This window comes from Nocardia sp. NPDC102475 (genome assembly GCF_055584605.1).
In genome coordinates, this window is sequence record NZ_JBVJLS010000011.1 from 55,324 (window position 1) to 286,009 (window position 230,686).

The 230,686-nt window shown below is 65.9% G+C and carries 194 protein-coding genes and 3 pseudogenes (2 of these 197 running past the window's edge); 89 read left to right on the forward strand and 108 right to left on the reverse strand.

The genetic code is table 11. The features are described from left to right. The 7 genes from ACZ60G_RS20795 to pruA form a co-directional block, all read right to left on the reverse strand. Positions 1-691 carry the 5' portion of a LysR family transcriptional regulator gene (locus tag ACZ60G_RS20795; protein ID WP_465811678.1) on the reverse strand. 200 nt of this gene lie to the left of the window's left edge, so 691 of the gene's 891 nt are visible here — the first part of the coding sequence; its start codon is at positions 689-691; the stop codon falls past the left edge of the window. A 124-nt stretch (positions 692-815) separates the two neighbouring features. Beyond that, entirely contained in the window at positions 816-1,820 is a 1,005-nt protein-coding gene (locus tag ACZ60G_RS20800) for a lactonase family protein (RefSeq protein WP_465811679.1), read from the reverse strand. Continuing rightward, positions 1,817-3,208: a sugar porter family MFS transporter gene (locus ACZ60G_RS20805; protein ID WP_465811680.1), complete on the reverse strand. Its 1,392-nt coding sequence runs from the start codon at positions 3,206-3,208 to the stop codon at positions 1,817-1,819. Before ACZ60G_RS20805 ends, ACZ60G_RS20800 begins: the two co-directional genes overlap by 4 nt. Positions 3,209-3,324: 116 nt before the next feature. Beyond that, positions 3,325-4,125, reverse strand: a complete 801-nt coding sequence (locus ACZ60G_RS20810) for an NAD-dependent epimerase/dehydratase family protein (RefSeq protein WP_465811681.1) — start codon at positions 4,123-4,125, stop codon at positions 3,325-3,327. A gap of 198 nt (positions 4,126-4,323) precedes the next feature. After that, positions 4,324-5,757, reverse strand: a complete 1,434-nt coding sequence (locus ACZ60G_RS20815; protein ID WP_465811682.1) for an amino acid permease — start codon at positions 5,755-5,757, stop codon at positions 4,324-4,326. 165 nt (positions 5,758-5,922) lie between these two features. Then, complete coding sequence (locus ACZ60G_RS20820; protein ID WP_465811683.1) at positions 5,923-6,882, reverse strand: proline dehydrogenase family protein; 960 nt, start codon at positions 6,880-6,882, stop codon at positions 5,923-5,925. After that, entirely contained in the window at positions 6,882-8,528 is a 1,647-nt protein-coding gene (gene pruA, locus ACZ60G_RS20825; RefSeq protein ID WP_465811684.1) for an L-glutamate gamma-semialdehyde dehydrogenase, read from the reverse strand. Before pruA ends, ACZ60G_RS20820 begins: the two co-directional genes overlap by 1 nt. A gap of 143 nt (positions 8,529-8,671) precedes the next feature. Between pruA and ACZ60G_RS20830 the strand changes: the two are divergent. After that, a pseudogene (locus ACZ60G_RS20830) lies at positions 8,672-9,868 on the forward strand (PucR family transcriptional regulator); the annotation flags it as partial. Positions 9,869-9,951: 83 nt separating this feature from the next. After that, a complete protein-coding gene (locus ACZ60G_RS20835) occupies positions 9,952-10,566 on the forward strand; it encodes a dihydrofolate reductase family protein (RefSeq protein ID WP_465811685.1) in 615 nt (204 codons plus the stop codon). Between the two features lie 80 nt (positions 10,567-10,646). Here ACZ60G_RS20835 and ACZ60G_RS20840 read toward each other — a convergent pair whose 3' ends face one another. The 3 genes from ACZ60G_RS20840 to ACZ60G_RS20850 form a co-directional block, all read right to left on the reverse strand. Then, the gene (locus ACZ60G_RS20840) at positions 10,647-11,807 is read right to left on the reverse strand and encodes a glycoside hydrolase family 19 protein (protein ID WP_465811686.1); all 1,161 of its coding nucleotides are present in this window, start codon (positions 11,805-11,807) and stop codon (positions 10,647-10,649) included. 85 nt (positions 11,808-11,892) lie between these two features. Beyond that, a complete protein-coding gene (locus ACZ60G_RS20845; RefSeq protein ID WP_465811687.1) occupies positions 11,893-14,277 on the reverse strand; it encodes a response regulator in 2,385 nt (794 codons plus the stop codon). A 43-nt stretch (positions 14,278-14,320) separates the two neighbouring features. After that, a complete protein-coding gene (locus ACZ60G_RS20850; RefSeq protein WP_465811688.1) occupies positions 14,321-15,871 on the reverse strand; it encodes an amino acid permease in 1,551 nt (516 codons plus the stop codon). 172 nt (positions 15,872-16,043) lie between these two features. Between ACZ60G_RS20850 and ACZ60G_RS20855 the strand changes: the two genes are divergently transcribed. From ACZ60G_RS20855 to ACZ60G_RS20875, 5 genes are all read left to right on the forward strand, one after another. Continuing rightward, the gene (locus ACZ60G_RS20855; RefSeq protein ID WP_465811689.1) at positions 16,044-17,573 is read left to right on the forward strand and encodes a phytoene desaturase family protein; all 1,530 of its coding nucleotides are present in this window, start codon (positions 16,044-16,046) and stop codon (positions 17,571-17,573) included. A 359-nt stretch (positions 17,574-17,932) separates the two neighbouring features. Next, positions 17,933-18,637: a DUF8020 domain-containing protein gene (locus tag ACZ60G_RS20860; protein ID WP_465811690.1), complete on the forward strand. Its 705-nt coding sequence runs from the start codon at positions 17,933-17,935 to the stop codon at positions 18,635-18,637. 114 nt (positions 18,638-18,751) lie between these two features. Beyond that, positions 18,752-19,633 (forward strand): LysR family transcriptional regulator, encoded by an 882-nt coding sequence (locus tag ACZ60G_RS20865; protein ID WP_465811691.1) that lies wholly within the window; start codon positions 18,752-18,754, stop codon positions 19,631-19,633. A gap of 150 nt (positions 19,634-19,783) precedes the next feature. Continuing rightward, the gene (gene dmpI, locus ACZ60G_RS20870; RefSeq protein ID WP_040689632.1) at positions 19,784-19,969 is read left to right on the forward strand and encodes a 4-oxalocrotonate tautomerase DmpI; all 186 of its coding nucleotides are present in this window, start codon (positions 19,784-19,786) and stop codon (positions 19,967-19,969) included. Positions 19,970-20,011: 42 nt separating this feature from the next. Further along, the gene (locus ACZ60G_RS20875; protein ID WP_465811692.1) at positions 20,012-20,710 is read left to right on the forward strand and encodes a YoaK family protein; all 699 of its coding nucleotides are present in this window, start codon (positions 20,012-20,014) and stop codon (positions 20,708-20,710) included. 45 nt (positions 20,711-20,755) lie between these two features. Here ACZ60G_RS20875 and ACZ60G_RS20880 read toward each other — a convergent pair whose 3' ends face one another. The 4 genes from ACZ60G_RS20880 to ACZ60G_RS20895 all read right to left on the reverse strand — a co-directional run bounded on the left by ACZ60G_RS20880 (position 20,756) and on the right by ACZ60G_RS20895 (position 25,383). Further along, a complete protein-coding gene (locus tag ACZ60G_RS20880) occupies positions 20,756-21,433 on the reverse strand; it encodes a tetratricopeptide repeat protein (RefSeq protein WP_465811869.1) in 678 nt (225 codons plus the stop codon). Beyond that, positions 21,315-23,054, reverse strand: coding sequence for an ATP-binding protein (locus tag ACZ60G_RS20885; protein WP_465811693.1), 1,740 nt, complete (start codon positions 23,052-23,054; stop codon positions 21,315-21,317). Before ACZ60G_RS20885 ends, ACZ60G_RS20880 begins: the two co-directional genes overlap by 119 nt. Before the next feature lie 46 nt (positions 23,055-23,100). Further along, positions 23,101-24,423 carry a family 1 glycosylhydrolase gene (locus ACZ60G_RS20890; protein ID WP_465811694.1) on the reverse strand — a complete coding sequence of 441 codons (1,323 nt, stop codon included), beginning with the start codon at positions 24,421-24,423 and terminating at the stop codon, positions 23,101-23,103. 177 nt (positions 24,424-24,600) lie between these two features. Further along, on the reverse strand, positions 24,601-25,383 hold the full coding sequence (locus tag ACZ60G_RS20895) for an IclR family transcriptional regulator (RefSeq protein WP_465811695.1): 783 nt from the start codon (positions 25,381-25,383) through the stop codon (positions 24,601-24,603). A gap of 86 nt (positions 25,384-25,469) precedes the next feature. On the opposite strand from ACZ60G_RS20895, the gene hutH reads away from it, so the two are divergent. From hutH to hutI, 5 genes are all read left to right on the forward strand, one after another. Then, the gene (hutH, locus tag ACZ60G_RS20900) at positions 25,470-27,026 is read left to right on the forward strand and encodes a histidine ammonia-lyase (protein WP_465811696.1); all 1,557 of its coding nucleotides are present in this window, start codon (positions 25,470-25,472) and stop codon (positions 27,024-27,026) included. A 140-nt stretch (positions 27,027-27,166) separates the two neighbouring features. Further along, complete coding sequence (gene hutU / locus ACZ60G_RS20905; RefSeq protein ID WP_465811697.1) at positions 27,167-28,819, forward strand: urocanate hydratase; 1,653 nt, start codon at positions 27,167-27,169, stop codon at positions 28,817-28,819. Then, positions 28,816-30,015, forward strand: coding sequence for an allantoate amidohydrolase (locus tag ACZ60G_RS20910; protein WP_465811698.1), 1,200 nt, complete (start codon positions 28,816-28,818; stop codon positions 30,013-30,015). The genes hutU and ACZ60G_RS20910 overlap by 4 nt, the downstream gene beginning before the upstream one ends. Positions 30,016-30,088: 73 nt before the next feature. After that, positions 30,089-31,393, forward strand: a complete 1,305-nt coding sequence (locus tag ACZ60G_RS20915; RefSeq protein ID WP_465811699.1) for a formimidoylglutamate deiminase — start codon at positions 30,089-30,091, stop codon at positions 31,391-31,393. A 50-nt stretch (positions 31,394-31,443) separates the two neighbouring features. Beyond that, entirely contained in the window at positions 31,444-32,613 is a 1,170-nt protein-coding gene (hutI, locus tag ACZ60G_RS20920) for an imidazolonepropionase (protein ID WP_465811870.1), read from the forward strand. Between the two features lie 11 nt (positions 32,614-32,624). Here hutI and ACZ60G_RS20925 read toward each other — a convergent pair whose 3' ends face one another. Then, positions 32,625-33,275 (reverse strand): TetR/AcrR family transcriptional regulator, encoded by a 651-nt coding sequence (locus tag ACZ60G_RS20925; protein ID WP_465811700.1) that lies wholly within the window; start codon positions 33,273-33,275, stop codon positions 32,625-32,627. A 146-nt stretch (positions 33,276-33,421) separates the two neighbouring features. On the opposite strand from ACZ60G_RS20925, the gene ACZ60G_RS20930 reads away from it, so the two are divergent. Then, positions 33,422-34,111, forward strand: a complete 690-nt coding sequence (locus tag ACZ60G_RS20930) for a hemerythrin domain-containing protein (protein ID WP_465811701.1) — start codon at positions 33,422-33,424, stop codon at positions 34,109-34,111. A gap of 6 nt (positions 34,112-34,117) precedes the next feature. On the opposite strand, the gene ACZ60G_RS20935 is transcribed toward ACZ60G_RS20930, so the two are convergent. Continuing rightward, on the reverse strand, positions 34,118-35,200 hold the full coding sequence (locus ACZ60G_RS20935; protein ID WP_465811702.1) for a PQQ-dependent sugar dehydrogenase: 1,083 nt from the start codon (positions 35,198-35,200) through the stop codon (positions 34,118-34,120). A gap of 134 nt (positions 35,201-35,334) precedes the next feature. Between ACZ60G_RS20935 and ACZ60G_RS20940 the strand changes: the two genes are divergently transcribed. Beyond that, on the forward strand, positions 35,335-35,481 hold the full coding sequence (locus tag ACZ60G_RS20940; RefSeq protein WP_465811703.1) for a hypothetical protein: 147 nt from the start codon (positions 35,335-35,337) through the stop codon (positions 35,479-35,481). Here ACZ60G_RS20940 and ACZ60G_RS20945 read toward each other — a convergent pair. From ACZ60G_RS20945 to ACZ60G_RS20955, 3 genes are all read right to left on the reverse strand, one after another. After that, positions 35,478-35,846: a DUF1304 domain-containing protein gene (locus tag ACZ60G_RS20945; RefSeq protein WP_465811704.1), complete on the reverse strand. Its 369-nt coding sequence runs from the start codon at positions 35,844-35,846 to the stop codon at positions 35,478-35,480. The two genes, ACZ60G_RS20940 and ACZ60G_RS20945, sit on opposite strands and share 4 nt — an antisense overlap. Positions 35,847-35,945: 99 nt before the next feature. After that, positions 35,946-37,655, reverse strand: a complete 1,710-nt coding sequence (locus tag ACZ60G_RS20950) for a serine/threonine-protein kinase (RefSeq protein ID WP_465811705.1) — start codon at positions 37,653-37,655, stop codon at positions 35,946-35,948. Positions 37,656-37,721: 66 nt separating this feature from the next. Further along, positions 37,722-38,612 carry a bile acid:sodium symporter family protein gene (locus ACZ60G_RS20955; RefSeq protein ID WP_465811706.1) on the reverse strand — a complete coding sequence of 297 codons (891 nt, stop codon included), beginning with the start codon at positions 38,610-38,612 and terminating at the stop codon, positions 37,722-37,724. Between the two features lie 169 nt (positions 38,613-38,781). On the opposite strand from ACZ60G_RS20955, the gene ACZ60G_RS20960 reads away from it, so the two are divergent. Continuing rightward, complete coding sequence (locus ACZ60G_RS20960) at positions 38,782-39,330, forward strand: LppP/LprE family lipoprotein (RefSeq protein WP_465811707.1); 549 nt, start codon at positions 38,782-38,784, stop codon at positions 39,328-39,330. A gap of 2 nt (positions 39,331-39,332) precedes the next feature. Here the strand turns inward: ACZ60G_RS20960 and ACZ60G_RS20965 are convergent, their stop codons facing one another. Beyond that, on the reverse strand, positions 39,333-40,841 hold the full coding sequence (locus tag ACZ60G_RS20965; protein ID WP_465811708.1) for an FAD-dependent oxidoreductase: 1,509 nt from the start codon (positions 40,839-40,841) through the stop codon (positions 39,333-39,335). Positions 40,842-40,887: 46 nt separating this feature from the next. Here ACZ60G_RS20965 and ACZ60G_RS20970 point away from each other — a divergent pair, with 46 nt between their 5' ends. The 3 genes from ACZ60G_RS20970 (at position 40,888) to rpoB (ending at position 47,721) form a co-directional block, all read left to right on the forward strand. Then, positions 40,888-41,619, forward strand: coding sequence for a TetR/AcrR family transcriptional regulator (locus ACZ60G_RS20970; RefSeq protein WP_465811709.1), 732 nt, complete (start codon positions 40,888-40,890; stop codon positions 41,617-41,619). Between the two features lie 313 nt (positions 41,620-41,932). Continuing rightward, positions 41,933-43,957 (forward strand): CocE/NonD family hydrolase, encoded by a 2,025-nt coding sequence (locus ACZ60G_RS20975; RefSeq protein WP_465811710.1) that lies wholly within the window; start codon positions 41,933-41,935, stop codon positions 43,955-43,957. A gap of 317 nt (positions 43,958-44,274) precedes the next feature. Then, the gene (gene rpoB / locus ACZ60G_RS20980) at positions 44,275-47,721 is read left to right on the forward strand and encodes a DNA-directed RNA polymerase subunit beta (RefSeq protein WP_465811711.1); all 3,447 of its coding nucleotides are present in this window, start codon (positions 44,275-44,277) and stop codon (positions 47,719-47,721) included. On the opposite strand, the gene ACZ60G_RS20985 is transcribed toward rpoB, so the two are convergent. Beyond that, positions 47,710-48,630: an LLM class F420-dependent oxidoreductase gene (locus ACZ60G_RS20985; RefSeq protein WP_465811712.1), complete on the reverse strand. Its 921-nt coding sequence runs from the start codon at positions 48,628-48,630 to the stop codon at positions 47,710-47,712. The two genes, rpoB and ACZ60G_RS20985, sit on opposite strands and share 12 nt — an antisense overlap. Positions 48,631-48,772: 142 nt before the next feature. On the opposite strand from ACZ60G_RS20985, the gene ACZ60G_RS20990 reads away from it, so the two are divergent. Further along, entirely contained in the window at positions 48,773-52,642 is a 3,870-nt protein-coding gene (locus ACZ60G_RS20990) for an nSTAND1 domain-containing NTPase (protein WP_465811713.1), read from the forward strand. Positions 52,643-52,740: 98 nt separating this feature from the next. Here ACZ60G_RS20990 and ACZ60G_RS20995 read toward each other — a convergent pair whose 3' ends face one another. Beyond that, positions 52,741-53,835 carry a serine hydrolase domain-containing protein gene (locus tag ACZ60G_RS20995; RefSeq protein ID WP_465811714.1) on the reverse strand — a complete coding sequence of 365 codons (1,095 nt, stop codon included), beginning with the start codon at positions 53,833-53,835 and terminating at the stop codon, positions 52,741-52,743. A gap of 274 nt (positions 53,836-54,109) precedes the next feature. Here ACZ60G_RS20995 and ACZ60G_RS21000 point away from each other — a divergent pair, with 274 nt between their 5' ends. Together ACZ60G_RS21000 and ACZ60G_RS21005 are read left to right on the forward strand one after the other, a co-directional pair. Beyond that, positions 54,110-54,631 carry an RDD family protein gene (locus tag ACZ60G_RS21000; RefSeq protein WP_465811715.1) on the forward strand — a complete coding sequence of 174 codons (522 nt, stop codon included), beginning with the start codon at positions 54,110-54,112 and terminating at the stop codon, positions 54,629-54,631. A gap of 22 nt (positions 54,632-54,653) precedes the next feature. Then, on the forward strand, positions 54,654-55,157 hold the full coding sequence (locus ACZ60G_RS21005; protein WP_465811871.1) for a gluconokinase: 504 nt from the start codon (positions 54,654-54,656) through the stop codon (positions 55,155-55,157). 1 nt (position 55,158) lies between these two features. On the opposite strand, the gene ACZ60G_RS21010 is transcribed toward ACZ60G_RS21005, so the two are convergent. Next, entirely contained in the window at positions 55,159-55,380 is a 222-nt protein-coding gene (locus ACZ60G_RS21010; protein WP_465811716.1) for a hypothetical protein, read from the reverse strand. Positions 55,381-55,522: 142 nt separating this feature from the next. Here ACZ60G_RS21010 and ACZ60G_RS21015 point away from each other — a divergent pair. Next, positions 55,523-56,068: pseudogene (locus tag ACZ60G_RS21015) on the forward strand (phosphatase PAP2 family protein); the annotation flags it as partial. A gap of 17 nt (positions 56,069-56,085) precedes the next feature. On the opposite strand, the gene ACZ60G_RS21020 reads toward ACZ60G_RS21015, so the two are convergent. The 3 genes from ACZ60G_RS21020 to ACZ60G_RS21030 all read right to left on the reverse strand — a co-directional run bounded on the left by ACZ60G_RS21020 (position 56,086) and on the right by ACZ60G_RS21030 (position 58,590). Beyond that, positions 56,086-56,886, reverse strand: a complete 801-nt coding sequence (locus tag ACZ60G_RS21020) for a M50 family metallopeptidase (RefSeq protein WP_040695980.1) — start codon at positions 56,884-56,886, stop codon at positions 56,086-56,088. 51 nt (positions 56,887-56,937) lie between these two features. Then, complete coding sequence (locus ACZ60G_RS21025) at positions 56,938-57,984, reverse strand: Gfo/Idh/MocA family oxidoreductase (protein ID WP_465811717.1); 1,047 nt, start codon at positions 57,982-57,984, stop codon at positions 56,938-56,940. Positions 57,985-58,077: 93 nt separating this feature from the next. Next, positions 58,078-58,590 carry a hypothetical protein gene (locus ACZ60G_RS21030; protein ID WP_465811718.1) on the reverse strand — a complete coding sequence of 171 codons (513 nt, stop codon included), beginning with the start codon at positions 58,588-58,590 and terminating at the stop codon, positions 58,078-58,080. Between the two features lie 126 nt (positions 58,591-58,716). Between ACZ60G_RS21030 and ACZ60G_RS21035 the strand changes: the two genes are divergently transcribed. After that, complete coding sequence (locus tag ACZ60G_RS21035) at positions 58,717-58,878, forward strand: hypothetical protein (RefSeq protein ID WP_465811719.1); 162 nt, start codon at positions 58,717-58,719, stop codon at positions 58,876-58,878. A gap of 6 nt (positions 58,879-58,884) precedes the next feature. On the opposite strand, the gene ACZ60G_RS21040 is transcribed toward ACZ60G_RS21035, so the two are convergent. Together ACZ60G_RS21040 and ACZ60G_RS21045 are read right to left on the reverse strand one after the other, a co-directional pair. Beyond that, positions 58,885-59,595 carry a class I SAM-dependent methyltransferase gene (locus ACZ60G_RS21040; RefSeq protein WP_465811720.1) on the reverse strand — a complete coding sequence of 237 codons (711 nt, stop codon included), beginning with the start codon at positions 59,593-59,595 and terminating at the stop codon, positions 58,885-58,887. Positions 59,596-59,766: 171 nt separating this feature from the next. Beyond that, positions 59,767-60,645 carry a phosphotransferase gene (locus tag ACZ60G_RS21045; protein WP_465811721.1) on the reverse strand — a complete coding sequence of 293 codons (879 nt, stop codon included), beginning with the start codon at positions 60,643-60,645 and terminating at the stop codon, positions 59,767-59,769. 82 nt (positions 60,646-60,727) lie between these two features. Between ACZ60G_RS21045 and ACZ60G_RS21050 the strand changes: the two genes are divergently transcribed. Continuing rightward, on the forward strand, positions 60,728-61,363 hold the full coding sequence (locus ACZ60G_RS21050; protein ID WP_465811722.1) for a LysE family translocator: 636 nt from the start codon (positions 60,728-60,730) through the stop codon (positions 61,361-61,363). A gap of 3 nt (positions 61,364-61,366) precedes the next feature. Here ACZ60G_RS21050 and ACZ60G_RS21055 read toward each other — a convergent pair whose 3' ends face one another. The 3 genes from ACZ60G_RS21055 to ACZ60G_RS21065 form a co-directional block, all read right to left on the reverse strand. Further along, positions 61,367-61,906: a hypothetical protein gene (locus ACZ60G_RS21055; RefSeq protein WP_465811723.1), complete on the reverse strand. Its 540-nt coding sequence runs from the start codon at positions 61,904-61,906 to the stop codon at positions 61,367-61,369. Between the two features lie 126 nt (positions 61,907-62,032). Beyond that, positions 62,033-62,707 (reverse strand): response regulator, encoded by a 675-nt coding sequence (locus ACZ60G_RS21060; protein ID WP_465811724.1) that lies wholly within the window; start codon positions 62,705-62,707, stop codon positions 62,033-62,035. Continuing rightward, positions 62,689-64,389 carry a sensor histidine kinase gene (locus ACZ60G_RS21065; protein ID WP_465811725.1) on the reverse strand — a complete coding sequence of 567 codons (1,701 nt, stop codon included), beginning with the start codon at positions 64,387-64,389 and terminating at the stop codon, positions 62,689-62,691. Before ACZ60G_RS21065 ends, ACZ60G_RS21060 begins: the two co-directional genes overlap by 19 nt. 146 nt (positions 64,390-64,535) lie before the next feature. On the opposite strand from ACZ60G_RS21065, the gene ACZ60G_RS21070 reads away from it, so the two are divergent. Genes ACZ60G_RS21070 through ACZ60G_RS21080 form a run of 3 tightly spaced genes read left to right on the forward strand, consistent with a single transcriptional unit; the run spans position 64,536 to position 67,274 of the window. After that, positions 64,536-65,342 (forward strand): ABC transporter ATP-binding protein, encoded by an 807-nt coding sequence (locus tag ACZ60G_RS21070; RefSeq protein ID WP_040695968.1) that lies wholly within the window; start codon positions 64,536-64,538, stop codon positions 65,340-65,342. After that, the gene (locus ACZ60G_RS21075) at positions 65,332-66,219 is read left to right on the forward strand and encodes an ABC transporter permease (RefSeq protein ID WP_387287580.1); all 888 of its coding nucleotides are present in this window, start codon (positions 65,332-65,334) and stop codon (positions 66,217-66,219) included. Before ACZ60G_RS21070 ends, ACZ60G_RS21075 begins: the two co-directional genes overlap by 11 nt. After that, complete coding sequence (locus ACZ60G_RS21080) at positions 66,180-67,274, forward strand: ABC transporter substrate-binding protein (protein ID WP_465811726.1); 1,095 nt, start codon at positions 66,180-66,182, stop codon at positions 67,272-67,274. Before ACZ60G_RS21075 ends, ACZ60G_RS21080 begins: the two co-directional genes overlap by 40 nt. Before the next feature lie 60 nt (positions 67,275-67,334). Here the strand turns inward: ACZ60G_RS21080 and ACZ60G_RS21085 are convergent, their stop codons facing one another. After that, positions 67,335-68,099, reverse strand: a complete 765-nt coding sequence (locus ACZ60G_RS21085) for a siderophore-interacting protein (protein ID WP_465811727.1) — start codon at positions 68,097-68,099, stop codon at positions 67,335-67,337. A gap of 111 nt (positions 68,100-68,210) precedes the next feature. Here ACZ60G_RS21085 and ACZ60G_RS21090 point away from each other — a divergent pair, with 111 nt between their 5' ends. The 4 genes from ACZ60G_RS21090 (at position 68,211) to ACZ60G_RS21105 (ending at position 72,331) form a co-directional block, all read left to right on the forward strand. Continuing rightward, positions 68,211-69,038 (forward strand): NADPH-dependent oxidoreductase, encoded by an 828-nt coding sequence (locus ACZ60G_RS21090; protein WP_465811728.1) that lies wholly within the window; start codon positions 68,211-68,213, stop codon positions 69,036-69,038. A 97-nt stretch (positions 69,039-69,135) separates the two neighbouring features. After that, a complete protein-coding gene (locus ACZ60G_RS21095; RefSeq protein ID WP_465811729.1) occupies positions 69,136-70,566 on the forward strand; it encodes an amino acid permease in 1,431 nt (476 codons plus the stop codon). Positions 70,567-70,623: 57 nt separating this feature from the next. Continuing rightward, entirely contained in the window at positions 70,624-71,646 is a 1,023-nt protein-coding gene (locus tag ACZ60G_RS21100; protein ID WP_465811730.1) for an FAD-dependent oxidoreductase, read from the forward strand. Positions 71,647-71,671: 25 nt separating this feature from the next. Beyond that, complete coding sequence (locus ACZ60G_RS21105; protein WP_465811731.1) at positions 71,672-72,331, forward strand: class I SAM-dependent methyltransferase; 660 nt, start codon at positions 71,672-71,674, stop codon at positions 72,329-72,331. 14 nt (positions 72,332-72,345) lie between these two features. Here ACZ60G_RS21105 and ACZ60G_RS21110 read toward each other — a convergent pair whose 3' ends face one another. Further along, positions 72,346-73,731 (reverse strand): flavin monoamine oxidase family protein, encoded by a 1,386-nt coding sequence (locus ACZ60G_RS21110; protein ID WP_465811732.1) that lies wholly within the window; start codon positions 73,729-73,731, stop codon positions 72,346-72,348. Positions 73,732-73,893: 162 nt separating this feature from the next. On the opposite strand from ACZ60G_RS21110, the gene ACZ60G_RS21115 reads away from it, so the two are divergent. Beyond that, the gene (locus ACZ60G_RS21115) at positions 73,894-74,103 is read left to right on the forward strand and encodes a hypothetical protein (protein ID WP_465811733.1); all 210 of its coding nucleotides are present in this window, start codon (positions 73,894-73,896) and stop codon (positions 74,101-74,103) included. Continuing rightward, positions 74,100-74,840, forward strand: a complete 741-nt coding sequence (locus tag ACZ60G_RS21120; protein ID WP_465811734.1) for a hypothetical protein — start codon at positions 74,100-74,102, stop codon at positions 74,838-74,840. Before ACZ60G_RS21115 ends, ACZ60G_RS21120 begins: the two co-directional genes overlap by 4 nt. A 15-nt stretch (positions 74,841-74,855) precedes the next feature. Here the strand turns inward: ACZ60G_RS21120 and ACZ60G_RS21125 are convergent, their stop codons facing one another. Then, positions 74,856-76,268 (reverse strand): MDR family MFS transporter, encoded by a 1,413-nt coding sequence (locus ACZ60G_RS21125; protein WP_465811735.1) that lies wholly within the window; start codon positions 76,266-76,268, stop codon positions 74,856-74,858. Between the two features lie 319 nt (positions 76,269-76,587). Here ACZ60G_RS21125 and ACZ60G_RS21130 point away from each other — a divergent pair, with 319 nt between their 5' ends. From ACZ60G_RS21130 to ACZ60G_RS21140, 3 genes are all read left to right on the forward strand, one after another. Continuing rightward, positions 76,588-76,986, forward strand: coding sequence for a hypothetical protein (locus ACZ60G_RS21130; RefSeq protein WP_465811736.1), 399 nt, complete (start codon positions 76,588-76,590; stop codon positions 76,984-76,986). A gap of 135 nt (positions 76,987-77,121) precedes the next feature. Next, the gene (locus tag ACZ60G_RS21135) at positions 77,122-77,388 is read left to right on the forward strand and encodes a hypothetical protein (RefSeq protein ID WP_465811737.1); all 267 of its coding nucleotides are present in this window, start codon (positions 77,122-77,124) and stop codon (positions 77,386-77,388) included. Between the two features lie 176 nt (positions 77,389-77,564). Further along, entirely contained in the window at positions 77,565-78,446 is an 882-nt protein-coding gene (locus ACZ60G_RS21140; RefSeq protein WP_465811738.1) for an SDR family oxidoreductase, read from the forward strand. Between the two features lie 12 nt (positions 78,447-78,458). Here ACZ60G_RS21140 and ACZ60G_RS21145 read toward each other — a convergent pair whose 3' ends face one another. After that, positions 78,459-79,208, reverse strand: a complete 750-nt coding sequence (locus tag ACZ60G_RS21145; protein ID WP_465811739.1) for an LGFP repeat-containing protein — start codon at positions 79,206-79,208, stop codon at positions 78,459-78,461. A 142-nt stretch (positions 79,209-79,350) separates the two neighbouring features. Here ACZ60G_RS21145 and ACZ60G_RS21150 point away from each other — a divergent pair, with 142 nt between their 5' ends. Both ACZ60G_RS21150 and ACZ60G_RS21155 read left to right on the forward strand, forming a co-directional pair. Continuing rightward, positions 79,351-79,488, forward strand: a complete 138-nt coding sequence (locus ACZ60G_RS21150; RefSeq protein WP_465811740.1) for a hypothetical protein — start codon at positions 79,351-79,353, stop codon at positions 79,486-79,488. Continuing rightward, a complete protein-coding gene (locus tag ACZ60G_RS21155) occupies positions 79,469-80,722 on the forward strand; it encodes an RNA-guided endonuclease InsQ/TnpB family protein (protein WP_465811741.1) in 1,254 nt (417 codons plus the stop codon). Before ACZ60G_RS21150 ends, ACZ60G_RS21155 begins: the two co-directional genes overlap by 20 nt. 13 nt (positions 80,723-80,735) lie before the next feature. On the opposite strand, the gene ACZ60G_RS21160 is transcribed toward ACZ60G_RS21155, so the two are convergent. The 5 genes from ACZ60G_RS21160 to ACZ60G_RS21180 form a co-directional block, all read right to left on the reverse strand. After that, the gene (locus ACZ60G_RS21160) at positions 80,736-81,722 is read right to left on the reverse strand and encodes a zinc-binding dehydrogenase (RefSeq protein WP_465811742.1); all 987 of its coding nucleotides are present in this window, start codon (positions 81,720-81,722) and stop codon (positions 80,736-80,738) included. A 15-nt stretch (positions 81,723-81,737) separates the two neighbouring features. Further along, positions 81,738-82,160, reverse strand: coding sequence for an organic hydroperoxide resistance protein (locus ACZ60G_RS21165; RefSeq protein WP_063037770.1), 423 nt, complete (start codon positions 82,158-82,160; stop codon positions 81,738-81,740). 17 nt (positions 82,161-82,177) lie between these two features. Then, positions 82,178-82,612, reverse strand: a complete 435-nt coding sequence (locus tag ACZ60G_RS21170; protein ID WP_465811743.1) for a MarR family winged helix-turn-helix transcriptional regulator — start codon at positions 82,610-82,612, stop codon at positions 82,178-82,180. Between the two features lie 81 nt (positions 82,613-82,693). After that, a complete protein-coding gene (locus ACZ60G_RS21175) occupies positions 82,694-83,053 on the reverse strand; it encodes a hypothetical protein (protein ID WP_465811744.1) in 360 nt (119 codons plus the stop codon). 48 nt (positions 83,054-83,101) lie between these two features. After that, complete coding sequence (locus ACZ60G_RS21180; RefSeq protein WP_465811745.1) at positions 83,102-83,950, reverse strand: SAM-dependent methyltransferase; 849 nt, start codon at positions 83,948-83,950, stop codon at positions 83,102-83,104. A 280-nt stretch (positions 83,951-84,230) separates the two neighbouring features. Here ACZ60G_RS21180 and ACZ60G_RS21185 point away from each other — a divergent pair, with 280 nt between their 5' ends. From ACZ60G_RS21185 to ACZ60G_RS21195, 3 genes are all read left to right on the forward strand, one after another. Continuing rightward, on the forward strand, positions 84,231-84,506 hold the full coding sequence (locus ACZ60G_RS21185) for a hypothetical protein (RefSeq protein ID WP_465811872.1): 276 nt from the start codon (positions 84,231-84,233) through the stop codon (positions 84,504-84,506). Positions 84,507-84,591: 85 nt separating this feature from the next. Beyond that, on the forward strand, positions 84,592-85,587 hold the full coding sequence (locus ACZ60G_RS21190; RefSeq protein WP_465811746.1) for a pyridoxal phosphate-dependent aminotransferase: 996 nt from the start codon (positions 84,592-84,594) through the stop codon (positions 85,585-85,587). 543 nt (positions 85,588-86,130) lie between these two features. Further along, a complete protein-coding gene (locus tag ACZ60G_RS21195) occupies positions 86,131-86,595 on the forward strand; it encodes a hypothetical protein (RefSeq protein ID WP_465811747.1) in 465 nt (154 codons plus the stop codon). Here ACZ60G_RS21195 and ACZ60G_RS21200 read toward each other — a convergent pair. The 7 genes from ACZ60G_RS21200 to ACZ60G_RS21230 all read right to left on the reverse strand — a co-directional run bounded on the left by ACZ60G_RS21200 (position 86,552) and on the right by ACZ60G_RS21230 (position 94,519). After that, positions 86,552-87,352, reverse strand: coding sequence for an SRPBCC family protein (locus ACZ60G_RS21200; protein WP_465811748.1), 801 nt, complete (start codon positions 87,350-87,352; stop codon positions 86,552-86,554). The two genes, ACZ60G_RS21195 and ACZ60G_RS21200, sit on opposite strands and share 44 nt — an antisense overlap. Continuing rightward, a complete protein-coding gene (gene fadD11 / locus ACZ60G_RS21205) occupies positions 87,349-89,160 on the reverse strand; it encodes a fatty acid--CoA ligase FadD11 (RefSeq protein WP_465811749.1) in 1,812 nt (603 codons plus the stop codon). Before fadD11 ends, ACZ60G_RS21200 begins: the two co-directional genes overlap by 4 nt. A gap of 13 nt (positions 89,161-89,173) precedes the next feature. After that, positions 89,174-90,148 (reverse strand): alpha/beta hydrolase, encoded by a 975-nt coding sequence (locus ACZ60G_RS21210; protein ID WP_465811750.1) that lies wholly within the window; start codon positions 90,146-90,148, stop codon positions 89,174-89,176. Then, a complete protein-coding gene (locus tag ACZ60G_RS21215) occupies positions 90,145-91,008 on the reverse strand; it encodes a short-chain dehydrogenase/reductase (RefSeq protein WP_465811751.1) in 864 nt (287 codons plus the stop codon). Before ACZ60G_RS21215 ends, ACZ60G_RS21210 begins: the two co-directional genes overlap by 4 nt. Further along, positions 91,005-92,462 carry a flavin-containing monooxygenase gene (locus ACZ60G_RS21220; protein ID WP_465811752.1) on the reverse strand — a complete coding sequence of 486 codons (1,458 nt, stop codon included), beginning with the start codon at positions 92,460-92,462 and terminating at the stop codon, positions 91,005-91,007. The genes ACZ60G_RS21215 and ACZ60G_RS21220 overlap by 4 nt, the downstream gene beginning before the upstream one ends. A 123-nt stretch (positions 92,463-92,585) precedes the next feature. After that, positions 92,586-93,626, reverse strand: coding sequence for a PDR/VanB family oxidoreductase (locus tag ACZ60G_RS21225; RefSeq protein WP_465811753.1), 1,041 nt, complete (start codon positions 93,624-93,626; stop codon positions 92,586-92,588). Beyond that, complete coding sequence (locus ACZ60G_RS21230; RefSeq protein ID WP_465811754.1) at positions 93,626-94,519, reverse strand: metal-dependent hydrolase; 894 nt, start codon at positions 94,517-94,519, stop codon at positions 93,626-93,628. Before ACZ60G_RS21230 ends, ACZ60G_RS21225 begins: the two co-directional genes overlap by 1 nt. 99 nt (positions 94,520-94,618) lie before the next feature. Here ACZ60G_RS21230 and ACZ60G_RS21235 point away from each other — a divergent pair, with 99 nt between their 5' ends. Next, entirely contained in the window at positions 94,619-95,230 is a 612-nt protein-coding gene (locus ACZ60G_RS21235) for a TetR/AcrR family transcriptional regulator (RefSeq protein WP_465811755.1), read from the forward strand. A gap of 175 nt (positions 95,231-95,405) precedes the next feature. Here ACZ60G_RS21235 and ACZ60G_RS21240 read toward each other — a convergent pair whose 3' ends face one another. Together ACZ60G_RS21240 and ACZ60G_RS21245 are read right to left on the reverse strand one after the other, a co-directional pair. After that, positions 95,406-96,008, reverse strand: a complete 603-nt coding sequence (locus ACZ60G_RS21240) for a DUF3558 family protein (RefSeq protein ID WP_465811756.1) — start codon at positions 96,006-96,008, stop codon at positions 95,406-95,408. A gap of 264 nt (positions 96,009-96,272) precedes the next feature. Beyond that, a complete protein-coding gene (locus ACZ60G_RS21245; RefSeq protein WP_465811757.1) occupies positions 96,273-96,857 on the reverse strand; it encodes a TetR/AcrR family transcriptional regulator in 585 nt (194 codons plus the stop codon). A 96-nt stretch (positions 96,858-96,953) separates the two neighbouring features. Here ACZ60G_RS21245 and ACZ60G_RS21250 point away from each other — a divergent pair, with 96 nt between their 5' ends. The 3 genes from ACZ60G_RS21250 (at position 96,954) to ACZ60G_RS21260 (ending at position 100,208) form a co-directional block, all read left to right on the forward strand. Next, the gene (locus ACZ60G_RS21250) at positions 96,954-98,093 is read left to right on the forward strand and encodes an acyl-CoA dehydrogenase family protein (protein ID WP_465811758.1); all 1,140 of its coding nucleotides are present in this window, start codon (positions 96,954-96,956) and stop codon (positions 98,091-98,093) included. 248 nt (positions 98,094-98,341) lie between these two features. Beyond that, complete coding sequence (locus ACZ60G_RS21255; RefSeq protein WP_465811759.1) at positions 98,342-99,613, forward strand: glycosyltransferase family 87 protein; 1,272 nt, start codon at positions 98,342-98,344, stop codon at positions 99,611-99,613. A 262-nt stretch (positions 99,614-99,875) separates the two neighbouring features. Beyond that, entirely contained in the window at positions 99,876-100,208 is a 333-nt protein-coding gene (locus tag ACZ60G_RS21260; RefSeq protein ID WP_465811760.1) for a hypothetical protein, read from the forward strand. Between the two features lie 419 nt (positions 100,209-100,627). On the opposite strand, the gene ACZ60G_RS21265 is transcribed toward ACZ60G_RS21260, so the two are convergent. Further along, positions 100,628-100,771 (reverse strand): hypothetical protein, encoded by a 144-nt coding sequence (locus ACZ60G_RS21265; RefSeq protein ID WP_465811875.1) that lies wholly within the window; start codon positions 100,769-100,771, stop codon positions 100,628-100,630. Between the two features lie 100 nt (positions 100,772-100,871). On the opposite strand from ACZ60G_RS21265, the gene ACZ60G_RS21270 reads away from it, so the two are divergent. From ACZ60G_RS21270 to ACZ60G_RS21290, 5 genes are all read left to right on the forward strand, one after another. Beyond that, on the forward strand, positions 100,872-101,411 hold the full coding sequence (locus tag ACZ60G_RS21270) for a MarR family winged helix-turn-helix transcriptional regulator (RefSeq protein WP_465811761.1): 540 nt from the start codon (positions 100,872-100,874) through the stop codon (positions 101,409-101,411). A gap of 278 nt (positions 101,412-101,689) precedes the next feature. Then, complete coding sequence (locus ACZ60G_RS21275) at positions 101,690-103,087, forward strand: hypothetical protein (RefSeq protein WP_465811762.1); 1,398 nt, start codon at positions 101,690-101,692, stop codon at positions 103,085-103,087. Between the two features lie 17 nt (positions 103,088-103,104). Continuing rightward, positions 103,105-104,655, forward strand: coding sequence for a WXG100 family type VII secretion target (locus ACZ60G_RS21280; RefSeq protein ID WP_465811763.1), 1,551 nt, complete (start codon positions 103,105-103,107; stop codon positions 104,653-104,655). Between the two features lie 9 nt (positions 104,656-104,664). Further along, complete coding sequence (locus ACZ60G_RS21285; protein WP_465811764.1) at positions 104,665-127,569, forward strand: CdiA C-terminal domain-containing protein; 22,905 nt, start codon at positions 104,665-104,667, stop codon at positions 127,567-127,569. Beyond that, complete coding sequence (locus tag ACZ60G_RS21290; RefSeq protein ID WP_465811765.1) at positions 127,566-128,825, forward strand: hypothetical protein; 1,260 nt, start codon at positions 127,566-127,568, stop codon at positions 128,823-128,825. The genes ACZ60G_RS21285 and ACZ60G_RS21290 overlap by 4 nt, the downstream gene beginning before the upstream one ends. Before the next feature lie 129 nt (positions 128,826-128,954). On the opposite strand, the gene ACZ60G_RS21295 is transcribed toward ACZ60G_RS21290, so the two are convergent. Continuing rightward, positions 128,955-129,449, reverse strand: a complete 495-nt coding sequence (locus ACZ60G_RS21295; RefSeq protein WP_465811766.1) for a phosphoribosyltransferase — start codon at positions 129,447-129,449, stop codon at positions 128,955-128,957. A gap of 82 nt (positions 129,450-129,531) precedes the next feature. On the opposite strand from ACZ60G_RS21295, the gene ACZ60G_RS21300 reads away from it, so the two are divergent. The 3 genes from ACZ60G_RS21300 (at position 129,532) to ACZ60G_RS21310 (ending at position 131,249) form a co-directional block, all read left to right on the forward strand. Next, positions 129,532-130,116, forward strand: coding sequence for an NAD(P)H-binding protein (locus tag ACZ60G_RS21300; protein WP_465811767.1), 585 nt, complete (start codon positions 129,532-129,534; stop codon positions 130,114-130,116). 96 nt (positions 130,117-130,212) lie between these two features. Continuing rightward, entirely contained in the window at positions 130,213-130,578 is a 366-nt protein-coding gene (locus ACZ60G_RS21305) for a hypothetical protein (protein ID WP_465811768.1), read from the forward strand. Positions 130,579-130,736: 158 nt separating this feature from the next. Further along, positions 130,737-131,249 carry a DUF6924 domain-containing protein gene (locus ACZ60G_RS21310; protein WP_465811769.1) on the forward strand — a complete coding sequence of 171 codons (513 nt, stop codon included), beginning with the start codon at positions 130,737-130,739 and terminating at the stop codon, positions 131,247-131,249. Positions 131,250-131,263: 14 nt separating this feature from the next. Here ACZ60G_RS21310 and ACZ60G_RS21315 read toward each other — a convergent pair whose 3' ends face one another. From ACZ60G_RS21315 to ACZ60G_RS21340, 6 genes are read right to left on the reverse strand one after another with little or no spacing between them, the layout of a single operon-like run. Further along, complete coding sequence (locus ACZ60G_RS21315) at positions 131,264-133,954, reverse strand: fumarate reductase/succinate dehydrogenase flavoprotein subunit (RefSeq protein WP_465811770.1); 2,691 nt, start codon at positions 133,952-133,954, stop codon at positions 131,264-131,266. After that, positions 133,951-134,712, reverse strand: a complete 762-nt coding sequence (locus ACZ60G_RS21320; RefSeq protein ID WP_465811771.1) for an ABC transporter ATP-binding protein — start codon at positions 134,710-134,712, stop codon at positions 133,951-133,953. The genes ACZ60G_RS21315 and ACZ60G_RS21320 overlap by 4 nt, the downstream gene beginning before the upstream one ends. Beyond that, positions 134,709-135,593: an ABC transporter permease gene (locus ACZ60G_RS21325; protein ID WP_465811772.1), complete on the reverse strand. Its 885-nt coding sequence runs from the start codon at positions 135,591-135,593 to the stop codon at positions 134,709-134,711. Before ACZ60G_RS21325 ends, ACZ60G_RS21320 begins: the two co-directional genes overlap by 4 nt. Beyond that, entirely contained in the window at positions 135,590-137,017 is a 1,428-nt protein-coding gene (locus tag ACZ60G_RS21330; RefSeq protein WP_465811773.1) for an ABC transporter substrate-binding protein, read from the reverse strand. The genes ACZ60G_RS21325 and ACZ60G_RS21330 overlap by 4 nt, the downstream gene beginning before the upstream one ends. 16 nt (positions 137,018-137,033) lie before the next feature. Further along, the gene (locus ACZ60G_RS21335) at positions 137,034-137,261 is read right to left on the reverse strand and encodes a 4Fe-4S dicluster domain-containing protein (RefSeq protein ID WP_040689749.1); all 228 of its coding nucleotides are present in this window, start codon (positions 137,259-137,261) and stop codon (positions 137,034-137,036) included. After that, a complete protein-coding gene (locus ACZ60G_RS21340; protein ID WP_465811774.1) occupies positions 137,261-138,046 on the reverse strand; it encodes a GntR family transcriptional regulator in 786 nt (261 codons plus the stop codon). The genes ACZ60G_RS21335 and ACZ60G_RS21340 overlap by 1 nt, the downstream gene beginning before the upstream one ends. Before the next feature lie 200 nt (positions 138,047-138,246). Between ACZ60G_RS21340 and ACZ60G_RS21345 the strand changes: the two genes are divergently transcribed. The 4 genes from ACZ60G_RS21345 to ACZ60G_RS21360 are packed head-to-tail and all read left to right on the forward strand — an operon-like array spanning position 138,247 to position 142,145. Beyond that, a complete protein-coding gene (locus ACZ60G_RS21345) occupies positions 138,247-140,040 on the forward strand; it encodes a hypothetical protein (protein WP_465811775.1) in 1,794 nt (597 codons plus the stop codon). After that, positions 140,037-140,450, forward strand: a complete 414-nt coding sequence (locus tag ACZ60G_RS21350) for a FixH family protein (RefSeq protein WP_465811776.1) — start codon at positions 140,037-140,039, stop codon at positions 140,448-140,450. Before ACZ60G_RS21345 ends, ACZ60G_RS21350 begins: the two co-directional genes overlap by 4 nt. Before the next feature lie 31 nt (positions 140,451-140,481). Further along, on the forward strand, positions 140,482-141,600 hold the full coding sequence (locus tag ACZ60G_RS21355) for a hypothetical protein (protein ID WP_465811777.1): 1,119 nt from the start codon (positions 140,482-140,484) through the stop codon (positions 141,598-141,600). Next, positions 141,600-142,145 (forward strand): hypothetical protein, encoded by a 546-nt coding sequence (locus ACZ60G_RS21360; RefSeq protein ID WP_465811778.1) that lies wholly within the window; start codon positions 141,600-141,602, stop codon positions 142,143-142,145. The genes ACZ60G_RS21355 and ACZ60G_RS21360 overlap by 1 nt, the downstream gene beginning before the upstream one ends. Positions 142,146-142,149: 4 nt before the next feature. Here ACZ60G_RS21360 and ACZ60G_RS21365 read toward each other — a convergent pair whose 3' ends face one another. Continuing rightward, complete coding sequence (locus tag ACZ60G_RS21365) at positions 142,150-143,946, reverse strand: acyl-CoA dehydrogenase (RefSeq protein WP_465811779.1); 1,797 nt, start codon at positions 143,944-143,946, stop codon at positions 142,150-142,152. A 110-nt stretch (positions 143,947-144,056) separates the two neighbouring features. On the opposite strand from ACZ60G_RS21365, the gene ACZ60G_RS21370 reads away from it, so the two are divergent. Continuing rightward, positions 144,057-144,665: a TetR/AcrR family transcriptional regulator gene (locus ACZ60G_RS21370; protein WP_465811780.1), complete on the forward strand. Its 609-nt coding sequence runs from the start codon at positions 144,057-144,059 to the stop codon at positions 144,663-144,665. Here ACZ60G_RS21370 and ACZ60G_RS21375 read toward each other — a convergent pair. From ACZ60G_RS21375 to ACZ60G_RS21385, 3 genes are read right to left on the reverse strand one after another with little or no spacing between them, the layout of a single operon-like run. Further along, positions 144,650-145,642: a 1-aminocyclopropane-1-carboxylate deaminase/D-cysteine desulfhydrase gene (locus ACZ60G_RS21375; RefSeq protein WP_465811781.1), complete on the reverse strand. Its 993-nt coding sequence runs from the start codon at positions 145,640-145,642 to the stop codon at positions 144,650-144,652. The two genes, ACZ60G_RS21370 and ACZ60G_RS21375, sit on opposite strands and share 16 nt — an antisense overlap. A gap of 20 nt (positions 145,643-145,662) precedes the next feature. Then, positions 145,663-146,697 carry a phosphotransferase family protein gene (locus tag ACZ60G_RS21380; protein ID WP_465811782.1) on the reverse strand — a complete coding sequence of 345 codons (1,035 nt, stop codon included), beginning with the start codon at positions 146,695-146,697 and terminating at the stop codon, positions 145,663-145,665. Positions 146,698-146,701: 4 nt separating this feature from the next. Beyond that, entirely contained in the window at positions 146,702-147,817 is a 1,116-nt protein-coding gene (locus ACZ60G_RS21385) for an Rv3169 family protein (RefSeq protein WP_465811783.1), read from the reverse strand. Between the two features lie 90 nt (positions 147,818-147,907). Here ACZ60G_RS21385 and ACZ60G_RS21390 point away from each other — a divergent pair, with 90 nt between their 5' ends. Next, the gene (locus ACZ60G_RS21390) at positions 147,908-148,507 is read left to right on the forward strand and encodes a TetR/AcrR family transcriptional regulator (RefSeq protein WP_465811784.1); all 600 of its coding nucleotides are present in this window, start codon (positions 147,908-147,910) and stop codon (positions 148,505-148,507) included. 7 nt (positions 148,508-148,514) lie between these two features. Here the strand turns inward: ACZ60G_RS21390 and ACZ60G_RS21395 are convergent, their stop codons facing one another. Continuing rightward, positions 148,515-151,322 (reverse strand): ATP-binding protein, encoded by a 2,808-nt coding sequence (locus ACZ60G_RS21395; protein ID WP_465811785.1) that lies wholly within the window; start codon positions 151,320-151,322, stop codon positions 148,515-148,517. Positions 151,323-151,435: 113 nt separating this feature from the next. Between ACZ60G_RS21395 and ACZ60G_RS21400 the strand changes: the two genes are divergently transcribed. Then, positions 151,436-152,593, forward strand: coding sequence for an epoxide hydrolase family protein (locus ACZ60G_RS21400; protein WP_465811786.1), 1,158 nt, complete (start codon positions 151,436-151,438; stop codon positions 152,591-152,593). 193 nt (positions 152,594-152,786) lie between these two features. Here the strand turns inward: ACZ60G_RS21400 and ACZ60G_RS21405 are convergent, their stop codons facing one another. Next, positions 152,787-153,641 carry a WD40 repeat domain-containing protein gene (locus tag ACZ60G_RS21405; RefSeq protein ID WP_465811787.1) on the reverse strand — a complete coding sequence of 285 codons (855 nt, stop codon included), beginning with the start codon at positions 153,639-153,641 and terminating at the stop codon, positions 152,787-152,789. Further along, a pseudogene (locus tag ACZ60G_RS21410) lies at positions 153,638-154,228 on the reverse strand (serine/threonine-protein kinase); the annotation flags it as partial. The gene ACZ60G_RS21405 and the pseudogene ACZ60G_RS21410, both read right to left, overlap by 4 nt. A 407-nt stretch (positions 154,229-154,635) precedes the next feature. Between ACZ60G_RS21410 and ACZ60G_RS21415 the strand changes: the two are divergent. Beyond that, entirely contained in the window at positions 154,636-155,160 is a 525-nt protein-coding gene (locus ACZ60G_RS21415; protein ID WP_465811788.1) for a hypothetical protein, read from the forward strand. A 284-nt stretch (positions 155,161-155,444) separates the two neighbouring features. Here the strand turns inward: ACZ60G_RS21415 and ACZ60G_RS21420 are convergent, their stop codons facing one another. The 3 genes from ACZ60G_RS21420 to ACZ60G_RS21430 form a co-directional block, all read right to left on the reverse strand. Next, positions 155,445-155,624: a hypothetical protein gene (locus ACZ60G_RS21420; RefSeq protein ID WP_465811789.1), complete on the reverse strand. Its 180-nt coding sequence runs from the start codon at positions 155,622-155,624 to the stop codon at positions 155,445-155,447. Between the two features lie 35 nt (positions 155,625-155,659). Further along, a complete protein-coding gene (locus tag ACZ60G_RS21425) occupies positions 155,660-155,911 on the reverse strand; it encodes a hypothetical protein (RefSeq protein WP_465811790.1) in 252 nt (83 codons plus the stop codon). Positions 155,912-156,475: 564 nt separating this feature from the next. Beyond that, positions 156,476-156,634: a hypothetical protein gene (locus ACZ60G_RS21430; RefSeq protein WP_465811791.1), complete on the reverse strand. Its 159-nt coding sequence runs from the start codon at positions 156,632-156,634 to the stop codon at positions 156,476-156,478. 204 nt (positions 156,635-156,838) lie between these two features. Here ACZ60G_RS21430 and ACZ60G_RS21435 point away from each other — a divergent pair, with 204 nt between their 5' ends. From ACZ60G_RS21435 to ACZ60G_RS21445, 3 genes are all read left to right on the forward strand, one after another. After that, entirely contained in the window at positions 156,839-157,726 is an 888-nt protein-coding gene (locus ACZ60G_RS21435; protein ID WP_465811792.1) for a helix-turn-helix domain-containing protein, read from the forward strand. Between the two features lie 2 nt (positions 157,727-157,728). Further along, a complete protein-coding gene (locus ACZ60G_RS21440; protein WP_465811793.1) occupies positions 157,729-157,929 on the forward strand; it encodes a DUF397 domain-containing protein in 201 nt (66 codons plus the stop codon). A gap of 245 nt (positions 157,930-158,174) precedes the next feature. Further along, the gene (locus tag ACZ60G_RS21445; protein WP_465811794.1) at positions 158,175-159,119 is read left to right on the forward strand and encodes a MerR family transcriptional regulator; all 945 of its coding nucleotides are present in this window, start codon (positions 158,175-158,177) and stop codon (positions 159,117-159,119) included. A gap of 74 nt (positions 159,120-159,193) precedes the next feature. On the opposite strand, the gene cysC is transcribed toward ACZ60G_RS21445, so the two are convergent. From cysC to ACZ60G_RS21460, 3 genes are read right to left on the reverse strand one after another with little or no spacing between them, the layout of a single operon-like run. After that, a complete protein-coding gene (gene cysC / locus ACZ60G_RS21450; protein WP_465811795.1) occupies positions 159,194-161,032 on the reverse strand; it encodes an adenylyl-sulfate kinase in 1,839 nt (612 codons plus the stop codon). Then, on the reverse strand, positions 161,032-161,964 hold the full coding sequence (cysD, locus tag ACZ60G_RS21455; RefSeq protein ID WP_465811796.1) for a sulfate adenylyltransferase subunit CysD: 933 nt from the start codon (positions 161,962-161,964) through the stop codon (positions 161,032-161,034). The genes cysC and cysD overlap by 1 nt, the downstream gene beginning before the upstream one ends. 32 nt (positions 161,965-161,996) lie before the next feature. Next, complete coding sequence (locus ACZ60G_RS21460) at positions 161,997-162,884, reverse strand: helix-turn-helix domain-containing protein (protein WP_465811797.1); 888 nt, start codon at positions 162,882-162,884, stop codon at positions 161,997-161,999. An 89-nt stretch (positions 162,885-162,973) separates the two neighbouring features. Here ACZ60G_RS21460 and ACZ60G_RS21465 point away from each other — a divergent pair, with 89 nt between their 5' ends. Genes ACZ60G_RS21465 through ACZ60G_RS21475 form a run of 3 tightly spaced genes read left to right on the forward strand, consistent with a single transcriptional unit; the run spans position 162,974 to position 166,086 of the window. After that, a complete protein-coding gene (locus tag ACZ60G_RS21465; RefSeq protein WP_465811798.1) occupies positions 162,974-164,137 on the forward strand; it encodes a hypothetical protein in 1,164 nt (387 codons plus the stop codon). Beyond that, on the forward strand, positions 164,137-164,913 hold the full coding sequence (locus ACZ60G_RS21470) for an SDR family oxidoreductase (protein WP_465811799.1): 777 nt from the start codon (positions 164,137-164,139) through the stop codon (positions 164,911-164,913). The genes ACZ60G_RS21465 and ACZ60G_RS21470 overlap by 1 nt, the downstream gene beginning before the upstream one ends. Positions 164,914-164,922: 9 nt before the next feature. Continuing rightward, complete coding sequence (locus ACZ60G_RS21475; protein ID WP_465811800.1) at positions 164,923-166,086, forward strand: sulfotransferase family protein; 1,164 nt, start codon at positions 164,923-164,925, stop codon at positions 166,084-166,086. Between the two features lie 39 nt (positions 166,087-166,125). Here the strand turns inward: ACZ60G_RS21475 and ACZ60G_RS21480 are convergent, their stop codons facing one another. Then, positions 166,126-166,797, reverse strand: coding sequence for a PaaI family thioesterase (locus tag ACZ60G_RS21480; RefSeq protein ID WP_465811801.1), 672 nt, complete (start codon positions 166,795-166,797; stop codon positions 166,126-166,128). A gap of 247 nt (positions 166,798-167,044) precedes the next feature. Between ACZ60G_RS21480 and ACZ60G_RS21485 the strand changes: the two genes are divergently transcribed. Continuing rightward, entirely contained in the window at positions 167,045-167,698 is a 654-nt protein-coding gene (locus ACZ60G_RS21485; protein ID WP_465811802.1) for an HAD family hydrolase, read from the forward strand. A gap of 102 nt (positions 167,699-167,800) precedes the next feature. On the opposite strand, the gene ACZ60G_RS21490 is transcribed toward ACZ60G_RS21485, so the two are convergent. After that, complete coding sequence (locus tag ACZ60G_RS21490) at positions 167,801-168,394, reverse strand: TetR/AcrR family transcriptional regulator (protein ID WP_465811803.1); 594 nt, start codon at positions 168,392-168,394, stop codon at positions 167,801-167,803. Positions 168,395-168,454: 60 nt separating this feature from the next. On the opposite strand from ACZ60G_RS21490, the gene ACZ60G_RS21495 reads away from it, so the two are divergent. Together ACZ60G_RS21495 and ACZ60G_RS21500 are read left to right on the forward strand one after the other, a co-directional pair. Then, a complete protein-coding gene (locus ACZ60G_RS21495) occupies positions 168,455-168,784 on the forward strand; it encodes a hypothetical protein (RefSeq protein WP_465811804.1) in 330 nt (109 codons plus the stop codon). Then, positions 168,781-169,296: a hypothetical protein gene (locus tag ACZ60G_RS21500; protein WP_465811805.1), complete on the forward strand. Its 516-nt coding sequence runs from the start codon at positions 168,781-168,783 to the stop codon at positions 169,294-169,296. The genes ACZ60G_RS21495 and ACZ60G_RS21500 overlap by 4 nt, the downstream gene beginning before the upstream one ends. A gap of 164 nt (positions 169,297-169,460) precedes the next feature. Here ACZ60G_RS21500 and ACZ60G_RS21505 read toward each other — a convergent pair whose 3' ends face one another. The 5 genes from ACZ60G_RS21505 to ACZ60G_RS21525 form a co-directional block, all read right to left on the reverse strand. Further along, positions 169,461-170,717: an RNA polymerase sigma factor gene (locus ACZ60G_RS21505; protein ID WP_465811806.1), complete on the reverse strand. Its 1,257-nt coding sequence runs from the start codon at positions 170,715-170,717 to the stop codon at positions 169,461-169,463. A gap of 8 nt (positions 170,718-170,725) precedes the next feature. After that, positions 170,726-171,073 carry a YciI family protein gene (locus ACZ60G_RS21510; protein ID WP_465811807.1) on the reverse strand — a complete coding sequence of 116 codons (348 nt, stop codon included), beginning with the start codon at positions 171,071-171,073 and terminating at the stop codon, positions 170,726-170,728. Positions 171,074-171,423: 350 nt separating this feature from the next. Continuing rightward, positions 171,424-172,236 (reverse strand): DUF1206 domain-containing protein, encoded by an 813-nt coding sequence (locus ACZ60G_RS21515; protein ID WP_465811808.1) that lies wholly within the window; start codon positions 172,234-172,236, stop codon positions 171,424-171,426. A 508-nt stretch (positions 172,237-172,744) separates the two neighbouring features. After that, positions 172,745-173,548 (reverse strand): ABC transporter ATP-binding protein, encoded by an 804-nt coding sequence (locus ACZ60G_RS21520; RefSeq protein ID WP_465811809.1) that lies wholly within the window; start codon positions 173,546-173,548, stop codon positions 172,745-172,747. A gap of 20 nt (positions 173,549-173,568) precedes the next feature. Next, complete coding sequence (locus ACZ60G_RS21525) at positions 173,569-174,240, reverse strand: FadR/GntR family transcriptional regulator (RefSeq protein ID WP_465811810.1); 672 nt, start codon at positions 174,238-174,240, stop codon at positions 173,569-173,571. A gap of 241 nt (positions 174,241-174,481) precedes the next feature. On the opposite strand from ACZ60G_RS21525, the gene ACZ60G_RS21530 reads away from it, so the two are divergent. Together ACZ60G_RS21530 and ACZ60G_RS21535 are read left to right on the forward strand one after the other, a co-directional pair. Then, complete coding sequence (locus tag ACZ60G_RS21530) at positions 174,482-176,149, forward strand: 2-isopropylmalate synthase (protein ID WP_465811873.1); 1,668 nt, start codon at positions 174,482-174,484, stop codon at positions 176,147-176,149. A 79-nt stretch (positions 176,150-176,228) separates the two neighbouring features. Further along, positions 176,229-178,502: an ATP-binding protein gene (locus ACZ60G_RS21535; RefSeq protein ID WP_465811811.1), complete on the forward strand. Its 2,274-nt coding sequence runs from the start codon at positions 176,229-176,231 to the stop codon at positions 178,500-178,502. 4 nt (positions 178,503-178,506) lie between these two features. Here ACZ60G_RS21535 and ACZ60G_RS21540 read toward each other — a convergent pair whose 3' ends face one another. The 5 genes from ACZ60G_RS21540 to ACZ60G_RS21560 all read right to left on the reverse strand — a co-directional run bounded on the left by ACZ60G_RS21540 (position 178,507) and on the right by ACZ60G_RS21560 (position 183,631). After that, on the reverse strand, positions 178,507-179,022 hold the full coding sequence (locus ACZ60G_RS21540; protein ID WP_465811812.1) for a DinB family protein: 516 nt from the start codon (positions 179,020-179,022) through the stop codon (positions 178,507-178,509). Positions 179,023-179,116: 94 nt separating this feature from the next. Further along, positions 179,117-179,965 carry an alpha/beta fold hydrolase gene (locus ACZ60G_RS21545; RefSeq protein WP_465811813.1) on the reverse strand — a complete coding sequence of 283 codons (849 nt, stop codon included), beginning with the start codon at positions 179,963-179,965 and terminating at the stop codon, positions 179,117-179,119. Further along, entirely contained in the window at positions 179,965-181,158 is a 1,194-nt protein-coding gene (gene hsaA, locus ACZ60G_RS21550; RefSeq protein WP_387293214.1) for a 3-hydroxy-9,10-secoandrosta-1,3,5(10)-triene-9,17-dione monooxygenase oxygenase subunit, read from the reverse strand. Before hsaA ends, ACZ60G_RS21545 begins: the two co-directional genes overlap by 1 nt. Positions 181,159-181,305: 147 nt before the next feature. After that, a complete protein-coding gene (locus ACZ60G_RS21555) occupies positions 181,306-182,010 on the reverse strand; it encodes a response regulator transcription factor (RefSeq protein ID WP_465811814.1) in 705 nt (234 codons plus the stop codon). Between the two features lie 133 nt (positions 182,011-182,143). Further along, positions 182,144-183,631, reverse strand: a complete 1,488-nt coding sequence (locus ACZ60G_RS21560) for an FAD-dependent oxidoreductase (protein ID WP_465811874.1) — start codon at positions 183,629-183,631, stop codon at positions 182,144-182,146. A gap of 169 nt (positions 183,632-183,800) precedes the next feature. On the opposite strand from ACZ60G_RS21560, the gene ACZ60G_RS21565 reads away from it, so the two are divergent. Together ACZ60G_RS21565 and ACZ60G_RS21570 are read left to right on the forward strand one after the other, a co-directional pair. Further along, the gene (locus ACZ60G_RS21565) at positions 183,801-186,218 is read left to right on the forward strand and encodes a PEP-utilizing enzyme (protein ID WP_465811815.1); all 2,418 of its coding nucleotides are present in this window, start codon (positions 183,801-183,803) and stop codon (positions 186,216-186,218) included. A 58-nt stretch (positions 186,219-186,276) separates the two neighbouring features. Next, on the forward strand, positions 186,277-187,215 hold the full coding sequence (locus ACZ60G_RS21570; protein ID WP_465811816.1) for a tyrosine-protein phosphatase: 939 nt from the start codon (positions 186,277-186,279) through the stop codon (positions 187,213-187,215). A gap of 13 nt (positions 187,216-187,228) precedes the next feature. Here ACZ60G_RS21570 and ACZ60G_RS21575 read toward each other — a convergent pair whose 3' ends face one another. The 5 genes from ACZ60G_RS21575 to ACZ60G_RS21595 form a co-directional block, all read right to left on the reverse strand. Then, positions 187,229-187,870 (reverse strand): maleylpyruvate isomerase family mycothiol-dependent enzyme, encoded by a 642-nt coding sequence (locus ACZ60G_RS21575; protein ID WP_465811817.1) that lies wholly within the window; start codon positions 187,868-187,870, stop codon positions 187,229-187,231. A 167-nt stretch (positions 187,871-188,037) separates the two neighbouring features. Further along, on the reverse strand, positions 188,038-189,765 hold the full coding sequence (locus ACZ60G_RS21580) for an N-acyl-D-amino-acid deacylase family protein (protein ID WP_465811818.1): 1,728 nt from the start codon (positions 189,763-189,765) through the stop codon (positions 188,038-188,040). A gap of 88 nt (positions 189,766-189,853) precedes the next feature. Then, on the reverse strand, positions 189,854-191,479 hold the full coding sequence (locus ACZ60G_RS21585) for an alpha/beta fold hydrolase (protein WP_465811819.1): 1,626 nt from the start codon (positions 191,477-191,479) through the stop codon (positions 189,854-189,856). An 82-nt stretch (positions 191,480-191,561) separates the two neighbouring features. After that, complete coding sequence (gene xylB / locus ACZ60G_RS21590; protein WP_465811820.1) at positions 191,562-192,974, reverse strand: xylulokinase; 1,413 nt, start codon at positions 192,972-192,974, stop codon at positions 191,562-191,564. Continuing rightward, a complete protein-coding gene (locus ACZ60G_RS21595; RefSeq protein ID WP_465811821.1) occupies positions 192,974-193,972 on the reverse strand; it encodes a zinc-dependent alcohol dehydrogenase family protein in 999 nt (332 codons plus the stop codon). Before ACZ60G_RS21595 ends, xylB begins: the two co-directional genes overlap by 1 nt. 68 nt (positions 193,973-194,040) lie before the next feature. On the opposite strand from ACZ60G_RS21595, the gene ACZ60G_RS21600 reads away from it, so the two are divergent. Next, entirely contained in the window at positions 194,041-194,556 is a 516-nt protein-coding gene (locus tag ACZ60G_RS21600; RefSeq protein ID WP_465811822.1) for a hypothetical protein, read from the forward strand. On the opposite strand, the gene ACZ60G_RS21605 is transcribed toward ACZ60G_RS21600, so the two are convergent. From ACZ60G_RS21605 to ACZ60G_RS21645, 9 genes are all read right to left on the reverse strand, one after another. Further along, positions 194,542-195,561, reverse strand: coding sequence for a glycoside hydrolase family 172 protein (locus ACZ60G_RS21605; RefSeq protein ID WP_465811823.1), 1,020 nt, complete (start codon positions 195,559-195,561; stop codon positions 194,542-194,544). The genes ACZ60G_RS21600 and ACZ60G_RS21605 overlap by 15 nt on opposite strands. Beyond that, a complete protein-coding gene (locus tag ACZ60G_RS21610; RefSeq protein WP_465811824.1) occupies positions 195,558-196,013 on the reverse strand; it encodes a thioredoxin family protein in 456 nt (151 codons plus the stop codon). Before ACZ60G_RS21610 ends, ACZ60G_RS21605 begins: the two co-directional genes overlap by 4 nt. A 68-nt stretch (positions 196,014-196,081) precedes the next feature. After that, the gene (locus tag ACZ60G_RS21615; RefSeq protein WP_465811825.1) at positions 196,082-197,566 is read right to left on the reverse strand and encodes an FGGY-family carbohydrate kinase; all 1,485 of its coding nucleotides are present in this window, start codon (positions 197,564-197,566) and stop codon (positions 196,082-196,084) included. Then, positions 197,563-198,975, reverse strand: coding sequence for an L-fucose/L-arabinose isomerase family protein (locus ACZ60G_RS21620; RefSeq protein WP_465811826.1), 1,413 nt, complete (start codon positions 198,973-198,975; stop codon positions 197,563-197,565). Before ACZ60G_RS21620 ends, ACZ60G_RS21615 begins: the two co-directional genes overlap by 4 nt. A gap of 324 nt (positions 198,976-199,299) precedes the next feature. Further along, the gene (locus ACZ60G_RS21625) at positions 199,300-200,226 is read right to left on the reverse strand and encodes a glycoside hydrolase family 32 protein (RefSeq protein ID WP_465811827.1); all 927 of its coding nucleotides are present in this window, start codon (positions 200,224-200,226) and stop codon (positions 199,300-199,302) included. Positions 200,227-200,322: 96 nt separating this feature from the next. Next, positions 200,323-201,081, reverse strand: coding sequence for a hypothetical protein (locus ACZ60G_RS21630; protein WP_465811828.1), 759 nt, complete (start codon positions 201,079-201,081; stop codon positions 200,323-200,325). Positions 201,082-201,141: 60 nt separating this feature from the next. Continuing rightward, entirely contained in the window at positions 201,142-201,912 is a 771-nt protein-coding gene (locus ACZ60G_RS21635; RefSeq protein ID WP_465811829.1) for a tyrosine-protein phosphatase, read from the reverse strand. A gap of 4 nt (positions 201,913-201,916) precedes the next feature. Then, positions 201,917-204,121, reverse strand: coding sequence for a pyruvate, phosphate dikinase (locus ACZ60G_RS21640; RefSeq protein WP_465811830.1), 2,205 nt, complete (start codon positions 204,119-204,121; stop codon positions 201,917-201,919). Between the two features lie 218 nt (positions 204,122-204,339). Next, positions 204,340-205,383 (reverse strand): zinc-binding dehydrogenase, encoded by a 1,044-nt coding sequence (locus ACZ60G_RS21645; RefSeq protein WP_465811831.1) that lies wholly within the window; start codon positions 205,381-205,383, stop codon positions 204,340-204,342. A 54-nt stretch (positions 205,384-205,437) separates the two neighbouring features. Here ACZ60G_RS21645 and ACZ60G_RS21650 point away from each other — a divergent pair, with 54 nt between their 5' ends. Both ACZ60G_RS21650 and ACZ60G_RS21655 read left to right on the forward strand, forming a co-directional pair. Continuing rightward, the gene (locus tag ACZ60G_RS21650; RefSeq protein WP_465811832.1) at positions 205,438-206,232 is read left to right on the forward strand and encodes an AraC family transcriptional regulator; all 795 of its coding nucleotides are present in this window, start codon (positions 205,438-205,440) and stop codon (positions 206,230-206,232) included. A gap of 108 nt (positions 206,233-206,340) precedes the next feature. Next, on the forward strand, positions 206,341-207,060 hold the full coding sequence (locus tag ACZ60G_RS21655) for a maleylpyruvate isomerase family mycothiol-dependent enzyme (protein ID WP_465811833.1): 720 nt from the start codon (positions 206,341-206,343) through the stop codon (positions 207,058-207,060). Here the strand turns inward: ACZ60G_RS21655 and ACZ60G_RS21660 are convergent. Further along, positions 207,026-209,296 (reverse strand): ATP-binding cassette domain-containing protein, encoded by a 2,271-nt coding sequence (locus tag ACZ60G_RS21660; RefSeq protein WP_465811834.1) that lies wholly within the window; start codon positions 209,294-209,296, stop codon positions 207,026-207,028. The genes ACZ60G_RS21655 and ACZ60G_RS21660 overlap by 35 nt on opposite strands. 63 nt (positions 209,297-209,359) lie before the next feature. Between ACZ60G_RS21660 and ACZ60G_RS21665 the strand changes: the two genes are divergently transcribed. After that, the gene (locus ACZ60G_RS21665; protein WP_465811835.1) at positions 209,360-210,337 is read left to right on the forward strand and encodes a helix-turn-helix transcriptional regulator; all 978 of its coding nucleotides are present in this window, start codon (positions 209,360-209,362) and stop codon (positions 210,335-210,337) included. 446 nt (positions 210,338-210,783) lie between these two features. Here the strand turns inward: ACZ60G_RS21665 and ACZ60G_RS21670 are convergent, their stop codons facing one another. The 4 genes from ACZ60G_RS21670 to ACZ60G_RS21685 are packed head-to-tail and all read right to left on the reverse strand — an operon-like array spanning position 210,784 to position 214,767. Further along, a complete protein-coding gene (locus ACZ60G_RS21670) occupies positions 210,784-211,599 on the reverse strand; it encodes an SDR family NAD(P)-dependent oxidoreductase (RefSeq protein ID WP_465811836.1) in 816 nt (271 codons plus the stop codon). A 15-nt stretch (positions 211,600-211,614) separates the two neighbouring features. Continuing rightward, positions 211,615-212,346: a glucose 1-dehydrogenase gene (locus ACZ60G_RS21675; protein WP_465811837.1), complete on the reverse strand. Its 732-nt coding sequence runs from the start codon at positions 212,344-212,346 to the stop codon at positions 211,615-211,617. 1 nt (position 212,347) lies between these two features. Then, on the reverse strand, positions 212,348-214,015 hold the full coding sequence (kstD, locus tag ACZ60G_RS21680) for a 3-oxosteroid 1-dehydrogenase (RefSeq protein ID WP_465811838.1): 1,668 nt from the start codon (positions 214,013-214,015) through the stop codon (positions 212,348-212,350). Positions 214,016-214,029: 14 nt separating this feature from the next. Next, the gene (locus ACZ60G_RS21685; RefSeq protein ID WP_465811839.1) at positions 214,030-214,767 is read right to left on the reverse strand and encodes a glucose 1-dehydrogenase; all 738 of its coding nucleotides are present in this window, start codon (positions 214,765-214,767) and stop codon (positions 214,030-214,032) included. Positions 214,768-214,981: 214 nt separating this feature from the next. Between ACZ60G_RS21685 and ACZ60G_RS21690 the strand changes: the two genes are divergently transcribed. The 8 genes from ACZ60G_RS21690 (at position 214,982) to ACZ60G_RS21725 (ending at position 222,525) form a co-directional block, all read left to right on the forward strand. Continuing rightward, a complete protein-coding gene (locus ACZ60G_RS21690; protein ID WP_465811840.1) occupies positions 214,982-216,178 on the forward strand; it encodes an LLM class flavin-dependent oxidoreductase in 1,197 nt (398 codons plus the stop codon). A gap of 1 nt (position 216,179) precedes the next feature. Further along, the gene (locus tag ACZ60G_RS21695) at positions 216,180-216,965 is read left to right on the forward strand and encodes a glucose 1-dehydrogenase (RefSeq protein WP_465811841.1); all 786 of its coding nucleotides are present in this window, start codon (positions 216,180-216,182) and stop codon (positions 216,963-216,965) included. Between the two features lie 2 nt (positions 216,966-216,967). Then, the gene (locus ACZ60G_RS21700; RefSeq protein WP_465811842.1) at positions 216,968-217,915 is read left to right on the forward strand and encodes an alpha/beta hydrolase; all 948 of its coding nucleotides are present in this window, start codon (positions 216,968-216,970) and stop codon (positions 217,913-217,915) included. Then, entirely contained in the window at positions 217,912-218,259 is a 348-nt protein-coding gene (locus ACZ60G_RS21705; RefSeq protein ID WP_465811843.1) for a VOC family protein, read from the forward strand. The genes ACZ60G_RS21700 and ACZ60G_RS21705 overlap by 4 nt, the downstream gene beginning before the upstream one ends. Positions 218,260-218,352: 93 nt before the next feature. Continuing rightward, positions 218,353-218,865, forward strand: a complete 513-nt coding sequence (locus ACZ60G_RS21710; RefSeq protein WP_465811844.1) for a hypothetical protein — start codon at positions 218,353-218,355, stop codon at positions 218,863-218,865. Between the two features lie 101 nt (positions 218,866-218,966). Continuing rightward, the gene (locus ACZ60G_RS21715; protein WP_465811845.1) at positions 218,967-219,383 is read left to right on the forward strand and encodes a nuclear transport factor 2 family protein; all 417 of its coding nucleotides are present in this window, start codon (positions 218,967-218,969) and stop codon (positions 219,381-219,383) included. An 86-nt stretch (positions 219,384-219,469) separates the two neighbouring features. After that, positions 219,470-221,533 carry a TRAP transporter permease gene (locus ACZ60G_RS21720; protein WP_465811846.1) on the forward strand — a complete coding sequence of 688 codons (2,064 nt, stop codon included), beginning with the start codon at positions 219,470-219,472 and terminating at the stop codon, positions 221,531-221,533. Continuing rightward, positions 221,530-222,525: a TAXI family TRAP transporter solute-binding subunit gene (locus tag ACZ60G_RS21725; RefSeq protein ID WP_465811847.1), complete on the forward strand. Its 996-nt coding sequence runs from the start codon at positions 221,530-221,532 to the stop codon at positions 222,523-222,525. Before ACZ60G_RS21720 ends, ACZ60G_RS21725 begins: the two co-directional genes overlap by 4 nt. Position 222,526: 1 nt before the next feature. On the opposite strand, the gene ACZ60G_RS21730 is transcribed toward ACZ60G_RS21725, so the two are convergent. Continuing rightward, on the reverse strand, positions 222,527-223,393 hold the full coding sequence (locus ACZ60G_RS21730; RefSeq protein WP_465811848.1) for a helix-turn-helix domain-containing protein: 867 nt from the start codon (positions 223,391-223,393) through the stop codon (positions 222,527-222,529). A 90-nt stretch (positions 223,394-223,483) separates the two neighbouring features. Between ACZ60G_RS21730 and ACZ60G_RS21735 the strand changes: the two genes are divergently transcribed. After that, the gene (locus ACZ60G_RS21735; protein ID WP_465811849.1) at positions 223,484-224,278 is read left to right on the forward strand and encodes an SDR family oxidoreductase; all 795 of its coding nucleotides are present in this window, start codon (positions 223,484-223,486) and stop codon (positions 224,276-224,278) included. Beyond that, entirely contained in the window at positions 224,275-225,348 is a 1,074-nt protein-coding gene (locus ACZ60G_RS21740; RefSeq protein ID WP_465811850.1) for an NAD(P)H-dependent amine dehydrogenase family protein, read from the forward strand. Before ACZ60G_RS21735 ends, ACZ60G_RS21740 begins: the two co-directional genes overlap by 4 nt. 81 nt (positions 225,349-225,429) lie before the next feature. Here ACZ60G_RS21740 and ACZ60G_RS21745 read toward each other — a convergent pair whose 3' ends face one another. The 3 genes from ACZ60G_RS21745 to ACZ60G_RS21755 all read right to left on the reverse strand — a co-directional run bounded on the left by ACZ60G_RS21745 (position 225,430) and on the right by ACZ60G_RS21755 (position 227,408). Then, positions 225,430-226,476, reverse strand: coding sequence for an aminotransferase class V-fold PLP-dependent enzyme (locus tag ACZ60G_RS21745; RefSeq protein WP_465811851.1), 1,047 nt, complete (start codon positions 226,474-226,476; stop codon positions 225,430-225,432). A gap of 78 nt (positions 226,477-226,554) precedes the next feature. After that, positions 226,555-227,031: a nuclear transport factor 2 family protein gene (locus ACZ60G_RS21750; protein WP_465811852.1), complete on the reverse strand. Its 477-nt coding sequence runs from the start codon at positions 227,029-227,031 to the stop codon at positions 226,555-226,557. A gap of 44 nt (positions 227,032-227,075) precedes the next feature. Continuing rightward, a complete protein-coding gene (locus tag ACZ60G_RS21755; protein WP_465811853.1) occupies positions 227,076-227,408 on the reverse strand; it encodes a hypothetical protein in 333 nt (110 codons plus the stop codon). 401 nt (positions 227,409-227,809) lie between these two features. Between ACZ60G_RS21755 and ACZ60G_RS21760 the strand changes: the two genes are divergently transcribed. After that, positions 227,810-228,061: a three-helix bundle dimerization domain-containing protein gene (locus ACZ60G_RS21760; RefSeq protein WP_465811854.1), complete on the forward strand. Its 252-nt coding sequence runs from the start codon at positions 227,810-227,812 to the stop codon at positions 228,059-228,061. Here ACZ60G_RS21760 and ACZ60G_RS21765 read toward each other — a convergent pair. The 3 genes from ACZ60G_RS21765 to ACZ60G_RS21775 form a co-directional block, all read right to left on the reverse strand. After that, positions 228,058-229,020 (reverse strand): NAD(P)H-dependent flavin oxidoreductase, encoded by a 963-nt coding sequence (locus ACZ60G_RS21765; protein WP_465811855.1) that lies wholly within the window; start codon positions 229,018-229,020, stop codon positions 228,058-228,060. The two genes, ACZ60G_RS21760 and ACZ60G_RS21765, sit on opposite strands and share 4 nt — an antisense overlap. A 72-nt stretch (positions 229,021-229,092) precedes the next feature. Further along, positions 229,093-229,980 carry a VOC family protein gene (locus ACZ60G_RS21770; protein WP_465811856.1) on the reverse strand — a complete coding sequence of 296 codons (888 nt, stop codon included), beginning with the start codon at positions 229,978-229,980 and terminating at the stop codon, positions 229,093-229,095. A 7-nt stretch (positions 229,981-229,987) separates the two neighbouring features. Then, positions 229,988-230,686, reverse strand: the 3' portion of a protein-coding gene (locus ACZ60G_RS21775; RefSeq protein ID WP_465811857.1) for a 2Fe-2S iron-sulfur cluster-binding protein. It continues 306 nt past the right edge of the window; only the last 699 of its 1,005 coding nucleotides appear in the window; its start codon lies off the right edge, out of view — the gene reads right to left on this strand; the stop codon is at positions 229,988-229,990.

Genomic DNA, 230,686 nt, shown 5'->3' on the forward strand with positions numbered 1-230,686 from the left:
GCATGGTGTGCACCTGGGTGAGTTCATGGGTGGCGGTGTAGGGCACGGCGGCGAGGATGCCGGAGACCAGATCGGCGAAATAGCGAGCCGGGCCCGGCGCATACACCAGCAGAGTTTCGCCGCCCAGTTCCTCGATCGCGATCGGACCGTCTCCGGCCAGTTTGTGCTGTTCCGGCACGGCCAGAATCAAACCTTCGGAATGCACCAGCCGCGAATCGAATTCGGTGCGGTCGAACGGCGGGCGGGCCAGCGCCAGATCGAGGCTGCCGCTGCGCAGGTTCTCGAACTGGTCGGAACTCACCATCTCGCGCAGCACGATCTCGACCTGGTCGAGTCCGGCCTCGATGTGATTGAGGAACCGCCCGAGGAACCCGAAACCCGACGCCGCGGTGAACCCGATCCGCACCGTGCCCGCCCCGCCGGCAGCGACCAGGCGGGCGGTGCCCGGCGCGGCACCGGCCAGCGCCAGCAGGCGGCGCGCCTCGGTCAGGAAGACCTCCCCGGCCGGGGTCAGTTGGACTTGGCGCTGGGTGCGGTCGAACAGTTCCACGCCGATATCGCGTTCGAGCTTCTGGATCTGGCGGCTGAGCGGCGGCTGCGTCATCCGCAGGCGTTCGGCCGCCCGCCGGAAATTACCCTCCTCGGCCACCGTGACGAAGCCGCGGACCTGCTCCAGCGACAGCATCGACATCGTTCTCCTCCTGCGTTGTGGCGTGCATTCCGCCTCGCCCGCAGATTGCGCTCTCCGCAGGCTATGACTCGCTACTGATACTCGTCCAACGCCAATTCGGCATCAACCGATACCTTGAAGGTATTTATTGGAGGGCGACGATCTCGACCCAGTTGGGATCGCGGCCGACCTCGAGCCGCTGTCGTGGGGTGAGCGAGCCGGACGCGGGATCGATGGCGTAGCTGGTGACGGCAGCAGATTTCTGCCCCGCGACCACGAGGAACCGCCCGCTCGGATCGATGGCGAATCCGCGCGGCTGGGTCTCGGTGGGGGTGTGTCCGACCGGATCGAGCAGCCCGGTTGCATGGTCGATGCGAAATCCGGTGATCGTGCTCGAAGTCCGTTCGGCCACATACAGATAGCGGCCCTCGGGTGTGCTGCGCAGCTCCGAAGTCCAGGGTGGCCCACCGGATTCCGGCGGCCGCACCGCCGCCGACGCGATGAAAGTCAATGTGCCCGTGGAGGATTCGAAGCGGTAGCTGTTCACCGTGCCATCCAGCTCATTCGTCACGAAGGCGAACGCGCCGGACGGATGGAACACGAGGTGACGTGGACCAGCCCCAGGTGCTGTCTCGACCTTGGGCTGCTCATTCGGTGTGAGCCGCCCGGTTTCGGCATCGAAGCGGTACTGCAGAATCACATCACCGCCGAGCGACGCCGCGAACAGAAAGCGGTTCGACGGATCGGCGAGTATCGAATGCGCGTGCGGCGGTGTCGATTCCACCGCGATCGGCGGTCCGACACCGCCATCAGCTGCGATCGGATTGACGGCGATCTTGTCACCGGAATACGACGCACTCAGCAGATAACGCCCGCTTCGATCCGTCGCGAGAAAGGCCATATTGTCCGGCAACGGCGCAGACGACAGTGGTGTCAACCGCCCAGTTGCCGGATCTCTGGCGAATACCGCCACCGCGAACGGCGCCGAGCGCAGTGATGCGTAGAGGTACCGGTGGTCCGGACTCATCGCCAAAGGCATCACCGCGCCGTCCACCGGCTGCGACTCGACGAACGTCAGCGCACCGACGTCGTCGAGTCGCAGCACCGAGATTTCGCGACTGTCGGCATTCGAGACATAAACCACGCTCATGCGGATTTGCCGCTGACCCGCGCCCGCAGCTCCAACTCGATCTGCTCCAGACTGCGACCATTGGTCTCCGGCACGAACCGCTGCACCAGCATGAACATCACCACGCTGACCGCAGCGAAGATCCAGGCGGAATAGCCCAGTCCGAGATGATCGTTCATCACCGGGAACAGGAAGGTGATGGCGAAGGTCGAACTCCACAGCACCACACTGCCGACGCCCATGCCGACACCGCGCACCCGCAGCGGGAAGATCTCCGCCATCATCACCCACACCACCGCGCCCCAACCCAATTCGTAACCCGCGAGATAGATATTGAGCAGAATCAGCGTGGTGAGGCCGGTGATGGTGTGATTGTGCACGCCGAGCACTATTGCGCCGAGCAGGAACAGGGACGAGGCCATACACACATTGCCGAGCAGCAGCAAAGGCTTTCGGCCCCAACGGTCCACGACGAATATCACCCAGGCCGTGAATGCCACCTTGATCGCACCGAGCACAATGGACGCCAGCAATGATGTCGAATTTCCGAAGCCGAGATCCTTGAACATGGTCGGCGCGTACACATTCACGGCATTGACACCCGAGAACTGTTGTCCGACAGCCAGAATAAGCGCCACCGCCAAAGCCGGCCGCGCCCACGGTGCCAACAGATCCCGCAGCCGCCCCTTCTGCTGCTCATCCAATCGAATGACCGAGCGAATGCTGCTGATCTCGGATTCGATCTCATCGGCGCGATGGGTACCGGCCAGCACGGCTCGCGCTTCCTCCTCGCGCCCGGCATGGACCAGCCAGCGCGGCGTCTCCGGCAGCACCGACATGCCCGCCAGTAGCGCCGCAGCGGGAATCGCCGCGACCGCGAACATCATGCGCCAGTTACCGCTGCCGGACAGCGCCCAGTCCACGATGTAGGCGATCAGGATGCCCGAGACGATCATCAGCTGATTCAACGTCGACAATGCACCGCGCGCCCTGGTCGGGGCTAGTTCGGACAGGTAGGTGGGCACCGTCGCCGACGAACACCCCACCGCGATACCGGTGATGAAACGGGCGATCACCAGCGCCGTCACATTGGGCGCGAGCGCACAGCCGAGTGCGCCGACCGCGAAGACCGCGGCGGCCAACATGATGGTTCGCCGTCGCCCCAGCCGATCGGTGATCCGTCCGGCAATGGCCGCGCCGATCACCGCACCGGCGGCCAGGCAGCCACCGATCACACCCTGCGTCACCGAGGACAGATGCCAGGACTTCTTGATGAACAACAGCACCCCGGAGATGACCCCGAGGTCGTAACCGAAGAGAATGCCGCCGAGGGCGCCGAAGAAATAGAGAAATTTGACATTGGACGCGAGCGCCGATTTCGGCGCCGTCGTCATTGTTTTGAATTGCATTGTGCTGCACTTCTTTCGCGGTGGAGCAAAGTGCCATCAGCGTCACATGCCGATGGTGCGAAGTTCGGAGAAAGACGATTCCGTCTTGGTATCGGGTGATGCGTTTTCGGTGGCGGTCAGAGCGGATTCGGTTTGCCGAGTGGCGTTTCCACGAACGGACCACCGATAAGCCACGGACCGGGATCGCCGACAGCCGCAATATCGGCGGCGAACTGTTCGGCATCATCCAGGCTGTGGTAACCGAGTTCTGCGGCCTCGGCCAGAGATGCGACCGCGCGGGTATTGCCGGAGACGCCCCAGATCACCCGGTAGCCGGGGCGCTCCGCGGCCAGGCAGGCCTCGAAGAGTCGCGCGCAATCATCGGGGGACAACCACATCGACAGCCCGCGCGCATCATGGGGGCGCTCGAAGCACGAGCCGATCCGGATGCAGATCACATCCATGTCGAATCGGGAGTGGTAGAGACTGCCGAGCGCCTCGACGGCCGCTTTGCTGACACCGTAATAGGTGTCGGGCCGGGGTGAGGCGTCACCGGGAATCGGGTCATCGCCGACGGCGCGGAATCCCACGGCATGATTACTCGAGGCGAGTACGACCCGTGGCACACCGGCCTGCCGCGCCGCCTCCAAAACCGTATGCGTGCCGTCGATATTGACGGCGAGCACGTTGTCCCAGCTGTCTTCCCGGCTGATCCCGCCGAGGTGGATGATCGCGTCCACATCGCGGCAGGCCGCGGCCATGGTGGCCGGATCGGTGAGCGATCCGGTGACGAGCTCGACCCGTTCGCGTGCCGTCGGCGCGGGGAGTTCGGTCAGATCCAGTAGCCGCAGAATGCGACCGGGGCGCCGTAGGCGGGGCCGCATGAGCGTGCCGATTCCGCCGCCGGCGCCGGTAATGAGAATTCGGTGATCATTCATGCGGCATCGGTCTCGCTCGTATGGCCGAAAATGCCGACAGAAATGCTGGTTTCGCACATTGAGTCCTCCTGTGTGCGAGCGGAAGTGTGGGGTAGGTCACTTCCGCTCGAACGTGTCAGAAGGGTATGGCGCTGAATTGATGCCTGTCCAACACCGTTTCTGTATCGACCGATGCCGTAGCGGCATCGGTCGATCGCCCTACTTCGCCAGCGAGACGTCCCCACCGCGCTCCAGCTTGGAATGCATCCGCGAGTACCCGAAGTACACGGCGAGGCCGATCACCAGCCACACCGCGAAGCGCAGCCAGGTCTCCCACGGCAGCGACCAGATCAGGTAAATCGAGAAGCCGATGCCGACCAGCGGCACCACCGGCATGAGCGGCAATTTGAACGCGCGCGGCTGATCGGGTCGGGTGCGGCGCAGCACCATCACCGCGACGGAGACCACGATGAAGGCCATCAGAATGCCGATATTCGTCAGCTCGGCGACCACGGTGATATCGAGCAGACCGGCCATCGTCGCGGATCCGATGCCGACGATCCAGGTCACCCGGGTCGGCACCTTGCGGACCGGATGCGTCTTGGCGAACCACTCCGGCAGCAGCCCGTCGCGGCTCATCGCGAACCACACGCGGGTCACGCCGAGCATGAAGGTGAGCACCACGGTGACGATGCCGACGATCGCGCCGATCGCGATGATATTCGCGACACCCGGCATGCCGACCGACTCGAATGCGGTGGAGAAACCGCTGGTCGGGCTGATCTCGGTGTACTTCTGCATCCCGGTCAGCACCAGCGTTGCCAGCACGTACAGCACCATCGCGATGGCCAGCGAGTAGATGATCGCCTTGGGCAGATGCTTCTTGCCGTCGACGGATTCCTCGGCGGCGGTACTCATCGCGTCATAGCCGAAGACGGCGAAGAAGACCGTTGCCGCACCGGTCCATACCGCGCCCACGCCGAATGGGAAGTACGGGGTGTAGTTGGAGCTGTCGATGTGGAAGACGCCGAGCACGATGATCAGCACGACCAAGGCGACCTTGATGCCGACGGCGACCGTCTCGAAGCGGCCGACGCTCTTGATGCCGCGCGAGAGCAACCACGCGGTGCCCAGACAGAACAGCACCGCGAAGACGTCGATCACGTGGCCCTCACCGGTGCCGTGCGCGCCCATCATCCAATCGGGCAGCGAGATATCGACTTGTCCCAGTAGGAATTTGAAGTATCCGGAGACGCCGATCGCGACCACCGCCGCCACCGCGATGTACTCCAGCAGCAGATCCCAGCCGATGAACCAGCCCGCGATTTCGCCGAGGGAGACATAGCCGTAGGTGTAGGCGGATCCGGCCTTCGGCACCATCCCGGCGAATTCCGCGTAGCACAGCGCCGCGCAGGCGCTGGCGACACCGGCGATCAGGAACGAGATGAGCACCGCCGGGCCGGTGACGGAATGCGCGACCGAACCGGCCAGGGCGAAAATGCCCGCGCCGATAATGCCGCCGACGCCGATCGCCGTGAGCTGCCACAGTCCGAGTGACCGCTTCAGTTGCTCGTCCGCGGGCCCGGTCTCCTCCTCGATCTGCTCGAGGGGTTTGCGGCGCAACATCTGGCTGCGCAACTCCGCGAGGGGCATGGGTCTTCCTTTCGTCCTCTGCGATACCCGACAGGGCAGTAACGCAGATCACATTCTGAGCAGCACTCAGCTAATCGGACCACAAACGCCCTGTGATCGGCGAGTTGGATAAATAAACTTCGGTGGCCTTGTCCGACTGCACAGACAAGGCCGCCGAGCTGGGGATCAGCGCTGGCTGCCCGGTCGCAGCGAGCGCAGGAAGAACGCCACATTGGCCGGGCGTTCGGCGAGTCGGCGCATGAAGTAGCCGTACCACTGATCGCCGTAGGGCACATAGACCCGAACGTGCCGTTCTTCGCGGACGAGTCGGCGCTGTTCGGCGTCGCGGATGCCGTAGAGCATCTGGAACTCGAAATCGTCGGAGCCGCGCCGAGTTGCTGTGGCGAAAACCCCGGCGGCCTCGATGAGTGCCGGATCGTGGGTAGCGACCATCGGATAGCCGTCACCGTTCATCAGCACCCGCAGACAGTCCAGATAGGACTGGTCGACCTCGGCCCGGCTCTGATACGCCACCGACGCGGGTTCGCGATATGCGCCCTTGCACAGGCGAATTCGCGAGCCCGGACCGGAAAAGTCTCGGCAGTCGGCCTCGGTGCGCCGCAGATAGGCCTGTAGGACGGTACCGAGCGACGGGAAGTCGGCACGCAACTCCCGCACGATCGACAGAGTCGAATCGGTGGTCGTGTGATCCTCGGCGTCGATGGTGACCAGCACGCCCGCATCCGCTGCGGCAGTGCAGATCTGGTGCGCGTGCTCGTGAGCGATCGCGTGACCGTCCGCGGGCAGGGATTGGCCGAGCGCCGAGAGCTTGAGCGAAACCTCCAGCGGCCCAACGGTTCCTGACTGGCGGAGCAACGTGAGTAACGACAGCAACGACAGATAGTGCGTTACCGTATTGCGTGCCTGCTCGATATCGGTGGTGTCCTCGCCGAGGTAGTCGACGGTGATATAGCGACCCGAACTCAGCAGATTCTCCACGGCCGCAACCGCATTCGGCTCGGATTCACCGGCGACAAAGCGGTCCACCAGCTTCTTGGTGGTCGACATGCGGGTGACGGTGCGCTCCATGCGCGGCGAGCGCGAGGCGGCCAGCATGGCTGGGCGAAGCAGACCGGAAATTGCCATCAGATCTCCTCGGGTGCCTGGTGCGGATAGGTGTGCTCGGTCGGCGGGACGAAGGTTTCCTTGATGGTGCGGGCGGAGGTCCAGCGCAACAGATTCTGCGGCGAGCCTGCCTTGTCATTGGTGCCCGACGCGCGGGATCCGCCGAAGGGCTGCTGACCGACGACCGCGCCGGTGGGCTTGTCGTTGATGTAGAAGTTGCCCGCGGTGAAGCGCAGACTTTCGGTCGCCTTGGCCACGGCATGGCGGTCATCGGCGATGATCGCGCCGGTCAGGCCGTAGGCCGAACCGCCGTCGACCAGGTCGAGTGCCGCATCGAAGGATCCGGCGACGGAATCGTCGTAGACGTGGACCGCGAGAATCGGGCCGAAGTATTCGGTGCTGAATGCCTCGTCGGTGGGGTCGTCGCCGAGCAGGATGGTCGGGTCGACGAAATATCCGACGGTGTCGTCCGTATGTCCACCCACCGCGATGGTCAAGCCCGAGGTGGCCTTGGCGCGGGCGATGGCATCGGCATTGCGATCGAAGGCACGCTGGTCGATGACCGCGCCGCCGAAGTTCGCGAAATCGGTGACATCGCCGTAGCTCAGCGTACCGACCTTATCGATGAGATCCCGGCCCATCTTGGCCCACACCGACTTCGGGACGAATGCGCGCGAGGCCGCCGAGCACTTCTGGCCCTGATAGTCGAAGGCGCCGCGGATCAGCGCGGTGGTCAGTACCTCCGGATCCGCCGAGCTGTGCGCCAGCACGAAATCCTTACCGCCGGTCTCACCGACCAGGCGCGGATAGGTGTTGTAGTCGGCGATATTCATCGCTACCGAACGCCACAGGTGCTGGAAGGTCGCGGTCGAACCGGTGAAGTGAATGCCCGCGAGCCGTCGATCGGTCAGCGCGACATCGGAGATCTTCGGGCCCGCGCCGTGCACCATATTGATGACACCGGGCGGCAGACCCGCGGCCTCCAGCAGTTTCATCGTCCAATACGCGGCCACCGCCTGGGTGGGCGACGGCTTCCACAGGACCGTATTGCCCATCAGGGCGGGCGCGGTCGGCAGATTGCCCGCGATCGCGGTGAAGTTGAACGGGGTGATCGCGTAGACGAAGCCCTCCAGCGGGCGGTATTCGACCTTGTTCCATACACCCGGGGTCGAGATCGGCTGGTCGGCCAGGATCTGCCGGGCGAAATGAACATTGAAGCGCCAGAAGTCGACCAGTTCGCACGGTGCGTCGATCTCGGCCTGGTAGGCGGTCTTGGACTGCCCCAGCATGGTTGCGGCGGCGATGGTTTCGCGCCACGGGCCGGACAGCAGATCGGCGGCCCGTAGGAAGATCGCGGCGCGATCCTCGAAAGACAGCGACCGCCAGCCGGGCGCGGCGGCGGAGGCGGCGGCGATCGCATCCTCGACATCCCCGGCCTCGGCGGTGGTGAGGGTGCCGAGTACGGCGACATGATTGTGCGGCTGCACGACGTCGATGCTCTTACCCGAGGTGCGCCGGTGCTCGCCGCCGATAACATGGTGGATCTCGGTCGGCGTCGCGGCGAGTTCGGTCAGTTTCGCCCGCAGTCGTGCGCGTTCGGCGCTGCCCGGTGCGAAGGTGCCGACCGGCTCGTTGGCCGGGCGTGGCGTGGACACGATGGCGTCCATGAGTCCTCCTTGCTGGTATATGACGGTGAGCCGAAGTCAACACGGCAAAACAGCCCGCAGAATCGGACAAGCGGACAAAGATGGGATGACCGGATTGGCGAGTCGTATGAAAGTGGGCAGTGGTCGTGGCTAGCGAGAGTGAGTTGGTGGCCGCGGACCTGGACCTGTTCGGATTGGCGCAGATGGTCGCCCAGAACGCGGGCGGGATGGTGTCAATCGAGGACCCGCAATCGCATGTGCTCGCGTATTCGGCCTCGGATCAGGCGGCCGACCAGCTGCGGGTGCTTTCGATCCTCGGCCGGGAGGGGCCGCGCGACTATCTGCAGGTGCTGCGCAAATGGGGAGTGTTCGATCGGCTGCGCGGTACCGACGATGTCATCGACATACCGGCGCACGAGGAGCTGGATATCAAGCGCCGCCTGGTGGTGAGCATTCGCGAGCAGGCCGAGGGGAATGCGCCGCGAGTACTCGGGTCGATCTGGCTGCAGCAGGGCGACCGGCCGTTCAAACCGGATGCCGCGGAGATCCTGCGCGGTGCGTCGGCCATTGCCGCCCGGCTGATTTCGCGCAGTCTGGACGCGCCCTCCACCGAGGCACTACTGATTCAGCGGCTGTTCGACACCGGTGGTGGCACCGCCGATGTGCCTGCCGTGGCGAGTGCGTTGAATCTTCCACTGACCGGTCCGGCCGCGGTGGTCGGCTTCGCGGTCGCTTCCGGTGTGAAGCCGCCCGCTGCCTTCGGCAATACGCTTCGCTTGCGCGCCAGCTCATTTCGAGGTGATTCGGTGACGACCATCCTCGGCGATCGGGTGTATGTGTTGCTGCCGCAGTACCGTTCGGCGCATGCCGTGACCGCGTGGACTCGTCAGCTGGTCGAACAACTCGAAGCCAAATTCGAATTGCGCGCCGCCATCGCCTGTCCCATACCGGATCTGGCCCATGTCGCGGGCGCGCGCTCCGAGGTGGACCGGGTCCTCGACAGCACGGTCGCGACCTATCCGCGCGGCCGGGTGACCACGCTGGCCGAATCGCGCACCGCGGTACTGCTCGGTGAAATCCTCGATCTCGTCGGCCCGCGGCCGGAACTGCACGATCCGCGCCTGCGCAAGTTGCTGGACTACGACCGCAAGCATTCCGCGAATCTGTGCGAGAGCGTCGAGACCTATCTGCGTGAACACGGCGACGTGCGCAATGCCGCGACGGCGCTGCAGGTGCATCCGAATACCCTGCGCTACCGGATCCGCCGGGTCGAGGACATTCTCGGGATGGACCTCACCGATCCCGCCGATCGCCTGCTGCTCGAACTCCAACTCGCCCTGCATCGCCGAGCGCCCGAATAGGCGCGCACGCGAGCGATGATTTCTCCGGCTCCCGTCCGTCTGATCTGGTGACGGGGCATCAACCACCGACCAAGGAGATACCGATGCGGAAAATCACCGCCGGACTGTTCATCGCACTCGACGGCGTCGTCGAGAACCCCCAGGATTGGCACTTCCCGTACTTCAACGAGGAGATGGCCGCGGCCGTCGACAGCCAGCTCGGTGCGGCCGATACGCTGCTGTTGGGCCGCAAGACCTACGAGGGTTTCGCCGGGGCATGGCCGGAGCGGGAGGCCGCGGGCGATGTGGACGCCGAGATGGCCAAGAAGCTCGGCGACGCGCGCAAGATCGTGGTCACGCATCAGGATCTCACCTTCACCTGGCGCAATTCCGAAGTGCTGAAAGGTGATCTGGCGGAGGCCGTCGCGGCGCTGAAGGATGAGCCCGGCGACGCACCCATCGGCATCAGCGGATCGGTATCCGTTGTCCGCCAACTGCTCGAGGTCGGGCTCTTGGACGAACTGCACCTGCTGGTGCACCCGATCGCGGTGCGCAAGGGCCTGCGATTGTTCGAGGAGACCGACGCTGCGCTTCCGCTGCGACTGCTTTCGTCCAATACCTTCAAAACCGGTGTCGTCCACCTGGTGTACGCCAAGGCGGCGGCCGAAGGTACCGAAGGGTACGAGTACGCGAAACAGTTCCTGCCCCAAGAGGATTAGTAAGACCTCGAGTGGCATATGGTCTCGTGGCCATGTGCCATTCGGGCGCTGCAACTACGGAACTGTGGTCTTCGCTTGGATCATTCTGCGTCGAGGACCTTGCGTGCGCGGCGGTAATTCTCGTTGCGCTCCGCGCTTCCGTTGCTTCCGCCGTTGATCGTATGCGTGATCGCGTCGATATCCGATTTATCCGCATCTTCGTTCAAATCCTTGGAATCCCAATACCATCCAGCAGTGGCGAAGGCGTATTTCGGGTCCTCGGCCAGGTCGGGGTTTTTGACGAAATCCACCTCGAGGGCATCGCTCGCCTTCCGGTAGTTGGTACGCCCGGTCAGTTGCAGCGCGCCTCTGCCGTGAAAGTTGGCGCCGTCACCGGACTGCTCGTTTCCGAGGTCTTTGCGTGCCCCGTAGTTCCTCTCGAAGTAGGCCTTGCCACCGTATTCTTCGAGGGTTTTCAAATTGTCGGTCTCCACTCCGACCTGCGCAAGGAAAGCGGCCGCACGCTTGGGCGTATCGATCCCGTAGTCACGCATCGCCTGATCGAGGTAGGGGAGGTATTTTTCCAGCGCGGACTCGGGGGTGTGGGGGAAGATCTTCTCGAGTTGCGCCAAGGTCACGGGGCTCATCTGCCCGGCCCGCTCCGAGTTGGTTCCGATGATGTCGACGAAGTCCCTCTCCACACGCAGGACTCTCGTGACAATGTCGGTCAACAGCGACTTTTCCTCACTCGCCGTCAACTTGCCCGATCGTGCGGAGACCGCCAGCGAGGCCGCTTGCAGTACCAGCCCCTGCATTTGCGCCTCGTCGCGGATCTCCTTGGCCATCCTCGCGTTATCGCCCGCGACATCCCCAACTTTGCCGGAGAGCTTGGTATCCCGCTCTTTCAAACCCGCGGTCAGCTCTGATAATTCGGCAGATTTCGTGTTGTAATGCGCGGTCACCACGGATTTGTTGGCCACGTCGTAGAGGTTTGCCGCATCGAGCAACGTCGTCAGATCGGGAATATCGGCGGGGTTTCCGGTGCCGAGCTGATCGACCATCAATCGAAATGCGGTTCGAGCGAATTCGACTGCGCGCTGGACAGTCTCCGAAGCACCCGGCGGCGCGGCGAGCTTGTCGATCTGCCCGCGTGCGTCCGCCACCACCGGCGATACGGTCGGCTTTTGTCCTTTCGGCGGTAGCAGTCCGTATTGCGCTCCCGCCCAAGGATCACCGGCGATGGGGTCGTAGTGGGAGCCCATCCGCGGAATTCTCGCACAGTCGGTTCGGCGCTTTTGCGCCTCGACTTCCCAGCGGTGGGCCTCGCACGCTGATCGCGTTACTCGGTCAGCACCGGCCGGTGCGCGGGATCGTCAGGGACCAAGCGGTTTCGGTGGGTATGGGCGTAGTGACCGTCAGGTTTGCGCCGTAGCCGACAAGTGTTTCCGACAATGGTTCGGGCTCATGCTCCGATATTGCGGGATCGGTTGGTGTCCAAGTGATTTCGTGCATGACGATGGCAAATTGGCGGTCGTCGAGGATGACGTTGACCCGGATATCCTCGGCGACCGCACGCCGGCGCATCGTGCGCAGTACCCGTTCTACGACTTCGAGCGCTGCGGATGTGAGAGCGGGATCGAGATCGTTGACCGGTCCGGCGAAGCCGACTTGGGACTGTGCGCCGAGTGCTTCGGCGGCCTCGCTGGCGAGTTCCATGATCTCCGTGCGGAATGGGGTCTCGTTTTCGACTTCCGAGGCGAGTTCCGCGACGGTGTCGCGGATGTGATCGATGACGGCATCGAGTTCTTGGACCGCGTTGTCGATGCGGGCGGTGACGGCCGGCATCCGGGCCAGGTGACGGATCCCGCTCAATCGCATCCCGATGCCGAACAGTTGATCGATCACCGTGCGGTGCAGTTCGTGAGCGATGCGGTCGCGTTCGTTGATGATCCGCAAGGCCCGTAGTTGCGTCTCGGCAAGCCGGAGGTTCACCAGATTGTCCACCCGTGCTCGGAGTTCGGCGACCTCGAAAGGCTTCCGCAGATAGTCGTTGGCGCCGGCACGCAGCAGATCCAGCCGCGACCGCTCGTCTGCGCGAGCGCTGACGATGAGTACCGGGGTGTTGCGCAGCTCGTGGTCGGCGCGGATCTCGTGCAGAAGTTCGTCGCCGCTCATGCCCGGCATCATGAGGTCGCACACGATCAGATCCGGCTTGTGTGCTCGGGCCAGCCGCAGTCCCGTGCCGCCGTTGTCGGCGGCAGTGACCCGATAGGACTCGGAAAGCGCTTCCCGAATCAGGGCGTTGAGATCGGCATTGTCCTCGACGACAATGACCGACGGTTTCGGTTCCGACTCATCCGATCCGGTATCCGAGTGTGTGGTGGGTTCGCCGCTCTCGGGCGTCAGCTCGGCAATCAGCGCGTCGGCGGCGTTATCTGCCCGAATCGGTATGGGCTCGGTGGCCGAGCGGCGGACCGGGGTGCCCGGTGGGGCTGCTCGCGGCAGCACGATCACGATCATCGCGCCGCCCTCCGGTGCGTCGGTGATGGTGATGTCACCGCGTTGCAGGCGCACCAGATCACGGACGATGCTGAGGCCCAAACCTGTGCCGCCCACCGCGCGGGTCGCCGCGCCATCGACCTGACGGAACCGCTCTAAGACCGTGGTGCGGTGCGATGCCGGTATGCCTGGGCCGCTATCGGCGATCTCGATGACCACGTCGTCATCGGCAGGGCGTACGGTGCAGCGGATCATGCCGCCTTCGGGGACGAATTTGAAGGCGTTGGACAGCAGATTCAGAAGAATGCGCTGCAGGTGTTCGGGATCGAGTGCGGCGGGGACGGGCTGCGGCGCGTCGAGGGCCAGGCGGATGCCGCGGTCGACCGCCATGGACTCGAAGAAGGCCGAGCCGAGCCGCACCTGCTCGGTGACATCGATCCAGGCGTAATCGGGTCGTATGGCGCCCGACTCCAGCTTCGAGGCGTCGAGCAGATCGTCGATCTGACGCTGCAGTATGCGCGCATTGCGCAGGATCAGCTCGAGTTCGTCGCGGTCGGCGGGCGCGCACCGGTCGAGCAACTTCTGGGTCGGCGCCAAGATCAACATGAGCGGGGTTCGCAGCTCGTGGCTGATATTGGCGACGAACTCGCTCTTCAGTTCGTCCAGTTCCTTCGCGCGAGCGTACAAATGAGTCAGCTCGACATTGGCCTCCTTGAGCTGCCTGCTGGTTTCGGCGACTTCACGGGCCCGGGCGAATACCTCCTGTTCCATTTCCTGGCTCGAAGCCCGCAGTGCGGCGGTTTCCTCTCGTTTCGCCGCGTCGGATGCTTCGAGCCGGACGAAATCGGTGACATCTTCGACGCGGTGGATGACATAGCGCAGTTCGCCGTCGGTACCGAGGACTGGGGAGTTGGTCGGACTCCAGAATCGCGGTTCGAAGGTGCCGTCGGGCTTGCGGATGTCGTAGCGCTGAACCGGCATCGCATCGGTGACCCGGTTCCGCAGCACCCGTTCCAGCGATACCCGCAGGTTACGGACGCCTTCTGCCGACGAATCGTCCGGATTGTCCGGAAATGCCTTGAAAATATTCTTGCCGAGGAGGTCCTGTCGTTCGGTCATCGTCGCGGCGGCATATGCGTCGGTCACCGCGACGATGCACAGGTCGGCATCGAGTACCAGGTACAGACCTGGTGCGGACTCGAAAACGGCGCGGAAATCGATCTCCACGGACACACGTCGACTCTATCCCCACCGTGCGGCCACCGATATGAGCAGGTCAGGCCTGTACCGGTGCCTCGGACTCGCCGGTCTCGACGACCGTTCGCCTGGGTCCGGTGAACCAGTGTCTGGCCGATGCGAGCCACCAGATGCCGATCGCGCCCACCACGCCGACCAGGGTGATCGGTGCGTAATTGACGGTGTTCCAAGTGAATTCGCTGTTCCACGGATAGCCGCGGTCATCGGTGGGCAGGATGAACAGCAGGCTGATCAGCACGATCCAGATCAGGGCGATGATGCCGACGGGTCGATACCAGGGGCCGAGTTGCCAAGGGCCGGTGTGGAATCGGCCGCCGTGCAGTTGGCGCAACAGAATCGGGATGCCGTAGGCGATGTAGAGGCCGATGGTGGCGACGGAGGTGGCCGCCGCGTAGGCGGTCGGCGCGTTCTCCGCGGGCACCAGCATCGACGGGATCAGCAGCACGAACGAGAAGAACGAGATGAACAGCACCGCGTGCACCGGCACCTTGCGGGCCGAAAGTCGCGACCAGTAGGCCGATCCTGGCACCGCGCCGTCACGGGAGAAGGCGAACAGCATGCGTGAGGCCGAGGTGACCGAGGCGTAGCCGCAGAACAGCTGCGCGATCGCGGCGATGATCAGCAGCAGCCCGGACCAGAACGAATTCAGCGAGTTCTCCAGGATGTAGATCACCGGGTAGCCGCTGTTCTTCGCCGGATCGAGCGCATCGTCGAGATTCGGAATCGCGAAGGTCACCGCCATGATGAGCAGATAACCGGCGACGGCCGAGACGACAATGGTATTGATGATGCCCTTGGCCGCCGTGCGCGCGGCATCGTGGGTCTCCTCCGACATATGCGCCGATGCGTCGTAGCCGGTGAATGTGTACTGCGCGTGCAGCAATCCGAGCAGGAAGCTGAACGCCACCCCGCCGAAGCCGACCGCGCTGTTGTCGACGGTTTCGGTGAAGACGAAGCCGACGCTCTGATGGTGGCTCGCGCCGAAACCGAGTACCACGACGAAGATCGCCACACCGCCGACATGCCACCAGGCGGAGATGTTGTTGATGACCGCGGACAGATGCGGGCCGATCGCATTGAGTACGGCGTGCAGGATCAGGATCGCCGTGAAGACCAAAAAGATTGCGGTGCGGTCGGTTCCGATATCGATGCCGATCACATTGAGCACCGCGGTGGTGAAGATGGCCGCGCCGTAGTCGATGGCGGCGGTCACCGCGATCTGGCCGATCAGGTTGAACCACCCGGTGAACCAGCCCCAGACCGGGCCGCCCAATTCGGATGCCCACCAGTACAGGCCGCCGGAAGTCGGGTAGGCCGAGGCCAATTCGGCCATCGCCAGGCCCACGAACAACACCATGACCGAGACCAGCGGCCAGCCCCACGCCATGGTGATCGGGCCGCCGTTGGCCAGACCGATGCCATAACTGGCCAATCCGCCGGTCAGGATGGAGACGATGGTGAAGCTGATGGCGAAGTTGGAGAATCCAGACCAGGATCTCGCCAATTCCTGTTTGTAGCCGAGTTCGGCCAGGCGCCGTTCGTCGTCGGATGGTGTGGTGGATTCGGTCATGATCGCTCCCAGGTGAAAACGCCGCCCTCATACAGCGTTTGCCAGAAGCTAAGTGTGAAGTGAGTGCTGGTCAATCGCAGGGAAATATGGAAACCGGGCCGTAATCTCTCGGCAATCGCACATTCGGAGATTGGATCCGCGCAATCCGTGGTAGGCAGGACGGATGCGACCGATGCGCTCCTCCTATGACGTGGTGGTGGTCGGTGGTGGTCACAATGGGCTGGTGGCCGCCGCATACCTGGCGCGAGCCGGGCGTTCGGTGCTGGTGCTGGAGCGGCAGGAGCACACCGGTGGGGCCGCGGTTTCGGCACGGGTGTTCCCGGGCGTCGATGCGCGATTGTCGCGGTATTCGTATCTGGTGAGCCTGCTGCCGCGACAGATCGTCGACGAACTCGGGCTGCGGTTCGCGACGCGGCGTCGGCGGATCTCGTCATATACGCCGGTCGGGGACGGTGGACTGCTGGTCGATACCGGTTCCGAGGCCAGAACCAGGGACAGCTTCGTGCGGCTCACCGGATCGGACCGGGATTTCCGGGCGTGGCAGGAGTTCTACGGCGCGACCGCGCGGCTCGCGCAGCGGGTTTTTCCGACGCTGACGCAACCGTTGCCGACACGGTCGGAGCTCGAGCGGGTTGTCGACGATCCCGCCACCTGGTCGGCGCTGTTCGAGCGGCCGCTGGGGGAGACAGTCGAGTCCACCTTTGCCGACGACACCGTGCGCGGGGTCGTGCTCACCGACGCACTCATCGGAACCTTCACCCATGCGCACGATCCTGAACTGCGGCAGAACCGGTGCTTCCTCTACCACGTGATCGGTGGCGGCACCGGCGACTGGGATGTGCCGATCGGCGGTATGGGCGCGCTCACCGACGCACTCGCCGACACGGTTCGCGCCGCCGGTGCCGAGCTGATCACCGGCTGTGCCGTTACCGAGGTCGAATCCGACGATTTCACAGCCGAAGTACGCTATGCGGACGGTGTGATCAGCGCGCGGCATGTGCTCATCAATGCGGCACCGCATGAGCTCGCACAGCTGCTGGGCATACCCGGGGAGCCGAAACCCGAAGGCTCCCAACTGAAAGTGAATATGGTGCTGCGGCGGTTACCTCGGTTGCGCGACGTTTCGACAGATTCGCGCGAGGCATTCGCCGGGACATTTCATATCGCCGAATCGTATTCGCAACTGGACCAGGCATATCGCGAGGCGTCCGGCGGACGGATCCCGTCGGCCCCGCCGTCGGAGATCTACTGTCACACCTTGACCGACCCCTCGATTCTCGCGCCCGGCTCCGATCTGCACACCCTCACGCTGTTCGGATTACACACTCCGGCAAGGCTTTTCGAGTCCGATCCGGAGGGGGCGAAGATGATGGCCGTGAAAGCCGCACTGGCCCAACTGGATGCGGTACTCGCCGAACCGCTTGTCGGTTGCCTCGCACTCGGCGAAGATGGTGCACCCTGTATCGAGGCCAAGTCGCCGGTAGACCTGGAACGTGAGGTGGCCCTCCCTGGCGGGCATATCTTCCACCGAGACCTGGCCTTCCCTTATCGCTGCGGCGAAGCCGATACTCCGGCGGCGCGCTGGGGTGTGGCTACGGACGTGCCGAACGTCTTCATCTGCGGTGCGGGCGCGATTCGCGGCGGCGGTGTCAGCGGTATCCCCGGCCACAATGCCGCCATGGCAGTTCTCGAAACGCGCTGATCACGAGTGGGCCACCAGTGTGAGCGGCATCACAATGAAAATTGCGTCATGCAGATTTCGCATTACTGTCTTGCGCGGGATGGCTCGACACTGATGGGTCATGACGGTTTTCGCTCGAGGATTTACGTTTTGCCCATGGTGGAATTCGATTGTGGCATCCGAGTTTCCCGCGCAGGTTTCTACCTGATGGCCGCGAGATATACGAATCTGGTTAGTGTGATGCAAATCACATCATGATCAACTCGGGCATGAAAATGTGGCAATTATTGAGCAAATATTAACGATTTGGTCACGAACCACTTGCGTGCAGCGGTTTTAATGGGTCTGCTTCCGCAGTCCACCCCGTTAGGAACCAAAGCATGTTGATGAGGAAATTCGCCGCGACCTCGGCGCTGGTGATCGCGGCGCTCGGTGCCACGGCCGGAACCGTGAATGCCGCGCCCGAAACCGACAACGGCGCCGTGAACTACACGGCCACCACGACTCCGTCCTCGACCATCATCAAGACCGACGCCGGTTCGCTTGTCGACGAAGACGGTGTCTTCAAGATCAAAGCCGTCGACGGTACAACCCTCGCGGGCACCGAATTGTCCTTCCGGGTGGACGATTTCGTCTTCCCGATCGCGGCGGATATCCAGGATCACACCGCGACGCTGACACCGCAGTTCGATATGGCCCACGCCGTGTACAAGCCGGTGGCGCTGCCGTTCGAGGACAAGGCCCCATGGAAGTCCGACTACGACCGTGAGCAGGCCGCCTGGAACCGCCTGACCAGTACCATCAGCATGGGCGCCACCATCGGCACTTTGGTCGGCGGTCTCGGCGGCGGCGCCATCGGCTGTGTTCTCGGCGGTATCGCGGGCGCGACCGTCGCCGCGGCCACCATTGTCGGCCTGTTCGGTCCCTTCATCCCGGCCGCCGCGGTCGGCTGCATCGGCGGCATCATCGCCGTCGGCGCGCTCGGCACCCTGGCCGGACAGATCTTCGTCACGGCCCCGGTCGCCATCGCCGCCGCAATTCAGTACTTCACCACGATCAACCAGCCCTTCTCGGCACCGAAGTAAACCCGGCACACCGATCGGCGGGCGCTCGCACCGAGCGCCCGCCGATTTTGTTCGTCGGTCCGAAGTTGCTGGTTTCATGGATCGACAAGAACCGCTACCCCGAGGAGCCGTGCCATGGAGCTGCGCCAGTTGCGCTATTTCGTCACCGTGGCCGAGGAACTGCACTTCGGGCGCGCGGCCGAGCGACTGCATATCGCGCAGCCAGCGGTGAGTCAGCAGGTGCAGCGGCTCGAGCGGGAATTGAAGGTCCAGCTGCTGGATCGGTCGCCGCGGCGGGTGCGGCTGACGGAGGCCGGGCAGCGGTTTCTGCCCGCGGCGCGCGGTGTGCTGATCGCGGCCGATCAGGCGCGGGCATCGGTGGCCGATCTGGCCGGTGTGCGGACCGAGGTCTTCCGGCTCGGCACGGTCACCGGACTCGGCGCGCGGCTGGACGCCATCCTGGATGCATTTGCCGGGTGTCTTCCGCAGGTGCGGATCGAGTTGGTCACGCTGCCGGTGCGCGAGCGGTTGGCGCAGGTGGCCGACGGACGATTGGACGCGGCTTTCGTGCGTGCGCCCGCCGCCGACGACACTCCAGAGCTGGAGTATCTGCGCGCCTGGGACGACCCGCTCGTCGCGGTGCTCCCGGCCCGGCATCCGCTGGCCGCACACGAGACGGTGCGATTGGCCGATCTGGCCTCGGTGCCACTGCGGATGACCGAGCGGCGCAATCATCCGGCGCTGGTGGATCTGGTGCTGATGTCTTGTCAGCGTGCGGGTTTCGAGCCGGTTCCGGCCCCGACCGCCACCACGCTGCAGGACAATTTGGCCGCGATCGGCACCGCTGCCGCGATGTGGACGGTGATCTACGCGGCCAATGCCGACCAGGTGCACAATCCGCGAGTGGCTTTCCGTCCGTTCGCCGACGGCGGCCTGAGCCTGCCGATTGCCGTAGCCCTGCGAGCCGGGACCGATTCGCCGAGCTCGAAGCTATTGCGCGATCTACTGGCGAAGTGAGCCGCCAACGATAAGCATTCGTTATCGCTGCGCGAACGAACTGGCCCTTGGTCGATGATCTTCGGTCGGGTGAACTGATAACAGGCCGCAGAACAAGCCGGAATCCACCGGATGTGGTCTGCCCCAACCCTTTCATTCAGGAGATCAGTCATGCCCATCGTCACCGTCCAGCAGGGTCCGCGCACCGTCGAACTCAAGCGGGATCTGGTCCGCCGGATCACCGACGCCTTCGTAGACGCTTACCAGATCCCGGCCGAAACCGTACAGGTGTGGATCCACGAGACCCCCGCCGACAGCTGGGGCGCGGCCGGACAGCTGACCGCCGACAAGAAATAGCCGACCGCAGGATGCCGAAGCCCGACCGATACCGTCGCGGTCATGCCGATCAAGCATGACTTGCGACGGCTACCGGTCGGGCCGGTGGTCCTGGTGTTGCTATCCGCGGGTGCGGGCGCCACGGACGCCCTGGTCTTCACCGAACTCGGCAAGGTATTCGCCAGCATCCTGACCGGCAATCTGGTGCTGCTCGGCACCGCCGTCGGGTTACCCAGCATCGAACTGACACCGCCGCTCACTGTGCTCGCTGCTTATCTCGCAGGTGTCGTGGCGGCCGCGCGCTGGTGTCGCGCGATACCGGCAGGGATACAGCGCACCGCACGCATCCGTCACTGCCTCGTGGGTGAGGCGGCGTTGGTGGTCGTCGTTGCCGCTATCGCTGTCGCGGCCGATGCGATCGGTGCTATTCGCATTGTTCTGCTAGCCGCGGCGGCCCTGGCCATGGGCGTTCAGTCGGCCGCGGTACTGGTCATCGATCGCGGATCACCGACCACCTACATGACGAGCACATTCACCGGCCTGGTCAGCGACCTCGCCGCGAGCCACCGTGCCGACCGACTTGCCGTTGCCCGAATCGCCGCTGTCGTCCTCGGTGCCGCTGCCGCTGCCGCACTCTATTCCGCAAGCGCCCATTGGGGTTTCGTCATCCCGGCCGCCCTGATCGCATCGGCGGCTAGCCTCGCATGCACCCGCTGGTGGCGTGATGCCGCGCTACCCGCCCGATCGACGTCGGACGAATAGCTACGCTGTCACGTCGGTCGCGGAATTCCGCGCGGGCAGACTGAATCAGTCGGTCGGATTCGGCTCGGGTGAATCCGGATCAAGGTGCTGCTGGAGGAACAAGATTTGCTGTTGTAGATGAAAGATTCGGCTCCGTGTGGTCCTGGTGTCCGGATGATCCGAACCGAGGATGCGCTCTTGGTCGGCGAGAAGTTGCTCGTTCTCGGCGATGGCGTGGCGCAAGTACGGGCCGTTGCGCATGGCCGCGATGGTGTTTCGGGTGGTGAGCGTATCGATGTGGTCTGCGCCCAAAATGCGTTCACGATCGATGACCACCTGCTCGAGCTCGGCGATGGCACGGTCGGGGTCACCGGACTCGCCATGCAAATGAGCGATGTTGTGACGGGTCTGCAGGGTGTCGGGGTGGTCTGGGCCGAGCGCGCGCAGGCGGTCCGCCAGCAGGCGTTCGAGTTCTGCTATCGCCCGAGGAATGTCACCGGTTTCGCCATGCAAGTAAGCGATGCTGTGGCGGGTGTTCAGAGTGTCGGGGTGGTCCGGGCCCAATACTGCGGACTGATCGGCGAGAATCCGTTCGTATTCGGTGGCGGCTCTGGCCGGTTCGTCGCTATCGCCATGCCAGTAGGCGAGACTGTAGCGGGTGGCGAGGGTGTCCTGATGGTTGGCACCGAGGATTCGTAGTTGATCGGTGAGTAGCTGTTCCAGTTCGGTGATGGCACGCGCGATGGCACGCGCGGCGGTGTCGTCGAGACCGACCATGCTCGAGTCGGGCGGCGCCGCGGTGACCAGCGGCAATCTCCTCGTCGGTGATGCTGGAATGAACCTCGATGAGCAGCCGGGCCAGCAACCACCCGCCCGCGAGTGTGCGCGAATGACCGATGATGGGGTTTTCTGCGGAAAAGCTGGTGGGCGTTTCCGCGAGCAACGCATCGATCCAGCGTACCCACAACTGTGGGTCGGCCGATTCGAGCTGGTGCCGAGTCGATTCGAACACCATGGCGGCGATGTCCTCGGCACTCGGCGGCAGGAGTTCGATGCGGTGCAGGTGCGCGAGCTCCGGTAGTTCCGCGACGCCGGTGCCCGCACGCACGCCGAGAATCACTCGCACATGGGTGAATTCGTCGCCGCGTGTCAGCTCGTACACGTGGCGGACGAGCTGTTCCCGGGTTCCCGCCTCGGGTTGATCCATGCCGTCGAAGACGATGGTGATCCGGCGACCGGGCATACGGAGCCGGGCCAGTGGCCGCTGGATCTCGATATCGAACAGGTCGCGTTCGGGATCGTCGGACTCATCGACGGCACGGGCTGCATCGATGAAACCGGGAACCCGGCCGGATAGCTGCGCGGATAGTTCGCCGGTTACCGATTCGATCGAGCTGCCGACCGTGAGAAACACTGCCGCCGTGACATATTCTGGAGCAATTGGTAGCCCGTCGACCAGACTCGGTCGAACGAGCATGGCCATCAGCGTGGACTTCCCGGACCCCGCCGGGCCGACGACCGCGCGCAGGCGGCGACCCCCGGTTTCGACGATCTCGGCGAGACGCTCACGAATGACATCGGTGAGCAAAAGTTCACGGGTGAGCTGGTCGACGAATCCAGCTGCGGGACGGCCGGTTACGGCGTCGCGCCGCCGCGCGGCATTAGGCACCAACCAGAGTCCGGGATCACCACCGGCGCTCGTCGACAACGCGCCGGACGTGAACGAAAGATGCTGCGGCTGTTGGCGTTTACACCCGGTGCCGATGGGCTCGACCAGATCGGATGGCAGTAGGTTCTCACCACGCAGCGGCAGTCCACAGGCGAAGGTGTCGACCATGGTCCGGGTGAAGCAGCCCGCATAGGCGGGATCCTCGCCGGAGGCGACGAGGAGTTCCATCCGCCCGAACGAGCCGGTGAGCATATCGGTCCAGCGGCGTGCCGCACCCTGTACGCCCTGCGCGGCCTCACACGCATCGATGAGCACGATCAGACCGTCGAGCGTGGATCGGTTGAGACTTTCCCGAATGCCCTGTGTCAGGTGGAAGGCGGTGCGGGAGCGAGGGAACTCCGGTGAGTCGTGCGCGAGTAGGAAGAAGTCCTCACCAGCGGTTGCCACGCCGTGCCCGATGAAGCTGATCAACAGTGTCGCCCGTTGCTCCGAAGCGGCGGCGAAAGCGTCGTCGATGGCGGCGTTCAACTCGTCGGCAGTCGGGTCGAGCACCGGTCCATGGTGCGCCGTGGCCGGTCGCCAGCCGCCAGCGGCGGTGAGATTCGCGTAGAGCTCGCCGGCCAACTCGCCCGGAAATCCGAGTCGAGGCAGTGCGGCACACTCGGACCCCACCACCAGCGCCAACCTACCGCCCATAGACGAAACATAGCGGAGCCGGGAGGATCCGTCGGCGGATACTCGGCTAGGGAACGGCGACGGTTTCGTCGCAGCTGTCGGGTGGATCGACCAATCCGCATTCGGCTGGTGGTCGGGTCGGGTGGTAGCTGGTGGGGACGCCTCCGGATTGGATGATGCCGCGGTAGGCGTCGACTGCGTCGGTGGGTTTGCGGGTGAGCGAGGGGTCGGTGTGGACGTCGACGGTGTAGAGGCCGAATCGTGGTGTGTAGCTGCCCCATTCGTAGTTGTCGGTAAGGCTCCAGTAGTTGTAGCCGACGACATTCATGCCGTCGGCCTTGGCGCGCTGGAGCCAGTAGACGGTGTCGCGGAGGTGGTCGGAGCGGGTGTAGCCGTCGGCGCGCGGTTTACCGTCCTCGGTGGGCATGCCGTTCTCCACGACATACAGTGGGCGGTCGGGAAACAACTGCGCGTAATGGCGCAGCGCGTAGTAGATGCCCTCGGTGTGAATCGGGAGTTCCCAGATCGCCGGACCCTCGTTCGAGCCACCCTGGACCGCTTTGTTCGTTTCCGGCAGGGGCGCGAAATAGTAATCGACGCCGATGAAATCGAGCTTATCGGCGATCCGGTCCACAAGCGGCTGATTCACCTCGGTCTCGGCGCCTGCGACATAGCCGAGATTGCTGGTGACCTGCGCGTCGGGCAGGTTCTGATGGATGGTGTCGTAGATCGCGTTGTGCGCCTGGGCGATTCGGTCCAGCATCGCGGGCGCCTCGTCCGGGGTGATGGCGCCGATGCGCAGTTCGGTGCCGATGTAGGCGGCGGGTTCGTTGAAGGTGACCCACAGTGGGTTGCGAGAGGCATAGCGGTTCACCACCTTTCGCATATTGGCCAGCCAATCCTCGACCATGCCCGGATTGCGCCAGCCGCCGCGATCGGCGGCCCAGCCGGGATACACCCAATGATCCAGGGTGAGCATCGGCCGCATACCGGCGGCGAGGATGCGCGTGATCACGTTGTCGTAGAAGCCGAATGCCGCCTCGTTCCAGGTATCGGGTTGCGGCTGTACCCGCGCCCATTCGATCCCGATTCGATACACCCGGACCCCGAGATGTGCGGCCAGGTTGATATCGGAGATGTAGCGCTTGTAGAAGTCGACCGAATTCTCGTAGTCGTCCCCGGCATTGCCGGTTTCGATATAGCGGGTCCAATTGCTGTCCGGCGCACGGCCTTCGGATTGGAAGCCCGATGATGCGACGCCCCAGAGGAATTCCCGGCCGAACGGTGCGATGGTGGCCTGTGCGGTCGGCATGGTGAGGCTCGGCAGCAGCAGCGCGCTCGCGATGATCGCGAGCCCGGCGAGGGCGCGGCGGCGCATCGGTGTTCGCATCGTGCTCCTGTCCCCATCCGGCACTGTTGGTCGTGCGCCACCTGGCGGGACCATGCCCCGATCGGTGATCCATCAGCGTAACTATCAGATTGCTGACATCTGGATAGGCGATCGGTGTGTCGTGATAAACGGTCAGAAGAACTGGGGATTCGTCGAGATTGCTATCTATTCGCGTAGTCAGCTCACCCGTCCGCCGATGCGGCGGGTCAGATCGTCAGCGGTGGACCGCACCTGGGCGGCGAGACCGGACCAATCGGCGGCACAGGGGATCTGCTCGCAGTGGTGCCGCAGCGTCACGCTGATCGCCGCGATCGGCCGATGGTCGTGATCGAACGCCGGATAGGCGACCGAGGCGAATCCGGCGGTGACATGTCCGTCCTCACTCGCCCAGCCGCGCAGACGCTCGGCGGCCAGGATGGTGCGCAGCGCCGCGAGGCTGGTCGGCCCGCGATCGGTGCGGCGTACGAAGGCTGCCGCCGACGGGAACAGCGCACGCACATGGGCGGCGGGTAGGTGCGCCAGGATCGCCCGCCCCGATGCGGTCAGCTGTGCGGGCAGGCGGACGCCGACATCGGTCACCAGCGTTTCAGGGCGTGCCGGGCGTTCTTTGATCAGATACAGCAGTTCATTGCCGTGCAGGACCCCGAGGTGCGCGTTGTGCCCGACCCGTCCGGCCAACTCGCGCAGCAACGGTCCGGCCACCCGCTCCAGCGGATCGTGGCGCAGATAGGCCGAACCCAGCTCGAAGGCGGCGATACCGAGGCCGTAGCGCCGTTCGGCGGGTAGCCGGGTGACGAAGCGGGCCTGCTCCAACTCGGCGAGCAGGTGATAGGTGGTCGAGCGGGGGATGTCGAGTTCGCGCGCGATCGTGGATGCGGAGACCGGTCCGGCCCGGGTAGCCATCAGCCGCAGCACGGCCAGGCCGCGCCGCAGCGCCGGGATGTCGCTGCTCGTTCCCATACCACTTCCTTGGATTGTCTCGGATACCAGACAGAACCTGGCCCAGCCTCATTCTCCACCCGCCCCTGTGGCGGTGGAATGGGCCTATGCCGGAAACCACGCAGTTACCTCCCGTGGAGCTGGACGGGCCGCTGACCGTCGAACGCATCGTCGCCGTTGCCCGCGACGGCGCGGAAGTTCGATTCAGCGAGGCCGCCGAGAAGCGGCTGACCGACGCGCGCCAGCATGTCGATGCGCTGGCGGCGGGCACGGTCCCGACCTACGGCGTCTCCACCGGCTTCGGCGCACTGGCCACCCGGCACATTCCGCCGGAGAGCCGGGCCGCGCTGCAGCGGTCGCTGATCCGCTCGCATGCCGCGGGAGCGGGTGCCGCGGTCGAGACCGAGGTGGTGCGCGCCATGATGCTGCTGCGGCTGCGCACGCTGGCCACCGGACATACCGGTGCGCGACCGGAGACGGCGCTCACCCTGGCTGCCTTGATCAATGCGGGCATAACGCCGGTGGTACACGAGTTCGGATCGCTCGGCTGCTCCGGCGATCTCGCGCCATTGGCCGCGGTCGCGTTGGCGCTGATGGGAGAGGGGGAGGTCACGGACTCCGCTGGAAAGGTGGTTATGGCGGCACAAGCCCTGCACGCCAAGGGAATCAAGCCGGTGACCCTCGCCGAGAAGGAAGGCCTCGCGCTCACCAACGGCACCGACGGCATGCTCGGCATGCTGGCGCTCGCGATCAATGACCTTCACCGATTGCTCGACGTCGCCGATATCACCGCCGCCATGAGCGTGGAGGCACTGCTCGGCACCGACCGGGTCTTCGCCGATGATCTACAGGCGCTGCGACCGCATCCGGGCCAAGCCCTCTCGGCACGGCGCATGGCGGACGCACTCGCGGGATCGGAAATCGTTGCCAGCCACCGGGGTCCGGACTGCAACCGGGTGCAGGACGCGTATTCGTTGCGTTGCGCACCGCAGGTGCACGGCGCCGCCCGCGACACCCTCACGCACGCCGAACTGGTCGCCGAGCGCGAAATGGCCTCGGCGATCGACAATCCCGTCGTGCTCGCCGATGGCAGACTGGAATCCAACGGCAACTTCCACGGTGCTCCGGTGGCGTATGTCCTGGACTTCCTGGCGATCCCGGTCGCCGATGTCGCGAGCATGGCCGAGCGGCGCACCGACCGGATGCTGGATGTCGCACGCTCGCACGGTCTTCCGGCCTTCCTTGCGGCCGATCCTGGGGTCGATTCCGGTCACATGATCGCGCAGTACACCCAGGCGGGAATCGTCAGCGAGCTGAAGCGCCTCGCGATGCCCGCGTCGGTGGATTCGATTCCGAGCAGCGCGATGCAGGAAGACCATGTGTCGATGGGCTGGTCGGCCGCGCGCAAACTGCGCAAAGCGGTCGACGGTCTGGCTACCGTGCTTGCCATCGAATATCTCACGGCTGCAAGGGCATTGGACCTGCGAGTGCCGCTGCGTCCTGGCCCGGCAACAGCCGCGGCCCTCGCTCTGCTTCGCACGAAGGTCGACGGCCCGGGACCGGACCGGCACCTCGCCCCGGAAATCGCTGCCGCAACCGAACTAATCCGCACCGGCGAACTGCTGGCCGCGGTCACACCCCACCTCGGCACCTCAGGAAAGTGAGCTCCCTTGACAACACCCGAAGCAATCCGCTTCCCGCACAGCGAATCGGGCTCGCCCACGTGGGCATACGAGGTCACCGGTAGCTATGCGACACCGACCTGCGGGTTGGACGGGAAATTCGTTGATATGGAGGCAATCCGATGACACGGACAGTGCGCGCGGCACGTGGCACGCAACTGACGGCCAAGAACTGGCAGACCGAGGGCGCGCTCCGGATGCTGCAAAACAATCTCGATCCCGAGGTTGCGGAGCGCCCGCAGGACCTGGTCGTGTACGGCGGTACCGGTAAGGCGGCGCGGAACTGGGCAAGCTTCGATGCGATCACTCGCACGCTCACCACACTCGAGGCCGATGAGACCCTGCTGGTGCAGTCGGGTAAGCCCGTCGGCGTATTCCGCACACACGAATGGGCGCCGCGGGTGTTGATCGCCAACTCGAATCTGGTGGGGGACTGGGCGACCTGGCCCGAGTTCCGCAGACTGGAATCGCTAGGCCTCACCATGTACGGGCAGATGACCGCGGGTTCGTGGATCTACATCGGCACCCAGGGCATTCTGCAGGGCACCTACGAGACCTTCGCCGCCGTGGCGGATAAGCGTTTCGGCGGCACGCTTGCCGGAACCCTCACACTCACAGCGGGATTGGGTGGCATGGGCGGCGCGCAGCCGCTGGCCGTCACCATGAACGGCGGTGTCGCCCTGGTCGTCGAATGCGATCCGGCGCGTGCCGAGCGGCGGGTGCACGACCGCTATCTCGACGAGATCGCCACCGATTTCGATGATGCGGTGCGTCGGGTCTCGAAAGCGCGCACGGAGCGAAAGGCATTGTCGGTCGGTCTGATCGGCAACGCCTGCGAGGTGCTGCCGAGGCTGTTGGCGGCAGGAGTAGAGATCGATATCGTTACCGACCAGACTTCGGCGCACGACCCGCTCGCGTACCTGCCGCGTGGTGTCGCACTCGAAGACTGGGCAGATTACGCCGCGAAGAAGCCCGACGAATTCACCGACCGCTCCCGCGAATCCATGGCCGAACACGTCGATGCGATGCTCGGTTTCCTCGATCGCGGTGCCGAGGTCTTCGACTACGGCAATTCGCTGCGTGGCGAGGCGAAACTCGGTGGCTGCGAACGGGCCTTCGACTTCCCGGGATTCGTGCCCGCCTACATCCGGCCGCTGTTCTGTGAGGGCAAGGGGCCGTTCCGTTGGGCCGCGCTCTCCGGTGATCCGGCGGATATCGCCGCGACCGATCGCGCCATGCTGGAACTGTTCCCGGAGAACGAATCGCTGCGCCGCTGGATCGCCATGGCCGGGGAACGCGTTGCCTACCAAGGGCTTCCGGCCCGCATCTGCTGGCTCGGCTACGGTGAACGGCATCTGGCCGGACTCCGCTTCAACGAGATGGTCGCCAACGGCGAGTTGCAGGCACCGGTGGTGATCGGCCGTGACCACCTCGACTCCGGCAGTGTCGCCTCGCCGTATCGCGAAACCGAGGCCATGGCCGATGGATCCGATGCCATTGCCGACTGGCCACTGCTCAACGCACTGGTCAACACCGCTTCGGGCGCGAGTTGGGTGTCGATCCACCACGGTGGTGGCGTCGGCATGGGCCGGTCCATCCACGCCGGACAGGTCTGTGTCGCCGACGGAACGGCGCTGGCCGGACAGAAGATCGAGCGCGTGCTCACCAATGACCCCGGTATGGGCGTCATTCGGCATGTTGATGCCGGGTACGAGCGGGCCGGCGCGGTTGCCGAGGAGCGCGGCGTGCGAATCCCGATGCAGGAGAACAAGTGACAGCGAACGGACTGCTCGCCGAAATTGCCGATGTGGGCCGGGATACGCGGCGCGGCGGATACTCCCGGCACGCCTTCGACCGTGCCGAACTGGAATTGCGTGACTGGTTCATCGAGCAGGCGGCCCGGCGCGGTCTGGATGTGACGACCGACCGCAACGGGAACATCTGGGCGTGGTGGGGCAGGCCCGGTTCCGGTGCGGTGGTCACCGGGAGTCATCTGGACTCGGTGCCCGGCGGCGGCGCGTTCGACGGCCCGCTCGGGGTGACGAGCGCACTCGCCGCCGTGGATATCTTGCGCGCCAAGGGTTTCACTCCCGCGAAGCCGCTTGCGCTATTGGTGTTCGCGGAGGAGGAGGGCGGACGTTTCGGGGTGCCGTGTCTGGGATCCAGGCTGCTCACCGGTGCCATCGACGCCGACCGCGCTCGCGGACTGCGCGACGCCGCCGGGATCACCTTCGCCGAGGCCGCGGCCAAAGCGGGCCAGGACCCGGAGCGCTTCGACGCTGATCCCGAAGCGCTCGCCAGTATCGGCTGCTTCGTCGAATTGCATGTCGAACAGGGACGCGGGCTGATCGACCTGGACAGCGCGGTCGCCACCGGCAGCAGCATCATCGCGCACGGCCGCTACCGGTTCTCCTTCATCGGACAGGGCAACCACGCGGGCGCGACCCGCATGCCCGACCGCCACGATCCGATGCTGCCCGCGGCCGCCGTGATCGCGGCTGCCCGCCGGGTAGCCGCGGCCACCGACGATGCCAGAGCCACCATCGGCAAGCTGATACCCACACCGGGCGGCACGAATGTCATTGCCTCGACGGTGGATCTGTGGCTGGATGCGCGCGTCGCCGGAGATGGACGCACCGCCGCATTGGTGGAAGATATCGCCGGATTCGCGCGTGAGGCCGCGGCCGCCGAGGGCTGCGAGGTCACCGTGACCGAGGAATCCTATTCGGACGATGTCGTTTTCGACGAGACTCTGCGGAGCCGAATGGACGCGGTACTCGGCGGCGTGCCTGCCCTACCGACCGGCGCGGGGCACGACGCGGGCATTTTGGCCGCGCACGTGCCGTCCGGCATGCTCTATGTCCGCAATCCGACCGGTATCAGCCATGCGCCGCAGGAGTATTCGGAACCCGCGGACGTGGACTTCGGTGCCGAGAGCCTGGCTCGTGTGCTCGAGGACTTGGCGAAATGAGCGCTGAGCGCTGGACACAGGTGCAGGTGTCGGATCGGCGTGACCGGAATCCGATGTGCGGGAGTTCGGTCGAATGAGCGTCTATTGGGCCGAATATGCCTGGCTACCGGACGGATTGGCCGAACGGGTGACGATCGATGTCGCCGGATCGACGATCCGATCGGTAGCCCGAGGAACCGAGTCCAACGGAAACGTGCTGCGCGGCTTGACCATTCCTGGTTTCGCGAACGCGCACTCACATGCCTTCCATCGTGCCTTGCGCGGGCGTACCCACCATGACCAGGGCTCGTTCTGGACGTGGCGGGAACGGATGTACGCGGTTGCAGATCGACTGGATCCCGACTCCTATTACCGGCTCGCGCGCGGGGTGTACGCGGAGATGGTGCTCGCCGGATACACCAGCGTCGGCGAGTTCCACTATCTGCATCACGCCCCCGGCGGCGTGGCGTATACCGATCCGAATGCGATGAGTGCGGCCCTGGCCGCGGCGGCGCAGGAGGCCGGAATTCGGCTTACTCTGCTCGATACCTGTTATCTCAGTGGCGGATTCGGTCGACAGCCGGACGAACACCAGCTTCGCTTCAGTGACGGTGATGCGGAGGCTTGGGCCGAGCGTGCCGCCGCGTTCAAACCGGAGTCGGAACTGGTGCGCACCGGTGTGGCCGCACATTCGGTGCGCGCGGTGCCTCCGCGAGCACTGGCCGTGGTCGCCCGACAGGCCGGCGGTCGGCCGGTGCACGTCCACCTGTCCGAGCAACCCGCCGAGAATCGTGATTGCCTTGCTGCACACGGGCTTACGCCGACCGCGCTGTTGGCGGACAACGGGTTGCTCGGGCCGGATACGGTGGCCGTGCATGCCACACATATGAGCACCGCCGATATCCAGATGCTGGCCGCGGCAAAGTCGCGGGCATGCTTCTGCCCGACCACCGAACGCGATCTCGGCGACGGCATCGGTCCCGCCCGCGAACTTCTCGACGCCGGAGTCCGGCTGTGCCTCGGCACCGACAGTCACGCGGTCGTGGACGGCTTCGAGGAGTGGCGTGCGCTGGAGTTGAACGAACGTCTCGCCTCCCACACGCGCGGACGATTCGAGATCGCGGAGTTGTTCGGTGCGGCGACAGATCACGCATCTATCGGCTGGCCAGAGGCAGGCCGCATCGAAGCGGGCGCGGCGGCCGATCTGGTCACCGTCGATCTCGACTCGATCCGGACCGCGGGCACCGAACCAGCGGCCGCACTGTTCGCCGCTTCGGCCACCGATATCCGCGAGGTGCTGATCGCCGGGCGGCAGGTGGTCTCCGAAGGCCGCCATGCGCTGATGGAAAGCCCCGAAAACCTTTTACGAGAAGAGATTCGGGCCTTGTGCTCACCCTGATCGCACGTGGCGACGAAGAGACCGGAATCTCCACCGACAGAAAGGGCACCGTGTCGACCCTCATCACTGGTATCGGCGAGCTGACCACCAACGCACCGGACGGCCCACTGCACAATGCCGCAGTTGTGCTCGAGGATGATCGGTTCGCCTGGATCGGTCCGGCGAAATCCGCACCCGCCGTCGATAATCGGGTCGATATCGGCGGCCGCGCCGCGCTGCCGGGCTGGGTCGACAGCCACACCCACCTGGTCTTCGCCGGTGATCGCACCGCCGAATTCGAGGCCAGAATGGCCGGTCAGCCCTACCGTGCCGGTGGTATCGCGACAACCGTGGCCGCCACCAGAAGCGCCTCGGACGACCAGCTTTCGGCCAACCTGCGTCGCCACGTCACCGAGGCCTACCGCCAGGGTACGACGTGCCTGGAGACCAAGACCGGATACGGCCTGAGCGTGCCCGACGAGGCACGCTCGGCCCGCATCGCCGCCGCCATCGCCGACGAGGTGACTTACCTCGGCGCACACCTGGTGCCGCCCGGTGCCGATGCCGAAACCTACGTGGACCTGGTCTGCGGCGATATGCTCGACGCGGTCGCACCGCATGTGCGCTGGGCCGATGTCTTCTGTGAGACAGGCGCTTTCGACGAGGATCAGTCCGATCGTGTCCTGCGCGCGGCCGCCGCACGCGGCCTCGGTCTGCGCGTACACGGCAACCAATTGGGCACCGGCCCCGGTGTGCAACTGGCCGTCCGCCACGGCGCGGCCAGCGTGGATCACTGCACCTACCTCACCGACGCCGATATCGAGGCCCTCGCCGCCTCGGACACCGTCGCCACCGTCCTGCCCGCCTGTGACCTGTCCACCCGCCAACCCCTCGCTCCCGCCCGCGCACTGCTCGACGCGGGCGCGACCGTCGCCCTTGCCACCAATGCCAATCCGGGAAGTTCCTACACCACATCGATGGCCTATTGCGTCGCAACGGCCGTACTCCAGATGGGCCTCTCGATCGCCGAAGCGGTGTACGCGGCTACCGCAGCGGGCGCGAAAGCGTTGCGCCGCAACGATGTCGGGGTTGTCGAGGTCGGTGCCCGAGCCGACCTTCAGGTGCTCGACGCCCCCTCGGTCACCCATATTGCCTACCGTCCAGGCGTCCCACTGACGCTGGCCGTCTGGCGTTCGGGCCAACGCATACCGAAGGCTGAATGGACAGGTGCCGCAGGATGACCCAGTGCGGCCTATGAGTTTTCGAGCGAGCGTAGCGCGGCATCCACGAGAGTCGCCGCCGTGCGGGCACATACCTCGACGGCAGCATCAGGCTCGAGCCCGCGCACATCGATCAGCACGATGAACGCCTCCCAGCCAACCACGAGCGCGATAGTCGACACGAGATCGTCGAACTGCGGCTGGGACATGCGGACACGCAATGGTTCGAGCGCCCATTCGATCCAACGCACCCGGCGATGGCCACGTCGTGGTGCGTCCTCCGTGGGCGGGTCGACGGTGAGCTTCACCAACCGCCGCCCCATCGGTAGCAGCTCGGTGATCTCCGCACCCATCGCCCGCACCAGTTCGGCGATGCGCACGCGCGGGTCCGCGGAATGGATATTCGTCAGCGCCTCATCGGTATTCGCGCTGAGCAGGCCGATGGTGGCGTCGAGCATCAACTGGTCGAGAGTGGGGAAATGCAGGTAGACGGTGCGTCTGGACACGTCCGCAGCGGCGGCGATGTCGTTCACCGAGGGTTCGACGCCGCGGTTCAGCAGTGTCATGGAGGCGTCGACGATGGCTTTGCGGGTGCGTCGGCGCTGGGCGACGCGGCCCGAAGTGAGCTGGGCGGTTTCCTCGACCTGGGTGATCTCGCTGACCCGGGCGCGTTGCTCGGTCATTCGCTGCGTGTCCTCCGCGTGACATCTTGACAGTGTTGCCTCGGCCAAAACTATACTAAGTTGCACTTATTGCACAGGAGTGCATTTAGTATCGGGAGGAACTAAATGACTATCGGGGATCTTCTGTCTGCGCTGGAGCAGGTGTTATGAGCCGCCGGGCGGCCGAGCCGCCGGGTTGTGATACCCACGACATGGTGCTGGTGCACCGGGTGTTTCGACGCGAATTCCGTTTGCTGGCAGACATTGTCGAGGCGACCTCGCCCATGGATGCCGAACAGGTAGCGCGGGTGAGCGCACATGCGCGCGAGATGCTCGCCGCTCTGCATCATCATCACAGCAATGAGGACGAGCTGGTTTGGCCGAAACTGCGTTGGGCGGAACTGGATTCGACGCTGATCGATCTCATGCAGACCCAGCACGAAGAGGTCGATGCGCTCATGCGCCGCGTCGATTCCGAACTGTCCGAGTGGGAACATCAGGGCGGTGCGGAGACGGCGGATCTGCTGGTCGAGGGGCTACGTCGACTACACGAGGCGCTCACCGAACATCTTCGCCTGGAGGAAGATTCGGTACTACCGATCGTGGCCGAGACCTTGACCGAGTCGGAGTGGGCCGAGCTCGGCAAGCGCGGTATGGCGTCGTTTTCGAAGGGGCGGGCCCTGGTATTCCTCGGTCATATCGCCGAGGAGGCCGATGAGCGCGAGTGGTCGGTATTCGCCGGACATATCCCGGCTCCCGTCCGGCTGCTGTATCGGATGTTCGGCCGCCGTGGCTACGCCAGGGAGACCGCACTGCTGCGCCGCGATCTGCGCTCAGTCGGAAAGGTTGTCAAATAAGGGAACTCAGCGCGCCGGGAAGCGGACGATCCGATCATCACCGGCACGGACGTCACCGCGGCCGTCCGTGTTGGAGGTGGTCAGCCACAGTGCACCGTCCGGGGCAATTGCCACCGTGCGCAGGCGGCCCAGGTCGGGCACTTGGGCCTGCGGTGTGCCCAGTGTGCCGTCGTGCAGTGGAACCGTCCACAATCGCTCGCCGCGCAAAGCCGCGACATAGAGGGTGTCGCCGGAGATGGCAATGCCGGACGGCGATGCCTCCGAAGGCTTCCAAATGACTTCGGGGTCGGCGAATCCCCGATCGGTGCCGCCTTTGCCTTCGACGATCGGCCAGCCGTAGTTGCGACCCGGCTCGATCAGATTGATCTCGTCGAAGGCGTTCTGACCGAACTCCGCGGCGAAGAATCTGCCTGCCCGATCCCAAGCCAGACCTTGCACATTGCGGTGCCCCAGGCTGTAAACCGGCGAACCGGACGTCGGATTGCCCGGTGCCGGAGCGCCATCGGGTGTCAGCCGGAGGATCTTGCCATTGGGGCTCGCCGGATCCTGAGAGCTGGCGCCCTGCCCCGCATCTCCGGTTCCGACATACAGCATGCCGTCGGGCCCGAACGCGATCCGGCCGCCATTGTGGTTCCCTGCCTTGGCAATACCGGCGAAGATGACCTCCGGTTGCCCGTCGAGCCGGAACCGCACGATCCGATTGTCCTCGGCAGCGGTGAAATACGCATAGACATACTGTGTTTCGGCATAGTCCGCCCCGACGGCAAGCCCGAGCAGACCACCCTCGCCGCGCGCGACCACACCCGGAACCTCGTACACCTGCTCGGGCTCGCGTCCAGGCACCACCCGCATAATTCGGCCGGTATCCCGCTCCGCGACCAGGGCCCCACCTTCGGGCAGGAAGGCCAGTCCCCACGGCACGTCGATACCGTGCACGATTTCCTCCCCCGCGGCCAGATCCGGCACACCCGATGGCGTGCTCGGCGCGGTGCTCGTGACAATGTCCGGCCCGGCGCCGGAATCGCTGCCGCATCCGGCCACCGCGCCGATCATCAGCACGGCGATCGCGATCCCGATGAATCTACGCATGCGTATCCCTCCGACTGATCATTCGGCGGTGCTGTCTCGATCGTGCCTGCTCGTGCGTCGGCCCGCCAACTGCCGCGACGTCGCGGGCTACTGTCGAGGGCGGGATCCACCATGGGAGGGAAGATCAATGCGAGGTGACCGGGCTGGTCGGTCGCGAGGGTGTCGATCTGCTCACTGTCGATCCGCGTGGCGTGGTGCGGGAGGCGAGTGCCATCGCGAAGCTGTCCTGGGCGGCGGCCATCGAGCGAGCTCGCGCGCGTCGACGGTTCGGCAAGCGTTAGTTGCTGCCCGCGATCAGCACCGCGACAAGGGCGATCGCTCCGGGCAGCGCTTGGACGAACAGGATCCGACGGTTCGCGGTCGCCGCGCCGTAGACCCCGGCGACGACAACGCATGCGGTGAAGAAGATCATCGCGGCGAATCCGACCGGGTCCGAGGCGATGATGCCCCAGATCAGACCGGCCGCCAGGAAGCCGTTGTAGAGGCCCTGGTTGGCGGCAAGAACCTTGGTCTGCTCGGCGAATTCGACGGTGCTGCCGAAGGACGCGCGTACCCGCGGCGTGGTCCACAGGAACATCTCCATGACCAGGATGTAGATGTGCAGCAACGCCACCAGGCCGACCAGCACCTCGGCTACTACGCGCATTCGAATGATCCCTTCACACGGATACAGCTCGTTGTCGGTCCACAGGATGGACGATCGGTGTCGGAAGCGTCGGAAGGCGCGCCCGACGAAGCACGCCCGTTAGTTCTTGTGCAGATTGCCGGTGACATCGCCGAGCACACCGCTGAAACCGCCGCTGAAGCTGTAGGTGACCGAACCGTCGGGTTGCAGGATGACCTTCGAGGTCGACCCCTCGTCCATACACCCGCTCGCACCGCCGCTGAGCCGTGCCACGAAGGTGAGCTGGGTGTCGGTGGCATTGGTCAGACGTTCGGCGCGTTCGCAACGGCTGCGCGATGCCTGGCCGGTATTGGCCGAGGTGGCGATCTCCTCGCCGACTTTCCCGTCGTGAATGGTCAACTCGATATCGAAGGTGGCGAGCGCATCCCGTGCGGTGCCGGTCCACTTGCCGACGAGCGCTTCGGGTACCGCCGAGTCCGTGGCCGCTGCCGAAGTGCTCGTCGCGGAGGTCTGCGTCGTTGCGGTGGTCGTGGGAGCGACGGAGGTGACCACCGCCGAAGTGCTAGCCGTCGCGGCGGAATCGGAGGACTTGTCGGTCAGCTGCGTCCCGATGAGGAATGCGCCGCCCGCGACGATGAGCCCGACCACCACGGCCGCGACGATCCATGCGGTCCGACGTGAACGACTCTTCGGTGCGGGCGGCGGGTAGTAGTAGGCGGGTTGCGGCCCCGACTGGTCCTGCGCAGGCGGATACGGCGCGTACACACGGCTCGAATTCGCTTGCGGCCCAGGAGGTCCGGATTGCCATCCGGTATTTCCAGAGTGCCAAGCCACCGTATCGGCCGCAGGCCGGGACAGTGTGTGGGGCCCCGAATTCGATTGTGGCAACGGCCGCGAAATCGTCGCCGCCGACCGCGCCGGATCCGGTCCGACCGCCTCGACCGGCCCGGATTCCAGATCGAGCAGCGCAACCGCCCGCCTGCTCACCTCTTCGAGCACCGGCGCCGGCAGCCAGCCGCCGCGTTCCGGAACCCCGAGTTCGGCAAGCTGATCGAGCAACTGCTGTGGTGTCGGGCGCGCCGCCACATCCTTGGTCAGGCACGCCGCGATGAGCGGCCGCAGCCGGTCCGGCACGGCCGTCAGCCGCGGCTCCTCGTACACCACCCGATACAGCATCTGCACGGTCTCGCCTGCGCCGAACGGCCCCTGCCCGGTCGCCGCGTAGACGAGCACGCCGCCGAGTGCGAATACATCACCTTCGGGTCCCATGGTCGGTCCGACCACCTGCTCCGGACACATGAATCCCGGTGAGCCGATGACATTTCCGGTGGTCGTCAATGCGCTGTCCTCGGCACCGCGCGCGATGCCGAAGTCGATCACCTTCGGACCGTCCACGGCCAGCAGCACATTGGACGGTTTCAGATCGCGATGCACGATCCCCGCACCGTGCACGGCGATCAATGCCTCGGCCAGACCGTGCGCGAGCACCAGCAGCGTGTTCTCGCTGAACGTGCCGAACTGCTCGACCGCATCGGTCAACGAGAATCCGGCCACGTAGCCGGTCGCCAGCCACGGCGGCGTCGAATCCACATCCGCGTCGAGCACCGGCGCGGTGAACTTCCCGCCGACCCGCCGCGCCGCGGTGACCTCGCGCCGGAACCGCTCCCGGAACTCGTTGCCGATCAGATCCGGCCGGATCACCTTCACCGCGACGGTGCGGCCACCCGCGCTGCGCCCGAGGTACACCCGGCCCATACCGCCCGCGCCGAGCAGGCCGAGTAGCCGGTAGTCCCCGATCCGCGTGGGATCGTCTGTGCCGAGCGGTCGCATCGCGAACTGGGGTCCTCTCACCTGACGTCGAACACGCAAAGGCTACCCAGGCCGTGCTCGGTTCCCCTAGCCGGTGGCGGCCGGAATCGGTGTGGGAGCCGCGCGGCGCAACTGCCGCGCCAATAAGTATGCGGCGATGGCGGCGGGAACATTCATCAGCACCCCGTAGACCGCGGGCGGCACCGCCATCTGCGAATTGTGCAGCACACTCGAGGCGACCGCGATGGCCAACGCGCCGTTGTGGATGCCGATCTCCATCGCCGAGGCGATCGCCTGATCGGTCTGCACCCGGAACAAGCGCGGCACGGTGTACCCGATGACGAAGCTCAGCGTCGACAGCAGCAGGCTGAGGGTGGCGAGCTTGCCGATGTTCTCGGTCAGCGTGTCGAACTCGCGCCCCACCGCCGCCACTACGACCAGCAGCAGCACCACCGCCGAGACGATCTTGACGTTCTTGCGCATCCGCTCGGCCCAATCGGTGAACCGGCGATGCACCCACATCCCCACCGCGACCGGGACCAGCACGATCGCGAACACCTGGGCGAACTTATCCGGCCGCAGCCCGATCGCGGCGTCATCGTCCATGAACAGCGTGAACGACAGCGTGACCACCAGCGGCAGGGTGAAGACGGCGAGAATCGAATTGATCGCCGTCAACGTGATATTCAGCGCCACATTGCCACCGGCGATATGGCTGAACAGATTCGCCGACGGCCCGCCCGGCGAGGCGACGAGCAACATCACCCCGACGGCCAGCGCACCCTCGAGCCGGAACAGATAGACCAGACCCAGGCAGATCGCGGGCAGCACGATCATCTGGCACACCAGCGCGACCACCGCCGCCTTGGGATACCGCAGCACCCTGGCGAAATCGTCGACGGTCAAGGTCAACCCGAGTCCGAACATCACCAGCGCCAGGGCCAGCGGTAGGAACACGGCGAAAATCGTTGAACCCATTCAGATCTCCTCATCAGGACTCGGACGGATGTCGACGTTATCGACTCACCGCCCGGGCAGCGACCCCACCCGTGGGAGCCCGGCCGCGGCGACCGCCGGATTCGACGATGCGATGATGATGCGCGGAGCGCGATCGAGAAACCGTCCGACCTGAAGGGGCCTTCCCTCGATGCAGACCTATCGGCTCGTTTTGCTCACCCTCGGTATCGGACTCACCTGTGTGACCGGATGCGGCTCGGGCGATAACGGCGGCCGGATAACCGATTTCGACCCGACCACCACGGTGGCGACCACGTCGAGTGCCGCGCCGACGGTGAAATGCGGCGTCGACCTGACCGCGCCGGTGATCGGTTCCGCCATCGCGACGCTGCCCATCGATCCGATCACCAAGGTGCCGTGGTCCACTGATCCGGCCGGATTCGAGGGCACCTTCGATCCGTGCGTCACGCTGTCGGCCGTGATCATTACGGTCGAGGGCGCGACCGGCAGTTCGCCGAATCAAGTGCTGCTGTTCCACAGGGGCGAATTCGTCGGTACCGGCACGCGGGAGAGTCTCGGGTTCACTTCGCTGGATCCGGGGCATACGACCGATGACACCGTCGGCGTGGTCTACAAGACGCCCGGCAGCTGCAATGCCTGCCCCGACGGCACGCTCACGCCGGTCCAATTCCATTGGGATGGAAAGCAAGTCCAGACGATCGGGACGCCGCCGAGATAACGTCATCGCATTAAGCGATCCAGGGCAGCGTTCAGCTCGGCGGCCGGATCGCTCGACAGGCTCGGCATACGCCAGGCAATGATCTGATCGGGGCGCACGAGCAGTGCGCCGGTGGGGGAGAGGCCGACGGTGTCGGGCCAATCCTGGTCCAGCTCATGGATTTCCAGCGGTAGATCGGTCTTCCATGCGGTGCCTGCCGGGCCGACCAGGAGAGCGCAGGACATTCCGATGAGGTCGAGTGTGGAGCGACCGTCGGGTAGTCGGCGATGAGGCAGGCGAGTGCCGGGTTGGCCGGTGAGATCGAGATGCGCCATGGTGTGCGGGCTGCCGTCGTCGATGAGCGCACCCGCGCGGTAGCGATTGCCCAGGATCAGGGCGATCGGATCGGCGAGTGGTGTGGCCTCGGTGGCTTCGCGATTCATGGTGCGCAGGTCGGCGGTGCGGATGCTCGACTGGTCGGCGATGTACCAGCCGACCGGGCGGCGTTCGGCGTGGTAGGTGTCCAGCAATGCCGGATCGGCCTCGTCGCGCAGGACGGCCGCCAACTTCCAGGCGAGATTGTGCACGTCCTCGATGCCGGTATTCGCGCCCGCGGCGGCGAAGGGCGGCATGACATGAGCGGCGTCACCGGCCAGGAAGACGCGGCCCGCACGGTATTGCTCGGCAACGAACATCCCCGGCTCCCAAGGCAATACGCTGAGCAGCTCGATCGGCATATCGGGAACACCGATGGCCGTTCGCAATACGCTCGGCCATTCATCCAGGGGACGGTCGACTCCCTCGGTGGTGGTGAATATCCAGCGCTGTGAGCCGTCGATCGAGGCGAAAGCTCCTGGCGCATCGGCATTCTCGATCTGGCAGAGGTTGAATTCGCGGCCGCGCACCAGCTCGGCGAGATCGGCGCGGAAGTAGACATTGACGGCTCGGCCGAGCGTGCCACGACCATCGTGCGGAATGCCGAGCCGCTCGCGGATCGGACTCGAGGCGCCGTCGGCGGCAATCAGATAGTCCGCGCGCAACCGCTGGACCGTGCCGTCGGCGGCGCGAATCGTGGCGGTGACGCCCTCGGGCTCGTCGGCGAAGTCCGTGAGTTCGACGCCGAACCGCACATCGCAGCCGCGTGCCACGGCGATGCGCCGCAGCACCGGCTCCAGCCGATCCTGGGCACACAGGCAGGCGGTGGCCGGGGTGATGGCCGACCAGTCCGGCACCCCGCCGGGCAGCGTGAAGGGAATCCGTTCGGCCAGCGCGAGCGTCGGACCCGCCGCGAAGTGCTGGTACGCCGTGAGGTCGCGCGCCGCATCCAGCACCTCCTCGGCAATGCCGAGCTGGCCGAACAGTTCCATGGTCCGGATATTGATGCGCCGGGCTTTGGGCTGCGGCGAGGTGGTCGGCCTGCGTTCGACCAGCACCGTTGCGATGCCCTGTCGGCGCAGGAACAGCGCGGCCGACAGTCCGACCAATCCGCCGCCGACGATGAGAACACGAGGTGCGTGTACGTTGTACAGCATGTGTACTTTGTACACGAATGGTTGAATGCCCGGCAAGGAGGTGGCAGTGAGGGAGGATCCGTCGCCGCCCGGACCGTTGATCTGGTCGCTACCCGAACCGCCGGGCCGCCCGACCACGACGCTGAGCCGGGCGAGCATCCTGCGTGCGGCATTGACCACGGCCGATGCCGAGGGCGCGCGGGCGCTGACCATGCGGCGGATCGCCACGGCGGTCGGTGCGTCCACGCCGATGTCGCTGTATCGCTATGTCGGCAGCAAGGACGGGCTGGTCGACTTGATGATCGACGCCGTCTACGGCGAGATTCCGCTACCCACAACACCTTCGGGCCACTGGCGTACCGCGCTCGAAGAGCTTTCGCTGGCTACCTGGTCGGTGATCCAGCGCCACCTCTGGTTCGGTGAACTCGTGCACACGCGCCCGCCCCTCGGGCCGAACGCACTGCGCTACTTCGACTTCCGCTTCGCCCTCTTGGAGCCCCTCGATATCGGCGCCGACGATATGACGCTGATCACCGCCGCCGTCGACGGTCATCTCATCGGCGCCGCACTGCAACTCGCCGAGGAGAACCGCATGCGGGCCCGTTCCGGACTGCACACCGACGACGAGTTGGCCGCCGCCGCGCAACCGATGCTGGCACCGATCCTCGCCGGCGGTCGCTATCCGGCCTTCGCCCGCTGGCTCGCCGCGCGCACCTCCGCTGGCGGAGTAGACCCCGTCGAGTGGACGCTGACCAGCCTGCTCGACGGCATCACGGATCGCCTCGAACTGCCGAAATAACTCAGTTCGCGGATTCGTCCATCGGCAAGATAATGACCTCGCCGCCCAGGCCTCGGAAGTGGAGGCGTGTACCTGTGGGGCGGAGCGCGGATCGGTAATTCGACATAGATCGGTCACGGTTCGGTCACGCAGTGTGGTGGGTCCAGCGAGTCTGCGGGGAATTTCGACGAACCGAACGGACCGTACCTAGCGGAATATTCGCCAATAGGTTGCTATGGTCGTCGCGCGTCAAATCGGGCGATCTTGTCTGCATGCTGCGTACCAGTCGAGAGGGGATCACGAGTTGTCGGGGCATGGAGTGGCACCTGCGCTTATGCGTTTTATTCGACTGGCGACCGTGGTCGCGGCCGTGGTGGCACTGGCCTCGAGTGGCGGCGGCTCCGCGACCGCCGAGCAAAGCATCGACAGCACCCTCGGCGAGCGATGGACCGCTATGCACGACGGCCCGCAGCAGTATCCCGATATCCATATCGACTGGGACGTCCCGATTCGCATGAGCGACGGGGTCGTGCTCAAGGCCAATGTGTATCGGCCCGTCGACGCGGCGAACAAGGTGGTCGGCCAGCCGTTGCCGACGATCGTGAATCTCACGCCGTACACCAAACTCATGAGCAATCTGGTCGATTCGGCGTTCGCCGCGCCCGGACTGCGGCCGTTCACCATGGACATGGTCCGGCGCCTCAATCTGTCCGGCACACCGATCAGCGGATTCGGCGACCTGATGCAGGCACTGGACGGCGGCATGATCCAGACTGTGCTCGGCATCGACCGCAATCTCATCCGCAGCGGGTACACGCTGGTCGTCACGGACGTCCGCGGCACCGGCTTCTCCCAGGGCAACTGGAACACGCTCGGCAAGCGTGAACAATTGGACACCCGCGAGGTGATCGATTGGGCGGCGAAGCAGCCGTGGTCCAACGGCACTGTCGGTATGAGCGGTGGCTCCTATGCGGGCATCAATCAACTGCGTGCGGCCGAAAACGCCCCTGCCGCACTGAAAGCCATCTTCCCGGTGGAGGCGGGCAGCGACCTGATGCGCGATGTCGTCGCGCCGGGCGGCGGTATCGGTACGACCTTCCTGCCACTGTGGTTGAACAATGTGAACCAGGCGAAGTTGATTCCCGACGTGCAGTCCATGCTCAACGGCACCTTCGACTGGAAATGGCTCCAGGCCAGGATGGCCGATCCGGCAACCAATTCCGATCTGCTGGCCCAGGCGCTGCTGACCCCGTCGCTGGACCGGGTACCGACGACACTGGCCGCCGCACTCGACGACGACAGTGAATTCCGGCAGGGGATTCTCGGACATCCCGACCGAATCACGGTGCCCACCTTCATGTATGGCGGCTGGCACGACATCTTCGCCAATAGCGCGGCCAAACTCTACAACGTGATCCCACTGCCGCAGGCGAAGAAGCAGTTGCTGATCGGCGATACCTATCATGCGAATCCGGGTGCCGGAACCGGTGCGGCCGGCGCGCCGCCGCGGCTGGATGTGCTGCAGCGGGTGTGGTTCGACAAGTGGCTCAAGGGCATCGATAACGGCATCGGCGACTTCGGGCCGATCACGCTGTGGGAGCAGGGCTCGGGCTGGAAGACCATGGGGCAGTTCCCGGAATCCGGTGTCACGCATCGCCGTGTCTACCTGTCCTCGGCGTCGAGCGATACCGCCGAGCATTCGGTGCACGACGGCTCGCTGTCCTCGACGAAGCCGAATGAGCGCATCGCGCTGCAGGTGTCGCCGGGGGTGACCATGGCGTGCTCACGCGATGCCGCTCAGGGATCCGCCGGTCTAGCCGCGCCATTCGATATCTGCGCCAAGGACTCTCGCGTCGCCGAGGGCAACGGGCTGACCTTCACCAGTGCGGAGATGAGTGCGCCGACGGTGATCTCCGGGCCGATCAATGTGCACCTCAATGCGGTTCACGATGCGACGGACGGCTATTGGGACGTCACCGTCAACGATGTCTCGCCCGACGGCACGTCGACCGTGTTGACCACCGGCCAGCTCACCGCGTCGCTGCGTGCGGTGGACGAGGCGCGGAGTATGCGCTCGGCGAGCGGCGATTACACCGCGCCGTACAACCCGATCACCCTGGAGAGCATGCTGCCCGTCGTGCCGGGAAAGCCGATGACGCTGGATATCGCGGTCATCCCGACGCAGGCCGTCTTGTTGCCCGGCCACCGGCTGCGGGTGGATGTGTTCGCCGGAAACGTGCCGAAGGCATTGGCTTTTCGGCCGATGCTCAACGCCACCGAACTCAAGACGCAATACCTGCGGCTCGATCCGGATGCGCCCAGCTTCGTCAATCTGCCAACGGACCGGCCCATCGCCTGAAATGTGGCGAAAAGCTTGACGTAGGCGGGTTGCGCAAGTTATTCTATAAATGGGAAGCAATTCAGCGCGGGTTCGACGTAGCCCAAAAACATTGACTCCTATTCTGATTCCGCACTCGACATTCAGTGAGTGCGAGTGTAATTTTGGACGTTGCGCTGGTTGCCTCCTGTCCACCTCACGAACCAATCGTTGTAAACATCATCCGCTGTGGTGATGTTTCCTTCGTGGTGCGCGAGTTTCGTTCGGGTGCGCGGCCGGGGCGGAATTCGTCAGTAGACAAGCGATGTTCGCGCATTGCGTGAGGGGAAGGACGCACCTTGTCAGAATCGAGCCGGACGGTCGGTGCACCGAAGCGGATTTCCTTCGCCAGGATCCGGGAGCCACTGGAGGTCCCCGGCCTGCTCGACGTGCAGACCGATTCGTTCGCCTGGTTGATCGGCGGCCCGGAATGGGAAGCCCGCGCCGCCGAGCTCGGTGTGGGTAGTTCGACAGGCGGACTGCAGGAGGTGCTCGAGGAGCTCTCGCCGATCGAGGACTTCTCCGGGTCGATGTCCCTTTCTTTCTCGGATCCTCGTTTCGAAGAGGTCAAGGCCTCCATCGACGAGTGCAAAGACAAGGACATGACCTACGCGGCGCCGTTGTTCGTGACCGCCGAGTTCATCAACAACAACACCGGTGAGATCAAGAGCCAGACGGTCTTCATGGGTGATTTCCCGATGATGACCGATAAGGGCACGTTCATCATCAACGGCACCGAGCGTGTGGTTGTTTCGCAGCTGGTGCGTTCGCCGGGTGTGTATTTCGATCACAGCGTCGACAAGGCCACGGAGAAGGATCTGCACGGGGTGCGCGTCATTCCGTCGCGTGGTGCGTGGCTGGAGTTGGATGTCGACAAGCGCGACACCGTCGGTGTGCGTATCGACCGCAAGCGCCGCCAACCCGTGACGGTCTTCCTCAAGGCGCTCGGCTGGAGTTCCGAGCAGATCACGCAGCGCTTCGGATTCTCCGAGGTCATGATGTCGACCCTGGAGAAGGACCATACGGTCGGCACCGACGACGCCTTGCTCGATATCTATCGCAAGCTGCGTCCGGGTGAGCCGCCGACCAAGGAGTCCGCGCAAGCGCTCCTCGAGAACCTGTTCTTCAAGGACAAGCGCTACGACTTGGCGCGCGTGGGGCGCTACAAAATGAACAAGAAGCTCGGCATCAGCACCACCACGGACCAGGTGCTGAACGAGGAGGATCTCATCGCGATCATCGAGTACCTGGTCCGGCTGCACGCAGGGGAACGGACTATGACGGCGCCCGGTGGCGTCGAGGTTCGGGTCGAGGTCGATGACATCGACCATTTCGGCAACCGTCGCCTGCGCAGGGTCGGCGAGCTGATCCAGAACCAGATCCGGGTCGGCATGTCGCGGATGGAGCGGGTGGTCCGCGAGCGGATGACCACCCAGGACGTCGAAGCCATCACCCCGCAGACGCTGATCAATATCCGTCCGGTCACCGCGTCGATCAGGGAGTTCTTCGGGACTTCGCAGCTGTCGGTGTTCATGGACCAGAACAACCCGCTGTCGGGTCTGACCAACAAGCGTCGACTCTCGGCGCTGGGCCCCGGTGGTCTGTCCCGGGAACGCGCCAGCCTCGAACTGCGCGATGTGCACCACAGTCACTACGGTCGGATGTGCCCGATCGAGACCCCGGAAGGCCCGAACATCGGCCTGATCGGCTACCTGTCGGTGTACGCGCGGGTCAATCCGTTCGGCTTCATCGAGACGCCGTACCGCAAGGTGGTCGACGGCAGGGTGACCGATGGGGTCGAGTACCTCACCGCCGACGAAGAGGAACGGTATGTGCGTGCGCAGGCCAATTCGCTGACCGACGCGGACGGATACCTGGTGGAGGACAAGATCCTGGCCCGGCGCCTCGGCGAGGAGGTCGAATCGGTTCCCGCCGATGAGGTCGACTACATGGATGTCTCACCGCGCCAGATGGTTTCGGTCGCGACCGCGATGATTCCGTTCCTCGAACACGACGACGCCAACCGTGCCCTCATGGGTGCGAACATGCAGCGCCAGGCCGTGCCGCTGATCCGTTCCGAATCCCCGATTGTCGGTACCGGTATGGAGTTTCGTGCCGCCCTCGATTCGGGCGATGTGGTCGTCAACACGAAAGCCGGTGTGGTGGAGGAGGTTTCGGGCGACTTCATCACCGTGATGGCCGACGACGGCACCCGCAAGAGCTACCGGTTACGCAAGTTCGCCCGCTCGAACCAAGGCAATTGCGTCAATCAACGCCCGATCGTGGACGAGGGGCAGCGGGTCGAGTCCGGTCAAGTGCTTGCCGATGGTCCGTGCACCGAGAACGGTGAGATGGCGCTCGGCAAGAACCTGCTGGTGGCGATCATGCCGTGGGAAGGCCACAACTACGAGGACGCGATCATCCTGTCCCAGCGCATCGTCGAACAGGATGTGCTCACCTCGATCCACATCGAGGAGCACGAAGTCGATGCCCGCGACACCAAGCTCGGTGCCGAGGAGATCACCCGCGATATCCCGAACGTCTCCGACGAAGTGCTCGCCGATCTCGACGAGCGCGGCATCATCCGCGTCGGTGCGGAGGTGCGTCACGGTGACATCCTGGTCGGCAAGGTCACTCCCAAGGGTGAGACCGAGCTGACCCCGGAGGAACGATTGCTGCGCGCGATCTTCGGTGAGAAGGCGCGCGAAGTGCGCGACACCTCGATGAAGGTGCCGCATGGTCAATCGGGCAAAGTTATCGGCATTCGGGTGTTTTCGCGCGAGGACGACGACGATCTGCCGCCCGGTGTCAATGAACTCGTGCGCGTCTATGTGGCGCAGCAACGCAAGATCCAGGACGGCGACAAGCTGGCCGGCCGCCACGGCAACAAGGGTGTCATCGGCAAGATCCTCGCCACCGAGGACATGCCGTTCCTGCCCGATGGCACTCCGGTGGACATCATCCTGAACAGTCACGGTGTGCCGCGTCGTATGAACATCGGCCAGATCCTGGAGACCCATCTCGGCTGGATCGGCAAGGCGGGCTGGGAGATTCAGGGCACACCCGACTGGGCGATTTCGCTGCCCGAGGACATGCGGGCCGCGCCTGCCGACAGCAATCTCGCCACCCCGGTCTTCGACGGCGCACGTGAGGAAGAGCTCAGCGGGCTGCTCGGCTGCACACTACCCAACCGCGACGGTGAGGTAATGGTCGGTGCGGATGGTAAAGCGACATTGTTCGACGGACGTTCCGGTGAGCCGTTCCCGTACCCGGTGGCCGTCGGCTACATGTACATCCTGAAGCTGCACCACCTGGTCGACGACAAGATCCACGCCCGTTCGACCGGTCCGTACTCGATGATCACCCAGCAGCCGCTCGGTGGTAAGGCGCAGTTCGGTGGTCAGCGCTTCGGTGAGATGGAGTGCTGGGCCATGCAGGCCTACGGCGCCGCTTACACGCTGCAGGAACTGCTCACCATCAAATCCGACGATATCGCGGGCAGGGTCAAGGTGTACGAGGCGATCGTCAAGGGCGACAACATTCCGGAGCCGGGCATTCCGGAGTCGTTCAAGGTGCTCCTGAAAGAGCTCCAGTCGCTGTGCCTCAACGTCGAGGTACTGTCCTCCGACGGCGCCGCCATCGAAATGGGCAGCGCCGACGAGGACGATATCGATCGGACGGCGGCGAATCTGGGAATCAACCTGTCCCGCAACGAATCCGCCACCGTGGAAGATCTACAGCTGTGACATCACCTGGGCCGCAATGAGTTCCAGGTGCGCCAGATCGTCGAGGTCGAGGATCTGGAGATAGAGACGGGTAGCGCCGATTTCGGCGTAGCGGGCGATCTTGTCGACGACCTCGGCGGGGGAGCCCGCGAGCCCGTTGCTCTTCAGTTCCTCGACCTCACGGCCGATGGCGGCGGCCCGGCGCGCCACTTCGGCATCGGAGGCACCGACACAGGCCACCAGGGCATTGGAGTAGACCAGATCGTCGGGGCGACGGCCGCGAGCCTCGGCGGCGGCGCGCACGCGGTCGAATTGACGTGCGCTGTCCTCTGGTGGGGCGAAGGGCATATTGAATTCGGTCGCGTATGTGGCGGCCAGGCGCGGGGTGCGGGTCGCACCGTGTCCGCCGATCAGCACCGGCACCGGATCCTGCACCGGCTTCGGCAGGGCGGGGGAGTCCGTGATCGCGTAATGCGCACCGTCGAAAGTGAACTTGTCGCCGACCTTGGTCGCCCACAGGCCGGTGATGATCGCCAGCTGCTCCTCGAACCTGGTGAACTTGTCCGGTGGGAACGGGATGCCGTAGGCGGCATGTTCCTCGGCGAACCAGCCGCTGCCGAGTCCGAATTCGACTCGGCCGCCGGACATCTGATCCACCTGGGCGACCTGGATGGCCAGCGGTCCGGGTAGTCGGAAGGTGGCGGCCGTCACCAGGGTGCCGAGCCGGATGCGCTTGGTCTCCCTGGCCAGCCCCGCAAGAGTGATCCAGGCGTCGGTCGGTCCGGGCAGGCCGTCGATGCCACCCATGGCCAGATAGTGGTCGGAGCGGAAGAACGCGTCGAAACCCAGATCCTCGGTGGCTTTGGCGACGGTGAGCAGTGTGTCGTAGTCGGCGCCCTGCTGCGGTTCGGTGAAGATGCGTAGATCCATGCCGACCATGGTGCCCGAGATTGATCTTGTTGGTCGGGTCCGATTCGCCGCCGCTTATCATTGGCCCGTGGTTGGCGCGGTCGAATCGGAATCCGATCTACGCAGGGGCGTGTCGCCGAGATCGGTATTCGCTCAACGTCTGATGAGCTTGTTCGAGGCCGCTGGCAATCCGAAACTGCGGCAGGTTGCGGCCGCCGCCGAGGCGCGGATGAAGGCCACCCGCGGGCCGGCCAAGGGTGGTACCGCATCGCTGCAGCGGATCAGCGACTGGCGTTCGGGCCGCAACGTTCCAGCGCAATTCGAGACGCTGCTGCCGATTTTGCTGACTCTGATCGATCTGGCCAAGAAGTCGGCCGCGCCGGTACAGCGCCAGCTGGTGGATCTACCGGAATGGCGGCGGCTGTGGCAGGCGGCCGTCAGCTGGAAACCCGAGAACGATCCGGCCACCGCCGTATGCCCCTATCGGGGGTTGACGTCGTATCAATCCGACGATGCCGCATGGTTTTTCGGCCGCAGCCGGGCCACCACCGACTGCACCGAACTGGTGCTGAGCTCGCTCGGTGCGCCTGGGGGCGGAATTGCCGCCCTGGTCGGTGCGTCGGGTGCGGGTAAATCCTCGCTGCTGCACGCCGGTTTGATCCCAGCGGTTCGGAAAGTCGAAAAGGATTGGCAGATAACGACTGTCACTCCCGGCGCGCAACCGCGGACCGCGTTGTCCGAAGCGGTTGGTGACGACTGGGCGATCGGCAAGAACGGCCTGTTGATCGTGGACCAGTTCGAGGAGCTGTTCACCGCCTGCCAGGACGAGCAGGACCGCGAGGACTTCCTCACCGCGCTGGCGAATCTGGCCGAGCCGCACGCAAGCCGTTGGGTCATAGTGGTATTGGCTGTCCGTGCCGACTTCTATGCACCGTGTCTCGACTATCCGATCCTCGAAGACGTACTGAACAACCGGAGTTACGTACTCGGCCCGATGCGCCTGAGCGAACTGTCCGAGGCCATTACCGGACCGGCCGCGGCGGCGGGACTCGAACTCGAACCCGGACTGGTCGAATTGGTGGTCACCGAACTCTGTGGCCTCGGCGATCACCAGAACCGGCGCAGCTACGATCCCGGTGCCCTGCCGCTGCTCTCCCATGTCATGGCGGCGACCTGGGAACATCGGGAACGACTACGCCTGACGGTGGCCGGCTATCGCAAGGCGGGCGGGGTCACGGGTTCGGTCGCGGCGACGGCCGAACAGGCCTGGGACGAACTCACCGTCACCCAGCGGATCGAGGCGAAACCGCTGCTGCTGAACCTGGTCAGCGTCGGCTCGGACGGTCACGACACCAGGCGGCGCGCCGCCCGCGCCGAATTGATGACCCGCGCAGTGGATTCCGAGGCCGCCGCGGCGGTGCTGGAAACGCTGGTCCGGGCCAGGCTGGTCACCTCCGATGCCGACAGCGCCTACTTCACTCACGAAATCGTGCTGCGCGCTTGGCCTCGACTGCGGGCCTGGATCGAGGAGGATCGAGTCGGCTATCTGGTGCGCCAACGGCTGGAAGCCGATGCGGCGGACTGGTCCTCCTCGAGCAATGACCCGGCCCTGCTCTACCGCGGCACCCGGCTGGCGACCGCGAAAGAAGCCATCGTCCGGCATCCGGCCACCGAAACAGTGACCGAATTCCTCACCGCGGCACAGACTTCCCGCACCACGTCGCGACGCTGGGCCGCCGCGACGCGTGCGGTGCTCGCCCTGCTCGGTGTCGGTGTGCTCGTGCTCGGCATCGCCGCCTACGGCCAAGTCCGGCTGAAGGACGAACAACGGGACAATGCCCTGTTATCGGCGGTGCTCGCCGAATCCGAGAGCCTGCGCACCACCGACCCCACCCTGTCGGCCCAACTCGCCCTGGTCGCCCATCGCCTCGAGCCCGATGACCCGGACGTGAATTCGCGCCTGCTGAGTACACAGAATCTGCCGCTGGCCACTCCGCTGTCCGGACATGTCGGCGCGGTCGACCAAGTCGCGTATCAACCGGGTGGCGCGCTGCTCGCTTCGGCGGGCGAAGACCACACCATCCGGCTGTGGGATCTCGTCGATCGCGCGCGTCCACGGCCCATGGGCACGCCATTGAACTGCGGTGCCGCCGCGACCTCGGTGACGTTCAGCCCCGACAGGAAACTCCTTGCGGCGGCGTGCGGCACGGCATTACAGCTGTGGAGTGTCGACGATCCGCGACATCCGGTCCCGGCGACCGCCCCGATCGCCGGGGATGTGGTGCGGGTGGCCTTCGGTCCGAACGGGCGGGTGCTCGCGGCGGCCGACAACAATCGCACAGTCACGCTGTGGAATCTGCAGAACCCGGCGGCACCGACGAAAATCGGTGCCCCGCTGCTGATTCCGCAGCCGATTCGATCGATATCGTTTCACCCCAAGGGATCCTGGCTCGCCATCGCATACGACGATGCGATCCAACTCTGGACGATCGGGGAGGCCCCCACACCGCTGGGCGCGCCGATTTCGAGTCCGGCGCGGCCGGTGCGGGCGGTGGCGGTCGGCCCGGACGGTGCGACCCTGGCGGTCGGCAGTGGTGGCGATTCGCCGTGGGCGGAGAATACCGGCGATGCCACCGTAGGACTGTGGGATATCACCGATCCGGTCCGGCCCGTCTTCCGCAGTTCGCTACTCGCGACTGCCAATTCGGCGGTGCGCTCGCTCGCGTTCAGCCCGGACAGCGACGTCCTTGCCGCAGGCAACCGCAATGGTGTCACGGTGTGGAATATCGCCGACCGCGCCAATCCGAGGCCGCTTGGCGAGCCGCTGCTGGCGTCGTCGTCACCGTGCCCCGAGGTCAGTACCATGCTGGTCTGCCAGGACGCGCAGAACTCGCTGGCCTTCGGCCCGGACGGCCATACCGTCGCCGCTGCGGGCGCGCTCGGCGTGGTCCGGCTCTGGTCGCTGGCGCCCGCAGTGCTTCCCGGGCGGCTCGGGTGGTTGCCGGTACCGCCGGCATTCAGCACTGAGGGCACCATGGTGACCGGCGCGATCAACGGCCGGGTCGCGCTGTGGGATGTGCGCGATCGCGCCGACCTGCGCAAACTCGCCGACCTCGGTCCTGGCCCCACCGAGCTGTACGCGGCGGGAGCTTCGCTGAGCCGAGACGGGCGCACCGCCGTGTCGACGGTCGGATCACCGCCGCGGCTGATCCTGCACGATGTCAGCGATTCCGCGCATGCGCACACGCTCGCGGAACTGCCGGGCGTCTTTGCCGCCATGTTCAGTCCGGGCGGTCGCTATCTGTGGACCATTGCCGACGACGCGGCCTGGTCGTTCCAGGTGTGGGACCTGGCCGACCGGGCCCATCCGGTCGCGCTGGGGCGTCGGCTGCCGCTGGCCACCGGAAGCGGCGGCGCATTCGCGATGTACAGCTCCGGCGATGAGCTGATGGCGACCATGTCCTTCGATCGGGCGGATACCGGCCAGGATCGATATGTCATCCGGCTCTGGGATATGTCGAATCCGGCCGAACCCCATGTGCTGAGTGAGATTCCGAGCGAGCCGACCAAACCGTTCGGCTGGATCGGTGTTACGCCGGACAACAAGACGCTGGTCAGTCTCGCGGCCGATACCCTGCAGACCTGGGATATCTCCGATCCCGCCGCGGTGCGCAAACTGGGTGAGCCGATCGCGACGCACGGCTTGAATATCCTGTCCGTCGATTTCAGTCCCGATAGCGCGACGATGGCGACCTCGAGCGCGGATTCGACCGTGCGGATCTGGGATTTCAGCGACCGCGCGCATCCGAGACCGCTCGGCCATTCGATCACCGTGCCGAGCACGACGAGCTGGCAGCTGGCCTTCGATCCGGCGGGCCGATATCTGGTCGGCACCGGGAACGGCGTGATGAGCATGTGGGATCTGGACCCGCAACACGCGATCGCGCGCATCTGCGATGTCGGTCGCGCGGTATTGACCCGCGAGGTGTGGCAGGCGCATGTGCCGCGGATGGCCTATCGTCCGCCCTGCTGATCTAGGGGGATGGAAGCCGACGGAGCTTGCGGAGTCGGCGGGGTGGGTCAATACAGGGGGATGGCAGCCGACGGAGCTTGCGGAGACGGCGGGGTGGGTCAATACAGTGCGCAGTAAGTTCGCGTGGCCGCATCGTCGAGAAACCGTGCGGCGGAGGCGTTGTCGGCGAGGTAGTGGAATTCGTTGCCGGTGAGCAGCACGATGCGACTGCCGTCCGGGCTGGCGATGACCCGATTGTCGTAGCCGAGCGTCCGGCCGAGGTAGGTCCAGACCGGACCGCAGGGTGCCTGCGCATGCAGCACGCCGAGTCCGTAGCCGTTGCCCGCATCGGGTGTCGGCACGGTGGTGGTGAGTTCGGTCTGTTGCGCGGGTGGCAACAGTCGGCCGGAGAACAGGGCGTGGGTGAAGGTGGCGAAGTCGTCCAGGGTGGAGATCATCGCGCCCGCCGCGCCATAGATCTGTGGATCGGCGACCGAGATATCGCGTTGCCAGGTGTAGCCGTGCAGCCAGTTGCCGTGTGGGTTCGGGTCGGTGACCGGATAGGTGGTGTCGCGCAGCCGCAGTGGTTCGATGATGCGTTCGTGCACTTCGTCGGCCGTGTGCCGGCCGGTCACGGCGGTGATCACCATGCTCGCGAGGACATAGTTGGTGTTGGCGTAGGAGAACTGCTCGCCGGGCGCTCCGGTCCGACCCCGCTGCAGCGCGATATCGACCTCCGCCCTGGGTGACCACGCAGGCCAGACCGCGACCCCGGCGATATAGGGCAGTGAGATCCTGGGATCGTCGGTGTATTCCGGCAGCCCGGAGGTGTGGTTGAGCAACTGGCGAACGGTGATGCCCGCACTGTCGGGCACTGTGCCGGGAATCCAGCGGTCGATGGGGTCGTCGAGGGACAGTCGCTGTTCGGCTTCCAGTTGCAGCAGGACCACGGCCACGAACGCCTTCGTGAAACTACCGATGCGGAACCGCGCCTTCGAATCGGCGGGGGTGCGAGTGGACAACTCGCCGTAGCCCGCGTGCACGTAATGCGTTTCGGATCCGCTCCGGACCAATCCGATGACACCCGGGAAACCGTTCGCGACTCCGGCGTCGGCGCCCGCCTGCAAGATATCGACCGGCTCCTCGGCCCGCGCGACGCCCGGCGTTGCCAATACGACGAGCACAGCGGCGACCATCCCCCTGATGGCAGTCATTCCCCTCCTGCGGCATGCGCGGTGTTCCGAGGCATCAAGCTACCGCAACCGCTCCGACACACCGGAATTCCGGTCCGGAATTCCGGTGGGTGCCCGTGAACTGCGCAGATGCGTCACTCGGCATGCCGACTCGGTAGCTACGTGCATGCGCCGCGGCATAACGTCCGGTCGTCGAGCGGGAACAGGAATCACGCCGGCCGGGCCATGTGGAGGGGAGTTCGGCGGGTGCGACACCTGTTCCCGCGGTCGTCAGCAATCACACACGGAGGGGATCTTGAGTACGTCGAGTACCGCCTACCTCACAATCCCCTCGGGTCGGTATCTGCTCGCGGGCATGGGGACCCGGCTGGGCGCGCGGCTCATCGATACCGTCATCATCGGCATACCGATCGGTATTGTTGCTGCGGCCGTGGTCGCGAGCACGGACTCGTCGAACGAATTCCCCGCCGAGACCGATTCCGGATTCGGCGTGGGCACCACGCTGCTGGTCGTGGCACTCGGCTTGCTCGCGAGCATCGCTTATGACGTCGGCTTGACCGCGACCCAGGGCGCGACCTTCGGGAAGAAGGCCTTCGGCATTCGCGTCGTGCGGATCGACACGGCCGACGCACCGGGCGAGGGTATCGGCTTTGCGGCGGCCATGATCCGCTGGGCGACTCTCGTGCTTCCGAGCGGCCTGTGTGTTATCTGGGGTGTGCTCTGTGCGGTGTCGCCGTATTTCGATCATGTCGCCCGGCAGGGCTGGCATGACCAGGTTGCCGGAACTTTCGTCCTCGCGTACCGGGGCTACCGATAGGGTCGGCGTGGTGAGTGCAGGCATGACATATCGGCCGGTTGTCGTCGTGATGGGCGTATCCGGATGCGGAAAGTCCACGGTCGGTGCACTGCTTGCCGAGACACTGCAGGTCGAATATGCCGAGGGTGACGATTTTCATCCGGCTTCGAATATCGAGAAGATGGCTGCCGGTGTGCCGCTGACGGATGCGGATCGCGCGCCGTGGCTCGATATCGTGGCGGCGTGGCTGGGGGAGCGGCACGAGCGCGGCGGGGTGGTCAGCTGCTCGGCGCTCAAGCGCGGCTATCGCGATCGATTGCGTGCCGCCGCACCCGAGGCGTTCTTCGTCCATCTGTCCGCATCGCGGGCGGAACTGGCCCGCCGAATGGAGATGCGCCGTGGCCATTTCATGCCCGCGACGTTGCTCGACTCACAGCTCGCCGCATTGCAGCCATTGGCCCCGGACGAATTCGGCATCACCGTGGACGCGACCGCGGATCCCGTCGAACTGGTTCACGAGGCGGTAACGGCCTGGGAGTCGCGCTGACTCAGGTGTTCGTGCGTCGCCGCACGACCCGGGTCGCCAGCCAGGCGACGCCGAGTATGAGCAGTGGGGTGAGCAGCAGCAGAGGGACCGTCGCCGCACCCGCGAGCGGATGCAGCCAGCCCGCGACGGTATCGCATATCGCGTCGATCAGGGCGCGAGCCAACTCTGCCACTGGCGAGTGCTCGTCCGGTCCGGTGCTGGCGTGGTCCGGCCATCGATTCACGGCCAACACCCTACGACATCGGATCGGTATATCCGGTAGAACCACGGCCGGACGCTCAGCAACCTCACAGCTGCGAATCTGGCATCGTGGAGGTATGACAAATCGCCCGCTACCGGTTCGGAGCATCGCGGTGCTGACCGCGATGGTCTTCGCCATTACCGGCAGCGTGCTCGGGCGCGACGGCATCACCGCGATAGATCAGCCGGGGACCGATTGGGTGATCCAGCGCCGTGCCGGGCTGGTCACGCCGGTTGCGATCGGGGTCAGCGACCTGGGCGGCACGCTGGCGATGACGGCGCTGGCGGTGGTCCTGTGTCTAGTGCTGGTTTGGCGGCGGCGGTGGCCGGAGGCGGTGCTGGCCGGTGTCGCGACCGCGGGCGCGGGCGTGCTCGTCGTGGTCGGCAAACATCTGGTCGGCCGTAGTCGCCCGCCCGAGGCGGACCGTCTCGTCACCGAGACCAATCAGGCATTTCCGTCCGGACACAGTCTCGGATCGATTGTGGTGATCGGACTCCTTGCCGCGGTGGTGCTTTCGCGACTGCACCGCCCGGTCGCTCGCCGCGTCGCGGTGACCGTCGCGGCCGTATTTGTTGTGGCCGTTGGTCTTTCCCGCTGGTATCTGGGCGTGCACTGGCCGACCGATGTGCTCGGCGGCTGGTGTATCGGCGCGCTGTGGCTCGCGCTGTGTCTGGCGGCGTACCGGGCCTATCTGGTCGGCAGGGCCGGTGTGGTGCACTCTCCGCCGGAGACATTGGGAATACAGACACCTGCGGCCTCGGACAGCAGCAGCGCCCCGCCGACCAGCGCGGCCACCGCGATCGCACCGAAGACGAACACCCACAGCAGCGCGGGGATATGAGTGAGCCGAGCGAGCTGATCGGCGTCGGAGTCCGCGCCCTGCGGCATATTCCAGCGGCGGACTCGCCCGCGCTGCAATTCGATCACCGGCCGGGTGCCCGCGAGCAGTAGGAACCACGCGCCGAGATATGCGAAACCGGCCTGGACCGTATCTGTTCCGAACCAGGACACCGCGAAGACGATGGCGCCCAAACCGAATACCGTCAGTAATCCGTAGACGTTGCGCACCTTGATCAGGACGGCGGCGAGCAACGCGATCGCGGTCCAGAGCATGAGGGTGATCCGGTTGGCGCCGAGCAGTGCGGCGAAGCCGAGACCGAGCAGCGGTGGCGAGGGATAGCCCGCCATCGCGGTCAGAATCATGCCGAGGCCATAGGGTTTTCCGCTCGATACGGTCAAGCCGGAGGTGTCGGAGTGCAGTGTGATGCTGTTGAGCCTGCGGCCGGTGAGCAGTGCGGTGAGCGCGTGGCCACCCTCGTGCGCGATGGTGACCACATTGCGGGTGATCCGCCACAGCGGGCTGTATCCGACCAGAATCAGGGCCGCGACTGCTGTCGCGATCACCAACCACCATGGTGGCGCGGCCTGGGTTGTAGTGAGCCGGTCCGCGATGGAGGCGCCGCGCTCGACGAATTCCGCTGTTTGCACCGCCGCACCTTATCCGGCCGCGGCGAGCTTCGCTGAGTCGTCGCGAGCCGGTCAGGTGGTGACGAGCTCGCCGAGATCCGCCGATCTGCGGGCGGCGTCGAGCAATCGCAAGGTGGTGACGGCGTCGCGTGGGTCGACCGGAACGGGTGCGCCGTCGAGGAGTGCGGCGGCCATGGCCTCGTAGAACGCGGGGTAGTCGCCCGCCAGCGTTGGGACCGGGTCGACGTCGGGTTCCGCGCCTACCGTTCCCCACCGCTCGGGTTCGACTGTGCCCCAAGGACCGTCACCGGGGCGATGGCCCGACCGCAATGCGTTCTCCTGCGGATCCAATCCGTAAATGAGGTAACCGGCTTCGGAACCGAGCACCCTGAATCGGGGTCCCAGCTGCGGAGTTACCGCGCTCATCCAGAGATGCGATCGCACACCCGAGGTGTGGGTGAGTGCGACGAAGGCGTCGTCATCGGTCTGGATATTCGGCCGTCGCCGGTCCAGTTCGCCGTACACCGAGCGCACGGGGCCGAACAGTGTCACCGCTTGATCGATCAGATGACTGCCGAGGTCGAACAGCAGTCCGGCGCCGTCGTCGGCGGAACCGACTTCGCGCCAGCCGCCCTTCGGTATCGGACGCCACCGCTCGAACCGGGACTCGAAACGGCGTACTTCGCCGAGCCGCCCGTCCTCGATCAGCTGCCGCACCGTCAGGAAGTCGCCGTCCCAGCGCCGGTTCTGGAATACCGATAGCGCCAGACCGGCTTGCTCGGCCCGCGCGATCAGATCCTGGCCCTCGGCTACGTTCACCGCGAACGGCTTGTCGACGACCACCGGCAGCCCGGCGTCCAGCGCCTGCCGAGCCAGCGGCGCGTGCGTTCGATTCGGCGTCGCGATAACGACGAGATCAATTCCCGCGATATCGGCGAACAGTTCGTCCGCGGTCGCCAGCACCCGCACCCCGGGATGTTCGCGTCGCGCTTGTTCGGCCCGCTCGGGCGACCCCGTAACTACCGCCGCCACCCGCATTCGCGGCTGCGCGGCGATCAGCGGCGCATGGAACACCGATCCGGCCAATCCGTACCCGACTATGGCGACCTGCAGGCTCATCGTTCCGACGCTACCGTGACTCCCTCCGGCGGCGCCGGTCCGGCTGAACGCACCATCAGCGGCTCAGATCGCTCTGGGACCACGATCGCACGCTTACGGATGTTCCTGGGTGTCACGGTAGCCGCGACGACCGAACTGTCGACGACGCATGCCCTCGAGCATTGCGAGGCGTTCGTCGAGATCAACATCCGACGGTGGCTGGATGCCGAGATCTTCTCGAAGTGCGCGGCGCAGCAGGCGGATGGCAAATCCTAGTGTGTCGTCAAGATAATGGTCCAGTGCCGCAACTTGTTCCGGTTCGTTCGCGTCGACGTCGAGGGCAGCCTGGTGGCCCTCCTCGATGCACCGATTGACTTCGGACGCGATGTACAGGGCGCGATCCGACAGCACCATCTGCGCGCGTGCATAGCTGTCGCGCAAGGCTTCCCACGCTGTCGCGAACTTCTCCGGCGCTGCGTTCGCGCTGTCCTTCTCGGCAAGGTAGCGGCGGGCGGGAGTTTGTCTGGCCGTATGCCTGTCGCAGGCAGGGCAACCCGACACGGCCACCGGAATCTGTGAGCAGGTGCTCGCCGAACTGCGGGCCCACGAATCCGCGCCGTTGGACATTCTGATCACCCGTCTCGCCTTGGGGCTCGCACATCTCGCCGCCGGGCAGCTGGACGCCGCCACAGCGGCCTTCGAGCCGGCTGCTGCCGAGCTGTATCGTTTTGTCCGGCGGTTTTCCCGCTCGGCATGACCGCGGTCGCGACGTTGACCACCAGTACGGCCACCGACCTGCCTGCACTGCGCGCGCTCGGCGACCTGCTGCTTCTGGTTGCGCTGGGCGCGTGGGCGCTCACCTTCGCCGTATTGCTTGCGGACCGAACGACATTCGAATCCGGTCGGTCCGCGTAATCGGCGTCAGATTCGCTGGGCCTCCAGCACCCATATCGGCAGCAGGAGCGCTCCGGTCTCATCGATTTCGAGCTCGACGCCCCGCTCGGCCAACATATCGCGCACCGGTTGCGGCGGCATGATCGTCACCATCCGGTCGATGCGCAGCGTATTCAGCGACCAATCCGGAGCCGCGAACGCGGCGCGCAACTCTTCCTCGCCGATCTGAAACGGCGCATACGCTTCGCTGTGTCCCTTATCGGCAAAACAGAATTGGATCAGCCGACCACCCGGACGCATAACCCGATGCAGTGCGGCGACATGATCGCGGCGCTGCTGCGCGGCGAGACAATGGAACAGCGCACTGCTGACCACCGTGTCGAACCGATCGTCATAGCCGTCGAGTTCGGTGGCATCGGCAATCGAGAAGGCCACCGCCACGCCGCGCTCGGCCGCGCGGGTGCGTGCCTCCTCGATCGCGGTGGGGGCGGCATCCAATCCGGACACCTGATAGCCCAGGCTCGCTAGATAAATGGCGTTATCGCCCGGCCCGCAGCCGATGTCCAGCACCTGCCCGGTGATGCGTCCCGCATGTTCGAATTCGACCAATACCGGCTGCGGTCTACCGATATCCCACGGCAACCGCCCCATAGGTATGCCCTCGACGACCGTTTTGTCCCGATAGGCCTGTTCGAAATCGATTTCCGCCGGGTCGAACTGCGATACCGCATCACTCATGACTCGCCCCTTGCTTCGATAGATGAACTGCAGGGATCTCGACAAAGGCAATCCTAGCCGAACCGGAGGTGAAATCTCCGTTTAATTGTGAATCCGGCCGAGCCTGCCGCACCGACGTCCCTGGCTTGGACGCCCGGCGGCTGACGCCTGGCAAGGCGCGCCTCTTCGTCATCATGCAGCGGAGAGTCTCAGCCTCTCGAGCACACCTGTCAAACCGCTTTGCAGAACGGCAGTGTCACCAATGTCCGAGCCGTGGGTCACTTCATGCCACGGTCCGAGTTGATGCCAAACCAGTGCGCGTCGACGGAGGTCGCCGGTGACGCCATACGCGGCGGCAACAGCGTCTGCAAAATCTGTCGGTGCACCATACAGTGGCCAAGCCAGGTCGTTCGCGGCATCGCCGAGATGGACGTCGCCGAAGTCGATCACCCCGGCAATGCGACCTCCCGCTACCAACACATGCTCAGGTCCGAGGTCGCCATGGACGACCGTATCTGCTGGGAATACCCGTGCGGAGTCGAGGACCGCCGACGCCGAATCTCGTTGGGAGAATGGGATCAACGGCATGACATCGGCCCGGAAACGGCTGATCATCGCTACCCGGTTGCCCCTGGTTTCGGCCGCAGGCGGCAACCCATGTCGGACCGCTTCGGTCGCGGGACTGTCGTGAAGTGCGCGGAGAAACTTTCCGATCGCGACACCGTGCTCGACAGCAGGCGACACGATCGCCTGACCGGGCACGAGAGCGTGACGCACGACGAGCGGCGTTTCCCGCACCACCCAGGGGATCGGCACCTGCAGCGGCAGCAGCGGCGCCAGCCAAGGCATCAGCTGGGTTTCGCGTCGGAGTTGGTCGGCAACCTCTGGACGGCGCGGTCGGCGCTCGACCCAGCAACCATCGACCAAAGCAGCGAAGCTATCCCACCCTTCAGAGAACTCCACGACTCCGACGTTAGAGCAACGGATGATCGTCGCAGCACGGGCTGGGCGCACATCAATAGCGCGGAGTTCAAGCGGTTGACCAACTGTCCGCGCGATTCGACCGATCATTCTCGAATGAGAGTGCAGTGAAGCGTCACTCGGGTTCAGCGACGCGTGCACTGGGCCGTGTCCAAGCGGTAGGCTCCGACGGATGGTGCCCGCCTCTCACTTGGCCGCTTTCGCCGTCGCCGCACTGATCATCATCGTAATTCCCGGCCCGAATGTGCTTTTCGCAATCGGACGGGCCTTGGCGCACGGTCGGCGCACGGCATTGCTTTCGGTGCTGGGGGCGACAGTCGGATCGGCGGTTCCGCTGATTGCCGTTGCGCTGGGGTTGGGTGTGGTGCTCGCAGCGTCGGCCGTCCTGCTGACGATCGTCAAGGTGGTGGGCGCCGGTTATCTGATCTACCTGGGCGTCATGGCGATCCGGGAGCGGAAGAGTCTCGCGGGTGCGCTGCGTTCGCACGCACCGGATGCGAATCCGCGACGCATGTTCCGGCAAGGTGTGATCGTCGGCGCGACGAATCCGAAGACCATCGTGTTCTTCGCCGCTGTCCTACCGCAGTTCGCCGACCCGGCCACGGGCGCATTGCCCTTGCAGTTGCTGACGCTCGGGTCGGTCGGGCTCGGCATCCAGATACTCTCCGATGGAACATGGGCGATGATCGCGGGTGCGGCGCGATCGTGGTTCGTCCGCTCACCGCGCCGCCTCGAATCCGTCGGCGCCACCGGCGGATTGATGATCATCGGCGTGGGTGCCAGCGTCGCGCTGAGCGGCACCAACTGAGGATTATGCGTGGTTGGTGGTGCTCCAGAAACCGATCCAGAGCGCACCCCACCAGCATGCCTGGGAGATGAGCAGGGTTAGCGCGCCGCGGGCGATCAGCGGTCGGTCGAGGACACCGCCGCGGGCCGCGACTCGGTCGGTGAAGGCGGATGCTTGTAGACCGTTCAGTGTCAGGGCGACGACCAGCGCCATTTTGGTCTGAGTGGTGTGGTTGGCGATATTCGGTTCGAGGAGTACGCCGCTGGCGACCAGACCGATAACGCCCAGCCAGATGGGCAGTTGGAGGCGGTCGGCGACGGTCAGCATTTCGCGCAGGGGTGTGCGGCGCAGGACCCAGGCCACGGCGAAATAGTCCACCGCCAGCACCGCGCCGAAGCCCAGGACCAGCGAGGCCAGATGGATGAGCAACGCCGCATGGTGCAGCGCTGGCGTGCAATGCAATTGGGTCGACAGCCAGATCGCCGTCGCGAGCGCGGCGCAGGTGGCAACCGTCCGGATCGCGAAACCGCGCCGGGTATGAATCTCGCCCACCAGCGCCGTCATCGGCGCCGCTCCAAGTCCCGGCCCTGCATTATCGATCCTCACTCACACACAACTAACCCAACCTGGTTAAGGTTAGGCACGCCTAATGCTAGTGTCTCCGATTTCGGTCGAGATCGACAGGGGTATTCAGCGGCGGCGCGGTACCGCGGTGTATTCCTGTTCGGGGCGGCCGGTGGTGCCGTAGCGCAGACGCATCTGGACGGTGCCCGCGGCGACCAGGGTGGCGAGATAGCGCTGAGCGGTGGCGCGGGAGATGCCGATGGCGGTGGCCACCTCGGCGGCGGACAGCGGTGCGGTGGCCTCGAGGATGGTGTGCAGGACGAGGTCTTTGGTGGGGGAGGCGATGACGGTGGTCGCGGTGGGCGTCGAGGTAGGGCGCAGCGCTTGGAGTGCGGCTTCGATGCTCGCGTTATCGATCTGGGGCGCGGCGAGGGTGCGGCGGTAGCGGGCGTATCCGGCCAGGCGGGCCGCGAGCATGGTGTGCGGGAAAGGTTTCACCAAGTATGCGAGTGCGCCCGCGGCGAATGCGGCTCGCACGGTGGCGCTTTCGGTGGCAGCGGTCAATACCATGGCGTCGCAGTGCAATTCGCGCACGAGGTCGATGCCCGAGCCGTCGGGTAGGTACACATCGACCAGTGCCAGGTCGATCGCATTGGCGGCGTCGAGTTCTCGCGCGGCGGCCAGGGTGTGGGCGGTGCCCGCGACGGTGAAACCCGCGATGGATTCGACTATTCCGGCGTGCAGATTGGCCACGCGGAAGTCGTCGTCCACCACCAGCACGGTCAGATCTGTTGCGGCCATGGCATCTCGCTGTCTACCAATACTCCGGGGATTCGGGCGATGAATTCGGCGCCGGTGAGCGGCGGCGCACCACCGCGTGCACTGGCGAGCCGGACATCGCCGCCGTGCGCGCGGGCGATCTGGCGGATCAGCGCGAGGCCGACGCCGCGCCCGCCCGGCACACCGTGATCCTCGCGGGTGGAGGTGCCCTCGGTGAACAGGGTGTCGATCATTTCGGGTGCGACACCGTCACCGCTGTCCGCGACCGCGATATGCAGCGTCGAACCCTCCTGCACCAGTTCGACTTCCACCTGTTTGATCGGATTGTCGGCGACGCGCGCGGCCTCTATCGCATTGTCGAGCAGATTGCCGAGCACGGTCGTGACATCGACGGGTTCGGCGAGATTGCCGTCCACCCACGTATTCGGGCCGAGTGCGAGTTCGACGCCGCTCTCGCGCGAATGCGCAGCCTTGGCTGCGAGGAAGGCCTGCAGATAGGCGTCGTGGATCGCATCGATGCCGGGCGTCGCCGCACCGAGCGGGCCCGCACCGATCAACTCATCGATGACATGTGACGCCTCCTCGGTGCGCCCGCCGTGCAGCAGTCCGCTGAGCAGGTGCATCTTGTTGGAGAACTCGTGGCGCTGGGCGCGCAGGACAGTGCTCATCGATTGCACCGCATCGAGTTGGCGGGTCAATGCCTCGACATCGGTGCGATCGCGCACTGTTAGCACGGCACCGAGATTGCGCCCGTCGCGGGTGACGGGCCGGGCCGCGACCACCACGATATGCGAGCCGATGGTGGCGGGTGTCGGCTGTTCGTCGAGCGCACGGAAAACCTCCAGCACCCGTGGCGTCAAACCGATCTCGTCGACCGGACTGCCGATCTCGGCGCTGATACCGAGCAGCCGCCGTGCCTCGTCATTGACAAACGTTGTGCGCCAAGCGGAATCGACGGCGAGCACACCGCGGCCGATGCCGTGCAGCACCGCCGCCTGACCTTGGACGAGTTCGGCCAGTTCGGCGGGTTCGAGTCCGAGCGTCAATCCGCGCCATCGCCACGCCAGCAATGCCGAACCCGCGACTCCGATCAGTAGCGCCGCGGCGATGAACAGCGCCGCGGTGCGCAGATCGGAGAGCAACTGCTCGCGAATCGCGGTGGTCGAGATACCGACGCTCACCGCACCGACAATTCGATCCGAACCAGCCTCCACCACAGGAACTTTCGCACGCACGGAAGGCCCGAGCGTCCCGCGCTCCTTGACGATCACCTCCCGGCCCGCCAGCGCCTCCGACGGATCCGTGCTCACATGTTCGGTCAGTCGCGCCTCGTCCGGATGTGCCAGCCGGATTCCGGCATCGTCGGTGATCACCACGAACAGCGCGCCCGTGCGCTGCGTCGTATCGATGGCTATCCGCTCGAGCGGTCCCGCGGTGAGTTGCGTCCGCAACTCGGGCGTCACCGTGCCCGGCGCGTATCGAGCGACCTCTTCGCGCACCACGGGTTCGGCCGCGATGCTGCGTGCGATGGCCAGCGCACGCTGCCCGTACTGATCGTTGAGCCGTTGGCTGCTGACATAGCCGAATACCGCGAAGGCGGCGGCGAGGGTCACCGAGACGATCACGATCTGCAGCAGCAGCACCTGGGTGCGCAACCGGAAGTGTCCGGTCGCGCGCCGCGGTGCTCTGCCGTCGTTGGCCATTTCCGCAGCATAAACCACGCAGACCGGCGTGAGCAGAATGCGCACAACCTTCGAATCGGTCGTTTGCACCGGTTGTGCGCACAAGCCTCGAAGTGTGACCCGGCCCACGTAGGTTCGCTCTACCTGATCCGCTAGGAGCAAGAAGAATGACCGAACCACTCATCGAGCTGCGGAGCGCGACGAAGCGCTTCCCCGGCACCGGCGGCGGAATCCACACTGCCGTCCGCAATCTCGATCTCGCGGTGCAACCCGGCGAATTCGTCGCCGTGGTCGGCCCGACAGGCTGCGGAAAGTCGACGACGCTGTCGTTGGTCTCCGGGCTGGAGCCGGCCTCGGCCGGGCGGACGCTGGTGCGCGGCAAGGATGTCCACGGCATCCCGGACGGCATCGGCTACATGTTCCAGCAGGATGCGGTGCTGCCGTGGAAGAGCGTGATCGATAACGTCGCCCTCGGCCCGCGCCTGCGCGGCAAGTCCAAGGCCGAAGCGCGTGAACAGGCCCGCGGCTGGGTGCGCAAGGTCGGTCTGGCCGGATTCGAGAGCTACTACCCGCATCAGCTCTCCGGCGGTATGCGCAAGCGCGTCGCACTGGCGCAGACATTGGTCAACGATCCCGAGATCCTGCTGATGGACGAGCCGTTCAGCGCGCTGGACGTGCAGACCAGGCAGTTGATGCAGGACGAACTGCTGCGCGTATGGGCAGGCACCGGCGCGGCCGTCATCTTCGTGACCCACGATCTGGAAGAGGCGATCGTGCTCGCCGACCGGGTCGTCGTCATGACCGCCAGCCCGGCGACGGTCTGCGGCAACTTCCCGGTCTCGCTGGAACGTCCGCGCGATGTCGAGGAGGTCCGGCTGACCAACGAATTCCGGGATATCTACAAGGAAATTTGGGAAACGCTGCGCGATCAGGTCGAGGCAGCCCGAGGCAAGGGAGCCTCCCGTGTCGCATAACGTGCTCGAAGATGTGGCGAAGTCCGCGCCCGAGGTCGAAATCGAAACCGAGGAGCAGATTCTCGCACGCGTGCGGACCAACCTCCGGCGCAACCGGCTGCGCACCTGGGGCTTGCGGATCGCCCTGATCGCGGTGTGGCTGGGCGCATGGGAGCTCACCGCCACGCTGTGGATCGACCCGTTCTTCTACTCCAAGCCCTCGCTGATCTGGGACCGCCTGGTCGAATGGTTCACCGAGGGAACGCAATTCGGCTCGATCTGGCTGCAGATGTACACCACCGTGCAGGAGGCGGTGCTCGGCTTCGTTATCGGCGCGGTGGCCGGTGTCGTACTCGGCACGCTGCTCGGCCGCAGCCGCTACTGGGCCGAGGTGCTCGCGCCGTTCATCAAGGCGCTCAACGCCGTTCCGCGTATCGTGCTGGCGTCGCTGTTCATCATCTGGTTCGGTCTCGGGCTCAGCTCGAAGGTCGCGACGGTCGTGGTGCTGGTGTTCTTCGCCGTATTCTTCAACGCCTTCACCGGTGCGCGTGAGGTCGACGGCAATGTCATCAATAACGCCCGCATTCTGGGTGCGAGCAAGCGTCAGGTGCTGAGCTCGATCGTGCTGCCGAGCGCGACCACCTGGATCCTGTCCAGCCTGCACACCGCCTTCGGTTTCGCGCTGATCGGTGCGGTCGTCGGTGAATACGCCGGTGCCAGTAAGGGTTTGGGTCTGCTGATCAGCAACGCCCAGGGCACCTTCGATTCGGCCGGTATCTACGCGGGCATGATCATCATCACCGTCATCGCGCTGCTGGCCGAATGGGCGATCAGTGCGGCGGAGGGCCGATTGCTGAAATGGCGTCCGTCGCAGGCGACTTCGAACCACGGGATCTGATCATGCGGTACGTCAAACATCTGACGATCATTGTCGGAGTCATCGCGGCACTGCTGCTGGCGACCGGCTGCCGGGATTCCCGAACCATTCCGATGGCCAACGGCCGGCCCCAGATCACCATTATGGTCGGCGGTCTGGAGAAGGTGATCTACCTGCCCGCCATGCTCACCGAAAAGCTCGGCTTCTTCGAGAAGAACGATATCGACGTCAAACTGCTCGGTGAACAGTCCGGCGCGAGCGCCGAAACCGCGCTGCTGACCGGCGATGTGCAGGCCGTGGTCGGTTTCTATGACCACACCATCGACCTGCAGGCCAAGGAACAGTGCCTGACCTCGGTGGTCCAGTTCGCCGATGTGCCAGGCGAAGTGGAGCTCGTGTCCAAGGCGGATGCTGCCGGTATCAATTCGCTGGCAGATCTGCGCGGCAAGAACCTCGGTGTGACCTCGCTCGGCTCCTCGACCGACTTCCTCACCCAGGCGCTCACCGGGCAGTCGGGTATGACCACCGCCGACTACACGCGGGTGAAAGTCGGTGCGGGACAGACCTTTATCGCAGGCATGAACCACAATGGCATCGATGCGGGCATGACCACCGACCCGACGGTCGCCACCATGGTGAACTCCGGTGACGCGAAGATCCTGGTGGATATGCGGACCGAGGAAGGCACCCGGGCGGCATTGGGCGGGCTGTATCCGGCATCGTCGCTCTACATGCGCTGCGACACCGTCGACGCGCATCCGGATATCGTGCAGAAGATCGCGAGCGCGTTCGTGCAGACGTTGCAGTGGATCAAGACGCACACCGCGGAGGAGATCGCTGCCAAAATGCCCTCGCAATACGCGAGCGCGGGCCGAGACCTCTATGTCCAGTCCATCCGCGACTCGATCGGCATGTTCAACGGCACCGGCCTGATGAAATCCGAAGGCGCCGAGAATGTGCTGAACGTGCTCGGCAAGTACTCGAAGAATGTGGCGCCCGTCAAGGACCGCATCGATCTGTCGAAGACCTACACGACCCAGTTCGTGCAGGAGGCGCTGCGCGCGAATCAGCAGTAGCGACACCACGAAATCCCATGGCGACCGGCGAACATCCGGTCGTCATGGGATTTCGGCCGTTCACCTGTTCGGCGCATCCTCGGTGTCCTCGGCCTTGAATTCGGCCTTCCATTCGCGGAAGCCCTCCTCGGTGCGGCCACGCCGCCAGTAGCCGGAGATCGAGTTCGCCCATTCGGCGGAGACGCCGCGTTCGCGACGGACGTAGCGACGCAGGTCCTGCATGACGGCGCGGGCCTCGCCGTGGATGAAGACCTGCACCTGGCCCGCGCGCCACGTCGCCGCGCGCACGGCTTCGGCCAGCACATCGCCCGGCTCGCGTGAGCCACGGTGCAGCCAGGTCAGTTCGATGCCGGTGGGCTTGTCCAGTTTCAGTTCGTCATCGGGTCCCGCGACCTCGACGAAGGCCTGCCCGACCGCATCGGCGGACATCCCCTCCAGCGCGGCCGCGATCGCGGGCAGCGCCGCCTCGTCGCCTGCGAGCAGGTGCCAGTCGGCGTCGGCACGCGGCGCATAGGCTCCGCCCGGTCCGAAGCAGTCGATGGTGTCGCCCGGCCGCACCGAAGCGGCCCAGGGACCGGCGATGCCCTCGTCGCCGTGGTAGACGAAGTCCACTGCCAGCTCACCGGCATCCGGATCGACCGAGCGCACGGTGTAGGTGCGCAGCACATCGATGCCGTCGCGTGGGTAAATGAACTTCACATACGAGTCGGTGAACTCGCTCGGTCGAAACGCGGCGAATCCGGGGCCACCGAAATACACCCGGATCAGATGCGGGGTCAGCCGCTCGGTGCGCTGCACCGTCAGTGTGGTGCGGGGTCGTGCCAAGGTAACCTCCACTAATTGCTAATTAGGCTTGCCTTACCAACCGTACCCGGTTCGGTTCATGCTGAGGGTTACCGCTGACGGGCGCGCCGTAGATGTCACAGGATGATCGGCATGACGCAGACCGTGCCGAGCCCCGCCCACGCCGTCCAGCAACGCTATCGGGATCCGAATCCGACCGCGCCCGCCGAGTGGAATCCGGTGCTTCAGGTACTGCACGAGCACCGCTCGGTGCGCCGCTACCTCGCCGATCCGGTCTCCGACGACACCCTGCGATTGCTCATCTCGGCGGCCCAGTCCGCCCCGACCTCCTCCAATCTGCAGGTGTGGAGCGTCATCGCCGTCCGCGATCCGGCGCGCAAGGCCCGCTTGGCCGCGCTGTCCGGCGGGCAGGCACATATCGAACAGGCCCCGGTGCTGCTCGTGTTCACCGCCGATTTCGCCCGGCTGCGCCAACTCGCCGAGGACCGCGAAGCGCCCCTGGTTGGAGCGGACTATCTCGAATCGAGCTACGTCGGTTTCATCGATGCCGCCCTGGCCGCGCAGAACGCGGTCGTGGCCGCGGAATCCCTCGGCCTCGGCACCGTGTATATCGGCGCGATCCGCAACAACCCGGAACAGGTTGCGGCGGAACTGAATCTGCCCGAGCAGGTTTTCGCGGTCTTCGGACTCGTTGTCGGACATCCGGATCCGAGTGAGGAGGCCCGCGTCAAACCGCGCCTCCCGCAACCGGCAGTCCTCCACCACGAAACCTACGACCTGCCCAACCAACGTCCACATGTGGCGGCCTACGAAGACCGCATCGCCGAGTTCTACGCCGAACAGCAGCTTTCGCACTCCTGGACCGAGCGCGTCCTGGCCCGCCTGGCCTCCGCCGCCAGCCTCAACGGCCGCCACCGGCTCCGTGAGTCCCTGGCGAATCACGGCTTCCGCCTGCACTGATCGCGGTGTGGTTCGGGTCGCGCGGCGGTCCGGTGGTGCGGCCGGTAGCGTGACGGGCTGATCGATCTCGAGCTCCAGGGGAAGGACCGCACGATCCATGACAGCCTCCGACCGTCAGCTCCAAGCTGAATCGGCGCCCACCGACCCGGCCGCATCCGGTGAAGAGGGGTACTCGCGGGGGCTGAGCCCGCGGACCATTCAGATGATCGCGATCGGTGGTGCGATCGGCACGGGTCTTTTCTATGGTGCGGGCGGTGCGATCGAGCAGGCGGGGCCTGGGCTGATCCTGGCCTATCTCGCGGCGGGTCTGGCGATCTTCGTGATCATGCGGGCGCTGGGGGAGTTGCTGACCTACCGGCCGGTCTCGGGCAGCTTCGCCGAGTACGCGCACGAATTCCTCGGGCGCTTCGCGGGATTCGTCACCGGGTGGTCGTACTGGGCGGTCTGGGTGGCGACCTGTATGGCCGAGATCACCGTTGCCGGGAAGTATGTGCAGTACTGGTTCGATATCGCGCCGTGGCTGACCGCGCTGGTGGTTTTGGCGGTCATGTTCTGCGCCAACCTGATCTCGGTGCGGCTGTTCGGTGAGGGCGAATTCTGGTTCTCCGCCATCAAGGTCACCGCGATCGTCGCGATGATCCTCATCGGCATCGGGGTGCTGACGATCGGCTTCGGCCATGCCGCCAACCCGACGGTCACCAATCTGTGGGCCGATGGCGGTGTGTTCCCGAACGGATTCGGACAGTCGCTGCTGGTGCTGCAGATCGTGCTGTTCGCCTACGTCGGTGTCGAGCTGGTCGGTGTGACCGCGGGCGAGGCGCGGGATCCGCGCACGACGCTGCGCAAGGCGATCAACACCCTGCCGTTCCGCATCGGCCTGTTCTATGTGGGCGCGCTCCTGGTGATCATGTCGGTGGCCAGTTGGCGCAACTTCCACGCGGGTAAGAGCCCGTTCGTCGAGGTGTTCCAGCAGATCGGCATCCCAGGTGCCGCGGGCATCATCAATTTCGTGCTGCTGACCGCGGCGCTGTCATCGTGTAATTCGGGCATCTACTCCACCGGCCGCATGTTGCGCACCCTGTCGCTGCACGGGGAAGCGCCCGCGGGGCTGAACAAGCTCAGTTCGCGCGCGGTGCCGTATGCCGGCATCACAGCTTCGGCGGCCGCGATGGTCATCGGGGTGATCGTCAATGTGATCTCGCCGGACAAGGCGTTCAACTACATCACCTCGGTCAGCACCATCGGCATCATCTTTGTCTGGGGCGTAATCTTGGTGTGTCACTTGATCTATCGCGCCAAGGTCGGCCGTGGTGAACTGCCCGCCAGCGACTACCGCCTGCCCGGCGCACCGATCACCACCTGGCTGGCGCTGGCCTTCCTGGGGTTGGTTGTCGTCCTGTTGTTCTGGACCGAGAGCGGGCGCACCGCGATTGTCGTCGGAGCGGTCTGGGGTGCGCTGGTCTGCGGCGGCTATCTGGCGATGACCAAGCTCGGCAAGGGTGGCGCGGTAACCCCACCGGTGGCGTAGGGGACGGCAGCCGGGGGGTGGGTAAGCACAGCGGTCCGCACCGGCCTGAGGAGGCACATGGTCACGATCATCGGCGGCGGTATCGCGGGCACGATACTCGCCGGAGCCCTTGCGCGCGAGGGACTTCCGGCCACCGTGTACGAGCGGCGGTCCACGGTCGACGCCGGTGCGTTTCTCATCCTCGACAGCCGGGCGCATGCGGCGCTGGGCGAACTCGGGATCGACCGCGACGACCTATATGCCGCATCGTGTGAGGTGCGCGCGCTCGGCTTGCACGACCTCGCCGGGTATCGTGCCCAGCCCGATGACGGTCGGCGGCTCTACCTCCGCCGGGATCTGCTACGAGTGCTCACCACCTTCGCCCACGCCACGGCCGCGGAGTTCCACTACGACCGTCCGGTGACCGATCTCGACATCGAGAGCCGAACCTTAAGGCTTGCAAGCGAATCGGTGACACCGGACGGCCCGATGATCGCGGCGGACGGTATCGACTCGCTCGTACGCGCCCGCATGGAGCCCGCCCGGCCCCCTGTATACGCGGGTCAGGTCGTCATCTACGGGGTTGCGAGGACCCCGATCACCCTGCCCACCGAAGAATCGGTACTGCACTTCCATCGCACCGGCAACGCCCGGCCGACCGACGCCTTCGGGCACCTGTGGAACGACCAGACGGCGGTATGGTTCGCCAGAATCCGTCGCCAGCCGATCCCGATGGCGGACAACGGTTTCCACCCCGTCGAGGCATGGGCGGAGCAGATCCGCGCGGCACTGCCCGCCATACCGGGTCTAATCGATTCGCTACTTTCGATCACCGAGACGGTGCACGTCAGCAATGCCCGCAATGTGCCGCTGACCCATCCGCGCCCACCCCGAGACGACGTAATCCTTTGTGGCGACGCCGATCACGCCATCAGCCCCGCCGCGGGCGTCGGCGCCCGTGACGCGATCGAAGACGCCGCCGCCCTCTATCGGGCCCTCGTCGCGAAGACCTCGATAGCCGAGGCCATGGCGAACCGCCGCCGACAGATCCTCATCGAGCGAGCGGAGGTCGCCGAAGCCTTCCGGCGCGGCCGCTTCTGATATCGGCTCGTGCGAGACTGGCTGGATGGCCTTGAATCGAGATGCTGATGCCAGCAGGTTGGCCGCGGAGTCGCTCGCACAGGACGATCCGACCGGGTGGTTCGAGCGACTGTATGCGGAGGCGGCAGCCGGGGCGGCGATGGTGCCGTGGGATCGCGATCAGCCCAATCCGATGGTGGTCGAGTGGGCCGAGCAGCGTGCGGCGGACGGTGCCGGGCGTCGGGCATTGGTGGTCGGTTGCGGGTACGGACAGGATGCGGAATACATCGCGCGGCTCGGCTTCGCGGCTACTGCCTTCGATATCTCGCCGACCGCTATTGCCGAAGTGCGCCAACGGTTTCCGAAGTCCGCCGTAGAGTATGCGGTGGCCGATCTGCTGGATCTGCCCGCCGCGTGGCGGGATGCGTTCGATCTCGTCGTCGAGTCGATTACGGTGCAGTCGATGCCGGTGTCGGTGCGCGATACCGCGATCGCCAATATCCGGCGGGCCGTGGCACCCGGTGGTCAGTTGATCGTGATCGCCGGAATCCGGGCGGAGGGTGCGGAGGTCAACGGACCGCCGTGGCCGCTGACCCGGTCGGAGATCAATTCATTTGCGGCCGAGGGACTTCGGACAGTGGATATCGAAGCGAATCAAGAGACGCAACGGTGGCGGGCCGAATTCACCCGATCGGCTGTGGGATAAGCCGCACCGGAGGGTCAGCTGACCGCTGTGGGCTTCCGGTCCCCAGCGGCCAACGCGGTGATCTCGGCGGCGGCACGTTCACCTGAGCGGATCGCCCCGTCCATGTAACCCATCCACACTGTCGCGGTTTCGGCTCCGGCCCAATGTATTCGGCCGATCGGTGTGCGTAGGGCCGGGCCGTATTCGGTCCAGGTGTTGGGCGGCATGAAGGCTCCGTAGCAGCCGCGGGTCCACTCGTCGGCGGACCAGTCTTTCTCGATGTATTCGATGGGGGTAGCCGCTGCGGGGCCGAAAAACCTTGTGAGGCTGGAGATCACGATATCGCGCCGTTCCTCGACGGGGTAGCGGCCGAGTCGGCGGGCATCGCCGCCTTCCAGGAAGGCGAGCAGTACGCCGGGGTTCCCGTCCGGCGGGGAGTTGTCGAAGGTGACCTTGACCGGTCCGGTGGCAGCGGTGACCTGTCCGGACAGCCCATCCGCCCGCCAGAAGGGGGTGTCGTATACGGCCATGGTCTTGATGACCGAGCCGTTCGGCATACGCTGAGTGAGCTGGTCACGATCGGCGGGCAGCGCGGGGGAGTACACCAGCCGACCTGCCAGGGCCGGGCTTATCGCCACGATCACGCGGCGGGCCAGAATCCGGGTGTCGTCGCCGTGCACGACGGCGGAACCCTGGGTCTGCTCGATCTTGCGCACCGGCGTATTCAGCAGCACATGCTCGCCCAACTGCTCTGCCAGCGCCATCGAAATTCGTTGCGAACCGCCCACGATGCGCGTTTGCTGTGCGCCACCGTCGGTTTCGATCATCGAATCCACACCGCCACCGGCATTGAGATAGGCCAGCAGATGCAGCAGTGACACATCTGCCGGATCGGCGGCCCACACTGCCTTGCAGACCATCGTGATGGCCCGGCGCGCGATCTCCGAATGCAGATTGCGTCGCATCCACGACGCGACGGTCTCGGTATCCCACTGCCCCGCCCGCGCCGCCGACCACGGTGCGTCCGCCGGCACCACGCGCGACATCCGATCCAACCGCTGCAGACCGATGTAGGCATCCAGCAGGGCGGCGGAGGCGATCAACGGAATCCGACCGCGATAGCGCCGCAGTTTCCCGCGATGTTCGAACAGATGCCGACCGGTGGTGTAGGTGGGAAACGTCTCCAGCCCCAATTCGTCGATCAGCGCCAGCACCCGGTCCTGACCGGGACCGACCCACTGCCCGCCGACCTCGACGATCTTGCCGTCCCCGATCGGGTGGTTCAGAGTGCGACCACCGACCCGATCCCGCGCCTCGACGACCAGCGCATCGAATCCGGCGCGACGCAACTGGCGGGCCGCCGTCAATCCGGCAAGTCCACCGCCGATCACCGCGATATCCACCGTGCGCTCGACACCCATGGCGACCACCGATCCACCCGTGACCGATCGGACGACTCGGTCGTATGCTCCGACGTTAGGGCACACGACCCCGTCATTGACCCCGAACAGCACCGTTTCCTTGCATCCAGCCGCAAATCGCCCCACGTGATCATGAACCCGATGCGCCCGACGGAGGCAACCATGACAGAGCAGACGCTGGCCGAACTGATAACCGATGACCTACCCCCGGGCATTGCCGCGCTGAGCGCGGAGCGGCAAGCCGAACTCGCGCAGGCGATCGTCGATGCCCGATGGCGGGAGGCGAACGAGCTGAAGGCCGCGGCCTTCGGCATGCTCGACTTTCTGCCGCGCTTCCTGCGCGGCCCGGTCAAGAAGGCGGCCGGACTGTGACCGCGCAATTGCTGAAACTCGCACGGACACTGAGGGTTCCGGTCGAGCATCTCGCCTACCTCGCCGACGTGCCCGATGCGGATCTGCGTGAGTTCCGCCGTCAGGTCACGGATCTGTTCGTGGCCGGACAGGAGCCCGGACTGCGCCGGGTCGCCCAGGCGTCCAAAGTGATTCCGACGCCGATCACCGCGAAAATGGTGGCGCGCAGCCGCGGTGCACTGCTCGCGGCCCGGATGTCGGGCGTGCTCGATCCGTCGCATGCGGTGGATGTCGCCAAACGCCTGCCGGTCGACTTCCTCGCCGAAATCGCCGCACGACTCGATCCACGCCATTCCGCGGCCATTATCGGTGGTCTGCCCCAGGCGACCATTGTCGCCGTCGGCAAAGAGCTTGCGGCACGCGAAGATTGGATCACGCTCGGCGAGTTGGTCGCGTCCATCCCCGATACCGCGGCCCGCGCCACCGAATCCGCACTCGATGGCATCGCGCTCGTCCGCTCGGCCTGCCTCGTCGAGGATGCCGCACAGCTGGAACGCTTCGTCAACCTCGCGTCGCCCGACAAACTCACGGAAATGCTGTGTGCCACGGCCGAAAACGACCTCTGGTCGGAGTATCGCGGCACGCTGAAAGCCCTCTCCGAATCCGCGGTCGAAGCCGTCCGCGCCGCCGCCGAACAACTACCCGCCGAGCAGCGTGCCCGCGCGCTGGCCGAGATCGCCGAGCGGTCGGCCCCATAACGTTCACGAAAGTGCTCAGGCGGCGTTCGCGCCCTGGCGCGGCATCATCGCGGATGCGGTCACCATGACCAAGGCCATCGCGGCGACCGCGAGGAAAACTAGATGCACCGCCGAGGACAACAACGCCGGAGCCGGATGGTCGGTGTCGCCGACGCGCGAGTTCACGATCGCGCCGAATATCGCGACACCGACCGCACTGCCCAACGATCTGGCGAACATATTCGCCGAGGTGACCACGCCGCGCTCGGACCACTCCGCCGTCGTCTGCGCCGCGATCAGGGTGGGGGTGGCGACAAGGCCCATGCCGGTGCCGATCACGAAACACGAAGCGGCGACCTGGATCAGCGTGGAATTCTCATCGATCAGCAGGGTGGTGGCCGCACCGAGCGTGGCCAGGGTGCTGCCGATCAGCGCGGTCGCGCGAAAACCGATGCGCAGGTAGACCTTTCCGGCCTGGGAGGCGGCCAGCGGCCAGCCGAGGGTGAGCGCACCGACGGTGAGACCGGCGATCAGCGCCCCGGTGCCGAGCACGCCCTGCGTGAAAGTCGGTACATACGAGGTCATGCCGAGCAGGATCGCGCCGACCAGCACCGAGACCAGACTGCTGGCGATAATGACCCGTCGCGTGAAAACCCACAGTGGCAGAATCGGATTCGCGGCCCGCCGCTCCACCAGAGCGAACAGCGCGAGCACGAGTGCGCTGCCCACGAAGATGCCGATACCAGTGGCCGACGACCAGGCCCAGGCCTGTCCACCCTCGAGCAAGCCGAGAATCAGCGCACCCGCGCCGATGGTGAGCAGCGCCGCACCGAGATAGTCGACGCGCTGTTTGCGCCGTACCGTGCTCTCCTGGAAGCTGCGCACCAGCATCCACGCGGCGAGTGCGGACAGCGGGATATTGATCAGGAAGATCCACCGCCAGCTGACGTATTCGGCGAACAGTCCGCCCAGCAGTGGCCCGACTACCGCCGAGATGGCCCACACGCTGGCCAGATATCCCTGTACCTTGGCGCGTTCGGTCAGGGTGTAGAGATCGCCGGCGATTGTCATGGTCATCGGCATGATGGCGCCCGCACCGATACCCTGCACCGCGCGGAAAATGATCAGCCCCAACATGCTCGTCGCCACACCGCACAGCAGTGAGCCGAGCGCGAAAACCGCGATGCCGAACAGGATTACCGGCTTGCGCCCGACCGTGTCGGCAACCTTGCCGTACACCGGAACCGTAACCGCTTGTGTCAGTAGGTAAATCGAGAACAACCACGGGAACTGCGAGAACCCGCCGAGGCTGTCGGTGATGGTCAGTACCGCGGTGGCGATTATGGTGGAATCCAGCGCGACCAGCCCTGTCGCGAGCATCAGCGAAGCAAGGATCGCACCTCGATCGGATCGCAGACCGACGGACGATTCCATTGCCTCGGTTGCCACCGACCGGCCCCTCTCCTTCGCTTCACCAACCACCTCGAAGCAACGTATCGCGGCCGCAGCTATTCCCGCACGGAATTATTTCGGCACCGGATCGGTCGCGATCTTCTCTGCCGTCACCTAGTGGCGGGCACCCCGTCTCCTGGCTGGGCATCTATGCATGGGATGCCTAGGTCCTCGCTTGCCGCACCGAGGTCTACTGATCATGTACGTGCTAGCCGTCACAATCGCACTGAAAATGCCTGCTATATATGGTGCCGAAATTTCTCAGGTTCTTCATCTACTGTCTGTCTCAGTAGTTGGAGCACCGAGGCAAAGGGCCATGATGCATCGAACAACAACCACGACCAAGCGGGGTGCAGCACGAGGCAGAGCTCTCGCACTGCTCGTCGGCGCGATCACCCTGGGCACGGTGCTCGGCGCGGGTGAGGGGCTCGCGAATCCGGATGCGCGCTCGGACCATTCGAACAATCGCGGCAGTACCAGCGGTCGCGATACCACCGGCTGGCATCACATCGATCCGTTCGGCTACCACCACACCCCGCAGAATCCCTTGCGGCGCAGCGAACAACAGAACAATCTGCGTGAATACCGCAGCCAGAACGAGTCCGGCGCGGATTCCTCCGGCAACCGCACCGGCGGCACGACGACATGGACCCGGGTACCGCGTCCGGACGGCGACGGCTGGACCGTATGCCGCGCCGCGGCGAGGACGTGCTGATGATCACGACTGTGCGGCACTGCGCACGCTCAGGGCGCGACCATTGTCGCGGGTGGCCGGGACTTCCGTTGCGAAACCGACAGCCGCGGTGCGGCGCACTGGTCGAAGGGCGGACCGACGAACCGGCCGAGTGCCGTGCCGAATCCGGGTGCGTACGCGCATCCGGCCCGGCTGTTCAGCGCCGGTGCGCACCAGCCCGGCACCGAGTACATCGACTACTGCGTCGGCAACCAGCTCATCGACGGCGTGGACGATATGTACCGGGTGGTCGCGGACGGCAGCGGCGGGCTCTATTGGAAGGCCGCAGGGCCGATTTCGGATTGGACCTTCGATTCCGATTCCCCGCGCCCGGGACCGTCGTCGCGGACCGCGAGTCTGTGTTACGAAGGAAACCTGACCTGATCGGGTATCCAGCGAAATACGGTGGGACGCAAGGCAAGCGCCCCACCGTTTTGCTGGCTGACCGAGTCTCGGGGGCGCAGTAGCCGCATACGGCCCACCCGGTGCCAGGTCGCGAACCCGTGACGATGCAGTGATGTGGATGCTGCCGGGTAGCGGACGGTTTAGACTTCATGACCATGACCGCCTTCATCGGCAAGGTCGTACTCATTACCGGCGGCGCGAGCGGCATCGGCGCAGAGGTCGCCCGGCGGCTGCGTGCGCGGGGCGCCCACCTCGTGCTCATCGATATCGACTCACCCCCGCTGCGAGAACTCGCGACCGAACTCGGCGGCGACGAGCATGTCGTGGCGGTTTCTGCGGACGTGCGCGACTTCGCCGCGATGCAAACCGCGGTCGCGCAGGGAATCGAGAGGTTCGGCGGCATCGACATCGTCATCGCGAACGCGGGAATTGCCAGCTACGGGTCGGTTCTGACGGTGGACCCCGCTGCCTTCCGGCGGGTGATCGAAGTCAACCTTGTCGGTTGTTTCCACACCGTCCGTGCCGCCCTGCCATCGGTCATCGAGCGGCGCGGGTACGTGCTGATCGTCTCCTCCCTCGCGGCCTATCTGGCGATGCCGGGTATGACGGCCTACGACGCCTCCAAGGCCGGGATCGAGCACTTCGCGAACGCGTTGCGGCTCGAGGTCGCGCACCGCGGCGTCGATGTCGGGTCCGCGCACATGTCGTGGATCGACACCCCGCTCGTGCGGGAAAGTTTCGCCGACCTGCCCGCGGTCGAGCGAGCGCTCGCCGCACTGCCGAGGCCGATCCGCAAGACGACCTCGGTGCAGAAGTGCGCCGCCAGATTCGAGCGGGGAATCGAGCGGCGCGCCAGACGGATCAATGTGCCCGCCTGGGTCGGCGCGCTGCGTTGGCTGAGGCCGCTGCTGCAGACGCAGGCCGCCGAGCGGGCGGGCAGCAAGACCACCCCGGCGTGGCTGCCGGATATGGACGCCGAGGTGGCCGGGCTGGGTCGTTCGCTCAGCGCCCGGACGCAGGCGCTCGGCGCGGACTAGGGTCTGTCTTCATCAGGGCTGCCAGGTGATCCGACCGCCCTGGAAGTCCTGCGCCTTCCCACCCTCGTAGTCGTATTCCTCGCCCGTCGGGAACCCGTATCGCCCGGATTCCGCGCCATTGGACACCCACAGATCGCGGATCGCACCCCAGACGACATGCGCACCGGTACGCGGGGACCAATAGATCGCGCCACCGGGGAAGAGGTTGTAGCGCCCGTTGTCCGCGCGCGCGGCCGCCTCGTCGGTGAGCGGGAACCCCAGCGCACCGCTCTCCCAGCCGTAGGCGCCCCACTTATCGCGGATCGTGCCGCCGATCTGGTGCGCGGCGGTGCCGAGGGACCAATAGATAGACCCGCCCTGGAAAATGTTGTAGGCGCCGGATCCCGACGGCGTGGATTGCTGACGGGTGACGGGGTAGCGCAGCACGCCCGTCTCCAAGCCGAGGTCACGCCATTTGTCGCGGATCGCGCCGCCGACCGCATTGGCGCCGGTATCGGGATGCCAATAGATCGCGGCATTGCGTTCGAAGGTCTGATAGCGGCCGCCGTTGGCGGCATCGGCTTCGGGTGCGGTCGGGTCGCCGAGCGCGCCGGGGCCGCCCACCTGGTCGTATTCGACCTCGATGGCGCCGCCGACGTCGAACGGACCGACGGGGCGAGCGGTTGCGGTGCCGAGGCCGACGCTCAGCAGCAAGGCCAGTGCGGCGGTGGTCGATGTGAGTGCTGCCCGCGCGGGGCGTGCGGTGCGAAATTGCGGTGCCAATTGAACTCCTGAGGTCGTAGTGGAATACGAACGTCGGTGAAGCCGCGAACTGTCATCCTCTGATCCCTGCGATCGAAAGATCACTTGGCGTGTTGCCTGCGAAGGCTTTTGTGTCGCAACTCAACTGAATATTGTCGAACGTATGGGCGAATACGATTTTGGGAAGTTAACTGGCTTCAACCGCGATCATCTCATGTGGTTCGACGCCGAACTTTTCTGCGATCGTTGTGGACGCCTCGAGAAGCTGTTCACCACCGTCCATGACGAGTTGCGTGTGTGAACCGGTGCTGCGTGGCCACAAGGTTCGCCTCGAACCGAACAATATGCAGGCCACCGGTCTGGCTCGCGCAGCTGGCTGCGCGCGTTTCGCCTGGAACTGGGGCCTGGCCTGGTGGCAGACCGAGTACGAGAAGTACAAGGCCGGGCAGCGTGACACGAGCCCCGGTCAGCTCGAGGCGCGTCGCGTCCTGAATTCGGTGAAACGCGATCAGTTTTCGTGGATGCTGGAATCGACCAAATGCGCGCCGCAGGAAGCGTTGATCAACCTCGGACGCGCGTTCGAGAACTTCTTCCAGAAACGGGCGAAGTACCCGCGCTTCAAGAAGAAGGGTGTTCGGGATTCGTTCAAACTGTCCTCCGGTCAGTTCGCCGTCGCCGAGAACCGGCTGCGTATCCCGAATATCGGCTGGATCACGATGTCGGAGACACCACGCTTCACCGGCACCATCAAAGCCGTCACCATGTCCCGTCGCGGCGGACAATGGTTCGCCGCCCTGACGATCGACACCGCCGAAACGGAGCAGCTCCCGGTCACGGGCCGCACCGTCGGTGTCGATGTCGGCGTGCGTGAGTTCGCTACCCACACAGGTGAGTTGTTGGAGACGCCGCGTGCGCTGCGCAAAGCCGAGAGGAAGCTCAAACGCGCCCAGCAAACGTTGAGTCGTAGGCAGAAAGGTTCGGCGAACCGGGCGAAAGCGCGCCGCCGGGTCGCGAGGATCCACGCGAAAGTGGCTGACACGCGCGGCGATTGGCTCCACAAATTCACCACCTGGCTGGTGGAGAACAATGATTCGATCGCCATCGAGGACTTGAACGTACGTGGCATGGTGCGCAACCGGTATCTCGCGAAGTCGGTGCTGGAAGCGGGATTCGGTGAGTTCCGTCGCCAACTTGAGTACAAGACTGCCCTGGCCGGGCGGACTCTGGTTGTCGCGGATCGCTGGTTCGCCAGCTCCCGGACGTGCAGTGCATGCGGTGTGAAAACCAAACAGTGCATGGGCCTGAACGTCCGGGAATGGGCTTGCGAGTATTGCAGTGTCCGTCATCACCGCGACATCAACGCGGCGAACAACTTGGATCATTTGAACACGCCGGGAGTTCCCCGGTATCAGCCTGTGGAGAGTTCTCCGCCCCTACCGGCCAGCTCTTGTGTTGACCGGCAAGCATCCTCGGTGAAGCAGGAACCTGACGGCAACCCCTTGGAACACGGTCGCGCAAGTTCAGGAGAACGGTAAGCCATATGGTCGATTACACCGGCTGTGGCGACAGCACGATCTTGGCCGACCGCCCCGGTGTTTCGCTCGCGGCGGCGGCATCGGTGGCGGACTCGAGCGGATACACGGCCTCGACGTCGAGGCGCAGTGCACCTGTCGCCGCCATCCCCACTAGTTCACCGATCAGGCGCCGCATCTCCTCGCTGCTGGTCTGCTCGGCCCGCTTGGAACCCCAGAAGCCCTTGACCACAGCCTGTTTGAAGATCAGCGGACCCGGATTGATGGACAGCGGCTGACCGGACAGCGCACCGAACGAGATCAACTCACCGTCCTGGCCGAGCAGCGAAAGCAGCGCATCGGCCGCCCGCCCACCGACCTGGTCAACGGCGCGCACGATCGGCGCACCCTCAGTAGCCGCGACGGCTCGATCGAGCCAGCCCTCGGATTCGGTATCGAAGACCGGTTCGAAACCCAACTCCTGCAACGCCTTGACCGAAGCCGGGCCGCGAACCAGGTTGAGCACATTGAGACCGCGTTGCCGCGCAAGCACATTCACCAGGCGACCGACCGCACCATTGGCGGCATTGATCGCAATCCAGTCGCCCGGCGAAACCTGCAGATCCTCCAGCAGCATCAGCGAGCTGAGCGGCATCGCGAGCAACTGCGCCGCTGTCTCATCGGAAATGCTGTCCGGCAGCGGAACCACCTGCGTCGCCTTGGCCAGGAAATACTCGGCCCATACATTGTGGATGCCGGAAACGCTCACGCGCTGGCCGACCTCCAGGCCGGTCACATCCGATCCCAGCGCATCGATCCGGCCTACGGCCTCGGTTCCCGGAATCGCGGGCAGCGACGGCTTATAGCCATAGACCCCGCGAATGGTCGCCAGGTCGTGGTTGTGAATGGGCGCGAGGATCAGCTCGATCCGCACTTGTCCGGCACCGGGTTCGGGCGTCGGCTGCTGTGCGATGGTGAGCACATCCTTCGGCTCGCCGAAACTTTCGATGACTACGGCACGCATGGTGGATTCCTTTCCTCAGTCGTCGGCGAGGGTGACCTGGACGTCGATATTGCCGCGGGTCGCGTTCGAGTACGGGCACACCTGGTGCGCCTTGTCGGCGATGGTCTGTGCCTCGGCGGGGGACAGATGCGGCAGCGAGATCTCGAGGGTGACGGTCAGCTCGAAGCCGCCCTCGTCGTTCGGGCCGATGCCGACCTTCGCGCCGACCGCGGAATCGTCGACATTCGCGCCTTCGCGCTTGCCGACCAGGCGCAGTGCGCTGTGGAAGCAGGCCGCGTAGCCCGCCGCGAAGAGCTGCTCCGGGTTGGTGCCCACGCCGCTACCGCCCATCTCCTTGGGGATATCCAGTGCGACGTCGACCTTGCCGTCGGAGGTGCGGGCGTGGCCGTTGCGTCCGTCGCCGGTCGCGAGGGCTTCGGCGGTGTACAGGACGGTCATGTCTGACTCTCTTTCGATCAGGGGTGGGACATCAGCGAATCGGCAAGTCGCCGAAGGGTTTCGCGCAGGATGATGAATTCGTCGTGGGTCAGGCCGCTGGCCTCGCCCATTTCCGTTGGTAGACACCGGGCTTCGGACTGCAGTTCGCGGCCGCGTTCGGTGAGTTGGATATCGACGCGACGTTCGTCGGCCGCTGCCCGGCGCCGTTCGACCAGGCCTGCCGCCTCCAACCGCTTGAGCAGTGGCGACAGCGTTCCGGAGTCGAGTAGCAGTGCTCCGCAGAGGTCGCCGACGCTGCGACCGTCACGTTCCCACAATGCCAACATCACCAGGTACTGCGGATAGGTGAGCCCGAGGCGCTCGAGCTTCGGGCGATAGGCCGCCGTCATCGCCCGCGACGCAGCATACAGCCGGAAGCACAACTGCTCGTCGAGGGTGAGGTGATCGGTCATGTCCATAACGGTAGTGGCCAATTAAATTGTGCACAACCAAATTGGCTGTGCTTCACGTCACGCCTGATCGTCGCCTGCGGCTCAGCCGGCGACGCTGCCGCCGCCGATGCCCAGGTAGACGATCATCATGGTGAACAGGAACCAGCCCGCGCCCTGCCAGATCGGCCAACTCCGGCCGCGCCGCCACACGCGATAGGTCTGCACAAAGGCGCAGATACCGCCGAGCATCAGTACCACGGTCGGTCCGGTCAGGATCGCGGTTTTCGCCGCGGTGTCACAAAGCATCGTCTCCGCGGCCGCACAGGCCGTCCGTTCGGCCGCCCATATCGCGGTGATCACGAAGACGAGCGCGGCCACCGCGAGCACCGCCGCCACATAGATCGCCACCCGGCGAAAGGTCCGCTCGTCCGCCGTCCATCTCTTCTCCAGATCGTTGACCATGATCGATCACCTCGTGGGTGGAGTTGCCGACGGGCGCAGACCCAAACGTCAGGCCTTGCGTCCCACGCCCGCCCAATACCACGCGGACTCCGGATCGGCCGGAATGGCTTGCATTCGACCCGATAGGTCGCCGATCAACTCCGGATGCCAGGTGATGACGGGGACGACGCCCGGTTCGACGATTTCGGTTCCGGCGAACAGAGTTTCGGTTTCAGCGCGGCTGCGCGGATTGAAGGTGATGCCTGCGGATTCGGCCGAGGCCACCACTCTGGCCATGGCGCGGGCGTCGAAATCGGCGGTGGGATGGGTGATCACGATAAAGCTGCCGGAGGGAACCGATTCCAGCAGGTTCTCGATGATGGCGTGCGGATCATCGCTGTCGCGGAAATACATCATGATCGCGACCAGCATGACGGCGACCGGACGGCTCAGGTCCAGGGTCGCGGTCAGGGACGGATCGCGCAATATCGAGGCCGGATCGTGCAGATCCGCATGAATAAAGGCCGTTTTGCCCTCACGGGTGCTGGACATGAGTGCCCGCGCGTGCGCGAGGACGATGGGGTCGTTGTCCACATAGACCACGCGCGCATCCGATGCGATGCCCTGGGCGATTTCGTGGGTATTGCCCGCGGTGGGGATTCCGGTGCCGATATCGAGGAACTGGGTGACGCCCGCATCGACGACGTAGCGCACCGCGCGGCCGAGGAAGGCCCGGTTGGCGCGGGCCATACTGCGGATTGCCGGAATATGGGTGGCTATCGCGTCGCCGAGTGCCCGGTCGGCCGGGTAGTTATCCTTTCCGCCGAGCCAATAATCGTAAACACGAGCTTCATGAGCCACACTCGTATCGATTTTGGTCGGCAATCCGGTGGCGGTTTCAGCCCAGCTATCCGGCATGACGATTCCCTCCTGTGGCGGGCGGGCCGTGGGGTGCCCGCAACCGCCGAGCCGCCCACGGTCGGCGGCCCGCTCCGTCGAATTTTTCCTCGCTCAGGATAGGGGCGGCGAACGTCCGGCAGGCCGGGATTCGGACTGCATTAGGGGATCGATTTCGGTGTGTCGGCTGCATCACGTGATCTTGATGAGGTTGAATCATGAGGTCAACGCGCTGCAGCGGTCCATTGCGAAGTCTGTTCTTCTCCCAGCATCGGCATGCGACAAGGAGCATGAAGTGAGCATGATTCTCGCCGCGTTACACGACACTTTGCTAGCCGAGGTCAGTAATCCGGAACCGGAGGCTCCGCCGATGGCGGACAAACTGATGCAAATGGGCCGGTATTTCACCTGGCTGATTCAGTTGTCCGGGGTTACCGCCATTACCTACGGCGGCGGACGGTTCGCCTGGGAGAAATGGTCCGGAGGCGGGCTGGAGTCGCCGAAGATGATTGCCAGCGCGATGGCCGGTGGCGTGGTCGCCACCAGTGCGGGCACGATCATGAATGCCGTGCTCTAGCGACCTCACAGTATCCGTTCGAATCGAGCGCCCGCACGAATAGTCGTGCGGGCGCATTCATCGACGCTGAGCGAGGGGATTCGATATGTCGCCGACCTCGGAACTGGAGCATCGGCTCGCGCTCCACGAAAACCCCTATGGCCCATTACCATCCGTACGTGCCGCGCTGCGTGGCGCCCGGATGGCGGCGAACCGGTATCCGGAATATTTGCCGCGCAGGCTGCCCGGGATGATCGCCGAACGGCTCGGCGTGCCGCCCGAGCAGGTGGTGGTCGGTGCAGGTGCCACCGGGGTCATCACGTATATCTTGCGGGAGTTCGTCGCGCCCGGCGACGACGTCGTGATGGCGACGCCGACCTTCGACGGGTTTCCGTTGCTGACCGAGACCATCGGCGGTCGGGCGGTGCAGATTCCGCTCAGCGCGGACGGTCATCAGGATCTCGACGCGATGGGCGATGCCGTCGATGCGCGCACGCGGGTGGTTGTGCTGTGCAGTCCGCACAATCCGACCGGCACCTGTATAGCGCAGGCCGAACTCGAAGGGTTTCTCGATCGGATCGATCCGTCGGTCACGGTCGTGCTCGACGAGGCGTACATCGACTTCGTCGCCGTGGCGGATCGGGTGGACACGGCCGGTGTGTTGGCGCGGTATCCGAATCTGGTTGTCACGCGGACCTTCTCGAAGGCGCACGGGTTGGCGGCGCCGCGGGTCGGGTATGCGATCGGGGCGGTCCCGATGATCGCGCGAATTCGGCGGTGGCAGTTGCCGTTCGGGGTGACCGCGCTGGCCGAGACCGGTGTGCGGGCATGTTATGACGCCGAGGCGGAATTGGCGGTGCGCACCGCCGCGATCGCCCGCGAGTGCGGTCGGCTCACCGAGGGGTTGCGCGCGCTCGGCTTCGCGGTGCCGACAAGTGCGGCGAATTTCGTGTACCTCGGTCGCTGCGGCGCCGCCGAAATCGACCGGCTCCGTACGGGTTTCGCGCGAGAAGGCATTGCGGTCAAGCATTACGGCACCGGTATCAGGATTACCGTCGGCGATACAGCGGCGACCGATGCGGTGCTTGCCGTGTCACGCTGAGTCCGGTGGCTGGGGAGTGTGGCCCGAGGTCGCCCGAGCTAGGGACTTTCGCCCCATGACGGACATCCGGTTCCGGACCATAGTGGCACTCGTAAAGTTCGATTCCACCGGGTAAGGGAGGCAGCTGCGGCGGCCCGCCGCCATTCGGATCCGTGCCTCCGATACAGCTTCGACGCCTCGACCCCGATCCGCGGAGTGCGTGCCGCGGGAGGCGATTCGATAACTGCCGACCGCTGACCGGCACGAGGGGCCGACCGCCCCCTGCCGGTGGCCTCGTCGGATCCTGGGCTCGATGCCCTCGCGGACGGCCTTGCGTCAGCATGTGCCGAAGCTCATGCTTCATAAATAGGAACACCGCGCACGTTGAGGGCGATCTTTCGCCGAAATGACTCCGGCGGACGGTGCTAGCGGCTGGTGCCAGCGTGCTCTACGGCGTGCGCCAATACCCCGAGGAGGACCTCGCTCAGATAGTGACCTCGCTCAGATAGTTCTCACCTCCTGGATTGAACCGCGACCCGTCACCCCCAAAGCAAAGGAGCAACGATGTCTACCCTCCACTTCAAAGAGACCACGTCCTCGACACCGGAGCAGTTCGTGGCGGCGCTGACCGATTTCGGGCCGGGCCGCTCGCAGGTGTTCGGTAACAGCGCCGACGCGTATCTCGAGGTGCACGACCGGGGCCGACGTGATGCCGATGTCACGGAGGGCTCGCGCGGCATCTGGGAACGCCTGCACTACGACTGGTCGAACCCCGACCGCGTCGTCATGACCACCACCGACTCGAATGTATGGGGCGGTCACTCGGGTCACACCTATACCTTCACGCGTCGGACCGACGGGAAGACCGATGTGGATGTGGTCGTGGTCCGCGAGGGTAAGAACCTCAAGGGCCGGGTCCTCGGAGTCGTGGTCGGGACCGTCGGCAAACGCGTCCTGAAACAGGCCCTCGACAAGACCGTCAAGGCTATCGAAACCCGAGACAACGGCGGGGGAACGGCAGAGCGCTAGTAACGCGCCCGCTCCACCTGACACCGCTCGCAGGTGCCAGGGCACTCGCCACCGGCCGCGAACGGACGAGACAACCAACCTCCCGCAAGATGGTCCGCATCGCGGGCCGATTCCCGCTACGGCGATGCTTGTGTTGATGTACCAGCGGTGGGACTCGGTCAATGACGGGTTCGGGCGAAGCGGCCCGGGGTGGTTCCGGTCCAGCGGGTGAAGGCGTGGGTGAAGCTGGAGGCGTCGGCATGGCCGAGGCGCTGGGCGACGTCTTCGACGGTGGTACCGATGGTGAGAGTTCCTCGGTCCAGGACCGTGTCACCCGGTTGATCATCGGTCGGACCGGGAAAAGAAGTGCGGCGAACCAGGGTTCGGCCTCGGCGGCGAAGGTCCAGGTCAGGTTGGTGCCGTCGGGGTGAGGTTCGAGGGTGATGTCTTCGGCGAAGCGGCGGAAGCCGGGTCGGTTGGCGGCCTCGACGGTGAAGGTCAGCTGCTTGTTCTCGTCCCAGCGGTAGAAGCGTTCCCGTAGTGCGGCGGCGCCGTTGCCGACGGTGACCTCGCGACGGGTGCCGATACCGAAGGGGCGCGGGGTGATCCAGTCGACGCCGGTGATGCCGCGAGCCCAGGAGACCAGGGCGTCGTCGGCAGTGAGGAGTTGCCAGACCCGTTCGGGTTCGTCGGGCACGATCACGCTGTGGCGGAAGCGGATCGGGCCGTTCTTGAGGAGGGTGTCGTCGCTGTCGGCGAGGGGGAACCAGCGGGTCATCGGGAGACGGTCTCCTTGGTGGCGGGGGTGTGTACGCCCTCGGGCTGCGGGTCGGCATAGAGCAGGTCGATGTCGGCGGCGTACACCTCGCTGATGGGCTTGCGCCGCAGCTTCATGGTGAGGGTGAGTTCGGTGCCGCCGGGTTCCCAGAAGGTCGGCAGCAGCCGGAAGCGTTTGATCTGCTCGACGCGGGACAGCACCTGATTGGCGGAATCGATAGCGGCGCAGACCCGTTCGATGATGTCCGGATGCTCGACGATTGTGGTTGCGGTGACTGGTAATCCGTGCTCGACGGCGAAACTGGCAGCGGTGTCAGGATCCAGCGTCACCAGGGCGGTGACATAGGGTCGGGCGTCGCCGACGGCGACGACGGTGCCGATCAGACCGGAGGCCGCGCGTACCGCGTTCTCGATATTGGCGGGTGACATATTCTTTCCCGACGCATTGATGATGAGTTCCTTCTTGCGGTCCACGACGCGCAGACAGCCGTTGTCGTCGCGGGTCATCACATCGCCGGTGGCGAGCCAGCCGTCGGCATCGATGGCTTCGGCCGTCTTCCCGGGTTCGCCGCGGTACCCCTTCATGACCAGCGGGCCGCGCACGAACAGCTCACCGTCGTCCGCGAGCCGCATCTGCATGCCGGGTACCAGACGCCCGACCGTGCCGAGTTCGGTTGGGGCATACGGGGATACGCTGGCGATGCAGGTGAGTTCGGACATGCCCCAGATTTCGGAGATGGGTAGTCCGAGTGCGGCGAAGAAGGCGAGGGTGTCGGCGGGGATCGGCGCCGCGCCGGAGACGGCCCATTTCAGCTCGTCGAAGCCGAGTTTCGCGCGCAGAGCCGACAGCACAGTGGCATCGGCCTTCTCGAATTCGGCGGCCAGGTCGGCCGCAACGGGCTCTCCGGCGCGCAGTAGGTCCATGCGCTTGCGCGCGGTGTCGAGGGCCCAGCGCATGGTCGCGGCACGCATGGGAGCGGGGTCGTTGGCGACGCCGAGTTCTATTGCGGCCTTCAGCTTCTCCCACACCCGCGGTACCGCACCCCAGATGGTCGGGCGGCAGTCCGGCAGCGCGGCCGCGATGAGTGCGGGTTCGGCCACCACCGTCACCTGCGTGCCGAACACTATCTGCAAGTAGAGCCCGGTCAACCGGTCGGCGATATGGGCCGAGGGCATGAACGAGGTGATCCGGTCGCCGAATTCGATCGGCAGCACCTGGGCCAGCGCGTAGGCATCGAACAGCAGATTGGCGTGTGTGGTTTCGACGCCCTTGGGATTGCCGGTGGTGCCGGAGGTGTAGATGAGGGTGGCAATGTCGTCGGGTTTCGTGTCTTTCCAGGACTTCTCGAAATCGAAGTCGCTGGTGCCGAGCGTCTGGAGCTCCTGAAGAGTCATTGTGCCCTCGACCGGGTCGCCGTCCAGTAAGACGATGTGCGCGGGGGCCGCGCCGGAGCGTCTGATGCGGTCGAGGTATTGCGCCTCACACACCACTACCGACGCCCCCGCATTGTTCAGTACATGGGCGATGCCCTCGGGCGGCAGTGTGTTGTAGATGGAGAAGGACGTGGTTCCGGCGTGTAGTGCGCCGACATCGATCGGGTAGAACTCCACGCGGTTGCCCATCATCAGGGCCACGGTGTCACCGCGGCCGATGCCGAGCGCGGCGAAGCCGGCGGCGATGCGGCGCACCTGGGCGGCGTATTCACCCCAGGTGAGTTCCCGGGTGCCGCCCACGGTGCGCACCGCGACAGCGTCGGGATCGATGGCGGCGGTGTGCTGGAAGGCGGCGCAGAGGGTGTCAGAGCTCATGACGGTACTTCTTTCAGATTGCCTGTGCGGCTGGGGATTCGAGAGCCTCGATGACGAACCGGCCGGACGCGCGGTATGCCATTCGGGATTCGGGCACCAGCGCCGCGAGGGTGTGGAAGACGTGCATTTGCTGGGCCCACAAGCGCAGATCGCAGCGTGCGCCCGCCGCGCTCAAGTGGTCGGCGAGCGCGATCGCGTCGGCGGCGAAGAGTTCATCTCGGCTGGCGTGAATCAGGGTGGGCGGCAACGGTGTTCCCGAACGCGGACGCAGTTGTTGCGGTGCGTCGGCGAGGTGGGCGACGGCGGCGCGCGCGGTGGCCAGGTCGAGCAGGGCGTCGCGGCGACCGCCGCGGCGCGCGTGGTCCAGTGCGAGGTCGGCCATGGGCGAGAACAAGAGCAGGGCAGCCGCGCACCTACGACCGCGATCGGCGCGGCTGATCACGAAATCGGTGGCCAGGTAGCCGCCCGCGGAGTCGCCCGCGATAACTATCCGCTCCGGGGCGAATCCCTGTTCGCGCAGTAGACGATAGGCCGCCGTGACATCGGATGCCGCTGCGGTGTAGGGGTTTTCGGGAGCAAGTCGGTAGTCCACCGTTAAGACCGGCAGCCGGGTCGCGGTCGAAAGCCGTGATGTGACACCGCGATACGAGCGTGCGGATCCGGTGATGAAACCGCCGCCGTGCACATACAGGATGGCGGCATCGTCGCGGGTCGCGCGCGGGCCCCGCACCCATTCGGCGCGAACGAGACCGTCCTCGACGGCCTCGACGACCGTGCCGTTGAGTACCGGCGCGACCGCGCGCATGATCCGGTCGATGAACACCCGGGCGGCTGGTAGCGTGTGCGCGTTGACCGGGAGGGTGGCCAGGACCGGACGCAGAGTGTGACTCGAGATCTGCCGTAGCGCCCGAGCCCGGCGGGACGCGGATTCGGCGCTCATGACCCCTTTGGCGGCTGTGTCGATGGTTCGCTCGTCGCGCTCGCTCATATCCGAACCCGCGCTTCCACCGCGCGCACCAGATCGTGCACGCGCGCGTCGCGGGTGAGGCGGGTGTCGAGCACCGCGTTCACCGCTCCGCGCAGCAGCGCGTACGCGCTCCAGCCGGTCGCGGGTGCGATGGTGCGCGGGGCACGTCGTTCGACACCGTCGGCCACCGACCGCGCGGCCTCTGCCGCGGTGATCCGTCGGTTGAGTGGCCACGGAAGCAGATCGTCGAGGGCGCGACCGAGATCGTCACCGTCGAGGGTGTCATGGGTCATGGCCGTGTCGACAATGCCGAAATAGGCGATACCCGCGGTCGCGCCGAACGGTGAAAGTTCCACGCGCAGTGCGCGTCCCAGTTGCTCCACGCCCGCCTTGCTGATCATGTACGGCGCACCCGCCATCCCCGGTGCGAAGGCTGCGCACGAGGACACCACCACGACATGGCCGCGGGCGGTGACAATGTGATCGAGTGCCGGGCGCACAGTGTTGAACACGCCGGTCAGGTTGATATCGATGACGCGGTCGAAGTCCCGCCCGTCGAGGGTGCGCAGGGTGGCGGGGCGCGGCACCACACCGGCATTGGCCACCACCACGTTCAGAGAGCCGAAGTAATCGACCGCGTCGGTGATCACCTGGCGCATGGCTTCTCGATCCGCCACATCGGCGGCGAGCGGCAGGGCGCGCGGGCCGAGGGCGGCCGCGGCCGCGGCGACGGCCGTGCCGTCGATATCGACCAGCACGACCGATGCGCCGCGGGCGTGGAGAATATCCGCCAGTTCACGGCCGATCCCCTGTGCGGCCCCCGTGATCAACGCGACTTTGCCGTCCACGTCGTAGCGGCCCGGCGTTGCCCCGATCGTCATGTGGTCACCTCGTAAGCGTCGGCATCGAAAGCGCGTGTGCGACGGCGGTATTCGAAACTCCAGTTCGGATACAGCCCGGCATTGAGCCCGTCGGGTGTGGTGTAGTAGCTGGTGCAGCCGCCGGTGAGCCAGACACTGGTCGAACTACGGCGCGCCATTTCGGCGAGGAACCGCTCCTGGGCTTCGGGCCGCACCTCGACGCGGCGAGCTCCATTGCGGCGCACCGATTTCAGGGCATCGACGATGTAGGCGATCTGCGATTCGATCATGTAGATGGCCGACTGGTTTCCGGCTGCGCCGAATGGGCCGAGCGTGCAGAAGAAATTGGGAAATCCCGCGACCGCCGCACCGAGGTAGCTCTGCGGTTGTTTGTGGTAGAGCTCGGCCAGCGAGATCCCGTCCCGGCCGATGAGCCGTTCGTAGGCGGTGGGAATCGCGGTGAACCCGGTGCCGTGGATTATGGTGTCGACTTCGTGTTCGGTGCCGTCGCGCAGCACGATCGAATGCGGACGCACCTCGGCGATACCCTGCGTGACGACCTCGACATTGGGTTGGTCGAGCGCGGGCAGATACGCGTCGGAGAAGATCGCGCGCTTGCAGCCGATTACATAGTCTGGCGTCAAGGTCTTGCGCAACAGCGGGTTTCGCACTTGCCGCAACAGCTGCAGCCGTGCCAGCCCCTCGTAGGGATGCCGGAAGCGCTGGTCCACCAGCGAGATCAGTCCGAAGGCCTCGATGGCCGAGTACCAGAGACCACGAACGGCCTTCTGTGCCAGGGGAACACTGCGCAGCAGAAACCGCTCGGCGGACAGTGTTCTGCGGTCCATGCGCGGCACGATCCACGGCGCGGAACGTTGGAACAGCAGCAGTTTGCCGACACGGGGCTGGATTTCGGGAACGAACTGCACAGCGGAGGCTCCGGTGCCGATGACCGCGACGCGCTCACCGGTGAGATCGTGGTCGTGGTCCCAGTGCAGCGAGTGGAAGCTGTTGCCCGCGAAGGTGTCCAGACCTGGCAGGTCGGGATACTTCGCCTCGGCGAAGATGCCCGCCGCCGATACGAGGAAGTCCGCGGTGCGCGAACCCTGCGTGGTCTCGATGCGCCACAGCGATGCGGTCTCGTCCCAGCGGGCGTCGAGGACCTCCGCGCCGAAGCGAATGAAGCGGACCACATCGTGGTCGACGGCCACCGAACGGAGGTATTCGAGGATCTCGGTCTGCTTCCCGTAGGTGCGCGACCAGTCCGGATTGGGCGCGAACGAGTAGCTGTACAACTGCGAGGGGACGTCGCAGGCGCAACCCGGATAGGTGTTGGCGCGCCAGGTTCCGCCCAGATCGTCGGCGCGTTCCAGGATGACGAAATCCTCGAATCCGGCCTCCCGCAGTTTCACCGCGAGCCCGATGCCACCGAACCCCGCGCCGACGACGGCGATGTGGGTGTGTTCCGCGTTCATCTATCGACTCCTTGCATGCAGCAGCGCCACCAGCCGGTCGGCCACCGCGCCCAGGTGGATGGTGCGCCGGAAGGTTGTCAGCGGCGATGCTCCAATGGTTTTCATTGATTGGTCTCCCGCCGTTCAGAGGTCGAGTACGAGCGCGTCGCCGGCGGCGCGCGATACGCAGGCCAGCATGTGATCGGCTCGTTCGGATTCGGTGAGCAGGCGGTCGCGGTGCTCGACGGATCCGGCGGCGACGCCGACCTTGCAGGTGCCACAGAAGCCCTGCTGGCAGGAGTAGGCGATATCCGGGAGCCGGCGGCGCAGCGCGGTCAGTGCGGTCTCGTCCGCGGCCACGCGAATGGTGCCGCCGGTGCGGGCGAGTGAGATATCGAATGCGCGGCCATCGGTGACCGGTAGCGCCGAGAATCGCTCGGTGTGCAGCGACCCGGTCGGATTCAGCTCGAACATGCAGCGCTGCGCCGCCGCCAGCATCGGCGGCGGTCCGCAGACGTAGACGGCCGCACCGGGTTCGGCGCGAGCAATGAGTTCGGCGATGTCAGTGATACCGAATTCGTCGTCGGGACGGATTTCCGCGTCGGGCAGCTCGTGCAGGAACGGCATGGTGTCGCGCGAACGGCCAAGGTACACCAGCCGACCGCGGGATCCCGCCACCTTGACCATCGGCAGGATCGGTGTGATGCCGATGCCACCGGCCAGGAACAGATACGACGGGGCGTCGACGAAGGTGAACGCGTTGCGGGGGCCGCGAATTCGCAGCCGGTGGTCGGTGCGCAGCGTCTCGTGCACTTCCCGGGAGCCCCCGCCGCCGTCCGTGATCAGGCGCACCGCGACTCGGTAGCGGAAGCGATCCGACGGGTCTCCGCACAGCGAATACTGCCGCTGCCGTCCGGAGGGCAGAAAAACATCCACATGAGAACCCGGCCGCCACGTCGGCAGTGGGCCCCCCGCCGCCGCGCGCAGCGTCAGACTCACCACATCGGCTGTCTGGCGTTCGATGCTCTCGATGCGTACATCCAGGTCGAATCCCGTGCGCCGCACCGGCTTCGGTCGTGACAGCAGCGGCGCGGCCCCGCCTTTCACGAAGACGCTCTTGTAGGCGTCCATGATCCCGCCGAGCATCCGCAGACTCACCGGCGTGGGATCGGTCGGCTCGCCCATCAGTGACCTGCCGCCCGCGCGGCGGGCGAGTGCCCGAGATACCGCAGCGCTTTGTCCATCGGGCCCAGCTGTGCGGGATGGAAACCCGGCCGCAGGTAGCGCGGGATCTCGGTCAGGAACACCGTCCAACTGGGGATCACGCCGCGGCGGGTGGCACTGGCGAACTGCCGTAACCAGAATTTGCCCTTATCGGCCTCTGGGTCCTTTCGGTACATGTACGCCGTCGACACGATGAACAGGGGCAGCAGGGTCAGGCTCGCCAGGATCGCGGTCCGCGCTCGGCGTGCGTAGCTGCCGTCGACGTACATGAATGCGTCGTAGACCACGCTGCGGTGCTCGACCTCCTCGGCACCGTGCCAGCGCACCAGATCCAGCATGGCCGGATGCATGCCCTTCTCCTCGAGAATGTCCGCGTTGAGCAGCCATTCGCCGAGCACGGCGGTGTAGTGCTCCATCCCCGCGAACAGGCCGAGGCGTTCCTTGAGCCACTCGTCCTTCGCTCGTCCGGTCAGGCCGTGATCACCGAGAATGCGGTCGACCAGCCACGCCACCTTGCGGACATAAGAGTCCACGTCCAGGCCGATGGACTGCAGATGTATGCGTGCGGCCTCATGGCTGTTGGCGTGCATGGTCTCCTGCCCGACGAACCCGATCACTTCCTCCCGCAGCCGCTCGTCGTGGATATGCGGCAGTGCCTCGGACAGGGCCTGCGCCATGGCCCGCTCACCCTCGGGCAGCACCAGATGCATGACGTTGACGATGTGGGTGGCCAGCACCTCGCCGGGGATGTAGTGCATCGGCACGGAATCGAACTCGAAATGGACGTCGCGCGCATTGATCGCATGCGCGTCGTCGCCGTAGGTGCGCTTCGTCGCGCCAGCCGTGTCAGCCATACCGCGACCGTACAGCGCCACAAATTCCATTGCAATGTTGCGAGCAACATTTTTGCTGAAGTTGTTGCACAATGGGTGCTGTCTGCTAGCGTCGAACGGGTGAAGACGGCGTCGAAAGCACCCCTGAGCCGCGATGATGCGGACGATCTCGAGACGCGGATCCTAGACGCCGCCCTCGTGCAGTTCGCGAAGGTCGGCGTCAAGAAGACGACGATCGAGGACGTCGCCCGGCAGGCCGGGGTGGATCGAGTCACGGTCTACCGGCGGGTGGGGTCACGCGATGATCTCGTGCAGGCCGTGATCAGCCGCGAAGTCGCGACGCTGCTGACGGAACTCGCCGCAATGCCCGAACGGCACGACAACATCGACGATCTCGTCGCCGACATATTCGTCACGGTCGTCACGCGCTGGCGCACTCATCCCATGGTCGAACGAATGCTGGCGATCGAACCCGAGCGAGTGATCATGAAACTCACGGTCGACGGTGCCACCACCTTCGCCATGTGCGTCACCGCAACCGCCGCCACACTCGAACGTGCGGTACAGCGCGGACTACTCGCCGACTCCGACGACCTGATGACGCGCGCCGAAATCGTCTGCCGCGTAGTCCATTCACTCATCCTCGCCCCACACGGCACAACACCGCTACGGTCCGACGACGAGCTCGCCCAGTTCGCGCGCAGGTATCTGGTATCGGTCGTTCGCGGCTGACGCACTCGTGCTGCGGCTGGGGCCCACTCGGAGAAAGCCTTCGAGCGCCATCGAGCTCGCTGCCGAGGTTCGCCTCCACTCCTGATGATGCCGGATCCGGTTGCCGGGGAACGGGATTCGGATCGGGCCGTGGATTTGGCGGCGGCAGGTCGCCCGCAGGACGATACGGCGCGGGTCAGCGCAGGCGTGCCGCAATGGTGGTGGCGATGTCGGTGGTTTTGGCGCAGACGTCCCAGTCGACTCCGGTGGCAATGCCCGGGGCGGCGATCCCCAGGTAGAACGATCCGCCGGACGGGACCGATACGTAGACCGAGCAGCTGCCATTGCGGCCATCGGGACGAAGTTCAGGCTGCACGACGGCGCGCTGACCTCCGATGGTGGCCGTCCGCTCGAGTGGTTTACGAACCTGGCGCTGCACGAGATCGCTGAGGTCGGTGTTGTTCGGGGCGAACGAGACGGTGAAACTTCCGGCGATCGCGGTTTGGATGGAGGACCAGGAGCAGCGGGGCAACTCCCGTGGCGGCGTCGCGGCGCTGCCATCGGATGCGAGCAGGTAATGGGCGATATCGTCCGAAGTCAGGACGCTGCATGGGTGGTAGGTCAGATCGGCCGGCGTCCATGGCGGCGGCGCGACGGGCGATGTGGTGACGCTGCCCGACGACCGTGCTGGTGATGAGACCGGGTCGTTGCTTGTACATCCGGCCGCCGTCATGATGGCAATGACACCGCCGAGTGCCGCGATCATCGGCCGACGGCGATCACACGCTGAACTGGGCATCACGCATCCCTCCCGGCGTCGATCACACCAGATTCCGCGTCCGGCCGCCACATCGCACCGGGGGCGTGCTCCGGGCTGAGGTGCGAGATCGTGCTTCATCATTGAGCACCGACGCGGTGCGTTGATGCCGACGGCCGTACCGGCGACGGCGGCAATCAGTTCGGGTGGTAGTCGCGCAGATCCACATCGCTTGTGCGCCGTCGCTATTCGAGTATCGAGCCAGCGGTGGTGTCGGTGGAGCGGCTGTGGCGGCCCTGGGTGAGGCTAGGCGCTGATGCCCGCGGTGAGGATGGCGGCCAACTCGCGGTAGGCATCGGCATCGTCGAGTCCGGTGTGCTCGCGCACCCCGCCCTGCTGGATGCGGACCATCATGGTCGCGGCCATATCGGCGGCGAAAGCCGCGTGGACGTCACGGAATTCGCCCGCCGCGACGCCTTCATCGATGAGTTCGCGGACCCGGCGGGCGGCGATCCTGGTGTTCTTCTCGTAGATCTCCCGCGCGGGCGCGAAACCGCTCAAATCGGCCATGAACCGGTCGGACGCGGCGGCCAGGGCGGTACCGACCGCGGACAGGTAGGCGGTGATGCGCTCGCGGGGATCGGTGATCGGCGCGATGCCGGTCTCCACGTCGTCGGTGGCGCGGCGGAAGAAGTGCACTGTCGCGGCCCGGACCAGCTGTTCCTTACTGTCCGCGAGGGTGTAAAGGGTCGATTTGGAGCAGCGCAGCCGCGCGGCGATCTGGTCGAGGGTCAGGTGTGCGAATCCCTCGGTCAGAAACAGGTCGACCAGCGCGTCGAAGAGTTCGGTACGCCGCCGGGTGGCGAATCCTGCGCGCGTGAGCTGCTCCATAGCAGCGAATAGTACTGGTGAGGTGCTTGCAGTACTGGCTGGTGCACAGTACTGTGATAAGTATTTCAGTACTGTTATTCGTAGGCGAGGAGTCTTGTGGCCGTCGAACGTCTGCTGCCCACCAGCGAAGCCCGGGAATTGATCCAGCTCACCCGAGACATCGCCGATAAGGTCCTCATGCCGATCGTCGATGAACACGAACGGGCCGAGAGCTATCCCGATGGTGTGTTCGCCAGGCTGGGGGAGGCCGGGTTGTTGAGCCTGCCGTACCCGGTCGAATGGGGCGGCGGTGGTCAGCCGTACGAGGTGTATCTGCAGGTCCTCGAGGAGATCGCGGCGCGGTGGGCGGCGATCGCGGTGGCGGTCAGCGTGCACAGCCTCGCCTGTCATCCGCTGCTGGCCTTCGGCACCGAGGAGCAGAAGCAGCGCTGGCTGCCGGAGATGTTGGGCGGCAATACGATCGGCGCGTACAGCCTGTCCGAGCCGCAGGCCGGATCGGATGCCGCCGCGGTGGCATGCAAGGCCGCCCCCGTCGACGGCGGATATCTCGTCAACGGCACCAAGGCCTGGATCACCCATGGCGGCATCGCCGACTTCTACAACGTTTTCGCGCGCACGGGCGAGGGGTCGCGCGGCATCTCCTGCTTCCTGGTGCCGCGTGAGACCGGCGGCCTGACTTTCGGCAAGCCCGAGCAGAAGATGGGGCTGCACGCGGTGCCTACCACCACCGCGCACTACGACGACGCCTTCCTGCCCGTCGAGCGACGGATCGGTACAGAGGGGCAGGGCCTCCAGATCGCGTTGAGCGCACTGGATTCCGGCCGACTCGGCATCGCCGCGGTCGCGACCGGTCTGGCCCAGGCCGCGCTCGACGAAGCCGTCGCCTACGCCAAAGAGCGCACGGCGTTCGGCAAGCCGATCATCGACCATCAGGGTCTGGGGTTCCTATTGGCCGATATGGCTGCCGCGGTCGATTCGGCCCGTGCCACCTATCTCGATGCCGCGCGGCGACGCGATGCGGGGCTGGCGTACTCACGCCAGGCGAGTGTCGCCAAACTGATCGCCACCGACGCGGCCATGAAGGTCACCACCGACGCTGTTCAGGTATTCGGCGGCTACGGCTATACCCGCGACTTCCGGGTCGAGCGGTATATGCGCGAAGCCAAGATCACCCAAATCTTCGAGGGCACCAACCAGATTCAGCGCCTGGTCATCGCACGCAGCCTCGCACAGTGACCGGTCGTATTCCGCGCCGACCGCCCGACTCGGCAGAGCCCCGGAACTTGGGCGGGTGGATAACCGGGACGAGTCGGGCTCTGCCGTGTGAAGGCCGGATCAGCGATATCCGCGTCATGCGCGCAGCAGCGTATCGGCGGTAGCACCGGACCGGTCCCGGCGCTGTGCTGAGCGCGACGATATTTGCGCCCGGTGTCGGATGAGGGGCGCGATGGTTAGGCTGCGGCCTTGTGCGCAGGCTGTCGTCGGTGTCGAAATTGTGGTTGGTGTGGGTGGTTACGCGGACGCTGATGGTGGTGTTGACCGGGGTGACGGTGCTGCCACACAGCGTCTGGGATGCCTCGGCCGCGGACTTGACGCTGTATCGCGGATGGGCCGAGCAGATCGTGTGCCACAACATTTTCCCGCTGGCGGACGAGCGCTGGCAGTATCCGCCCGGGGCCGGTGCACTGCTCGTCGTACCCCGACTGCTCGGCGGCGGCCTCGGTTACAACTGGTTGTTCTTCGCGCTGGTCGCCGCCGCGGATGCGAGCGTGCTCGGCTTGTTGATTCGGGCCGCGCGGCGCGACGGCTGGGAGACGGCGCAGACCGGGCCGTGGGTGTGGGCGGTGGGCGTGGCGCTGTTGGGCAGAGTCTGCTACGGCCGATTCGATTTGATCGTGGCCGCGACCGTGGTCGCGGCACTGCTGTGGACGACGCGCCGCCCGGCGGCGGCGGGCGCGGCCGCTGCCGCGGGCGTGCTGTTGAAAGTTTGGCCCGTGCTGGTTGTGCTTGGCCTGCGCTGGCGAACGCTGCGGCGGATGAGTGCGGGAGCGGCCGGTGTCGGAATCGCCGCGATCGCGGGATTGACGGCGTTGGGTCCGGGGGCGTGGTCGTTCCTGGAGTTCCAGTCGAAGCGTGGATTGCAGATCGAATCCGTGGCCGCCACACCGCTGTTGATCGCTCGACTGCTGAACGGCCGCTGGACCATCGTGCATCGTTATGGGGCCGACGAGTTATCCGGGCCAGCGGTGTCCGCGGTGGCGTCGGCGTGCGTGGCGGCCACGCTCGTGGGCGGCGCGGTGTTGCTGATCATCTGGTGGCGCGCGCGGCCTCCGGCACCGGATCTGGTCTTGGCCGCGGTGCTGCTCGCCTTGGTGACCAGCCGGGTACTCAGCCCGCAGTACTTGGTGTGGGCGGTGGCGGTCGCTTCGGTCTGTGCACTCGACTCGCGCAGCACCCAGCGGCCTGTGCTGCTGCTGGTGCTGGCGACCGCGTTGATGAGCCAGGTGGAATTCCCCTTCGTTTACGACCGGGTAGCCACCGGGAGCTGGTCGGGCGTGGTGGTGCTGACAGTTCGCAACGGCATGCTGCTCTGCGCGACTATGTGGTCGATCGTTCAGTTGTGCCGCAATGGTCTCGATCATTGGAGATCACCGCTCGGCCAAGTCGCTACTGGATATCGGTTCGGTAACGCCAGTGCGGCTGTGCGCACTAGCAGTCAGGTCCGAATTCCGCCATCCGGGGAGTTATTTCCCTAGTTCAGGACCATATTCGCGCACCAGGTCACGATTCGGTCTCGCGTGCACGTGTGCAGTCGTGATGTGAAGTGGGTCTTTTTTCGAGGTTCAAATGCTGTCACGCTATCGCTAGCTAATAGTTAGCCTTCATAAACGTCGGGGAGCGGCACTCGCGCCGCATGACAGCACGGATCGGTCGTCGTAACGGCGATCGCCCGTATCGCGCCATCTTCCATATCGGATCGCTACCTTGGTCGATCGCAGTGTCGGCCCGGAGAACGCTATGGCTAATCCAGCGTCCATACCCAATCCCTTCGATACACGTCGTACCGGTAGTCCCCCCGCCTCCCACCCGGGCTCGCGGGCCGCCGCGGGTTCGGCGCGGTCCGCCCGCGTTCTCCGCGATGAGCAGCTCGCGCCACTGCGGATCCCGGCACGAGTCCTTGGTGCATTACTGATCTGCCTCGGTGTGGCGGCGCTGCTCCCATTACGGGGATGGCTGCACGACTACGGTGCCGAGCTTGTCATCGCCGCCTACCTGCAATACATGGCGATCGCGACAACCCTCGAGGTGTGGGGTCTGCGCATGACCAGGGAAGGCCCACGCCGCAGGTGATGCGCGCACGATGAGGTGCTTCGGCTGTTCACCTTTCGGTCAGAATCCGTCGATAGTGTCCCGGAAACACCGGCTCGTCCACGCCTACCGCCGCGAGGAACCGGCAGGCGACGCCCGAATCGAGCCCCCACAACAGGACGCAACACCCTCTGCCGCGACTTGTGAACGCAGTATCGCTCTCGCGACGGCGGTCACCCGGTATGCCACGGGCTCCGGAAATTGCGGCCGCCACCGGCCAGCCGTCGCCGGTGCTTGCGGCCACGACGTGACCTACCTCCCCGGCTTGTCGATGCGCCGCATCGCCGACCCCTACCCTGGCCAAGCCAATGCCGATGCCCGCAACGCCCGCGCTGCCCGCTCAATCCGTCCCCGTTCCCGGCACGAAAGCCGCCGCAACCGTGCTACCGAAACGCGCCGACTCACTGAAAACTGTTCTGCTGCAACGCAAATAGATCGCCGAGGACATCGAGAGGATGTTCGATGATCACATCGACGCTGTCCAGCAAACATTCCGTGTGGCGCAACTGCGGCGCCGCGCTCCGCTCAGCCTTGCCCGAGAACAAGTGTCAGAAAATCGGGTGTCATCGCCACCGTTCGCTTCCCGTGCCGTTACCACGTAACAGCACAAATCCTGGAGCGAATGCGCTGGGATACAGTGTCCTGATGCCCGAAGAAGCGCATCCCACACCAGTGGGGCGTGTCGGAGCGGCCGCGGGGTCCGATGGTGCTGCCGCAACCGTCGGGGGAACCGATGCCGACCTGCTCTCGCTCGCATCACAGCTGTGTTTTGCCCTGTACTCCACATCCCGATCGATGACCGCGGCATACCGGCCGTTTCTCGAGGGGATGGGTGTTACCTATCCGCAGTATCTGGCCCTGCTGGCTTTATGGGGACGGCCTGCGATGACCATGAAGGAACTCGGCGAACAACTGCAGCTGGACTACGGCACGGTCTCACCGCTCATCCAGCGACTCCAGGCACATGGTCTGGTCGAGAGCGTCCGGAGTGCGAACGACCGCCGCGCTGTCGAACTGCGTGCGACCGAAGCCGGCCGCGCCCTGCAACCGCAGGCCCGGCAGATGATCGAGGCGGTCATGGCGGAGGTCGGGTATCCGATCGAGCATCTCATCCGGCTACGTGACCAGGTCAACGCGCTCGGCGCCCGCCTCGACGCCGCTGTTGCCGAACGTTCTGGCCGGTAAGCACCGTCCGCCTCAGCCGGGACAGGTCGTGTGGCTCAGGCGTCGAGCACTCGGTGCGGCGCGAGACGTATGGGCTTGCCATGGCTGGTAAATACCGGCATTGCGCTGGGACGCGAAGTGCGAAATCTTAACCCTGAATCAATTCAGATCCTGATGACGAACCGATCCAGGCGATTTGTGGGAACTGCTCGCGGTCGAGGTCGCGCATCGGCGCCTCCCAGGGCTTCGGCGCGTTTGCCGTTCCCGGAACTCGGAGAGTGCCGTGACGCAGGCGGGGGATGAGGATGCAGGCGGGGGATGAGGATGTTGCCGGATTGGCCGTTCGGATCGCGGATGGGCTGCGTGAGGCGGCCCCGCCCGGGTGGCAGCGGCTGGAGGCGTGGTTCGCGATGACCGTGGTCGCCGAATCGGCGCTGCTGGTGGTCGACGACGGTATCCGGTCTTTTCGATGCCCGGTACCGGATGCGGTGTTGGTTGCGGTGCGTCAGCATCGGCAGGTGTCGGCAGGGACCGAGGGCGGGCCGTGGTGGCGGTTGCTGGTGCGCATCGATGCGGATGGTGTCGAGGCCGCTGCCGATCACGGTGCGGCGCCGTTCCCCGGCGAGCAATTGTTCGCACCGGAGGCATACCTCGCCGACTTGGAACGCTATCCGCGGGAACGGCTGCCGGTGTGGCTGGCGGCCTACCTCGGGCGCGGAGAACATCGGACACGGCCGCCGCGCGCAGCAGCCACCGCGATGCGGGCGGACCAGCGTGCGGGTTTGCGGGCGGTGGCCGTGGATAACGAACTACCGGAACTGGCCGTGTTGTGGGCTCGGTGGGCGGTGCTGGCGGCAGCCTTCGTGGCGGTCGGGTCGAGGCAGGGGCCGCGGATCGGTCCGTCGGTGGGCATCTTCGAAGGCGCGGGACGCAGCGGTTCGACGCTGACGCTACTGCCAGGTGACCGAGCCGTGCTGTCAGGTGGCGTGTGGGATGCACCGGTGTTGGACGCCGCGTACAACGCGGGTGCGGCGATGCCGGAATTGTTTGCGGGAGCACCGGATTGGGTGGCCGACCCGGTGCTCAATCCGCGGGCGGCAACCGGTTTGCTGTCGTTTTGTTACTGGTGGGAGGCCGGTCGATGGTGCCGGGGTGAGTCCGTGCCGATTCGGGAGTGCGCGCCCGCGCTCCCCGCAGTGTGGACGGTCGGCACGGTGGCGGGTGTCGTGGGCAGCCTGCTGGACGACCGGTCGGGTGGTACGCCGGACGCGGCCGAGTTGTTGGTGTCGGCTGCGCAGGCCGGTGCGGTGACTCGCGAGGCGATCGTGCAGGTCTTCGGTGACGGTGACGGCACCGACATCGATGGGGCGATATTCCAGTTCATGCTCGCGGATCTGGACGCGAAACACGCCGAGGGGATCGGCGAAGCGGATGCGCTCGACCTCGTCCGTGATCACATCCGAGGACAGGACTACGACACTACGGGATACCCGCTGTCGACACTGCGGGCCGATCGCATCAGCGTGGGCTGGATGGTGCGTTCGCCGGTGCCCGACGGCGAAATCGCTTTGGACCGTGCGGTTTTCTATGTTGCCGACGATGGCGTTGTAGAGCGTTCGACCACGTCGGTGTCGTTATCGGTGTTCGTCTCCGGTTTCGAGCGACGGTTCCGGCTGCGTGGCAACGGCCGAGCCTGACCGGAGGGGATCGCGAGGTGAACGATCAAGTTCGGTTGGATCCGGACCAGCTGCGAAATCGGGGAGCGCGGCTGGCCGAACTCGGGGACCGCGTTGGGCAAACCTATGCGGGACTGCGCGATTCCCTGGCGCGTGCCGACGGCAGTTGGGGCGACGACGATCTCGGTCTCGCGTTCGCCAAGGAGTTCAAGCCGCATGCCGATAAGTTGCTGGCCAATCTGCGGGCGATGGAGCAGAGCTTGCATAGCACCGCAGCCGGAATAGTGGACGCCGCAAGCCAATTCGAAGAACAGGACATGCTCGGCGCCAGCGTGGTCGGCACTGCTGCCGACCACCTGGACCCGATCGGCGAGTCAGCGTCGCCTTGGCCGGTCGGCAGCGCGGGCACATCGTCGCCCGCGGGCGCACAGTCGCCACTGACGTCCGAACCCGCGACGACGTTTCCGGCCACGGGAGCCCCGGCGTATCCCACGGACCGGGCCGACCCCACCGAACGATCTGTCCCGGGCGGGGCCCGGACACCGGACGCGTCCACGGGACGCACCACGCCGGAGAGCGGTCCACTGCGGGATCCTTCGAATCGGTCAGCGGGCCGAGAGGGGGAGCGGCGAGGCGGACCGGGCAACGGTAACCCCGGCAAGTCGGCCGGAGAGTCCGGTCAGCGGCCTCCGGCCTCCGGGGTGTTTCCTCCGGCCGCCACCCGGGACGCACCCGGTGCCCGTGCCGCGCGGCAGGCACCGTCCGGCTCACCGGGCGGTGTGGGACGGCGAGATTCCCCGTGGTCCGGGCAGCCGCCCAGAACGGCAGGACCCCCCGCCGCTGCCCAGGCGAGACCGTCGGGTCCTCGGTTGCCATCTTCGCCGCGGGCGCCGAAGCCCGCCGACGAATCGCGGGATCAGCGCCGCGCCGACGCGCGCCCGGCTACCGATCCCTTGATCGGCTGGCTGGCGCGGGCGCTGGCCGAGCACCACGACGTACGGGTCACCGGATTCGATATCCCCGGCTTGCAGGTGCCGGTCATGCGAGAATTCGCGGCCGCTGTGGACCGGGTGCTCACCGACTACCCGGTGATCGGGCTCGATGTCGTCGCGGTGGCCGAACTCGATGCCGAATCGGGGCCGGTGTGGTGGAGTTTCGAACCACGCGATACGCGGGCCACAGACGTCGGTCGGTCGATCACCTTCGACCGGCGGACCGCGACGCGAGCGCCCGGAGCGGCGGAGCCCGACGCCGAATCGGCGGAGCTGGATATCTACCTGGCGACGCTGCGCGAATTCGGCCCGGCACTCGACTTCGCCGGTGGCGGTTTCGCAAGCAGGCGGGCACAGCATGTTCTGATCGCGGAGTATCTGCGTCTGGAGGAGGTACGGAACCGCACCTTCGGCGAGGTGGTGCGCGGTTACCGGCGCTGGCGCGCCGAGTTGGCCGGGGCCGCTGCGGACACACGCGGGTTCGACGTGCGCCGGGCCCTCGGCGCCGCCTTCGCCGATGTCGTGCTGCGCGGCGACGAGGCGAGCGTTCAGGCGCGAGCACTGCACGCGGTGCTGGTCGACGCGACGTCGCGGTAGGTGGTGGCGGTGGACGGTTTGTGGTCGCTGAACCCGCTCGTGGAGCTGCGCAAAGCATTCGATGAATTGCCCACGGGGGTGCGGCGCCCGATCGTAGCGCTGGTATTCGGGGGAGAACTACCCCGCGCCGACGTGTCCGGGATGCGATGGATGGCCGCGGAGCTGCGGGCCAAGGCCACCGCCATCAACGCTCATGCCGAGGACGCGGAGAAGGTACTGGCGCAAGAGGATTCGCTGGGCGCGCTGGGTGACCGAGTACGCGAGGTATTGCATCTGCACCGCGAGGGCGCGGCCAGGCTGCGAGAGGAAGCGCTGGCGTTGGCCGATCAAGCGCACGCGGCCGCCAATGATGCGGAGAAAACACTGTGCGTGATGTTCGTGTTCGGTATCGAGCTGGCCTGGCGCATCATCAGGATGGTGGCGGTAGCCGCCGCAGCCGGTCCGGCCGGAGAGGTCGCGGCGGCTCCCATGGTGGAATCGATGCTGGTCGAGGGCCGAGCCAAGGTCGCGCTGATGCGCGCGGGCCTGGAGAAGGCCTACCAGGTGGGCGCGGCGAAGACGGCGGCACGATTGTCGGCGTTGGGGCCGCACCGGTTCGCTCTTGCCGTCGGCACGGCCGCCGCGCTGCCCGCGGGTGTGGATTTCGGCGTACAGCTCATTCAGGTCGGGGCCGGCGACCGGATCTCGACCGTCAAGGGCCCGAACGGGGAGAACCCGATGGGCATCGATCTGAAGTCGATCGAGGCCGCAGGAGTGTCGGGAGCCGGGGGTGCGTTGGGCGGCATGGCCGCTGGCGTGTTCGCGCCCAAGGTCGTTCCCGCTCTGGCGACCAACCGCGCGGCACTCGGGCTGGTACAGGGGGTCGCGGGCGCGGTGTCCGGTCTGGGTGCGGCGGCATTGATCACGGGCTGGCCGGAACACTCCGAAGACGTCCTGACGTCGCTGCTCAACGGCGGATTCGCCGGAGTCGTCGATGTGCACGGCGGGGCCCACTCGAATTCCGGTTCCGCCCTCGGTGAAGTGGCCGACGGCAGCGGTGCCTACGTCCCTCCGGATCCTGCCCCGGTGAGTCTCAGCAAGGATGCCGTGCTGCGGCTGGCAGGGGCTCCCCAGGAGACGAAATCGCTGACGCCCGCTCCGGTGGACAGCATCGGCGGCACCACCTCGCAGCTCGCGAACTCGGCCGCGCCCGGCCAGGCTACGGCGCTGCTCGGCGGGCACCTGGTATCGGAGGGTTCGCCGAGAGCGACGGGCGACGGACAGCACGAGCCGGACCGGTCGGCAGACGTGCCGCGGCGCCTCGCCGATGCGGGATCGGGTGCGCAGGCTCCTGCCCCGGATGAAGACGCGAACAAAAGGGCAGCGGCGGACGGGCGAGCGGGCGAGCCCGGTTCGCCTGCGCGGCAAGGCGACCACGCGGCAGCAAACCGTGGTGGTGAGCGCTCCGGTGGCGGCGCGCAGGCGGGCGGGGATGTGCCGGGCGCTGGTGGCGCTACGCAGACCGGTGATCGTGCGCATACCGGTGATACGCAGCAGGATGGTGCCGACGCGCATGGTGGTGGTGCGCACGCTGGTGGTACTGGCAATGCGCAAACCGGGGACGGCGGGCAGGCCGGTGGCGGTCATCGGCAGGGCGGTGACGGTGCTGGCAGTGGGCAGGCCGGTGGTGGTACGCACGGTGCCGGTGCCGGTGGCGGTGGCGGTGCCGGTGGCGGTGCCGGTGGCGGTGGCGGTGGCGGTGGCGGTGGCGGTGGCGGTGCGCAGGCTGGGGGTGCGCAGGCTGGGGGTGGTTTGGCTGCCGGTGCGTTGCTGTCGAGCGCGGATGGCGACCAGTTCGGTTCGCAAGTGCGGCAGTCGGCAAGTCACGGCGAGGACGACGAGCACGCGGTCGGTGGCGTCCGGAGTGCCAGAGCGCCGGACAGCGACGGTGCGGTTGGGCACGAGTCGGCGGTTGTGCGGCCGAGGCCGGGATCGGCGAAGGTCGATCCGCTGGTGGAGGTGGGCGATGCGTCCGGCCGCCATGGGGCGGGCGGTGAGGGCCCGGCCCGGGTTACGGCGCCGAAGCAGGCAGACGTACCGCCCGTGCACGAGCCGCCATCGGTGGCGCAGTCCGGGGATGCGGTGCCCGCGGACACGCGTCCGTCCGCGCCCGACCGCCCGGCAGAGGCGCTGGCACAGGAGTTGGTGGGGTTGCCGTCGGCGGATCCGGCGACCAGGCGGGACCTTACCGCCGAGCAGCAGACGCAGTACAAGGCCGCGGCCAAGAAGGCGCTCGCGTTGTACCGGCTGCGCCAGGAGGAACTGTCCGGTGAGACGTGGGAGCAACGCAGGCGCACGATGGAGCAGGGCGATCGGGTGGAGTCGCTGCTGCGGTACATCGACGCGGTGCGTGCGGGAACCGGCATGACGCCGCGGTGGAATCAGATCAACGCATTCCTGCTCGGCGAGCACGGGTTCATGCGTCAGATGGGCACGGGCCAGGGCAAGTCCATGGTCGGTGCGCTGGATACGTTGTGGCAGTTGTCGCGCGGGGAGCCGGTAGAGCTGGCGAGCGGTGAGTCGGTGCGGGTGCATCATGTGATCACCACGACCGAGGTGCTGGCCAACGAGGGAGTCCGGGAATTCGCGCCGATGCTGCGCAGTCTCGGATACGAGGTCGCGCGCTGGGATCCGCACAGTCCGCCGGGTGAGGTGGATCGCCCGACCGTGTACTACATGACCTACGACGAGCGCGCGACCGCCGAGCTGTTCGACCGGCCGCCGCCGGGGAAGACCGCGACCATCGATGAAGCGGACGCGGTGCTGGTGCACAACCAGACGGTGCACTACCAGTCCGAGGGGCAGCGGGAGCTCGCCTCGGAGGTGGAGGCCGCCGCGGTGTACCGGGTGCGTGACTTCTTGAAAGCCGTGTTGCGCAGCAGAATCACGGCGGCGAAGGACCTGTCGGTGCATTTCGAACAGGCACTCCACGACGGACCGTTGACGGCAGAGGAGGCCGGGGCGGTACGGGCGCTGTCGCCGGAGGAAGTCGGGGCGGCACGGGCGCTGACGTCGCGGTCGCTGCGCGAGCAACCCGAGCAGTGCCTCGACACGGTGAGCCGGTTGTGGGAAAGCTACGCCGGGCGGAAATTCACCGCCGAGGAAACCGAGATGGCCCGTGCTTTCCTGGACGTCAAGGCGGGCCGGTTGAAACTGAATCGGGACTTCCAGATCTTCGGAACGGATTCCGAGAAGAAGGTACAGATTCTCGACGAGTACGGGAAGCCGCGAAGCGATCCGAAGATCGGCACCGAGAGCCGGTGGTTCGGAGGCCGCCACAAAATGGTGGAGGCAATGTTCGGTGCTCCGGTGTATTCCGATGGGAAGGGATCGAAACAGGTCACCGTGGAGGACGTCTTCGGTGGGTACGAAAAATTGCATCTGATGTCGGGCACGCTGGAGCGGACCGCAGCGGAGATCAAGGAGAATTTCCCGGTCCAGGGTGGTTTGGCGAAGGTGGAGGATTTCGGCCGGTCGAAACTGGTGGGGGAGCCGGATCGGATATTCCTCACCGAGCCGCAGAAATTGCGGGACGCGTTGAGCCGGGTGCAGCAGCTGCAGGCCGAAGGGCGGCCGGTGCTGGTGATCTGCCCGTTCAACGATCTGGCTCGGAAGTTCTCGCTCATGCTCACCAAGGCGGGCGTGGAACACAATGCGATCGACGGCCGGTGGTTCGCCGAACACCGTGACAACAATGCCGCTGAGGAGCACCTGCTGTCGGTCAAGGACACCGCGGGTGTTCGGGGCGCGGTGACCGTCGGCACGGGGATGCTGGGCCGGGGTTTCGATGTTTCGATCACCGACGAGGTAAATCAGCTGGGCGGGGTGCACGCGCACATGCTGGGGCGTTCTCCGACCAATCCGGACGAGGACCATCAGCGGTCGGCGCGCGCGGGCCGTAACGGCCGCAACGGCAGCTTCTGTTTCAACGTCGCCGCGTCCGATCGCCTCTACAGCGAGGCGCAGCATAACGGTGCGCGGGTCGCGATCACCCACTATCGCGCCGCGGTGGCCAAGCACACCGAGGCCACCGCCGAATACACCGAAGCCACCCGTCAGGCGGGCAGCGCGGATGCGGCACAACCGGGGGAGGCCGTGCGGGCGGCGCGGACGAAGGTCGCGGCCACCGCGGCCGATGTCGCCGCGGCCGAGCGTGAGATGCGCAGCCTGACGTCCCCGCTCCAGAACGACGCGGCCGACCGCGCCTACCTGCAGCGTGCGATGCGCCGCGCCAACCTCGCCCACGCGCCTCCGACCGCAGCAGATCCCGCAGCCGCTTCGGCAACCTCGCTCCAGAGCACTATCGCTGCGGGCCTCGACCACACCGGGCCGGACACTGCGGCGGGTGTCGGCCAGACCGAATCGGCCACCAGCTACGCCGGGGCGGAATCGGACCGCGCCGCGATGGAGGCCGTGCCCGCCGAGCCTGCCGGCGTCCAACCGCACCTGTCGGGAGACCGGTTCGCGCGGCTGGCAGGGTGGCTGGGGATACCCGCATCGGTCCAGGCGGCCGCAGCCGTATTCGACACCGACGATGACGACGACCCGTTGAGCCGACTGCTGGAACGAGCAGGCATCTCCTCGGCTGCCGTGGAAGCGCTGAACCAGCATCTCGACTACACCCCGCCCGCGGCGGTGATGCAGGCGGACGCCCTCACCGACGAGCAAGTGCTGAATCAATTGGCGCCGCAGCGGAACCGGCTCGCTGCCGAACTCGGCTGGGAACCCGCCGAGGTCGGCGGTGCGGAGGGTGTGCGCCAGGTCGGCGCCGCCGTCGACACAGCCCGCGAAGAGTTGGCGGACCTGCTGGGCGTTCCGGCCACCGAGGTGAACGCCGCCACCGCCCGCGACGGTCTCGCCGACGCGGTCGCCCGTCTGCTCGCCCCCGCCGATACTGCCGACGACCCGGCAACCGAACTTCTCGTTTTCGCCGCCTCCACCTACCTGGCGGTCACCATCCTGCTCGATCTGACCGTCGCCATCCACCAGCGCAGCCCGAAGAGCTGCGTCAACAACGGCGTGACGATGATGCGGGTGCTGTACCCCGATAACGAGCACGCCTACCACATGCCGGACGACATGCCACTGCGGGGCCACGACGCCGAAGCCACGGAGCGGGCCTTCGGCGGTGCCTTCCAGACATTCGGATCGCTGGACGAGGCCGCCGAATCGCTGAATGAGCGGCCCGGGGGTAGCCAGGCGCTGGTCTACAAATGGATGAACAAGGGGGAAGTCGAAAGCCACCTGGTGCTTGTGCTCAACGATAGTGACCGAGCAGATGTCCCGAACCTGGTCGTCCTGGACATCGCCGCCGCCCCCGGAGAGGCTCCGATCACCCCCGCCGATCTGGCCGAATCCCGCGCGCTGCTCAACAAAGCGGTCCCGTTCCGGCAGTGGCAGCGCGAACAGCAACCGTTCATCGACCAGCTCGACGAGGCGGACCGGGACATCTTCGCAATCGAATTCGACAGTGCGGGCGAACCTCTCGCCCGCTTGTCCACCACGCAGCGTCCGGTCGTCTCCGCTCAGAGCCCAGGTTCGTCCCCGCCATCACTGTGGTCGAGCCGTGCCCCACCACTTCGACAGGACCAATTCGTGCTTGCCGGGCAACGTCCGTCCGGCGACGACATGCCATCGCGACGTCCCGCCCGGTCTACTTCGGCACTCCAGCAGGCCCTCGATATCGTCGAGCGTGTCGACTGTGATCCGGCGATCGCGCGTGACGCCAGACGCTTCGTCATGCAGTGCTACGAGGAGTACGGGCGACGGATCAGCGGCAGCGGGGATCCCGCGAGAAGCACCCGCCAGCTCATCGTCAACATGCAGCGGCGCGCCAAACAGGACAAGGCGAGCCTTCCTGACCGGCTCGCCGACCTCTATCGGGCAGGAGCAACCGCAGCGACGTGGAAGGAGGTGTGGGTTCGCACCAGACGAACCACATCCCGCAGTACTTCCTCCGCCAAAGGGAGCGCCGGATCGGCCGGCTCCGGCAAAGGCGCGCCCGGCAGCGAGCAGGCTCCACACGATCGACGCGCCGGGCTGGGCAGACCCGATGGTCCCATCGGCAGTCGGCCACCAACGGGGCACGACCGCAAGCGGACCTGGAGCGAGCGCATCGCCGTCGAATACGGGGTTTCGGCAAACTCCGTCGTGCGCGCGGAGGACCTCGGAACGGCCAGCCTCCCGGTCGAGCAGGAACAGCGCGCCCGACCGCACGGACCCGGCGGTCTCATCGGCAGCCGTCCCTCGTCGTCCGAATCCACGCCGGACGTGTCCGGACAGCGGGCACGCGCAGCGGGTATGCCTACTGATTGGCTATTGTCGGCAGAGGTGCCGCGTACGGTCGTGTCGTTGATCCGTGGGTTGTCCCGGGAGGGCATGATCGAAGTGCTGGCGGATCCGGCACGGGCGCGGCCGATCATCGCCGAGATCGGCCAGCGGTTCGCGGCGACGGATCTGCCATTGAAGGTCGGTGGCGCTACCCGACTGCTGACCGAGTTGTTCCCACCGGATCAGCTTGCCTATCTGCGGTATTCGCTGGAGCGGTCGATCGCATCGGGATGCCTGCAGTACAAGCTGACCGAGACGGCGCTGCAGCAGATGATGAGCCATCCGGAGCGGGTGAGCGCGGCGCTGCGATCGAGCTATTCCGAAATCGCACCCGGTTACTTCGCGTCCTGGCTGGACGACGACTACCTGATGCACGGCCAGGACGGATACCGTCGCGACAGCGGCCAACACGCCTTCATGCAAGCTGCGGTCGAACATCTGACGGCGGTCTGGGACCTCGTGGACGGGCCCGTATGGCAGGAACTCGCGAATATCAAGGACGAGCGCTCCCAGGACCGAGCACCGATCCTGGATGCGATCCCGCCGCACCTGCGAGCCGTGCTCGACCTACCCGCCTACCCCGTCGACGAATTCCCGGTACCGGGAAATAAGACGGTGCTCAGCGCCGCAACCAACATGGGCAGCATCCAGATCGTGCTGCGTGGATTTCTCGACAGCCTCGCCGAGCACGCGGACGTCATCGCGGGCTGGTCGTGGGCCAGCATCCAACACGGCGTCCTGGAATTCGCCAGCCGCTTGAGCGTGATGGCCGGTGTCACGTTCACCACGCTGGGTGACTTCACCGAACCCCGCAACCCGCCACGCTTCGCTATCGAATTCGACACCGCGAACCAGAAGATTACGGCGATCGCGATCACCGGAGAATCGAAACAAGCGCGCGCCCGCGACCGCGGCGGAGTATGCCCGGGTTTCGTCACCTGCGCGCCGGTCGGAGCGTCCCAGCAAGCCACCGCACAACTGCGGCAGTCACTGGAGGGATTCGGCGTCGAACCGCATCGCCGTGGTTCGGGCTCCAACATCGCCGTGATGATCGGCGGTCTCCTACTCCCACTACTCGGACGCGATTTTCCGCAACTTCGACTCACCGACCCCGTGCTCACCGAGGCTGAACACCCATCGACGCCGCAGTCGCCGTCATCGACAGCCCCAACGAATCGCCCCGGGCCCGACCAGCAGGAACAGCGCCCCGGATCGCGCGGACCCGGCGGTCGCATCGGCAGTCGGCCTTCGTCGGATCCAGCGGGCCGCGCCGAACGAGGAACGGCGGCGGCCGGGATACTGGGAGTGGCCGGGCCGATCGACGTCGGTGAGCTCGGTGGGGTGCTGGCCGAGCACGGCGTTGTGGTGGGGCGTGCCGCGGCGGCGCGGATATTGGGTTCGGAACCGCCGGGTGGGCATGATGTCGTCGAGCTGTCGGTTCCGGAGTGGCTGTACCGGCAATGCGAGGCGGAAGGCTGGGTGCCGGTCGGCGAGCAGCGCTCGGTGTTGGCGCATCGCCGGTTCCGGGTGTCGGTGGGTTGGCCAGGTGTCGGGACCGACAGGGTGTCGCACGAGGATCTGGCTGGTCGGTCGTGGCGACCGACCGAGGGTGGGGTGAAGGTCGCGCTGCTGGCCGACGTCTATGCCTGGATGCAGGAGACGCAGGACCTGGAGGCGGCGGACCGGATCAAGGATCACCTGCTGCGTCCGGCGAGTCCGCCGTTGCCCGCGGAAGTCATCGTGCGCGAGATCGACGAGGTGACCGCGATCCTGCGCGCGCGGATGCCGCAGGAACAACTCGACACTGCATCGATCCGGCGCGGGATCCGGCTGGCGGCCGAGGGACTGTTCGCCAACCGGACCTTGTACGGCCATCCCGATATCGGTCGCGTCAACCAGATCCACAACGAGGCCTTCGAACTACGTGAGTTCGGCGTGGCGGCGCTCTACCACAACGGCATGGACGTGGCCGAGGACATGCTCCGCATCGTGGACAACGGCGTGCTGCATGGTGTCGGCCTGAGCGAGATCATTTGGGCGATGGCCGCCGATGCCTGGAGCGATGTCGTCTACGGTGGCGGGCGGCGCAGCGACAACCCTGAGGGCTACGACGAGTTGCGCTCTGCGGAGTTGCTCCATGTCCGCGCGCTGTCGCATGGGTTCGACCCGAGCGCCGCGCGGATCCTGGCATTCGCGGTGAACGGCACCGGATTCGACGAGCGGACCGGAACCCAGATGATCGCGTCCCCTGCGGCCGTGGCCGAGATGCGGCAGCGCTGGGGAGAGCTGACCGACGGTGAATTCGACACGGCGACACGGGTTGCCCGGTGGGTCGCCGCCGCGGACCTGCAGGGGTTGTCGGAGCCCGATGCGGTCGTACAGAGCATCGAACTCGCGCTCGAAGATCTGATGTCACGGCGCTTCGACCCGGCACGCGTTTTCGGGCGAGTCCTGTCCGAAAGGGGTGCTCGGGTCAGCGATATCGGCGAGGCGCTGCGGCTCGCGGACCGGTTCGGACGTCTGGCACCGGAAGACGAACATGTCACCGTGCGTCAGGCCCTCATCAACCGCCTGCGCGGCAATGCCACCTTCATTCACCCCGACACGGGATATCGGCCGCCGGACGGGTGGCTGCTGGCCAACCGGGACCTGCGCCGCGACCACGCCGCGAAGCTCCGGGAGCTCGCCGACCGGTTGGCGGGCGATCCGGTTTACACGCCGCTGGACGCCTATCGCGACGCGCGCTCGCACGCGGCCGAAATGCGGGAGGAGTACAGCGGTTTCCGCTGGCAGTTGGTCGTCAGGCCCGGCGCTCACGCATCGGACCCCGACGCCCTCGCCGACACCGTCGCGGCTCGACTGCCCGAATCCGATCCCTCGGGGATGTCCCAGGATGTCATCGAGGTGATACCACGGGTCGCGGAAGTCGCCCGCGCCCGGGCGGGGGATGCCCCCGTGACGGTCGTGACCTCGTCGCAGGACGCCGACGGCCGGGCACGATTGGTCGCACAGCTGGAATACACCCGGCCGGACGACTCAGATCCCGCTCCGGGGGTGACGGTGGAGGAACTGCGCCGAGACCTGTCCGACGTGGATTGCCGCATAGCCGTCGAGACCGCCGATCCGTCGCCTCGGGGCCAGGTCTGGCATCGTCTCCGGCTCGACTTCACCAGGCTTGCCAACGGATCCAGTCCCGAAGATTTGATCGGCAGCAGGTCCTCGGATGGCGCTCGCCGCGGGGATCCGATAGCCGAGTACAACGCTGGCGTCCGGCATGCGGTCCGGCGGTACGACAACGACTACGGCCTGACACCCTCGGTCGACGAGGATGGTCGGCCGCTTCCGCCGGAGGGCATTCTGGCCTCGGTCGACAAAGACGGCATCCTCCGCATGCAGGTGAGGGCGAGTGAACGTACACCCCGCGGGTTCGCGATGGTCGCACAGATGGAGGCCGAGATCGGTCATCTCGTCACCGGGATTCAGGACTTCTGGACCGACACCTACGACGGTTTGACCACCAACATCGACAAGTTCAACACCTTGCTCCGCGAGAATCCGGATTTGTCGCCGGAGGAGGCGGCCGGTCGCACGTTCACGGGGCGGATGGCGGCCCGCCGCGGATTCACCGACATTCGTTGCGACCTTCTCCAGGGCACCCGTGGGCATTACCACAACGTGGTCGTGACGTTTACCCGACCCGACACCGCAAACGGCGCGATCGCTGCGGCAATTCACGGACGCGGCCGGGCCGACGGGGATGGTCCGGACGCTACTGCCGCGACCCGGCAGGCGCCGGATCGCGACGTATCGGAACCCCACTTGCCGCCGCCGGGGTACGTGGCCGGAGTGATTGCGGGGCTGAGCCATGAGACCGAGGAACGAACCGACTCCGGCTCCGGCCCGACGGCGTCGTACGACGAGCCGAGCAGGGGCGGCTTGGATGTCGACACGGCCGAGGAGACACTCGGCCCGCCGCCGGGGACTACACCCGGCGACAAGCGAAATTCCGGTCCCTCCGGGCGCATCGGCAGCCGTCCACCGGAGGATGTCGACCAAGCCGCTGGTGACGGCCACTCGGCATCGGAAGCCAGTGCTCGTCAGCCGTCAACACCCTGGTCGCGGTCACCGCAGCAGCACCAGCGCGGATCGCCCGACGAGATACCGTTCGTCCGCACGGCGGATTTCGCCGATGATCGGATGGCAGGGCCTATTGGCACTCCCGAGCAGCTTCTGCTCACCGAGGAGCACGCCGTCGCCCTGTCCGAGGCACTGACCGAGCGCGATCGGGCAGCCGACCGGATCACCGATCAGGTGCGCGAATTGGAGCAGGCTCTCGCCCCATTGGTCAGTGAATCGGGAGCGGTGGACATGGTGTCGCTGACCGGTGTCGGCGATGAGCTGAAGACATTCTTGGACCAGCAACTGGCCGCATACGCCGAAACTCCAGAGGGACAGCGTGATCGGATGTTCGCGGCCCTCCGTGACATCATCGCGCAGCCGCGTCTCGATGACAGCGATATACGAGTGCTTGCCGAGATGGTCCCGGTCGAGCACAGCGGAATCTCCGCGTTGCTTCCCGGGGCGAAAGATCGTTACGCCCAGGCATTGCACGCGGCGGCTCGAGCCAAACTTGCCGAGCTACAGACCGGTCAACCTACGACAGGGCAAGTGGACAGGCTTGTCCGTGCCCTGAACAACACCGTTCGGGAACAGATCGACGGTTTGAAGCGGACCTTGTTCCACGGAGATGGCTCCACACGGACCGTGCAGGAATTACTTGGCGGCATCGATACGCTGCGGTCTGCCGTCTCGGCCGTGCGTGAACACTTCACATCGCGATGGCGCACCCTGTCGGATGATCAACTGCGGCCACTGCTTACAGAACTCGCTCGCGGTGAACGTACTCGCGATGACGTCATCGACGAGATCACTCGAGTCGGTGAGCCTCTGCGTATCTCCCACCGCGTCAACCAGGCATTGGTGATATCCGAAAAGTCCTTCGAGCGTATCTATGCCGAAACATCACTGCGCGGGTTCGTGATGCGGGAGCGGGATGCTCGGCGTATTGCCGAATTCGACGACGCGACCTCCCGCATACGCAGCATGGTGGGTCTGCCCGAGACCAGCTACGTGGTGGCAGCCGGGGTGGCGGACACGGCCGATCGACGTCGTTCCGACTTCGCTCGGTTCGTCGACCCCGCCGACACGCTGTATCTGCACTTCACACCAAACATCCGTGCCATCGCCACCGAAGGAATGATCCGCTCGGCCGCGCATGAGGACATCATCAATACCACCGGCGCCCATTCATCCGGAGTGCATTTCATCAAACCCGGCGACTGGACTGGCACTGAAGATTTCCACATGTACGTCGGATATGCGGGATTGTCTCACTCCCTCGGTGATCGGACGCGTTTGCCGGATCCGCTCGGCGCCATAGTTGTCATGCCCTTGGGTGCGATCATCGAAACAACACCCTTGCGCAACGAAGTCAAGACAACCGATGAGCACGAGAGTCATCTGTCGTGCGACGCGACCTTTCGTCCGTCGGATGAGGAGAACATTTACAGCTACTCGCTGGACAACGCCTACATAATCCCTTGCTATAGCAGTCGGCAAGTGCCTTTGAAGGAACGCATCGTCGTCGACCCCGTAACGGGTGAACGAACTCGTCTGCCGGTTGCCGAGCCCATCCGTCAGGCTTTTCGTCGAGCCGGATACAACGAGGAATGGATCGAACGACACATCGTCGATCTACCGGCGGGAATCGAGACCGACCCCGAAACACGCATGCGGAATTACGACCACAATCGGGAGCTGATCCGGCAAGCCCAAGACGAGATCAGGCGTCGAATGGCCGAGAATGGTGTGTACGACGGCCGGTATTGCGTCCCATTGATCAGTCAGCATGAGCGGCAGTTCGAGCTCATGGATTATCACGGCACTACGCAGATAGGCTTCTTCTCAGCGTCTTCACAAGCGGTCGAGCACATGGTCCTCATCGACCGGCACCCGCAAGTCAGTGATGCGGACGGATCTGAACAATCCCCGTTCGACGACACCATCGCGCGGCGCGGCGCGAGCGGTCCGCAGGGCTTCATCGGTAGTCGGCCACGGGACGAGAGCGCGTCCAGCGACGGCGCGTCCGCCGGTCCGACCTTTCAGGACTTGGTGCTCGCAGGCAGGGCGTCCGGAACAGCGGAACGTGCGCTGGTCGAGGACGCACCGGGGGTGCGAGTCGAGTCGGTGACCTTCGGCAACGGCACCCGAGTGTTCGCGGAGACGTATACAGACCCTGTCGCCGCTGTCGAGCAGGCGCTGCAGCGGGAAGTCGCCGCGATCATGGACGCGCCGGTCGGGCGCACATGCCTGATTCTGGAGGACGACACCGTCTATCGGGAGATCATTCCCGGGGAGCCGGGCAACAGCACACAGGCACTGGACAGCAGGATTCTCGACTCGCGCTCGGCCGGGCGACTCGGCCTGTTCGACGCGGTGACCAGGACGAACCGCGCCGAGCGACAGTGGAGTGTGGGCCCGGACAACGAGGTGCGAGGTGGCCGCGCCCCATCCGCGATCGACGCGACGCCGACCGGTGCATTCGCCGCGATGTTCGTGCGGCATATCGACGGACATGAGGTGTGGCAGCACCACAGCATGTCGAGGTCGGAGCTCTCGAGCATCCGAGAGCGGGTCGCGTACCTGCAATCGTGGATTTCGGATCTTCCGATATCCAACGAGCACAGGACCGCGCTGTATCACAGACACGCCCGGTACATGGACGCGCTGGCGGAGGTCGAGTCGCGCGCCGTGCGCACACCGGGCGAGATATTGCATCGCGCCGGGCTCGCCGACGAAGCGCAGGCCAAGGCGCGGCTGGTCGAGACATTCAACATCGACTACCCGCACATCACGATCGCGGGGTTCGAACATCCGGATGTTCCCGCCCACGTCGTCGAGGAGATCCTCGGCGCGCTGCACGGTATGTTCACCAGGTTCCCCGGTCGCACCAACATCAGGGGACTGTGGATCGACTACCTCGGTAACGAGGACGCTGGCGCCGCATCCTTCGCCCAGCGCGACTCCGAATCGACGTTCCGAACCGTGGGGATACAGTTCAGCCTGCGCAATGCGAGCAGGCCGGAATGGACTGTCGAACGCGGTATCGAGATGCGGGAGCGCGGTCACAATCCGGTCGGTGACAGACCGTTCCACCACGATGCCATCCACGAATTCGTCCACGCGATCGATGCCGTGGAGCTGCTGTCGGTGACCCTGCCGCAGGTGCTGGACGAGACCTGGTCCCGGCTCCACGAACTGGGCCTGATCCGCGAGCCCAAGCAGACCTGGCTCGCGCGACTGCCGGGGTACGCCTTCGTCGACGGAACCAAGGCGAAGCTCCGTGAATACGAGGCTCTTGCCGTCGGGTTCGCTGAGGCGGACATCCACGGCGCGGCGGTCGGCACGCCGCAGTGGGCGATCCACGAGTACGTCACCGCCGGTCGGCCACCGCATATCACCCCGGACCTGTTCGCCGACCTCACCCTGCCGTCTCGTGATCCCGATCCCGACGCGGTGCCATTCGGATCGGAGGCCGTTGTCCCGGTCCTCGGCTCCGGCCACGGGCCGCCCGGTTTCCTGCAGGAACAGCGGGGCTTGCGGCGGCAGAACGAGGCCGCGGTTGCCCTCGCGCGCGCCGGCTTCCATGTCGAGCAGCACCCTGTCGAATCCGGCGCGCGGCTGCCCGACTTCGCTATCGAGGGGCAGATCTTCGACTGCTACTCACCGGCTACCGGCAGGGTCAGCAATATCTGCTTCGAAATCCGTCGCAAGGTGCATGTGAAACGCCAGGCCGAGCGAGTCGTGGTGAACCTGGCCGACTCGGCCGCGGACCCAGCCGAATTGAGTCTGGCGCTGCGTCGGCACCCGATCTCGAACCTGCGCGAAATACTGGCTATCGACCGGCACGGCACCGTGCTGCGGCTGTTTCCGGGACCCACAACGGTCATCGGGAGCCGACCGAGTACAGATAATCACGGGTTCATCGGCAGCAGACCGCCGGAACGCACGCCTGAGACGCTCGATACGTCGCCGGATCCGACGTTCACGAGCGATGTACGTCTACTCAACGAGGCGATACGGGCCGGGCGGGGACCGCTTCGTAGTCAGCATTTCCCGGTGCCGGGGTTGCGAATGAGGAGCAACGATCCGGGCAGGACCGCGGCTTTGCGGATGTTCTCGCTCTGGCAGGCCTATATGGCCAATCGCGGATTGGGAAAGCTTGTCAGCCGCTGGGATTCAGCCGTGACTCCGGCGGTGCGTCGCAGGGTCTTGTCGAAACTGTACTTCTGGATATCACAACAGCGTTACATGCGGCAGGTCTGGGCCGTTGAGCGTGACCCGAGCGTGGTGGGCGAGCACGGGGAAAGCCATCCCGACTACTTCCGCACCAGGCTGGGCGACGACGCGCCCAATACCGACATAGTGGGTGACCAGGCCGGTCGGCGTACCGGGGTTCGCCGCGATCCACGGACCGGGAAATGGCACGGTGGCGTCGGGACACCGGCGTTCTGGACCTCGGTCGCGATCGGCCGTCTCGTCAGAAGCCGGCTGGATGTCGAGGCGCCGGGCAGCACGGTCTTGCAGAACGTCGTGGAGCTGCCTGGTGGTGGTCAGGTAAACGGGAACGTCCTGTACGCGATCGAGGATGGCCGGTTCGTCATCGAGACCGCGCGGGCCGACGATCAGCGGACGATCTTCGATGCCGCCGTGGCCGAACTGGCCGCGGCTCTCGACCAGCGGTCACCGGAACCGTCTGCCGACGCACTGCGGCGTCTCGCCAACGCGATCTACCTGCTGTTCCAGGCGCCGCTGATGACGCGGGGCAGCGACGCGACGATCCGGACATTCGCGGCGACAGTGCTTACCTTCGCCTTCGGCCGACCGCTCCGTCTGCCGCACGATATCGATCTGCAGGCCATGTCGAGGCGGCAGTCTGCCTTCGGTGAGTGGCTCGCCGACGCGTTCGACCGCGGTTTGCGCCGGGCCGCCGAATCGGATGCGGCAGGTCGCCCGCACACAGCGAGGGAAACAGCCGAAGGGCACGGCCCGGAGCAGTCCGGACGTGAACCCGGCGACGCCACCGCAAGCGAGCAGAACCGGACGACGCCGTGGAGCAACGCGAGGACGGAGCCGGATCAGCCATCGCACTCCGATTCCGCGCCAGGGGAGGGCACGACCAAGCCGGGCGGATTCATCGGGAGCAGACCACCCGAACCGGGGGAGTCTTCGGGTAAGACGCCGCCGGAGGAGACGGCGCAGACGACGCCATGGTCACGGCGCTCGGACAGTGCTGCACATGTTGGTGTCGGCGGCGGGGGAGAAGCGGCCGAGACGGCCCCGCGGCGGTCGCGGATCGAGGAGTTCGCCCCTGATCCGACCGATGGGTCGGCTTCATCGGCGGCGTGGCCGCCCCTGGACGGCTCCCAGCCGTTCCGGCAGTGGTTGCGGGCTGCTCGCCTGGCTCGCGGACTTACTCAGGCCCGATTGGCGGCTCGCATGGGCCTGCCGAATTCGGCGACATATATCGGTTCGCTGGAGCGTGGCGTGACGGTCACGCGGGATATGGCGGTGCGTCTGCTGGCAGGCCTGGGGGCACCCGACGAGGTGGCCGAGGCCGTGCTCCGAGAGTACTTCCAGGATGACGACGGCGAGTTACCTGATCCCTGGTCCGACCGGTTTCGCCATCCCAAGGACTGGATCATCGCCGCACGCACCAGTAAGGGACTGTCACGCAAGGAGTTGGCCGCGCGCGCAGGTGTCGGCCTGAGCAGTCTGAGTCAGAAAGAGCGCGCGGAGAACCCGCGAGGCGAATTCGACATCAGCCCGGATTTCGCGCTGCGCCTACTCGCCGGACTGGATGCTCCAGGCGATATCGCCACCGCGTTCATGAGTCGCTTCTATCCCGATTGGGAAGCCGAAACGCGGGCCGACGAGCGAGCAAGCGCCGGGCCTGACGGACTCATCGGCAGCCGACCTGAGGATGACGCGTCGGCGGAGCCGGGGCGTGCCGGAGTGGACGCCACCGCCGATCTGATCGGCCCGGTCGACGCGCGTGCCGGGCTGCCCGCCTACATCCCGCCCGATGCCGAGCTGCGCGTGCGGGCCGATCGGGTATTGCGTGTGCATTGGGGTGCTGGGGCGAGCCCGGACGATCTCGTGTACCGCTGGCGGGGATCTCCCGGAAAGCGCGCGGTGGCCGCAGAGGAATGTGCGGAGCACGCGGCCGAGAACGCGCGCCGGGCGCGGAATCTGAGCGTGGACGAGCTGCGCGCGCTGGTTCGGGTGTGGCCCGAATTCGTCGGCAAGGCAGGCGGATTCCCGAGAGGGGTGCGTGACCAGGCCAGTCGCTGGGCTCTCGCGAAAACGCGGGACGCACTCGAGAGCGCGGCGGTGACGACCCGGCTGAGCGGCCGGGATCGGGCGTTGCGGGAGTACCTGCTGAATGTCGAGGATCTGCTGATCCGGGCGGGCCAGCGTGCCGCGACGATCGATACGCCGGGAGTGCCGGTGCCGACCGTGCTGCTCGAGCGGTTCGATGCCGACGACCCGGGTGGCGGCTCGATCGTGATCTCGTTCGGCAGCACAGACCCCATCGCGGAGGCGTGGCAGGTGGACGGCACCGACCGCGATCTTCGCCGCCTCGATCAGCGAATGCAGTTGGCGTCCAACCACTATGAGATCGCGGTGCGGGAAAACCCGGAGCGCCCGGTCCGGGTCGTGGTGTGGTCGGGGACCGACGGGCACCGTCTAGCCGGTGATATGGCGGCGCTGTCCGTTGACGTGGACAGCGGATCAGCGCCGCATCCTGCGGTCCGGCCGGAGCGGCAGCTGGTAGTACACGGCAACGGCGGTAAACCCGCGAAGAATGCTCTGGCGCACGAGTGGGCCGCCCGTGCCATCGACACGGTGGTGGTCTGCGGCGAGTCGAATCTGGGCACGATGAGTGATGTGCTGGCGGGCACCGCATCGTCCACCGACTTGTACTACGGAATCGCATCCCGGGCCACCGCCCCCGCGAAGGCAAAGGATTTGCCAGGCGTGCAATTCGCGTGCCGGTTTCCGACCGGCGATGCGGGACGGACGAACACCGTGCTGAAGGACATGCGGGATCGGGCGCAGAGATACGAGAAGGAGCCATTCGAGGCGGGTAAGCCGATCGATGACGAATTCCTGCTGTACGTCGACGATCGCACCAAGGCGCCGACGGAGTCGCTGGAGAATGTGGGCCGCATCCTGGCCGGTGTGCCGGATCGGGTCGCACGCCATGACCCCGCGCAGGATGGGCGGATCCGCTTCGCCGAATGTATCGAACGCGTCATCGATGATCAGACCGATTCCGTCTACGCTTACATCTTGCCGCGTGACCCGCACAGCGGCGCGCCGACAGTGCGCGAGACCGGCAGCGACGCCGCTCTCGCGCGGAGCGCGATCGAGAAGCGCGGCGGCCCGGGTGCGGTGCCCGAAATCCTGCTGCATCGAGGTCTGCCGGACGACTTTACGAGGGCCGGTCGACTTGCGGTCGACAACAAACGGTGGTGGGACTCGCTGCACCGCGACGAGCAGCGCGCGGTTATGGCGTTGCACCCTCGGATCGTGGGCAACGCCCCGGGACTTCCGTCCGAGGTGGCGAACTACGCGAACGACTATTGGCGAAATGCCACCGCCTCCGCTATTCATGCGAAAGGCGCCAAGAACGCGAGTCGGACCGAGCGCCAGGCATTCCGAAACCTGTACGCCGTCGGCGAGGCGCTCGTCCGTTCGGTCACCGTGCATCGCGACATCCCTCCGCCGGTCATCGCCACACTGGCGTGCGACCCGGAGGCTTTCGGCGGCAATGGATCCGGCACGTTCGTCATCGGCAACTGCCGACTCGAGGACGCCGAACATGTGGTCTGGTATGTGGACGGTGTCAACACTCGGCTGCAGTCGGCCCCGACCCGCCTGGCGAGTGCGCGGAATCTGTATGAGGAGTTGGTGCGGGCGGATCGTGCCACCAAGGTCGCCGTGGTGTGCTGGATCGGCTACGAAGCGCCCGCCAACAACAAGGAAGCATGGGCCTCCAGACCCGGACTGGCAGAGGCGGGTGGCAGGCTGTTCGCACGTGACGTGCTGGCGGCGCGTGCGGTGACCAGCGCGAGATTCTCGAAGCTCGGTTACAGCTATGGGACCCCGGTCGTTGCCGAAGGCGGCGTGGGGGGCCGGTTGGACGGCCTCTTCGAGCACGGCATGGTCATGGGCTCGCCCGGGCGCGGTATGCGGTTCGACAGTGCCACGGACGCCAGCTGTCGCTACGCCTGGGTGCTCGCCCAGTCCGACGACCCGGTCACCGGTTTCGGCGGGGATGCGCCCGATACGCGTGGCCGCTTGCTCGGTGACGGGCCATTCGGGCTGGGCACCGATCCGGCCACCGACACCAATGCGACGCGATTGCGTGCCGAACGTGGTTTCCCCTATTCGCTGGCTCCCTTCGATGGGCACGGCGAGTACCTGGAGTATTCGTTGGTCGGTGCCGCGCAGCCCACGGAGTCGTTGCGGCATGCGGCGTGGTGCCTCGCCGGGCGGGGTGATGAGGTGCCGACCGAGCAGCACCGGCCTACTGTCGCCAATCCGACGGCGCTGCAACGCATCCGGGCGGCGGTGGTCGACGCGGCCCGTGATCGCCGTGCGCCGCAATTGGACTCGGCACTCACCGCACCCGGCGATCACCCGACCCGCCGCGACCTGCCGGGACCTGCGGCGACCGATGGGGTCGGCAAGCCGCCGTCGGGTCCGGTCGAGCCAGCCGAAGCAACGGCGGGTCCGTCCGACGTAGCGCGGGTGGGACCGAGGCTCGCAGTGCAACTCGGGAACGCCGGGCTCGCGGATGCCGGGCGGGCGTGTGCCGACGTCCTGACGATCGGGGTGGATGCGATCGTCGTCGAGGTGGGCCGGGCTGCCGGGGACATGGCTGCCCTCGACGCGATGTGCCGGTCGGCGGCCTTCGGGGATGCGGCGCTGTCGGTGCAGGTGTCCGCGGGCCCAGCCTGGTCCGAGTCGGACGTCCGGACGAAGGTGGCGCAGATCGCGGCCACGCTGGAGCGGCACGGCATACGCGGGGAACTGCACGCGTTCGACCCCCGGGTATTGACGGCAGCCGCGGAGCTGGCACCGGACTGGCAGCGCGTGGCGATGGTCAACACGCTGACGGTAGCCACCAAGGGAATGCGTGTCGCCGCCGGTTGGATGGTTCGCGGGCTGTGGCCGGGGGGCGCGAAGATCGACGCCATCATCGAGGATGCGCGCCGCGCGGGGGCTACCGATGTCGCGATCCCGTACCCGCTGCTTTCCGAGGATTTCGTTCGGCAGACCGGCGAGGCGGGAATGCGTCTCGCGGTCTGGGGCGTATCCGGTTCCGTCCGGATGCGCGAAGGGCTCAGGATGGGCGTCGGCGAGATATGGACGGGAAAGACGGAAGCTCTCGCGCTCCTGCGCGCGGAGGTGGCCGAAAGCGGATTGCCGCTACCCGCGGCGTCCGCACCCTCGACGCCGACCGGCCGCTCCGCACCCACCGCGCAAAACAGGCCGGACGGTCATATCGGCAGCCGCCCAACGGATTTCACACCCGAACCAGGTGACCAACAGGCCGCCAAAGATTCCACCACGCGCGACGAACCCGCCAGGCCCGATCCGATCCACGCGACGCGAGAAGAACTCGCCGAGTGGGCAACTCAGCTGTCCGACCACGGCCTGCGAACCTTCCTGACCCGCGCCCAGACCGAAACTTCGGGGCATATCGCAGACCTGCACCGCGGACAATCGCCCGCGCTGGAAGCAGCCATCGCCGCGGCACGAGCGCAGACCGCATTGGTGGTCGAACAGTTGCACCGAAGCGCCGCCGGTGGTTCCGGATCGTTGCTCGCCGCGGCCGATGCGGCCACGAATGTATTCGAGGTAATCGGAGCGCTCCACCTGGCCGACACGCGGTCGGCGTCCTACACCCACGATCTCGATGTGCTGACCCGATTCCCGGAGCGATTGCGCGTAGTCGCCGAACTCGGCGCGGCGCGCTTCGTCGACGGCTCCAATTGGGCAGGACTTGCCGACGAATACCTGGTCGCGGGACGCGACAACGACTGGGATCAACAGTTGATCCGGTCGCTGCGTGCGCTGCCCGCGCAAGCAGCCGAATTCACTGCGGCGCTCACCGGCTCGGACCGGACCTTCGGCGCCGCCGCCGGCCGATACATTCCGAACGCCTACCGGGCGGCGATGTACTACCTGACCCGCACCCACGACACCGACCAGGCGATCGACCGGCTTCGCGAGCTGGATCACGCCGTCGCGGCCGCGGTAGATCGCCTGGGGTCGACCCGGGCAGCCACCGAGGCAGGGCTGTCACTGCTTCAACTGCGCCTGGACATCCACGCGGCAATCGCGTCGGCCGACGGGGCGATCGCTCCCGCTATGCGATCCAGCGCCATGCAGGGCCTCGACCACAATCCGCTGCTACCGCAGATGATCGAGCGAATCGTGCTCGACCTCGATGCTCTCGCCCGGCACGGTTCCGAAACACCGAGACCGATCCGGCCGACCTACACCGCGCACCCCATCGCGTCCGAGGAATTGGCCGGGCACTACGACGAGGACTATTTCCCGGTTCTCGAAGCTCTGGCTTTCGCTGTGCAGGAAGGGAATTTCATCAAATCGACCGGACCCTCGTCAGAGCTACTGCGAACCGGATCGAAGGGTGTTTCCTTTGTGATGGATCAGTGGGGCCGATTCCTGACCGCGACCCACCACAATTCCCTGCTCCACCTGATATTGGCTATGGAAGTCGAGCTGGCCGGCTGGGGCACATTGTTCACCGACCAGGACGGACGGCTGGACGATTTGGTGCGTCCCTACCGGATGGACGGAATCTTCGATCCCATGGGCACCGCCCAACTGCGTGACGCGCTGACACGTGGCGGGCTCCGTCTCGATGACACCAACTTCGACAACGCGAGCCAGGGCAAACTGTGGCGCCGCGATTCGACACCGGTGTCGGCGCTGTTCACCATGGAGCCGCTCGGCTTCCTGGGAAGCATCGAGTCGATGTTCGCTGTCTACGACGACGGTTTCTGGATAAAGCCGGTTCGAGGCGGAACAACACGCAGCGCCGACGAGGTGCGAGTACCGCTGATCCTCGGCCCTCTTCGCCACGAACCCGGCAATATCGAGATTGCCGTATACCGGCAGGGCGACCGCACGATCGTCCAATACCGTGACCCCGACCCGGGTCCCGAACCCGATCGAGTCGCCCCCGTATTCGCCGAGTTCCATCAGCGCATGAACCGATGGGTGGCCGAATCCGACGGTGCCGAATGGCACCCCGACACCGCCCACGTAGTGCAAACCTTCGACCGGACGCCGTCGGGTCGACCCGGTCGCCTGGCGGACTCGTCCGACTCCGGACCGCAGGGTCGTATCGGCGCACGCCCGGCGCTCAGGGTCGAGTTCGCTCCCGGCATGTCCGAGGAGCAAATCCGTGGGCGGCTGGCAGGATCGTTCAACGAGACCATCACGCCGCCCGGCCCGGACCGGCCCGGTGGGTTCATCGGCAGTCGGCCGCCCGAGTCCGCCGACGCGGATGGGCTTTTCGCTGATTTGGCGCGCAGCCGCGCGGACGCCGCAGCGGAGTTACGTGCGGCGGCACGGCAATTCGGCGAACAGTCACCCGTGCGCGGTGCGGAGGCCGCGGCTATCGATGCATGGCAGCACGCCCAGAAAGTCTCGGCCGCAGCGATTGCCACGCTGACGGGGACGAACCCCAGCCTGGTGACGACACAGATAAGCGAAGTGCTCAATCTGCTGCACAGGCGGTTGACCGCGCTCACCCAGCCGGAATGGGACCGACTGCTCAGCAGTGGCGGGCAGCAGCTGTTGACAGCGCTCGGTCCCTGGATCGGTCGCAGCCTCCGGCTGGAAGATGATCTTCAACGTGCCACGACACTGGCACTCGAAGGAACACCGGACAGCGCACTCAACAACTCGAATGCCGAAAGACGCACCCAGCGCACACGAGATCTCGACGACATGCTCGGTCGCTCTGCCGCCAGCGTCGGCGTGGCGGCGAATGCGGATCTGGATCTACCGCAGGCACTCGAACGCCTCGCCGCCTCGACGGCGGAAACCCCCACTGGTCGCCTCCTGAACGCGCTGCTCGATCATCTGCGGTTCGCCCGGCTGATCCAACTGACTACTACGTGGATGGAACTCGACGGATACATCACCAAGAACTTCGGCCGATTCGAGACGCCGGAACAGTCAGGTGACTCGGCTCCAGAGGAAGGCGATCGTTCATCTGCGCCCATCGGGAACCGCCCCCCGGATCAGCCAGGTGATGCCGGACCGAATAACGCGAAAAAGTCGACGCCGTGGTCACGCTCGAGCGACGACCTCCGGCCGACGAAACCACAAGCCGCCGAACCGGACTCGACAAGGTCGCGGAGACACCCGATGTGAAGCAAACCCAGGCGATGCAGAGACGTCCGGGAGTCACGATCGAGTTGCTGACCTTCGACGACGAGGACGAGACACAGATTCTCCGGGAGACCTACGACGACGTCGACCAGGCCATGGCGGAGTGGACGAAAGCGATAATCGGCCGGGCGGTGGGCGCGCCGATCGCCGAGGTGCGACTGGATCCACCCGCATACAATGTCCTCTACCGGGATTACGTGACCGAGGGAGCATTCAACAACCCCCGGGCGGTCGACCTGCTTGGCCTCTTCGCGGCGATCACCGGCAAAACGAGCCCCTTCGCCGCCGCCTTCGTCCGCCACGTCAACGGCCGCAGGGTGTGGCAGGACCACCACCTCCGTCGGCAAGACATCGTCGAGATCGGACAGCTGGTGAAGTCCGTCGGGGACGGGCTGGCACGACTGCCATTTCCCGGGTCGATCTCGAGGACAGTACTCGATACGCAGATGGCGGCGATGCTCGCGCTACGCGAGGTGGCGCAGCACGCCGAGCATCCGCCGCGGATGGCCGTGCTCGCCGACGAAGCACGGGCCAAGACCAGACTGGTCGCAAACTTCGAGCTCGATCACCCCTATATCGAGCTGTCCGGGTTCGTCAGTCCCCACATCCCGGAGAAAACGGTCGGGGAAATCCTGGGGAAGTTGGATGACCTGCTCGGCAAGTATCGGTACGCGCCCGGTTTCCGCAAGCTCATGACCAACATCCGCGTACTGGCGATCGATTTCGTGGTGGGAGCGCGTGCCACCGCCCTCCCCCAGCAGGCGAAGAACCTCGACACCGGCAAACTTTCCCCCGCCCGAACCAAATTGACATTCAGTTTGCAGTATGCGGCCGATCGGGAGAAGACTCTCGCTGACAGCGACCGCCGCCGCCGATATGGAACACATCCGAGCAGTGCAGAAATATATGCAGACGATGTCTGCCACGAATTCGCCCACGCGATCGACCAAGCCACCGACTATGAACTCAGCGATAATCTCACCACCGTACTGATCGACGCCCACGGAAAGCTGTTGAGGTACGGCTTGACCGAGAGCTACGGGGAATGGCGCAGTCGCCTGCCCTCGTTCGCCTTCGAAGATTCGACCAAGACCAGACTCGCTCCACGCGAGGCCATTGCCGCCGGATTTGCCGACGCGGAGATCAACGGAATTGTCGTCGGCACGCCGCAATGGGTCATCCACGAGTACGTCACGAAACTTCAACCGCCGGAAATCAAGTCGGTACACCTCGAATGATCAGCTCCCGAGCAAGAGCTGGCGGCCGCAGGTGGCGGATTTTCTACGGAACAAGGCCTGCTCGGGCTGCCGGTGGGTGGTGCACAGAATTCCATGCTGACGTCGAGAGCCGCCGCCGAGTCGTGCGGCTCAGGCGTCCAGCACTCGGGTCTGCCGATCGACGACCGGCGGTTCGGTGGACCAGGGGAAGTTGATCCAGCGGTCGGTGCGTCGCCAGACGTATTCGCAATCGACCTCGGAATGCGGTTTCTGGTAGACGACCGCGCAGCGCACCTCGGCGACATGGTCGATGCAGAAGTCGCGCACGAGTTTGAGGGTGGCTCCGGTATCGGCCACATCGTCGGCGATCAGGACCGTCGCACCGGCCAGGTCGACCGCCTGCGGGACCGGCGGAAGCATGACCGGAAGATCGAGGCGTTGATTGATACCGGTGTAGAACTCCACGTTCATCACGTGCAGGTTCTTGACGTCCAATGCGTAACCGAGTGCCCCCGCCACGAATAGGCCGCCGCGTGCGATCGAGAGGATCAGATCCGGTTCGAACCCGTCCTTGGCGATTTCGGTGGCGAGCTCGCGGCTCGCGGTCCCGAATAGTTCCCAGGTCAGCACTTCCCGATCCGCCATGGATTCTCCATCTCCCTCGATACCGCCGGGCCTAGAGCATACGACCAGCTACGCGGACCGATCGGGGAATTAGGGTGGACGGGTGCGGATCTATCTGGCCGGTGCGACCGGCGTCATCGGAACACGGTTGTTGCCCTTGCTGATCGAGGCCGGACACGAGGTCGCGGGGATGACCCGGTCCGCGGCCAAGGCCGACCAGGTCAGCGCTGCCGGTGCGGAACCGGTGGTCTGCGATGTCTACGACCTCGACGCGCTCACCGCGGCGGTCGTCGGCTTCCGGCCCGATCTGGTGATGCATCAGCTCACCGATCTCCCCGACGATGCCGCGCTGCTCCCGGAACTCGCCGCTGCGAATGCGCGCATCCGTTCCGAGGGCACCCGCAATCTGATCGCCGCCGCGCAGGCCGCGGGCGCGAAACGCTTTCTCGCCCAGAGCATTGCGTGGGAGCCGCCCGCCGGTCGCGGCACGGTCATCCGGGAACATGAGGCCGCGGTACTCGAGATCGGCGGCGTGGTGGTGAAGTACGGCCAATTCTATGGTCCGGGTACCTATTACGAATCCGAGCTGCCCGATCATCCGCGCGTTCACGTGGATGATGCTGCCGCGCGGACGGTTTCGCTGATCGATGCGCCCGGTGGCGTGGTGGTTATCGCGGACGCCGCCTGATCCTCGGCGCGACAGGCGGCCTCGGGTCATGGCCGTGCCGGTCGGTGTGCAATACGGTGGCAGGGCGTCCGCTCGCACCCGCCGAAGGAGACCCGCTTGCGCAACACGCTGCTCGTCACATCCGTACTCGGTGCCGCTCTGGTGGCGATTCTGCCCGCTGGCGCGGTCGGTGCACAGGCGCCGGGCGACGGTCAGCTGAAGGTGCAGGCGACCACCGGCACCGATCAACTGCCGGTCACCGGTGTCGGGGTCGGCATAACCACGTGCGCCGCCGGTCCGGTGCTCGCCACCTTGACGACCGGGGGCGATGGAACCGTGACGCAGGCCTTCCCGAACGGCTGCTATCAGGTTGAGGTGACCTCCGTTCCCTCTGGCTGTGAGCTGGCGAGCATCGCCTACGTTCAGGTCAACGTGGCACCCGGCACCACACCGATCGCCGGCTTCCAATTCCGCTGCGCCTGAACTGTTTTCGATGGTGTTCGTCGCCGGTTGCTCCGACGCGATATCACGCGGGTGCGCCGCGCCGCGTCAGCTGGTTGCCGAGGTGTCCGCATGCTGGCAAGGGTCGCATTGCCAGGGACGAGAGGTGGGTAGGCTGCCTGTTCGTGAGGTTTGGTCCGGTGGGTGTGGCGGTGTTGGCCGCGATCGTGTTGGCCGCCTATTCGGGCGATGTAAGACCGAACTCGGCGCGAGAGGAAAACGTATTGCCGCTGCCGGAAGGCGAATCCCTGTTTATCAGGACCAATTTCGCCGACAATGCCGCATGGGTCGAAACTCTGGACGCGGCTTTGCAGCCGTGGGATCTGGGTGACGGGGTACTCGCGTACGCGGGCATCACGCCGGTCGACGACCGCCGTTTCGAAGGTCTGACGGTGGCGAAGTTGGAGAGTCTGGTGCCAGCGCCACCGCCTTACTACCTGTTCCTGGTGGACAAGCGAACGCTCACCGATCCCGAACATCCGATTCTCGTTGTGGATACGAGCCGGGGGAACGAACTGGTGGTGGGCTTTCAGTCCTTCCGTGTGGTGCCGAGTGAAATGCCCGCCGTAGAAAACAACCTGTCTCTGTCGAACATGGACTTCGAGGACTTCGCGGACAGTGTCGACGCGGATGGGGTGTTCCGCGGCTTCTGATGCGGATCGTGCGGCTACGAGAGAGGCCGTGCACTGTCCAACGCTCGGCGTGCGTAGGCACGCACGTCCGCATCGGTGTCATCGATCGCCGGCTTCAGCGCAGCGTGCGCCGCACCGCTGTGCGGCCAGGTAGCCAGCGACAATACCGCTGCCTTCCGCACATCGAGGTGTGGATCGTGCAGGGCTTCGGAAAGCGGGGTGACGCCGAAATCGGGGTCCGCGCCCGCGAGACCCCGCGCGGCACCCACTCGGACCTGCCAGGCAGAGTGTGCGAGGGCGCCGACCAGTAGCGCCGTGTCATCTTGTGCGACACCGAGATTCGCGAAGGAAGCCAGGGCGGCGGCGCGTACGAGCGGATCCGGATCCTCGGCAAGAGCGCGCGCCGTTTCGGTGCCCTGCCCGCCGATCGCCGACAACCCGTGCGCGACGGCAATGCGCACCTCACGGTTCTCATCGGTCGCCGCCGACGAGACGGCCTGCCAGTCGTCGAGCGATACCAGGGCCCGTACCGCCTCGATGCGCACCCGGTGGTCCGAATCGGTCAGTGCCGCAACGAATTGCGTTGCGGTTCCGGCTCGCAGCGCGCGCAGCAGATCCACGACGATCGCCCGGACGACCGGGTCGGGGGAGTGCAGTCGATCGGCGAGGCCGGTCGAATCGGGAAGCACCTCGACGAGTTCGCGCAAACTCGCAGCGGCCGCCGCACGAACGGATGCCGCGTCATCGTCGAGCGCGCCGATCAATGCCGATGTGAATCCCTCGGGGGTGTTCTCGGTCAGCACCGATAGCGCCGCCACTCGAACACCGGCGTCGGCATCGGATAGATAGGTCGAAAGATCCAGCACCGTAGGCGAATCCAGGGAAAGCAGGCTGACCAATCGTGGTGACGGTGGGGTTGTTGTCGATGTGTGGACGGTGCGCGGTGCATCGGCCGGAGCACGCCCACCGATGAGTTCCGGCTGCGCGACCGGGACCACCTCGGTGTCGGTAGAAGGCAGGTCATCGAGACCGGGCACCGGTACCAGATACGGCGCGACCGGCCGCTTCAGGAATGCCATCGTGCCGTCGGGGTTCTTGCGCAGGTTCAGGTGATAGCGCCACTCGTTGTCGTCGCGCTGCGGCAGATCGGCGCGTTCGTGATAGAGCCCCCACCGTGATTCGGTGCGGGTCAGTGAACTGCGCGACGCCATTTCGGCGCAGTCGCGGATGAAGGAGACCTCGACCGCGCGCATGAGCTCATGTGGTGTGCGGGCGCCGATTTCGGCGATTTCGCCGCGCATACGCTCGAATGTCTCGACCGCGATCGACAGTTTCGCGGCCGTCTTCGGCGGCGCCACATAGTCGTTCACGAATCGGCGCAGCTTGTACTCGACCTGCGGCTGCGGCGGGCCGTCCGGCTGCCGCAGCGGCCGGTAGATCAGTTCATGTGCCTCGGTCAGTTGATCTTCCGGAAGTTCGACGGGCGCAGCGACGTCGGGCAATGTGGCTGCGGCATGGCCACCGGCGAGATCACCGAAGACGAAAGCACCGATCATGTAGTTGTGCGGCACGCACGCGAGATCACCTGCCGCGTAGAGTCCGGGCACGGTCGTGCGGGCATGTTCGTCTACCCATACGCCGGATGCGGAATGTCCACCGCACAAGCCGATTTCGGAGATATGCATCTCGATATCGTGGGTGCGATAGTCATGGCCGCGATTGGCGTGGAAGGTGCCGCGGGTCGGACGTTCGGTGGTGTGCAGAATGCCTTCGAGCGTCGTGAGCGTCTCGTCGGGCAGATGCGACACCTTGAGATAGATGGGCCCGCGCGCGGATTCGATCTCGCGCTTGACCTCCGACATCATCTGTCCGGACCAGTAATCGGAGTCGACGAAGCGTTCGCCCTTCGCGTTCACCTGGTACCCGCCGAACGGATTGGCCACATAGGCGCAGGCCGGACCGTTGTAATCCTTGATGAGCGGATTGATCTGGAAGCATTCGATACCGCTGAGCTCCGCGCCGGCGTGATAGGCCATCGAATACCCGTCGCCCGCATTGGTCGGATTCTCGTAGGTGCCATACAGATAACCCGATGCGGGCAGTCCCAAGCGGCCGGACGGACCGGTCGCCAGGATCACCGCCTTGGCACCGACCGCCACGAAGTCGCCGGTGCGCGTATTCAATGCGGCGGCACCCACCGCGCGGCCCGCATCGGTGAGTACCCGCACCGGCATGAGCCGGTTCTCGATGCGGATCCTCTCGCGCATCTTGCGTTGGCGCAGTACGCGATACAGCGCCTTCTTGACGTCCTTGCCCTCGGGCATGGGCAGCACATACGACCCGGACCGGTGCACCCGGCGCACCGCGTACTCGCCGTACTCGTCCTTCTCGAACTTCACTCCGTACCGTTCGAGTCGCTGCACCATGGCGAAGCCGCGGGTGGCGGTCTGATAAACGGTGCGCTGGTTCACGATTCCGTCATTGGCCCTGGTGATTTCGGCGACATAGTCCTCGGGTTCGGCTTTGCCGGGAATCACCGCATTGTTGACCCCGTCCATGCCCATGGCCAAGGCACCGGAGTGCCGCACATGCGCTTTCTCCAGCAGTAACACATCGGCGCCTGCCTCGGCGGCGGTCAGTGCGGCCATGGTCCCCGCGGTGCCGCCGCCGATGACGAGCACATCGCAGTCGAGTCGGATCCGATCGGATAGCTCGGGAATATTCACAACTTCTCCAGGATTTCGGCCTTCACCGACCGGCGATCCGCCGGTGTGCGGGGCTCGGGCACATCGACCAGGGTGCGCAGCACGCCGCCGCCCAGCTCACCGTCGCCCAGCACCGCGATGCGGTCGCCGAGCAGTAGCGCCTCGTCCAGGTCATGGGTGACGAATACAACGGTGGTGGGGTGGGCGCGCCAGGTGTCGATCAGCAAGCGCTGCATGGTTGTCCGGGTCTGAGTGTCGAGTGCGCCGAACGGTTCGTCCATCAGCACCGCGCGCGGCGATCCGGCGAGACTGCGCGCCAACTGGACTCGCTGCCGCATGCCGCCGGAGAGATCGCGCGGGAGATAATCGGCGTAGCCGGTGAGTCCGACCTCCGCCACCCAATGCCGGGCGCTCGCCTTGCGTTCGGCGCGCGGCACTTTGCGCAGTTGCAGTGCCAACTCGATGTTCTGGCGCACGGTGCGCCACGGCAGTAGCGCATCGTCCTGGAAGACCAGGGCGCGGTCGGCGGATGGTCCGGTCACCGCGATGCCGTCGGCGCGTATCACGCCGAGATCCGGCTTGCGCAGTCCGGCGATCGTCCGCAGCAGCGTCGACTTGCCGCAGCCGGATTTGCCGACCACGACCAGGATTTCGCCGGGCGCGATGGCCAACTCCAGGCTCTCGAGCACCGTTTTGCCGCCATAGGCGATGCGAATTCCGTCCAGGCTCAACCGCATTCCGGTTGTGGCCGGGGTGGCGGGTGCGGTTGTCGTGGTCATTCGGCGACCTCCCTCGGCAGCCAGCGGGTGATCCGGCGTCCGGCCAATTCCACGATTCCGGAGGTGCCGAAGCCGAGGATGCCGATGGTGATCATGCCGACGAATACCGCCGGATAATCGACGATGGTGTAGGCCTGCCAGGTCCGGTAGCCGATGCCGAGCCGTCCGGAGATCATCTCGGCCGAGATGAGGCAGATCCATGCCACGCCCATGCCCACCGACAGGCCACTGAATACGCCGGGCAAAATGCCCGGAAATACCACTCGCACAAGGACATCGGCGCGCGATGCGCCCAGGGTGCGCAGCGCGTCCTCCCAGATGGTCGGCAGCGCGCGTACCGCGTGCCGGGTGCTGACCAGCACCGGGAACAGCGATGCCATGAAGGTGATGAAGACGATGCCCGATTCGTCGCTGGGGAACAGCAGGATCGCCACCGGCACCAGCGCGATGGCCGGAATCGGCCGCGCCAATTCGGTGAGCGGTCCGAGCACCGCGGCGAAGAGCCCGGAGCGGCCGAGACCGATGCCCGCGACCACCCCGACCACGGCCGCGAGCCCGAATCCGGTGAGAATACGGATCAGCGATTGCGCGACATCGACATAGAACTGGTCCGACTGCAGCTGCTTGCCGAATTCACCGATGATCTCGGTGACCGTCGGCAGCGTGTCGAAGCGCAGCCACCACCGCACATTATTGGCGGTGAGCAGCTGCCACAGTCCGATCGCGGTCGCGACCGACGCCACCTGGAGCACTCGGGTGCGCCATGCGGACCTGCCACGTATTTCGGCGGTTTCATCACGGGCAGCCTTGGCCGGAGCCGTGATGCGCTCGCCAGTTGTCCGCTCATCCTGCAACAACGAAGCGCTGTGTGATGCTGTCATGGTCGGACTTCCGTGACGGCCTGGTCATAGGAGATCGCAATGGCGGCCGGATGCGCCTGCCGATAGCGCTGCGCGGCGGTGGGTGTCGTGAACGGCAGGAAGCTGTCGCCATCGCGCAACCACACCGCCTTGTCGGCGAACCAGCGCGTACCGAGTTCGGCATCGGGCACATACGCGGCGCGGATCACCTTGCCCTGCGCTTCGGCCGCCTGAACAGCGCGCAACAGGCAGGTCGGATCGGCGGCGGGCTGCGGTCGATCCGTGCCGTCGAGCCACAGCTCACCGGCCTGCGCGGCATTGCTCACGGGACGTGCGCAGACCGGGTCGGTACCGGTGACGCGGCTGGGGTTGACGGTGGCCGCCACCGCCTGGTCGTAGTCGCCCACGCCGTTGTCGGCGAAGGCCTTGCGCAGCGGGGCGGGATCGACGAACTTATCGATATCGAGTTCGGCGAAGTCGCCGATCGACTTCAGGTACTGCACATCGCCTTTGAACGCGTCGATCAGACCGGGCTTGAGCGTGGTATCGAAAGACGTTCCGCCGGGCCCGTTGTAGAGGTACACGACTTCCTGCGGCAATCCGGAACCGTCGGCGACGATCTTGGCGGCTTCGAACGGCTTCTCGTTCAGGAACTTCGTGGCGTCGAGCTGGGCCGCGAGGAAAGCCTGCAGCACCTCGGGATGATCGGCGGTGTAGGAGCGTCGCGCGACCACGCCGTGGAAGGTGGGCACATTCAATTCCGCACCGTCGTAGAGCAATTTCGCCTTGTTCTGGAAGACCAGCAGTCCGGGCCAGGCCACGAACTGCGCGAGCGCGCCGACCTGATGCGATTCCAATGCGGTCGCCCCGACCTGTGGCTGCTGGTTGAGCACCTCGACGCCCTTGGCCGGATCGACGCCCGCCCGCGAGAGCGCCTGCACCAGGGTGCCGTGTCCGGCCGAGCCGACGCTGGCCGAAATCTTCTGCCCGGCCAGGTCACCGATCCCGGTCACCGTCGAATCCTGGGGCACCACAACCATATTGAGCGCACCCCTGGGGTTGTAGCCGGTCACCGATACCAGTGCTGTCTTCGCGCGCTCGTTGGACTGCGTGCGAGATCCGTTGATCAGCAACGGATAGTCGCCCATCGACCCGATATCGATCTTCTCGGCGAGCATCTGCGCGGTGATCGGCGCGCCGGTGTCGTAGTCCTGCCACTCCACCCGGTACTTGGCGCCGCCGCTGTCGGTGATCTTCTGTAGCCGCTGCTCCAGATAGCCCTGGGCGCGCAGCAGGGTGCCCGCGGTGACGGTATTGATGGTCTTGGACTGGTAGCCGACGACGACCTTGACAGTGCCTTCGGGCGTGTTGTCCGAACTCTGCAGGGAGCAGCCCGCCGCGGCGAGTGCAACGGCGAAGAGCAGGGGAGCGAGGCGTTTCTTCATGGGACTTCCGGATCGTTCAGCGCAACAGATAGGGCATATTGACGGTGACGGCGCCGGTGGGACACCGGGCGGCGCAGGGGCCGCAGTACCAGCACTCGTCCACGTGCATGAAGGCCTTTCCGTTTTCCGGATTGATGGCCAGCGAGTCGAGCGGGCAGATCTCCACGCACAGCGTGCAACCCTGGATGCATAGTGATTCGTCGATGGTCACCGGAATGTCGGTGCGTTGGTTCGCAAGTGCCATTAGATGACCTTCCATTCGGATGTGCTGCGGATCAGGCTGCCGCGCATGGTGATTCGGTCTCCGCGCATCCGGATGTACTCCAGATCCACCGGTCGGCCGTCATCGAGGCGGGTCAGCCGTTCGAGCATCAGCAACGCCGCGCCCTCGGGCGCTTCCAAGGTGGCCGCGGTGTGCGCGTCGGCGGTAATCGCTTCCAGCGCGAGATCGGCCGAGCCGAGCGGTCCGCCGCTGATCTGTTCGATGAGTACGAAGATGTCGTTGGTCTCGAGATCGTGGCCGAGGACCTCGGTGCCGATATCGGGTGCGAGATAGGTCAGATCCAGGCTCAGCGGTAGGTCGGCGAGGTAGCGCAGTCGTTCGATATAGACCACGCGCTCACCGGGATTCAGCCCGAGCTTGCGTGCGACGGCGGGTGGTGCGGTGATATGCGTTGCCGCGCGCACCTCATTGCGCACCGTGCCGTGGCCCTTGAGGGTTTCCTGCAGCCCGAGCAGCGCGTCCAGCCCGTGATCGTATTTGCGCCGGGCGACCCGGGTGCCCACCTTCGGCACCCGATCGATCAGCCCTTCGTCCTTGAGCAGCGCGAGTGCGTCGCGCACGGTATTGCGCGACGCGTCATATTCGGTGACCAATTCCTGCTCACTCGGCAGCACGTCGTCGAACGCGCCCGCATGTATCTGATGACGCAGCACGTCGGCTATCCGGCGCGCCTGGTCGGCCCGCAACCGTCGCACGGGCGTCGCCTCGGCTCCCACCTCCGCCACCTTTCTCTCGCTGACCTGCATGGATAGCGACGATAGTTGCCGCGGAGACGCTCGAATGCCCGCGAGCGAGCGCCAGAAATCAGCGGATGTTATTGCGCCGCCCCCTACCGGCTCTGACCTGGACGGATTGGTCTCGAAGTGGCCATTGCGCCACCCTGTTCACGGCCGATCAGTTTCGATCACACAGATTCGAATGCCGGGCGGGTGGGTGGTTCGGAACAATGTCGCACTCCGCCGGCCCGCAAGGCCAGGTCCCGCGCCGTGATCCGGCCACGACGGTTGCGCTGACCGAGCGAGCCGACGCTGCCGTGAGCTGGGGGATAATCCGGAGGCCGGTCCGGGGCGGCATCACTCCGGCGGGGGAGGCGAAATCCCCACTGGGGGTGATGTTCTGGCAGGCACGCATCCCTACCATGGCGGGCGTGGCTGTTGTCGCCGGTGTTGGTCGCGTTCTGCTGGTCGCAGGGGTGTGTGCGTTGTTGGTGTCGATCGGGGTGGGTTCCGTATCGGCGGATTCGGCGTCCTCCGGTTCGGATATTTCGGTCGCGCAGTCGCTCGGTGATCGGGAGCTCACAATCATCTTGCGCCGGGTGACCAGCGTGCCGGGGCCGTTGCGGGTGGATGTGGTCACCCATGCCGGTACCGCGCCCGGGCAACTCACGCTCGCGGCGACGCCGACGGGGGTGTCCGAGAAGTCGACACAGCCCGCACCTGGAGTGCCGACCACCGAGGCGGTTGTCGATCTCGGAGGCTCGCCGGGGATGTACTCGGCGACGGTCCGAATGGACCGTGCCGGGCCATGGGAACTGGCGGTCGGCGACGGTACGCGGGTGGCGCGGATTCCGTTCATCGTGCCCGCGCAGGTGACCTCGCCGCCCGAGCGCCTGGTCTACGGCGGTTTCTTGGTGGCGGGCGTACTGCTGCCCGTCGCGGTGGTGATCGCGATTCGTGCTCGACGCAGCGTATGGGCGCTGGTTCCGGCCGCCGGGATGGTGGCCGGGATGGCGGTTTCGGTGACCGCCGCACTGCTTTCGGCATCACTACCGCTGCCGCCGCAACCCGGCGGTCAGCTCGATCCCACGCTCGACAATGTCACAGATCCCTACGCCGTGCATCAGCCGCTGATTTCGGACTTTTCGCGGCCGCCGGTACTGCTCACGGTCGCGGGTGGGCCCGTGAACGCCGGTCAGCCAGGCGATCTCGACCTCGTTCTGATCGATGCCGCCACCGGTGCACCCGTCGACGATCTGGTCGTGCACGACAGTGCGCTCATACATCTGCTGATCGTGGGCCCGACCGGCCGCCTGTGGCATCTGCATCCGATCCGGATCGGGCCCGGACGGTTTCAGGTTCATCTGGCCGCGCCCGAGGCCGGTAGGTATGCGCTGTCCGCGGAGTTGGCGCGGCGCGGTGGTGGTGTGCAAATGGTACGCGCGCCAGGAGGTTTCACGGTCCCCGGTGCGGCGGCAGCGGAATCCTCCAGCACCACGGTGCATCTCGGTGATGCGGACAAGACCGCGTCGACTGTCATCGACGGTAACCCGGTCACCCTCAGAACGACTACTCCGGTAGCGGGGGCGCCGACCACCATTACCGCCGAATTCGGCGATGCTGCCGATCTGCAACCGTGGCTCGGCATGGTCGGCCACCTGATCATGGCGGGTCCACTACCCGGCGACCCGGATATCGCCGCGGCCGTACAGAACTCACCCGTCTGGGGTCACGGCCATTCGATGGGCGTGACATCCATGCAGGGCATGTCCGATATGCCGGGGATGGATATGCCCGGCATGGATATGACCGAGCCCGCCGCGAGCCGCGGCACCATGCTCATGCCACCCGCCAACGGTGAAAGCACGCCCGACGAGACGGTCGCCGCATACGGCCCCGACGTGCCGTTCACCTACACCTTCCCGCTCGCGGGCCGATATCGCCTCTGGATACAGGTCGAACGGCGCTACACCGTGCTGACGGTCCCGGTCGTTCTCGATGTCGCGGTGGGAGCGCGGCCATGAGCGCTACCCGTAAAAGCGTTCTCCTTACCGGAGGAGCGCTGATCGTCGTTGCCGCCCTCGCCTGGTTCGTCTGGCCGCGCCCATCCGGTCCACTCGTACTGGAAACCGGTACCCCGCAGCACCTCGTCACGGTCTCCATCGACAGCCTCCGAATCGGCAGTACCGCTATCGACATCACCGTGACCGATCGTGCGGGTGCGACGAAAGACCATGCCACAGTGCGTATTCAGGCCAACCAGCCGCTCATGGGCCACGCGGAACCGCCCATCACGGCGACGGCCACCGGGCCGGGCCACTTCCATGCCGCATCGGTACCACTCATGATGACCGGACAGTGGGAGCTTCGACTATCTATCGACGAACACGACGGCCTCGACGAACTCGCGGTGCCGATCTGGGTCGGCGGCTGAAAACATGCACAGATCAGGAGGAATGATCACCATGACCACGGCAGCGCCGGTCGAAGCCGACACTGGACCCGAGATCTCCGATGACAGCATCGCGGCCCGCGTCGGCGCCTGGGGTGTATTGCTCGGCACCGCAGTGACATTGGTCGGCCTCAGCTGGGATATCCAGTGGCACAACGAGGTCGGTCCGGACACCTTCTTCACCCTGCCGCACCTGTTCCTGTACTCCGGCAGCGCGATATCCGGATTCGCCAGCCTGGCCATGGTTCTCATCGCGACCTCCGCCCAACGGGCTGGTAGGCCCGTGCCCCGCCTCGGCGGCACCCCCATTCGAGTCTTCGGCAGCAACTTGACCGCACCGCTCGGCTTTATGGTCGCCGGAGCCGGTGCGGCGCTCTTCCTGCTCTACGGCCTGCTCGATCTGGAGTGGCATTCGATCTACGGCTTCGACGCGGTGCTCAATACCCCGTCGCATGTGGCGCTGTTCCTGTCCAACGCGCTCACCATGATCGGCAGCATCATCGTTTTCGCCGCCCACCGCGATCACCGCTGGGGCCGGGTCGGCATTGCCGTCGCGATTCCGATCCTGATCACCTTCGCCCCGATTCCCACCAATGCGTTGAACAACCTGCATCTGGCTGTCGACCCGACCATCCTGGGTATCGTCGTGTTCGGGCCGATGCTGCTCATCCTCGGCGCCGCACTGTTGGCTCGTGCGGGCGCGGCCATTGCCATCGCGGTTTCGCTCGGTGCGATGCAGGCGTTCCTCTGGTGGTTCTCGCCGTGGGCCGCGGAAATCTATGCGTCGGCGATCGGGCTGCCGCTGCGTGACGGTCTCACCGGACGGCCGCCGGATCTGCCCGTCATGATGCCGATGTTCCTGATTGTCGCGGCGATCGCGGTGGACGGGTTGTTCTGGCTGTCCCGTACCCGTGGTTTCGATGCGCGCAAGATCGTGTTGGTGGCCGGTGCCGTAACCGGTGTCATCATCGGCGTGACGTTCCCGCTGCAATTGAACCTCGTCCGCGCCACCTCGCATATCGCGGTCGGCGACATCGTGACGATCACGCTGCTCGGCATTCCGCTCGGCCTGCTCGCCGGATTCCTCGGCGGCCGGTTCACCACCATGCTGCCCGCAACGAAGGATGTGTGATGTCCGTACTCCGCAGGCTCGCTGTGACCGTGCTGGCCGTGATCACCCTGTCGCTCATCGCCGTCGCCCCCGCCTCAGCCTATGCGCCGGTCGAAATCGTGCACACCGAGCGCGTTCAGGTGGGGCCGTACGGCGTGACCGTCGGCTTCTCCACCTGGCCCATCCGCGCGATGAAATCGCTGGACTTCACCTTCATGCCCGACGGCGGCATCGCCGACAAATCCGGGACGCTGCACCTGACCGGACCGGCCATCAGGCCCGGTCGCCGTGCCACGCCGCTGGTCCGCCATCCCCGCAAGCGCGACTCCTGGGGCTTGGACGTCAGGGCCTTCGACGCACCCGGCACCTACACCTTCACCTTCGCGATCGACGGCCCGCTCGGACACGGCGAAGGGACCCTCGGCAATGTCACCGTGCTCGACCAGCCAGGACCACCCCTGCCGCTGAGCTGGACGATTGGCACCCTGCCGCTGGTCGGCCTGCTGGCCTTCCTCGTGGTGGCCTGGCGCCGCACCCGCCCGGGGCGGCAACCACTGGTCGTCTGACGGGTCAGAACCAGGCGTCGCGCATCTCCAGCGTGGTGCGGTCCATCAGCTCCAGCAGATCCAATTGCGGTGTGGTCTTGGGCAATTCGTAGCGGAAGAAGTAGCGGGCCGCCGCGCGTTTGCCGTCGTAGAAGTCGCCGTCCTTGCCGTGCGCGGCCAGCGCCTGCTCCAGCCAGATCCAGGCGACCACGACGTGCCCGAAGGCCTCGAGGTAGATGCTGGAATTGGCCATGGCGGCGGCGATATCGCCGGAGCCGAACATCCAGCCGGTGACGGTGAGCAGGCGCTGCCAGACCGCGTCGAGCTGGCCACCGAACTCGGTCCACTCGCCGCCCGCCTCGGTGGCCGCGAGTACGGTCCGCTCGATCTGTGCGGCGAGTAGCCGCAGGCTCGCGCCGTCGTGCTGGATCACCTTGCGGCCCAACAGATCCAGACCCTGGATGCCGTGCGTGCCTTCGTGGATGGGGTTGAGGCGGTTGTCGCGGTAGTGCTGTTCGACGTCGTATTCGCGGGTGTAGCCGTAGCCGCCGTGTACCTGGATGGCGAGGCTGTTGGCCTCCAGACACCATTGCGAGGGCCAGCTCTTCGCCACGCCGGTGAGAATTTCCAGCAGCAGGGTGTACTCGCGTTTGGCCGCCGGGTCCGTGGTGGTGCGTTCCAGATCGACCAGGCGGTTGCAATAGAGCAGCAGCGCGAGCGCGCCCTCGACATAAGCCTTCTGCGCCAACAGCATTCGCCGCACATCGGTATGCTCGATGATCGGCGTCTGCGGTGCGGACGGATCCTTGGCGGTGACCGCGCGGCCCTGTCGGCGTTCCCGGGCGTAGTCGACCGACTTCAGATATCCGGTGTAGCCCAACGCCGTCGCACCCAGACCGACGCCGAGGCGCGCCTCGTTCATCATGTGGAACATGTAGGACAGGCCGCGATGCGGTTCGCCGACGAGGTAACCCACCGCGCCGGGCGCGCCGTCCGGATTGTGCTTGCCCTCGCCGAAATTCAGCACGGTATTGGTGGTGCCCCGATATCCCATCTTGTGGTTCAACCCGGCCAGCACCACATCGTTGCGCGCGCCGAGCGAACCGTCCTCGGCCACCAGGAATTTCGGCACGACGAACAGCGAGATGCCCTTGGTTCCGGCCGGTCCGCCCGGAATCTTGGCCAGCACGAGGTGCACGATATTGTCGGTCAGCTCGTGATCACCGCCGGAGATCCACATTTTCGAGCCGAACAGCCGGTAGGTGCCATCGGCCTGCGGTTCGGCGCGGGTGACGATATCGGCCAGCGACGAGCCCGCCTGCGGTTCGGACAGACACATCGTTCCGGTGAACCGGCCCTCGACCATGGGCTTGACGAAGCGGTCGATCTGCTCCGGGGTACCGTGCGCGGCGAGGAGATTGGCATTGCCGACGGTCAGGAACAGATAGCCGGTGGTGCCGACATTGGCGGCCTGGAACCAGCAGAATCCGGCGGCCTCCACGGTGGCGGGCAACTGCAGCCCGCCTATCTCCTCGTCCATCGCGGCGCCGATGAGATTGGCCTTGGTGAAGGCCTCGATCGCGGCCTTCACCTCCGGGATGATGGTGACCGTTTCACCGTCGAAGGTCGGCTCATTGCTGTCGTTGCGCTTGTTGTGCGTGGCGAAGTGCCGGGTGGCCAGATCCTCGCAGAGGTCGAGAAAGCCGTCGAAGGTATCCCTGGAGTGTTCGGTGAACCGGGGCAGCGCCGTGAGCTCCTCGACCCGCAGCCATTCGTAGAGCAGGAAGTCCAGGTCCCTACGGGAGATCAGGGTCGAGCGCACGGGCACATCCTCTCGGGGTGGTGGAGCACTGGCCCAGACGGGCGCGATACTCGCTCGGGTCGATTTGGTACGTTACTACGCATGTGTCGCGAATCGATCCCAGGGCTGGGATGACCACAACCTCCGGTGCCGCCCGTCCCGTCGGCCGTCCCGCCGCCGCCTCCCAGGACCAGGTGCTCGCCGCGGCCAGCGCCCAGTTCCTGGCCTGCGAGCGAGTCGATGTGCAGGCGATCGCGGCGGAACTCGGATTGTCGCGCGCGACGATCTACCGCTGGTTCGGTTCGCGCGACGGTCTGCTCGGCGCGGTCATGGTGTCGGAATTCGAGCGGATGGTCGTCGCTGCGCAGACGCGCGACGACGGCATCGGCGCGCCGCGGGTACTCGCCCTGCTGGACCGGGTGGCGCAGTGGATGACGCGCAGCGAGGCCTACCGCTATTTCATCGCGACCGAACAGGCCACCGCGGGCCGCATCATCACCACCAGCGATGGGCCGGTCCAGCCGAAGGTGGTCGGGGTGGTCGCCGAAATTCTGGATACCGCGATGGTGCAGGGTTACCAGAACCGGGTCGATACCCAGACCTTCGCCTATGCGCTGGTCCGGCTCATCGAGGCCTTCCTCTATCAGGATGCGGTGACCGGCCTGCGCGGCGATGTGGAGCGGTTGCGCGCGGTGCTGGCGGTCATTCTGGGGCTGGATCCGGATCAGCGCGGCCCGTAGGTATCGAGGAACAGAACGGGTCCGTTGCCGAAGTCGCCGCGGGCATCCATCTCCAGGAGTCCGGCCAAAGCCTTTGCGGTGTAGACGGTTTCCAATTCCAGCCCGTTAGTCGCGGAGAGCTGCTTCGCGGCAATGGCGGCCGGGGTTTCATGGCCGTAGCCGGGGCCGAGCCAGTCGCGCACCATCGTCACGTCGTCCGGGCGCAACTCGGGAGCGGTGAATTCCGCGCCGCGTGCGCGCAGCACCATCGCGGCGCGCCTCGCCAGCTCGACAATGTGTCGCGCGTCGAGGGGGAGCGAGTCGTTGACGACGACACCGACGACACGGGTGCGTAGTCCGGCAAGCCGTAGGCCGAGGGCCAAACCCGCTGCCGTGCCACCGGATCCGACGGCGGTCACCAGATGTGTCGGTTGCGGTAGTTCGCCCGCCGCGATCTGCGCCGCCAGTTCCAATGCGACCTCGACATAGCCGAGCGCGCCGATCGGCGACGATCCGCCGACGGGCAGCAGATACGGTGGGGTGCGTCCGTGCGTATGCCGCAGCACAAGCCACGGCGCGGCCAGGACGGTGCGCAACTTGCTGTGCGTGAAATGTAGGGTGGCGCCGGAATTTTCCAATCGTCGCAGCTGCGCGCGGACGTGGTCGTCCACCGGTTGGTCGACCAGCGCCAGCGCGGTGTCGATGCCGAATTCCCGGGCGTAGAGCGCCGTGGCCAGACCCCAGTTGGTTCCGGTGCCGCCGAAGGTGAGAATGGTGCGGGCACCGCGCCGTCGGGCCTCGGGCAATAGCCACTCCAGCTTGCGGATCTTATTGCCACCCCAGCCACCGGAGCCGTACCCGCTTTCGTCCTTGCACCACACAATGCTGTTGGTGCCGAGGTCCAGCGGGCGGACCGGCGTCGGCGCGATACCCAGCCGGGCGAACGGCAGTGTGCTGGCCAGTTCGGGGAAGCGCTGGTGGAGTAGGGATTCGGTCATAGTCCGACCATTATCGGGGTTCAGCTCCCTTTGGTGAGCAGTTGGTCGAGGCGGGCCGCGCAGACCTGGGACAGATCACCCATGCCGAGGTGGCTGGACATGCGCAGCAGCGGGACGGAAAGCAGGAGCGCGCACAGGATTTCGTTGAAGCGCAGGTTGCGGACCGGCCAGCCGGTGCGGGCTTCGTATCCGGCGATCGTTTCCTCGCGTGTCGGTGTACCGGGCAGCCGCGCTCGGCTCTGGAAGTCGCTGCACAACCAGTCGGTCAGCAGGAGCCAGGCCAGGTCCGCCTCGTGATCGCCGAGATGGGCGATCTCCCAATCGAGGACGCCCAGTACGGAGAGGTCATCGGCGTAGAGGACATTCGACAGGCGGCTGTCGCCCCAGCACAGCGTGATGTGCTCGGGTTGGTAACGATGCCCTCGCAGCCAGTCGAGTGACCGCTCGAAGACGGATGCGGGGGTGGGATTCGCCCAGTGCACGGCCCAGTCCAGATAGTTCACCGCCTGTTCGAGCGGTTCGGTGCCGAGACGAGGAATGCGCAGGAAGTCCATCCGCAGCGCGGTCGGATCCAGCCGGTGGACCTGAACCATGGTGTCCACACAGGACCACCAGATCCGCGCCCGCTCGTCGGGTGTCGCCTCGAAATACATCCCGGCCTCGTGATAGGTCGGGACATCGCTGGGTGTGCGGCCGCCGTCGATGCGGTCCATGACGAAGTACGGGGTGCCCAGCGGATTCGGCCCGGTATCGATCCAGCGCACCGTCGGCGCCGGAATATCGGTTCCGGCAAGGCGTTTCATGACCAGGAACTGCCTGCGCAGGTCGTAGTCGGGGAACAGGGCGATCTCGGGCGGTCGCCGGAATACGAAACCGGCATGTCCGGGTGCCGCATTCAGCCCTTCGACATCGAAAAGGTATGTGTCGGAGGCGAATCCCTGGTCAGCACGCTTCCAGTTCGCGATAGTGGCCCGCTCGGCATCCGGAAGATGCCGGCGAACAAGGGGTTCCACGTGCGCGGGTAGATCGTCCGGGGCGAGTCGGGTAGCGCTCATATTCTCACCAGCCGGTGTAGCCGTAGCGCGGGTAGCTGCCCATACACACCATCTCCAGCAGGCCGTGCCCGATCTTGTCGCCCATTCGCACTTCGCACAGCGTCTCGCTGAGCAGGCTGATCGGCCGGACCTGATCGAGATCGGTGATATCGACGGTGAAGCCATCGCTGAACGCCGTCCCGCGCCACATGCCCGACGCATAGCCGCGGTATTCGTTGTATCCGGCGAATCCGGGCCAGAAGCGGCAGTTCGGGCGCACCTCGAGCACCGATGCGGTGTGGTCGCCGCGGTGCACGGTGAAGGTGCCGCCGGTGGCGACGCGCAGGTCCGGTTCGAAGGTCAGCTCGTGTTCGACATCGATGATCGGCGTCGAATCCCGGCCGGTGGCGATCGGGTACAGCACCTCGCCCTCGAATTGCCAGCGCGCGCCGGTGCTGGTCTCACGCTGCGCGAAATGCACCAGCTCGTCATCGAATTGGAAGATGCCCATGTAGTAGAGGACACCGTCGGGCACCTCGGTGGGCTGCAGGCCCGCACCCTCGTCGAGGCTGCCACCGCCGGGACCGTGCCGCACGCCCCACGAGTGGTCGCGACCGAACCACCACTGGTCGGGGTCGATATCGATGCGCCTGCCGTCGATTTCGATCCAGCCGGTGACCGTGCCGTTCTGGTAGTAGCGGCGCGCGTCCTCGCGGATCCGTCCGCGGGAACGGTGGAAGGCCGGTGTCTGTTCGTAGGCGGGGAAGGTGCCGTGGAAGTCGAGTTGCAGGCGCAGGCCGTGTTCGTTGTCCGCCAGTGCGGCCCGGGTGCCGAGCAGCGGCTCGGTCACCTCGTAGGTGTACGGGCCGACATCCCATGCGCCGAGCGTTGTCGCGCGATGGTTGTATTCGGTCGACAGCCGCACCACCTTCGCGTGTTTGCCGCCGACGGTCACCATGGCGTACGCGTCCATGACATTGCGGTTGGGGTAGCGGGCGAGACCGGTCATCACGCTGATCTCGCCGGATTTGTCGAAGCCGTACATCACCACGCGTTCGGTCCAGCGCAGATCACTCTGGCCGACGTGATCGAACGTCGTCGCGAGTTGGTGGGACAGCATTTCGTCTTCGGGTACAAGCATCCGAACTCCTTCGTAGGTGCACCGCGAATATATTACGTTGCACAGCGCAACGTAATTGTTCGGCGAAATCGCCCGGGTACGCTCCGCGATATGACGTCGACCGATTCCGCGAACCCGAGGTCGGCCGGTCGGCCGCGTGACGCGCAGATCGATCGGGCCGTACTCGATGCGACCCGTGCATTGCTCGCCGAGGTCGGGTACCAGGAAACCTCGATCGCCGCGGTGGCCCGCCGCGCCAATGTCGGGACCGCGCCCATCTACCGGCGCTGGCCGGGTAAAGAGGCGCTGATCGAGGACGCGGTCTTCGGTTCGGAAAATCTCTGGCTGCCCGCCGAAACCGAGGATCTACACACCGACCTGATCGAGTGGGTGCGCGTCTTCCTGGCCCGCATCGCGGAACCGTCCGCACGCGCGGCGATTCCGGGCCTCATCTCGGCCTACCATCGCGAACCCGACCGCTACCGTGCCCTGCACGAGCGCGCCGACCTCCCCGCGCGTCAGGCGTTCACGGCTCGAATCCATTCGGCCATACCCGTCGACGCCGACGGGACCGCCACGGCCGACCTGGTTTTCGAAATCTTGGTCGCAAGAACGCTGGTGCGCGGACTCACCTACGGGATGGACGATGCCGAAACCTTCTGCGCTCGAACGGCAGACGCTCTGCTGAGCCTGATCCGCACGGCCACCTGAAGGCGCTTCAGATGAGGCTGTGTTCGCGGGCGACGGCGGCGGCTTCGGTCCGCGTCGCGGCACCGAGTTTGGTGAGGATGCGCGATACGTGCACGCCCGCGGTATTGCCGCTGATGAACAGCTCGGCCGCGATCGCGCGATTGCTCAAACCCTGTGCGACCAGACGCAATACGTCGATCTCGCGTGGCGTCAGTCCGAAGGTGCGCGGCGGTTCGTTCGCCGGTTCCGGCCGAGTCACCTGGAGTGCGACCCTGGCACGCTCGGCCACCTGCTCGGCCGCATCGGCCAATGGTGTCGCACCCAATTCCGCGGCGAGTTCGGCGGCTTCCCGCAGGGGTTCTCGGGCGGCGGCGCGATTGCCGACCGTCAGTTCGGCTTCGGCGGCGCTGAGCAGGCTGCGCGCCAGGTCGTAGCGTTGATCGATGGCGCGCCACGCGGATACCGCCTTGTGCCAGGCGGCCGGATCGCTGTCCCTGGTGGCGGTGAAGACGGCGCGGTAGGCCGTGTCGACCGCGGTGGTCACCGGCAATCGGTCGGCGGTGGAGGCGAGATCCGTAGTCCGGGCGGCGGTCGCGAGCAATGGCCACACCTCATGGTGGTGGGTGATGAGGTCATCGGCCGCGAGCGTCTCGGCGACGAGCTCGCGCGCACGTCGGGACTGTCCGTCCGCGATCGCGATATCGGTTCGCACCGTACGCAATTGGAGCTGGTACTGGCGCGCCCACGGTCCGTCGCTCAAGAGTTCCGCGGCGGCGTCGGCACTGCTGGTTGCTGCGGCCGAAGAGCCCTGTGCCAGCACGATTCTCGCGTGGCAGAGCAGCAGTGCGGCCTTGCTCAGCGGCGGCAGTTGCTCGGTGAGCGATTCGTCGATGAGACCGAGCGCCTCCGGCCAGCGTCCGAGCGCGGCCAATGCCTGGGCCCATTTCACCAACAGGATGGGCCCGGCATCGGCGAAACGGAAGGTTTCGTGGGCGGCCCGCAATCCCTGTTGGATCGCCTCGATGGCCGCCTGGTATTCGCCCGCCGCGACCAGCGCCGCCGACTCCCACAGCACCACGGTCAACAATGTCTGCGGATTGTTTGCCGCGGCATGCGCCTGCTCGAAATACGCGACGGCGGAACCATTTCCGGCGACGGCCGCCAGACCTTGATAGGCATAGCCGCGCGCGGCGAGCGCTGGTGTGCCGGTCTGCTCGGCGACCTCCACCGCGGCACGGGCATCGCGCGCGGCCCCGTCGGCGTCACCGTTGAAGACGCGAGATGCGGCCAGTGCGGCGAGCACCTCGCCACGCAGCACGCTCGGCGGCTGTGCGGGCAATAACTCCAGGGCGCGGGTGAGATCATCGACGGATCCGCTGCTGCTCTGGTTCTCCAGACCTGCCCGGTAGTAGTACAGGCGTGCGGCCCGCTCCGGTGCGGCCACCGCATCCAGCAGTTCCAGCGCCTCCTCGGCCGCCGTGACACCGCGCTCGACGATGCCGCCGTGAAAGCATGCCTCGACAATGCGTTCCAGCACGGTGAGCCGATCGGCCCCGATCAGCGTCGTCGCGTCGGGCACTCGATCCCACAGCTCCAGCACGCGATCGAGCTGCCGCACGCGTTCGCCCTGTGCCCCTTCGGATTCCGTGGCGGCACCCCAGCACGCGACGAGAGCGTGTGGCAGATCGCCTGCGGCATACGCGTGGTAGGCCAGCTCGCCCATCCGCCGGTCACCGGCATGCAGTGGGTCTTCGGCAACTAGCACCTGAGAAAGCCTGGTGTGCAAGCGCTTTCGCTCGATCGGCAGCATATCGTCATAGACGGCATCGCGAATCAGGCTGTGCCGGAACTCGTAGCCGGTGTCGGTGGCGAGCAGTAACCGCTGGTCGGTCAGCTGACGCAGTGCCAGGCGCAGCGCGTCATCGGGCAGGTCCGTCGCGGATTCCAGTAACCCGGCACGCACCGGCGAACCGGCGGTGGCTGCGAGTCGCAGCAGCGCCCTGGCATCCTCGGGCAGTCCGGCCTGATAGCCCAGTAGCAGGTCGGACAGGTCCGCGGGTACGCGGTCGGGATCCTCCTGCAGCGCTCGCCCCAGCTCCTCGACGAAAAGTGGAATCCCCTTGCTGCGCTGGAAGACTCGGGTGGCCAACCCGGGCTCGGGTTCGCGATTGAGCAGCGCGGCGAGTTGACGCCCGACCTCGTGTTTGGTCAGCGGCTCTGGATTCAGCACGCGCACACCGGGATCGCGTCGCAGCCCGGTGACGAGTCGACGCAGTGGTTCCGAATCGGTGGGCCGGTAGGTGCCGATCAGCAGCAGATCGCGCTGGGTGAGATTCGCGATGAGGAAAGCCAGCAGTTCGCGGCTCGAATCATCGGCCCAGTGCAGGTCCTCGAGGACGAGCACCAGCGGATGCGAGATCGCTGATTGCTCGAATACCGTGAGGATCTCGCCGAACAACCGGATCCGATCCGATTCGGGCTCGGCCGCACCGGTCCGCATTGCCAGCTCGGGCAGCCAGCGTGAGAGCGCGGGGCGCGTGCCCGGAAGTAGTGCGGTCAGCTCGTCGACGCCGATCCGCCGCACCAGAGCGCGCACGATCGTGACGAACGGTGCGAACGGCACCCCGCTCGCGCCGAACTCCGGACACCGCCCGGTCAGTACCAGCACATCCGAGCCGAGCCGCGAGGTGAATTCGGCGACCAGCCGCGACTTGCCGAGACCGGGCTCACCGGCGATCAGCACGGTATGCACCGACTCGTCCTGGTACGCACGCTGGAGCGCGGAGACCTCTGCTGCTCGCCCGACGAAGGCACCGCGGTCGGGAACGCTCAACACCACGCGATCATGCCTGGACGATGGGCCCGGTGCCAACGTAAAGAGCCGGGACCTTCGAAAATAACGAATTCTCGTGATTCGTCGGCACCCCTGTTACCAGCAGAGTCGATCGCATGACGAACAACGACATCCGCCCCTTCCGCATCGAGATCCCCCAGGCCGATATCGACGATCTGCGCGAGCGGCTGGCCCGCACCCGCTGGATCGACGACCTGCCCGGCACCGGCTGGGAGCGTGGCGTGCCCAGCGCCTACCTGCGCGAGCTCGCCGGTTACTGGGCCGAGAAGTTCGACTGGCGCGCGGTCGAGGCGGAGCTCAACGAATACCCGCAGTTCAGCACCACTATCGACGGACAGGATGTGCACTTCCTGCACGTGCGGTCCGCCGAAGCCGATGCCACGCCGCTGCTGTTGCTGCACGGCTGGCCCAGCTCGGTGGTCGACTTCCTGGATCTGATCGGCCCGCTGACCGATCCGAAGGCGCACGGTCACGCCGACGTGCCCGCCTTCCACCTGGTCATTCCGTCGCTGCCGGGCCACGGCTTCTCCGGTCCGATCACCGAGGCGGGCCGGCACGACGGCCGGGTCGCGGCGGTGCTGGCGGAGCTGATGGCTCGCCTCGGCTACGACCGGTACGGGGTGCACGGCGGCGACCACGGGGCGTTTCTGGCCCAGCGGCTGGCCCGGCTCGATGGCGCGCATGTGCTCGGCGTGCACGTCAATGCGCTGGTCACCTTCCCGACCGGCGATCCGGCCGATATGGCCGCGCTCACCGAGGCCGAGCAGCAGCGGCTGGCACGCATGCAGAACTTCCAGAAGGACGGCTCGGCCTATATGAACCTCAACGGCTCGCGCCCGAACACCATCGCGCAGTTGCTGGCCGATTCCCCGGCAGGTCAGCTCGGCTGGATCGTGGAGAAGTACAAGGAGTGGATCGACCAGTCGCACGATCTGCCGGAACAGGGCATCGACCGGGATCGCATGCTGGCGAATGTGAGCATCTATTGGTTCACCGACACCGCCCGCAGCGTGGCCAACTTCTACTACGAGCGGTTCCACGATGCCGCGATGTTCGCGCCCGCGCCGAAGGGCACCGTGCCCACCGGTGTCGCGGTCTTCAAGGACGGTGACTACGCGATCCGCCGCTTCGCGGAGAAGGCGCACAGCATCACGCACTGGTCGGAGTTCTACTCCGGTGGTCACTTCCCTGCGCTCGAGGTTCCCGACCTGCTCATCGGCGATATCCGCGAGTTCTTCCGCACGATCGGCTGAGCTCGCCCGGACCCGTAGCAACGCGCTGCGTCTCCACTCCCGCAAAGCGATCGAGAAGTCGCTTCGACCACGAGCCGCCCTCGAGCGCCACACCATCGCACACCTTGGTGCCTGCCAGTTCATCGCGAAAGCCCAAACGCCGTGCATCGGTGCGTTGTTGATCACTGCCGAGCCGACAGCCGGATCGGTGGATCTACTGCGGCTTGGTCACCTTCCACAGCCGGACCGTCTTGTCGTCGCTGCCGGTGGCGAGCAGGGTGCCGTCGGGGCTGAACGCCACAGAATTCACCGGGTCGGTGTGGCCGGTGAGGGGCTGCCCGACCGGTTGGTGCGTGCGGGTATCCCACATCCGCACCGCGCCGTCCCCACCCCCGGTGGCCAGCAGAATGCCGTCGGGACTGAACGCCACCGCAACCACGGCGCCGGCGTGGCCGGTGAGGGGCTGTCCGACCGGTTGATGGGTGCGGGTATCCCATATGCGCGCCGTGGCGTCCTTGCTGCCGGTGGCGAGCAGGGTGCCGTCGGGGCTGAGCGCCACTGACAACACCGGGCCGGTGTGGCCGGTGAGGGGTTGCTCGAGGGGTTGATGGGTGTGGGTATCCCATATGCGCGCCGTGGCGTCGTAGCTGCCGGTGGCGAGCAGGGTGCCGTCGGGGCTGAACGCCACCGATTGCACCCAGCCGGTGTGACCGGTGAGAACGGTGGGTGACTGGTCGGTCGAGGGGCGACGGGCGGTGATGATGATCCCCGCCGCGGCGGCGGTGACCGGAACGGTGATCGCTGCGCCGATCAACAGTTGGCGCCGACCGATCCGGCGGTCAGGCGAGGCTGTCGGCGGCGGTGTCGGAGCTTCGATCACGGTCTCGGCGAACCGGCGATCGACGGGGGAGGCAGCGGATTGCGGTGGTTCGGGTGGCGGCGTGGAAGGCGGTGTCTCTTGGGTGGTTTGGGCCGCGGTCGCGGTGAGGGCGTGTCGGGTGGCTTGGGCCAGGGCGGTGCAGGTGCGGTAGCGTTCCTCGGGTTTCTTGGCCAGGGCGGACGCGATCACGGTTCGAGTTCTGCGGGTAGCGCGGGTCGTATCCGGCTCGGTGCTGGTGGTGGTTCGCTGAGGTGGGCGCCGACGACGGCGGCCTGGTCGGCGCGGGGAAACGGCGGCTGGCCGGTGAGCAGGTGATAGAGGGTGCAGCCGAGGGAGTAGATGTCGGCGCGGTGGTCGGCGCCGGTGCGGGTGAATCGTTCGGGGGCGGCGTAGGCGAAGCTGGCCGAGATCGACGAGAGGGTGACGGTGCTGTCGAGGGTTCGCGCGATCCCGAAATCGGTGAGCAGGGCACGCTGCCCGTGCCGGAAATCGGCCTCGGTCAACAGGTTCGCTGGTTTCACATCCCGGTGCAGCACACCCTGGGTGTGCGCGTAATCGAGGGCGGCCGCGGCATCGGCGATCAACTCCACCACCAATTCCGGTGCCAAGCCACCGGGGGTCTCGGTGAGTAGCGCGGCGGCGTCTCCGCCTCGGATGTGGCGCATGGCTAGCCACAGCACCGGATCACCTGGGGCGCTGCGGTCGTGAACGGTGACGATGTTCGGATGATCAAGGCGTGCGGCCAGGGCGGCTTCGCGGTCGAACGCCGCCCGGGCGCGCGGGTCGGCGGCGAGGGCGTCGTTGAGTACCTTCGCCGGAGGGCTGCTGGCTTTTGGTTATCACCGATTCGAGGTCTGGCGTGACCCACGAGTGAGGCCAGACGTATTGCCGAAACCGTGACCGTTGCGGGGTTTGTTCCCACGGCGGTTGTCGATATATCCGACGGCGACAATTCTCCCGTAGCCGAGGCCTACTTTATCGGTCCTTTGAATCCGAGGTTGGAGGTGCGGCGGTAGCAACTGGCCGTGCGGTCCGGCCTCCCTCGCGCTTTTCCCGGCAATGAGCCGACATGTGCATTCATGCAGTGGGCCACCATATCTCTTTGTGCCAGAGCATGATTCGCCGTTCCCGGCAGCTGCTCGGGCTAGCGTTTCGCGGCGAGCGCCCGTGCTACATTCGCGCAATGACATGGCAACTCGGCCGCCTCGGCAAGGTCGGCTCGTTGGGCATTTTCGTCGCAGCGCTCGCGGCGTGTGGCAATTCGCATCAAGCCCCATCTGTCACTGCGACTGCGATCGTTCCTGCCGCAACCGCATCTCCGGCGGGTGCGAGTGTCGCTACAACATCCGGGCCTGCGCCTCGCTTGATGTTCCCCAATACCACCTTTTTCGCGGCTCCGGACAGCTTCGATGCATCGACGCAGATGCTGATGTTCCATGTCAGGAAGCACGTTGCGGGCGGCCCGAACAATGGGCATTTCGAGGCGGACCCGGACCGGCCGCAACAATACCGGCTGCTGTTGGCTGCAGGCGTGAGGATCGCCAGCGTATTCAGTCTGTGTTCACCGAACGATCCGGTTTTGACGCCGGAAAAATCTTGCTCGAAAGCCGAATTCACCGCAGACTTACCCAAATACCATGGCGTGCTGCAACTTCACGTTGATGCAGCCGATCACATCGACGCGATCGAGGAGCAGTACCAGCCGTAGTGTTAGTGCCGCGTGATCGAGCCTTGGGGCCGGAGCTCCGTTGAACGCAGTCAAATGGTGGTCGCCCACGCCGCATTCGACCGCCATATCGCTACGCTCGGCGAGCAGCTGGAGTGGGTAGTGCTGCAATCTATCTGGACGGGGCATTAGCCGCGCCGTACTGACCGGGGCTGGATAGTCGCCGGTGCGCCGAGTCGTGGATGTATTGGATTGGTCCCGTCTGCGGACCGTCTGTTATTGGTGCCACCGGTGACGCTCGACATGATGAACAAGAGAGTGTTCGATCAGGGTTCCAGATATAGCCGTTCATTGGGGAGACGTGGGTACCCGCTGGCGTCGCCCAGGTCCATGGTCACCGCATCGGCGTAGTGCCGCGCCTGGTGCTCCTGCATAAAAGTCAGTGCCGCGGTGAGACAGGCGACGAAGTCGAACCGTGCTCCGTGCAGGAACACGCTGAGATGCACATCCGGCTCTCCTGGGCTCGGAGATGCGTTCGCGCTCATGGGTTCTCGCGATCTGTGAGGCTGACCGGCAGGACATCTATCACATCGTCGTTGCTTCCGTCGTCCTCGTAGTCAACGCACCAACCGTCCTCGTCCACCTCGGTAATCCCGTCGGCGGTGTGGCGCAGCGTGACGCTATCGACGGGCGCGAGTTTGAGCTTCTCCGGCGTGTGTTCATGAAAAACCTTCAGCAACGCCGCCACCGACGGCGCGATCTCGGTCCTACGTTGCCGTTCAAGCTCATTCATGGCACACAACTCCGAAACCGCTGGGCGCGAAGTAGGCACGGTCGTCGAGGGCCCACGCACCGATCCACGGACACTCAAGCATGAGCGGCCCTCCGGCGAACGGGCCGATACTGCCCTGAGCAGGCGCGGATCGCGTCGACCACCACAAGCCCGGACGGCCGGAAGGTGCATCGGGGTGGTTCGATCCAGCGCCGGAACTGTTCACCTTGGTCGGCGGGCGACGGTAGCGCGACAGTCCCACCGGTTCGCACCACCGAGACATTCAGGCGGAACATTTCGGCGAACAGGCGCACATCGTCGGGGATGTCCGGTCTGACCAAGTAGGTCCAGCGGTCCGAGCGTGGATGCGACAGGATCGGACCGATGTCCGAACCCTGTTGCTGCATATGTATTTTCACGGCGTGGCCGAGGTGACCGGGAAGCATCAGTGCCAAACGTGTTCCGCCTTCATGATGATGCGGCCCAGGTGCGGCGGATCGATGCTGGCGGGCAGATCGCACACTCGCCGATAGAAGTAGCAGCGCGACACGGGTGTATCGCCAAAAGCTATGTGGTCCATCGGTTTTAGACCTCTTCATCGGATTGTTCAGCGCGGGTTTGATCGGGTTGCCACTCGGACAGGGCGCTCAGGTACCGCTCGAGAACATCGGCGGGGACATCGACCGCGAGTGCGGCGGGTGGGCCGACGAGCGGCACGCGGTGCGGTAGTTCTGGTTTCAGCATCGTGACCCCCTCGGTACGACTGCGGATAAGGTGCGCTCTGTCCCTGAACCAAAATCCCCTGATGAAGGGGAAGGAGAGGTTTGTTTCTCCGAGCGCACATCCAGTAGACACCTAGACTCGCCAAACTGGAACTATCAACGCCTGAGTTCCATGGAATACACTGGAGTTCCAGTTTGAACCTCCACCTGTAGCGAGGCTAACGAGATGACGACTCTTCCCTATCGGGCCATGGGCCGACTGCTGCGCGAGTTGCGTGGCGAACACACCCAATTGGCGGCCAGTCGCGTACTGGAGATCTCCAAGCAGGGCGTCGGCAGGCTGGAGAAGGGGCAGCCGATCAAGATGACGACAGCGGACCTCAACAACCTGCTGGACTTCTACCAAGCCGCATCGGAACAACGTCAGACAGTGCTAGCGCTGTGGGCGGAAGTGCGGGAAACCAAGTCGCAGAACGGAAACCGGCGAGGCTGGTGGCGGGCGTACGCGGACACCTACGGTGCCCATTTCGATCATTACCTGTCACTCGAGGAGGCCGCCAACCGGCTCACGACCTTCCAACTCACGTTGCTTCCGGGGCTACTTCAGACTCCCGCGTACCGCAGGGCGGTCGTTGAAGCCGCGTATCCGGAGATCTCCCGAGTTGAACTCGAACGCCGCGTCGAGTTGATGATCAGGCGGCAGGCGCGACTCTCCATCGACGCCGATTTTGCGGTGGACGTGGTCTTGGCTGAGATGGCGTTGCGCCTGCCGGTTGGCGGGCCGGAAGTGATGGCCGAACAACTGGACTCGCTGATCAAGGTGTCTCGCTTGCCCAATGTGTCCATCCGAGTGGTTCCGAGCGGCGTCGTCGGCTACCCGGGCTTGGTGATGGGCAGCTTCACGTTGTGCGAGTTCCCAGCGATTACGCCCGGTCACGATGACTTGCTCGAACCTCCGGTCGTATACATCGAGAGCCATGAGGGGGCATTGTTCCTCGATGAGGACACCGCCGTCGCCAGGTATCGCAGTGCCATACTGGATATCCAGCGTGTAGCGTTGTCCTCACAGCAGACTAGGCGGCTGCTCTCGGAGATAGCGGAGAGTTTGAGGTGATCATGGACCTTTCGAATGCCCGGTGGTTCAAGTCCAGCCACAGTGGCAGCGAACATGCTTGTGTCGAGATCGCTCATCTTGACGAGGGCATGGTGGGTGTGCGCGATTCGAAGAACCCAACTGGTCCGGCGCTGGTCTTCACGTCTTCGGAGTGGAACGCGTTCACCGCTGGCGTACACGATGGCGAGTTCGACCGGCCATGACACGTCGCTAGCAGCAGCCTCCAGCCTCAAAGCTGGGGGCTGTCTTCGTGATACGCCCGGCATAGGTGATCGCTTAGGAGTGCGAGTCTCTGGAGGAAAACGTGGTGCCAACTCCGAACCGGAGGCACCGGGACTGAATGCAGGCGATATCCACGAGTTCTTCCGCGTCATCGGCTGAGCCCATCGGACCCGTAGCATCGCGGGGATTTGCGTCTCCACCAAGGGGAGGCGGGAGGCTGGGAGGTATGGACGGCGACACGCTTTATCCGATCGGCACGATGGCCGAACGGACCGGTCTCTCGGTCAAGACCATCCGGTTCTACGCCGATGCCGGTGTCGTGCCGCCGACCGCCCACAGCCCCGCCGGTTACCGGCTCTACGACGACGATGCGCTCGCCCGCCTGCAATTGGTGCGCACCCTGCGCGAACTCGGCATCGATCTGCCCGCCATCCGACAGGTGCTCGACCGCAAATTGACGGTGCCCGAGGTCGCGGTCGCACATGCCGACGCGCTGGAGTTCCAGATCAGCACTCTCCGGGTGCGGCGCACGGTGTTACGAGCGATAGCCGAGCGGGGCTCGACCCCTGAGGAGATGGAACTCATGCACAAGCTCGTCGAACTCTCCGACGCCGAAAAGCGCCGCCTCATTACCGAATTCGTCGAAGACGCCTTCGGTGGCACCGATGCGAATCCGGAATTCCTCGATCTCATCCGCTCGGCGATGCCGGAACTACCCGACGACCCGGAACCCGCCCAGGTGCAGGCCTGGGTGGAACTCGCCGAACTCACCCGAGATCCGGATTTCCGCGCATCGGTGCGCCGCATGGCCGAATACCAGGCCGCGCAGCGCGCCGACGGCGATACCACCGGCCTGCACCACGAGCTGACCGAACTCGTGCGCGAACGAGTCGGCCAGGCGCTCGCAGCCGGAACAGCGCCGTCGTCGGATGCGGCCCGACCGATTGTCGATGGGCTGACTGCCGCATACGCGACAACATTCAGCCGTCCCGATGACGCGGAGCTACGGAACTGGCTGCTGACCCGGCTCGACGTCGCGGGAGACCCACGCGCCGAACGCTATTGGCAACTCCTTTCGATCATCAACGGCTGGCCTGCCCCGCCGACCCTGGGACCGGTGTTCGACTGGTTGGGCGCCGCGTTGCGGGCCGATTCCTCCGCCTCGTATTGATCCCAGGCATCCGACACCGCGACGTCGAGTGCCTCGGCGGTCGCACTGCCGGACTGGCTCCCTGACCGATCTTCTCAGTCCAGATCCGCAAGCTTGGCGAGGATGGCCGCGGCCATGGCGGCCGGGTCGCCGTCCTCGGGCCGCAATACCAGTTCGGCTCGGGTGGGTGCCTCGTAGGGATCGTCGATGCCGGTGAAACCGCGGATCTCACCGGCGCGGGCCTTGGCGTACATGCCCTTGGGGTCGCGGGCTTCGCAGATCTCCAGTGGCGTATCCACGAAGATTTCGACGAAGGGGATGCCCGCGGCCTCGTGCACGGCGCGGACCTTGTTGCGGTCGGCCGCGTAGGGACTGATCAGGGAAACCACTGCGACCACACCGGCTTCGGCGAACAGGCGCGCCACTTCGCCGACGCGGCGGATATTTTCGACGCGGTCGGCGGCACCGAAGCCGAGGTCGGCATTGAGACCGTGGCGCAGGTTGTCACCGTCGAGCAGGAATGCCGGGCGGCCCGCCGCGACCAGGCGACGCTCCAGTTCCACTGCGACGGAGGACTTTCCGGAGCCGGACAGGCCGGTCAACCAGACCGTCAGCCCTGCTGTCGGGCGTTCGTCGCGACCAACAGCGGTGGCATGCCAGACGACACGAGAGGAGGGCAGGGTCGGTCCGGTGATCATGCCAGCGCCGACAGTGTTGTTGGTGGTGTCGTCGACGAGGATGAAGCTGCCAGTGATGCGGTTGCGGCGGTACGGATCGAACAGCAGCGGCTGGCGGGTGCGCAGCTGGATGCGTCCGATTTCGTTGAGCGACAACGAATTCGCGCTCTCATCGCGATGCAGGGTATTGACGTCGAGGCGGTAGTCCAGGCTGCGCACTTCGGCGGTCGCGGTGCGGGTGGTGTGCCGGATGGTGTAGGTGGCGCCGGGGGTGAGTTCGGAATCCTCGGCGAACCAGCACACCATCGCGTCCAGATCGCGTCCGACATGGGGCCGATTCGCGGGGCGGCAGATCAGATCGCCACGGGAGACATCGAGGTGGTCGGTGAGCTGGATGGTAACGGCCTGTGGCGGAAAGGCTTCCGCGATCGGTGTTCCACCCGGACCCCAGATCGCCTCGACCGTGGTGGTGAATCCCGAAGGCAGCACCGCGACTTCATCGCCCGGTTTGAAGACACCACCGGACACGGTACCGGCGTAACCACGGAAATCCTCTGCGTGCCTACGGGTCACATATTGCACCGGGAATCGCGCATCGATCAGATTGCGGTCGGAGGCGATATGCACCTCCTCGAGGTGGTGCAGCAGGGGCGAGCCCTCGTACCATGGCATGCTCGCGCCACGGTGCACGATATTGTCCCCGTGCAGCGCCGACATCGGGATGAAGCTCAGATCGACGACATCGAGTTTCGTTGCGAAACCGACGAATTCCTCGCGGATCTCCTCGAACCGGTCCTGCGACCAATCGGCCAGGTCCATCTTGTTCACACACAGCACCAAGTGCGGGATGCCGAGCAGGCTGGCCAGGAAGGCATGCCTCCGTGTCTGTTCCACGATGCCCTTGCGTGCGTCCACCAGGATCAGCGCGAGGTCGGCGGTGGAGGCGCCGGTCACCATATTGCGGGTGTACTGGATATGGCCCGGAGTGTCGGCGATGATGAATTTGCGCCGGGGCGTGGCGAAGTAACGGTGCGCCACATCGATGGTGATGCCCTGTTCGCGTTCGGCGCGCAGGCCATCGGTGAGCAGCGCCAGATCCGGATAATCGTCGCCGCGCGCCTTGCTGGTCCGCTCCACCGCGGCGAGCTGATCGGTGAAGATCGTCTTGGAGTCGAACAGCAGACGGCCGATCAGCGTCGACTTACCGTCGTCGACGCTGCCCGCGGTGGCCAGGCGCAACAGGGTGGTGGTCGTCATCAGAAGTAACCTTCCCGCTTGCGGTCTTCCATGCCTGCCTCGGAAATACGGTCGTCGGCGCGGGTGGCGCCGCGCTCGGTGATTCGGGTGGCGGCGACTTCGGCGACCACATCGGCTGGGGTCGCCGCGGTCGATTCGACACAGCCGGTGCAGGTCGCATCGCCGACCGTCCGGAATCGCACCGTACTGTCATAGGGCTGCTCGCCGTCGAGCAGGGTGAGAAATCGGGTGTGCGCCAACAACATTCCGTCCCGCTGCACCACCTTTCGGCGGTGCGCGTAGTACAGCGGCGGCAGCTCGATGTCCTCGGCGGCGATGTAATGCCAGATATCGAGCTCGGTCCAATTGGACAGCGGGAACACCCGGATGTGTTCGCCCTTGCTGTGCCGGCCGTTGTAGAGATTCCACAGCTCCGGTCGCTGATTGCGCGGATCCCACTGCCCGTATTCGTCACGGAAGCTGAACACGCGCTCTTTGGCGCGCGCCTTCTCCTCGTCCCGGCGCGCGCCGCCGAATACCGCGTCATATCCGCCCTCGCGGATAGAGCGCAGCAACGTGGCTGTCTGCAAACGGTTCCGGGAGGCGCGCGGTCCGGTCTCCTCCTTCACCCGGCCCGTGTCGATATCGTCCTGCACGCTGCCGACCACCAGTCGCAGACCGAGCCGCTCGACCGTGCGGTCGCGGTATTCGATGACCTCGTCGAAATTGTGCCCGGTATCGATATGCAGCACCGGGAACGGCAGCGGCGCCGGCCAGAAGGCCTTGGCCGCGAGGTGCAGCATGACCACCGAATCCTTGCCGCCGGAGAACAGCAGCACCGGCCGTTCGAAGGTCGCGGCGACTTCCCGGAATATATATGCCGACTCGGCCTCGAGCGTGTCCAGATGAGGCAGCTCGTAGGTGCTCGCCGTCGACTTCGCGTACTGGCTCACGCCCCAAAACTAGAACACGTTTCGGTCATTGGTCAATGGTTCGAATCCGGCTTGTGACCCCCGGATTCGGCGGTCACCCGATCCGCGGCCGCCACCAGTGCGGTTCCGCGGCGGTCGATCTCGGCGCCGGTGATGGAAGCTCCGACATACATCGTCAGCACCATGTTCTGCCTGCTGTCGCTGCCGTAGGTGGGTGCCGCGAGCAGGCTGACCGGATGTTCCTTGCGCGGGCGCAGATCGGTGCCGAGATAGACCCGCTCCCCGAGGCTGGTTACCAGTTCGCCGACGAGTTCACGCACTTCATTGGGCAGATCGCTGGCCGCGACCCCGGCCAGCAGAGCGTACAGTCGCCGACCCGCGGCGGTCAGGCTTTCGACCAGGTAACCACGCTCGCGGCACTCCGCGACGATTCGGCGCAGCCGGGCCTCGTCCTGGCGCAGCGGCACCGTCGGCGGCTTGCGCAACCAGGCGTCGAACGCGGCGTCGGTATCCCAGAGCACGTACATCAGACCGACCGGCGGTGCGAAATGGTAGGCCGCACCCACCTTGACCAGGCCCGGCCCGGTGCTTTCCAGCACCATGATCTGCTCGCCGACCACCGCCGACGCGGTACAGGTGGTGCGATAGAGCGCGGTGAGTTTCTCCAGCTCGGCGCGCGCGATGGAGGCGATGGCGAAGCTGTCCTGCGCGACCCGTCCCGCGGCGATCAGCGCAGGTCCGAGGCCATAGGTGCGGGTGTTCGGGTCGCGCATGAGATAGCCGCCTGCGGTCAGTTCGGTGAGGATGCCCAGACAGGTCGGTTTGGCCAGGTCGAGTTCGCGGGCCAGTTCGGAGAGGCCGAAGCGTTTGCCGCGCCGCTCGACGAAGAAATCGAGCACTTGGACCACCCGTGCGGTCGGGGCGGATCTGCGGGCAACCATGGACAACTCCTAGAACAGGTTCTAATCTTGCATATATCGAAATGTACCAGAGCGGTACATATTTGGAACAGCTACTTCGGAGAAGCCTCTTGCTGACACAGCCGTTCGCGGAAGCCATCGCCGCCGCCGAGGAAATCATCACCGGCGCACCGCACATTCGAACCGAACAGGACCTCGTCGAGGGCTACGACTACCTCGCGGGCAGTATTCGCGCCTCCATCCAGATGGCGTGGGCCTTCGAGCGGGACTTTCCGTTCTTCGTCATGTCCACCGGCCCGTATACGAAGATGGGTCTGGACAATCCGGACACCCTCTACTTCCATTCGTATCTGCGCCCCGACGCCGAGTATGTGGTGACCGGAAACCGCGGTACCACTCGTGACCTCAGCTTCCAGGTGCTCAACGGCAACTACTCGCCGGTGGATGTCCCCGACAGCGAGACCGCCTTCGACGCCCGCGCCCTCGATATCGCGGCCGACGGGTCCTACGAGCTCCGTCTCGGACCGGGCGAGGCGCGCCGCGGCTATGTTCATCTCGCGCCCGACTCCGCGATGCTCGTGGTGCGTGAGGTACACAGCGACTGGGCCACCGAGAAGTCCGGCACGATCCGCATCCAGCGGGTGGACCGGATCGGCGACGCACCGCCGCCGCCGACCAGGGACCTGATGAGCAAGCGGTACGACATAGCCGGGAAGATGCTGGTCTCGCGGCTGAATACCTTCCTGGCGTTCCCGAAGTGGTTCTATCTCAACCTGCCGGTCAACACGATGACCGAACCGCGCTCCACTCCGGGCGGGCTCACCACCCAGTTCTCCTCCGTCGGCCATTACGAACTCGACGACGATCAGGTAATGATTCTCACCGTGCCGAAATCGGATGCGCCGTACCAGGGCTTCCAACTCGGCAGCATGTGGTATCTGTCGCTGGACTACATCAACCACCAGACCAGCCTCACCGCCGACCAGGCGCGCGTGGATCCGGACGGGATGATTCGGCTGGTCATCAGCGAGCGCGACCCCGGACTGGCCAACTGGATCGAGCGCACCGGGCATGCGCGCGGGTATCTGCAGTTCCGTTGGCAACAGCTGTCGCGGGATCTGAAACCCGAGGACGGGCCGAGCGTGGAGGTGGTATCGGTCGCCGAATTGCCCGAGCGGCTGCCCTACTACCAGCAAGCTCGGGTCACGCCCGAGGAATGGAAGGCGCGGATCGCGGCGCGTCAGGTCGCCGTGGCGGAAAGGATGCTCGGCTGATGCTGTTGCAGGACAAGGTAGTTGTCGTCTCGGGCGTCGGTCCGGGGCTCGGCCGAGCCATCGCGGTGCAGAGTGCGCGCGCCGGTGCCGATGTGGTGCTGGCCTCGCGGACCGAATCGCGGCTGACCGAGGTGGCCAAGGAGATCACCGAACTCGGCAGGCGCGCGGTGGTGGTGCCGACCGATATCAATGATGAAGCGGCCGTGACGAATCTGGTCGAGACGGCACAGAGCGCCTTCGGCCATGTCGACACCCTGGTGAACAATGCCTTCGCGATTCCGCCGATCACCGATCTGGCCGATGTCGATCTCGATGATGTGCGCGCTGGCTTTGAGACGAATGTGCTTGCCGCACTGCGGTTGACGCGTCTGTTCGTGCCCGCGTTGACCGAGTCCAAGGGCTCGGTGGTCATGATCAATTCGGCGGTGCTGCGGCATTCGCGGCGCACCTTCGGGCCGTACAAGATGGCCAAGGCGAGCCTGCTCGCGCTGGCGCAGAGCCTGGCCACCGAACTCGGGCCGAAGGGCATCCGGGTGAATACCATTGCGCCCGGCTATATCTGGGCCGACAACCTGAAGTGGTACTTCAACTATCAGGCCAAGCAGCGCGGGATCACTCCCGAAGAGGTGTACGCCGAAACCGCCAAGACGATCGATCTGCGCAAGCTTCCCGAACCCGATGAGATCGCCGACGCCGTGGTCTTTTTCGCCTCGCATCTGGCGCGGGCGGTCACCGGCGCCTGCCTGGATGTCAACGGCGGCGAATACCACCACTAGGAGATGACTGTGATCGGCAGAGACGACGTCGGCACCATCGACGATCTGCACGCCTCGGCGACCAAGGTCGTCGGATTGACCGATTTCGGCGATGACGGCTACCGCGAGGGCCTGGCAGTGCTGCTCGAGTCCTATGCCAAGGAAGCCGAGCTGACGCCCTTCGGCAATAAAGTGAATCGGGCCTTCCTACGCGGTGCGCTGATCGCGCGGCTGCTGAGTGAGGCCGCGTGGCAACGCTTTCCCGAACATGCCGAGGTCGCGATCGAGCGCCCGATCTTCGTGACCGGCCTGCCGCGTTCAGGTACCACGGCGGTGCACCGGCTGCTCAACGCGGATCCGGCGCATCAGGGCCTGGAAATGTGGCTCACCGAGATGCCGCAGCCGCGCCCGCCGCGCGAGACCTGGGCGGACAATCCGGTGTACCAGCGGATCGAGGCGGCCTTCGAACAGCACCATGTGGAGCATCCGGAATTCATGGGCGTGCACCATATTTCGGCGGACCAGGTGGAGGAGTGCTGGCAGCTGCTGCGGCAGTCGTTGATGTCGGTGTCCTACGAATGCCTGGGCTATGTGCCCGGCTATTCCGAGTGGTTGCGCGAACAGGATTGGACCGATGCCTATCGCAGGCATCGGCGCAACCTGCAGTTGATCGGGATGCTCGATGCCGACCGGCGCTGGGTTTTGAAGAACCCGAGTCATCTGTTCGCGCTGGACGCGATCTTCGAGGTGTATCCGGATGCGCTGGTGATCCAGATGCACCGCGATCCGCGCACCATCATCGCCTCGGTGTGCAGTCTGAACGAGCAGGCCTCGGCGGGGTGGTCGGAGAAGTTCCGCGGTCCGGTCGTCGGTGCGGGACAGTTGGATCTGTGGGCCAGGGGTGCCGATAAGTTCCTCGCGGATCGCAAGCGGCACAATGCCGCTCAGTTCTGCGATGTGTACTACGACGATTTCGTCGCCGACCCGATCGGCACCGTCGGATCGATCTACCGGCACTTCGATATCGAGCTGAGCTCCGAGGCCGAAGCGGCGATGGCGGAATTGCATGCGGAAAGCACCTCGGGCGCGGCCCGTCCCGTGCATCGCTACACACTCGAGGACTTCGGCCTCACTGCGGATCAGGTCGACGATCGCTTCGCCGAATACCGCAACAAACACTTCCCGACGAGCTAAGGGCACCCGAGATCGGATGTAATCACCTGATCTCGGTTCTCACTGCTGACCTGGTTTGAGCACGATGAACAGCCCCTCTGCCTCGGCGCAGAGGCGTTCGCCGTCGTGCAGGGTGGCCCGGACGTAGACCTTGCGGCCGTCCTGCCGTTCGGTCCAGGCGTGCACCCGCAATTCGGTATTGAGCGGGGTGATGGAGCGGTAGTCGACGGTCAGCGAGGCGGTGCGGGTCACCTCGCCCGCGTGCAATGCCGCGGCCATGCCGAGCAGATCATCGAAAGCGACCGCGACCTGTCCGCCGTGGGCGGCCTTATTGCCGCCCAGGTGGAAGGTGCGGAAGGTGATGCGGGCATCGACGCCGTCCCGGCTCGCCTTGTCGACGACGAACGGTGGGAGGGTGATATTGCCGCGGGAGGGCAGGTCGGCCCGGGTCCAGGCCGGCGCGGACCATTCGTCGACGATCGCGGCGTCCAGCTTGTCGTTGAGCTGTTTGAGGACGCCGATCGTCTCCAGCGCGAGCTCATCGGTCGGACATGCCAGCCGGGCCCGATCCATCAGGCTGCGCACCTGTTCGATGAATGCGCCGTAGTGCGGGCCGCCGCGCGAAATATCGAGGTCGTCCAGCTGTGCGTCGATCAGCTCCGACATCGGCCGGAACCCGCCCTCGTGGTGCTCCTCGCTCGGTAGCGAGTGGCCGACCTGCTCTTCGTTCATATAGAACACGTTATCGGTTGCCGGTCGAATGCTCGTTCGGCGGGTCTGCGCGATGTGCTGGAATCGGGCGAAGCCGCCGAATGTGGCGGTGAAATGGTGGTGGGATGCGAGGGCAGGGTTGGCTGGCCTAGTGTGGGTACTCGTTCCTCATCAGGTCTTCCGAAACCCCCCACCGCGGGGCGGGTCGATGGGTCGGCCATCGGGTCGTCGCCGAACGGTGTTTGCCCGGCGAAAGGCTTTGTCCCATATGCACATTGCTGCTGTTGTCTTCGATATGGACGGCGTCCTGATCGACTCCGAGCCGGTGTGGGAGCAGGTGCGCCGCGCGTATGTGGCCGAGAAGGGCGGGCGCTGGCTTCCCGATACACAGCAGCGGTTGATGGGGATGAGTACGGGGGAGTGGTCGGACTATCTCAGCGGTGAACTCGGTGTCGGTGTGCCGCCGGATACCGTGGCCAATGATGTGATCGAGCGGATGGCGCAGCAATACGAGCAGTCGGTGCCACTGCTGCCGGGCGCGGTCGAGGCGGTGCAGCGCATCAGTGAACACTGGCCGCTCGCGGTGGCCAGTTCGTCGCCGCGCAGCTTGATCGATACGGTGCTCGGGCGCACCGGGCTGATCGAATTCTTCGGCGTCACCTTCTCGACCGAGGAGGTCGATCGGGGTAAGCCCGCACCCGATGTCTACGTGGCGGCGGCCGCGTTCATGCGGCACAAGTCCACCGAATGCGCCGCCGTCGAGGATTCGAGCAACGGACTGCGCGCGGCACACGCCGCGGGAATGCGCGTCATCGCGGCCCCGCGCCCGGAATACCCGCCCGCCCCGGACGCCCTCGCCCTGGCCGCCGAGGTGATCGACACCCTGGACAAACTCACCCCTGAGATCGTCGCCGGGGAATGAGCCCATCGCCACTGCGGACCACAGAACCACTTGGTTATGGAATTCACCGTCCCGTAGACGCGGTGTCGAGGTCTGCGCCTGAACCTCGCTTCCTTGCGATCCTCAGGAGTGGTAGGACTCGAGCAGGGCGCGGGCAGCAGCGGTGAGGTCGGCTTCGAGCCAGGCGGGGAGGGCGGGGGCCTGGGCGTGGCGGCGCAGCGCGGCGTAGGGCAGGTCCACCACGGCGCGGCTGACGGCGTCGATTTCGCGGTCGCCGTCGCGGCCGAAGCGGGCGGCCGCGATGCGGCGCAGGTGGTCGATGAGCGGTGCGTTCATTTCGTCGAGCCGGGCACGGAACTGCGCATCCGGTCCGCCGTCGAGCAGATCGCTGGGGCGCAGATTCAGCAGAAGCCTTGCGTCGTCAGGTAATTCGCGACCGAAGCGAATGCTCGCCACCGCCATCGCGACACCGGCCTCGACCGGGTCCGGTTCGGTGGCGGCGGCCTTGACGCGGTCCTGGAAGCGTTCGAGCGCGCGCAGCCAGGCCGCGGTCAGCACACCGTTGCGGTTGCCGAAGCGGTGATAGAGCGTGCCGACGGGTGCACCACTGGCCGCGGCGATCGCCGCGACGCTGGCGGCGCGGGGACCGTCGGTCAGCACGAGGGTGCGCGCTGCGTCGAGGATCACGTCGGTGTCGTGCTTGCGGGGAGGCGCCATGTACTAGTACGTTCCTTCTATATGGAGCGATTGCCCTACATAGATGAGCATGCCAGATCAGTGGACGCGAATCGCGATCGGGTGTGGAAAGCCTTGCTCAAAGTTGTCTGCAAGGATCCCGACGATCCGTCGAAGGCGCCGACCGGCTTCGTACTCGACGCCGCCGAGGAGCCCGCTCGACTGGCATTGCGGGGGCGGCACTGGTTCTCGCGGTATGCGCTGGTCTTCGAACTGGACGAGCAGGGGCCGAGTCGCACTTTGGTGCGAGCGCAGAGCTGGGCCGAATTTCCGAGTCTGCGCGGAAAGGTCTACCGCGCGTTGGTCATCGGCACCGGTGTCCACAAGATCGTGGTGCGCGATATGCTCCGCCGAATCGCGGCCGCGGCATGATCCCGGGGTTGGTCTGGGGTGCCACCGAGGCCGAGTGCGAACTCCCCCTGCCCTGTGACGAGGTGCAACCCGGTGGGGTGCAGGCGGATCGGGCCATCAGCATCGACGCGCCACCCAGCGTGGTGTATGGCTGGCTGTGCCAATTGCGGGTCGCGCCTTACAGTTACGACCTGCTCGACAACTTCGGCAGGCGCAGCCCACGCCACCGCGATCCGGCGCTGACCGAACTCGAGGTGGGACAGCGGTTCATGTCCGCGTTCACCCTCGTCTCCTTCGTGCTGTGCCGCCATATCACCCTGGTCTCCGGGAAGATCTGCGTCACTTACGCGGTGCGACCCGAAGCGCACGGGACCCGACTGATGGTCCGAATGCAGTGCGGCGCACCGTGGCTCATCGCGCGCGTGCTGGCCCTGGGCGATGTGGTTATGATGCGCAAACAGTTGCTGACGCTGAAGCAACTGGCCGAGGCCGAGGTATCGCGGCCCCATCAGCTACGACGTGATGGCCGATGACGCGATCGCGTTCCTGGACAAGGTGATCGGCGGCCCGGAGCACCTGGTCGGTTACAGCGATGGTGCGAATATCGCACTGTTGATCGCGATCCGGCGTCCGGACCGATCGGCGCGGATCGAGGTCACATGTGTCGCGGGCGATCATCTTTCGGAGCGCGACGCGGTTATTCACATCCGGCCATGCGGTCCAGTAGTAGCGCCTGTTCGGCATTGTTCCCGGTCAGCTCCGCGGCACGGGCGAATTCGGCACGCGCTTCGTCCGGTCGACCGAGCCGGTCGAGCAGGTCGCCGCGGACAGCGGGGAGCAGGTGATAGTTGTCCAATGTGCCAGTGACGACGAGCGCGTCGACGAGTTCGAGACCCGCTGCGGGGCCGTGCACCATGCTGACCGCGACGGCCCGATTCAATTCGACGATCGGGGACGGAAACCGTTCGGCGAGAACCGCGTACAGGCCCGCGATACGCCGCCAATCGGTTTCCTCGGCGCTCGGCGCCATGGCGTGCACGGCGGCGATCGCGGCTTGCAGCGCATAGCGGCCCGGTCGTATCCCGCGATCGCGGCTGAGGGCATGGGCCCGGCCGAGTGCGGCGTAACCACGCCGGATCAGCAGCTGATCCCATCGGACACGCTCCTGATCCGCCAGCAGAACAACGGTTTTCGTGGGACTCATCCGTGCGGCCGAGCGCGAGGCCTGCAATTCCAGCAGCGCGGCGAGGCCGTGGGTTTCCGGTTCATCGGGCAGCAGACTCGCCAGCATTCGCGCCAATCGCAAGGCGTCCTCACACAATTCGACGCGGATCCAATCATCGCCCGCCGTCGCCGAATAGCCTTCGTTGAAGATCAGGTACACGACCTCCAACACCGAATCCAGACGCCTTGTCAGCTCGTCACCCTGCGGTACCGCATACGGCACGCGCCTGGCGGCGATGGTGCGTTTGGCTCGCACAATGCGTTGGGCGACAGTCGATTCCGGTACGACGAAGGCGCGCGCGATCTCCTCGGTGGTCAATCCGCCGAGCAACCGCAGCGTCAACGCCACCCGGGCCGGTTGTGACAACACCGGATGGCAAGCCGTGAAGATCATGCGCAGCAGATCGTCCTCGATATCCTCCGCCGAATCGGACTCGGGAGCGGTCCGCAGTTCATGGCCGACGAGTGTCAGCTTCCGCGCGAGATTCCGATGACGCCGCACCCGATCGATCGCCCGATGTTTCGCGGTGAGCATGAGCCAGCCGCCCGGATTCGGCGGCACACCGTCGTGTGGCCACTGCTCCAGGGCCGCGACCAGCGCGTCCTGGGCCAGTTCCTCGGCGGCGTCGATATCACCGACGATCCGGGTCAGGCCGGCGACCAGGCGCGGCCATTCCATCCGCCACACGGTTTCGACGGCATCTCGGATCTGCTCGGGCGACCGGCTCATCTATCGGATCAGCCCTCGACGACCTGCCGAATCTCTATCTCGATATTCCACTCCGGCCCGTGCACGCTCAGGAAGCGCGAGGTCCATTCCACCGCCTCCTGCTTCGTCTTGGTCTGCAGCAGGCAGTACCCGCCGACGACTTCCTTCGACTCGGTGAAAGGACCATCGAGGACGGTCTGCTTACCGCCGGACTGGGTGATCTTGGTGGCCTCGGTGATCGGGTGCAGACCGGCGGTATCCAACAGCACCCCGGCCTTGGTCATTTCCTCGATCACCTTGTTGACCTGCTCGATCAGCGCCTCGTCGGGAGCCGGCGCATCGGTTGGGTCGACTCGGATCAGCATCATGTGTCGCATCTGGCCATCCTCGGTTCAGTGGTCGGCTTGTCCGACCCTCACTCAACGCATCGAACGGCGTCGCCTCGAATCGACATTCTTCCGAAAATTTTTCCGAAAGGCACATTCCTCACGCGGGCTCCCTCATCCGTCACCGCGAGAGCTTCGAGGCCAGCGGTGACGAATGTGGCCTAAGTAGTTCCAGAGTGCCGCCGCGACCAAGCTGCGCTCGGCTCGCCCGTACCAGTGTGGGGACCGTGTACGGATCGCCACACGGGTGGAGATCGAAGACGTCGAATACGCGGCCCCGTCACGCAATACCTTTGGCATCAACCCAGGCTTCTGACCAGGGGTGCGGTAGCCGCTCGGCGCTACATCTTGGCACTGCGGGCCATGACGAAGCTGTAGAGCCCGTAGGTGATTATGCCTGCCCCGGCGATCAGGAGCAGGACCATGCCGAAAGGTTGCGCGCCGAGCGTTTTCACGGCCCCGTCCAGGCCTGCGGACTTGTTCGGATCGGATTCGGTCGCCGCCAGGATCACCAGCAAACCGACCGCGGCGACGGCCAGCCCTTTAGCGATGTAGCCCACCGTGCCCAGCCGCCGCACGAAGGCGCTCGGGCTCCCACGCAGATCGTCGAGGAAATTCTGGGTGGCTCCCTTGTGTACGTGGTAACCGCCCACCCCGATGATGACCAGCCCAGCAACGACGAGCACGATCGTGCCCGCCGTGTGCTGCATCAGGCGTGCGGTGAGCCCGACACTCTGGCTGCTGCTCGATTGCCCACTGCCCAGTGCGAAACGGAACGCGGTGATCGCCAATGCGAAATAGACGACGGACAGCGCGAGTGCCTTGGCCCGATCGAACACTTCGGACTTCCGGCTCTCGGCGCCCGGCTCGGACGCACTGCCGAAGACGCCCTCCGCCAGCCGCCACAGCGCCATCAGCACGAACGCGACCACGCCAACCCACAGGCTGATCTCGCCACCCGGTTTATTCGCCAGTTCCGCCATCGCCCCGGATTGATCAGCGTTGCCCCCACCGCCGAACGCGAGCCGGATGGCGATGTAGCCGATGAGCAGGTGGACCAGGCCGGACATGACATAGCCGGCGCGGGCGAGACGCGCGAACACGCTGCTCTGGGCGATGTGCCTGGGGGTGCGGGATAGACCGGTGCGGGTCATGCTGTTCCTCCATCCAGGTATTACGACGCGAAGCCCGCGCAGGACATCGACCGGTTACCCATGTCCGCAGAGAAAGCACCTACCGCAGATCGGTTCGATGATCGGCAGTGCCGCCATCGCCGCGACAATCACCGCGCGCATGTCCGCGCACGGTCTGGGGGGAGGCAAGATCGGGAAGGGGGGCATGGGAGCCGACGCCATCCCCGACCCCATCAAGGATCTACTCAGCTCAGCCCTGAGCCAGGCCATGTATCTGCCAGTCGGATTCCTCGTGGCCGGCATCGTCGCGGCCCTGCTGTTCGAATCGGCGATGTCACCTCGCCACGATGCCGCCGAGACGGTGACGACCGAACCGTCGCTCCCCCAATTCGGTCGCGGTCATAGCCCCGGCCGACGCGGGCTGACTTTTCGTGTGCGGCGACCGCGCAGGGTGGTGGCAATTTGCCGCTTGGGCGGCAGTGGTCGTGATCGTGCGGGGATGCCGAAATTTTTTCGAAAGGCACATTCGTCACGCGGGCCAGGCGCGCACGGCGGCACGCGCGGTCCAGCGACCGTCGTCGTAGCGGACCGTGACCGGATGGTCGAAGGCCGCGCTCACGGTCTCGGTCGTGACCGTTTCGACGGCGGGACCGGTGGCAACGGTCCGGCCGTCGGCGATCAGCAGTGCATGGGTGGTGGTGCTCGGCAACTCTTCCAGATGGTGGGTGACCAGGATCGAGGCGACCTCGGGATGGGTTCGGCCGAGTGCGTCGATGGTCTCCAGGAGTTGTTCGCGAGCCGCCACATCGAGTCCGGTGGACGGCTCGTCGAACAGCAGTAGGCGTGGTTCGGCGATGAGCGCCCGCGCGATCAGAGTTCGGCCGCGTTCGCCCTGCGACAGCGTCGGCCAGATCTCCTCGGCCTTACCTTTGAGGCCGACGGTGTCGATCATGGCGTCGGCGCGGCGTAGGTCCTCCGATGTCGGCGTCCAGCGCATCGGGGTGTCGATGGTGGCGGTGATGCCGGTGAGCACGACCTCGCGGACGGTCAGCGGATACCGCAGTGGATGGCGCGGATTCACATGGCCGATCGAGTGGCGCAGTGGGGCCAGATCGACGCGGCCCATCCGCTGGCCGAGGATATCGACGGTGCCCGAAGTCGGGAAGGTGATCGCGGCGCAGAAGCCGAGCAGGGTGCTCTTGCCCGCGCCATTGGGTCCGAGCAGTGCCCAGTGTTCGCCCGCGTGCACGGTCAGTGAGATGCCGTCGATGATCTGTTTGCCTTCGCGGCGGAAGGTGACCTCGCTCAGTTGCAGCACTGGGGTTTCGGGCACGGGAGATCTCCATTCGGTCATCACGTGAATGCGTCTTTCAGAGCGGTCAGGTGCTGTCGGCTGAATTCCGCTGCGGCACTGGAATTTCGATGTGCGATCGCATCTGTGAGCCGAATGTGCGCGTCGTGGTCGGCGGGTTCGGAGGGGACCGGGCGGATCTTCAGCATATCGATCATGGCCACCCGCAGCCGGGGCAGAAAGCTGTCGAAGAGCTGGGTGAGCACATCGTTGTGGGCGGCGACGATGACGGCGCGGTGGAATGCCATATCGGCATCGACATGGTCGGCGGTCGGTTCGCCGTGCGCCTCCCGTGCGGCCAGCGCCCGGCGGATCGCGCGCAGGTCGGCCGGTGTGCGGCGCTGCGCGGCCAGGGCGGCGGCCTCGGCCTCGATGGCGATGCGGGCTTCGATGACCGCGGCAATGGTGGCGCGGCGCAGCACCACATCCCAGTCCTCGGTGACATCCAGCGCGGTCACGAAGACACCCGCGCCCTGACGGCTGTCGAGCACGCCCTTGCCCGCCAATTCGCGGATCGCTTCGCGCAGCGTCGAGCGCCCGACGCCGAGCTGTGCAGCGAGGGTCGTTTCGCCCGGAAGGCGATGTCCCAGTGGCCATTCCCCGTTTCGGACGCGGGTGAGCAGCAGTTCCGCCGCCTGTGCCGCGAGGGGGTGGCGCCGTACCTGCGAGACCATCTGAACCTCTCTACTTGTCTGAGGAGTTGTGTATAGTCTAGCAATCATGCGCACCACGCTTCTGCTTAGCCGCCACGGCGGGGCCTAACGACCGGCCACCCGCCGTGGGGCTTCGTCGTGGCCGGTCACCGTTCTCTGTGACGGCCGCGAAGGCCAGGAAGCAGCAACCATGACCACGTTCCCCACCATCGCCACGCCCGCCGGTGCCATCTCCGCCTGGAACAGGCAGCGACATTCGCAGATGCCCTCGCAGCGCTACCACAGTGTCTACGATCGAGTGGAAGTGCCACTCGCCGAACGTGATTGGCCGAATGCCCGGCTCAGCCACGCGCCACTGTGGGTGCCGGTCGATTTGCGCGACGGCAACCAGGCGCTGGCCGAACCCATGGATCCGGCGCGCAAACGGCGATTCTTCGAACTGCTGGTTGCCATGGGCTACAAGGAGATCGAGGTCGGTTACCCGTCCGCATCGCAGACCGATTTCGACTTCGTCCGCCTGATCGCGCACACCGACCTCGCGCCGGAGGATGTCACGATCGTGGTATTCACCCCGGCCCGACGCGATCTCATCGAGCGCACGGTGGAATCGGTACGCGGAATCCGCAACGAGGTCGTCGTCCACATGTACACCGCGACAGCGCCGGTATGGCGAAATGTGGTGCTGGGCAAGGACACCGACGAACTGCGCGAGCTGATCGTGTCCGGTGGCCGCGATGTCCTCGAATTCGCCGGTGATCTGGCGAATGTGCGATTCGAATTCTCGCCCGAAGTATTCAACCTGACCGAACCCGATTTCGTACTCGACATCTGCGACCGCATGACGACCCTGTGGGACGCCACTGCGCAGCGGCCGGTGATCCTGAATCTGCCTGCCACGGTGGAGGTTGCGACACCGAACGTGTATGCCGACCAGATCGAGTACATGCACAAGAATCTGGCCCGGCGCGACAGCGTCATCCTGTCGGTGCACCCGCACAATGACCGTGGTACCGGTATCGCGTGCGCGGAGCTGGCGGTACTCGCGGGAGCCCAACGCGTGGAGGGCTGTGTCTTCGGCAATGGCGAACGCACCGGCAATGTCGATATCGCCACGCTGGCGCTGAATCTGCATGCGCAGGGCATCGATCCGATGATCGACTTCTCCGATATCGACGAGATTCGCCGGACCGTCGAGTACTGCACGCGCATGCCGATCCACGAAAGGCATCCATACGTAGGCGACCTCGTGCACACCGCGTTCTCCGGCACCCATCAGGACGCGATCAAGAAGGGTATGGCCGAACATCGCGATCGCGCGGCCGCGACCGGTATCGATGAACGCGAACTCGATTGGCGTGTCCCGTACCTGCCGATCGACCCGGCCGATATCGGGCGCAGCTATGACGCGGTGATCCGGGTGAATTCCCAGTCCGGCAAGGGCGGCATCGCATATCTGCTGGAGTCCGAATACGGCCTGCAACTGCCGCGTCGACTGCAGATCGATTTCGCGCGGCATGTGCAGACGCGCACCGATGACACCGGTCTGGAGATCACCGCCGCCGAACTGTACGAGCTGTTCGAGGCGACCTACCTGCACACCCGCGCGGGGTCGGTCGAGTTGACGCAATGGCGCACGACCGATGCGTGCACCGAGGTCACGCTGAGCGTCGGTGGTGTCGCCGAGCGCAGCGAACATCGCGATATCGGTCCCGTCGAAGCGCTCACCGCGGCACTGGCCAGGGTGGGCTATCTGGTCGAGGTGCTCGGCTTGTCCCAGCAGTCGATCAGGCCGGGCAACGACGGGACCGCGATCACCTACCTCGAGTACCGCAGCGGTGCGCATACCGGATGGGCATGCGGACGCAGTGATTCAGTGCTCACCGCATCGCTGGCCGCGGTCATCCGAGCCGCGAACGCGCTAGTCTCCTAACGGGTAGCAATACGACATCTCGGTCAAAATGCCCGGGACGGCGGCCGCGCATGAAAAGGTATGCAGCGTGGTGCGGCACGTGACAGGGAACCTCCCCGCTGAGGTGACGAGCTTCGTAGGTCGTGACGCGGAGGTCGCCACGGCGCGCAAGCTGCTGTCCAGCACCCGGCTGTTGACGCTGACCGGGCCAGGTGGCGTCGGGAAGACCCGCCTGAGCCGACGGGTGGGGGAGACGGTGCGTCGCGCCTTTCCCCACGGCGTGTGGCTGGTTGAGCTGGCGCATGTGCAGGATGGGGATTTGGTGGCGTTGAGCGTCGCGCAGACGCTCGGTCTGCGCGACGACACCACCTCACCCGTTATCAGCCTGACCGGATTCCTGGCCGACAAGAACCTGCTGTTGATCCTGGACAACTGTGAGCACTTGATCGGCGCATGTGCCGAACTCGTGGACCGGCTGATTCCGACGACCACCGACGTGCGGATACTCGCGACCAGTCGCGAGTCGCTCGGGGTGTCCGGGGAGCAGGTCATGCCCGTATTGCCGCTCACCGTTCCGGAGGCGGATGCGGACGAGGCACGTCCAGCGCACGTAGACAGCGATGCGCTGCGGCTGCTGATCGACCGGGCGGTCGCCGCGAATCCCGACTTCCAGGTCACCGATGCCAATCGGAGGGTGCTCGCGGCGATCTGTCGTCGGCTCGACGGCATACCACTGGCACTCGAGTTGGCGGCATTGCGGTTGCGGATGTTCACGCCGGATCAGGTGCTCGCGCGTCTGGACGATGCGATGCGGCTGCTCACCGCGGGGTTGCGCACCGCGCCGGAACGGCAGCAGACCCTGGAGGCCGCGATCCGGTGGAGCTATGACCTGTGCACGCCCGACGAACAGCACCTGTGGGAGCAGCTGTCGGTCTTCGCGGGTGGTTTCGATCTGGAGGCCGCGGAGGCGGTCTGCGTGGTCCCGGATGTGCTGCTGGACGCGTTGACCGGGTTGGTGGACAAGTCGGTGCTCGGCTACCGGCAGAACAGCGACGGTACCGGGCGCTACACCATGCTCGAACCGTTGCGTCAGTTCGCATTGGCGGGATTGGTCGCCCGCGGTGGTGAGCGGGCGGTGCGGCTGCGTCATCGCGATTACTACCACGGGATCGCCGCGCAGGGCCGCACCGCGTACTGGGGTAGCGAGGATGTCACCTGGTTCCGTGACGTCACCCGCGAACATCCGAACATGCGTGCGGCACTGCAGTTCTCGCTCGCCGATCCGGAAAGCGCCCATCGCGCACTGGAGATCGCGACGGAACTGCGCCCGTTCTGGGAGCACTACCGCTTCCTGCTGGAAGGCTATCGCTGGCTCCTGGAAGCACTGGAGAAGGATCGCGACCATACGAAGGACCGGGCGCGCGCGCTCGCCGCGGCCTCGGTGATCGCGGCCATGCTGTCGGATCCGGAGACCGCGACCCGATTCGCGGACGAATGTCTGGATATCGCAACCGAACTCGATGCCGAAGACGTGCTCGTCGAACATGCGTTGCTCGTCGCGCTACTGGCATTCGCCAACGACGAACCGAGACAGGCACTCGATATCGCCGAGGCCGCCTCCGACCGTGCGCGTGCCTGTGCCCACCACGGCGTCGAGATGGAGAGTCTCGCGTTCGCATATGTGTGTGCGCTGGTGTTGGAGGACGAACGGGCGGGCGCGATCGCGGATCGCTTCCTCGCCAAGACCCAGGACTACGGCTCGCACCTGCTGGGCGGCCTGGGGCATTGGGCGGTGGGTACCGATCGGTGGCGTCGAGGCGAGCAGGATGAGGCGATTGTGGAACTGCGCAGGGCGGTCGAGTTGTTCAGCCTGTTCGACCGGTGTGTGTGGACGGCGTCCGGTTTCGACGGACTCGCGTGGGTGGCGACCGCCGATGGTGATCTGAACCGTGCGGCACGGCTGATGGGTGCGGCGTCGACGGTGCGCCGCGGCAGTACCCAGCGGCTCGCCCATGAGATGACCGAATTCGTCGGCGACAAGGTGCGCCTGCAGGTGCGCGATGCGATGGGCGAGAAGGAGTTTCGGGACGCCTTCGATGCGGGCGCGGCCTTGGGGTTGGAGGAGGCGGTCGCTTTCGCGCTCGGCACCCCGTTGCCTGCTGCGCCGGTGAAAACCGTTGCGGCGGATGTGCTCACTCGGCGCGAACGTGAAGTCGCGCGGTTGATCGGGGCGGGTGCCAGCAACAAGGGCATCGCGAGCGAGCTGGTGATTTCGATTCGGACCGTCGAGAGCCACGTCGACCACATTCTCACCAAATTGGGCTTCACCTCGCGGACGCAGATCGCCGCGTGGGTGAGCCGGAATCAGATCTGAGGTGTCAGTCGCCGGTCACGCCGTCGATGCGTTCGCGTAGGAAGTCGGCGTGGCCGTTGTGTCGCGCGTATTCCTCGATCATGTGCACATAGACCCAGCGCAGGCTGAATTCGATGCTGCGGTGTGTGAAGGCATGGTCCAGGGATAGGTCCGCGACGGCGGCGTCGGCCGACTTGATCTCCGCGTGCAGCGTCGCCAGATCCGCGGCGGCGTCGGCATTGGCGATATCGTCGAAATCGCCGTTCGGGTTGTCCTCGCTGCAGTACAGGTAATCCAGCGGTTCGCCGCAGGTGGCGATGCGGAACCAGCCGCGTTCGCATTCGGCGAGGTGGCGGACCAGGCCGAGCAGCGACAGCGTCGAAGGTGCGACGCAGCGCCGCTTCAGCTGCTCGGCCTCGAGCCCGGCGCATTTCCACAGCAGGGTGCGGCGGTGCAGGTCGAGCCAGGTCTGCAGCATGGTCCGCTCGTCGGCGACCAGCGGCGGCTTGGTTCTGGTGATCTCGGGTGCGGTCCACGTCACCGGCCGACTGTAACTCCGAACCCGCGCCCGGATCTCGCGAATTAATGCGATATCGGCCGGACATAGTGATGCCTATGTCGCCTCGGCATCGGCGCTACAGGCCGGAGTTCAGGAAGTCGATGACCGCGCGCTCGAAGGCGTCCTTGCGCTCGATCTGCACCCAGTGCCCGCAGCGCCCGAACAGCCGCAGATCGGCATTCGGCAGCTGACGCGACGGCAGCAGCGCACCCTCGGCCGGAGTGACCCGATCATCGCGGCCCCACAGCAGCAGCACCTCATTGCGCAACGCGCGCAGCCGCGCCCACAGCGGAATCGGTTCCGCGAAAGCGGGATTCGCGAAGGTCGCGTAGGCGTCGCGGATCGCCGCGATGGCGGTCGGATCCGCCGCCGCGGCCCATCGGTTCTCGACCAGTTCGTCGGTGAGTACCGCCTCGTCGAACACCATGGTCCGCAGCCATGCGAGTACCCGCTCCCGGGTCGGCTCGCCGGTGAAGTCGAGCAGCCGCCGAATCCCTTCGGACGGTTCGGGTCCCAGCACATTGACGCCGACCCCGCCCGGCGCCATGAGCACCAGCCGGTCGATGCGCCGGCCGTGTTCGAGCGCCACCAGGGTCGCCACCGCACCACCCATGGAGTTGCCGAGCAGGTGCACCGTCGGCAGTTCGAGGTGATCCAGCAGTCCGAGCACAGCGTCGGCGGCGATGCGCAGATAGTTGCGCTGGTACACCTCGGGGCGCTCGCTCGCGCCGAAGCCCGGCTGATCCAGGATCAGGCAGCGGAAGTGTTCGGCGAGCACCGGCAGGTTCGCGCCGAAATTGGCCCAGCCGGACACCCCCGGGCCGGATCCGTGCAGCAGCACCAGCGGCGGACCCGAACCCGCCTCGTGGTAGCGAAGTTTCAGCCCGTCGACGGTGATATGGCGACTGGTATCCGCCGCGTCCATCAGACCATCCGATCTTCGACCGGCAGCCCGAATTCACCGCGGCCGAACATGGCGAGGGCGCGCTCGACGTCATTGATGACGTGCACACTGCCAGCGTGTGCGTCGCGCCAATGTCGTTCGATCGGATTGGGTTTGCGGATCGAGTGGCCACCGGAATTGTCGAACAGCAGCTCGATCGCCTGGATCGCGCGCTCGGTGCCGCGCACCTGATCGCGGCGGGTGCGCAGCCGGGTTTCGTACGGAATCTCCTCGCCCGCTTCGGCATAACGCAGTTGCTCGGAAATGTTGTGTTCCATCTGCAGGATGGCCGCGTCGATTTCGGAGCCCGCGCGCGCGACCCGCACATGGGCGAATGCGTCCTCGGCCACCTTCTGCCCGCCGTAGGAGAGCCGGACCCGCTCGCGCATCCGCTCGATATGCGCCTCGTACGCGCCCTGTGCGGCACCGATGATGGGTGCGGTGATGGTGTTGGAGAAGACGCCGGCGAACGGAATCTTGTACAGCGCAGCGGGATTGGCTTCCTGGCCCGGACCGCGCAGCTGTGATTGCTCGGTGGCGCTGTAGGCGCGGTGATGCGGCACGAAGGCTTTCTCGATGACGATATCGTTGCTGCCGGTGCCGGACAGGCCGACCACGTGCCAGACATCATCGATGCGATAGTCGTTGCGCGGCACCAGGATTGTCAGATAGTCCTTGGGGTTGCCGTGCTCGTCCGGGGCCAGTGCGCCCAGGAATGCCCACTGGGCATGGTCGCAGCCGGAGGAGAAACTCCACCGTCCGCTGACCTCGTAACCGCCCTCGACCGGCGTGAGTCGACCGGTCGGGGCGTACGAGGAGGAGATGAGCGTGTCGGAATCCTCGCCCCACACCTCTTCCTGCGCCTGCAGCGGGAAAAGTGCCAGCTGCCAGGGGTGCACGCCGAGCACCGACGACACCCAGCCGGTGGACGGGCATGCCGACGCGATCGTGCGAATGACCTCGTAGAACGCCACGGGGGAGGCTTCGTCACCGCCGAAACGCGACGGCTGCAGCATGCGGAACACCCCCGCCTCGGTCAGTTCCCGGATGCTCGCCACCGGAACCCGCCGCTGCAGATCGGTCTCCGCGGCTCGCTCCCGGATTGCCGGGAGCAGATCCCGAACCCGATCGAGCACCTTATTGGGCCCACCCGTCACCCGACCACCACCCCTCATCGAATCGCTGCGCGATGCTGGGTTCATGGGAGTCCTCCTATGTTCTCGCGACCGGTGTGCCGGACGACGCCATAGTTGTGACGCTATGGCGGCCGTGGCGGCGCGTCGGGGAGAAGTCCCGGTGATCGGAACGCTCGGAGGTGGTGTCTATACCGCGTGCAGCAAACTCGATGCGGCGGTTGTCTCATACGGGTCCGGACCCCACCGATAGCCGTAGCCGCGGATATTCGTGATCAGCCCGGGGCGGTCCAACTTCGCGCGCAACGAGGCCATATGCACATACAGCTTCCGTGACACCGCCAGCATCGAGTCGCCCCAGACGCAGTCCATCAATTGCTCACGGCTGACCGCGATTCCGGGCCGCTCGGCCAGGACCCGCAGCAACTCGAACTCCAGCCGGGTGAGCGGAACCAGCTCCCCGGCCACCTCAACCCGCCGCGCCGCGAGATCTACGCGAACATCTTCGCTGGTCACCGTCTTACCCCGGGCGGCGCTGGCAACGCCGACCCGGCGCGTGACCGCCTCGAGCCGTGCGGCCAACTCACCGATGCGCGCGGGTTTGACGACATAGTCGTCGGCGCCGCTGTGCAGCCCGAGCACAATCGAACGCTCATCGGCGTGCTCGCCGAGGATCACCACCGGCACCGAGCTGACCTCGCGCAATTTGCGCAACACCTGCAACCCGTCCATATCCGGCAGACCCATGTCGAGGATAACGGCGTGATAGCCGTGGTGCGCCAGGAGCAGATCGGCCCCGCGATACTTGCGCTCCACCTGATGACCGTGCAGTTCGAGCCCCTGCGCCAGGGCGTCGCCGCCGTCGGCTTCACCATCGATCATGATCAGCCGCATCCGTCTCACCTTCCCGCACGATCCGCCCAAGAGCAGCGAACTTGCATGGTCGCCGCCGACGCCCCGGCACGCAAAGTTATTCCCTTGCCACCCTTGGGAAACAGTGCTCCGGCTGGAGAAGCTCTTGATCGCGTCAGTGCTCGGATGACCGCGCGGCGGTGGTGCCGGCCTTGCGGCCGAAGAAGGTTGCGTCGCCCAGGGAGGTGCCGCTGATGTAGCCCTCGCCGTGCAGGCCGGAAGAGGCGCGGCCGGCCGCGAAGAGGCCGGGTATGGGGAGGCCGTCGAGGTCGAGGACGTGGCCGTCGAGGGTTGTGTGGAGGCCGCCGAGGGTGAAGACGGACGCGCCGGTGCCGCGGCGGTTGCCGGATTCCGAGGGTGGGCGGACGCCCGCTTTCACGTCGATGGCGGCCAGCGGGGGTGTCAGTGGGCGCAGCCAGCGCGGAGCTTTGTGGAAGTCGGGATCGGTTCCGCGCGAAGCGAATTCGTTGTAGCGGTTGATGGTGGCGGTGAGTGCGCCGGGCGGCAGGGCGAGTAGTTCGTCGAGTTCGTCGATGGATTCGGCGACGTGAGTCGGGCGCACACCCCAGCGTTCGCGTTCGGGCACCTCCCCGTAGCCCTGTTCGTCGAGCACCACCCAAACGTTCATGTCGTGACCGAAGAGCGCGGCCTGGCCGATGCGGCCGGGATAGGTGTCCTCGTTGACGAAGCGCAGGCCGCGATGGTTGACGATCATGCCGCGTGCGGCGAAGCCCGGAATCAGCGAGGCGCCGACCTGACCGGCCGACATATGCCGCACGGCGGCGCCGGCGGCCTGTGCGATGCGGATGCCGCTGCCGTCGTCGGTGCCCGCGCTCACCTTGGTGTGGCCGAGCAGACGCGGTGCGTGGGCGGCGAGCATATCGTCGTTGTCGACGAAACCTCCGGTGGTGAGCACACATCCGCGTCGAGCCCGAATTGCGAACTCCTTGCCGTAGTGTCGAGCCACCACGCCGACCACCGAGCCATTCTCGCCCAGAATCAGATTCGTCGCATAAGTGTCGTATTGCGCTGTCACACCGGCAGATTCGGCTGCCGAAACCAGGCAGTCCAGCAGCAGCTTTCCGCCGAAGTCATGCGCGGTAGGCCGGTGACCGCGTGGGGCGGGAATAGCGATTTCGGTGAACGGCCAACTGTTTTCGCCGAGCCACATCAGCCCGTCATCGGTCGGCGGCACCCAGGCGGGAGCATCCCAGAGGCTGGGTTTGAACGGCACACCGCGATCGACGAGCCAGTGGAAATGCGCCACGCTGTGCTCGCTGTAGTGCACGATCTTCGACACATCCGCGCCCGGCCCGAGCGCCGCCACCAGGAATGCCGCCGTCTGCTCGGGACTGTCGTCGAACCCGCACGCCCGCTGAATCGGCGTACCGCCGCCGAGGTAGATCTCGCCGCCCGACAACGCCGACGCGCCACCCGGCCCACCGGCCCGATCCAGCACCAAAACCTCGGCACCGGCCGTCGCGGCTTCGAATGCGGCGCAAGCCCCCGCACTGCCGTACCCGACGACCAGCACGTCGGTCTCGATGTCATAGGACTTCACCTCGGCGGCGGCACGCGGCGCGACCGATCTGCGGACCGTCATGGCATCGAGGCTGCGCGCGTCCACCGAGTGACGGAATCGATCATCTCGGTGGTCGAGCCGGGTACTCCCGTTCAGTGGGACTGGCACCGATCGCGGCGTCCCGCACTCGCGATGGTGTGTGAACGGCGTCACGTTCGCGTATCCCGGCGCCAGTGAGGAGAGGAAATCGATGCGGGTCCTGGTCACCGGAATCACCGAGCCGAGCGGTCGCGCGGTGGCGCGCATGTTGTTGGCCGCCGGGCACGGAGTGGTCGGGCTGGACCAGCGGCGGCATCGCTACATCGATCCGCGGGTGCGGATCACGACCGACCACACCGACGCTGTCGACGGCTGCGCGAGCGTCGTACATCTGGCGGCAAGCGGGCTCGCCGAAATCGCCGCCGCCGCACGCGAAGCCGGTGCGCGGGTGGTGGTTCCAGTCGGTCCTCGCTCGACACGGCTTCCGGACGACAAGGCGATGGCGGTGCTGCACGCGTCGGGCGCGGATAGCGTGCTGGTGCGCACCGCGCCGATCGCCGGTCGCCGGATCGGGCACGAAACCCGCCGGGCACTCGAGCCGATTCTCGGCTCGAAGTCCGACGACGGATTCCAGCTGCTGCACAGCGACGACCTGGACCGCTTCCTGGTACTGGCCGCCACCGCGCTGCCGTCCGGTCATAGCGAAGGTGGGCTCGAGATCGTCGAACTCGCAGCCTTCGGCGTGGTGACCACCGACGAGGTACGCCGCATGATGCGCGAAGCGGGGGTACGGTACTCGGCCCGGGTGCCCGGCTGGTCCGGCCGCCACGCTCTCCTGGATCCCACTGTCGCACAGGAGAAGTGGGGCTTCCGCTGTGGCTGGACGGCACGCGAGGTCATCGCGGATCTGGTGCGCGGGATGATCGGCCGCAAACCCGACGGCGGCGGCTTCCGCACGCGGAAGGGCGCAATCCCGTTGCCGTCACACGTGATTCCATCCCGTGCCGCCACGTCGGACAACCATCCGCTCACCGATGTCGCCCCGGAAGGTCTCGAAGGCGAATTCGACGATCGGGTCGACGAGAGCTACCCGGTACACACCGCGACCAATACTTCCGAGGCGCTCCCCGGCCCGATGACACCGCTGACCATCGACCTGCAGGCCGGTGCCATCCGCCTCAGCAACGAGGCCATGGGCGAGATGATCGCCCTCGACGGAATCGCCTTGGAACACTGGACGAGTCGGGTCACCACGGTGCTCGGCCACCACATCTACATCAATGCCTCGATCGGCGTGCTCGCGGCCGAGAATATGCCGGGCTGGGATGAGGAGAGCATCCGCCGCGACGCCTATGGGAATATCCCGGCCGAAATCGCCCTGCAGCCGCATGGCAAGCCGCCGATGCCGACCGGGCTCGCCAGCACGCTGGCGACCTGGCGCGCAACGTCCCGGGTCATCGCCACCGCCCGCCGTTTCGGCAAGACGGCCGAGCTGATCAATGCCGCGTCTCATGCGGAAGCTTTGAACGCGAACGAGATTCGTGAACTGTCCGATGAGCAGCTGCATGTCCGTGCCCTGCTCTGGCGCGATCGTCTGCACCAGGCGTGGCAGGCCGCCGCGATCGGTGTGATGATGACCGGCGCCGCCACCGCCATCCACGCACGCGGCAAGGATGCGGGCGAGGTTCCGATCGACCTGACCCGGTTGGAATCGGCGAAACCCATGCTCGCGGTGGAACGCCTGGCCGAATTCTGCCGCGCCGACGCCGATCTCGCCGAGTCGGCGCGCGCCGGTGATATCGATGCGACGCGGACGAAATCACCTGCTTTCGCCGCCGCGCTCGACGAGGAGCTGGCGAAGGTCGGGCACCGAGGTCCCGGTGAATGCGAGCTGGTCAACCCGACATTCGGTGACCGCCCCGCCCTCTTGGTGAGCGCCGCCGCCCGCGCCGCGCAAATGCCGGCGCCCAAGCGTGAAACCGTGGATTCATCGCCGAGTCGCACGGCTCGGATGGCCGCCGGAGCTACCGTTGCCCGCGAACGCGCACGCGACGGCGTCGTCCGGATCACCCACTGCCTGCGACTTGCCGTGCGCGAGCGGGCCGATCGGCTCGTTCGCGCCGGTCGATTGCGCGTGATCGACGACGCCTGCTATCTCACGCTGGACGAAATCTTCTGTCTCCCAGCGGATGCGGCCGACAAGGTGGCCCGCAGGCGCGCGGAACGCACTCGACTGCAAACCATCAGGATGCCCGATGTCATTGCCGGACAATGGGAACCGGTCCCCGACGCGGCGGCGCTTACTGCCGGCGAAAGCCTGAGCGGCATCGGTGTCTGCGCCGGTGTGGTGGAGGGCCGGGTGAAGCTGGTGCTGTCGCTGGATGACGATATCGAGCCCGGCGACATCCTGGTCGCCGCGGTGACCGACACCGGCCACACCGCCATGTTCGCCTACGCCGCCGCCGTGATCACCGATATCGGCGGGTCCGCATCCCATGCCGCGATCGTCGCCCGCGAATTCGGCATTCCCTGTGTCGTCGACACCAAGACCGCGACCACCAGCCTGGCCGACGGCCAGCGCGTGCGCGTGGACGGCGCGGCCGGGACTGTCACGCTGCTGGCCGACTGAGCGCGGCCCGACTTGGGTCGCAGACCATATGCGGCCCTTGATGAAAGGAACACCCCTCGTGAAGAATTCGCGCGCTTTCCGCGGCACGATCGCGGCCGCGGCCGCAGTGCTGGTCGGCGTTCTCCCGGCGCTGGCCGGACCGGCGTCGGCGGGTCCGGCGCTCTCGGGGCCGGCCGTGCCGGTGCTGCGGTCCCCGGGCCAGGCCGATCGGCCGATGGGTCTGGCGCACGCGCCGAATGCCCGCGATATCGGCGGCTATCCGGCCAAGGGCGGCAGTAAGCTCGCGACCGGCGTCGTGTACCGCTCCGACGCGCTGGCCAAACTCGACGCGGGCGAACAGCAGAAGCTGGTGTCGCTCAACATCACTCAGGTCATCGACTTCCGCAGCCCCACCGAGACCGGCCGCGATCCCGATAAGCTCCCGGCATCGATCCGCCGCACCGAACAGCCGGTCTACGATCCGGCCAACGACTTCTACCTCATGGTGGCGCGACTGATCCAGGCCGGACCGGCCGCCCAGCAGGAGGCGCTCGGCGACGGCAAGGCCGCCAAGATCATGCGCGACTACTACGCGTGGTTCGTTTCGAACCCCACCGCGCGCGCCCAGTTCGCCCAGGCATTCAAGGACATCGCTACCGCGCAGGGCGCGGTGCTGTACCACTGCACGGCGGGTAAGGACCGCACCGGCTGGATGACCGCGATCCTGATGGGCGCGCTGGATGTCCCGAAGGGGCAGATCTACAACGACTTCTTGGACTCCAACGACAACTTGGCGGCCGGGAACAAGGCGCTGCTGGACGGGCTCGTCGCCCAGGGCTTGGTGACCGATCGTGCGCTCTGGGAGCCGATCCTCGGTGTGCAGCGCGAATTCCTGGACGCGGCGTTCGACCAGGTCCAGGCGTCCTACGGCTCGTTCGACAGTTTCCTCGGCGATGGGCTCGGGATCGACGGCACGACGCTGGAGGCGCTCGAGTCGAAGATGCTGACCAAACACTGAGCTTGTGCCGGTGTCACCGCGAAGGTGACACCGGCGCTGTGAATCTCTCGGCCGCATCGCCGCGCACACTTCCCGCGGGCAGCGTCCGGCCGCACAACACCAGCAGCAGATCCTGGGCCGAACCCGCGAGCACCGAACCCGAGCCGTAGGTGAAATCGAGATCATCGGCCCGCAGCTCGATCCCGTCCAGGTCGACGCCGAAGAAGTTGACACTCTTCGGCGAGAGCGCCCCCAGCACCGTTCGCATGCGCTCGGCCGGGACGACGCGGTCGAGCCCGAGCGCGACGGTGATATCCAAACCGTGGATGACATCGTGACTCAGCGCACCCGCGTACCCGCCACCCGGCGGCTTCCACGGATGATCCACATTGTCGCGCACCGCGGCGACCAGATCCTCGGCTGTCAGCACCGCCGCATCCGACCGCGCACTCCTATCCGCCAGCTTGTTGAAATTCCCACGCGCCTTGAGCATTTCGAGTGCGAACCGCGGCGTGGACATCCGAAACGGCATGGTGATATGCGCAACCACCTCCCGCACCCGCCATCCCGCACACAATGTCGGCTCATCCCACGCCTCGGCCTCCAGCCCGGCCAGCATTTCCGCCAGCTCACCCCGCTCCGCCTCGATCGCCGCCCGCACCTCGGTCTCCGTCATCGCATCTCCTCCGCCCATAACCAGCCCCCTCCACCACCTACGACGAAACTCGACCCTCGAATTCATCGGTCGCCGAGGGAATCGATCAAGATCAGGTGGAACTGGTGGCGGGAGCCTCTCGCGATTTGCCACCATGGTCAGTGGTTTGGGGGTGGGGTGGGAGTCGGTCACCTGGCTTCGAGGAAGGTGCCCGCCTGGGTCGTGGTGCCGAAACCCGGTGCGAAGTCGCCGTATTCGTACAGCAGGTGACCACCGACGATGGTCGCGGCGACGGCGCGGTCGTTGCGGTTGACCATGCGCTCCAGGCCGTCGATACCGGGGACGGGGGCTTCGGCGTAGGCGGCGCTGGAGCCGTCGAATCCGGCGGGGTCGATGACCGCGATATCGGCGCGGGCGCCTTCGGTCAGACGGCCCGCATCCAGGCCGTACCAGTCGGCGAGTTCGCCGGTCAGCCGGTGGATCGCGGTCTCCAGCGGCATGAAGGCGCGCCGGTGGACGCGCTCGAGCATGCGCAGGCCGAAGTTGTAGAAGGCCATATTGCGCAGGTGGGCACCGGAATCGGCGAAGCCGACCTGGACGACGGGGGAGCGCTGGAGCCGGTCCATCACCTCGTCGCGATCATTGGCGATGACTGTGCGCCAACGCAATTGGGCACCGTGCTCGACGGTGAGGTCGAGCAGGGCGTCGGCCGGGTGGATGCCGCGTTCGTCGGCCACCTCGCCGAAGGACTTGCCGATGACCTCGGGATCCGGACACGCGACGATCTGGGCGTCGTAGAGGTCGCGATGCCATACGCGGGGACCGTATTTCTTGCTCAGGTCCTTGCGGAACTGTCGCCGGTAGGATTCGTCGGCGAGCAGTTCACCGCGCTTCATCACATCGCGGATATTGAGTGCCGCGACACCGGAGCCGAACTCCTCGAACACCACCAGATCGACACCATCGGCGTACACCTCGAACGGCACCGGCAGATGCTGCCACCGGAATTGCGCTCCGCCAACGGTATTCGCGATCCAGGCGGCGATCGTGGCGGCCCGCGCGACGGTGCGGTCGGCCTTGACGTCCATCCCCGCGATCAGCGTGGTCTTCAGCGGCTTACGGAACGGTCGGCCCGCGCTCTCGGCGAAGTAGCGCGCCAGCTCGACGCGGGCCGTCAGGTTGGGCGTGCTCTGATGGATCCGATCGCGCTGCCGCAGAATGTCGTTCAGCGCTCGATATTCGCGCCAGGTGGCGTAGGTCGACGGCAGCTGTCGGGTCGGGAAGCGCACGCCCTCCAATTTGGAGAACGAACTGCGGATGGTGGACAGCCCGAGGAAACCGGCATCGAGTGCGTCGGACAGCATCTCGCGCATGCGGTCCAGTTCCACCTCGGTCGGCCGCGCCGCCGCGTCCACGGCCCGAGCCAGCCCCATTACCGCGACCCGCACATCCGAATGTCCCAGTAGCACAGCCACATTCGCGCCGAGTGGGCGCGCGGCGAGGGCGCGAGCGTAGGCATGCGGACCGTCCCAGTCCTTGTGCTCCTTGACTGCGGCATGCACCGCATCCCACGGCAACGCCTCCACCCGGGCGAACATATCGGCACAGTCCTCGGCCTCGGAATACACCGTCGACAATGAACAATTCCCGAACACCACGGTGGTGACGCCGTGCCGTACGGACTCACCGAGACCAGGGTTGCCGAGCACCTCCGCGTCGTAATGCGTATGCACGTCGAGCATTCCGGGCATCACCCATTTGCCCGCCGCATCCACCGTGCGCGCGCCGTCGGGCAATGCCGAGGCGCTGATCACGGTGACCCGGCCGTCGGTGATTCCGACATCGGCGACGCGCGGCGGTGTGCCGAGCCCGTCGAATACCGATCCGCCGCGAATCACCAAATCGCACCGAGCCATCTCAGCCCTCGCATCCAAGTAGGAGATACCGGTACTACCGGTATCTCCTACATCGTCGCACGGGTCGGTGTCGGCCTCTCGAAAAAGGTCAGGCGACCTCGAGCGCCAGGTAGGTCGCCACCAGCATTCCGGCCATGACGCCGAGGCCGACCAGCGGGCCGAGCATGGCGACCGAGAGCCAGCCGAGGCCGATCAGCGCCCCACCCGCCAACCAGGTCGCGACCGGCGCGAAACGCGACATCAGCTCGAAGAACTTGCCCGGCGTGGCATGGTCGGCTTCGCAGGGCGCCTCGCCGTCGTGGACATATCCGACGACACCGGGTAGCCGCTTGGCAACGAGGGCGGCGCCGTGTCCGCCCTTGATGTAGCGCACCTGCAGCGTGCCAGGCGGAACCGAATCGAATCCGGTGAAACCGCCGACCCCGACATCGCGCATGCCGAGTCCGCGCAATGCGCTGCACAACCAGGCGACCGGCTTATCGGCGCTGGCGCACACATTCACCAGCGAGCCGACCTGCCCGCTGTCGGCGCATTCCACCCAGTCGAATTCACGGGGCAGCACACTGCCCGCCAGGAAGACGTTCTGGAATGCCAGCGCCGGTATCTGCTTGAGCGATTGCCCGAACAGGTAGGTGCCATTGCTGTGCCCGACGAAGTGGAAAGGAATGCCGGGATGCCGGGCCAGGTGGTAGCTGTACTGATCGGCGAACCAGCGCAGATTGCGGCGTCGGGTGAACGGCAGTGCGAAGTTGTAGGCCGACAGCCGCCCGTAGGACGGTGTCACCACCAGCACGTCTGGTTCGAGCTCGTGCAGTTTCCGCTCGAGTTCGTTCGGCCATTCGCCATTGCCCGATCGAATTCCGTGCAGTGCGAATACCACCGATTTGATGGTCGCCTCGTGTTCGGGCAGCGGGCTCGGGTTGGTGGATTCGATGTCCTCGGTAATGGCCCAGCGCAGAATGTCGTAGCGCTGTCCGGTGTAATCCTCGCGGACCTTGCGTCTGGTGCAGGCGATGTCGGCGTGTGTCGCATTGGGCATGAGCTTCTGAACGCCGGTCGGCAGTGTTTCCAGATCGCGGCTGTCCTCGCTGTTCACCGCCCAGTCGTTGCGTGCGCGCACCTGTACGACAGTCGGTGCTTTCTCGCCGAGATCGGCGATTTCGCGCAGCCATTGGATGCGCAAATTGGTGATGAACGGTGAACCGCAGAGCATCTCCAGCACCGTGAACGTCTGCAGCAGCGGCGCCAGCATCTTGGCCAGTATCCGGAACGGCCAGGGCGCGCGGTCCAGATCGACGCCGCGATTCGGCGCGGCGAGCAGCACGATGCGGGAGACGGCGTCGGCCCAGGCCAATTGCGGGCCGTCGAGACCGCGCAGTGCCTGCAGGAAGGCGTAGCGGAGCATGACGCCGCCGATGCTGTGTCCGATGAGGACGATCTCTTCGGTCTGGCGCGGTCCGGTCCAGTAGGCATCGATGCGATCGGCGAGATCGCGGCAGCGCGCGGTCAGGCTCCCTCGGCTCAGCCGCGTGACCGGCTCCGGGAATTGCCAGTAGACGGCCTCGTCGGGCCCATATCCTGGCTCGTGGCGCAATTTGTCGAATAGGTCCTTCGCCGCATGCGGCGGTTCGGAAAGACCGGCGACATAGACGATCAGTCGACTGCGCTGTGCGTGCGCGGATTCCATGATGATTCCCCCCGGGTGCGGTGCCATCGATCCTCATTCGACGGCATGCGGTGGTGCTTCTACTACAACATCGCGAATACGTCCACCGGTGTTTCCCGCTGCACTGTATTCATCCAGCGTAGAGGGCATGCCGTGCGTTCTCGTACGCCGTCCGGATCTGCCGCCCGATCGCCCCACCGTCGCTGGGTGCGCGGATCTCGGCGATGGTGTGTGCGGCCCAACTCGGAGGCTGTGTGGTGCCGCCCAGGGCCCAGGCCGCCTGCCGGGCGGCCCCGAGCGCGACGTACTCGTTCGGCTCCGGGACCGTGACCGTGAGGCCGAAGATCTGGGCGGCGAGTTCGGCGACCAAGGCGGAGCGGGCCGCACCGCCGATGAGCAGCACCCGGTGGATCGGGATTCCCGAGGTGCGCAGGTGGTCGAGCACGTCGGCCATATTGCAGAGCATGCCCTCGACGGCGGCGCGCGCAATGTGGCTGGGGCGCAGAGTTTCCGGTCGTAGACCGTGCAGACTTCCCGTGGCGTGTGGCAGGTTCGGGGTGCGTTCGCCGGATAGGTAGGGGAGCATGACAACGCCATCGGAACCCGGCGGTGCCTGGCGTGCAAGGGTTTCCAGGCCGATGAGGTCGACGCTGAGCAGTGTGGCAGTGGCGTCCAATACGCGGGCGGCGTTGAGTGTGCAGGCCAGTGGCAGGAATGCGCCGGTCGCGTCGGCGAATCCGGCAATGGCTCCGGTGGCATCGGCGCTCGGTGCGGCGGCACGGGTGTAGACGGTGCCGCTGGTGCCGAGTGAGATGACGACGTCCCCGTCTGCGATGCCCAAACCCAGTGCGGCACCGGCATTATCGCCGGTGCCCGCCGCGACAAGTGCGCCCGCGGGTGTGCGTCCGACCGCTTCGGCGGGTCCGGCGACCCGGGGCAGTTCCGGGTTCCGGCCCCGGAACGCATGGGCGAGTAAGTCTTTGCGGTACCGGCCGGTCGCAGGCGACCAGTAGCCGGTGCCCGAGGCGTCGCCGCGATCGGTGGTCGGTTCGACGGTGTGATCGGACGGCCCACCCCGCAATCGCCAGGTCAGATAGTCGTGCGGAAGCAGTACCCGGTGTGTGCGGTCGGCATGTCCGGGTTCATGATCGGCCAGCCACCGCAGCTTGGCGACGGTGAATGCCGCCACCGGCACACTGCCGACGGCATCGGCCCACATTTGCGGGCCGCCGAGTTCGGTGATCAGCTCTTCGGCCGCGTCGGCGGACCGGATATCGTTCCACAGCAGCGCATCCCGGACCGGATGACCGTCGGCGTCCAGTGCGACCAACCCGTGCTGCTGGCCCGCGATCGCGACCGCATCGGCCCGGTCCAACAACCCGTCGCCTGCCGAACACAGTGCCTGCCACCAGAATTCGGCGGGAACCGCGGTGCCGTCCGGGTGCGGGGCGCGCGCTTCGTCCAGAATCTCGCCCGTATCGGCATCGCACAACACGACCTTGCATGACTGGGTGGAGCTGTCCACCCCCGCGACGGTGGCCATCAGGCTCCCGGCCTGAGCTGGATCTTGCGGCCGGTGCCGGCTCGGAAAGTCTGTAGCGCATCGGGGAATTCGGCCAATCCGAAGCCGTGGGTGATCATGGTGTTCGCATCGATCACGCCCTTGCCCATGAGTTCCACCGCGCGGCCGAAACTGTGCAGCACCGCCATCGAACCCACAATGGTGATCTCGTCGTTGTAGATCCGGAACGGTGAGATCGACGTCGTCGCCGCGCCCGGCGCCACCCCGAACTGCTGGAACACCCCGCCCCGGCGCACTCGGCCGAGTCCGTCCTCGATGGCGGCGATCGCGCCTGTACAGTCGATGACCACCTCCCAACCCTGCGGGCGGTCGAATTCGTCGGCGGTTGTGGCGGTGGCATCCGCGCCGAGGTCGATGGCCACCGCGAGTCGCGCGGTATTGATGTCGACCACCGACACCGACGCGGCCCCCACGACCCGCGCCAGCTGCAACATCAGCAGACCCATGGTGCCCGCGCCGTACAGCAGATAGTGCGCGCACAGTGCACGCGGCAGCACGTCGAACGCATGTACCGCACACGACAACGGCTCGACGAGCGCGCCGTGCGCGGTCGACAGCGTCTCGGGCAGCCGATAGCAGTTCGAGGCAGGCACCGCGACGTATTCGGCCATCGCACCGTCGACGGTATCGCCGATCGCGCCCCACCGTTCGCACAGATTCCCGCGCCCGATCGCGCAGTAATGACACGTCCCGCAGAACAACGACGGATCCACCGCGACGGAATCGCCGATCCGCACACCAACGACGCCCGAGCCCAGTGCCACCACCGAACCGGCGAACTCGTGACCTGGCACGATCGGATAGGGCGTGGGCGGGAATTCGCCGTCGGCAATATGCACATCGGTGCCGCAGATCCCCACCGCATCCACCCGCACGACGACTTCGCCGGGCTTCGGCGTCGGATCCGGCACGTTCTGCACGGCGATTTTCCCAGGCGTTTCGATCACGACCGCGCGCATAGCACTACCTTGCACCCGACCCCCGCCGCTGCGCCGCATTTCGCTCCGCTCGCATGGCGGATTTTCGGATGAGGCAGACTGTCGCGGTGAACGACGACCCGGACCGGCACGCCGAGGTGCACGTCCGCACGGGCGACGGAACCACACTGCCCGCCCTGACGGATCCGCTGTTGGACGATCTGCTGCGCGAACCACCCGATCCGGAATATCCGGCGATCGTGGTCGAACGCGGCGAGTACGCCTACATCCAGGCGCGCCTGCTGCCCGACGGCGTGTACGAACTCGAGCACCGTGCGGCCGCATCGGACGAGTGTTTCCAGATGTACACCCCCGATGCCAGGTTCGTGCGCGATGTCATGTGGGCGTGGATCGACGAAAACGCTTGGTGGCGTGAGAGTGTCGGGTGGTATCGCGTCGATCCGGCGGTTGCGGAATTGGAAGCCGCCCGACGCGAGATGTCCGGTCTGCTGGACGGACTTTCGGTCATGGACGGTATCGAGTCGGCGATGGACGATGCGTTGAGCCGCGCGGACGAGCTGCTCGCCATGGAACTTCCGGATGACGACGAGCTAGACCGAGGCTAGGCGGCTCTGATACCACAGCGCCGTTGTCGAGATATCGGCTTCCGTCAGCGGCAGATAGGTGCCGTCGTCGTGCCAGCCGAGCGCCTGAATCGTCACGCGCAACTCCTGCTGGAAGCAGATCGGATCGCGAATATGCCAGCGATACATGCCGAATCGCTGATGCGGCTGGTAGATCTCATCGGACGGCAGGACCTGGTGCAGGCCGAGGTAGGGCGTCGAATAGGTGCGGTAGGCGCCGTCGAGATCGAAATTCCATGCGCCGCCGAAGTAATCCTCGGTGCCGGTGCCGCAGAGGGTCGGATGGGTGGTGTCGCCGTCGAGGTAGAACTTCAGCTCGCCCTCACCCCACCAGCCCGGTGCGCCGGGCCGAATCGCGAGGTAGGTACCGACATATCGGCCGGGACCCGGTATCGCGTCGAGAATTGTGTGCACGGCGGGCGCGCCGAGTGGCGTGCTGTGGCGGCGTAGCGCGTGCAGATATCCGGCGGAGTCGGGGACATCTTCCTCGGTATAGGTGAATTGGTAGTAGACCGGCACCGCACGGTCAGTGCCGTTGTGCAGGGTGACCCTGGCCTGCTCACGAAAAGGCATGGGCCAGAAGCTGTTCAGACCACCGGCGGGAGCAACCACCACCATCTCGGACTGCACAAGTGCCAGCTCGTCCCAGCCGTTGCAGAAGAAGTCGCCGAGTGGCAGGTCGATCGATGGCTCGGGTTCGTCGTCCCAGTACATGCGCAGGGTGAGCTGCCGCAGCACCGTGCGGTCGGTGGTGAGCCAGCAGTGGCGCAGCACGCCGGAGCCGGAAATGTCTGCGAGCGTTACGGTTTCGCCCGCATCGAGGTGAATCGACGGGGAGATTTTCCAGCCGGGTCCGAGTAGCCGCGCCGCATGTGCCCCGGTGCCCTCGGTCGCGCGAGCCCCGGCACCGGAGGAGCCGGTCGGATTCTCCGCACTGATCGAGCGGGTCCGTGCGGCGTCGAGCCGCCAGAGTTCCGATGCCGTCACAGCCCCGGCCAGCCGTATCGATCGGTGACCGCGGCGTGGCCCGCGCGCTTCTGATAGGCGATGGTGGTCGGCGGCTGCTCGGGTGCGCCGACCGAGACGCCCGCCGAGAGTTGCGCCAGCTCGCGCCGGAATTGGTCCATATCCAGCCAGAGGATCTGCTGCGCCAATTCCTCCATCGTTTCGGCGGACAGGGCACCAGCCTCCGAATAGACCAGCAGGCCCTCGCGGAAAGCCATGAGCGTCGGGTAGGCCGAGACCCCGGCCATTTCGGTCAGTTGCTTCTCGGCATCGATATCGACTGTGCCGTAGACGATTTCGGGGTGCAGATCCGCGGATGCCGCGAAGACCTCGGCGAATCGGCGCGACGGCTCACACCACTGCGCACCCCAATCGATCAGCACGATATGGCTGTTCGCGACGGTCGCGTCGAAATTGTTTCGGGTCACTGTCATTGTCGGCATCGAGGTCCTCGCGATAGCTGTCGTGTAAGCAACCCTGCATCCTCGCATAGGCGGCGGCTTTACGGGAGGTGAGCGGATCGGTGTTGCTCCGCCGCCAGAAAATGCGTTATATCCGCGGTGGCTTCATACAACTCGCGGTAGCGGCCGTAGTACGACGCATAGGTCGCGCCACTATCCGCATCGGGCTCCACCATGCCGATGATCGGATTCCAGGCCGCGGTATCGACGCCGACGGCCTCCGCCGCGAGCAGTGCGTCACCGAGGCAGGCTCCGACGGTATCGGCCGGTAGTTGCTGCGGCAAGCCGGTCACATCGCTGACGATCCGGGTCCACAGCCCGCCCTTGGTCCCGCCGCCGACGGCGACCAGTCGCGGGGGCTGTCCGCCCGCCATGGCTTCGAGGTTGTGCCGCACGCCGTAGGCGATGCCCTCGAGCACCGCCCGGTACAGCTCGGCACGTCCGTGTCCGAGGGTGAGGCCCGCGATAATGCCCCTGGCATCCGGATCGAACAGCGGTGTGCGCTCGCCCGCGAAGTACGGGAGCGCGAGCAGGCCCCGACTGCCCGCCGGAACCTCGGCGGCCTCGGCCACCAGGTCGGCGAAGTCGCCGCCGACGAGTTTGCGCAGCCAATCGGTGACCGCGCCGGAGGTCGCCATGCCCGCCGCCGATGTGTAGGTGCCGGGCCAGGTGCCGCAGGTGAGCCAGAGGCCGGGATGCGGGCGGGGATCGGTCAGCACCTGCACCACGAACATGGTGGTGCCGTACATGATCATGGCGTCGCCGGGTGCCCGGACACCGACGCTGGCGGCCTCGGCCCAGGCGTCGATGGTTCCGGTGGTGACGGGCAGCCCGGCGGGCAGCCCGGTCGCCGATGCGGCCGCCGCACTCACCTTGCCGACAATCTCGGTGGGCCAGGCCAATTCGGGCAGCCTCAGACCGGGAGCAACCGTTGCTGCCCAGTCGTGCGCCCAATATCGTTGGCGCAGGTCATACATCGGGACGCACTGGCTGGCCGATTGGTGATCGAGCACATAGCGTCCGGTAAGCCGGTGCACCAGAAATGAACTCGCCATCAACAGCATCTCGGTACGCGCCGCGACCTGCGGCTCGTTCCGGGCCAGCCAGCGCAACTTGGGGCCGACGGCCTGGCTGGTCAACGGCGAACCGCCGCGCTCGAGAACGGCGGCGGCACCGAATTCCCAGTTCAGTTCGGCGATTTCGGTGGTTGCCCTGGTGTCGACGCCGTAGAGGATGGCCGGGCGCAGGGGGTGTCCGACGGCGTCGGCGGGCAACAGGCACGGTCCGATGCCGGATACGGCGAGGGCGTCGAGCGTCGCGCCGTCGGCCGCGTCGAGGAGTTCGCGGGTGATCGCGCGGAACTCCGCCCACCAGATGTGTTCGGCATCGTGTTCGACCCAACCGGGCCGCGGTGTCGAAACACCGTGCGTTCGTTCCGCCCTGGCGATAACGGTGCCATCCGACCGGACCAGAACGCCCTTGGAACTGGAGGTCCCGATATCGACGCCGAGGAATGCGCTCGTCATCGGGTGAACTCGTCGAGGGTGATATCGAGGAGATCGCAGGCGGCCCGGACGGTGGCGCGATGGTCGCCGGGGACGGCGTGAATATGGTTGGCGCCGAAGCGGGACAGGAAATCATCGGCATGTGCGTCCAACCGGGCGAAGGCATGCGGCCATTCCCAGGTGGACTGTTTCATCAGCGATTCGTTGGTCGCCTGGTCATAGGTCTCGAAATCGCCCAGCATCAACTGCATTCGGTAGTCGCCGTCCTTGCGGGTGAGGCGGGCCAGGGTCATCCGGCCGGGCGCGGCCAGATGGTGCACCGACGCACCGCCCGCCGGGAAGAAGAACACCTCCGGATAGAGATGTACGTTGGCGAGATTCTCGGTCGGTTCGTCGCTGCGGGCGGCGAACCAGGTGGCGTGCTGACCCGAATTGCACAGATCCCAGATATCGCGGTCGGCGTGATAATGCCGGACATCGGCGAAAAGCACCGGGGTGTGGGTGATCTGCTGCAGTAGCCGCATGGTGAGTGCGCCGTCCATATCCGCTTCGGTCGCGCACACATGGGGTTGTTTTGGGCCGTTCCAATCGTAGGGGTCGTTGAGGAACGCCTCGGTGATATCCATGGTGGCGAAGTATTGGGTGAGCTCCGGCTGGCCTTTGATACCGGAGAAGTCCAGCCGCCATTCGTCGATCAGCTCACGCACGGCCAGATACGAGCGAATCTGGCGTTCCAGCAATTGCGGAGTGAGTTTCACGCCGTCGTAGTGCACACCGGCGGTATTGCGCTCCAACCACTCTCGCGCCCCTTTCGCCTCACCGGCATCGGCCTGCTCGGCGCGACGGACGATCTCCCACTGGTCGATCTCCTCGACATCGATGCCGAACAGGCGCTGCCACTGATCGGTATTGGCGACAGCGGTATTCATCCCCATCGGCCGCCCGCCGAAGCGCCCGAAAGTGCTCCCGCGCAAGCTCGATACGGCGGCGGCAGCGGTCGCCTGACTACCGATCGCCTCGATCAGGGCGGTATCGGCCGGATCGCCCCACAACCGGGTATGCGCGCGGCCGATCTGATCCAGCGCACCGCCCGCGGCCAGCATGCCGACCATGCCCGGCTGCACCGGATCGATATTGGACAGCAACAGCAGCGGACCCGGTGTCGCACCCGCGGCCAGCATGGTGAAGTGCGGGAACGCCCAGACCGCATAGTGCAGCACCGTGAGATCCACACCGGCGGCGGCCACCTCGCGTGCCACCGAGCCGGCCAGTGCGTTCGTACTGATCTGCGACGCACCCCGGATCACCTCGTGCCCGGCCGCCCGCAACCCGGCGACCAGCCGATTCTCGGCCGACTCGATGAACTCCGCGATCCCGGCGTGCACATAATCACGCCCGTCGGACACGCTCATTACCCCGATCCGCGCCATCCCGACCGCCTCCCAACGCGCAGGCCCCCTCCAGGATTATCTATCCGAAGAGGGCCGCCGGTGGTCGGCTTCGGGCGAGCGGGTTCGAGGTCGTTATCCGCCGGTGACCCGGCTCTCGACCAAATCGGCCGTGATCGCATCGAGCCGCCGGGCGCGCTCCGGATCGAAGTCCCTGCCCGCCAAGGCAAGTCGCGTGCGGCGTCGGAATGCGGCGAGCGGTTCGGTCGGCGGATGGTCGATCAGTTCGGCGATGGGGACGATGGCCTTCTGCTCGGTTTGGGGGTCATGCGCACGGTGGTCGGTGCACCGGCGGTCTCCGAAGCGTCATTCGAGCAGACCAGGGTGCTCGTGGCGGGCATGGTGCGATCGCTCAGCGGGGAACGGCCGCGGTGACGGGGCGCGGGGTGGGGAAGGTGAGTGGTGCGAGGTGGACGCCGCCCTGGGCCCAGCCCGCGCTGGTGATCCACCAACGGTCGTCGTCGCGCACGAGTTCGGCGGCGTGGGCGGCGATATGGCCGACCTTGTCGCCGATACGGAACCGGAAGGGTTGTCGCTGTGGAATACGTCGGTGCCGACGTAGTGCGGGCGCGGACCGATGAACAGGTACCACCATCCGCCGTGGTGCACCACGAACGGGGATTCGGTATTGCCCGCCTCGGTGCCGATCGCGGGGTCGGTGTATGCGATATGGCGGTCGCCCCAGTGCACGAGATCGCCGCTGGTGCGGTAGGCGACGATGTGGTGCCCGCCGCGCGGTGTACTGGTGGCGCAGTAGTACATGACCCACTTCTCGCCGATACGTACGACCATCGGATCTCTCGCGTCGTAGCCGTCGAGGAACAGCGGTCCGGCTCGGCTGCGGGTCCAGCGGAACAGGTCGGTGGAGGTGGCGAGGTTGATGGCGGCGGTGGTGCGGTCGGTGCCGCCGCCCGCGTAGAACATGTAGTAGCGGCCGTCGACGCCGATGACATGCGGTGCCCAGAGATGTGTTTCGCCGTAGCCGGGATCGACGGTCAGGGCGGATGGTCGCTTGGTCCACGGTCCATGCAGCTGCGGTGCGGTGGCGTGGGCGAATTCTGTTTCGTGGAACGGGTCGGCGGGTTCGGGATGGGTGATGCCGAAGAGGTGCCAGCGGCCGGATTCGTCGCGGACAATGGTGTGGTCGTTGATGTACCAGGGGTGCGATTCGCCGTCGCCGGGGTTGTAGATCCTCGTGAACGCGCCCGCTCTCACCACCTCGCGCGTTGCCATACAGCTCATGATGACGTGCGCGGACCTCGCTGAGGTCAGGTCTGAAACATTGAGATGTCGCGGGCTCTCAGCCGCCGTTGGCTCGGGAGCTGTCGGCTAGGGCGTTGTCGGCTTGGACGCGGGTGTCGTTGGCTCGGGCGGTGTGGTCTGCGGTGTCGATGACTCCGGCGCTGTGGACTCGGGCGTCGTCGGCTCCGTAGCTGCTGTCTCGGGCGTTGCCGGCCCGGGAGCTGTCGGCTCGGGCGTCGTTGGCTCGGGGGTTGCTGTCCGGGGCGCCTCAGGCTGTTCCGTTGTCGGCCGGGGAGCACTGGATTGAGCTGCTGGTGGCGGGGCCAGTGGTTGCGAAGCTGGCGGTTGGGGCGCCGTCGGCTGCGGCGTTGTCGTCGCAGGTGCGGCCTGGGAGGCGGCGGACCGCTGCTGGTTACGCCGCAGTACCGCCTGACTGAAGCTCGTACTGCTGAAATGAGTTCCATAGACCCCGAGCGCGACCACCCCGGCCGCGATCACCGCGACGCCCGCGCTCCAGTCGATATGCCAGAACGCCGCGACGACGCCGACGAGCGAACTGAGCAGGGCGATGGCCTTGGCCGCATCATCGGTCATGCTCGGGCTCGGCGCCTGTTCGCCCGACTGCCATTCGTCGAGCATCAGCAGTACCGCGAGCAGTGGCAGCGAGATCGCGAAGGCGATCATGGAGATCCGACCGGAGACGCCCAGCGGCGAGGCCGTGAGGAAACCCTGCAGGATGACGACGCCGATGGCGATCAGCCCGCCGTACATCAAGCTGTTCTGCTTGGCGTACTTCTTCTTCTCGGCGGGGGTGGCCAGTTTCGTGTAGTCGACGTCGTCGTGCACGCTGGTGACCATACTGGACCTTCGGCGGTAATTCCGGATGAACAGTTGCCACGGCGGGGACTAGGCGGCGTCAACCAGCACCGCACGGAGTTGGGCCAGTTCTGCACCGGAAAGTCCGTTGGTGCGCAGCCATTCGGCCGCCCCGCCCTGAGTGGTGTGCAATTCGTCGAGGAACCGGATGATCACATCCGGATCGACCGCCAGGATGCCGGTCCGGACCGGTGGCAGCCCGTGATAGGACGGCAGCGCGTCCAGGCGTTCGCGGATGCGTTCCAGGCGTTCGCCGGTGAGTGCGTAATCGGCGGCGATGGCCTCGGCCGGGACACCCACCGCATCCAGCACCATGGCCGCGAGGATGCCGGTGCGGTCTTTGCCTGCGGCGCAATGGAAGACGACCGAGTGACGTTCGGCATCGGCAATGAGCCGGGCCGCCGCCACGATGGATTCGCCACTGCCGGTGAGGAGTTCGCGGTAGAGCGCGACCAGGTCGTACTTTCTGCCGTCGGGAACCAGCTCGGCGGGGGTGGCGACGACGTTCGTCGCCTTGCGCACCGGGAGATTGACCATGCGCACCGCCGCGCTGCCGGTCAGTCGGCCGTAGCCCTCGCGCAACACCTCGTCCGGGTTGCGTAGGTCGATCAGCGTGCGCAGACCGACCGGACCGGTCAGGATGGCCAGATCGTCCTCGGTGAGGTGCTGGGGGGTGCTGGAGCGGTAGACGACGCCGAATCTGGTTGTGCCGCCGCCGATCACCGGGAGCCCGCCGAGGTCGCGGACATTATCGATTTGGGCGAACTCTACCCATCGCCGCTGGGTGCTGTCGGTGAACATCGCGCTAGTGGGCTCGGCCCGCGGCGGCCTCGTCGGCGCGGCTCAGGCCGCACAGACCGATGAGGTCTTCGTGCAATTCGAACCACACCGTGTGGTAGCTGTCCATGATCGGCCGAGCCACCCAGTTGTGGTCGCCGCCGTTCATCCGCTCGATGGCGCGGGCCAAGCGGTCGGTGTAGGGCGCGAGGCGCGGCGCGATGGTGCCGATGCGTTCGACGAGGGGTGCGACGCCATGGTGCAGTGTGGTCAAGCGCGCCAAAACCGCTGCGTCGTAGGTGTTGTCGGAATGATCGTTCACCGTGCTCGCGTCCTTCATCTGCCAGGCCGTGATGACTGCTTTCAGCTCGGCATTGAACTCGCAGAATTCATCGTAGGCCGCGGCGAGGTCGCTCCGGTCGAGATCGGCGCGCTCGTGTTCGAGAAGTCGGCCCAGTTGTTCGCGGCCCTGCGGGGTCAGGCGGATGCCGACCGGTGTGCTGGCGCATAGCCCACGCGTCACGAAGTCAGCGGTGCGCGTGGCGGCTTCGGTCTCGGCGATCGTGAGGCTGGCGGCGATGGCGTCCGGTTGTACTCGACCCTTGATGCCGATCAGGCGCAGTACGGCGAGTTCGGAGACATTGTTGCCGTTGACTTCTCGGGGAACCGGCAAATTCGCCGCATCGGAATCAGTTGCCGCTGAGCGATCTTCGTTCGGTTTCGACAGGAACTCGGGCAGCTCGGCCGAGTCGACCTGTGCCCATTGTGCGAGTCGCTCGACATCCTCGATTACCGAGGCATCCACCGCCTTTCCGCTCACCTGTCCCGGCCACACGGTGCCCGCCCCGCCATCGACGGTGACGACGTGACCGGCCAATGCCTCGACGACCCCGGCGCCGCAGCCGACTACGCACGGACGGCCCAGCTCCCGGCTGACCAGCGCGGCATGCGAGGTGGCCCCGCCGAGTTCGGTGACGATGGCCCGCGCCGCGATCATCCCGTGCAGATCGTCCGGGCTGGTTGTGGGGCGCGCCAAGATCACGTGCTCGCCTGCGGCCGAACGGGTTTCGGCCTCGTCGGGATCGGTGACCACAATGCCGGAGGCGAGTCCCGGACACGCGGATTCGCCCTGGGCCAGAGGTCGCAGCCCGGTGTCGTCGCCCGATGCGGGCAGCAAGACGGTGCGCACCTGGTCGGCCCCGACGCGGCGCAATGCCTCATCGGCATCGATGAGCCCCTCATCGACCATGGCGACGGCGGCGCGAACCGCCGCGCGCGCAGAGCGTTTCGCCGGTCGAGACTGCAACAGCCACAGGCGACCGGACTCGACCGTGAACTCGATGTCCTGGATATCGCGACCGTCACGCTCGAGCAGCTCGGCGGCGGCGAGCAATTGGCGGTGCACCTCCGGCAGCGTCACCGCGAGTTCGTCGAGCGGGCGCGGGGTGGTACGTCCCGAGACGACATCCTCACCCTGCCCGCCGACCAGCCATTCGCCGAAGACCGCACGCGCACCGGTATTCGGATTCCGGCTGAACAGCACGCCGGTCCCCGAGAGCGCGTCGAGATTTCCGAAAACCATGGCCTGCACCGTGACCGCTGTACCGAGCGAGTCGGAAATACCTCGGGTGCGCCGATAGGTCTTGGCCCGCGCGGAATCCCACGAACGGAACACCGCGGTGATCGCGCCACGCAACTGCTCCCACGGATCCTCCGGCACCACGCCATTCGGATCACCGAGCACGATCTCCCGATACTGGGTGACGAACCGCCCCCGAGTATCGCCGGCGTATCCGGGATTTCGCGTCTCGGCGGTCAGCGCCCGCTCGACCGAGTCGTTCATCCCCAGATTCAGCACGGTATCCATCATCCCCGGCATACTCACCGCGGCCCCGGACCGAACCGACACCAGCAACGGATGCTCCGCGGACCCGAAGCGCCGCCCCGTCCCACGCTCCAACGCGTCGATACCGTCTCGCACCCCCGCCCAGATCTCCGCGCCGAGCACCCCGCCGTTGGCCCCGAATTCCGCCCATGCCTCGGTCGTCAGCACGAATGCGGGCGGCACCGGCAACCCCAACCCCCGCATGTGATCAACGCTCCACGCCTTTCCCCCGGTCCGCTCCCGCGAAAGCCCGCACGCTCCATCGAGTTCCACAACGACCGAACCATCGGCACCGGCCCTCCCGAAGGCGGCCCCCGGTCGCTCCACCGGCTCCACTCCGATCGTCATAACACTCCTTTGATCATCGACAGCCACCGCGCACTCAGCGCATGACAAGGGCAGATCACCGGGCCGCCTGGCCCGAACACCCTGGTAATCGGCGCAACCCCGCAGCGTGCACCCGCGGGCAGCCCGATTTCAGCCTGCCGCCCCGCTCGGCCCGGGCGTACCGGACGTCCCGGTCAGCAGGATGCGCCGACCTCGACACTTCCCGGCAATGGCCGTGGCTACGGCACCACGACGAGCTTTCCGGTGGCTTGGTTGTTCTCCATGTAGCGATGGGCCGCGACGATGTCGTCCAGGCCGAAGACACGGTCGATGTTGGGTCGATAAACGCCGGATTCGACCTGGTGGATGACGCGCTGCAAAACGGTCGTGCCTGCGCTGCCCTTGAAGTCGTCGCTGTGGAAAGCCGTGAGCTTGGTTCCGGACGGGATCATCGCTATCGGTTCGAAATCCGGGATCAGCCATCCGCTGAGCGAGCCCGCCACACACACCGTCCCGCCGCTACGGACCAGGTGCAGCGAATCCACCGCCGTGCTCGCTCCGACGAGATCCAGCACATAGTCCGGCCCCTCGGGCCATACCGCGTGCACGCTCGCCGTCAGCGATTCACCGGTGTCGAGGAGTACGTGGTCGACACCAACCGCGGTCAATGCGCCGATCTTGCCGTGCCGTCGAGTGGTGGCCGCGGTCTCGATGCCGTAGCCGGACGCGATCGACGCGGCAGCCATTCCCACCGACGAGGTCCCGCCGCGGATCAGCAACCGCCCCCGGCCACCCGGCGCGACACCCAACGCATCCAGCGAGCCCTGCGCAGTCAGGTACGTCTCGGGTAGCGCGGCCAGGACATCCCAAGGCAAGGTGGTCGTGACCGGCATCAACAGCGAGTTCGGCAACAACACGTACTCCGCGTAGCCGCCGTCGAACTCCCGGCCCATCTCACCCATCACCGCCGCAACGGTCGTCCCGTCCGGCAACCTCGGATCGGTCGAGGTGGCCACGGTTCCCACACATTCGATCCCGAGCACACGCGGGAACGTCACGTTCGGGGAATGCCCCTGACGGGTCCTCAGCTCCGACCGGTTCAAGCCCGCACCCTGCACCCGCACCAGGCTCCAGCCCTCTCGAACCGCTGGTACAGGCAGCTCACGGATCTCCAGTACCTCCGGACCGCCGGCCCTGACGCAGACCGCCGCTCGCATTGTCGTACTGACACCACCTCGACGGCGTGAGGTCGTAGTGCCGGCCGAGTGAAAATCATCGCGCATGGGTTCACTGTCGCGGGAAGGCGGCGTGGCCGACCACCGATAGAATGCCAACTCATGCCCGTTGGCCGCCAACTTGACCGGACCAGTCAGACGTCACGTCTGTGGCCATCCGGAGGCGTACATCTGTGGCCGTCGGGGGGAACGAGCACGGTGCATTCCCATCCACGTGGACACCTCGTGTACGCAGCCCAGGGCGTCCTATCGGTCCACACCGAACGCGGCACTTCGATCGTTCCTGCCAATCGAGTCGCATGGACCCCAGCCGGATTCACGCACTACCACCGCGCGCACAGCCATACCGATATGCGGGTCCTGTTCCTACCGGCATCCCTGGCCCGGCTCACACCCGACCATCCCGCCGTGTTCACGGTCTCCGACCTCGCCCGCGAAATCCTGCTCACTCTCACGGGCCCACGCGACCGCGACCGCGCCGCGCTCACGCGGCTCCGTCGAGTCCTCGTCGACGAACTCAACGAAGCACGCGAGCGGCCTTTGCAACTGCCGGAACCCCACGACGATCGGTTGCAAGCCATCGCACAGGTGCTGTACCAGCAGCCCGGGGACAACAGCTCACTTGCCGACCTCGGGCGGACGATCGGAGCCAGTGCCCGCACTCTCAGCCGACTGTTCCACAACGAGCTCGGCATGACCTTCTATCAATGGCGGACCCAACTACGCATCTATCACGCGCTCGTCCTGCTCGCCGACGGCCACGACACGACCCACGTCGCCCACGCCTGCGGATGGGCGAACCCCAGCAGCTTCATCACCGCCTTCACCGACATCATCGGCACCACCCCGGGCCGCTACCGAACCGGTCGACACGGCCGCACCACCCGAATGACCTGAGCAGCAGGTCCTTTCATCACGGCCCTGTGCACAGGCGCAGCCTTGAGTTAGTCAGCCTATCTGACTATAGTAGTCAGGGAAGCTGACTAGATTGTATCGGAGGCCGATATGGACCGGGATGCGCAGTGGCGGGTCATCGAGCAACAGCGACGCGCCGTCGCCGACGTGCTCGACGATCTCGCGCCGAATGAGTGGGAGCTGCCGTCACTGTGTGCGGGCTGGCGGATTCGGGATGTCGCCGCGCACATCGCCTTGGCGCCGCAGCCGCCCGGTCCGGTGGATATGGTTCGTGCGGGGCTGCGGGCACGCGGGCGGTTCCATCGGCTGAATCACGATGTGTCCGTTCGCTATGCCGACGCGGGGCGGGATCTCGTCCCCGAGATCCGGGCGCAGGCGGCATCGCGGAGATTGCCGGTGGTCACCAGCTATCGCAATATCCTCTACGACATCATGGTGCACGGTCAGGACATCGCCATCCCGACCGGTAGACAGATCGACCTCCCGATCGAGGCTGCGGCGACGGCGGCCACTCGGGTTTGGGCCATGGGTTGGCCGTTCTGGGCGAAGCACCGGCTCACGGGATTTCGGCTCATCGCCACGGACGCCGACTGGGTGGCGGGTACCGGAGACGAGGTGCGGGGCCGCGTCGCCGACCTGCTGTTGCTGACGACCGGCCGCTCGGTTGTGCTGCCGCGCTTGTCCGGTGACGGTGTCGGCAAGCTCTGGTTGCGGTTGTCGTATCGAAATCTGGTTCGCGGGTGCGCCGGACGCGTCGAGGGGGCGCGGCCGGACCTCATGCGACGCTGCGCCGCAGATAGTCCGCTGTGATGGAACGCTGATCGTCGAGTAGGGCCGAAGGTGTTCCGGTGAAGACGATTTCGCCGCCGTGCTTGCCGCCGTCCGGTCCGAGATCGATCACCCAGTCGGCCCGTTTCACCACCTCGAGATCGTGTTCGATGACGATGACGGTATTGCCCGCGTCGACCAACCGGTCCAGCAGGGCGATCAGAGCATCGACATCGGCCATGTGCAGTCCGGTGGTCGGCTCGTCGAGTACGTAGATGCCGCCGCTGCGGTGCAGGTGATCGGCGAGTTTGATGCGTTGACGTTCACCGCCGGACAGTGAACTCAGCGAGCGGCCGAGTGTCAGATAGCCGAGACCGACCTCGTTCAATGCCCGCAGCGGAGTCCGAATCTTGCTGCCCGCATTGCCATTCCAGAAGTCGAGAGCCTGCTCCGCGGTCATATCCAACACATCGGCGATGGACGCGCCGCGCACGGTATAGCCCAGCACCTCGGGACGATAGCGGCGTCCGTGACAGCTCTGACACACGGTGGTGATCGGATCCATATAGGCGAGATCGGTGAAAATGACGCCTGCCCCACCACATTCGGCGCATGCACCCTCGGAATTGAAGCTGAACAGTCCCGGCTTGACGCCGTGCTCCTTGGCGAACACCTGCCGCATCGGGTCCATGATGCCGATATAGGTGGCGGGGCTGGAACGTCGGGAGGCGGCTATGGCGGACTGGTCCACGGCGATCGCCTGCGGGTATGCGCGCACGAAGGCGCCGGATACCAGCGTGCTCTTGCCTGAACCCGCCACACCGGTGACCGCGGTGAGCACGCCCGTGGGAAACCGTGCGGTGAGATTCTTCAGGTTGTACGAATCCGCGCCGGTGACCGTGAACCAGCCGGTCGGGGTGCGGCTCGCGCTCTTGACCGGATGCACCCGCCGCAGCTGCTCACCGGTCGACGTGCCGGAGGTGCGTAATTTTTCAACGGTGCCCTGGAAGACGACCTGACCGCCGTGCCCGCCCGCGCCAGGTCCCATATCCACGATGTGATCGGCGACGGCGATTACATCGGGGGAGTGTTCGACCACCAGTACCGTATTGCCCTTGTCGCGCAACTGGATCAGCAGATTGTTCAATCGGCCGATATCGCGCGGATGCATGCCGACGCTGGGTTCGTCGAAAATGTAGGTCATCCCGGTGAGACTGGATCCGAGATGCCGAACGACCTTGAGCCGCTGTGCTTCTCCGCCGGAAAGTGTGGACGTCTCGCGATCCAGTGAGAGATAGCCCAGGCCCACCTCCTCGATCCGGCGCAACCGGGCGATGGCGGCATCGGCGATCGGTGCAGCGGGTGTCCCATCGAGCTCGCCGAGCACTTCGATGAGGTCGGTTACCTCCATGCGGCCGAAGTCGGCAATGCCGTGCCCGTCGATCCGGCTCGCCAGCGCGTCGGAATTCAACCGTGCGCCATCGCATTCCGGACACGTCTGCGCATGGACGACCGCCATCGCCGCCGCTCGATTCTTATCGCTCAGCGCACCGAGGTCGCGTTTGATGTAGAGCCGGTCGAAACGGTCCAGTAGCCCCTCATAGGCATTGCTGCCCATCGAGCCGGTCTTGTTGCGGCGCGGTACCCGGAATCCGTTGCCGCGCAGGAACAACTGCCACTCATCCGGAGAGAAATCGCGTAATGGCTTGTCCGGATCGAAAAGACCGGACTCGGCGTAGATCTGCCACTGGAATGTCCCCACCGCGAACGGTGGAAAGCTTATGGCGCCCTCGTTGAGCGATTTGGCGGTGTCGAGCAACTTGTCCAGATCCGGCCGCACCACTTGGCCGAGCCCGCCGCACTCGGGACACATGCCCGACGGGTCGTTGAACGAATAACGGGTCGCTGCACCGGCACTCGGCTCGCTGTACCGCGAGAACAGCACACGAATGATGGACTGGATATCGGTCATGGTGCCGACGGTGGAGCGGGAATTGCCGCCGATCGGCTTCTGATCGACCACCACCGCGGGTGCCAGATTGTCGATCACATCGGCCTCGGGCCGCTCGTACTTGGGCAGTCGGTTGCGGATGAACCAGGTGAAGGTCTCATTGAGCTGACGCTGCGATTCGATGGCCACGGTGCCGAAGACCACCGACGATTTGCCCGATCCGGATACGCCGGTGAAGACGACGATCTTGCCTTTCGGGATGGCGAGGGAGATATTGCGCAGGTTGTTGGCGCGGGCCCCGATGATCTGGATGGTGTCTGCGTTCACGATCGTCACGGTAGATGCCAATGAGGTCGAGATCGGTCCTCATTCCGGCGGACACTGGAAGCTGTGACCGAAACCGCCGCCCGGCTACTGCAACTGCTCTCCCTGCTGCAGACCCGCCGCGAATGGACCGGGCCCGAGCTGGCCGAACGCCTCGGCGTGACAGTCCGGACGGTGCGCCGCGATATCGAGCGGCTGCGGGAACTGGAGTATCCGGTGCATGCCAGCCTCGGTTCGGTCGGTGGTTATCGGCTGGAGGCCGGGACCGCACTGCCGCCGCTGCTGCTCGACGACGAAGAGGCCGTCGCGATCACGCTCGGACTGCGCAATGCCGCGCTGGGCGCGGTCGAGGGCATCGATGAGTCGTCGGCGCGGGCACTGGTCAAGCTGCAGCAGGTGCTGCCCGCCCGACTCCGGCGCCGAGTCGAGGCGGTCCGGTCGGCAACGGTGTCGCTGGGAGGCCCCGCAGCGGGACCGATGGTCGACCCGGAAACCCTGGTCGTCCTGGCCGCCGCCTGCCGCGACCGCGAATGCATCCGCTTCCACTACCGCGATAAAGGCGATACCGAAACCCGCCGCCTGACCGAACCCCACAGCCTCGTCTCCGCGGGCCGACGCTGGTACCTGGTCGCCTGGGATGTCGACCGCACCGACTGGCGCACCTTCCGCGTAGACCGCATCGATTCTCCGCAACCGATCGGAATACGCAGCACCCCAAGGCAATTACCCGCCGAAGACGCGGCCGCCTTCGTCACCCGATCCCTGGCCCACTCCCGCTCGCTGCGCCGAGTCGTCTTCCTCGTTCACGCCTCGGCCCCGCAGCTGATCGAAACCTTCCGAGTCCGCCCCGAGGAGATCGAGCCCATCGATGACAAAACCTGTCTGCTCCGCACCTCTGCCGACTCACTGGAATGGACCGCCGTGCGAATCGCCCACCTCGGCCTGGAATTCGAGGTCAGAGAACCACCGGAGATGGCGGAAATGCTGGCCGAGCTCGGCGCGAAATTATTGCGCGCTGCCGGAGCGAGCTGCACACGGAAATGATGCAGAGTGCGATCAGGGAGATAGCGCGTAAATGCCGGGCGCGGCAGCGCAATCGGTCCTAGCAACCGTGACAGCGCGTGGTGTTTCGGCCAGTGGACTCGGGGTGCCGTAGAGCATGGCGACGATGACGGCCAGTACGAATAAGCTGCCGAGGGCTAGGGCGATCTGTACCCATGATGGGCAGGTTTGCTGCGTGGATCTGGTCCTGAACTGCGATGCGTACCCGAATGGCGCGGGCCGCGGTTGGTGCCGATATTTCACCCGGTGTTCCCTTGAAGTCGTTGAGACACAACTCGATTCGCGGTGGAACGGCGACTTCCTCCGAGTCCGGAGTCATCGCGTGGGGAATATCCTGACAGCACGGCAGTTTTAGAGCAACCATTTCCGAAGAATTCGGTGAACCGGTCCGTCAAGCCCGGTTCACCGTCGATAAGGTGCCGACCGGTCTATACCTCATTTCGCATCTGGGCGGTAATGATGCGCTGGTAGCCGGAGCCGAAGATTCTTGGCAGCAAATCGATTACGCGGGCATCGGTACCGATGAGGATCTTCGCCTTATCCTTTCGGATCCCGCGCAGGATGGTCTTCGCCGCGGATTCGGGTGTCGTCTTGGCCAGCCTGTCGAAGTTGGCGGCCAGTGCGTCACGGTCGCGGTCACCGCCCGCGCGAGCCTTCCAAGCGATTTCGGTCTTGATCATGCCGGGATGGACGCTGCTGACCCCGACCGGATGGCCCGCGATCTTCATCTCCTGGCGCAGTGCGTCGGTGAAGCCCCGGATGCCGAATTTGGTTGCGTTGTAGGCGGCTTGGCTCGGGCAGGCGGCGAGGCCGAACATGCTGGAGACATTGGCGATATGACCGTCACCGGAGGCGATCACCTGCGGCAGAAAGGCTTTCGTGCCGTACATGACGCCCCAGAAGTTGATGTCGACGATCCACTCGAAGTCTTCCCAGGTCAGCTCCTCGATATTGGCGGTGAGCGAGACGCCCGCATTGTTGACCACGATATTGGCCGGGCCGAAGTCGGATCGGACCTCATCGGCATGTGCGTAGACGGCGGCACGGGCGGTGACGTCCAGCTTGTATGCCCGCGCCTTGGTCCCGGCTTGCTCGCACAACGCGGCGGTTTCGGTGACATTGGCCAGATTTCGCCCGGACAACGCCAGCTTCGCGCCGTGGTCCGCGAGCTCCAGCGCGAGCGCGCGGCCGATGCCCGCGCCCGCGCCGGTGATGACGACGACCTTGTCCTCAAAGTTCTTCACAGCAGCTGTCCTTGGTCATTTGGTGGTGTAGCCGCCGTCGGCGACGAATTCGGAGCCCGTGCAGAAACTTGCCTCATCGGAGATGAGGAACAGCACGAGATTGGCCAGCTCACCGGGTGCCGCGGCACGGGGGAGCGGCTGGTCGTGCACCATCGAGTGCGAGCGATCGGAATCGGCGGTCATCTCGGTGGCCACGACGCCGGGATGCACCGAGTTGACCCGGATGCCGTCGGCGCCGAACTCCTGAGCGGCGGCCTTGGTCATCCCGCGCACCGCCCATTTGGAGGCGACGTAACCGAGGATATTGCTGAATGCGATGATGCCGCCGATCGAGGAGATATTGACGATCGAGCCGCCGCCCGCCCGGCGCATCGACGGCACAACGGCTTTCATGCCGAGGAATACCCCGACCTGGTTCACATCGATCACCCGCCGGTAGTCCGCCTCGGCGAGCCGCTCGATCGGGTCGACGTGCACGATGCCCGCATTATTGACCAGCCCGGAGACCGGTCCGAAGGTGCGTTCGGCCTCGGCAACCACTGCGGCCCAGGCGGATTCGTCGGTGACATCGAGGGGACAGAACACCGCATGGTCGCCGAGTTCGGCGGCCACCGCCTTACCCTCGTCGGCGAGCACATCCGCCACGACCACCGAGGCGCCCTCGCTGACCAGCCGGCGGGCGAATGCCGCACCCATGCCCCGCGCGCCTCCGGTCACGATGACCGTCTTGCCACTCACTCTGTCCACGTCATGCTCCTGAATCGGCGATGTGCTCGGCCGCGATATAGCCGAAAACCATGGCGGGCCCGATGGTCGCTCCCGCACCCGCGTAGCTGTTGCCCATGACGGCGGCCGAATTGTTGCCCGCCGCGTACAGTCCGGCGATCGGCGCGCCGTCTTCATCGAGCACCTGGGAGTGCTCGTCGGTGACCAAGCCGCCCTTGGTGCCCAGATCGCCGGGCACCATCTCGACCGCGTAGAAGGGTCCCTGATCGATAGGTGCCAGACAGGGGTTCGGTCGCACGGTGGGGTCGCCGTAGTAGCGGTCGTAGGCGGATTCGCCGCGATGGAAGTCCTCGTCGCGTCCGGCGCGCGCGAAACCGTTGAACCGCTGCACGGTCGCGATCAAGGAATCGGCCGGAACACCGATCTTGGTGGCGAGTTCTGCGAGCGTGTCGGCCTTCTTGATAATTCCGGCATCGAAATACTTCTGCGGGATGGCCTGTTTCGGGAAGGTACCGAGGAACAGGTATCGATCGCGGAAGCGCTGATCCATGATGAAGTGGGCGGGCACATGGCCCACACCGGTCGCGTTCCGCTCGTACATGGTGTGCACCACATCGACATAGCTGGCCGATTCATTGGTGAACCGCTCGCCCGCGTCATTGACCATGATCGCGCCGGGCTGGGATCGCTCGGCCAGGCAGAAGAACGGCGGGCCGTCCGGATTGCGCACCGACGGTCCCCACCAGGCGTCGTCCATCAGATCCAAAGCTGCGCCGAGCTTTTCACCTGCCCGGATGCCGTCACCGACATTCTCGGTCGCGCCGACGGTCCAGTCGGTGCTGACCGGCCCGGTGAAGAACTGTTTGCGCATTTCCAGGTTGTGCTCGAAACCGCCGGCGCCGAGCACCACGCCCCGCCGCGCGCGGATGACGATCGGTGCACCATCGCGCTCCGCGCGCACCCCGACCACCGCATCGTCGGTGGTAATCAGTTCGGTGAGCGGGGTATTCAGCCAGACCGGCACACCGGCATCGCGCAGTGCCAGCCACAGCCGGGCTACCAGCGCCTTGCCCAGGCTCAGCGGCTGTCGCCCACGGATCCGATTCAGCACCGCTTTCACGCCGACCTTCATCGCGGTGCGCTTCCCCTTCCAGGTTCGCGCGATCATGTTCAGATCGTGGAAGTCGCTGACGGTGAACGCGATTCCCTTCGGGCCGGACATGGTCGGCCGGTTGATCAGCTCCAGATCCTCGCCGAGCAGTCGGCCGTCGATAATCGCCGGTTCGATGCTGCGGCCCTGCGCGAGTCCACCGGGCAGTTCCGGATGGTAGTCGGAATAGCCGCGGTCGTAGACGAATTGGAGGTGGTCGGTGCGTGCGCCGAGATAGGTCATCATGCGCGGGCCGTTGTCCAGGAAGGCGTCCTGCTTGGCCTGCGGAACGCGGTCGCCGACAACGGATTTCAAATAGACCCGAGCCAGATCCGGGCTGTCGGGCACGCCCTCTCGTACCAGCACCGGATTGTTCGGAATCCATACGCCGCCGCCGGAGCGGGCGGTGGAACCGCCGAAGCTGCCGCTCTTCTCGATCAGCACCACCGAAAGCCCGCGATAGGCGGCGGTGAGCGCGGCGGTCATACCCGCCGCACCCGAGCCGACGACCACGACGTCGTAGGTGTATTCCTCGGACATCTGGCTCCCTTTCCCTAGTAACCGGCGCCGGTGAGCATGCCGCCGTCGATGACGACCTCGGTTCCGGTGCAATAGCTCGCGGCATCCGAGGCCAGGAAGACGGCCGCCTCGGAGACCTCGCCGGGCTGTCCCCAGCGCGGAATCGGCAATCCGGCGAAGAAGGTATTGCCGTCGACGCCCGAGCCCGCCGCCGCCGTCATCGGCGTCGCGATTCCGCCGGGATGGATGGAGTTGACCCGGATTCCGCTGGCGCCGAGTTCGCGCGCGGCCGATTTGGTCAGTCCGCGAATAGCGAATTTGCTTGCGCTGTAAGCCGATAGGCCCGCCGCACCGACGAATCCCTCGACCGAGGAGATATTGACGATCGCGCCGCCGCCGGTCATCGCGGGCGCGGCGGATTTGATGCCCAGCCAGGTGCCGGTGACATTCACCGTCATGATCGTGGTGAATTCGGCCAGGCTCATCTCGGCGATGCGCTGGAACCGCAGCAGGCCGGCATTGTTGACGAGCACATCGAGCTTTCCGAACTCGTCCACCGCGGTCCGCACCGCGGCCGCCCAGTCGGCCTCGCTGGTCACATCGTGGTGCAGATAGCGTGCGCCGGTTTCGGCGGCCAACTGTTCGCCCTGCTCATCGAGCACATCGCCGAACACCACCCGCGCACCCTCGGCAACGAAGCGGCGGACATGTTCGGCGCCCATACCGCGCGCTGCGCCGGTGATCAGCGCGACCTTGTCATCGAGTCGACCCACGTCAGGTCCGTCCTTTCTTCGGCGTCGGTTCGAACGCCGTATGCGATATCGACGCTATGGGCGCGCGGGCGGCGCGAACCGGAATAGTCCCATCCACCGAGACATGCACCTGACCTCAACAAGAGCATCGGAAATATTTCTACTAGGCATATTGATTTGGGGGATGGCAGCCGGCGGAGCCGGCGGGGTGGGAATAACAGAGTGGAGGCAATGCATGAAGTTCTCGATGATCTTCGAGGCACAGATGACCGACCCGTCGGCCGATCACGAAAAGCAGGTATTGCGCGACTGCGTCGAGCAGGCGGTACTGGCCGAGGAGATGGGGTTCGACACCGTCTGGGCGGTCGAACATCACGGCTTGAAGTGGTACGCGCATATGAGCGCCCCGGAGATCTTCCTGACCTGGGTGGCCGCGCGCACCGAACGGATCCGCATCGGTCACGGCGTGGTGTGCATGCCGTTCAACTTCAATCACCCGGTGCGCGCCGCCGAACGCGCGGCCATGCTCGATGTGCTCTCCAACGGGCGGGTGAACCTCGGCGCGGGCCGCGGCGCGACCCCGCAGGAGACCTCCATGTGCGGTGTCGATCCCGACCGCACCTATCAGGAGGTCGAGGAGTCGCTGCGGATTATCGGCAAGGCCTGGCAGGATCCGGAGGGCGAATTCGAATGGCACGGTGAACTGCTCGATATCGATCCGCATCCGATGCTCCCGCGTCCGGTGCAGTTGCCGCATCCGCCGCTGTTCATGGCGTGCACCAAGAAGGACACGCTGAAGCTGGCCGCCGACTACGGAATCGGCGCGCTGGTACTGGGTTTCGCGGGTGTGGAGGAGATCGCCGAACTGCGCCGTACCTATGACGCGGCCATTGCCGAGCGGACGGGGGAGAAGTTCGTCTCCACGGTGGTCAACGATCACTTCGCGGCACTGTGCCCGACGATCGTGCTCGACGACCGGGAGAAGGCGCAGCAGATCGGCGCGCGTGGACAGCGGTTCTTCGCGCAGTCCATCAAGCACTGGTACGGCGCGGGTCCGGTGCCGGACGAGGCCGTCGATCCGAATGTGGACGAGGTGGCCAAGATTCGCGAGGCCGCCGATGAGCATGTGGCCTATCTGCACGAGGCGAAGATTCCGGTGAAGACCGGGGCCACCTCGGTGTTCAATGCCGAGCACGCGTACGGCAGCCCGGAGGACGCCATCGCGTACGTCGAGCGGCTGCAGGCGGCCGGTGCCGACGAGATCCTGTGCCTGATCCAGATGGGAACGGTGCCGCAGGAGGCATGTCTGGAGACCATTCGGCATTGGGGCGAGAAGGTCATTCCGCACTTCAGGGGAGCGGAGCGAGCCGGAAACACCGGGCAGAGCCGCGCAGCTGAGCGTGCCGAGACAACCGAATTCCTGGGAGCTTGAGATGACCGATCTCACTGGCAAAGTCGCCCTCATCACCGGTGCCGCGCGTGGCCAGGGTGAGCAGGAAGCTCGCCTGTTCGCCGCCGCTGGCGCACGCGTCGTCCTCACCGACGTACTCGAATCCGAGGGCAAGGCAGTTGCCGAATCCATCGGTGAATCAGCCCGTTTCGTCCGCCACGACGTCAGCAGCGCCACCGAATGGGCAGCCGCCGTCGACACCGCGGTCACCGAATTCGGCAGCATCGATGTGCTGGTGAACAATGCGGCGATCTACACCGCCAAACCGCTCGTCGAGACCTCCGCCGCGGAACTCGAACGCATTCTGCGCATCAACCTGATCGGGTCGTTCCTCGGCATCCAGGCCGTCGTGGATCCGATGCGCGCGGCGGGCGGTTCTATTGTGAATATCTCGTCGCAGGCCGGATTGCAGGGGCTGATGGGACATTCCGCGTACGGTGCGTCCAAATGGGCGCTGCGCGGGTTGACGAAGACCGCCGCGCTCGAGTTGGGTCCGCTCGGAATCCGGGTCAACTCGGTGCATCCGGGGCCGATCGCGACGCCGATGATCGGGCACCTCGGGCTGAGCACCGGTCCCGGCAGCTTTCCCTCGCTGCCGCTGGGTCGCGTCGGATTGCCCTCGGAGGTAGCGGATTTGGTGGCATTCCTCGCCTCCGATGCCGCCGCGTTCATCACCGGTGCGGAATTGGCCGTCGACGGCGGATTGTCGGCGGGACAGTTCATTCCGCCGGACGCGCTGCCGCCGGTCGGAGCCGTGGGTGAGGCCTGAGCATGCCGCTGAAACCCGAAGCTCAGGTGATCGTCGATATCGCCTCGGCGGCGTTTCCCGCGCTGGGCACCGGAGTGCTCGATGCCGCCGAGGCGCGGCGGATACTCGCCGCGCGTCCGGCGGCCCGGGTCGATTCGATTCCGGTGGGGCGGGTCGAGGAGCATTTGGTGCCGGGATCTGTCGGGGCACCTGAGGTTCGGGTTCGCATGTACTGGCCCGCCGACTGCGATGCCGACCTGCCGGTCGTGATGTTCTGCCACGGTGGCGGTTTCGTCATCTGCGACCTCGACAGTCACGATCAGCTGTGTCGTGCGATGAGCAATGGTGCCGGTGCGATCGTGGTTTCGGTCGACTACCGGCAGGCCCCCGAACATCGGTTCCCGGCAGCCGCCGAGGATGCGTACGCGGTCTTGAAATGGATTGCGGCCCAGGCGAGTTCCTTCGGCGGCGATTCAGCCCGCATCGGGGTGGCCGGTGACAGCGCCGGCGGCAACCTGGCCGCCGTCACGGCACTGCTGGCCCGGGATCGCCATGGCCCGGCCATCGCCCATCAACTGCTGGTCTACCCGATGCTCGATCCGGCCCGTGACACCGTCTCCTATCGGGAGAATGCCTACGGTTACTTCGTCACCGATGACCATTTGCGCTGGTATTGGGAGCAATACCTCGCCTCGGCGGCCGATGCCGACAACCCGTACGCCGCACCCCCGCGTGCGGCCGACCTGTCCGGCCTCCCGCCCGCCTACATCATCACCGCCGAATTCGACCCACTCCGCGATGAGGGCGAGGCCTACGGTCGGCGGCTGCGGGATGCGGAGGTCGAGGCCGTCACGATTCGCTATGACGGCCAATTCCACGGCTTCTTCAGCATGGCCGACAACCTGCCGGATGCCGAAGACGCCGCCGACCAAGCCTTTTCGGCCATTCGCCGAGCACTGGAGAAGCCATGACCGTCGAACGTCTCGGCACCATCTTGCCCGCCGACAACCTCACCGCCGCAATAGATCTACTCTCCGCGGTACTCGGTACGACCGCAACGTTCGTCGACGGTGAGCGGTGGGCGCAGTTCGATATCGGACCGACCCGGGTCATGCTCGCCGGTGCCGATGAACGCGATATCCCCTCCCTCGCCGTCAAGGTCGGCGACCTGGACGCGACCCTCGCGCGCCTGCGCGCCGCCGGATTTCCGGCCGACGATCCGGTCACCGGACCGCACGAACGACGCACCTCCGTGCGCCCGTCCCGCGAATCCCCGTGGGCGATAGTCCTGTACGAGCCCACCTCCGCCGGATAACCGGTCGGTGTGGTTCGGATAACTTCGCGTCCGGCCCTCCATACGCTACCGTATGGATAGTGTTCCATACGGGACCGAATGGAGGGTTGGGTCATGGTTCGAAATATCCACCAGCGGGAGTACCCGGTGCCCGCGGACCAGCTCGGCGCATTGCTCGCCAGGGCCGCCGAGCCGGACAGCCCGGTGTGGCCGCCCGGCTGGCCCGCGCTGGTCCTCGACCGGCCACTCGGTGTCGGGGCCGACGGCGGCCACGGCGTCATCCGGTATCGGTGTACCGAATGGGTGCCGGGCCGTCGCGTGGAGTTCACCGTCGCACCCGGATCCTTCCTGGTCGGCACGCACAGCCTCGACGTGCTGGACGGCCCGTGGCCCGACAGCAGCATTCTGCGCCACGAGATCGACTGCCGCCTGCGCGGAATCGGCCACCTGCTGTGGCCCCTGGCCATCCGCTGGATCCACGACGCGATGATCGAGGCGCTGCTCGACCGAACCGCGGTCTCTCTCGGCCACCCACCCGTCACCCCGGCCCGCCCATCGCCTTGGGTCAACTTCTTGCGCCGGCTCATGAAGCGCCGCCCGTCGGCGCGGACCGCCGCGCCCGCCTAGCCGGATAAAGCAGCGGCGTGAGTAGTCACTCGTCCGTTACTGTCGCGGATAACCGGACGAGGCCTCATCTTCGGCAGGAGAGGGGGCGGCAGGAGGCTTTCATGGCATTGTCGGCGCAGGATCGGTTCGAGATCGGTGACCTGATCGCGCTGCACGGTCATTTGATGGACGCGGGCGAGCTCGACCGGATGGACGAGCTGTTCACCGCGGACATCACCTACGACCTCAGTGATTTCGGTGCCGGTGAGCTACACGGGATTCCGGCCCTGCGGGAGGCAGCGGTCGCGCTCGGCAATGGGAATCCGGCCGGGCACCACATAACGAATGTGGTCATCGCCGAGGTGGACGGCGCGGTTCGGGTGCGGTCCAAGGGGATCGGGATCTATGCCGATGGGACCAGCGGCAGCGTCGAATACGACGATACGGTCGTGCGTGTGGCAACCGGTTGGCGCATCTCGTATCGGCGGGTGATCGTGCACAAGCTGCCGCTGGGTGGGCGAGCGACCAGATCGGCTTAGGGCGACAAACCGACCGCATTTCTACTTTTCTCGGCTACATACTTGTTAGCCATATGTCGGCAGTCGTGCGTTGATAGTGTCGCGCAATGTCGGATATGCGGGACGCTCATCTCGAAGCCGAGCCTCCCCCCGACCGCCCGGTTGTGCGGCCCGGGGTTGATCCGGAGCGGGCAGTACCGGAAAAGGTAGAGGTCGACGACGAAGAGAAGCCCGCGCGGATATTGCGCGGATGGGCCGAGTGGGTGGTGGCGACGGCCGCGTTCGCGGTCGCGTTGCTGGTGCTGTGGCAGGTCTTTCGGCCGTTGGCACAGGGGAGTCAGTACTACCTGGTGATCTTCCTGGCCGGGACGTTGCCGGTGGTGTTCCTGGCCTATCGGTCCGGGCTGCGATGGTTCGATCGACGGGACGGTCCTGGGCCGCTCGACTGGTTGTCGGCCGCAGTCGCGCTGGTGGTGTGCCTGTATCCGGTGCTGCCGATGGCGCTCGGGTCCGGTGGGGGCGGGTACAACGCATTCCTGGATCGGCAGGGTTTGTTCGATCCGGTCGATATCGCCATGGGCACGGTGCTCTTGGTGTTGGTGCTGGAGGCCTGTCGGCGCACCACGGGCTGGGTATTGCCCGCGGTGTGCCTGGTATTCATCGCCTACGGCTATTACGGCGGATACCTGCCACAGCACTGGACTATCGCGCACGCCGGACTCGACTTCGGGCAGATCATCGATGCGCTCTACAACTCCGGCAGCGGGTTCTACGGTACGCCACTGGATGTCGCGGCCAGCTATATCGTGCTGTTCACCCTCTACGGCGCCGTACTCGAATTCTCCGGTGCGGCACAGTTCTTCGTCGATCTGTCGGTCGCGGCCTTCCGCCGCTCGCGCGGCGCGGCCGGACGCACCACCATCGCGTCCGGATTCCTGCTCGGCACCGTCTCCGGATCGGGCACCGCGACCGCGGTCACGGTCGGCGCGGTCACCTGGCCGATCCTGCGTCGCGCCGGATATCCGCCGGAACAGGCGGCGGGTGTGCTCGCGGCGGCGGGTGTCGGTGCGATCCTGTCACCGCCGACGCTGGGTGTGGCCGCCTTCATCGTCGCCGAATATCTCGACGTCTCCTATGTGACGGTGCTCGGGTGGGCGATGATCCCGACGCTGCTGTACTACTTGGGAATTCTGCTCGCGGTCGAGATCGATGCGCGCCGGCTCGGCGCGGAGTCGGTCGAGATCAGCACCACCTCGGTGTGGCGACTGCTGGCCCGATTCGGTTACCACTTCCTGTCTTTGATCGCGATCGTGGTGCTGCTGCTGATCGGCGTGAGCGCCGCGCGCGCCGTGGTGTACGCCACCGCACTGGCTTTCGTGCTCGCCTTCCTCGATGCGCGCACCCGCGCCGAGGCCCGCTCACCGCGACGGATCTTCCAGATGCTCGGCAGCGGTGTGCGTTCGGCGCTTCCGGTGGTCGCGGTGTGCACGTCGGCGGGGGTGATCACCGCGATCGCCACCAAGACGGGACTCGGCGCGCAGCTGGCATCGCTGCTGGTGAGTGCGGGAAAGGCGTTGTCGGACAACCACACCGTGGTGTTGGCGTGCACCGTGGTGCTCGCCGCGATCGCACTCGCGTTGCTCGGGCTCGCGGTTCCGGTGACGGCATCGTTCATTATCGGCTGGGCGATCATCGGTCCCGCGCTGCTCGCGCTCGACGTATCCCCGCCCGCCTCGGCGATGTTCGTCTTCTACTACTCGGTGCTGTCCGAGGTGACGCCACCGACCGCACTGGCCGCCGTGGGGGCGGCGGCCATCACCGGTGCGCGTGCGGTGCCGACGATGTGGCAGGCATTGAAGTACGCGCTGCCGGCGTTCCTGGTGCCGATCGTGTTCGTGCTCAGCGGACCCGGCGAATATCTGCTCGGGCACGGGCCGGTGCTCGGTGTGCTGTGGACGACGATCGTGGCCGGTGTGGGCGTTGCGGCACTGGCCGCCGCGACCGGCGGCTGGATCCTCGGCATCGGCCCGGCCGGACTCCCGGCCCGACTGCTCGCCGCGGTGGCCGGACTGGCCCTGCTGTACCTGGAACCCGGCGCGCTCGTCGTCGGTCTGGCCGCGCTGACCGCGGCCGTCGGGGTCACGCTGCTCTCACGAAGGAGGACGACTTGAGAAGAGTTGCCATAGGATTCGCCGTCGCCGTGGTGTCGGCCGGATTGCTGACCGGATGTGGGGGCCGCCGCGACACACCGCAGTCCGACACCGGCGGCGAGGTTACCTGCGAAGTGAAAACCGAGACCCGCGTCGGCATCGCGACGGGCAATTCGACCGGCGTGTACTTCGCGCTCGGCAATGCCTACGCCGACCAGATTTCGCAGGCGACCGGCGGCAAGGTGAAAGCGACGGCGGCCGAAACCGGTGCGTCGGTGCAGAATATCCAGCAATTGGTGGCCGGCACCTATCAGGTCGCATTCTCTCTCGCCGATACCGCCGCCGACGCGGTGCTCGGCAATGCCGGTTTCGACGGCAAAAAGCAACCGGTGCAGGCGCTTTCGCGGCTCTATCCGAATTACACCCAGGTGATCGTGCGCGTGGGCGCCGAGATCGAATCGGTCGCCGATCTGCGCGGTAAGCGGGTCTCCACCGGCTCGCCGAAGTCCGGCACCGAGGTGATCGCCCAGCGGATATTGCAGGCGGCGGGGTTGAACCCGGACAACGATATCGAGGCCCAGCGCCTGGATCTCACCAAAACGGTGGACGGTATGAAGGACGGTTCCATCGACGCCATGTTCTTCTCCGGCGGCCTGCCGACACCCGGTATCACCGATCTGCTGACCTCCGACAAGGGCAAGGTGCGTTTCCTCGATATCTCCGAACTCACCGGCAGTATGCACGCGGTCAACTCGGTCTACGAGGAAGGCACAATTCCGGGCACCGTCTACGGGCTGTCCGCCGATGTGAAGACGATCGTCGTGCCGAACCTGCTGCTGGTGCGCGACGATCTGGACGCGAACCTGGCGTGCATACTCACCAAGACGCTGTTCGACCGCAAAACCCAACTGGAACAGGCTAATTCGGCCGCGAAGGGGATCAGCCGCGACACCGCGACGATTACCGCGCCGGTGCCCCTGCACCGGGGTGCGGCGCATGCGTTGACGAAATAGCTCAGGAGGCCAGCGCTTCGGTCAATGCCCGGGCGATATCCACCGTGGCGGTAATGAATTCGTCGCGTTCGGATTTCGTGGTCGATGCCCGCAGCGGCCCCGATTGGACTTCATACGCGGCCGTACCTTTCGCATCGAAAACCGGTGCGGCGAGGTAACTCAGCGGGAGTTCGGCATCGGAGTCGAGTTCTGCCTTGGTGAACGGCCGCGAGGTGAGAAACGCGAGGCGGCGCAGCGCCCGGGTGCGCAGGTGCGGCTGCACGAGTTCGGTCCCCATCGCGCTCAGTAGGTCGGCGAGGAGTTCGACCGTGCCCGCATCATCGGTACGTGGGCGGAACAGGGCGACGCCGCGATCACGCACGAGCGTGAGCAGCCCGCTCGCGACGCGTCGGTCCGACTCGGGGGCGGTGGCCAGCCAGGTGTTCTGCTCGGCCGCAGAGCGCCACGGCATTACGCTCGCTCCCGCCGGGAATTGCATCGGGATGCGATGGCCGACGGGGATGCCGGGGACGACGCGCTCGGGCCCGTGGCGCACATCGAGCACGGTGAGGTGATCGGGCTCGATACGACTCAATGTCGCGCCGTAGCCGGTTCGCACGGTGAGTTCGGCGAGGATATCGCCGAGTGCGTGCGGCAGTGCGGGACCGTGCAGATTCGCCAGCGTTGGACCGAGACCGTATCCGCGGCTCGCGTCGCGTCGCACCCAGCCCGCCGATTCCAGTTCCGCCAGAATCGCCGTCGCGGTCGCGCGGGCGATATCGAGCCGATCCGCGATGCCCGCGACGCTGATCGGCTCCGGCGTCGCGGCGAGCAGCGACACGATATCGATGACACGGCGGGTCGGTGGCGACGGGGACCGGTCGGACATGTGCAACCCCTTGTGCGGCTCGGCGAGACAGCTCTACGATGACGAATATTACGACAATATAGCGTCGAATATTCGACAGTTGGAGCTCTCATGATCCTGGACAGATTCCGAATCGACGGACAGGTCGCCGTCGTCACCGGCGCGGGGCGCGGTCTCGGCGCGGCGATCGCGGTGGCCTTCGCGGAGGCCGGCGCGGATGTCGTCATCGCCTCCCGCACCAAGAGTCAGCTGGACGAGGTCGCCGAGCAGGTAGCGGCGGTGGGCCGCCAGGCCCACGTGGTGCCCGCGGATCTCAGCGATATCGAGGCGACCGCCGGACTTGCCGCCGCGGCCGTCGAACGCTTCGGGCGGCTCGATATCGTGGTCAACAATGTCGGCGGTGCGCTGCCGTGCCCGCTGCTCGACACGACGCCGGATGCGCTGGTCGAGGCGTTCAACTTCAACGTCGCCAATGCGCATGCGCTGGTCCGCTCGGCGGTGCCGAAGATCCTCGAAACCGCCGGTGGCGGTTCGATTCTCAATATCACCTCGACCATGGGCCGGCTGCCCGGCCGCGCCTTCGTGTCCTATGGAACGGCGAAAGCGGCGCTGGCGCACTACACCCGGTTGGCGGCGATGGACCTGAATCCGCGCATCCGGGTGAATGCCATTGCGCCCGGGTCGATTCTGACCTCGGCGCTGGAGATCGTGGCGGGCAATGATGCGATGCGCACCGAGCTGGAGGCCAAGACGCCGCTGCACCGCATCGGCGAACCCGAGGATATCGCCGCCGCCGCACTGTATCTGGTGTCGCCCGCCGGAAAGTACGTCACGGGCAAGGTGCTCGAACCCGACGGCGGCCTGATCGCGCCGAATCTCGATCTCCCGCTTCCGGATCTGTCATGAGCTACCGCGTAGTCCAATGGGGCACCGGGAATGTCGGTGCACATGCGCTGGCGGGTGTGATCGCGAATCCGGATCTCGAGCTGGTCGGGGTATGGGTGTCAGGTCCGAAGAAGGACGGGCTCGATGCGGGAACCATTGCCGGACTCGATGATCCGGTCGGGGTGACCGCGACGACGGATACCGAGGCGATCCTGGCCGCGAAACCCGACTGTGTCGTCTACTGCTCGATGACGGACAATCGGCTGCTGGAGGCCGTCGAGGATCTGCGCAGATTGCTCAGCGCGGGCATCAATGTGGTGGCGTGCGCGCCGGTGTTCTTCCAGTATCCGTACGGCGTGCTGCCCGAGGAATTGCTGAAGCCGATCCAAGAGGCCGCGGCGCAGGGCAATTCGTCGCTGTGGGTGAACGGCATCGATCCCGGTTTCGCCAATGATCTGCTGCCGCTCGCGCTCGCGGGCACCTGCCTGCGCATCGACCAACTGCGGTGTCTGGAGATCGTCGACTACGCCAGTTATGACAACCGCGAGGTCATGTTCGACATCATGGGGTTCGGCAAACCGCTGGACGAGATTCCGATGTTGTTGCAGCCCGGGGTGTTATCGCTCGCGTGGGGCGGCACCGTGCGCCAGCTGGCGGCGGGCATCGGTGTCACCCTCGACGCGGTCACCCAGACCTACGAGCGCATCCCGGCTCCCGAATCCTTCGATATCGCCACTGGCCATATCGCCGAAGGTACGGCCGCGGCACTGCGTTTCGAGGTTCGCGGGATGGTCGGCGACGAGCCCGTGACGGTTCTCGAGCACGTCACGCGCCTGCGTCCCGATCTGTGCCCCGATTGGCCGCAGCCCGCTCACCACGAGGGCTCCTATCGCGTCGAGATCACCGGCGAGCCGAGTTACGCCATGGATCTGGTCACCTCGAGCCGCAACGGCGACCACAACCATGCCACCCTGCTGGCGACTGCGATGCGAATCGTCAACGCCGTCCCGGCCGTGGTGCAGGCACCGCCGGGCATCCTTACTGCCCTCGACCTTCCGCTCATCACCGCACCCGCTACTCGCCCGGCGTAGCTACCCGGGAATCGCGTCGCCTTACCTCCGCGCAGCATCACACCCCCCGGGAGGGGGGCGAAGCTCGACAGGGTGCCGCCGCTACTGGGCGAGGGCTGCGAGCGCTCGGTCCACGTCGTCGGCGCTGTTGTAGAGGTGGAACGAGAATCGAAGGCCGCCGCCCCGGGCGGAGGTGAGCACGCCGGCCTCCTCCAAACGGGGTGCCGCATCGCCCGCGCCCGACACGGCGACAATCGCCGAATCCGCTGGCACTGACTGGAACCCTAACTCCGCCAACCCATTTCGGAATCGGTTGGCGAGTTCGCGGTTGTGTGCGCCGATCTTGTCGACGGTCAGCTCTTCGATCAAGGTCAGTGCGGATAGTGCGGCGATGACACCGAGCCAGTCCGGTGTCGAATCGAAACGCCGGGCGGTGGCCGGCAGCGCGATCGGTTCGTACAGCTCGGCCCAGCGGTCAGCCGCCGCGTACCAGCCGGGGCTGATCGGGCGCAGCTGTGCGGCCGCTTCCGGCGGTGCGGCGAAGAAGGCCACGCTGCGGGCACCGATCAGCCACTTGAAGGTCGCGCACACCCAGTAGTCGGCATCGACGAAACGCAGTGGCACCCAACCGGCGGCCTGGGTGGCATCGGCGAGGAGTCGAGCGTTGTCCGCCAGAGTGGCAGCGCGCAGCATCGGCAGATCGACGGTCCGACCGTCCTTCGACTGGACAACGCTGACCGCAACCAACGCGGTCTCGGGCCGGACCTCGTCGGCGATGCGCTCCAACGGCACGAACCGGACATTCAGATCGCCGCGGTGTACGAAAGGCATGGAGACAGAGGAGAATTCGCCTTCCGCGAGCAGCACCTCCGCCCCCGGCGGCAGCGCGGCGACCACCGGCGCCATCAGCCCCGCGACGGTGCCGCCCAGCGCGATATCGTCGGCCGAAGCGCCCGGGAGCAGTCGCGCGAATCCGGCCCGCAATTCGGGTACCAGATAATCCCGCGTCGTCGGTGCGGCACGGCCCGCCGCCCAGAGCGCGTTGAACTCCTGCAGTGCCGCCAATGTTCGCGCGGCGGGCAACCCGTGCGAAGCGGTGTTCAGGTAGGCGGTCTCGGTCGTGAATTCAGCGGGCGCAAGGGAGGACATATTCCCACCCTCCGCCGCCACTGCGGCTCCGGTCGAGTGCCACCGGGAAGATAGTGGCCTCAAATCCGGCGCGCTGTCCTACTTCTGAGTCGCCCACATGTTCGTCAGCAGTTGGTAGCTGGGGGTGTCGGCGAGGGCCTGCATCGATTCGTAGATGCGCTGGTAACTGGTCGAGGTGATGCGCCAGTGGCCGTCCGGATCGAGTCGGTAGGTGTCGGAGTAGTAGCCCGCGCCGCGGATGAGGACGCCGTATTCGGTGGCGATCACGGTGTCCTCGAAAGCCCATGAGCCCGTTGCTGTTTCGCCGTCCACAGTGATCTCCGGATGGTTCGCGATATGGGTGGTGACCACGGAGGGGCCGAGGTTCTCCCGCATGAAGGCGGTGACGGCGTCGCGACCGTCCAAGGTCAGCGGTTCACCGAGGGCGTGGGTGCCGTAGCGACCGGCGACGTCGACGGCGAGGGTATCCCCGAAGTCGTCCCATTGTTTGAGATCGAGGGTCCGGAAGTAGCGGTACTTGAGCTGGCGGACGGCTTCGGTGGCGGCGAGATCCATCCGTTCAGCTTGGCATTTGCCGGGGCCGCAGACAAGAACCTGTTCTACTTTATTCGGGCGGCCGTCGCGTGATTCGCCAACGCCTCGAGTACGTCGATCCGGCTCGCGGGCACTTCGATGTCCATCGCGATGGCATCCGGGCCTGCCGTGGCGAAATCGAAGTCGAAGAATCCGCAGCAGGAGCTCTCGCGGGCGGCGAGGTCACGGGCCGTGCCTTCATGCGTTGCGGCCAGTTCCAGTCGCAGACGGGTAGGCGCGATGAGTTCGACCCGACGCAGCGCGGCCGCGAAGAGATCGGTGAATTCGGCCACGCGCAGTGGCTGCTCCGCCGTCGGCAATGTGCAGGCATCGGGCACCCAGAGCAGGTTCTCGCTCATGCCGGCGCCTCGCTGGCGCTCGGCTCCGGCACGAGCGAGAGCTCGGCTGTGTTTATTGTTCGCTCGCTGCGCTCGCTCATCCCTGCGCCTCGCTGGCGCTCGGCTCCGGCACGAGCGAGAGCTCGGCTGTGTTTATTGTTCGCTCGCTGCGCTCGCTCATCCCTGCGCCTCGCTGGCGCTCGGCTCCGGCACGAGCGAGTGCTCGGCTGTGGCTATCGCTGCGCTCGCTCATTCCGGTCATCTTCGTGAGGCTATTGGCATATATCGAAAGGGTAGTGCGAAATTGGGAGTGCGTCCATGGCGTATCCGGGGTGTCGCCGTCGACCCATCGGGTACTCGATCGAGTGGACACGGTTTCGGCCGCATCCTTTGCACTGAAAGTTCCCGACCAGGAGTCCGCAATGACCGAAGGTCCTGTTACGCACCCGCCGATCCACGAACCATCCCTCGACCAGCAGTACGCGCTGAAGTCCGCCGCGCGCCGTTTGGAGCGGGAATTCGACAGCATCCGCGACGAAGCCATCGAACGGTGGCTGTACTCCGCTTACGACTACCTCGCGGACCACGCCACCATCGAAAACTTCCTGCCGCTACTGGCCGAGCGCTACACCCGTGAACTGCTCCGCGCTCTGACCGAGGAACACACCGACTAGTCGCATTGCGTCGCGGCTCGCCGCAAGACCTGTTCGGCGTCGGTGCTGATGCGCCGCACCAGATCAGCGGCGGATTCGAGACTGTCGATGAGGTCGATATTCTCGCCCGCCCAGATCGGCGCCCAGTCGAGATCACCTTGCTCGGCAGCCGCCCGATAGCGTTGCTGGGCAAGGGGATCGGCCGCGAGTTCGGTCTCCCGTCCGGCCCATTCGTCGAGGAATCGGTTGCGCAGGGTGCGGGCGGTGTACTCGGCGGGCCACGGTGATTCGCGGGCGATATCGATGATGCGGTTGCGTTCGGTATCGCCGCCGCGTGCATCGATGATGGCCTTGGCCTCCTCGGCCGAGAGCAACGATTCGTGTGTCGCCTCGAAACGAGTGCCGATCAACGCGCCCGCCGCACCGAGCACGAGTGCGGCGGCGAGTCCGCGTCCATCGGCTATGCCACCCGCGGCGAGCACCGGCGTACCCGCCGCCAGATCGACGACTGCGGGTACGAAGGGCAGCGTCGCCCGCCCGCCGCCGTGCCCGCCCGCCTCCGCACCCTGCGCGATCAGCACATCGGCTCCGGCCTCCAGGGCGCGGACCGCCTCGTCCGTGCTGGTGACCTGGACGAGCAGCGGAATCCCGGATTCCCGGACCGAGGCGGCAAACGGGGTCGGGTCGCCGAAGGACAACAGGATCGCGTGCGGTCGGCGCTGCACCGTCCTGCGCACGGTATCGAGATCGATGGCCCAGCTCAACAGGCCGATGCCCCAGGGCTTTTCGGTGCGTGCGGTGAGCAACGCACATTCCTGATCGAGTAGCCGTTCGTCACCGCCGCCGCCACCGATCAGGCCGAGTCCACCGGCCTCGGAGACCGCCGCGGCCAGTGCGCCGCCCGCGACGCCACCCATTGGTGCGAGCACTATGGGATGCTCGATGTCGAACAGACCGGTGAACTCGGTGCGCAGTGCCATCGGAAAACCCCTTCCGTCGCTATCGACGATAGTCAAGGGGTATCGGGCCGCCGGTCGCTGCCCGTGATCTTGTCAGCCCCGATCCCAGTCGTGACCCCAATAGCTATCGGCGGTCATTTCCTCCGCTGTGTAGGTGTTCTCGTCCACCAGCATGCCCTCGGTGCCGAATTCGAGATCCCAGCCGCCGGGTGTGCGGACATAGAAGGAGATCATTTTGTCGTTGGTATGGCGGCCCAACGTCGAGGACAGGTGATATCCGGCCTTGTTCACCCGGTCGAGCGCACGGCCGACATCGTCGAGACTGTCGACCTCGACCATGACGTGCACCAGCCCCGAGCTCTCCTGACCGCCGGAGGGGATCAGCGCCAAGCTGTGGTGGCGCTGATTCACACCGAGGAAGCGGATTCGCACCGGACCGTATTCGGGCGGTGCGGGCACCCGGAACGCACCGCGCGGCAGGAACCCGAGAACGTCGGTATAGAAGTGGAAGGCGCCGTCGAGATCGGGCACCGGCAGCACCGCGTGGCCGAGGCCGAGTCCTGTAGTGACGAAACGGTTTCCGTACTTGCCGACGACCGGACTGTGGTCCAGGACGGGTCCGTGGAAGATTTCGACGGTGGTGCCCGCGGGATCACGGAAGGTGATCGCCTCCTCCACACTGCGTGCATCCGCCTCGGCCACGGTGAGCGCGGTGACTTCGATTCCGGCCTTCTCCACGGCTTCTCGTGCCGCGGCGAGTGCGCGATGGTCGCGGACCTCCCAGCCGATGGCGAGTACCTTATCGGTTTCGCCTGGTACCAGGACCAATCGTGCGACGTGCTCATCCATGCGCAGATAGATAGCGTCCGGATCCGGCCCGGTACCCTCGGCGAATCCGATCACATCGAAGGCGAAGGTGCGCCAGGCATCGGGATCGCTGACCGCGACCCGCACATAGCCGAGCGAGCTGATGATTGCCATATTCTCCTCATTCATAGGTGACCCGGACCGCATCGGAGACCGGAACCGCCTGGCAGGCGAGTACATAGCCGTCGGCCAGGTCTGCACGTTCCAGAACTTCGTTACGCAGCAACTTCACTTCGCCGTCGACGACACGACAGACACATGCGCTACAGGCGCCTTCACGGCAGGAGTACGGAGCTGCCATACCGCGCGCGAGCAGCACGTCGAGCAGTACGGTATTGCGCGGCCAGGCGAATTCGTTTGTGGCGCCGTCGAGTTCGACCTCGACGATGGCAGCGTCGTCGGTGTCTTCGATCTCGGTTTCGGCGAAGGGATCACCGGAGATCGAGATGAATTTCTCGACATGCACCCGGTCCATGCCCAGGTTGTCGGCGGCTGTGACGACAGCATCCATGAAAGGTGCTGGGCCACAGACGAATAGCTCGCGGCTGGTCCACGGTGTGATCAAGGTGGTCAGTGTGGGCGCCGATGGTAAGCCCTGAACAGCCTCCAACCAATGCAGCACAACGAGCCGGTTCGGGTGCTCGGCGGTCAATGATCTCAGTTCATCGGCGAAGATCACCGATTCCTCGTCGCGATTGGCGTAGATCAGTGTGCACCGTCCAGTGCCCTGCGCTAGTACCGATTTCAGGATGGACAGCATCGGCGTTATCCCACTGCCCGCAGCCAATAGGAGCAGATCGGCGTCGAGCGAATCGGGTGT

Coding starts and splice junctions, on each gene's coding strand:
- ACZ60G_RS21705 (WP_465811843.1), top strand. CDS start 217,912: ATGACCGTCGAACGTCTCGGCACCATCTTGCCCGCCGACAACCTCACC.
- ACZ60G_RS21565 (WP_465811815.1), top strand. CDS start 183,801: ATGCGGGTCCTGGTCACCGGAATCACCGAGCCGAGCGGTCGCGCGGTG.
- ACZ60G_RS21080 (WP_465811726.1), top strand. CDS start 66,180: ATGGCGTCCGTCGCAGGCGACTTCGAACCACGGGATCTGATCATGCGG.
- ACZ60G_RS21505 (WP_465811806.1), bottom strand. CDS start 170,717: ATGAGCCGGTCGCCCGAGCAGATCCGAGATGCCGTCGAAACCGTGTGG.
- pruA (WP_465811684.1), bottom strand. CDS start 8,528: ATGGACGCCATCGTGTCCACGCCACGCCCGGCCAACGAGCCGGTCGGC.
- ACZ60G_RS21620 (WP_465811826.1), bottom strand. CDS start 198,975: ATGGCGCGGATCGGGGTAATGAGCGTGTCCGACGGGCGTGATTATGTG.
- ACZ60G_RS21460 (WP_465811797.1), bottom strand. CDS start 162,884: ATGGTTGCCCGCAGATCCGCCCCGACCGCACGGGTGGTCCAAGTGCTC.
- ACZ60G_RS21390 (WP_465811784.1), top strand. CDS start 147,908: ATGACGTCGACCGATTCCGCGAACCCGAGGTCGGCCGGTCGGCCGCGT.
- ACZ60G_RS21275 (WP_465811762.1), top strand. CDS start 101,690: ATGAGGATGCAGGCGGGGGATGAGGATGTTGCCGGATTGGCCGTTCGG.
- ACZ60G_RS20820 (WP_465811683.1), bottom strand. CDS start 6,882: ATGGCAATTTCCGGTCTGCTTCGCCCAGCCATGCTGGCCGCCTCGCGC.
- ACZ60G_RS21240 (WP_465811756.1), bottom strand. CDS start 96,008: ATGCCCAGTTCAGCGTGTGATCGCCGTCGGCCGATGATCGCGGCACTC.
- ACZ60G_RS20855 (WP_465811689.1), top strand. CDS start 16,044: ATGCGCTCCTCCTATGACGTGGTGGTGGTCGGTGGTGGTCACAATGGG.
- ACZ60G_RS21430 (WP_465811791.1), bottom strand. CDS start 156,634: ATGCTGAAACCAGAACTACCGCACCGCGTGCCGCTCGTCGGCCCACCC.
- ACZ60G_RS21560 (WP_465811874.1), bottom strand. CDS start 183,631: ATGACGGTCCGCAGATCGGTCGCGCCGCGTGCCGCCGCCGAGGTGAAG.
- ACZ60G_RS21370 (WP_465811780.1), top strand. CDS start 144,057: ATGACCACAACCTCCGGTGCCGCCCGTCCCGTCGGCCGTCCCGCCGCC.
- ACZ60G_RS21035 (WP_465811719.1), top strand. CDS start 58,717: ATGACCGCGGTCGCGACGTTGACCACCAGTACGGCCACCGACCTGCCT.
- ACZ60G_RS21510 (WP_465811807.1), bottom strand. CDS start 171,073: ATGCGACACATGATGCTGATCCGAGTCGACCCAACCGATGCGCCGGCT.
- xylB (WP_465811820.1), bottom strand. CDS start 192,974: ATGGCCACCGTCGCGGGGGTGGACAGCTCCACCCAGTCATGCAAGGTC.
- ACZ60G_RS21070 (WP_040695968.1), top strand. CDS start 64,536: ATGACCGAACCACTCATCGAGCTGCGGAGCGCGACGAAGCGCTTCCCC.
- ACZ60G_RS21730 (WP_465811848.1), bottom strand. CDS start 223,393: ATGTCCGACCGGTCCCCGTCGCCACCGACCCGCCGTGTCATCGATATC.
- ACZ60G_RS21385 (WP_465811783.1), bottom strand. CDS start 147,817: ATGCTTGTACCCGAAGACGAAATGCTGTCCCACCAACTCGCGACGACG.
- ACZ60G_RS20975 (WP_465811710.1), top strand. CDS start 41,933: ATGCGTTTTATTCGACTGGCGACCGTGGTCGCGGCCGTGGTGGCACTG.
- ACZ60G_RS21110 (WP_465811732.1), bottom strand. CDS start 73,731: ATGGGTGTCGAGCGCACGGTGGATATCGCGGTGATCGGCGGTGGACTT.
- ACZ60G_RS21600 (WP_465811822.1), top strand. CDS start 194,041: ATGAGGCAGACTGTCGCGGTGAACGACGACCCGGACCGGCACGCCGAG.
- ACZ60G_RS21715 (WP_465811845.1), top strand. CDS start 218,967: ATGGCATTGTCGGCGCAGGATCGGTTCGAGATCGGTGACCTGATCGCG.
- ACZ60G_RS20885 (WP_465811693.1), bottom strand. CDS start 23,054: ATGGGCGGTAGGTTGGCGCTGGTGGTGGGGTCCGAGTGTGCCGCACTG.
- ACZ60G_RS21095 (WP_465811729.1), top strand. CDS start 69,136: ATGACAGCCTCCGACCGTCAGCTCCAAGCTGAATCGGCGCCCACCGAC.
- ACZ60G_RS20815 (WP_465811682.1), bottom strand. CDS start 5,757: ATGCCCCTCGCGGAGTTGCGCAGCCAGATGTTGCGCCGCAAACCCCTC.
- ACZ60G_RS20915 (WP_465811699.1), top strand. CDS start 30,089: ATGAGCGTCTATTGGGCCGAATATGCCTGGCTACCGGACGGATTGGCC.
- ACZ60G_RS21530 (WP_465811873.1), top strand. CDS start 174,482: ATGCCCTCGCAGCGCTACCACAGTGTCTACGATCGAGTGGAAGTGCCA.
- ACZ60G_RS21490 (WP_465811803.1), bottom strand. CDS start 168,394: ATGGCGCCTCCCCGCAAGCACGACACCGACGTGATCCTCGACGCAGCG.
- ACZ60G_RS20985 (WP_465811712.1), bottom strand. CDS start 48,630: ATGGATCTACGCATCTTCACCGAACCGCAGCAGGGCGCCGACTACGAC.
- ACZ60G_RS21445 (WP_465811794.1), top strand. CDS start 158,175: ATGGACGGCGACACGCTTTATCCGATCGGCACGATGGCCGAACGGACC.
- ACZ60G_RS21165 (WP_063037770.1), bottom strand. CDS start 82,160: ATGACCGTCCTGTACACCGCCGAAGCCCTCGCGACCGGCGACGGACGC.
- ACZ60G_RS20935 (WP_465811702.1), bottom strand. CDS start 35,200: ATGCGTAGATTCATCGGGATCGCGATCGCCGTGCTGATGATCGGCGCG.
- ACZ60G_RS21655 (WP_465811833.1), top strand. CDS start 206,341: ATGGACCGGGATGCGCAGTGGCGGGTCATCGAGCAACAGCGACGCGCC.
- kstD (WP_465811838.1), bottom strand. CDS start 214,015: ATGTCCGAGGAATACACCTACGACGTCGTGGTCGTCGGCTCGGGTGCG.
- ACZ60G_RS21380 (WP_465811782.1), bottom strand. CDS start 146,697: ATGAGCGCTACCCGACTCGCCCCGGACGATCTACCCGCGCACGTGGAA.
- ACZ60G_RS20995 (WP_465811714.1), bottom strand. CDS start 53,835: ATGACTGCCATCAGGGGGATGGTCGCCGCTGTGCTCGTCGTATTGGCA.
- ACZ60G_RS21350 (WP_465811776.1), top strand. CDS start 140,037: ATGAGCGCTACCCGTAAAAGCGTTCTCCTTACCGGAGGAGCGCTGATC.
- ACZ60G_RS20990 (WP_465811713.1), top strand. CDS start 48,773: ATGAGCTTGTTCGAGGCCGCTGGCAATCCGAAACTGCGGCAGGTTGCG.
- ACZ60G_RS21185 (WP_465811872.1), top strand. CDS start 84,231: ATGATTCTCGCCGCGTTACACGACACTTTGCTAGCCGAGGTCAGTAAT.
- ACZ60G_RS21105 (WP_465811731.1), top strand. CDS start 71,672: ATGGCCTTGAATCGAGATGCTGATGCCAGCAGGTTGGCCGCGGAGTCG.
- ACZ60G_RS21230 (WP_465811754.1), bottom strand. CDS start 94,519: ATGGCTGACACGGCTGGCGCGACGAAGCGCACCTACGGCGACGACGCG.
- ACZ60G_RS21355 (WP_465811777.1), top strand. CDS start 140,482: ATGACCACGGCAGCGCCGGTCGAAGCCGACACTGGACCCGAGATCTCC.
- ACZ60G_RS21700 (WP_465811842.1), top strand. CDS start 216,968: ATGCCGCTGAAACCCGAAGCTCAGGTGATCGTCGATATCGCCTCGGCG.
- hutU (WP_465811697.1), top strand. CDS start 27,167: ATGACACGGACAGTGCGCGCGGCACGTGGCACGCAACTGACGGCCAAG.
- ACZ60G_RS21650 (WP_465811832.1), top strand. CDS start 205,438: ATGCCCGTTGGCCGCCAACTTGACCGGACCAGTCAGACGTCACGTCTG.
- ACZ60G_RS21740 (WP_465811850.1), top strand. CDS start 224,275: ATGAGCTACCGCGTAGTCCAATGGGGCACCGGGAATGTCGGTGCACAT.
- ACZ60G_RS21345 (WP_465811775.1), top strand. CDS start 138,247: ATGTCGCACTCCGCCGGCCCGCAAGGCCAGGTCCCGCGCCGTGATCCG.
- ACZ60G_RS20860 (WP_465811690.1), top strand. CDS start 17,933: ATGTTGATGAGGAAATTCGCCGCGACCTCGGCGCTGGTGATCGCGGCG.
- ACZ60G_RS21425 (WP_465811790.1), bottom strand. CDS start 155,911: ATGAATGAGCTTGAACGGCAACGTAGGACCGAGATCGCGCCGTCGGTG.
- ACZ60G_RS21480 (WP_465811801.1), bottom strand. CDS start 166,797: ATGAACGAAGAGCAGGTCGGCCACTCGCTACCGAGCGAGGAGCACCAC.
- ACZ60G_RS21115 (WP_465811733.1), top strand. CDS start 73,894: ATGACAGAGCAGACGCTGGCCGAACTGATAACCGATGACCTACCCCCG.
- ACZ60G_RS21050 (WP_465811722.1), top strand. CDS start 60,728: ATGGTGCCCGCCTCTCACTTGGCCGCTTTCGCCGTCGCCGCACTGATC.
- ACZ60G_RS21335 (WP_040689749.1), bottom strand. CDS start 137,261: ATGGCACTTGCGAACCAACGCACCGACATTCCGGTGACCATCGACGAA.
- ACZ60G_RS21545 (WP_465811813.1), bottom strand. CDS start 179,965: ATGGACGCGGCGGATACCAGTCGCCATATCACCGTCGACGGGCTGAAA.
- ACZ60G_RS21065 (WP_465811725.1), bottom strand. CDS start 64,389: ATGGCCAACGACGGCAGAGCACCGCGGCGCGCGACCGGACACTTCCGG.
- ACZ60G_RS21765 (WP_465811855.1), bottom strand. CDS start 229,020: ATGGCACTGCGCACCGAGTTCACCGGTCTGTTCGACATCGAGCATCCC.
- ACZ60G_RS21435 (WP_465811792.1), top strand. CDS start 156,839: ATGACGACTCTTCCCTATCGGGCCATGGGCCGACTGCTGCGCGAGTTG.
- ACZ60G_RS21585 (WP_465811819.1), bottom strand. CDS start 191,479: ATGGCACCGCACCCGGGGGGAATCATCATGGAATCCGCGCACGCACAG.
- ACZ60G_RS21055 (WP_465811723.1), bottom strand. CDS start 61,906: ATGACGGCGCTGGTGGGCGAGATTCATACCCGGCGCGGTTTCGCGATC.
- ACZ60G_RS21720 (WP_465811846.1), top strand. CDS start 219,470: ATGTCGGATATGCGGGACGCTCATCTCGAAGCCGAGCCTCCCCCCGAC.
- ACZ60G_RS21160 (WP_465811742.1), bottom strand. CDS start 81,722: ATGCGTGCCGTAGTCATCGAAAGTTTCGGCGAGCCGAAGGATGTGCTC.
- ACZ60G_RS21635 (WP_465811829.1), bottom strand. CDS start 201,912: ATGTTCACCGACAGCACCCAGCGGCGATGGGTAGAGTTCGCCCAAATC.
- ACZ60G_RS21610 (WP_465811824.1), bottom strand. CDS start 196,013: ATGACAGTGACCCGAAACAATTTCGACGCGACCGTCGCGAACAGCCAT.
- ACZ60G_RS21615 (WP_465811825.1), bottom strand. CDS start 197,566: ATGACGAGCGCATTCCTCGGCGTCGATATCGGGACCTCCAGTTCCAAG.
- ACZ60G_RS21695 (WP_465811841.1), top strand. CDS start 216,180: ATGACCGATCTCACTGGCAAAGTCGCCCTCATCACCGGTGCCGCGCGT.
- ACZ60G_RS21260 (WP_465811760.1), top strand. CDS start 99,876: ATGGCTAATCCAGCGTCCATACCCAATCCCTTCGATACACGTCGTACC.
- ACZ60G_RS21225 (WP_465811753.1), bottom strand. CDS start 93,626: ATGGGCGAGCCGACCGATCCCACGCCGGTGAGTCTGCGGATGCTCGGC.
- ACZ60G_RS20800 (WP_465811679.1), bottom strand. CDS start 1,820: ATGAGCGTGGTTTATGTCTCGAATGCCGACAGTCGCGAAATCTCGGTG.
- ACZ60G_RS20945 (WP_465811704.1), bottom strand. CDS start 35,846: ATGCGCGTAGTAGCCGAGGTGCTGGTCGGCCTGGTGGCGTTGCTGCAC.
- ACZ60G_RS21515 (WP_465811808.1), bottom strand. CDS start 172,236: ATGACCCGCACCGGTCTATCCCGCACCCCCAGGCACATCGCCCAGAGC.
- ACZ60G_RS21025 (WP_465811717.1), bottom strand. CDS start 57,984: ATGAGCCTGCAGGTCGCCATAGTCGGGTACGGATTGGCCGGATCGGTG.
- ACZ60G_RS21215 (WP_465811751.1), bottom strand. CDS start 91,008: ATGACGATCGGGGCAACGCCGGGCCGCTACGACGTGGACGGCAAAGTC.
- ACZ60G_RS21060 (WP_465811724.1), bottom strand. CDS start 62,707: ATGGCCGCAACAGATCTGACCGTGCTGGTGGTGGACGACGACTTCCGC.
- ACZ60G_RS21045 (WP_465811721.1), bottom strand. CDS start 60,645: ATGATCGGTCGAATCGCGCGGACAGTTGGTCAACCGCTTGAACTCCGC.
- ACZ60G_RS21415 (WP_465811788.1), top strand. CDS start 154,636: ATGACATGGCAACTCGGCCGCCTCGGCAAGGTCGGCTCGTTGGGCATT.
- ACZ60G_RS20895 (WP_465811695.1), bottom strand. CDS start 25,383: ATGGGAACGAGCAGCGACATCCCGGCGCTGCGGCGCGGCCTGGCCGTG.
- ACZ60G_RS21440 (WP_465811793.1), top strand. CDS start 157,729: ATGGACCTTTCGAATGCCCGGTGGTTCAAGTCCAGCCACAGTGGCAGC.
- dmpI (WP_040689632.1), top strand. CDS start 19,784: ATGCCCATCGTCACCGTCCAGCAGGGTCCGCGCACCGTCGAACTCAAG.
- ACZ60G_RS21555 (WP_465811814.1), bottom strand. CDS start 182,010: ATGCGGCTGATCATGATCGATGGTGAAGCCGACGGCGGCGACGCCCTG.
- hsaA (WP_387293214.1), bottom strand. CDS start 181,158: ATGAGGGGTGGTGGTCGGGTGACGGGTGGGCCCAATAAGGTGCTCGAT.
- ACZ60G_RS21175 (WP_465811744.1), bottom strand. CDS start 83,053: ATGGTCAACGATCTGGAGAAGAGATGGACGGCGGACGAGCGGACCTTT.
- ACZ60G_RS21755 (WP_465811853.1), bottom strand. CDS start 227,408: ATGAGCGAGAACCTGCTCTGGGTGCCCGATGCCTGCACATTGCCGACG.
- ACZ60G_RS20930 (WP_465811701.1), top strand. CDS start 33,422: ATGAGCCGCCGGGCGGCCGAGCCGCCGGGTTGTGATACCCACGACATG.
- ACZ60G_RS21320 (WP_465811771.1), bottom strand. CDS start 134,712: ATGACCACGACAACCGCACCCGCCACCCCGGCCACAACCGGAATGCGG.
- ACZ60G_RS21130 (WP_465811736.1), top strand. CDS start 76,588: ATGATGCATCGAACAACAACCACGACCAAGCGGGGTGCAGCACGAGGC.
- ACZ60G_RS20950 (WP_465811705.1), bottom strand. CDS start 37,655: ATGCGACCGCTCGGCACAGACGATCCCACGCGGATCGGGGACTACCGG.
- ACZ60G_RS21030 (WP_465811718.1), bottom strand. CDS start 58,590: ATGTCCAACGGCGCGGATTCGTGGGCCCGCAGTTCGGCGAGCACCTGC.
- ACZ60G_RS21005 (WP_465811871.1), top strand. CDS start 54,654: ATGACATATCGGCCGGTTGTCGTCGTGATGGGCGTATCCGGATGCGGA.
- ACZ60G_RS21580 (WP_465811818.1), bottom strand. CDS start 189,765: ATGGCTCGGTGCGATTTGGTGATTCGCGGCGGATCGGTATTCGACGGG.
- ACZ60G_RS21750 (WP_465811852.1), bottom strand. CDS start 227,031: ATGGATCTCGCCGCCACCGAAGCCGTCCGCCAGCTCAAGTACCGCTAC.
- ACZ60G_RS21200 (WP_465811748.1), bottom strand. CDS start 87,352: ATGACCCGCTGGTTCCCCCTCGCCGACAGCGACGACACCCTCCTCAAG.
- ACZ60G_RS20875 (WP_465811692.1), top strand. CDS start 20,012: ATGCCGATCAAGCATGACTTGCGACGGCTACCGGTCGGGCCGGTGGTC.
- ACZ60G_RS20835 (WP_465811685.1), top strand. CDS start 9,952: ATGCGGAAAATCACCGCCGGACTGTTCATCGCACTCGACGGCGTCGTC.
- ACZ60G_RS21330 (WP_465811773.1), bottom strand. CDS start 137,017: ATGAAGAAACGCCTCGCTCCCCTGCTCTTCGCCGTTGCACTCGCCGCG.
- ACZ60G_RS21220 (WP_465811752.1), bottom strand. CDS start 92,462: ATGAACGCGGAACACACCCACATCGCCGTCGTCGGCGCGGGGTTCGGT.
- ACZ60G_RS21360 (WP_465811778.1), top strand. CDS start 141,600: ATGTCCGTACTCCGCAGGCTCGCTGTGACCGTGCTGGCCGTGATCACC.
- ACZ60G_RS21040 (WP_465811720.1), bottom strand. CDS start 59,595: ATGAGTGATGCGGTATCGCAGTTCGACCCGGCGGAAATCGATTTCGAA.
- ACZ60G_RS21625 (WP_465811827.1), bottom strand. CDS start 200,226: ATGGCAACGCGCGAGGTGGTGAGAGCGGGCGCGTTCACGAGGATCTAC.
- hutH (WP_465811696.1), top strand. CDS start 25,470: ATGCCGGAAACCACGCAGTTACCTCCCGTGGAGCTGGACGGGCCGCTG.
- ACZ60G_RS20865 (WP_465811691.1), top strand. CDS start 18,752: ATGGAGCTGCGCCAGTTGCGCTATTTCGTCACCGTGGCCGAGGAACTG.
- ACZ60G_RS21400 (WP_465811786.1), top strand. CDS start 151,436: ATGACGAACAACGACATCCGCCCCTTCCGCATCGAGATCCCCCAGGCC.
- ACZ60G_RS21470 (WP_465811799.1), top strand. CDS start 164,137: ATGCTGTTGCAGGACAAGGTAGTTGTCGTCTCGGGCGTCGGTCCGGGG.
- ACZ60G_RS20890 (WP_465811694.1), bottom strand. CDS start 24,423: ATGCGAACACCGATGCGCCGCCGCGCCCTCGCCGGGCTCGCGATCATC.
- ACZ60G_RS21710 (WP_465811844.1), top strand. CDS start 218,353: ATGGTTCGAAATATCCACCAGCGGGAGTACCCGGTGCCCGCGGACCAG.
- ACZ60G_RS21595 (WP_465811821.1), bottom strand. CDS start 193,972: ATGCGCGCGGTCGTGATCGAAACGCCTGGGAAAATCGCCGTGCAGAAC.
- ACZ60G_RS21325 (WP_465811772.1), bottom strand. CDS start 135,593: ATGACAGCATCACACAGCGCTTCGTTGTTGCAGGATGAGCGGACAACT.
- ACZ60G_RS21090 (WP_465811728.1), top strand. CDS start 68,211: ATGACGCAGACCGTGCCGAGCCCCGCCCACGCCGTCCAGCAACGCTAT.
- ACZ60G_RS20840 (WP_465811686.1), bottom strand. CDS start 11,807: ATGGGCTCCCACTACGACCCCATCGCCGGTGATCCTTGGGCGGGAGCG.
- ACZ60G_RS21295 (WP_465811766.1), bottom strand. CDS start 129,449: ATGGCGGATCGGGAAGTGCTGACCTGGGAACTATTCGGGACCGCGAGC.
- ACZ60G_RS21195 (WP_465811747.1), top strand. CDS start 86,131: ATGTCTACCCTCCACTTCAAAGAGACCACGTCCTCGACACCGGAGCAG.
- ACZ60G_RS21100 (WP_465811730.1), top strand. CDS start 70,624: ATGGTCACGATCATCGGCGGCGGTATCGCGGGCACGATACTCGCCGGA.
- ACZ60G_RS21760 (WP_465811854.1), top strand. CDS start 227,810: ATGACCGAAGGTCCTGTTACGCACCCGCCGATCCACGAACCATCCCTC.
- fadD11 (WP_465811749.1), bottom strand. CDS start 89,160: ATGAGCTCTGACACCCTCTGCGCCGCCTTCCAGCACACCGCCGCCATC.
- ACZ60G_RS21745 (WP_465811851.1), bottom strand. CDS start 226,476: ATGTCCTCCCTTGCGCCCGCTGAATTCACGACCGAGACCGCCTACCTG.
- ACZ60G_RS21155 (WP_465811741.1), top strand. CDS start 79,469: ATGACGAGTTGCGTGTGTGAACCGGTGCTGCGTGGCCACAAGGTTCGC.
- ACZ60G_RS21770 (WP_465811856.1), bottom strand. CDS start 229,980: ATGGCAATCATCAGCTCGCTCGGCTATGTGCGGGTCGCGGTCAGCGAT.
- ACZ60G_RS21690 (WP_465811840.1), top strand. CDS start 214,982: ATGAAGTTCTCGATGATCTTCGAGGCACAGATGACCGACCCGTCGGCC.
- ACZ60G_RS21645 (WP_465811831.1), bottom strand. CDS start 205,383: ATGCGCGATGATTTTCACTCGGCCGGCACTACGACCTCACGCCGTCGA.
- ACZ60G_RS20960 (WP_465811707.1), top strand. CDS start 38,782: ATGCAGACCTATCGGCTCGTTTTGCTCACCCTCGGTATCGGACTCACC.
- ACZ60G_RS21525 (WP_465811810.1), bottom strand. CDS start 174,240: ATGGTCTCGCAGGTACGGCGCCACCCCCTCGCGGCACAGGCGGCGGAA.
- ACZ60G_RS20925 (WP_465811700.1), bottom strand. CDS start 33,275: ATGACCGAGCAACGCGCCCGGGTCAGCGAGATCACCCAGGTCGAGGAA.
- ACZ60G_RS21485 (WP_465811802.1), top strand. CDS start 167,045: ATGCACATTGCTGCTGTTGTCTTCGATATGGACGGCGTCCTGATCGAC.
- ACZ60G_RS21375 (WP_465811781.1), bottom strand. CDS start 145,642: ATGACCGAATCCCTACTCCACCAGCGCTTCCCCGAACTGGCCAGCACA.
- ACZ60G_RS21140 (WP_465811738.1), top strand. CDS start 77,565: ATGACCGCCTTCATCGGCAAGGTCGTACTCATTACCGGCGGCGCGAGC.
- ACZ60G_RS21500 (WP_465811805.1), top strand. CDS start 168,781: ATGATCCCGGGGTTGGTCTGGGGTGCCACCGAGGCCGAGTGCGAACTC.
- ACZ60G_RS20805 (WP_465811680.1), bottom strand. CDS start 3,208: ATGCAATTCAAAACAATGACGACGGCGCCGAAATCGGCGCTCGCGTCC.
- ACZ60G_RS21210 (WP_465811750.1), bottom strand. CDS start 90,148: ATGAGCGAGCGCGACGAGCGAACCATCGACACAGCCGCCAAAGGGGTC.
- ACZ60G_RS21150 (WP_465811740.1), top strand. CDS start 79,351: ATGGGCGAATACGATTTTGGGAAGTTAACTGGCTTCAACCGCGATCAT.
- ACZ60G_RS21340 (WP_465811774.1), bottom strand. CDS start 138,046: ATGCAGGTCAGCGAGAGAAAGGTGGCGGAGGTGGGAGCCGAGGCGACG.
- ACZ60G_RS21640 (WP_465811830.1), bottom strand. CDS start 204,121: ATGACGATCGGAGTGGAGCCGGTGGAGCGACCGGGGGCCGCCTTCGGG.
- ACZ60G_RS21180 (WP_465811745.1), bottom strand. CDS start 83,950: ATGCCGGATAGCTGGGCTGAAACCGCCACCGGATTGCCGACCAAAATC.
- ACZ60G_RS21245 (WP_465811757.1), bottom strand. CDS start 96,857: ATGGAGCAGCTCACGCGCGCAGGATTCGCCACCCGGCGGCGTACCGAA.
- cysC (WP_465811795.1), bottom strand. CDS start 161,032: ATGACGACCACCACCCTGTTGCGCCTGGCCACCGCGGGCAGCGTCGAC.
- ACZ60G_RS20955 (WP_465811706.1), bottom strand. CDS start 38,612: ATGGGTTCAACGATTTTCGCCGTGTTCCTACCGCTGGCCCTGGCGCTG.
- ACZ60G_RS20810 (WP_465811681.1), bottom strand. CDS start 4,125: ATGAATGATCACCGAATTCTCATTACCGGCGCCGGCGGCGGAATCGGC.
- ACZ60G_RS21735 (WP_465811849.1), top strand. CDS start 223,484: ATGATCCTGGACAGATTCCGAATCGACGGACAGGTCGCCGTCGTCACC.
- ACZ60G_RS21170 (WP_465811743.1), bottom strand. CDS start 82,612: ATGACCGATCACCTCACCCTCGACGAGCAGTTGTGCTTCCGGCTGTAT.
- ACZ60G_RS21575 (WP_465811817.1), bottom strand. CDS start 187,870: ATGACGGAGACCGAGGTGCGGGCGGCGATCGAGGCGGAGCGGGGTGAG.
- ACZ60G_RS21270 (WP_465811761.1), top strand. CDS start 100,872: ATGCCCGAAGAAGCGCATCCCACACCAGTGGGGCGTGTCGGAGCGGCC.
- ACZ60G_RS20850 (WP_465811688.1), bottom strand. CDS start 15,871: ATGACCGAATCCACCACACCATCCGACGACGAACGGCGCCTGGCCGAA.
- ACZ60G_RS21190 (WP_465811746.1), top strand. CDS start 84,592: ATGTCGCCGACCTCGGAACTGGAGCATCGGCTCGCGCTCCACGAAAAC.
- ACZ60G_RS20965 (WP_465811708.1), bottom strand. CDS start 40,841: ATGCTGTACAACGTACACGCACCTCGTGTTCTCATCGTCGGCGGCGGA.